The organism is Bradyrhizobium sp. B025 (genome assembly GCF_042257955.1).
GTDB lineage: Bacteria > Pseudomonadota > Alphaproteobacteria > Rhizobiales > Xanthobacteraceae > Bradyrhizobium > Bradyrhizobium diazoefficiens.
In genome coordinates, this window is the sequence record NZ_CP170150.1 from 7458202 (window position 1) to 7681386 (window position 223185).

The 223185-nt window shown below is 63.2% G+C and carries 218 protein-coding genes, 1 tRNA gene and 5 pseudogenes (2 of these 224 cut by a window edge); 118 read left to right on the top strand and 106 right to left on the bottom strand.

The window, feature by feature from the left end; translation table 11 throughout:
- Positions 1-494, bottom strand: the 5' portion of a protein-coding gene (locus tag ACE10W_RS35260) for a dienelactone hydrolase family protein (protein ID WP_028174629.1). The gene continues 331 nt to the left of window position 1, outside the view; the window shows 494 of its 825 coding nt (coding positions 1-494); its start codon is at positions 492-494; the stop codon falls past the left edge of the window.
- 203 nt (positions 495-697) lie between these two features.
- Between ACE10W_RS35260 and ACE10W_RS35265 the strand changes: the two genes are divergently transcribed.
- Positions 698-925: a DUF2093 domain-containing protein gene (locus ACE10W_RS35265; RefSeq protein ID WP_011090242.1), complete on the top strand. Its 228-nt coding sequence runs from the start codon at positions 698-700 to the stop codon at positions 923-925.
- 16 nt (positions 926-941) lie between these two features.
- Here ACE10W_RS35265 and ACE10W_RS35270 read toward each other — a convergent pair whose 3' ends face one another.
- Positions 942-1247 carry a hypothetical protein gene (locus ACE10W_RS35270; protein WP_011090243.1) on the bottom strand — a complete coding sequence of 102 codons (306 nt, stop codon included), beginning with the start codon at positions 1245-1247 and terminating at the stop codon, positions 942-944.
- A 776-nt stretch (positions 1248-2023) separates the two neighbouring features.
- Between ACE10W_RS35270 and ACE10W_RS35275 the strand changes: the two genes are divergently transcribed.
- Positions 2024-2209 carry a hypothetical protein gene (locus ACE10W_RS35275; RefSeq protein WP_028174626.1) on the top strand — a complete coding sequence of 62 codons (186 nt, stop codon included), beginning with the start codon at positions 2024-2026 and terminating at the stop codon, positions 2207-2209.
- A gap of 385 nt (positions 2210-2594) precedes the next feature.
- Here ACE10W_RS35275 and ACE10W_RS35280 read toward each other — a convergent pair whose 3' ends face one another.
- The 7 genes from ACE10W_RS35280 to ACE10W_RS35310 form a co-directional block, all read right to left on the bottom strand.
- On the bottom strand, positions 2595-2930 hold the full coding sequence (locus tag ACE10W_RS35280) for a GYD domain-containing protein (protein WP_011090245.1): 336 nt from the start codon (positions 2928-2930) through the stop codon (positions 2595-2597).
- A gap of 236 nt (positions 2931-3166) precedes the next feature.
- Positions 3167-4183: a tetraacyldisaccharide 4'-kinase gene (lpxK, locus tag ACE10W_RS35285; RefSeq protein WP_304548540.1), complete on the bottom strand. Its 1017-nt coding sequence runs from the start codon at positions 4181-4183 to the stop codon at positions 3167-3169.
- The gene (locus ACE10W_RS35290) at positions 4176-5522 is read right to left on the bottom strand and encodes a 3-deoxy-D-manno-octulosonic acid transferase (RefSeq protein WP_082755944.1); all 1347 of its coding nucleotides are present in this window, start codon (positions 5520-5522) and stop codon (positions 4176-4178) included. Before ACE10W_RS35290 ends, lpxK begins: the two co-directional genes overlap by 8 nt.
- Complete coding sequence (locus tag ACE10W_RS35295; protein WP_028174623.1) at positions 5485-6198, bottom strand: lysophospholipid acyltransferase family protein; 714 nt, start codon at positions 6196-6198, stop codon at positions 5485-5487. Before ACE10W_RS35295 ends, ACE10W_RS35290 begins: the two co-directional genes overlap by 38 nt.
- Entirely contained in the window at positions 6195-6440 is a 246-nt protein-coding gene (locus ACE10W_RS35300) for a DUF4170 domain-containing protein (protein WP_011090249.1), read from the bottom strand. The genes ACE10W_RS35295 and ACE10W_RS35300 overlap by 4 nt, the downstream gene beginning before the upstream one ends.
- A 60-nt stretch (positions 6441-6500) precedes the next feature.
- Positions 6501-7319 (bottom strand): 3'(2'),5'-bisphosphate nucleotidase CysQ, encoded by an 819-nt coding sequence (locus ACE10W_RS35305; protein WP_304548544.1) that lies wholly within the window; start codon positions 7317-7319, stop codon positions 6501-6503.
- Entirely contained in the window at positions 7306-8697 is a 1392-nt protein-coding gene (locus ACE10W_RS35310; RefSeq protein ID WP_028174621.1) for a TldD/PmbA family protein, read from the bottom strand. The genes ACE10W_RS35305 and ACE10W_RS35310 overlap by 14 nt, the downstream gene beginning before the upstream one ends.
- A 264-nt stretch (positions 8698-8961) precedes the next feature.
- On the opposite strand from ACE10W_RS35310, the gene ACE10W_RS35315 reads away from it, so the two are divergent.
- Positions 8962-9480 carry a DUF6101 family protein gene (locus tag ACE10W_RS35315; protein WP_011090252.1) on the top strand — a complete coding sequence of 173 codons (519 nt, stop codon included), beginning with the start codon at positions 8962-8964 and terminating at the stop codon, positions 9478-9480.
- 110 nt (positions 9481-9590) lie between these two features.
- Here the strand turns inward: ACE10W_RS35315 and ubiA are convergent, their stop codons facing one another.
- Together ubiA and ACE10W_RS35325 are read right to left on the bottom strand one after the other, a co-directional pair.
- The gene (gene ubiA, locus ACE10W_RS35320; RefSeq protein ID WP_304548547.1) at positions 9591-10523 is read right to left on the bottom strand and encodes a 4-hydroxybenzoate octaprenyltransferase; all 933 of its coding nucleotides are present in this window, start codon (positions 10521-10523) and stop codon (positions 9591-9593) included.
- Positions 10520-11179 carry a hypothetical protein gene (locus ACE10W_RS35325; protein ID WP_161536742.1) on the bottom strand — a complete coding sequence of 220 codons (660 nt, stop codon included), beginning with the start codon at positions 11177-11179 and terminating at the stop codon, positions 10520-10522. Before ACE10W_RS35325 ends, ubiA begins: the two co-directional genes overlap by 4 nt.
- Before the next feature lie 209 nt (positions 11180-11388).
- Between ACE10W_RS35325 and ACE10W_RS35330 the strand changes: the two genes are divergently transcribed.
- The 6 genes from ACE10W_RS35330 (at position 11389) to ACE10W_RS35355 (ending at position 17360) form a co-directional block, all read left to right on the top strand.
- Positions 11389-12144, top strand: coding sequence for a 16S rRNA (uracil(1498)-N(3))-methyltransferase (locus ACE10W_RS35330; RefSeq protein WP_304548548.1), 756 nt, complete (start codon positions 11389-11391; stop codon positions 12142-12144).
- A gap of 145 nt (positions 12145-12289) precedes the next feature.
- A complete protein-coding gene (locus tag ACE10W_RS35335) occupies positions 12290-13441 on the top strand; it encodes an ATP phosphoribosyltransferase regulatory subunit (protein ID WP_304548550.1) in 1152 nt (383 codons plus the stop codon).
- 3 nt (positions 13442-13444) lie between these two features.
- Complete coding sequence (gene hisG, locus ACE10W_RS35340; protein ID WP_161536745.1) at positions 13445-14422, top strand: ATP phosphoribosyltransferase; 978 nt, start codon at positions 13445-13447, stop codon at positions 14420-14422.
- 87 nt (positions 14423-14509) lie between these two features.
- Complete coding sequence (locus tag ACE10W_RS35345; RefSeq protein ID WP_011090258.1) at positions 14510-15556, top strand: glycosyltransferase family 2 protein; 1047 nt, start codon at positions 14510-14512, stop codon at positions 15554-15556.
- Positions 15553-16398 (top strand): ChbG/HpnK family deacetylase, encoded by an 846-nt coding sequence (locus ACE10W_RS35350; protein WP_304548552.1) that lies wholly within the window; start codon positions 15553-15555, stop codon positions 16396-16398. Before ACE10W_RS35345 ends, ACE10W_RS35350 begins: the two co-directional genes overlap by 4 nt.
- A gap of 125 nt (positions 16399-16523) precedes the next feature.
- On the top strand, positions 16524-17360 hold the full coding sequence (locus tag ACE10W_RS35355) for a DUF2076 domain-containing protein (protein ID WP_060910416.1): 837 nt from the start codon (positions 16524-16526) through the stop codon (positions 17358-17360).
- A gap of 70 nt (positions 17361-17430) precedes the next feature.
- On the opposite strand, the gene ACE10W_RS35360 is transcribed toward ACE10W_RS35355, so the two are convergent.
- On the bottom strand, positions 17431-18240 hold the full coding sequence (locus tag ACE10W_RS35360) for a L,D-transpeptidase (protein ID WP_038967312.1): 810 nt from the start codon (positions 18238-18240) through the stop codon (positions 17431-17433).
- A 314-nt stretch (positions 18241-18554) separates the two neighbouring features.
- On the opposite strand from ACE10W_RS35360, the gene ACE10W_RS35365 reads away from it, so the two are divergent.
- On the top strand, positions 18555-19337 hold the full coding sequence (locus ACE10W_RS35365; RefSeq protein WP_028174613.1) for a protein phosphatase CheZ: 783 nt from the start codon (positions 18555-18557) through the stop codon (positions 19335-19337).
- A 189-nt stretch (positions 19338-19526) separates the two neighbouring features.
- On the opposite strand, the gene ACE10W_RS35370 is transcribed toward ACE10W_RS35365, so the two are convergent.
- Positions 19527-20048 carry a hypothetical protein gene (locus ACE10W_RS35370; RefSeq protein WP_304548554.1) on the bottom strand — a complete coding sequence of 174 codons (522 nt, stop codon included), beginning with the start codon at positions 20046-20048 and terminating at the stop codon, positions 19527-19529.
- 315 nt (positions 20049-20363) lie between these two features.
- Here ACE10W_RS35370 and groES point away from each other — a divergent pair, with 315 nt between their 5' ends.
- The 3 genes from groES to ACE10W_RS35385 all read left to right on the top strand — a co-directional run bounded on the left by groES (position 20364) and on the right by ACE10W_RS35385 (position 23911).
- On the top strand, positions 20364-20660 hold the full coding sequence (gene groES, locus ACE10W_RS35375) for a co-chaperone GroES (RefSeq protein WP_011090264.1): 297 nt from the start codon (positions 20364-20366) through the stop codon (positions 20658-20660).
- A gap of 165 nt (positions 20661-20825) precedes the next feature.
- Complete coding sequence (groL, locus tag ACE10W_RS35380) at positions 20826-22457, top strand: chaperonin GroEL (RefSeq protein ID WP_011090265.1); 1632 nt, start codon at positions 20826-20828, stop codon at positions 22455-22457.
- 242 nt (positions 22458-22699) lie between these two features.
- A complete protein-coding gene (locus tag ACE10W_RS35385) occupies positions 22700-23911 on the top strand; it encodes a hypothetical protein (protein ID WP_060912898.1) in 1212 nt (403 codons plus the stop codon).
- Positions 23912-23978: 67 nt separating this feature from the next.
- On the opposite strand, the gene ACE10W_RS35390 is transcribed toward ACE10W_RS35385, so the two are convergent.
- Positions 23979-24377, bottom strand: a complete 399-nt coding sequence (locus ACE10W_RS35390; protein WP_028174610.1) for an META domain-containing protein — start codon at positions 24375-24377, stop codon at positions 23979-23981.
- A gap of 132 nt (positions 24378-24509) precedes the next feature.
- The gene (locus ACE10W_RS35395) at positions 24510-26174 is read right to left on the bottom strand and encodes an L-lactate permease (RefSeq protein ID WP_011090268.1); all 1665 of its coding nucleotides are present in this window, start codon (positions 26172-26174) and stop codon (positions 24510-24512) included.
- Positions 26175-26488: 314 nt separating this feature from the next.
- Between ACE10W_RS35395 and ACE10W_RS35400 the strand changes: the two genes are divergently transcribed.
- A complete protein-coding gene (locus ACE10W_RS35400) occupies positions 26489-28252 on the top strand; it encodes an ABC transporter ATP-binding protein/permease (protein ID WP_304548556.1) in 1764 nt (587 codons plus the stop codon).
- 291 nt (positions 28253-28543) lie between these two features.
- On the opposite strand, the gene ACE10W_RS35405 is transcribed toward ACE10W_RS35400, so the two are convergent.
- The 4 genes from ACE10W_RS35405 to ACE10W_RS35420 form a co-directional block, all read right to left on the bottom strand.
- On the bottom strand, positions 28544-29551 hold the full coding sequence (locus ACE10W_RS35405) for a TorF family putative porin (protein ID WP_028174608.1): 1008 nt from the start codon (positions 29549-29551) through the stop codon (positions 28544-28546).
- Positions 29552-29977: 426 nt separating this feature from the next.
- Positions 29978-30340 carry a hypothetical protein gene (locus ACE10W_RS35410; protein WP_049832533.1) on the bottom strand — a complete coding sequence of 121 codons (363 nt, stop codon included), beginning with the start codon at positions 30338-30340 and terminating at the stop codon, positions 29978-29980.
- Between the two features lie 70 nt (positions 30341-30410).
- Positions 30411-31733 (bottom strand): glycolate oxidase subunit GlcF, encoded by a 1323-nt coding sequence (gene glcF / locus ACE10W_RS35415; protein ID WP_161536754.1) that lies wholly within the window; start codon positions 31731-31733, stop codon positions 30411-30413.
- Positions 31730-32968, bottom strand: a complete 1239-nt coding sequence (locus ACE10W_RS35420) for an FAD-binding protein (RefSeq protein WP_304548558.1) — start codon at positions 32966-32968, stop codon at positions 31730-31732. The genes glcF and ACE10W_RS35420 overlap by 4 nt, the downstream gene beginning before the upstream one ends.
- 252 nt (positions 32969-33220) lie before the next feature.
- Here ACE10W_RS35420 and ACE10W_RS35425 point away from each other — a divergent pair, with 252 nt between their 5' ends.
- Positions 33221-33706: a putative quinol monooxygenase gene (locus ACE10W_RS35425; RefSeq protein WP_370204785.1), complete on the top strand. Its 486-nt coding sequence runs from the start codon at positions 33221-33223 to the stop codon at positions 33704-33706.
- 54 nt (positions 33707-33760) lie between these two features.
- Here ACE10W_RS35425 and ACE10W_RS35430 read toward each other — a convergent pair whose 3' ends face one another.
- Positions 33761-35254, bottom strand: a complete 1494-nt coding sequence (locus tag ACE10W_RS35430; protein WP_028174604.1) for an FAD-linked oxidase C-terminal domain-containing protein — start codon at positions 35252-35254, stop codon at positions 33761-33763.
- 229 nt (positions 35255-35483) lie between these two features.
- Here ACE10W_RS35430 and cycA point away from each other — a divergent pair, with 229 nt between their 5' ends.
- Positions 35484-35894 carry a cytochrome c-550 CycA gene (gene cycA / locus ACE10W_RS35435; RefSeq protein ID WP_011090276.1) on the top strand — a complete coding sequence of 137 codons (411 nt, stop codon included), beginning with the start codon at positions 35484-35486 and terminating at the stop codon, positions 35892-35894.
- A gap of 118 nt (positions 35895-36012) precedes the next feature.
- Here cycA and ACE10W_RS35440 read toward each other — a convergent pair whose 3' ends face one another.
- Complete coding sequence (locus ACE10W_RS35440; protein ID WP_304548562.1) at positions 36013-36969, bottom strand: alpha/beta fold hydrolase; 957 nt, start codon at positions 36967-36969, stop codon at positions 36013-36015.
- A 327-nt stretch (positions 36970-37296) separates the two neighbouring features.
- Here ACE10W_RS35440 and ACE10W_RS35445 point away from each other — a divergent pair, with 327 nt between their 5' ends.
- A complete protein-coding gene (locus tag ACE10W_RS35445; RefSeq protein ID WP_038967318.1) occupies positions 37297-37479 on the top strand; it encodes a hypothetical protein in 183 nt (60 codons plus the stop codon).
- A gap of 13 nt (positions 37480-37492) precedes the next feature.
- Here the strand turns inward: ACE10W_RS35445 and ACE10W_RS35450 are convergent, their stop codons facing one another.
- From ACE10W_RS35450 to ykgO, 3 genes are all read right to left on the bottom strand, one after another.
- Positions 37493-37753 carry a hypothetical protein gene (locus tag ACE10W_RS35450; RefSeq protein WP_060912896.1) on the bottom strand — a complete coding sequence of 87 codons (261 nt, stop codon included), beginning with the start codon at positions 37751-37753 and terminating at the stop codon, positions 37493-37495.
- Between the two features lie 161 nt (positions 37754-37914).
- Positions 37915-38556 (bottom strand): tetratricopeptide repeat protein, encoded by a 642-nt coding sequence (locus ACE10W_RS35455; RefSeq protein ID WP_171901323.1) that lies wholly within the window; start codon positions 38554-38556, stop codon positions 37915-37917.
- Between the two features lie 120 nt (positions 38557-38676).
- Complete coding sequence (gene ykgO / locus ACE10W_RS35460) at positions 38677-38802, bottom strand: type B 50S ribosomal protein L36 (RefSeq protein WP_006611362.1); 126 nt, start codon at positions 38800-38802, stop codon at positions 38677-38679.
- A 341-nt stretch (positions 38803-39143) separates the two neighbouring features.
- On the opposite strand from ykgO, the gene ACE10W_RS35465 reads away from it, so the two are divergent.
- Positions 39144-40028 (top strand): 4-hydroxyphenyl-beta-ketoacyl-CoA hydrolase, encoded by an 885-nt coding sequence (locus tag ACE10W_RS35465; RefSeq protein ID WP_011090280.1) that lies wholly within the window; start codon positions 39144-39146, stop codon positions 40026-40028.
- A 101-nt stretch (positions 40029-40129) separates the two neighbouring features.
- Here the strand turns inward: ACE10W_RS35465 and ACE10W_RS35470 are convergent, their stop codons facing one another.
- The gene (locus ACE10W_RS35470) at positions 40130-40876 is read right to left on the bottom strand and encodes a hypothetical protein (RefSeq protein ID WP_333924775.1); all 747 of its coding nucleotides are present in this window, start codon (positions 40874-40876) and stop codon (positions 40130-40132) included.
- A gap of 453 nt (positions 40877-41329) precedes the next feature.
- Between ACE10W_RS35470 and ACE10W_RS35475 the strand changes: the two genes are divergently transcribed.
- A complete protein-coding gene (locus tag ACE10W_RS35475; protein WP_028174598.1) occupies positions 41330-41923 on the top strand; it encodes a hypothetical protein in 594 nt (197 codons plus the stop codon).
- 354 nt (positions 41924-42277) lie between these two features.
- On the opposite strand, the gene ACE10W_RS35480 is transcribed toward ACE10W_RS35475, so the two are convergent.
- Entirely contained in the window at positions 42278-42721 is a 444-nt protein-coding gene (locus tag ACE10W_RS35480) for a cytochrome c (protein ID WP_011090283.1), read from the bottom strand.
- A gap of 427 nt (positions 42722-43148) precedes the next feature.
- Between ACE10W_RS35480 and ACE10W_RS35485 the strand changes: the two genes are divergently transcribed.
- Together ACE10W_RS35485 and ACE10W_RS35490 are read left to right on the top strand one after the other, a co-directional pair.
- Positions 43149-43790 carry a hypothetical protein gene (locus ACE10W_RS35485; RefSeq protein ID WP_304548566.1) on the top strand — a complete coding sequence of 214 codons (642 nt, stop codon included), beginning with the start codon at positions 43149-43151 and terminating at the stop codon, positions 43788-43790.
- A gap of 234 nt (positions 43791-44024) precedes the next feature.
- On the top strand, positions 44025-45134 hold the full coding sequence (locus ACE10W_RS35490) for an IS630 family transposase (RefSeq protein ID WP_304548173.1): 1110 nt from the start codon (positions 44025-44027) through the stop codon (positions 45132-45134).
- Between the two features lie 10 nt (positions 45135-45144).
- Here the strand turns inward: ACE10W_RS35490 and ACE10W_RS35495 are convergent, their stop codons facing one another.
- Together ACE10W_RS35495 and ACE10W_RS35500 are read right to left on the bottom strand one after the other, a co-directional pair.
- Complete coding sequence (locus tag ACE10W_RS35495) at positions 45145-45738, bottom strand: hypothetical protein (RefSeq protein WP_304548568.1); 594 nt, start codon at positions 45736-45738, stop codon at positions 45145-45147.
- 71 nt (positions 45739-45809) lie between these two features.
- Complete coding sequence (locus ACE10W_RS35500) at positions 45810-46406, bottom strand: superoxide dismutase (RefSeq protein WP_028173935.1); 597 nt, start codon at positions 46404-46406, stop codon at positions 45810-45812.
- 535 nt (positions 46407-46941) lie between these two features.
- Between ACE10W_RS35500 and ACE10W_RS35505 the strand changes: the two genes are divergently transcribed.
- Together ACE10W_RS35505 and ACE10W_RS35510 are read left to right on the top strand one after the other, a co-directional pair.
- Positions 46942-47673 (top strand): haloacid dehalogenase type II, encoded by a 732-nt coding sequence (locus ACE10W_RS35505; RefSeq protein ID WP_060909004.1) that lies wholly within the window; start codon positions 46942-46944, stop codon positions 47671-47673.
- Positions 47674-47704: 31 nt separating this feature from the next.
- The gene (locus tag ACE10W_RS35510; RefSeq protein WP_011090290.1) at positions 47705-48172 is read left to right on the top strand and encodes a YbaK/EbsC family protein; all 468 of its coding nucleotides are present in this window, start codon (positions 47705-47707) and stop codon (positions 48170-48172) included.
- Positions 48173-48178: 6 nt separating this feature from the next.
- Here ACE10W_RS35510 and ACE10W_RS35515 read toward each other — a convergent pair whose 3' ends face one another.
- Positions 48179-48523 (bottom strand): hypothetical protein, encoded by a 345-nt coding sequence (locus ACE10W_RS35515; protein WP_011090291.1) that lies wholly within the window; start codon positions 48521-48523, stop codon positions 48179-48181.
- Positions 48524-48619: 96 nt separating this feature from the next.
- Positions 48620-49606: a tripartite tricarboxylate transporter substrate binding protein gene (locus ACE10W_RS35520; protein WP_011090292.1), complete on the bottom strand. Its 987-nt coding sequence runs from the start codon at positions 49604-49606 to the stop codon at positions 48620-48622.
- Between the two features lie 147 nt (positions 49607-49753).
- On the opposite strand from ACE10W_RS35520, the gene ACE10W_RS35525 reads away from it, so the two are divergent.
- Positions 49754-50011: a hypothetical protein gene (locus ACE10W_RS35525; RefSeq protein ID WP_028173932.1), complete on the top strand. Its 258-nt coding sequence runs from the start codon at positions 49754-49756 to the stop codon at positions 50009-50011.
- On the opposite strand, the gene ACE10W_RS35530 is transcribed toward ACE10W_RS35525, so the two are convergent.
- The gene (locus ACE10W_RS35530) at positions 50012-50947 is read right to left on the bottom strand and encodes a LysR family transcriptional regulator (RefSeq protein WP_028173931.1); all 936 of its coding nucleotides are present in this window, start codon (positions 50945-50947) and stop codon (positions 50012-50014) included.
- Between the two features lie 117 nt (positions 50948-51064).
- Here ACE10W_RS35530 and ACE10W_RS35535 point away from each other — a divergent pair, with 117 nt between their 5' ends.
- From ACE10W_RS35535 to wrbA, 3 genes are all read left to right on the top strand, one after another.
- Positions 51065-51817 (top strand): SDR family NAD(P)-dependent oxidoreductase, encoded by a 753-nt coding sequence (locus ACE10W_RS35535; protein ID WP_011090295.1) that lies wholly within the window; start codon positions 51065-51067, stop codon positions 51815-51817.
- 37 nt (positions 51818-51854) lie between these two features.
- The gene (locus ACE10W_RS35540) at positions 51855-52553 is read left to right on the top strand and encodes a pirin family protein (protein WP_028173930.1); all 699 of its coding nucleotides are present in this window, start codon (positions 51855-51857) and stop codon (positions 52551-52553) included.
- A gap of 147 nt (positions 52554-52700) precedes the next feature.
- The gene (wrbA, locus tag ACE10W_RS35545) at positions 52701-53300 is read left to right on the top strand and encodes an NAD(P)H:quinone oxidoreductase (RefSeq protein WP_028173929.1); all 600 of its coding nucleotides are present in this window, start codon (positions 52701-52703) and stop codon (positions 53298-53300) included.
- Between the two features lie 290 nt (positions 53301-53590).
- On the opposite strand, the gene ACE10W_RS35550 is transcribed toward wrbA, so the two are convergent.
- The 4 genes from ACE10W_RS35550 to ACE10W_RS35565 form a co-directional block, all read right to left on the bottom strand.
- The gene (locus ACE10W_RS35550; protein WP_304548573.1) at positions 53591-54475 is read right to left on the bottom strand and encodes a protein-L-isoaspartate O-methyltransferase; all 885 of its coding nucleotides are present in this window, start codon (positions 54473-54475) and stop codon (positions 53591-53593) included.
- 80 nt (positions 54476-54555) lie between these two features.
- Entirely contained in the window at positions 54556-55701 is a 1146-nt protein-coding gene (locus ACE10W_RS35555) for a GNAT family N-acetyltransferase (protein ID WP_304548575.1), read from the bottom strand.
- Between the two features lie 94 nt (positions 55702-55795).
- Positions 55796-57175, bottom strand: a complete 1380-nt coding sequence (locus ACE10W_RS35560; protein ID WP_304548577.1) for an O-antigen ligase — start codon at positions 57173-57175, stop codon at positions 55796-55798.
- 45 nt (positions 57176-57220) lie between these two features.
- On the bottom strand, positions 57221-58288 hold the full coding sequence (locus ACE10W_RS35565) for a glycosyltransferase family 1 protein (protein WP_304548578.1): 1068 nt from the start codon (positions 58286-58288) through the stop codon (positions 57221-57223).
- Between the two features lie 239 nt (positions 58289-58527).
- On the opposite strand from ACE10W_RS35565, the gene ACE10W_RS35570 reads away from it, so the two are divergent.
- Entirely contained in the window at positions 58528-59514 is a 987-nt protein-coding gene (locus ACE10W_RS35570) for a glycosyltransferase (RefSeq protein WP_304548580.1), read from the top strand.
- 15 nt (positions 59515-59529) lie between these two features.
- Here the strand turns inward: ACE10W_RS35570 and ACE10W_RS35575 are convergent, their stop codons facing one another.
- Positions 59530-60558, bottom strand: coding sequence for a glycosyltransferase family 2 protein (locus ACE10W_RS35575; protein ID WP_304548582.1), 1029 nt, complete (start codon positions 60556-60558; stop codon positions 59530-59532).
- A gap of 406 nt (positions 60559-60964) precedes the next feature.
- On the opposite strand from ACE10W_RS35575, the gene ACE10W_RS35580 reads away from it, so the two are divergent.
- The 5 genes from ACE10W_RS35580 to ACE10W_RS35600 all read left to right on the top strand — a co-directional run bounded on the left by ACE10W_RS35580 (position 60965) and on the right by ACE10W_RS35600 (position 66800).
- A complete protein-coding gene (locus ACE10W_RS35580; protein ID WP_028173923.1) occupies positions 60965-61765 on the top strand; it encodes a bifunctional 2-polyprenyl-6-hydroxyphenol methylase/3-demethylubiquinol 3-O-methyltransferase UbiG in 801 nt (266 codons plus the stop codon).
- A 291-nt stretch (positions 61766-62056) separates the two neighbouring features.
- A complete protein-coding gene (locus tag ACE10W_RS35585) occupies positions 62057-64417 on the top strand; it encodes an exopolysaccharide transport family protein (protein ID WP_304548583.1) in 2361 nt (786 codons plus the stop codon).
- Entirely contained in the window at positions 64410-65216 is an 807-nt protein-coding gene (locus ACE10W_RS35590; protein ID WP_304548584.1) for a WecB/TagA/CpsF family glycosyltransferase, read from the top strand. The genes ACE10W_RS35585 and ACE10W_RS35590 overlap by 8 nt, the downstream gene beginning before the upstream one ends.
- Before the next feature lie 19 nt (positions 65217-65235).
- Positions 65236-66228, top strand: a complete 993-nt coding sequence (gene galE / locus ACE10W_RS35595; RefSeq protein WP_304548586.1) for a UDP-glucose 4-epimerase GalE — start codon at positions 65236-65238, stop codon at positions 66226-66228.
- Between the two features lie 230 nt (positions 66229-66458).
- Complete coding sequence (locus tag ACE10W_RS35600) at positions 66459-66800, top strand: hypothetical protein (RefSeq protein WP_304548588.1); 342 nt, start codon at positions 66459-66461, stop codon at positions 66798-66800.
- On the opposite strand, the gene ACE10W_RS35605 is transcribed toward ACE10W_RS35600, so the two are convergent.
- On the bottom strand, positions 66774-70889 hold the full coding sequence (locus ACE10W_RS35605; protein ID WP_304548590.1) for a GAF domain-containing protein: 4116 nt from the start codon (positions 70887-70889) through the stop codon (positions 66774-66776). The genes ACE10W_RS35600 and ACE10W_RS35605 overlap by 27 nt on opposite strands.
- Positions 70890-71194: 305 nt before the next feature.
- Here ACE10W_RS35605 and ACE10W_RS35610 point away from each other — a divergent pair, with 305 nt between their 5' ends.
- The 3 genes from ACE10W_RS35610 to ACE10W_RS35620 are packed head-to-tail and all read left to right on the top strand — an operon-like array spanning position 71195 to position 74436.
- The gene (locus ACE10W_RS35610) at positions 71195-72247 is read left to right on the top strand and encodes an Ldh family oxidoreductase (protein ID WP_304548592.1); all 1053 of its coding nucleotides are present in this window, start codon (positions 71195-71197) and stop codon (positions 72245-72247) included.
- Between the two features lie 21 nt (positions 72248-72268).
- A complete protein-coding gene (locus tag ACE10W_RS35615; RefSeq protein ID WP_304548593.1) occupies positions 72269-73636 on the top strand; it encodes an LLM class flavin-dependent oxidoreductase in 1368 nt (455 codons plus the stop codon).
- Between the two features lie 14 nt (positions 73637-73650).
- Complete coding sequence (locus ACE10W_RS35620) at positions 73651-74436, top strand: fumarylacetoacetate hydrolase family protein (protein ID WP_304548594.1); 786 nt, start codon at positions 73651-73653, stop codon at positions 74434-74436.
- A 1-nt stretch (position 74437) separates the two neighbouring features.
- Here ACE10W_RS35620 and ACE10W_RS35625 read toward each other — a convergent pair whose 3' ends face one another.
- On the bottom strand, positions 74438-75358 hold the full coding sequence (locus ACE10W_RS35625; RefSeq protein ID WP_038967360.1) for a LysR family transcriptional regulator: 921 nt from the start codon (positions 75356-75358) through the stop codon (positions 74438-74440).
- Positions 75359-75419: 61 nt separating this feature from the next.
- Here ACE10W_RS35625 and ACE10W_RS35630 point away from each other — a divergent pair, with 61 nt between their 5' ends.
- The 3 genes from ACE10W_RS35630 to ACE10W_RS35640 all read left to right on the top strand — a co-directional run bounded on the left by ACE10W_RS35630 (position 75420) and on the right by ACE10W_RS35640 (position 77354).
- Positions 75420-75878 (top strand): hypothetical protein, encoded by a 459-nt coding sequence (locus ACE10W_RS35630; protein ID WP_304548595.1) that lies wholly within the window; start codon positions 75420-75422, stop codon positions 75876-75878.
- 98 nt (positions 75879-75976) lie between these two features.
- Complete coding sequence (locus ACE10W_RS35635) at positions 75977-76453, top strand: hypothetical protein (RefSeq protein ID WP_304548596.1); 477 nt, start codon at positions 75977-75979, stop codon at positions 76451-76453.
- A gap of 61 nt (positions 76454-76514) precedes the next feature.
- On the top strand, positions 76515-77354 hold the full coding sequence (locus tag ACE10W_RS35640; RefSeq protein WP_304548598.1) for an MFS transporter: 840 nt from the start codon (positions 76515-76517) through the stop codon (positions 77352-77354).
- Between the two features lie 14 nt (positions 77355-77368).
- Here the strand turns inward: ACE10W_RS35640 and ACE10W_RS35645 are convergent, their stop codons facing one another.
- Entirely contained in the window at positions 77369-77824 is a 456-nt protein-coding gene (locus tag ACE10W_RS35645; RefSeq protein WP_011090317.1) for an Lrp/AsnC family transcriptional regulator, read from the bottom strand.
- A gap of 154 nt (positions 77825-77978) precedes the next feature.
- Between ACE10W_RS35645 and ACE10W_RS35650 the strand changes: the two genes are divergently transcribed.
- The gene (locus ACE10W_RS35650; protein ID WP_304548599.1) at positions 77979-81428 is read left to right on the top strand and encodes an indolepyruvate ferredoxin oxidoreductase family protein; all 3450 of its coding nucleotides are present in this window, start codon (positions 77979-77981) and stop codon (positions 81426-81428) included.
- A 5-nt stretch (positions 81429-81433) separates the two neighbouring features.
- Positions 81434-81619: pseudogene (locus tag ACE10W_RS35655) on the top strand (amidase); the annotation flags it as partial.
- On the opposite strand, the gene ACE10W_RS35660 reads toward ACE10W_RS35655, so the two are convergent.
- A complete protein-coding gene (locus tag ACE10W_RS35660; RefSeq protein WP_060909025.1) occupies positions 81614-82525 on the bottom strand; it encodes a LysR family transcriptional regulator in 912 nt (303 codons plus the stop codon). The pseudogene ACE10W_RS35655 and the gene ACE10W_RS35660 overlap by 6 nt on opposite strands.
- 275 nt (positions 82526-82800) lie before the next feature.
- On the opposite strand from ACE10W_RS35660, the gene ACE10W_RS35665 reads away from it, so the two are divergent.
- From ACE10W_RS35665 to ACE10W_RS35675, 3 genes are all read left to right on the top strand, one after another.
- On the top strand, positions 82801-83982 hold the full coding sequence (locus ACE10W_RS35665; protein WP_304548600.1) for an HlyD family secretion protein: 1182 nt from the start codon (positions 82801-82803) through the stop codon (positions 83980-83982).
- Between the two features lie 115 nt (positions 83983-84097).
- Positions 84098-85717 (top strand): MDR family MFS transporter, encoded by a 1620-nt coding sequence (locus ACE10W_RS35670; protein ID WP_304548601.1) that lies wholly within the window; start codon positions 84098-84100, stop codon positions 85715-85717.
- Between the two features lie 27 nt (positions 85718-85744).
- Entirely contained in the window at positions 85745-86206 is a 462-nt protein-coding gene (locus ACE10W_RS35675) for a carboxymuconolactone decarboxylase family protein (protein WP_028173905.1), read from the top strand.
- Between the two features lie 141 nt (positions 86207-86347).
- Here the strand turns inward: ACE10W_RS35675 and ACE10W_RS35680 are convergent, their stop codons facing one another.
- From ACE10W_RS35680 to ACE10W_RS35705, 6 genes are all read right to left on the bottom strand, one after another.
- Entirely contained in the window at positions 86348-87208 is an 861-nt protein-coding gene (locus ACE10W_RS35680; protein WP_304548602.1) for a D-amino-acid transaminase, read from the bottom strand.
- 189 nt (positions 87209-87397) lie between these two features.
- Positions 87398-88129 carry an amino acid ABC transporter ATP-binding protein gene (locus tag ACE10W_RS35685; protein WP_011090324.1) on the bottom strand — a complete coding sequence of 244 codons (732 nt, stop codon included), beginning with the start codon at positions 88127-88129 and terminating at the stop codon, positions 87398-87400.
- A gap of 12 nt (positions 88130-88141) precedes the next feature.
- Positions 88142-88834, bottom strand: coding sequence for an amino acid ABC transporter permease (locus tag ACE10W_RS35690; RefSeq protein WP_011090325.1), 693 nt, complete (start codon positions 88832-88834; stop codon positions 88142-88144).
- A gap of 4 nt (positions 88835-88838) precedes the next feature.
- On the bottom strand, positions 88839-89570 hold the full coding sequence (locus ACE10W_RS35695) for an amino acid ABC transporter permease (protein WP_011090326.1): 732 nt from the start codon (positions 89568-89570) through the stop codon (positions 88839-88841).
- A 126-nt stretch (positions 89571-89696) separates the two neighbouring features.
- Positions 89697-90608, bottom strand: coding sequence for an amino acid ABC transporter substrate-binding protein (locus ACE10W_RS35700; RefSeq protein ID WP_011090327.1), 912 nt, complete (start codon positions 90606-90608; stop codon positions 89697-89699).
- Positions 90609-90707: 99 nt separating this feature from the next.
- Complete coding sequence (locus ACE10W_RS35705) at positions 90708-92093, bottom strand: M20 family metallopeptidase (RefSeq protein ID WP_011090328.1); 1386 nt, start codon at positions 92091-92093, stop codon at positions 90708-90710.
- Between the two features lie 261 nt (positions 92094-92354).
- Between ACE10W_RS35705 and ACE10W_RS35710 the strand changes: the two genes are divergently transcribed.
- Positions 92355-93734: an LLM class flavin-dependent oxidoreductase gene (locus ACE10W_RS35710; RefSeq protein WP_304548604.1), complete on the top strand. Its 1380-nt coding sequence runs from the start codon at positions 92355-92357 to the stop codon at positions 93732-93734.
- Positions 93735-93918: 184 nt separating this feature from the next.
- On the opposite strand, the gene ACE10W_RS35715 is transcribed toward ACE10W_RS35710, so the two are convergent.
- Positions 93919-95580: a thiamine pyrophosphate-binding protein gene (locus tag ACE10W_RS35715; protein ID WP_304548605.1), complete on the bottom strand. Its 1662-nt coding sequence runs from the start codon at positions 95578-95580 to the stop codon at positions 93919-93921.
- 150 nt (positions 95581-95730) lie between these two features.
- Between ACE10W_RS35715 and ACE10W_RS35720 the strand changes: the two genes are divergently transcribed.
- Positions 95731-96162: a TfoX/Sxy family protein gene (locus ACE10W_RS35720; RefSeq protein WP_304548606.1), complete on the top strand. Its 432-nt coding sequence runs from the start codon at positions 95731-95733 to the stop codon at positions 96160-96162.
- On the opposite strand, the gene ACE10W_RS35725 is transcribed toward ACE10W_RS35720, so the two are convergent.
- The 3 genes from ACE10W_RS35725 to ACE10W_RS35735 form a co-directional block, all read right to left on the bottom strand.
- Positions 96116-96622, bottom strand: a complete 507-nt coding sequence (locus ACE10W_RS35725) for a GFA family protein (RefSeq protein ID WP_028173900.1) — start codon at positions 96620-96622, stop codon at positions 96116-96118. The genes ACE10W_RS35720 and ACE10W_RS35725 overlap by 47 nt on opposite strands.
- A gap of 181 nt (positions 96623-96803) precedes the next feature.
- Positions 96804-97931 carry an alkene reductase gene (locus ACE10W_RS35730; protein ID WP_304548607.1) on the bottom strand — a complete coding sequence of 376 codons (1128 nt, stop codon included), beginning with the start codon at positions 97929-97931 and terminating at the stop codon, positions 96804-96806.
- Between the two features lie 251 nt (positions 97932-98182).
- Positions 98183-99679, bottom strand: a complete 1497-nt coding sequence (locus ACE10W_RS35735) for an aldehyde dehydrogenase family protein (protein ID WP_161536786.1) — start codon at positions 99677-99679, stop codon at positions 98183-98185.
- A gap of 192 nt (positions 99680-99871) precedes the next feature.
- Between ACE10W_RS35735 and ACE10W_RS35740 the strand changes: the two genes are divergently transcribed.
- Positions 99872-100717 carry an SDR family oxidoreductase gene (locus tag ACE10W_RS35740; protein WP_304548608.1) on the top strand — a complete coding sequence of 282 codons (846 nt, stop codon included), beginning with the start codon at positions 99872-99874 and terminating at the stop codon, positions 100715-100717.
- A 241-nt stretch (positions 100718-100958) separates the two neighbouring features.
- Here ACE10W_RS35740 and ACE10W_RS35745 read toward each other — a convergent pair whose 3' ends face one another.
- The 6 genes from ACE10W_RS35745 to ACE10W_RS35770 form a co-directional block, all read right to left on the bottom strand.
- On the bottom strand, positions 100959-101165 hold the full coding sequence (locus ACE10W_RS35745) for a hypothetical protein (protein WP_027547442.1): 207 nt from the start codon (positions 101163-101165) through the stop codon (positions 100959-100961).
- Positions 101166-101368: 203 nt separating this feature from the next.
- Positions 101369-101782, bottom strand: coding sequence for a Rieske (2Fe-2S) protein (locus tag ACE10W_RS35750; protein WP_038967347.1), 414 nt, complete (start codon positions 101780-101782; stop codon positions 101369-101371).
- 7 nt (positions 101783-101789) lie between these two features.
- A complete protein-coding gene (locus ACE10W_RS35755) occupies positions 101790-102902 on the bottom strand; it encodes an amidohydrolase family protein (RefSeq protein WP_304548611.1) in 1113 nt (370 codons plus the stop codon).
- Between the two features lie 14 nt (positions 102903-102916).
- Positions 102917-103981 carry an amidohydrolase family protein gene (locus ACE10W_RS35760; protein WP_304548612.1) on the bottom strand — a complete coding sequence of 355 codons (1065 nt, stop codon included), beginning with the start codon at positions 103979-103981 and terminating at the stop codon, positions 102917-102919.
- Positions 103982-104197: 216 nt separating this feature from the next.
- Positions 104198-104473 carry a YiaA/YiaB family inner membrane protein gene (locus ACE10W_RS35765; RefSeq protein WP_008543988.1) on the bottom strand — a complete coding sequence of 92 codons (276 nt, stop codon included), beginning with the start codon at positions 104471-104473 and terminating at the stop codon, positions 104198-104200.
- Between the two features lie 34 nt (positions 104474-104507).
- Positions 104508-105203 carry a PspA/IM30 family protein gene (locus ACE10W_RS35770; RefSeq protein WP_304548614.1) on the bottom strand — a complete coding sequence of 232 codons (696 nt, stop codon included), beginning with the start codon at positions 105201-105203 and terminating at the stop codon, positions 104508-104510.
- Between the two features lie 103 nt (positions 105204-105306).
- Here ACE10W_RS35770 and ACE10W_RS35775 point away from each other — a divergent pair, with 103 nt between their 5' ends.
- The 3 genes from ACE10W_RS35775 (at position 105307) to ACE10W_RS35785 (ending at position 109181) form a co-directional block, all read left to right on the top strand.
- On the top strand, positions 105307-105915 hold the full coding sequence (locus ACE10W_RS35775; RefSeq protein ID WP_082755516.1) for a TetR/AcrR family transcriptional regulator: 609 nt from the start codon (positions 105307-105309) through the stop codon (positions 105913-105915).
- Positions 105916-106011: 96 nt separating this feature from the next.
- Positions 106012-107466, top strand: a complete 1455-nt coding sequence (gene hydA, locus ACE10W_RS35780) for a dihydropyrimidinase (RefSeq protein WP_271552539.1) — start codon at positions 106012-106014, stop codon at positions 107464-107466.
- A 92-nt stretch (positions 107467-107558) separates the two neighbouring features.
- Positions 107559-109181 carry an ABC transporter substrate-binding protein gene (locus tag ACE10W_RS35785; protein ID WP_304548617.1) on the top strand — a complete coding sequence of 541 codons (1623 nt, stop codon included), beginning with the start codon at positions 107559-107561 and terminating at the stop codon, positions 109179-109181.
- On the opposite strand, the gene ACE10W_RS35790 is transcribed toward ACE10W_RS35785, so the two are convergent.
- On the bottom strand, positions 109178-110521 hold the full coding sequence (locus ACE10W_RS35790) for a glycoside hydrolase family 3 N-terminal domain-containing protein (RefSeq protein ID WP_304548619.1): 1344 nt from the start codon (positions 110519-110521) through the stop codon (positions 109178-109180). The genes ACE10W_RS35785 and ACE10W_RS35790 overlap by 4 nt on opposite strands.
- A gap of 189 nt (positions 110522-110710) precedes the next feature.
- Between ACE10W_RS35790 and ACE10W_RS35795 the strand changes: the two genes are divergently transcribed.
- From ACE10W_RS35795 to ACE10W_RS35805, 3 genes are read left to right on the top strand one after another with little or no spacing between them, the layout of a single operon-like run.
- Complete coding sequence (locus ACE10W_RS35795; protein ID WP_304548620.1) at positions 110711-112207, top strand: DUF4153 domain-containing protein; 1497 nt, start codon at positions 110711-110713, stop codon at positions 112205-112207.
- 13 nt (positions 112208-112220) lie between these two features.
- Positions 112221-112925 (top strand): response regulator transcription factor, encoded by a 705-nt coding sequence (locus tag ACE10W_RS35800; protein WP_028173887.1) that lies wholly within the window; start codon positions 112221-112223, stop codon positions 112923-112925.
- Complete coding sequence (locus ACE10W_RS35805) at positions 112922-114508, top strand: ATP-binding protein (RefSeq protein WP_304548624.1); 1587 nt, start codon at positions 112922-112924, stop codon at positions 114506-114508. The genes ACE10W_RS35800 and ACE10W_RS35805 overlap by 4 nt, the downstream gene beginning before the upstream one ends.
- Here the strand turns inward: ACE10W_RS35805 and ACE10W_RS35810 are convergent.
- On the bottom strand, positions 114505-114645 hold the full coding sequence (locus tag ACE10W_RS35810; RefSeq protein WP_007597071.1) for a hypothetical protein: 141 nt from the start codon (positions 114643-114645) through the stop codon (positions 114505-114507). The genes ACE10W_RS35805 and ACE10W_RS35810 overlap by 4 nt on opposite strands.
- A 270-nt stretch (positions 114646-114915) precedes the next feature.
- Here ACE10W_RS35810 and ACE10W_RS35815 point away from each other — a divergent pair, with 270 nt between their 5' ends.
- The 4 genes from ACE10W_RS35815 to ACE10W_RS35830 all read left to right on the top strand — a co-directional run bounded on the left by ACE10W_RS35815 (position 114916) and on the right by ACE10W_RS35830 (position 118488).
- Complete coding sequence (locus ACE10W_RS35815) at positions 114916-115311, top strand: DUF3606 domain-containing protein (RefSeq protein WP_304548627.1); 396 nt, start codon at positions 114916-114918, stop codon at positions 115309-115311.
- Between the two features lie 24 nt (positions 115312-115335).
- Positions 115336-115830, top strand: a complete 495-nt coding sequence (locus ACE10W_RS35820) for a hypothetical protein (protein ID WP_060909038.1) — start codon at positions 115336-115338, stop codon at positions 115828-115830.
- A 109-nt stretch (positions 115831-115939) separates the two neighbouring features.
- Entirely contained in the window at positions 115940-116869 is a 930-nt protein-coding gene (locus ACE10W_RS35825; RefSeq protein WP_028173883.1) for an alpha/beta hydrolase, read from the top strand.
- Positions 116870-117264: 395 nt separating this feature from the next.
- Entirely contained in the window at positions 117265-118488 is a 1224-nt protein-coding gene (locus tag ACE10W_RS35830; RefSeq protein WP_028173882.1) for an ABC transporter substrate-binding protein, read from the top strand.
- Positions 118489-118749: 261 nt separating this feature from the next.
- Here ACE10W_RS35830 and ACE10W_RS35835 read toward each other — a convergent pair whose 3' ends face one another.
- Entirely contained in the window at positions 118750-120312 is a 1563-nt protein-coding gene (locus ACE10W_RS35835) for an adenylate/guanylate cyclase domain-containing protein (protein ID WP_304548629.1), read from the bottom strand.
- A gap of 192 nt (positions 120313-120504) precedes the next feature.
- On the opposite strand from ACE10W_RS35835, the gene ACE10W_RS35840 reads away from it, so the two are divergent.
- Positions 120505-121596, top strand: a complete 1092-nt coding sequence (locus ACE10W_RS35840) for an enolase C-terminal domain-like protein (protein WP_304548630.1) — start codon at positions 120505-120507, stop codon at positions 121594-121596.
- A 5-nt stretch (positions 121597-121601) separates the two neighbouring features.
- On the opposite strand, the gene ACE10W_RS35845 is transcribed toward ACE10W_RS35840, so the two are convergent.
- The 3 genes from ACE10W_RS35845 to ACE10W_RS35855 form a co-directional block, all read right to left on the bottom strand.
- Entirely contained in the window at positions 121602-122492 is an 891-nt protein-coding gene (locus ACE10W_RS35845) for a U32 family peptidase (protein ID WP_304548631.1), read from the bottom strand.
- Between the two features lie 62 nt (positions 122493-122554).
- On the bottom strand, positions 122555-123532 hold the full coding sequence (locus ACE10W_RS35850) for a peptidase U32 family protein (RefSeq protein ID WP_161536801.1): 978 nt from the start codon (positions 123530-123532) through the stop codon (positions 122555-122557).
- Positions 123532-124113, bottom strand: a complete 582-nt coding sequence (locus ACE10W_RS35855; RefSeq protein ID WP_370204805.1) for an SCP2 domain-containing protein — start codon at positions 124111-124113, stop codon at positions 123532-123534. The genes ACE10W_RS35850 and ACE10W_RS35855 overlap by 1 nt, the downstream gene beginning before the upstream one ends.
- On the opposite strand from ACE10W_RS35855, the gene ACE10W_RS35860 reads away from it, so the two are divergent.
- From ACE10W_RS35860 to ACE10W_RS35870, 3 genes are all read left to right on the top strand, one after another.
- Entirely contained in the window at positions 124113-125699 is a 1587-nt protein-coding gene (locus ACE10W_RS35860; protein ID WP_011090356.1) for a UbiD family decarboxylase, read from the top strand. The two genes, ACE10W_RS35855 and ACE10W_RS35860, sit on opposite strands and share 1 nt — an antisense overlap.
- Positions 125696-126280: a UbiX family flavin prenyltransferase gene (locus ACE10W_RS35865; RefSeq protein ID WP_161536803.1), complete on the top strand. Its 585-nt coding sequence runs from the start codon at positions 125696-125698 to the stop codon at positions 126278-126280. Before ACE10W_RS35860 ends, ACE10W_RS35865 begins: the two co-directional genes overlap by 4 nt.
- A 112-nt stretch (positions 126281-126392) precedes the next feature.
- Positions 126393-126860 carry an NUDIX hydrolase gene (locus ACE10W_RS35870; protein ID WP_304548636.1) on the top strand — a complete coding sequence of 156 codons (468 nt, stop codon included), beginning with the start codon at positions 126393-126395 and terminating at the stop codon, positions 126858-126860.
- 15 nt (positions 126861-126875) lie between these two features.
- Here ACE10W_RS35870 and ACE10W_RS35875 read toward each other — a convergent pair whose 3' ends face one another.
- On the bottom strand, positions 126876-127346 hold the full coding sequence (locus ACE10W_RS35875; protein ID WP_304548638.1) for an L-2-amino-thiazoline-4-carboxylic acid hydrolase: 471 nt from the start codon (positions 127344-127346) through the stop codon (positions 126876-126878).
- Between the two features lie 289 nt (positions 127347-127635).
- Here ACE10W_RS35875 and ACE10W_RS35880 point away from each other — a divergent pair, with 289 nt between their 5' ends.
- From ACE10W_RS35880 to ACE10W_RS35915, 8 genes are all read left to right on the top strand, one after another.
- Positions 127636-128088 carry a DUF4440 domain-containing protein gene (locus ACE10W_RS35880; protein ID WP_231166623.1) on the top strand — a complete coding sequence of 151 codons (453 nt, stop codon included), beginning with the start codon at positions 127636-127638 and terminating at the stop codon, positions 128086-128088.
- A gap of 288 nt (positions 128089-128376) precedes the next feature.
- Complete coding sequence (locus ACE10W_RS35885) at positions 128377-128943, top strand: hypothetical protein (RefSeq protein ID WP_271612756.1); 567 nt, start codon at positions 128377-128379, stop codon at positions 128941-128943.
- The gene (locus tag ACE10W_RS35890; protein ID WP_271612757.1) at positions 128930-129748 is read left to right on the top strand and encodes a hypothetical protein; all 819 of its coding nucleotides are present in this window, start codon (positions 128930-128932) and stop codon (positions 129746-129748) included. Before ACE10W_RS35885 ends, ACE10W_RS35890 begins: the two co-directional genes overlap by 14 nt.
- A gap of 327 nt (positions 129749-130075) precedes the next feature.
- On the top strand, positions 130076-130267 hold the full coding sequence (locus ACE10W_RS35895) for a helix-turn-helix domain-containing protein (protein ID WP_271612758.1): 192 nt from the start codon (positions 130076-130078) through the stop codon (positions 130265-130267).
- Positions 130267-130953: a hypothetical protein gene (locus ACE10W_RS35900; RefSeq protein WP_304548644.1), complete on the top strand. Its 687-nt coding sequence runs from the start codon at positions 130267-130269 to the stop codon at positions 130951-130953. Before ACE10W_RS35895 ends, ACE10W_RS35900 begins: the two co-directional genes overlap by 1 nt.
- A gap of 125 nt (positions 130954-131078) precedes the next feature.
- Positions 131079-131561 (top strand): ATP-binding protein, encoded by a 483-nt coding sequence (locus tag ACE10W_RS35905; protein WP_304548646.1) that lies wholly within the window; start codon positions 131079-131081, stop codon positions 131559-131561.
- Positions 131562-131767: 206 nt separating this feature from the next.
- Entirely contained in the window at positions 131768-131947 is a 180-nt protein-coding gene (locus ACE10W_RS35910) for a PepSY domain-containing protein (RefSeq protein WP_304548648.1), read from the top strand.
- Positions 131948-132031: 84 nt separating this feature from the next.
- On the top strand, positions 132032-132202 hold the full coding sequence (locus ACE10W_RS35915; protein WP_248894156.1) for a hypothetical protein: 171 nt from the start codon (positions 132032-132034) through the stop codon (positions 132200-132202).
- On the opposite strand, the gene ACE10W_RS35920 is transcribed toward ACE10W_RS35915, so the two are convergent.
- The 8 genes from ACE10W_RS35920 to ACE10W_RS35955 form a co-directional block, all read right to left on the bottom strand.
- The gene (locus ACE10W_RS35920) at positions 132199-132468 is read right to left on the bottom strand and encodes a hypothetical protein (RefSeq protein WP_271612761.1); all 270 of its coding nucleotides are present in this window, start codon (positions 132466-132468) and stop codon (positions 132199-132201) included. The genes ACE10W_RS35915 and ACE10W_RS35920 overlap by 4 nt on opposite strands.
- A 216-nt stretch (positions 132469-132684) precedes the next feature.
- Positions 132685-132954 carry a 5'-nucleotidase gene (locus ACE10W_RS35925; protein WP_369525310.1) on the bottom strand — a complete coding sequence of 90 codons (270 nt, stop codon included), beginning with the start codon at positions 132952-132954 and terminating at the stop codon, positions 132685-132687.
- A gap of 140 nt (positions 132955-133094) precedes the next feature.
- The gene (locus ACE10W_RS35930; RefSeq protein WP_304548650.1) at positions 133095-133622 is read right to left on the bottom strand and encodes a hypothetical protein; all 528 of its coding nucleotides are present in this window, start codon (positions 133620-133622) and stop codon (positions 133095-133097) included.
- Positions 133623-133713: 91 nt separating this feature from the next.
- Complete coding sequence (locus tag ACE10W_RS35935) at positions 133714-134097, bottom strand: hypothetical protein (protein WP_304548652.1); 384 nt, start codon at positions 134095-134097, stop codon at positions 133714-133716.
- A gap of 252 nt (positions 134098-134349) precedes the next feature.
- Positions 134350-134595, bottom strand: a complete 246-nt coding sequence (locus ACE10W_RS35940; protein ID WP_039184876.1) for a hypothetical protein — start codon at positions 134593-134595, stop codon at positions 134350-134352.
- Positions 134596-135068: 473 nt separating this feature from the next.
- A complete protein-coding gene (locus ACE10W_RS35945) occupies positions 135069-136865 on the bottom strand; it encodes an NAD(P)/FAD-dependent oxidoreductase (RefSeq protein ID WP_028176058.1) in 1797 nt (598 codons plus the stop codon).
- A gap of 317 nt (positions 136866-137182) precedes the next feature.
- Complete coding sequence (locus ACE10W_RS35950; protein ID WP_028176057.1) at positions 137183-138523, bottom strand: adenylate/guanylate cyclase domain-containing protein; 1341 nt, start codon at positions 138521-138523, stop codon at positions 137183-137185.
- 676 nt (positions 138524-139199) lie between these two features.
- Positions 139200-140399, bottom strand: coding sequence for a transglycosylase SLT domain-containing protein (locus ACE10W_RS35955; RefSeq protein ID WP_271612788.1), 1200 nt, complete (start codon positions 140397-140399; stop codon positions 139200-139202).
- 291 nt (positions 140400-140690) lie between these two features.
- Between ACE10W_RS35955 and ACE10W_RS35960 the strand changes: the two genes are divergently transcribed.
- Both ACE10W_RS35960 and ACE10W_RS35965 read left to right on the top strand, forming a co-directional pair.
- Positions 140691-141842, top strand: a complete 1152-nt coding sequence (locus tag ACE10W_RS35960) for a L,D-transpeptidase (protein ID WP_028176055.1) — start codon at positions 140691-140693, stop codon at positions 141840-141842.
- A 1003-nt stretch (positions 141843-142845) separates the two neighbouring features.
- Positions 142846-143607, top strand: a complete 762-nt coding sequence (locus ACE10W_RS35965; protein ID WP_028176054.1) for an outer membrane protein — start codon at positions 142846-142848, stop codon at positions 143605-143607.
- Positions 143608-143778: 171 nt separating this feature from the next.
- Here ACE10W_RS35965 and ACE10W_RS35970 read toward each other — a convergent pair whose 3' ends face one another.
- Positions 143779-144411 (bottom strand): helix-turn-helix domain-containing protein, encoded by a 633-nt coding sequence (locus tag ACE10W_RS35970; protein WP_370205808.1) that lies wholly within the window; start codon positions 144409-144411, stop codon positions 143779-143781.
- Between the two features lie 437 nt (positions 144412-144848).
- Positions 144849-146009 carry a tetratricopeptide repeat protein gene (locus tag ACE10W_RS35975; protein ID WP_304548659.1) on the bottom strand — a complete coding sequence of 387 codons (1161 nt, stop codon included), beginning with the start codon at positions 146007-146009 and terminating at the stop codon, positions 144849-144851.
- A 1754-nt stretch (positions 146010-147763) separates the two neighbouring features.
- On the opposite strand from ACE10W_RS35975, the gene ACE10W_RS35980 reads away from it, so the two are divergent.
- The 4 genes from ACE10W_RS35980 to ACE10W_RS35995 all read left to right on the top strand — a co-directional run bounded on the left by ACE10W_RS35980 (position 147764) and on the right by ACE10W_RS35995 (position 149393).
- Positions 147764-147940, top strand: coding sequence for a hypothetical protein (locus ACE10W_RS35980; protein ID WP_304548661.1), 177 nt, complete (start codon positions 147764-147766; stop codon positions 147938-147940).
- 4 nt (positions 147941-147944) lie between these two features.
- Positions 147945-148208 (top strand): hypothetical protein, encoded by a 264-nt coding sequence (locus tag ACE10W_RS35985; protein WP_304548662.1) that lies wholly within the window; start codon positions 147945-147947, stop codon positions 148206-148208.
- A gap of 474 nt (positions 148209-148682) precedes the next feature.
- The gene (locus ACE10W_RS35990) at positions 148683-148985 is read left to right on the top strand and encodes a hypothetical protein (RefSeq protein ID WP_060910340.1); all 303 of its coding nucleotides are present in this window, start codon (positions 148683-148685) and stop codon (positions 148983-148985) included.
- Positions 148986-149201: 216 nt separating this feature from the next.
- Positions 149202-149393, top strand: coding sequence for a hypothetical protein (locus ACE10W_RS35995; protein WP_011090426.1), 192 nt, complete (start codon positions 149202-149204; stop codon positions 149391-149393).
- Between the two features lie 312 nt (positions 149394-149705).
- Here the strand turns inward: ACE10W_RS35995 and ACE10W_RS36000 are convergent, their stop codons facing one another.
- From ACE10W_RS36000 to ACE10W_RS36015, 4 genes are all read right to left on the bottom strand, one after another.
- Positions 149706-150062 carry a hypothetical protein gene (locus tag ACE10W_RS36000; protein ID WP_053815160.1) on the bottom strand — a complete coding sequence of 119 codons (357 nt, stop codon included), beginning with the start codon at positions 150060-150062 and terminating at the stop codon, positions 149706-149708.
- A 418-nt stretch (positions 150063-150480) separates the two neighbouring features.
- The gene (locus ACE10W_RS36005) at positions 150481-151401 is read right to left on the bottom strand and encodes a hypothetical protein (protein ID WP_038967819.1); all 921 of its coding nucleotides are present in this window, start codon (positions 151399-151401) and stop codon (positions 150481-150483) included.
- A gap of 1649 nt (positions 151402-153050) precedes the next feature.
- A complete protein-coding gene (locus tag ACE10W_RS36010) occupies positions 153051-153638 on the bottom strand; it encodes an RNA ligase family protein (protein WP_304548667.1) in 588 nt (195 codons plus the stop codon).
- 42 nt (positions 153639-153680) lie between these two features.
- Positions 153681-153920 (bottom strand): hypothetical protein, encoded by a 240-nt coding sequence (locus tag ACE10W_RS36015; RefSeq protein ID WP_038967817.1) that lies wholly within the window; start codon positions 153918-153920, stop codon positions 153681-153683.
- Between the two features lie 379 nt (positions 153921-154299).
- Between ACE10W_RS36015 and ACE10W_RS36020 the strand changes: the two genes are divergently transcribed.
- From ACE10W_RS36020 to ACE10W_RS36035, 4 genes are all read left to right on the top strand, one after another.
- On the top strand, positions 154300-154563 hold the full coding sequence (locus tag ACE10W_RS36020; protein ID WP_028176062.1) for a hypothetical protein: 264 nt from the start codon (positions 154300-154302) through the stop codon (positions 154561-154563).
- A gap of 755 nt (positions 154564-155318) precedes the next feature.
- On the top strand, positions 155319-155684 hold the full coding sequence (locus ACE10W_RS36025) for a VOC family protein (protein WP_304548669.1): 366 nt from the start codon (positions 155319-155321) through the stop codon (positions 155682-155684).
- Positions 155685-155909: 225 nt separating this feature from the next.
- A complete protein-coding gene (locus tag ACE10W_RS36030) occupies positions 155910-156140 on the top strand; it encodes a DUF6894 family protein (protein WP_011090434.1) in 231 nt (76 codons plus the stop codon).
- Between the two features lie 177 nt (positions 156141-156317).
- The gene (locus ACE10W_RS36035; RefSeq protein ID WP_074076794.1) at positions 156318-156518 is read left to right on the top strand and encodes a hypothetical protein; all 201 of its coding nucleotides are present in this window, start codon (positions 156318-156320) and stop codon (positions 156516-156518) included.
- Positions 156519-156998: 480 nt separating this feature from the next.
- Here ACE10W_RS36035 and ACE10W_RS36040 read toward each other — a convergent pair whose 3' ends face one another.
- The gene (locus ACE10W_RS36040; RefSeq protein WP_304548670.1) at positions 156999-158009 is read right to left on the bottom strand and encodes a PAS domain S-box protein; all 1011 of its coding nucleotides are present in this window, start codon (positions 158007-158009) and stop codon (positions 156999-157001) included.
- Between the two features lie 560 nt (positions 158010-158569).
- Here ACE10W_RS36040 and ACE10W_RS36045 point away from each other — a divergent pair.
- The 3 genes from ACE10W_RS36045 (at position 158570) to ACE10W_RS36055 (ending at position 159392) form a co-directional block, all read left to right on the top strand.
- A complete protein-coding gene (locus ACE10W_RS36045; RefSeq protein ID WP_038967816.1) occupies positions 158570-158788 on the top strand; it encodes a hypothetical protein in 219 nt (72 codons plus the stop codon).
- Positions 158785-159033, top strand: a complete 249-nt coding sequence (locus ACE10W_RS36050; protein ID WP_038967815.1) for a hypothetical protein — start codon at positions 158785-158787, stop codon at positions 159031-159033. The genes ACE10W_RS36045 and ACE10W_RS36050 overlap by 4 nt, the downstream gene beginning before the upstream one ends.
- Positions 159034-159197: 164 nt before the next feature.
- Positions 159198-159392, top strand: coding sequence for a hypothetical protein (locus ACE10W_RS36055; RefSeq protein WP_074077366.1), 195 nt, complete (start codon positions 159198-159200; stop codon positions 159390-159392).
- Here the strand turns inward: ACE10W_RS36055 and ACE10W_RS36060 are convergent.
- Complete coding sequence (locus ACE10W_RS36060; RefSeq protein ID WP_039184892.1) at positions 159314-159922, bottom strand: cysteine hydrolase; 609 nt, start codon at positions 159920-159922, stop codon at positions 159314-159316. The genes ACE10W_RS36055 and ACE10W_RS36060 overlap by 79 nt on opposite strands.
- 2 nt (positions 159923-159924) lie before the next feature.
- Positions 159925-160467 (bottom strand): phosphatase PAP2 family protein, encoded by a 543-nt coding sequence (locus ACE10W_RS36065; protein ID WP_211434525.1) that lies wholly within the window; start codon positions 160465-160467, stop codon positions 159925-159927.
- Positions 160468-160837: 370 nt separating this feature from the next.
- On the opposite strand from ACE10W_RS36065, the pseudogene ACE10W_RS36070 reads away from it, so the two are divergent.
- The 3 genes and pseudogenes from ACE10W_RS36070 to ACE10W_RS36080 form a co-directional block, all read left to right on the top strand.
- A pseudogene (locus ACE10W_RS36070) lies at positions 160838-161200 on the top strand (divalent metal cation transporter); the annotation flags it as partial.
- A gap of 20 nt (positions 161201-161220) precedes the next feature.
- Positions 161221-161562 (top strand): DUF3147 family protein, encoded by a 342-nt coding sequence (locus ACE10W_RS36075; protein WP_304548675.1) that lies wholly within the window; start codon positions 161221-161223, stop codon positions 161560-161562.
- 5 nt (positions 161563-161567) lie between these two features.
- Positions 161568-162002 (top strand): DUF3147 family protein, encoded by a 435-nt coding sequence (locus tag ACE10W_RS36080; protein ID WP_011090440.1) that lies wholly within the window; start codon positions 161568-161570, stop codon positions 162000-162002.
- Here the strand turns inward: ACE10W_RS36080 and ACE10W_RS36085 are convergent.
- A complete protein-coding gene (locus tag ACE10W_RS36085; RefSeq protein ID WP_082901065.1) occupies positions 161999-162181 on the bottom strand; it encodes a carbohydrate porin in 183 nt (60 codons plus the stop codon). The genes ACE10W_RS36080 and ACE10W_RS36085 overlap by 4 nt on opposite strands.
- A gap of 34 nt (positions 162182-162215) precedes the next feature.
- On the opposite strand from ACE10W_RS36085, the pseudogene ACE10W_RS36090 reads away from it, so the two are divergent.
- Positions 162216-162383, top strand: a pseudogene (locus ACE10W_RS36090) (PAS domain S-box protein); the annotation flags it as partial.
- Between the two features lie 179 nt (positions 162384-162562).
- Here ACE10W_RS36090 and ACE10W_RS36095 read toward each other — a convergent pair.
- Positions 162563-162688, bottom strand: coding sequence for a hypothetical protein (locus ACE10W_RS36095; RefSeq protein ID WP_304548678.1), 126 nt, complete (start codon positions 162686-162688; stop codon positions 162563-162565).
- Positions 162689-162884: 196 nt separating this feature from the next.
- Here ACE10W_RS36095 and ACE10W_RS36100 point away from each other — a divergent pair, with 196 nt between their 5' ends.
- Positions 162885-163949, top strand: coding sequence for an IS110-like element ISBj4 family transposase (locus tag ACE10W_RS36100; RefSeq protein WP_011087397.1), 1065 nt, complete (start codon positions 162885-162887; stop codon positions 163947-163949).
- A gap of 566 nt (positions 163950-164515) precedes the next feature.
- On the opposite strand, the gene ACE10W_RS36105 is transcribed toward ACE10W_RS36100, so the two are convergent.
- On the bottom strand, positions 164516-164977 hold the full coding sequence (locus ACE10W_RS36105) for a cupin domain-containing protein (RefSeq protein ID WP_060910334.1): 462 nt from the start codon (positions 164975-164977) through the stop codon (positions 164516-164518).
- A gap of 109 nt (positions 164978-165086) precedes the next feature.
- On the opposite strand from ACE10W_RS36105, the gene ACE10W_RS36110 reads away from it, so the two are divergent.
- Complete coding sequence (locus ACE10W_RS36110) at positions 165087-166646, top strand: winged helix-turn-helix domain-containing tetratricopeptide repeat protein (RefSeq protein WP_271613101.1); 1560 nt, start codon at positions 165087-165089, stop codon at positions 166644-166646.
- A 104-nt stretch (positions 166647-166750) separates the two neighbouring features.
- Here the strand turns inward: ACE10W_RS36110 and ACE10W_RS36115 are convergent, their stop codons facing one another.
- Together ACE10W_RS36115 and ACE10W_RS36120 are read right to left on the bottom strand one after the other, a co-directional pair.
- On the bottom strand, positions 166751-167971 hold the full coding sequence (locus ACE10W_RS36115) for a CynX/NimT family MFS transporter (RefSeq protein ID WP_304548682.1): 1221 nt from the start codon (positions 167969-167971) through the stop codon (positions 166751-166753).
- A 24-nt stretch (positions 167972-167995) separates the two neighbouring features.
- On the bottom strand, positions 167996-169387 hold the full coding sequence (locus ACE10W_RS36120) for an FAD-binding oxidoreductase (protein ID WP_271613099.1): 1392 nt from the start codon (positions 169385-169387) through the stop codon (positions 167996-167998).
- Positions 169388-169501: 114 nt separating this feature from the next.
- On the opposite strand from ACE10W_RS36120, the gene ACE10W_RS36125 reads away from it, so the two are divergent.
- Entirely contained in the window at positions 169502-171085 is a 1584-nt protein-coding gene (locus ACE10W_RS36125; protein ID WP_304548685.1) for a winged helix-turn-helix domain-containing tetratricopeptide repeat protein, read from the top strand.
- 674 nt (positions 171086-171759) lie between these two features.
- Here ACE10W_RS36125 and ACE10W_RS36130 read toward each other — a convergent pair.
- Complete coding sequence (locus ACE10W_RS36130; protein ID WP_369525311.1) at positions 171760-172005, bottom strand: DUF2721 domain-containing protein; 246 nt, start codon at positions 172003-172005, stop codon at positions 171760-171762.
- Positions 172006-172182: 177 nt separating this feature from the next.
- Complete coding sequence (locus tag ACE10W_RS36135) at positions 172183-173382, bottom strand: DUF1254 domain-containing protein (protein ID WP_370204825.1); 1200 nt, start codon at positions 173380-173382, stop codon at positions 172183-172185.
- Between ACE10W_RS36135 and ACE10W_RS36140 the strand changes: the two genes are divergently transcribed.
- Positions 173264-174024, top strand: a protein-coding gene (locus tag ACE10W_RS36140) for an IS5-like element ISBj2 family transposase (protein WP_110115815.1) whose coding sequence is annotated in 2 segments (ribosomal slippage) — positions 173264-173603 and positions 173603-174024 — 762 coding nt in all. Because the reading frame shifts where the segments join, the coding sequence is not laid out codon by codon here. The genes ACE10W_RS36135 and ACE10W_RS36140 overlap by 119 nt on opposite strands.
- A 5-nt stretch (positions 174025-174029) precedes the next feature.
- Here the strand turns inward: ACE10W_RS36140 and ACE10W_RS36145 are convergent.
- Positions 174030-174449: pseudogene (locus ACE10W_RS36145) on the bottom strand (DUF1254 domain-containing protein); the annotation flags it as partial.
- A gap of 243 nt (positions 174450-174692) precedes the next feature.
- Here ACE10W_RS36145 and ACE10W_RS36150 point away from each other — a divergent pair.
- Positions 174693-175325 (top strand): tyrosine-type recombinase/integrase, encoded by a 633-nt coding sequence (locus tag ACE10W_RS36150; RefSeq protein WP_304548686.1) that lies wholly within the window; start codon positions 174693-174695, stop codon positions 175323-175325.
- A gap of 111 nt (positions 175326-175436) precedes the next feature.
- Here the strand turns inward: ACE10W_RS36150 and ACE10W_RS36155 are convergent, their stop codons facing one another.
- Complete coding sequence (locus ACE10W_RS36155; RefSeq protein ID WP_060910329.1) at positions 175437-175829, bottom strand: response regulator transcription factor; 393 nt, start codon at positions 175827-175829, stop codon at positions 175437-175439.
- A gap of 105 nt (positions 175830-175934) precedes the next feature.
- On the bottom strand, positions 175935-176219 hold the full coding sequence (locus tag ACE10W_RS36160; RefSeq protein WP_271613094.1) for a hypothetical protein: 285 nt from the start codon (positions 176217-176219) through the stop codon (positions 175935-175937).
- A 1207-nt stretch (positions 176220-177426) separates the two neighbouring features.
- Here ACE10W_RS36160 and ACE10W_RS36165 point away from each other — a divergent pair.
- Positions 177427-178119, top strand: coding sequence for a Crp/Fnr family transcriptional regulator (locus ACE10W_RS36165; protein ID WP_304548689.1), 693 nt, complete (start codon positions 177427-177429; stop codon positions 178117-178119).
- 149 nt (positions 178120-178268) lie between these two features.
- Here ACE10W_RS36165 and ACE10W_RS36170 read toward each other — a convergent pair whose 3' ends face one another.
- Positions 178269-178466 carry a hypothetical protein gene (locus ACE10W_RS36170; RefSeq protein WP_375762443.1) on the bottom strand — a complete coding sequence of 66 codons (198 nt, stop codon included), beginning with the start codon at positions 178464-178466 and terminating at the stop codon, positions 178269-178271.
- Positions 178467-178571: 105 nt separating this feature from the next.
- Between ACE10W_RS36170 and ACE10W_RS36175 the strand changes: the two genes are divergently transcribed.
- Positions 178572-178700 carry a hypothetical protein gene (locus tag ACE10W_RS36175; RefSeq protein WP_271613092.1) on the top strand — a complete coding sequence of 43 codons (129 nt, stop codon included), beginning with the start codon at positions 178572-178574 and terminating at the stop codon, positions 178698-178700.
- A 156-nt stretch (positions 178701-178856) separates the two neighbouring features.
- Here the strand turns inward: ACE10W_RS36175 and ACE10W_RS36180 are convergent, their stop codons facing one another.
- Together ACE10W_RS36180 and ACE10W_RS36185 are read right to left on the bottom strand one after the other, a co-directional pair.
- Entirely contained in the window at positions 178857-179021 is a 165-nt protein-coding gene (locus tag ACE10W_RS36180) for a hypothetical protein (protein ID WP_304548695.1), read from the bottom strand.
- Positions 179022-179089: 68 nt separating this feature from the next.
- Positions 179090-179281, bottom strand: coding sequence for a hypothetical protein (locus ACE10W_RS36185; protein ID WP_060910327.1), 192 nt, complete (start codon positions 179279-179281; stop codon positions 179090-179092).
- 277 nt (positions 179282-179558) lie between these two features.
- On the opposite strand from ACE10W_RS36185, the gene ACE10W_RS36190 reads away from it, so the two are divergent.
- The 3 genes and pseudogenes from ACE10W_RS36190 to ACE10W_RS36200 all read left to right on the top strand — a co-directional run bounded on the left by ACE10W_RS36190 (position 179559) and on the right by ACE10W_RS36200 (position 180961).
- Positions 179559-180086, top strand: coding sequence for a PRC-barrel domain-containing protein (locus ACE10W_RS36190; protein ID WP_060910326.1), 528 nt, complete (start codon positions 179559-179561; stop codon positions 180084-180086).
- Positions 180083-180818: pseudogene (locus tag ACE10W_RS36195) on the top strand (transposase); the annotation flags it as partial. The gene ACE10W_RS36190 and the pseudogene ACE10W_RS36195, both read left to right, overlap by 4 nt.
- Positions 180815-180961: a hypothetical protein gene (locus tag ACE10W_RS36200; RefSeq protein ID WP_171901089.1), complete on the top strand. Its 147-nt coding sequence runs from the start codon at positions 180815-180817 to the stop codon at positions 180959-180961. The pseudogene ACE10W_RS36195 and the gene ACE10W_RS36200, both read left to right, overlap by 4 nt.
- A 587-nt stretch (positions 180962-181548) precedes the next feature.
- Here ACE10W_RS36200 and ACE10W_RS36205 read toward each other — a convergent pair.
- The 3 genes from ACE10W_RS36205 to ACE10W_RS36215 all read right to left on the bottom strand — a co-directional run bounded on the left by ACE10W_RS36205 (position 181549) and on the right by ACE10W_RS36215 (position 183134).
- The gene (locus tag ACE10W_RS36205; protein ID WP_271613089.1) at positions 181549-181746 is read right to left on the bottom strand and encodes a hypothetical protein; all 198 of its coding nucleotides are present in this window, start codon (positions 181744-181746) and stop codon (positions 181549-181551) included.
- Positions 181747-182063: 317 nt separating this feature from the next.
- On the bottom strand, positions 182064-182357 hold the full coding sequence (locus ACE10W_RS36210) for a hypothetical protein (RefSeq protein ID WP_304548701.1): 294 nt from the start codon (positions 182355-182357) through the stop codon (positions 182064-182066).
- Positions 182358-182378: 21 nt separating this feature from the next.
- Complete coding sequence (locus tag ACE10W_RS36215; protein ID WP_304548703.1) at positions 182379-183134, bottom strand: substrate-binding domain-containing protein; 756 nt, start codon at positions 183132-183134, stop codon at positions 182379-182381.
- 203 nt (positions 183135-183337) lie between these two features.
- Between ACE10W_RS36215 and ACE10W_RS36220 the strand changes: the two genes are divergently transcribed.
- A complete protein-coding gene (locus tag ACE10W_RS36220; protein ID WP_304548705.1) occupies positions 183338-184189 on the top strand; it encodes a LysR family transcriptional regulator in 852 nt (283 codons plus the stop codon).
- A 1020-nt stretch (positions 184190-185209) separates the two neighbouring features.
- On the opposite strand, the gene ACE10W_RS36225 is transcribed toward ACE10W_RS36220, so the two are convergent.
- Both ACE10W_RS36225 and ACE10W_RS36230 read right to left on the bottom strand, forming a co-directional pair.
- Positions 185210-185746 (bottom strand): hypothetical protein, encoded by a 537-nt coding sequence (locus tag ACE10W_RS36225; RefSeq protein WP_271613086.1) that lies wholly within the window; start codon positions 185744-185746, stop codon positions 185210-185212.
- 75 nt (positions 185747-185821) lie between these two features.
- Positions 185822-186424, bottom strand: coding sequence for a GNAT family N-acetyltransferase (locus tag ACE10W_RS36230; RefSeq protein ID WP_271613085.1), 603 nt, complete (start codon positions 186422-186424; stop codon positions 185822-185824).
- Between the two features lie 446 nt (positions 186425-186870).
- Here ACE10W_RS36230 and ACE10W_RS36235 point away from each other — a divergent pair, with 446 nt between their 5' ends.
- From ACE10W_RS36235 to ACE10W_RS36285, 11 genes are all read left to right on the top strand, one after another.
- Positions 186871-188166, top strand: coding sequence for a sigma-70 family RNA polymerase sigma factor (locus ACE10W_RS36235; RefSeq protein ID WP_271613084.1), 1296 nt, complete (start codon positions 186871-186873; stop codon positions 188164-188166).
- Between the two features lie 718 nt (positions 188167-188884).
- The gene (locus ACE10W_RS36240) at positions 188885-189481 is read left to right on the top strand and encodes a DUF6647 family protein (RefSeq protein WP_271574382.1); all 597 of its coding nucleotides are present in this window, start codon (positions 188885-188887) and stop codon (positions 189479-189481) included.
- A 427-nt stretch (positions 189482-189908) separates the two neighbouring features.
- The gene (locus tag ACE10W_RS36245; protein ID WP_271613102.1) at positions 189909-191699 is read left to right on the top strand and encodes an adenylate/guanylate cyclase domain-containing protein; all 1791 of its coding nucleotides are present in this window, start codon (positions 189909-189911) and stop codon (positions 191697-191699) included.
- 211 nt (positions 191700-191910) lie between these two features.
- Positions 191911-193125, top strand: coding sequence for an FAD-binding oxidoreductase (locus ACE10W_RS36250; protein ID WP_271613083.1), 1215 nt, complete (start codon positions 191911-191913; stop codon positions 193123-193125).
- Positions 193126-193903: 778 nt separating this feature from the next.
- Positions 193904-194140 (top strand): DUF6894 family protein, encoded by a 237-nt coding sequence (locus ACE10W_RS36255; protein WP_060910319.1) that lies wholly within the window; start codon positions 193904-193906, stop codon positions 194138-194140.
- 1460 nt (positions 194141-195600) lie between these two features.
- Positions 195601-195768, top strand: a complete 168-nt coding sequence (locus ACE10W_RS36260) for a hypothetical protein (RefSeq protein WP_162494163.1) — start codon at positions 195601-195603, stop codon at positions 195766-195768.
- 199 nt (positions 195769-195967) lie between these two features.
- Positions 195968-196915: a hypothetical protein gene (locus tag ACE10W_RS36265; protein ID WP_051000295.1), complete on the top strand. Its 948-nt coding sequence runs from the start codon at positions 195968-195970 to the stop codon at positions 196913-196915.
- 11 nt (positions 196916-196926) lie between these two features.
- Positions 196927-197406, top strand: coding sequence for a hypothetical protein (locus tag ACE10W_RS36270; protein ID WP_304548713.1), 480 nt, complete (start codon positions 196927-196929; stop codon positions 197404-197406).
- A complete protein-coding gene (locus ACE10W_RS36275; RefSeq protein ID WP_271613082.1) occupies positions 197403-198977 on the top strand; it encodes an AAA family ATPase in 1575 nt (524 codons plus the stop codon). The genes ACE10W_RS36270 and ACE10W_RS36275 overlap by 4 nt, the downstream gene beginning before the upstream one ends.
- 140 nt (positions 198978-199117) lie before the next feature.
- Positions 199118-199420 (top strand): hypothetical protein, encoded by a 303-nt coding sequence (locus ACE10W_RS36280; RefSeq protein WP_051000294.1) that lies wholly within the window; start codon positions 199118-199120, stop codon positions 199418-199420.
- Between the two features lie 3 nt (positions 199421-199423).
- Positions 199424-199663 carry a hypothetical protein gene (locus tag ACE10W_RS36285; RefSeq protein WP_249163493.1) on the top strand — a complete coding sequence of 80 codons (240 nt, stop codon included), beginning with the start codon at positions 199424-199426 and terminating at the stop codon, positions 199661-199663.
- Here ACE10W_RS36285 and ACE10W_RS36290 read toward each other — a convergent pair.
- The 3 genes from ACE10W_RS36290 to cpdR all read right to left on the bottom strand — a co-directional run bounded on the left by ACE10W_RS36290 (position 199620) and on the right by cpdR (position 201419).
- Positions 199620-200393: a hypothetical protein gene (locus ACE10W_RS36290; RefSeq protein WP_171901129.1), complete on the bottom strand. Its 774-nt coding sequence runs from the start codon at positions 200391-200393 to the stop codon at positions 199620-199622. The genes ACE10W_RS36285 and ACE10W_RS36290 overlap by 44 nt on opposite strands.
- A 519-nt stretch (positions 200394-200912) precedes the next feature.
- A tRNA-Val gene (locus tag ACE10W_RS36295) sits at positions 200913-200987 on the bottom strand.
- A 72-nt stretch (positions 200988-201059) separates the two neighbouring features.
- On the bottom strand, positions 201060-201419 hold the full coding sequence (gene cpdR / locus ACE10W_RS36300) for a cell cycle two-component system response regulator CpdR (RefSeq protein ID WP_007597092.1): 360 nt from the start codon (positions 201417-201419) through the stop codon (positions 201060-201062).
- 377 nt (positions 201420-201796) lie between these two features.
- On the opposite strand from cpdR, the gene ACE10W_RS36305 reads away from it, so the two are divergent.
- The 3 genes from ACE10W_RS36305 to ACE10W_RS36315 all read left to right on the top strand — a co-directional run bounded on the left by ACE10W_RS36305 (position 201797) and on the right by ACE10W_RS36315 (position 205004).
- The gene (locus ACE10W_RS36305; protein WP_011090455.1) at positions 201797-202687 is read left to right on the top strand and encodes an N-formylglutamate amidohydrolase; all 891 of its coding nucleotides are present in this window, start codon (positions 201797-201799) and stop codon (positions 202685-202687) included.
- Between the two features lie 550 nt (positions 202688-203237).
- The gene (gene hisN, locus ACE10W_RS36310; RefSeq protein WP_011090456.1) at positions 203238-204020 is read left to right on the top strand and encodes a histidinol-phosphatase; all 783 of its coding nucleotides are present in this window, start codon (positions 203238-203240) and stop codon (positions 204018-204020) included.
- Between the two features lie 18 nt (positions 204021-204038).
- On the top strand, positions 204039-205004 hold the full coding sequence (locus ACE10W_RS36315; RefSeq protein WP_304548737.1) for a tripartite tricarboxylate transporter substrate binding protein: 966 nt from the start codon (positions 204039-204041) through the stop codon (positions 205002-205004).
- A gap of 20 nt (positions 205005-205024) precedes the next feature.
- Here ACE10W_RS36315 and ACE10W_RS36320 read toward each other — a convergent pair whose 3' ends face one another.
- Positions 205025-205915, bottom strand: a complete 891-nt coding sequence (locus ACE10W_RS36320; RefSeq protein ID WP_028173870.1) for a LysR substrate-binding domain-containing protein — start codon at positions 205913-205915, stop codon at positions 205025-205027.
- A gap of 94 nt (positions 205916-206009) precedes the next feature.
- Here ACE10W_RS36320 and ACE10W_RS36325 point away from each other — a divergent pair, with 94 nt between their 5' ends.
- Positions 206010-206762, top strand: a complete 753-nt coding sequence (locus tag ACE10W_RS36325; RefSeq protein ID WP_304548739.1) for a sulfite exporter TauE/SafE family protein — start codon at positions 206010-206012, stop codon at positions 206760-206762.
- 8 nt (positions 206763-206770) lie between these two features.
- On the opposite strand, the gene ACE10W_RS36330 is transcribed toward ACE10W_RS36325, so the two are convergent.
- A complete protein-coding gene (locus ACE10W_RS36330; protein ID WP_028173868.1) occupies positions 206771-207181 on the bottom strand; it encodes a GFA family protein in 411 nt (136 codons plus the stop codon).
- Between the two features lie 67 nt (positions 207182-207248).
- On the bottom strand, positions 207249-207881 hold the full coding sequence (locus tag ACE10W_RS36335) for a LysE family translocator (protein WP_028173867.1): 633 nt from the start codon (positions 207879-207881) through the stop codon (positions 207249-207251).
- Between the two features lie 222 nt (positions 207882-208103).
- Here ACE10W_RS36335 and ACE10W_RS36340 point away from each other — a divergent pair, with 222 nt between their 5' ends.
- Positions 208104-209900, top strand: coding sequence for an adenylate/guanylate cyclase domain-containing protein (locus ACE10W_RS36340; RefSeq protein WP_038966174.1), 1797 nt, complete (start codon positions 208104-208106; stop codon positions 209898-209900).
- A gap of 186 nt (positions 209901-210086) precedes the next feature.
- Positions 210087-212885 (top strand): di-heme-cytochrome C peroxidase, encoded by a 2799-nt coding sequence (locus ACE10W_RS36345; RefSeq protein ID WP_304548740.1) that lies wholly within the window; start codon positions 210087-210089, stop codon positions 212883-212885.
- Between the two features lie 87 nt (positions 212886-212972).
- Here ACE10W_RS36345 and ACE10W_RS36350 read toward each other — a convergent pair whose 3' ends face one another.
- Positions 212973-213920, bottom strand: a complete 948-nt coding sequence (locus tag ACE10W_RS36350; RefSeq protein ID WP_011090464.1) for an alpha/beta fold hydrolase — start codon at positions 213918-213920, stop codon at positions 212973-212975.
- A gap of 207 nt (positions 213921-214127) precedes the next feature.
- Here ACE10W_RS36350 and ACE10W_RS36355 point away from each other — a divergent pair, with 207 nt between their 5' ends.
- A complete protein-coding gene (locus ACE10W_RS36355; protein WP_028173863.1) occupies positions 214128-214598 on the top strand; it encodes an Hsp20 family protein in 471 nt (156 codons plus the stop codon).
- A 153-nt stretch (positions 214599-214751) separates the two neighbouring features.
- On the top strand, positions 214752-215522 hold the full coding sequence (locus ACE10W_RS36360; RefSeq protein ID WP_011090466.1) for an alpha/beta fold hydrolase: 771 nt from the start codon (positions 214752-214754) through the stop codon (positions 215520-215522).
- A gap of 97 nt (positions 215523-215619) precedes the next feature.
- Here ACE10W_RS36360 and ACE10W_RS36365 read toward each other — a convergent pair whose 3' ends face one another.
- On the bottom strand, positions 215620-216402 hold the full coding sequence (locus ACE10W_RS36365; protein ID WP_304548742.1) for a hypothetical protein: 783 nt from the start codon (positions 216400-216402) through the stop codon (positions 215620-215622).
- 490 nt (positions 216403-216892) lie between these two features.
- On the opposite strand from ACE10W_RS36365, the gene gltB reads away from it, so the two are divergent.
- Positions 216893-221626 (top strand): glutamate synthase large subunit, encoded by a 4734-nt coding sequence (gene gltB / locus ACE10W_RS36370; protein WP_028173860.1) that lies wholly within the window; start codon positions 216893-216895, stop codon positions 221624-221626.
- Positions 221627-221767: 141 nt separating this feature from the next.
- Positions 221768-223185, top strand: partial view of a glutamate synthase subunit beta gene (locus ACE10W_RS36375; protein WP_304548744.1) — the 5' portion only. The gene runs 34 nt beyond the window's last position; only the first 1418 of its 1452 coding nucleotides appear in the window; the start codon lies at positions 221768-221770; its stop codon lies off the right edge, out of view.

The following is a 223185-nucleotide window of genomic DNA, read 5'->3' on the forward strand; positions in this document are numbered from 1 at the left end:
CGGAAATCCGGACCTGCGTCGCGCGCCGCGTTCTGCGGGCGCACCGCCCACAGCAGCGTGCTCGCGCCGTTGGCCCAGCCGATCAGGCTGACGCGGTCGCGCGCGACCCAGGCCTGCTTCATCAGCCAGGCGCGCGCGGCCGCGACGTCGGCGACACGCTCGCGCCGCGCCTTGACGTGCGTCTCCTTGACGCGGCATTGCGGCCCGAGCTCGCGCGAGCCGTAGCTGTCGGGCAGCAGCACCGCGTTACCGGCCTTGAGCAGCCGCTCCGCCCAGTCACGATAGCGCGGCAATACGGGATCGGCATGGCCGCCGAGGCCGCCGCAGCCATGCAGCGCGATCACGGTCGGAAACGGCCCGGCGCCCTCGGGCTTGTAGAGCTGGGCATGCAGGATTCCGGAGCCGAGCGGAATCTCGACCTGCTGCGGCGCAGGCGCAGCGCGCGCGGCCGACATCAGCAGCATCAGGAACAGGGCGGTCAATCGAAGGCGCATCGGGCTCTGCCGTATCAGGTGCCGGCCGCTTGCGCCGGGACGATCCTTCGCCCGAAGCACTATCATGCGAAAACGGCGGCAAAACATCACAAACCGGTGGGTTTACCGGGCGGACAGGCCGCCCTATCTATGCTACATCCCGTCCAACACATCGTGCCCTCCAGGGTTTTTTACGGAGAGGCCTTCCACGGAGACTTTCGACCGTGCTGAACAAGTTCGGCTCTTCCGGCAATGGCGAAGCGCAGGTGCAATATCTCGACGGCGATTTCCGCGTGATCTCGCCGGGGACCTATGTGCGCTGCGCGATCACCGACACGCGGATCCCGCTCGACGAATTGAAGTACTGGAGCGTGGACCTTCAAGAAGCCTACGCCACGCCGGCCGCGGTGCTGCAGCGGCATTTCCCCGGCGCGCCAAAGCCGCAGCCGTGAGGCCGCGCCTGCGCTGCTAGTGCTGCTCAGTGGCATCCCCGCCCACGCAGGTCTTGATGAAGGTCTTCCTGGGCTCGCCGACGACCTTCTGATTGATCGCCTGCTTGAGGCAATCGACCCGCGCCTGCGCCATGCAGAGCTGCATCTGGTCGCGCTTGTCCTGTCCCTTCAGGTCTTGCGTCGTGCCGAGACACGTCACGCGCCTGGTCGCGGGAACCGGCACCGTGCCGGTCGAAGCGGCGGGCGGCGTCGTTTGTGCAAACACGGGCGCAATGATCAGACACACAAGGCTGGCGGCGACAGTCGCGGACGGCAATTTCATCGAATTCTCCCGATCGGTCCCGGACCGATAGGCGTTTTGCGATGAATGTCGCGTGAATGGCGGGCTGCCGCAGGGTGCGGCAAAGCGAAAGCGTGCCCACCATCACTTCGTCGCGGGCGTGTGCTCAGGCTTGGTGAGATTGTGTTACGTTGGGGGCAGGACAGTTTGGGAGCTCGAATGGGACGCCCGAATGCATTCGACGGGATGATGCACGAATTCTGTGCGAACCTAGGTTGGTGTGGCGGCGTCGAGGATCGCACGCCGCTGCACGTGCTTCCGAGCGCAGCCAACTGAAGACTGTCTCCGTGAAGCACATCGGAACGGACGTCGTCGATGCGAGCAAGCTTCGCTCCGGGCATCACGGCGTGTAAATTGCGCCGCGCTATTCCAGCCACCGCGGCAGGGGCAGCGCACCTCAACTGCGGGTCTCACAGCCAAAACGATCTCCGTCGTGCCGATCTGCGTTGCATCGAACAGTGCTTGCACTCCTTGGTGAGTCATTTCGCGCTGTGGTTGGATTCTTTGGTGCGACTTGGCGCCCTTAAGTTGTTTGACGAAGTCTTGGTGAAACAGAGGGCTGCTATAGTGCGTGTTAGGTAACTGGCCCTGCTCTTTTTATCGCGCAGACAATCAAGTCAACCAAACGGCCATCGAGCTTTGGAATTGGCGCAGTCTGTGAACGGGCTCATATCGAAGAGCCATCTGGCGGGTTACGATCACCTCGAAAATTTGCGGTGAAATATTTGTAAATCGAAAGTCAAACGATGGGGGGGATCATGCCCACCATACTGGACCTGCTCTATCGTGAATATTGCCGCGCCCGCCTCGCTGAAATGCGGAAACAGCTGCTGATCGCAGCTGAACGCTCTGAAGCTCTCGAAGCGCATTATCATCCTGCGGACCAGGGTGACGATGAGAGGACGGACGTACAACGCAAGACCGGTCGCGGCGTGCCGACTTGAAGCGGCACCAAGACCGGCGATCTCTCCCGCGTAGCAGTGACCAAGCAATTGGCAGCAGTTTGGGAGCAAGCAATGAATACACCCGAATGCTATACTGTCATGGTGGCCTGCGCCTCGTGCCTGACCATCATCGGAATGATAGCCGTTGGAGCCTGGTGAGGGGGCCTGACCGCTGAGCCGGGATTGCACGCCGTTAGCGGGCCCGCTGCCAAGCACGTTCAGTCGGACCTAGGACGCCGGACGCAGCACGCGCCGTCCCGCATCGTCCGTCAATGGACGCCGCAAGGCCTTCGCCGCGCCTCAGCGTGCAGACCTGCTTCTTGCTGTGAGGAAAGCGTTGCCGCCGCTTGATGCGATTGCGGCGGCATCGCTCGAGATCCGGATATCAGCCTCCGGGCGGAGTATACGAAGAACGCAGCTTCGCCGCGTTCTGGCGGACCTGCTTGATCTCGTCCTGCGTGAACAGCCGGGTCAGCTTCACGTTCTGCAGGGTGCCCGCCGTGACGGTCAGGCCGGAAATCGCCGGAGCCGCACTCGGATCAGGCACATCGAAAATCACCAGAACGCCTGGACCGTCGGCCGCAACGCTGTACATCGAAATCAGCTTGCCGCCGGCCGCTTCGATAAGTTTCCTCGCCGCCTCCTGGCGATTGGTCGTGGGGTTTTCCAAAATGGCGTTGAGAGCGCGTGGTGTGTATTGTCCAGTGAGGCAAAAATGCATGGCATGTTCTCCTCTGAGCTTTTGGCAATGACTCTCCCAGCCGTTCCGAACTTATCGGTACGGTCTCGCATCTGAAATGATGAAGGTACGTTGCCCGCCGTGGGCATAAACGCCGCCGATGATTGCCGGGAGTTCGGCACGTCCCGGTGACGGCTCTCATCGAAGGCTACATCAACTCCCGAACCTGCGGAAGAGAATTCATCCGCCGCGACATGTCGCCCCGGTGTCGCACGCGATCAACGCCTGCCGAACCGCCGCTCGCGCGCCTTGTAGAGATGATCGCTGATCAATTGCCGAAACTTTGCCGGGTCATCGAATTCGAGCTGCACCGCGAACGGCACGATGCCGTTGGGCACGCCCTCGCTGCCGCGCAGGCGCGCGAGATCCTTTTCCGTAGTCACAAGCGTCAGCTGCTCGCGCTGTGCTTCCGCCGCGAGCGCGGCGATCTCCTCGGGCGAGAACATGTGGTGATCGTCGAAGCGACGCGTGCGCGCGACATCGATGCCGCTGGCGCGCAGGGTGCGGAAGAAGCGTTCGGGATCGCCAATGCCGGCGAACGCGAAAACCCGTTTGCCGAACAGCTGCGCGACCGAGGCTGCATCCGGCTTCAGGCGCGCGCGCAGCTCCGGCTTGTTGCGCTTGGCAAGCTCGGCGGCGACGTCGTTGGCGGCGCGGCCGTCGCCGATCAGCACCAGCGCGTCGGTACGCGCGAGCTGGGCCTTCAGCGGCGCGCGCAGGGGACCGGCCGGAAACACCTTGCCGTTGCCGATGCCGCGCTCGCTGTCGATCACGATCAGCGAGGCATCCTTGAGCAGACGCGGGTTCTGGAAGCCGTCGTCCATCAGGATCACGGTCGCGCCTTGTGATTTGGCGAGCGCGACGCCGTCGAGGCGGTCACGCGCGACGACGACAGGGACGTCGCGCGCCATCATCAGCGGCTCGTCGCCGACATCGGCTGCGATGTGACGCGCGCCGTCGACCATCACCGGGCCCTGCAGGCGCCCGCCATAGCCGCGGCTGAGCACGACAGGCGTCTCACCGAGCTCACGCAGGAGCTTCGTCAGCGCCAGCACGGTCGGCGTCTTGCCGGCGCCGCCGACATGGTAGTTGCCGACGCAGATCACGGGGATGCCGGCGTCGAATCCCTCGAGCGCCATGCGACGCCCCGTGATCGCGCCATAGAGCGCGCCCAGGGGACGGAGGATTTGGGACTCTGGGGAACGCGGCCGGTACCAGAAGGCCGGCTCACGCATTGGCGGCTCCCATCTCGATCCGCAATTGCAGCAGATACGGCTCGAGCGCGGTCATGGTGCGCTCCAGCGCGCCGCCGAGCTGCTCGACCACGCTGCTGCCTGCGTGCTGTATCTTGTCGCGCACGGCGGGATCGGCCAGGAGCTGGCCGAGCTGCTTGACCAGGATCTCCTGCGTGTCGGCCTGGCGCGCGCCGCCGCTCGCATCGAGCGCTTCGTAGACGTCGGCGAAATTGAAGACGTGCGGACCATGGACGATCGCCGCACCGAGCTTGATCGCTTCGATCGGATTCTGGCCGCCATGGCGGATCAGCGACCCGCCCATGAACACGATCGGCGAGAGCCGGTAGAACAGGCCGAGCTCGCCCATGGTGTCGGCGACATAGACATCGGTCGCGGCCGTCGGCAGCTCTTCGCGCGAGCGCAGCGCCGGCTTCAGGCCCGACGCGGTGATCAGGCCAGCGATCGAGGAGCCGCGATCGGGATGCCGTGGCACGATCACGGTCAGAAGCTGCGGGAAGAAACCGACGAGGCTGCGATGCGCCGCCACCAGCATCTCGTCCTCGCCCGGATGGGTCGAGGCCGCGACGATGATCGGACGCCCGCGCGTCATCGCCATCAGCCGTTCGAGCTTGGCGGGATCGGCCGGCGGCGCCGGCACGTCGAGCTTAAGATTGCCGGTGGTGAGGACGTCGCGGCCGCCGAGCGCGGAGAAGCGTTCGGCGTCAAGCTTGGACTGCGCCAGGCAGATGTCGAACCGCGACAGCAGCGCCGAGATGGTACCGTACATGCGTCGCCAGCGCGGGAAGGAGCGCGGCGACATCCGACCGTTGATCAGCACCATCGGCACCCGCCGCGTTGCGCCCGCCAGGATCAGGTTCGGCCACAGATCGGATTCGATGAACAGCGCCAGCGACGGCTTCCAGTGGTCGAGGAAGCGCGCGACATAGCGCGGGGAATCATACGGCACGTATTGATGGATGACGTCGGGTGGAAAGCGTTTTGCGACGACGGCGGCCGAGGTGACGGTGCCTGATGTAAGCAGGATGCGCAAATTGAGATCGCGCAGCCGCCCGATCAGCGCCGCCGCGGCCAGAACCTCGCCGACGCTGGCGCCGTGGATCCAGACCAGCGGACCATGCGGCCGCACATCCCGGGACAGGCCGCGCCGCTCGCCGACACGCGCGGGGTCTTCCTTGCCCTGCTTCAGCCGCCGCTTGATCAGCGCAGGCGCGAGCGGCACCAGGCCGGAAGCCAGGCGCTGGTACATCCGCAGCGTCATCGGCAGCGCTCTGGGCAGCGAATTAGGCATCTTGCGGCCCCGGGCGGCCGAGCTGCGCATAGGCGCGCCGGGTCGCTTCGTTCAACGTCTCCTCCAGCTCCAGCCGCAACGCTTCCATCATGGCGGCGTCGGCGTCCGGCGGAACGTGGATTTCCTTGATGCCGACCAATGCGCCCCGCCCGAACGGCAGGTTGATGGTGGTGCGGTCCCAGTTCTTGAGCCGGATGAAACGGCTGGTCGCCATCGCGAAAGGCATGATCGGCCGCCCCGATTCCCGTGCCAGCATGATGATGCCGAGCCCGGCCACGCGCGCGCGCTTGGGGACATCGGCGGTCAGCGCGACATTACAACCGTCCTGCAGCGTCCGCACCATCTCCTTGAAGGCGCCGACGCCGCCTTTACGGTGGAAGGCACTGCCATGATCCCCGGAACCGCGGATGAGGCCGATGCCGAGCCGCTCCACCGCGATGGCGTTGAACTCGCCGTCGCGGTGCCGGGAGATCAGGACCTTGGCCCGGTAGGAGTCCTTGTTCTTGATGAACGGGGTGAGGAAATGCTGGCCGTGCCAGAAGGCGAAGATCGCCGGGATCTGCGGCTCGACGATGTCATAGACGTCGGGCGGATCGAACGTGAATTTGTTGGTCCGCCAGACCAGACGCAGATATTCGGCCGCCAGGACCCCGACGGCACGCTGAAACCAGCTGCTTCGCAGCGTATTGCGAAGCAGCTTTTTCAACGCGCCTTCGTTTCTTGATTCGGGTCGAGCAGCCGGTGGAGATGGACGATGAAGTAGCGCATCTGCGCATTGTCGACCGTGCTCTGCGCCTTGGCGCGCCAGGCGACGTGGGCGGACGCATAGTTCGGGTAGAGGCCGACGATCTCGACGTCGTCGAGGTTCTTGAAGGTGTTGTGCTCGAGATCGAGCAGTTCGCCTCCGATGACGAGATGAAGCAGTTGTTGCGGGGCACTATCTGGCATGGGTTCTCTTCCTAACGGGCTGCCCGGCAAAGCAGTGTTCGACAAGCACAGCGAAAGCGCTCAGGGCAAGGGACGATTTCGAAAATGCGCGACAATGCTCGCATGACGATCGCGCCCCGCTGCCACCAGCACCCCGTGCGCCACTTCCCGGCGGTTATAGAGGATGGGATCTCCGGAGAGGTCGCTCATCCTACCATCCGCTTCCTGCACGATCAAATCGGCCGCCGCAAGATCCCAATCATGGCTGTTGCCGCCCGCAAAAGCCGCATCCAGCGCGCCGTGGGCGACCCGGCAGAGCCGGAGCGCGAGCGAGCCGATTCGCGGGTGCAGCTTGATGTCGCCGCCGGCGGTATTGAGACGCTCGACCATCGGCTTGGGGCCGGCCATGCGGGAGAAATCCAGCGTGGACCCGGGCGTCGCCCGCACCGGCTTGTCGTTGAGCAGCGTACCCTGGCCGCGGGCCGCGAAGAAGAACTCGCCGCTGGCCGGCGCGAACACCGCGGCCAGCAGCGGCGCGGCGTCCTCGACCAACGCCACGCTGACGCACCATTCGTCGTGGCCGCCCAGATAATTGCGCGTGCCGTCGATCGGATCGACCACCCAGACCAGCCGCCGCGACAGCCGCGTGGAATCGTCGGCGCTCTCCTCCGACAGCCAGCCATAGTCGGGCGTGGCACTGCGCAGGCGCGCTTCGAGCAGGTCGTTGACGGCGATGTCGGCTTCCGACACCGGCGAGGACGCGCCCTTGATCCATGTCTTCAGCTCGGTGCGGAACATCGACTGCGCGAGCGCGCCCGCTTCCCGTACCGTGTCTTTCAGCAGCGCCGCGTCGCGCGTCAGGATCGTCGCGTCGAGCGAGTTCGCGTCAGCGTCCGCCAAGCGTCAATCCCTCGATACGCACCGTCGGCGCATTGATGCCGTAGCGGAATTCGAGATTGTTGGCGGGCTGCATCGACTTGAAGATCTCGAACAGGTGGCCTGCGATCGTCACCTCGCTGACGGGATAGGTGATCTCGCCGTTCTCGATCCAGAAGCCGGAGGCGCCGCGGCTGTAATCGCCGGTGACGCCGTTGACGCCGGAGCCGATCAGGTCGGTGACGTAGAAACCCTGCTTGATGTCGGCGATCAGCTCGGCCGGTGTCGGCGTGCCGGCTTCGAGATGCAGATTGTACGGCCCGGGCGAGGGCGAGGACGAGACGCCGCGATGGGCGTGGCCGGTGGTGGCAAGGCCGAGCTCCCGCGCGGTGGCGCAGTCGAGCAGCCAGGTCGTCAACACGCCCTCGTCGATCAGCGCGATCTTCTTCACCGCGACGCCCTCGGCATCGAAGGTCTGCGAGCGCAGGCCGCGCTTGCGCAGGGGATCGTCGATGATGCGGATGTTCTTGGCGAACAGCTGCTGGCCGAGCTTGTCCTTCAGGAAGCTGGTCTTGCGCGCGATCGAGGCGCCGTTGATGGCGCCGACGACATGGCCGACCAGCGAGCCCGCAACGCGCGGATCGAACACGACCGGCACCTTGCAGGTCTCGACCTTGCGCGGATTGTAGCGCGCCACGGTGCGCTCGCCGGCGGAGCGGCCGACGATCTCCGGCGACAGCAGGTCGGCGCCATGCGGCGCCGAGGTGAAGTCGTAGTCGCGCTCCATGCCGGTGCCTTCGCCGGCGATTGCGGTGGCCGAGATGCCCTGGCTCGAGCGCAGGTAAGAACCGTGGAAGCCGGTCGAGGTGACGAGCACCATGCCGCCCATGCCGGCGGAGGCCGAGGCGCCGCCGGACTTGGTCACGCCCTTCACCGCGAGCGCAGCAGCCTCGGCTTCGAGCGCGCGGCGCTCGAGCTCCGAGGTCGCCGGAATATTCGGATCGAGCAGATCGAGATCGGGGAAATCGCGCGCGAGCAGCGCGGGATCGGCGAGGCCGACATATTTGTCGTCGGGTGCGACCTTCGCCATCGCGACCGCGCGTTCGGCGAGCTTGGTCACGGCATCGCCGCTGACGTCGTTGGTCGAGACCACCGCCTGGCGCTGGCCGACCAGCACGCGCAGGCCGACATCGTCGCCCTCGGACCGCTCGGATTCCTCGACACGGCCGTCGCGCACCTCGACGCCTTGCGAGACGCCGCGCACTGCGACCGCATCGGCCGCATCCGCGCCGGCGCGCCTGGCCGCCTCGACCAGCCGCTGCGCGAGATCGGACAGCGCGGACTGATCGAACAGGTCGCGATTGGCTTTGGGCGAAAGCGTCGAGCTTGGTGAAGGGTTCACAAACGAAATCCTGTTGGGGCGGGGTTCGGGACCGGAACCCACAGATGTGCCCTGATAGCGCGGACTTCAAGCATTTTCAGTCCGCTAAAAGCTCAGATTCGCGACTTCGGCGCAACGTCTCGTCAATCATGCGCGCCAAGGTCTTGTCAATCATGAGCCGCGGTGACGCTGGGTTAACCAGCCTTTTTAAGCGGTTTCGGAAGCCGCCGCGCTAAGGTCCTCGCATCGACCGGGAACATAATCCTGGCGGGGAGAACTAAAGCCGTGAGGCGTCAAACAGCAACAAGCGGGATCGCTCCCGCCGGGTCGAGCCGCTCTCTGCGGCTCGACCCTCTTTCCCTTCCGGTCCGCTTCGATGCGCATGATCCGCGCGCCGACGGATACACAAGGCAGATCGAGCTTCATCGCGAACGTGTCGTGCTGCGCCGTGCCGTCCGCGGCATGCGGATGGCGATCAACGTGCGCGTCAGCGACTTCTCCGGCGTCGCGCTGCGCGGCAACGACGCGGCGCAGGCCCTCGTCCTCGTCCATCGCGATCCCTCGCTCTCCGTTCCGCTGCTGGTCGGCGCCGACGGCGACGAGCTCACCGAGGCCTGGGCGGTCTGGAGCGAGATCTTCGCGCTTCCGCAGCTCGACGAAGGCGCGCGCAAGCCCGCACCGCGCCGCCGCCGCGCCAACGCGATCCGCGCCCGCCGTCCGAAATTCCTGATGCGCCGGCGCACCGCCATGGCGCGCGAGCTGTCGGTTCATCACGGCGAGCGCGAGATCATCGCGAGGAACTAAAGGTGCCGTAGGGTGGGCAAAGCGAAAGCGTGCCCGCCTATTTCCATCTCAATCTCGGCAAGATGGCGGGCACGGCGCAACAGCGCCTTTGCCCACCCTACGCATTTGCGTCACGCCGCGCGCATCACTGCGTCCGCGAACAATCCCGCAAACAACAGCAGGCCCGCATCCCGGTTCGACTTGAACAGGCGCAGGCAAAGCGCGGGATCGTCGATCCTCAAGCGCACGATCTGCGAGGCCAGATGCGCGGCGAAAGCGGCAAGCCCGAGCCAGGCGGGCCAGCGCACATCGCCTGACGCCAGCGCGACGCCGATCAGCACCACCGCAAGCCCATAGAACAGGATCAGCGCCTGGTGCGTGTGCGCGCCGAACAGGCGCGCGGTGGACTTGATGCCGATCAGCGCGTCGTCCTCGGCATCCTGATGCGCATAGATCGTGTCATAGCCGATCACCCAGGCGATCGATCCGCCATACAGCACGAGCGCGGTGACGTCGATGCGGCCGAAGGTGACGGCAAAGCCCATCAAGGCGCCCCAGGAGAAGGCGAGGCCGAGCACGATCTGCGGCCACCAGGTGATGCGCTTCATGAAGGGGTAGATCGCGACGATCAGAAGCGAGGCGATGCCGGTCAGGACCGCGAAGCGATTGAATTGCAGGAGCACCACGAGACCGATCAGGGCCTGCGCGACCATGAAGGCCAGCGCCTGCTTCGTGGTCACCTGCCCCGACGGCAGCGGCCGCGAGCGGGTGCGCTCGACCTTGTCGTCGAGATCGCGGTCGGTGATGTCGTTCCAGGTGCAGCCTGCCCCGCGCATGACGAAGGCGCCGATGAAGAACAGGACGATGGTGAGCGGCAGGCGGCCGGAATCGTGCGCGATGCCGGCGGCGAGCGCCGCCGACCACCAGCATGGCATCAGGAGAAGCCAGGAGCCGATCGGACGATCGAAGCGGGACAATCGCAAATAGGGCCGCGCCCATGGCGGCGCGAGCGTATCGACCCAGTTGCCGGTGGAGTCGGCAACGCGGGCGGATGTGTCGCTCATCGCGTGAGGACGTTGCCGTTGAGCGTGTCGAAGGTGCTGCCACCCTTCTTGCCGGCATTGGCTTCAGGTGCCGAGCCCGAACCCAGCACCTCGCTCAGCGACGGGCCGGCCGGACCGCGCGGCTGGTTCTGCATCTGCTGCGCGACGTTGCAGACCTTCGTGGTCATGGCCTCGGTGTTCTTGTGGCCGTCCTTCATCTGCGCGCCGACCTGCGGCGGGATTCCGCATTTTGCAGCGTTGGTCTCGACGTACTTGATCATCTTCATTTCAGCCTGGCCGAAATTGCGGATCAGCTTGCACGCCTCGTCCGGCGGCGCGTGGCGGTCGCTCGCGGCCTTAATCGCCTTGCCGCGCTTCTCGGCCTCCTCGCGCAGGGGAATGAAGGCCTTCATGCAGTCCTCACCCGGGGCTTGCGTCGGCGGGGCCGCGCTGAAAGCGCCGGCGCCGCCGACCGGCGCGGCGCCGTTCACCGGAAACGAGGATTGCGGCGCCGTGCCGACGGAGGCTGTCGGCGCCGAGCCGTTCACGGGCGGAAACGCCGAGCTGCTCGCGGCCTGGTTTGGCAGCGGCGCCGGGAAGGCGCTTTGCGCATAGGCGCCAGCGGCCCCCATGGTGATCATGGCGGCGGTGATCGGAACCATCAAATGACGGATCATCAAGGCAGTCTCTCCGGCAGGAGCTTACGGGGTTCGGCGTCTTCCCAATTGAAGCGCAACCAGCGTGTTCGCGTTTTTACGATTCCCGCCGGCCCTTAACAACCCGTCGAATAGGGCAAGAGCGCGGCGCGCCGACGCACCAGTTTGGCAATATTTACCCCCGAAATGGCGGCTTTCGGTTAATAACGGCGGCAAATCGGACCTGAATGATGCCTTCCCACGATTTCCGCGCCCCCCGCCTGTTCGTCGATGCCCCCCTGGCCCAGGATGCCAGGGTCCCGCTCGACCGCGACCAGAGCAATTATCTCGGCAATGTGCTGCGGCTTGCCGCGGGGGCCGAGGTCCTGGCCTTCAACGGCCGCGACGGCGAATGGCAGGCCGCGATCGAAGGCCGCAAACGGCCGGACGGCCTCGTCATCCTCCAGCAGACCCGGCCGCAGGACCGGCTGGCCGACCTCACTTACGTCTTCGCCCCGCTCAAGCACGCCCGGCTCGATTACATGGTCCAGAAGGCCATCGAGATGGGCGCCGCCGGCCTGCAACCGGTCCTGACCCGGTTCACCCAGGCCTCCCGGGTCAACACCGAGCGGATGCGTGCCAACGTGGTCGAGGCCGCCGAGCAATGCGGCATCCTGAGCATCGCGACCGTGGCCGAACCGCTGCCGCTGGAGCGCTTCCTCAGCCAGCGCGCCGCGGGTCGCCTGCTCATCTTCTGCGATGAGGCCGCGGAGGTCGAAAACCCCGTTCGGAGCCTGCAGGGCGCGCGCGAGGCGGGACAAGGTATCGACGTGCTGATCGGCCCCGAAGGCGGCTTTGCCGAGGAAGAGCGGGCGCTGCTGCTGCGGCAGCCGAAGATCCTGCGGCTCGCCCTGGGCCCCCGGATCATGCGGGCCGACACCGCCGCGGTGGCTGCGTTGGCGCTGGTGCAGACGGTGCTGGGCGATTGGGGCGGCAAGACTCCCTGATGCTGCGCATTGGCCGGCCGTTAAGCGATTGATCCTTTGGAGGTCGAAACCGCTTTCCGGCCATGCTAAGGGCTGCGCCAACTGGCTTGCCTCCACTTGCCTCCCCTTGCCCTGCCCGGTTCCACCGGGACGATGGACCCCTGAGATGACCGCGACTGCCACCTCAAATGCTGCCGGCTCCGCCGCCTGGGCGGATACGCTGCTCTTGTCGTTCGCGCAGGCCGGCTATGCCAGGGCCGAGCCGGCGATCCTGCAACCGGCCGAGCCGTTCCTGGACCTTTCCGGCGAGGACATCCGCAAGAGCCTGTATCTGACCACGGACCTCACCGGCGAGGAGCTCTGCCTGCGCCCGGACCTGACCATACCGGTGGCGCGCGATTACCTAGCCTCCAGTTGCGCCGGCCAGCCGGCCGGGTTCAGCTATCTCGGTCCGGTGTTCCGCTACCGCAGCGGCCAGGCCAGCGAGTTTCTTCAGGCCGGCATCGAATCGTTCGGCCGCCAGGACCGCGCCGCGGCCGATGCCGAGATGCTGGCGCTGGCGCTGGAGGCGACGGGCGCCTTCGGCGTCCGCGACGTCGAGATCCGCACCGGCGATGTGGCGCTGTTCAACGCGCTGCTCGACGCGCTCAACCTCTATCCGGTCTGGCGGCGCCGCCTGGTCAAGGACTTCAACCGCAAGATCAGCCTGGAGCAGGATCTGGAACGGCTGGCGGCCGCGACGACCGCCACCCGCAGCGAATATGAGGGCGTGCTGGCGGCGCTGGCCGGCTCCGACCGCAAGGCGGCGCTCGCCTTCGTCACCGATTTGATGTCGATCGCCGGGACCACCAATGTCGGCGGCCGCACCACCGCCGAGATCGCCGACCGCTTCCTCGAGCAATCGACGCTGAAGGGCGGAGCGCTGCCCCGCGAGGCGATCACCGTGCTCAAGCGCTTCCTGTCGATCGCAGGCAATCCCGACGACGCCGTCGCCGAGTTGCGTGCGCTCACCACCGACGCGAGGCTCGACCTCACGGCTGCGATCGATCAGTTCGAGAGCCGGGTCGGCTTCATGGCTGCGCGCGGCATCGACGTGAAGCAGACGCGCTTTTCGACCGCGTTCGGACGCGGGCTCGACTATTACACGGGCTTCGAATTCGAGCTGCATCACAGGGGTAATGGCGCCGAGCCGCTGGTCGCCGGCGGACGCTATGACGGGCTGATGACCCAGCTTGGTTCAGCCGAGCCGATCGCCGCTGTCGGTTTCTCGGTCTGGGTGGACGCGCTGACCCGGATCGGCCGCAAGGTGGGAGCCTAAGTCATGAGCGCGCCATTCGTTCTGGCCGTTCCCTCCAAGGGCCGCCTCCAGGAAAACACCGAAGCCTTTTTCGCCCGCGCGGGCCTCAAGCTGTCGAAGGCCGGCGGCGCACGCGACTATCGCGGCACCATCGCAGGGCTAGACAATGTCGAGGTCGCCTATCTGTCGGCGAGTGAGATCGCCGCGCAGCTGTCGCGCGGCTTCGCCCATCTCGGCGTCACCGGCGAGGACCTGGTGCGCGAGAACATCGCGGACGCCGACAAGCGCGTGTCCCTGATCGAAGGCCTCGGCTTCGGCTATGCCGACGTCGTCGTCGCGGTGCCGCAGGCCTGGATCGACGTCCGCACCATGGCCGACCTCGACGACGTCACCACCGGCTTCCGCGAGCAGCATCACATGCGGATGCGGGTCGCGACCAAGTTCGTCAATCTCACCCGCGCGTTCTTCCAGAACCACGGCATCACCGATTACCGCATCGTTGAAAGCGCAGGCGCGACCGAAGGCGCGCCGGCAGCCGGCAGCGCCGAGCTGATCGTCGACATCACGACGACCGGCGCGACCCTCGCCGCCAACGGCTTGCGGGTGCTCGACGACGGCATGATCCTGCGCAGCCAGGCCAATCTGGTCGCCTCCAGGGATGCCGACTGGTCGCCGCAGGCGCGGGAGACCGCGCGCGTCATCCTCGACCACATCGCGGCGCGGGCGCGGGCCAACAAGTACCGCGAGGTCCGGACCCGATTCCGGCAGTGCGATGCCACCCTGCTCGGCGAGGCCCACAGCCGTTTTGGCGTCGAGGCCCCGTTCGGCGGGCCGACCTCGTCGGGCATGCTGACGCTGCACTGCCCGCCGGGGCAGCTCTATGCGCTCGCGAGCTTCCTGCGCGAGCATGGCGCCGAGACCGTCTCGGTGGTTTCGCTCGACTACGTGTTCGACCGGGAGAACCCGCTGTTCGCCAAGCTCGAGGCGTTCCTGCGGCGGTGAGCCTCAGGTCCGTTCAGCGTAGCGACAGCAAACGGCAGCTACCATATGCTGTTGAGATGACCTTGAACGCCTCTGGAACCTTGATCGATGACGCTGGGCTCTGATGTTTCCGGCCTGACGACCACCGCGGCCAACGCCGCCGCGAAGGGACTGTCGATTGTCGTCCCCGTCTACAACGAGGCGGCGGGCCTTGCCGCCCTGCACCAGCGCATCTGCGATCTCGCAAAGACCCTGCGGCAGCGCCATCGCCTCGCTTGCGAGGTGGTCTATGTCGACGACGGCAGCGCGGACGCGACGCTGTCGATCGCGCGCAGCCTGCCGGCCGACGCGATCGACGTCCAGGTGGTCTCGCTGTCGCGCAATTTCGGCAAGGAGGCGGCGCTGATGGCCGGCCTCGACCATGCCCGCCTCGGCGCCGTGATGTTCATGGACGGCGACGGCCAGCATCCGCCGGCTCTCGTCGAGCAGCTTGTGGGACACTGGATCGATGACGGCTACGACGTCGTCTATACCGCCAAGGCGCATCGCGACAACGAAACCTTCCTGCGGCGGCTCGCCGTGCATGGCTTCTACGCCCTGATCAACTGGGGCGCCCGCCAGAAGATTCCGGAAGACGCCGGCGATTTCCGCCTGCTTTCGCCGCGCGCGGTCACGGCGCTTCGGCAACTGCCGGAGCGCAACCGCTTCTTCAAGGGCCTGGCAAGCTGGATCGGCTTCCGCCAGATCCGCGTCGACTACGAGCCGTCGCCGCGGGCCCATGGCGTTACCACCTTCAACGCCGCGCGCCTGCTCGGCCTGTCGATCGAAGGCCTGACCTCGTTCTCGGTGGCACCACTGCGTTTCGCCAGCCTGCTCGGCGTCGTGCTCGCCGGCATCGCCTTCCTGTTCGGCCTCTCCATTCTCTGGGAGGTCTTCACCACCGGCAAGCAGGTCCCCGGCTATCCCTCGCTCGTGGTCGGCCTGATGACCATCGGCGGCGTGCAGCTCATCATGATCGGCATCGTCGGCGAATATATCGGCAAGATCCTCTCCGAGCTGAAGGCGCGCCCGATCTACTTCGTCGCCGAGCACAGCGAGAAGCATTTCGAGGCCGACAAGGCCGACGACGCCGCGAAGAGGACGGCGGCCGAATGAGCGCGGCGGCGGCGCCGCGGCGGATCTGGCTCTGCGCCGACGATTACGGCATCAGCCCGGGCGTCAATCGCGCCATCCGAGACCTGATCGAGCGCGGCCGCCTCAACGCCACCTCCGTGATGATGGTCGGCCCCGCGATCGCTCGCGGCGAGATCGAGGCGCTTGAGGCCGCGGCGAAGACGAGCCCGCGCTGCGCGATCGGATTGCACGTGACGCTGTCCGCGCCGTTCCGGCCGCTCACCATGCATTTCCGCCCGCTCGACGGCGACATGTTCATGCCGTTTCCGAAGCTCTTGCGCGCGGGTGTCTTGCGGCGGCTCGACCGCGAATTCTTTCGCAATGAGGTGAAGGCGCAGCTCGTGGCCTTCGCAGAGGCTTTCGGCCGCGCGCCAGACTTCGTCGACGGCCATCAGCATGTGCAGCTCTATCCGCAGGTGCGCGACGGCTTTATCGACGCGGTCAGCGAAACCGCGCCGAACGCCTGGGTGCGTCAGGGCGGCCGCGACCTGCCGCTGAAGCAGCGGCTGGCCTCGCCAAAAGCCATGGTGCTCGACATCCTCAGCGCGCAATTCCGCCGCCGCGCCGGCCGCGCCGGCCTCGGTTTCAATCCCGGCTTTGCCGGCGCCTATGATTTCACGCGCGCGGCCGATTTCGGCGCGCTGATGCGGCAATTCCTGGAAGGCCTCCCCGATGGCGGCCTCGTGATGTGCCATCCCGGCTTCGTCGACGACGTCCTTGCCGCGCTTGATCCGATGACCGACGTGCGCGAACGCGAGCATGCCTATCTTGGGGGCGATGAATTCGTGCGGTTGCTGGCGCAGACCAACGCGACACTGGGGTGAATGGCGGCTAAAGCCGGCCGCGAGGCAGCTTGTCGCATACCGAAATTTAATCCAGCCGGCACTGTTGGGGCCACAATGGAACCCTACATCTCCTGCGCGCTTGGTTTGCGCGAGGGAGATTGATCATGACGCCGCAGGAACGCCAGCTCGTCGACGAGCTTTTTGACCGGCTTTCGAAACTGGAAAATGCACCGCGCGATCCCGACGCGATCGCCGCGATCTCCGACGGCCTGCGCAAGGCGCCCGGCGCCGTCTACGCGCTGGTGCAGACCACCCTGTTGCAGGACGAAGCGCTGAAGCGCGCCCATAACCGCATCCAGGAACTGGAAGCGGCGCAGGCGCCCGAGCCGGCCCAGTCCGGCGGCTTCCTGGATACCATGCGCGACACGCTGTTCGGTGGCGGCCCCTCGCGCGGCTCGGTTCCGAACGTGCCGCCGCGTGACGCACGGCCGGTGTGGAACAGCGGCCAGGCGATGCAACAGGCGCAACCGGGTTACGGCCAGCCGCCTTACGGGCAGGCTTACGGCCAAGGCCCAGGTCAAGGCCCCGGTCAGGGCTATGGCGCCCCGCCGGTCGGCGGTGGCGGCGGCTCGTTCCTCGGTACGGCCGCGGCGGCCGCGGCCGGCGTCGTCGGCGGCTCACTGCTGCTCTCCAGCATCCGCGGCATGATGGGCGGATCGCACCAGCAGGCCTTCGGCGACACCAACGCCCTGGGCGACCGCAGCGCTGGTGGAAGTCCCTGGGGCGGCAGCGACCAGTCCGGCGGCTCGCTCGCGCGCGATGCCGGCCTCGACGACATCGGATCGAACCGCGACCGTGGCGGCGATTCCCGCCAAGGCTTTGTCGACCAGGCTTCGAACGACGACCAGAATTACAACGATCAGAACGACAATGACGACAACGTAGACCTGGCCGACGACAGCGATTTCGGCGGCGACGATGGCGGCAGCGATTATGCGTAAGGCCGCTCGATAGCGCGCAAACAAAAACGGCCGCCGATGGGGCGGCCGTTTTCATTTCGGGGCTCGGACCTCACATCACCACGACCCTGGTGCCGACATTGACGCGGCCGTAGAGGTCGATGACATCCTCGTTGCGCATGCGGATGCAGCCGGACGAGACGTTGGTGCCGATGGTCCAGGGCTCGTTGGAGCCGTGGATGCGGTAGAGCGTGGAGCCGAGATACATCGCGCGCGCGCCGAGCGGGTTTTCCGGACCGCCTTCCATGTGCCTGGGCAGGTCGGGGCGGCGCGCGATCATCTCCGCCGGCGGGGTCCAGTCCGGCCATTCGCGCTTGGCCGTGATCGCCTTGACGCCGGACCAGGTGAAGCCGGGACGGCCGACGCCGATGCCGTAGCGCATCGCCCGGCCGTTGCCCTCGACGAGATAGAGGAACTTGTTCGGCGTATCGACCACGATCGTGCCGGCACTTTCCTTGCCGCTATAGTCAACGAGTTGTTTCTCGAACTTCGGATCGAATTGACGCTGCCGCGGATCGACCGCCTCCTGCTGGAGACCTGCGCCTTGCTGATATCCACCCTGCATCTGCGGTTCGCCCATCGGCGGCAGGCGGCGCGGATCGTTGTAGCCCGGCTGCTGCTGATACACCGGCGGCGCGTAGGCCGGACCGCGGCCGGGCCCATCGCCGAACAGGAACTCGATGAAGCCGCCGCCCATGTTCGCGTTGGAGGCGACGCGCACCGGCGCCGGCGGCACTTGCGGCTGATAAAGCACCGCGGGCGGATCGTTCGGAACGGTATTGTCGAAGGCGCTGGCGCTGGTTGCGCCGGCAACGAGGGTGCAAGCGCTGCCGAGCAGCGCGACAGACATTTTCTTGAACATCGACGTACTCTGTACTGTTTCGTCTAGATCACATGCGTCGTGCAGAGCTGATGGCTGATCGGCGTCCGCGACGTGGTCAATAAAGAGCAAAAGGCGTTTCGTTTGGTAAACGGAAACGCCGTTTTGATTCACCACGTCGCGAGCGAGAGCCCAATTTGGCGATCAGCGTTTATTTTCGATGAAAGCCTCATGCTCATGGTTAATCGCTTCTTCTCGCGTCGTCGCGCGCGGCCGCGCAACAGTTCCGGTCGTGAACCTCGTGTTAAATTGCTTCTGCCTACAAAGACGCGTGAGTGAGGTGGGGGGAGTTTCTGATGGCTATTCACCGCAAACGTTTTCGTGTCGAAGAGGCTATTGTCGGCGAGATGCCCAGCCCCGAAATGATTGAGGAGGCTGCGCCGATGCATAGCGAGATCATGGCGGAGCTGCGCGCGATCCGCGCACAGATGGCGAAGGGCACCGCTGCCCCGCTGTCCGCCAGCGCGGCGATGGCGGCGATCGACGCTTCCACGGCCCATGAGCTTGCCGAGACGCGCACCATGCTCGACACCTACCGGGCGCAGATCGAGCAGTGCGAGAAGCTGAAGGTCGAGCTCGACCTCATCCACGACGCCATCGACCGCACCAAGCGCGAAATTGCGACGCTGCACGGCAAGAGCTTCGACGGCGGCGAGATGGCCAAGGTCAATGGCGAACTCGGCGCGGTCGTCGGCGGCACCGAGCAGGCGACCCAGCAGATCCTGGAAGCCGCCGAGTCGATCGACCAGGCGGCCAGCGCGATGTCCAAGGTGCAATCGGCCGACCAGCAGAAGCGGCTCGCCGACGACATCCAGGAACGCGTCATCTCGATCTTCGAGGCCTGCAACTTCCAGGACCTGACCGGCCAGCGCATCAGCAAGGTCATGACCACGATGAAGTTCATCGAGCAGCACATCAACGCGATGATGGAGATCTGGGGCGGCGTCGACGCGATCAAGGCCCATGTGCCGGCGCCGGCCGACACCCGCAGCGAGGACGAAAAACTCCTCAACGGTCCGAAGCTCGCCGGCGACGTCGGCCACGCCTCGCAGGACGACATCGACGCGCTGTTCGACTGAACGGACGCGGCATAGAGAAGAAGCAAAACGCCGGCGCGAGCCGGCGTTTTTTGTTTTTTGGGGATTTATCTCACGCTGTCATTCCGGGGCGGTCCGCAGGACCGAACCCGGAATCTCGAGATTCTCAGGTGCGCAATTGCGCACCATAGTTCGATGCTTTCGCATCGCCCCGGAATGACGGGAAGAACATCACGCCCTCGGGGCGCAGCGGACGTAGACCATGTTGCCGTAGCGGGTGGCGGCGTCCTTGTCGATGAAGCGGGTAATCAGGACGCGGCCGTCGAAGGACACGATCTCGCGGTCCTGCTCGCCGGGGGTCGGACCGGCCGGCCCGATATAGTTCTTGCCGCTGGGCGAGCCCTTCAGCCGCAATTCCTGCGGTGTCGCCTGGTCGGCCAGATGCATGACCACGCCGCCGGAGGTGCCGGCGCCGATCACGTAAGGATTCTTGCACTGGGACCGCGCGGCGGCCTCGGTGCGGGCGCGGTCGGCCGGGTTCTGGAACGAGGCGAGACCCCAGCGGCCGACGATCTCGTCGGCGCGGATGCTCGCCGGCATTTCCGGACCGGTACCGGGCTCTGCCTCGGGCGGCGGCGAGGACGACGAGAAGGACGGCAGGCTCATGCCGCCGCCGCAGGCGCCAAGCAGCAACGCCAAGCCAGATGCGGCCGCCAGATTGGCAACCGTGCGCGCGCGAGCTGAACTGATCATGGCATTCCCCCGAACAAGACCATGGCCGCACCCCTCCTGCAGCCAAGCGCAAAACCACCACCGGAGCAATGACGTCGTTTGATACGCCGGCGCCCCGAACACGTTTCCAATGCCACCATCCTATATCCGCCTCACCAATCGCTTAACCACCTTTGCTTGACAGGATCGCGGCCAAGCCATATTTCCGGGCGCACTATTAGCACTCGGAAAGCCCGATTGCTAAGCGCGCCGTTCGATCCTCGGGACGAGGGTGGACGGAAGCGCCGCCCCACCCACTTCCACTACTTCCGAAGCGAGCCTCCAAAGGGAAACGTCATGGCTAAATCCAAATTTCGTCCGCTGCATGACCGTGTCGTGGTCAAACGTATCGACGCCGAGGAAAAGACCAAGGGCGGCATCATCATTCCGGACACCGCCAAGGAAAAGCCCTCCCAGGGCGAGGTCGTCGCCGTCGGCCCCGGCGGCCGTGACGAGACCGGCAAGCTGATCCCGATCGACCTCAAGGTCGGCGACCGCGTGCTGTTCGGCAAGTGGTCGGGCACCGAGGTCAAGATCGACAACGAAGAGCTCCTGATCATGAAGGAGTCGGACATCATGGGCGTGATGGCCTAATGCCGTCAGCCTGAACGGCCGCTGAATGTCGTGCCCGGATCGCGTGATCCGGGCATCCATCCTTCCGCCGGGTTCGACCTGCGGATCCCGGAATCGATGCGGCCGGCAAAGCGGCAAGACGCAGCACGAAACAAGACACAGCACGAAACACGAGGGATTGCAGAAATGGCTGCCAAAGACGTCAAGTTTTCCGGAGACGCGCGCGAACGCATGCTGCGCGGCGTCGACATTCTCGCCAACGCCGTCAAGGTGACGCTCGGCCCGAAGGGCCGCAACGTCGTCATCGAGAAGAGCTTCGGCGCGCCCCGCATCACCAAGGACGGCGTCACCGTCGCCAAGGAGATCGAGCTCGAGGACAAGTTCGAGAACATGGGCGCCCAGATGGTGCGTGAGGTCGCCTCCAAGACCAACGACCTCGCCGGCGACGGCACCACCACCGCGACCGTGCTGGCCCAGGCCATCGTGCGCGAAGGCGCCAAGGCGGTTGCCGCCGGCATGAACCCGATGGACCTCAAGCGCGGCATCGACATCGCAGTTGCGGCCGTCATCAAGGACATCGAGAAGCGCGCCAAGCCGGTCGCTTCCTCCTCCGAGGTCGCCCAGGTCGGCACCATCTCGGCCAACGGCGATGCCGCCATCGGCAAGATGATCGCGCAGGCGATGCAGAAGGTCGGCAACGAGGGCGTCATCACCGTCGAGGAGAACAAGTCGCTCGACACCGAGGTCGACATCGTCGAGGGCATGAAGTTCGACCGCGGCTATCTGTCGCCCTACTTCGTCACCAACGCCGAGAAGATGACCGCCGAGCTCGAGGACGCCTACATCCTCCTGCACGAGAAGAAGCTCTCGGGCCTCCAGGCCATGCTGCCGGTGCTCGAAGCCGTGGTGCAGTCGGGCAAGCCGCTCGTGATCATCGCCGAGGACGTCGAGGGCGAGGCTCTGGCCACCCTGGTCGTCAACCGCCTGCGCGGCGGCCTCAAGGTCGCCGCCGTCAAGGCGCCGGGCTTCGGTGACCGCCGCAAGGCCATGCTCGAGGATCTCGCGATCCTCACCGGCGGCCAGCTCATCTCCGAAGAGCTCGGCATCAAGCTCGAGAACGTCACGGTGAAGATGCTCGGCCGCGCCAAGAAGGTGGTGATCGACAAGGAGAACACCACGATCGTCAACGGCGCCGGCAAGAAGCCCGACATCGAGGCCCGCGTCGGCCAGATCAAGGCGCAGATCGAGGAGACCACCTCGGACTACGATCGCGAGAAGCTCCAGGAGCGCCTCGCCAAGCTCGCCGGCGGCGTCGCGGTGATCCGCGTCGGCGGCGCGACCGAGATCGAGGTCAAGGAGAAGAAGGACCGCGTCGAGGACGCCCTCAACGCCACCCGTGCCGCGGTGCAGGAAGGCATCGTCCCCGGCGGCGGCGTCGCGCTGCTCCGCGCCAAGAAGGCGGTGGGCCGTCTCACCAACGCCAATGACGACGTCCAGGCCGGCATCAACATCGTGCTGAAGGCGCTGGAAGCCCCGATCCGCCAGATCTCCGAGAACGCGGGCGTGGAAGGCTCGATCGTCGTCGGCAAGATCCTGGAGAACAAGTCCGAGACCTTCGGCTTCGACGCCCAGAACGAGGACTATGTCGACATGGTCGAGAAGGGCATCATCGACCCCGCCAAGGTGGTGCGCACCGCGCTCCAGGACGCCTCCTCCGTGGCCGGCCTGCTGGTGACCACCGAAGCCATGGTCGCCGAGGCGCCGAAGAAGGACGCTCCGCCCGCGATGCCAGCCGGCGGCGGCATGGGCGGCTTCTGAGCCCACCGTTCCCTGACAATGTTGCGAAGGCCGCCTCCGGGCGGCCTTCTTTTTTGCCGACCATGGCTCACGCTTTCCGATTCAACCGACGGCCAAAACCCATTACGGTGGCGCCGATTCTAAAGCGCGATGAGGTCGGAACGAGTCGTCATCGCGCTTTAGGTTGTTGTTTGAGCATGATCTTTTCGGAAAACCGCATCACGCTTTTCCGGATCATGCCCCCTTGCTCGAGGATTTTATCGATGCGCGCGCTTCTGGTTTGCTCCACGGCCCTTGTGGCGGCTCTGCTTGCTGTTTCGCCGGAGGTCGCATCCGCCCAGATGAAGCTGTCGCCAAAGGCGACGGTGCCGGGCGGACCCGAGACGCGCTATTTCACCTCGATCGACGGGCTGATGGACGGCAATGCCGACGTGATCCTGAAGGAGACGCGCCAGGGCAAGACGGTCACGGCGGCCGTCCTCGACGTCTGTTATCCGGTCGCGAAAAATTCCGACCGCAAGGATCGCTTCGTCGTCAATCTCCAGGTCGCCGGTCAGACGCTGACCGGCACGACGCAGAGCCTCGGCGCGAAGGCGCCCGTCACCGTCAAGCTGCTGCGCAAGCCGACCGGAGACACTTTCGAATTCCGCGGCCAGATTGGAATCGGCCAGGCCGTGACCGAGGTCACCTCGCCCGACAATTCCGATCTCAGCGAGAAGGAGTTTCTGGACAACCAGACCTCCGACGACGGCATCACGCCGCAGCCGAAGGACTTCACCGACGTCTCGCCGGAGGCGATCGCGGTCAAGGTCAAGCTGGATGCGGCGACCGAGTTCCTGAAGAGCCTGAAGGGTCAGGAGGTCGAGGTGACGCTGGCGAGCCTCACCGTCGGCTGCGACGCGTTGCGCGCCGGCGAGCAGACCATCAACATGTCGGTCGACCCGGAGCGCGCCGGCGCGCTGCTGGCAAAATTCAAGGCGATGCCCGGCGTCACCGCCGCGGGCTGGACCGCGGGCATGACCGAGATGGACCGCACCATCCGCTTCGCCGCGGCCGACTGGCGCGACGGCGACAAGATCAACCGCGACAAGCTCGCAGCCGCCGTGGCGGGCGTGCTGGGCCGGACGCTCGCGGCAAAGCCGGTCTCGCAAAGCTTCAACCCGGCCACCGGCAAGCTCAAGCTGGTCTTCAAGCGGCCGAACCAGGATTTCCCGACGCTCGATCTGACCGACACGATCGAGGTCGCAGGGCTCATCTCGCCGGACAAGCCCGGCACGACCGACAAGCTCATGCTCTGGATCGGCAGCCCCGCCACCACGACCGCCGACGAGAGCAGCGGCGCCAAGCTCAATCTCTCGGACGAAGCTTCGGCCGACGAGGAGGGCGACCAGCCCGACGACAACGGCTCGGTCGAGGCGCTCGCAAAGGAATTGAAGGGCCAGCGCTGGGACGCCGACAAGTCGGTGTGGAAGTAGACGGAGACACCACCTCAACCCCGGCGAAGCCTTGGCGTAGCCGGGGTCGCGGGGTATGACAGCGAGGCTAATTGCCGTTCGCGCGGAAGCGCAGCGGCTTGGGGCCGAGAAGCGTCAGCACATCGCCCTGGCGCTTCCAGGTCTCGACGCTGCCGAGCGCTGCGACGAGATCGTCGTCGGCCTGGGCCTTTGCCGGCGGGCAGGACCGGTCCTGGATCTGGCCGGGGACGAAGATCACGGTGTTGCCGGCGACCGAGAACTGGCCCTTGCCGCCCTTGCACCAGAGCTCCAGCACGACCTCGCCATTGTCTCCAATCTCGATGTTCGGAATCCGCTTCGAGCCCGGCTGCGGCGACGCCTCCAGCGTCAGTTCGGTGCCGAAGGGAAAACCATCCTCCGCACGCGCGACAGTGGACATCGCAAGCACTGCAACCGTCGCACACACCATATGCCTGAGCGAAACCATGAAACCTCTCGAGCGACCTGATTTGCCGCACCTTCTATAAGACGGCGGCGCCATTGAGAAGGTTCTCTCAGCACGGACGCAAAATCCCCGCGGGGGTGAACCCCGCGGGGATTTGCGTCGAAGTGGAGCCTGTTACTTCAGCACCATCGCCGTGAACGGCCAGACATAGGCCTGCAACGTCACGAGCACGCCGACGAGGCAGGCCAGCACGATCGAGTGCCAGAACACGAAGCGCAGGATCGTGCCTTCATGGCCGTACCAGTTGGTGGCGGTGGAGGCGACGACGATCGATTGCGCGTCGATCATCTTGCCCATCACGCCGCCGGAGGAGTTCGCCGCGCCCATCAGGATCGGCGACAGGCCGAGCTGCTCGGATGTGATCTTCTGCAAGTTTCCGAACAGCACGTTGGAGGCGGTGTCCGATCCCGTCAGCGCCACGCCGAGCCAGCCGAGCAGCGTACCGAAGAAGGGATAGAGCACGCCGGTTGCGGCGAAGGCGAGACCGAGCGTCGCATCGACGCCGGACAGGCGCGTCAGCGTGCCGATCGCGAGCATCGCCGAGATCGTGATCAGCGAGATCGCGCACAGCCGGATGGTGCGGGCGTACTCGGTCACGAGCTTGCCGGGACCGACCCCCATCAGGAAGCCGGAGATGATCGCCGCGATCAGCATGCCCGTACCGGTGAAGGACAGGTAGGTGAAGCCGAACACCGCGCTCTCCTTGGTCGGCCCTGGCGCGACCGGCGGCATCTTGTTGATCATCTGGTGCAACTCGGGAACGGGATAGTTCCAGGTGAAGATCGAGTTCGCCCAGGTCTTGAAGCCGCCATTGCCCCAGACCAGCATCACGATGCAGACCATGATCCATGGCAGCAGCGCGCTGAAGAGTTCGCTTTGCGTCAGCGGTGTCTTGTCCAGCGGCTTTGCGGCGGCCATGGTGGAGGCCGATTCGTCGCGGCCGCGCAGCGCCGGCGACAGCCAGAGCTGCCTGGGCTGCCACACCTTCAGGAACAGGATCAGCGCGCCCATCGAGATCAGCGAGGCGCCGATGTCGACGATCCACGGATTGATGAAGTTCGAGATCACGAATTGCGGGACCGCGAACGACACGCCGGTGACGAGGATCGCCGGCCAAACGTCCTTCATGCCCTTCCAGCCCGCGAACGCCCAAACCACCCAGAACGGCACGATCAGCGAGAAGAACGGCAACTGCCGTCCGACCATCGCGCCGAGGATGTAGGGATCGAGCCCGGTGACCGAGGCAAGGCCCTGGATCGGCGTGCCCAGCGCGCCATAGGCGACCGGCGCGGTGTTGGCGATCAGCGACAGGCCGGAAGCGGCGAGCGGCGAGAAGCCGAGGCCGATCAGCACCGCGCCGGTGATCGCAACCGGCGTGCCGAAGCCGGAGGCGCCCTCGAAGAAGGCGCCGAACGAGAACGCGATCAGCAGCAATTGCAGCCGCCGGTCCTCGGTGACGCCGCCGACCGCGCGCTTGAGCAATTCGAAGCGTCCGGTGGTCACCGTCACCTGGTAGAGGAAGATGACGTTGAGAACGATCCAGCCGATCGGGAAGAAGCCGGTCACGACGCCGAGGATCGAGGCGCGGATCGACATGTTCACCGGCATGGTGAAGACGAATATCGTGATCAGGTTGGCTACGATCACGGCGATGATGGCCGCGATATGCGCCTGGACGCGGCCGCTCGCGATCAGGACCAGCAGCGTGACGACGGGTACCGCCGCGGCGATCGTCGACAGCACAGGGTTGTGCAGCGGATCATAGATTTGATTCCACATGGTCTTCCTCCCCCACGCATGTGTGCCGCAGGCGGCCCGCGTGGACAGCCGAACCTGCTTGACGCTGGAAGCGATAACCCCCGAGCTGGACGCGAATTCCTCGCGAATGCGGCGGTTCCCGTCCGCTCACAAGCTCGCGAAGTCCCGAAGGCCCCCACCCCGCGCCGTTAAACCCCATGCTAGGGTTGCAAGCGCCGACAAGCCAACGCAAATTGCAGAACTTGCGACTTTAGTCTAAGCGCGCCCATTTCGGCCGTTGCCTCAGCCATTTGGCTCCAGGCATTTGTGCACATCCCCTCAGGAGACAGAGCTCTGTGAAGAACATCAGCGCCACGCTCGCGATCGTCTGGCGAATCGCCGTCCCCTATTTCCGATCCGAGGACAAATGGGTCGGCCGCGGCCTGCTCGCCGCCGTGATCGCGATGGAGCTGGCGCTGGTCGCGATCGACGTGCTCGTGAACCAGTGGCAGAACCGGTTCTACAGCGCACTGCAGGCGAGCGACTGGGACGCGTTCGTCACGCAGATCTGGATTTTCGTCGCCCTCGCCTCGATGTTTATCGCGCTGGCGGTCTACAAGCTGTACTTGAACCAATGGCTCCAGATCCGCTGGCGGCAATGGCTGACCCGGCACTATCTGGGCGAATGGCTGCAAGGCGCCACGCATTACCGTATGCAGCTCAAGGGCGATGCGGCTGACAACCCGGACCAGCGCATCACCGAGGACGTCAAGAACTTCGTCGAGCAGACCCTGACGATCGGGCTCGGCCTGCTCTCGTCGATCGTGACGCTGTTCTCCTTCGTGATCATCCTCTGGGGTCTCTCCAACGCCGCGCCGCTGCACCTGTTCGGCACCGACCTCATGATCCCGGGCTATCTTTGCTGGGGCGCGCTGGTCTACGCGATCTTCGGCACCGCGCTGACGCACTGGATCGGCGCTCCGCTGGTCAACCTCAATTTCGAGCAGCAGCGCTATGAGGCCGACTTCCGCTTCCACCTCGTTCGCGTCCGCGAGAATTCCGAGCAGATCGCGCTGCTCAAGGGTGAAGGGGCCGAACGCGGCCGGCTCCTGGGTCGCTTCGGCCTTGTGATCGGCAACTGGTACGCCATCATGAGCCGGACCAAGCGCCTCACCGCGTTCACCGCGAGCTATCAGCAGGCCGCCGTGATCTTTCCCTATGTGCTGGTGGCGCCGGCCTTCTTCGCCAAGAAGATCCAGCTCGGCGACATGATGCAGACCGCATCGGCCTTTTCCAGCGTACAAGGCGCGTTGTCGTTCTTCGTCACGGCTTACCGATCGCTCGCGGAATGGCGCTCGATCGTCGCGCGTCTCGATGGCTTCGAGATGTCGGTCGATTCAGCCGCGAACCTGCCGGCACATGAGCCGGCGATCGCCCTCGAGGCCGCCGGCGGCGACCGCAATATCGGCCTCGAGCAGCTCTGCGTGAACCTGCCCAACGGCACGCCGCTGGTCGCCGCCGGCGCCTTCGCCATCCAGGTGCCGGAGCGCGTGCTGGTGACGGGGCCGTCCGGCTCCGGCAAGTCGACCCTGTTCCGGGCCATCGCCGGCATCTGGCCGTTCGGCACCGGCACCATCGTCGTCCCTGAAAGGGCGAAGCTGATGATGCTGCCGCAGCGCCCCTATTTCCCCGTCGGGGTTCTGCGCGATGCCGTGGTCTATCCCGCAGCGCCTGATACATTCGACGCCGCGCGCGTCCAGGACGCGCTGATCGCGGTCGGATTGCCCGACCTCGCCGAGCGGCTCGACGAGGACGGGCACTGGAACCGGATGCTGTCGCTCGGCGAACAGCAGCGTCTGGGTCTCGCCCGCGCGCTGCTGCATGCGCCGGACTATCTGTTCCTGGACGAGGCCACCGCCTCGCTGGACGAGCCGTCCGAGGCCCGGCTGTACCGGCTGCTGACGGAGAGGCTGCCGCAAGCCGCCATCGTCTCGATCGGCCATCGCTCGACCCTCGATGCTTTCCATACCCGCAAGGTGACGATGGTGAAGGACGGCCAGATCCACGTCCTCGGCAAGAGCGGCGAGCCGGTCCAGGCGGAATCGACCGTGGCGCGCTAAGGCGCAAGATGATCGCTATCGTAGTCGAAGGACCTCGATAAGGGCCTTTCCTTGCGGCCCATCCCTCGAGACGCCGGCCTTTGGCGAGCCCTCAGGATGAGGTCGGACTTCGCCGCAAAGTCCCAGATCCTCATGGTGAGGAGCGCCGCCCTGCGGCGCGCCTCCCGGACGATGCTTCGCATCGCCTAGAAAACCATGAAGGCCCGGCACGATCGCAGCGCTCCAGGCCGCAAGAAGCAAAAGGGCGGCAGATTGCTCTGCCGCCCTCAGCAAGTCGTTTCGGGAAGAAACTTACTTCAGGTTGGTCATCGCCGTCAGGTCGAACGACAGCTTGGCGATGCCGGCCGCGCCGCACCAGTTGGAGCCAGCGCCGCTCGGGTTGATCGGGGTGACGTTGGTGGTGCCGGTGGCATTGAAGGCGCTGGTGAAGGCGTTGCAATCACCCTTGTTCAGGTCGGTGTCGGAGTAACGCAGATCCAGCGTGAACACCTTGTAGGTGAAGCCGATGCCGACGTTCCAGGTGTTGTAGTCCTTGTAGGGAATACCGTTCGCGAAAACGGTGCCGGCGCCGGTGCCGTAGAAGGCGTCCGAGGTGCCGAACCACTGGCGGCCGAACTCACCCGACACATACATGCCGACGCCCGAGGGACCGAAGACAGTGCTGGGCGCGGTGTACTTGGCAGTCACCGACGCGTAGTTGCCCCAGGCACCCGAGTTCAGGAAGTTCGGCGAGTAGTACTCGTTCACGCCGACGGCCCAGTTGTCGTTGATGGTGTAGTTCAGCTTGGCATAGCCTTCGAAGAAGCTGACGTTCTTCTTCATGACGTTGCCGTCGGCGAGGAAGATCGTGGTGGTGCTGACGGCGCAGACGTTGCCGCCGGGAACGCCGCCGGTGAGCACGTTGTCGGCGCAGCTTCCGCCCGGATACAGGTAGCCCCAGATACCGAAGTCGAAGGCGAAGGCGCCGAAGGTCGGGCGGATACCGCCGTAGACGTCGACTTCAGCCGCAGCGCGGTTGGCGAAGGAGATGCTCTCCGCGGACACACCGGCGTAAAGCTGGAGGTCCTTGGTGACGTTGTAGCGCGGCTCGAAATAAGCGGCGACCGACGGCTGGTGGTTCGACTGGGTCACGCCGCGAAAGATGTAATCGCTGACGAGCGCACCGCCGAAGGCGATGTCCCAGGGGTCGAAGGCAGCGACCGGCGGGGCCTTCTTGGCCTTCACCGCCATATCCGCCGCGAAAGCCGAACCCGTCGTCACCATTGCCAGCGCCGTTGCCAACAAAGCCACTTTTTTCATTTCGATCCCCATCACCAGTTCTCACCCAGTCGGTTTCCCGGAAGCCCCCCGGGGCGTACGACCCAACATCAAAAATTCATGACTGCGGCAATCTGGATCGGAGGATGTGAACCGTGAAGCAAAAAACGCGGGCATCTGCTGACTTTTTAGGCGTTCTGACGATTTCACGAAAGGTTGTCTGCCTGTGTGGCTTCTCGATCACATTATTTGCCCTCCAAAGGGCACTGGAGGACGGGGTTAGTACGGAGACCTGCAGTACCGTGCTCCGCGCGCTACGAATCGGGCTGGCGCCGGGGAATGGCGGCCTCCGGCAGCCACAGCCGCGATGCAGAAAGGCCGCAGCGTCGCCGCCGCGGCCCTCCTGCTGTCGATCGTGGTCGTTGGGTTGAAGCCAGCCCTGGCCCAGCCCCTGGCCTGACCGCGGGCCTAACCCTGCCCCTCGGCCGGCGTCGGTTCCGCAGAAGACGAAGGCATCGCCCAGCTTGTCTCGGCGACAGGCTCGGGAGCCGGAGCTGCCACCGGCGCTGACGGCTTCGGCGCGGGAGCTGCCTTCGCCTTCTTCGGTGCCGCCTTCTTCGCAACCTTCTTGGCGGCCTTCTTCGGTGCAGCCTTCTTCGCAGCCTTCTTGGCCGACTTCTTCGGTGCGGCCTTCTTAGCGGCCTTCTTGGCAGATTTCTTCGCTGACTTCTTGGCTGCCTTCTTCGTCGCCTTCTTCGCGGTCTTCTTCGCCGCTACAGCCTTCTTGGCCTTTTTTGCCTTCTTGCTTTTTTTCTTTTTCGCTTTCGCCATCGTGGTCCTCCTGTTGCCGCCGAACAATGGTCGATCGGACGTCTTTCCGCCGTCACCTCCGGACGAAAGCTCAGCTCGACGCGTTCAATGCCGGCCGCGACCCGCCCGTAGCCCAATCGAGAAGCTCAATCGTGTGTACGACCGGAACTGACGTGCCACTGGCAATCTGCACCATGCAGCCGATATTGCCCGCGGCAATCATGTCCGGCTTGACGCTCGCGATGTTGGCGACCTTGCGATCACGCAACCGACCCGCAAGCTCGGGTTGGAGAATGTTGTAGGTCCCCGCCGAACCGCAACACAAATGGCTCTCGGGCACATCTTTCACCACGAATCCATTCTTGGAAAGCAATTCTTTCGGAAGGCCCGTGATTTTCTGCCCGTGCTGCAACGAACAGGCGGAGTGATAGGCGACGACGATGTTGTCGCCTATCGCAGTGGTCGCGAGATCGAGGCCGGCAACATATTCGGTGATGTCCTTGGCAAGCGCGGACACCTTCGCCGCATCGGCCGCGAACGCAGCGTCCTCGCGCAGCAGATAGCCGTAGTCCTTGATCACGGTGCCGCAGCCGGACGCCGTCACCAGGATGGCGTCGAGCCCCTCGCCGGCCGCTTCCGCCCGCCATGCCGCGATATTGGCGCGAGCCCGCGCCAGCGCATCGTGGTCGTTGCCGAGGTGATGGGTCAGCGCGCCGCAGCATTGCTCGTCCCTGACCAGGACGACCTCGATGCCGTGGCGGGTGAGAAGACTGATGGCAGCCTGGTTGATGCGCGGCGCCAGCACCTGCTGCGCGCAGCCCTGGAGCAGCGCGACCCGGCCGCGCTTCTTGCCGAGCGCCGCGAACACGCTGCCCGGGAGGGGGCCGGGCGACGGCAGCCGGTTCGGGGCCAGCGCCAGCATCGCCTTGAGGCGCTGGACCAGGCCCGGTGTCGCCGAGGGCCGCGGCGTCGGCAGGAATACGGCGAGCGGACGGGCCAGCCGCGCCAGCCACATGCTGGCGCGGAAGCGCTGCGGATCCGGCAGGACGAAGGCCAGCACCTGGCGCAGCAGCCGCTCGGTGAGCGGCCGCTGATAGCGCTGCTCGATCCTGACCCGGGCCTGGTCGACGAGGTGCATGTAGTTCACCCCGGAGGGGCAGGTCGTCATGCAGGCCAGGCACGACAGGCAGCGGTCGACATGCTTGACCACCTCGGCTGTCGGCGCCTGGTCCTTCTCCAGCATCTCCTTGATCAGATAGATGCGGCCGCGCGGGCTATCGAGCTCGTCGCCGAGCAGCACATAGGTCGGACAGGTTGCAGTGCAGAAGCCGCAATGGACGCAGGCGCGCAGGATCTTGTCGGCCTCCGCGATATCGGGATCGGCAAGCTGCGCCAGTGAGAATTCGGTCTTCATGCCGCAGCGCCCCGCGTCAGCCGTCCCCGGTTGAGAATGGACTTCGGATCGAAACCGGCCCGCACCCGCTCGCTCAGGGCGGCGATGCCTGGCGCTTGCGGATGGAACACATCGACATCGCGCCTGACATCCTCTGCCGCCCGGATCAGCATGGCATGCCCGCCGACCGCATTCGCACGCGCGCGCACGGCCGGTTCATGCGCATCGCCCTTCGGCGGCAGTGCGGCCCAGATCAATCCGCCGCCCCAATCGTAGATCACGTCGCCGCCGGTCTCGCGCGCCAGCTGGGTCCCGAGCGCCGCACCTGACGCCGGCGGACAGACGATCCGCCACACCGGCCGGGCGCCCAGCGCGCCGCCGGCCGCGAACGGCAGGACATCGCGGACGGTCGCCCACAGTGCCGCCGACGATGCGTCCTCGACCAGGGCCGCGGTTCCGAACGGCGCCAGCAATTCGCGCAGCGAACCGGCGCGGTGGGCGGCTGAAGCGGTAATGCCTTCGAGCCGCAGCACGGTCAGCGCTTCGCCCTGGCCCGCGATGTCGCCGAGCCCGTCGATCTTCGCCCGGAACGCGGATTTCGGCAGGTGGGCGGCGCCGGACACGTCGAAGGGCGAGCCGAGCGCCGCGGTCATCGCCTTGTTGGCGGCGGCATCGTCGAGCCCGCGCAGCAGCAGCGTCCGCTCGGCCTCCGGCTTCGGCATCACCTTCAGCGTGACCTCGGTCATCACCGACAGCGTGCCCCAGGAACCGGCCAGAAGCTTGCAGAGGTCGTAGCCGGTGACGTTCTTCACCACCTTGCCGCCGGTCTTGAAGCTGTCGCCGAAACCGGAGACGGCGTGCGCCCCGAGCAGGTGGTCGCGCGCCCCGCCCGCCCGGATGCGCCGCGGGCCGGCGAGGCCCGCCGCGATCATGCCGCCGATGGTGCCTGATACGGGCGTGCCGAGCAGCGGCGCGGTGTTCATCGGCTCAAAGGCGAATTGCTGGTTCTTGGCATCGATCAGCGACAGCACGTCGGCCAGCGGCGCACCGGCCTCAAGCGTCACGATCAGTTCGTTGGGCTCGTAGGAGGTGACGGCATTGAGCGCGGAGACGTCGAGCACGGCGTTGGTCGCCATCGCGTGGCCAATGCTGCGCTTGCTGCCATGACCGATGATCTCGAGCGGCTGCTCGTTGGCAATCGCCGCGCGCACCACCTCTTCGACGTCTTTGGCGTCTCTGACCTTGAGCGTATCCACGGGAAAAGGCGGTAGCGAAATTCGCCGCCAAAATCAAATGCAGCGTGACGCGGCGACCACCCAGCCGAGCAATGCCAGTGCGGCGTGCGACGAAACTCCATCAGGCTGGCTCCGCGACATCCGACAACAACGGTTCGATAAAGATCGAAGCGTTCACGACATCGACACTTCGATCACCGGCGAACCAAAGCCGACAGGCCATCGCTACAAGCTTGCGCCGATCGCGATCGAGCCCAACCGACGGAGACACACATGGAGCGATCGACATATGCGCGGTCGGCGCCGCGCGTCCACGAAACATTCAGCCGCAGGTCGGTGATCACCGCCTTCGGTGCCGTCCTGGCGATTTATCTCTCGCCGTGGACGTCGTCATCTCAAGCCCAGCAGCAAGGAGGAAAGACCATGAACCACTATGCCACGCAGAAATCCCTCAGCGACGCCGTCGACGGCGGCGGCCTGCTCGTCGTCGCGCAATGGGAGGCCAAGCCCGGCGAGGCCGACAAGGTCGCCGCGATCCTCGAACGCTTCCTGCCCGAGGCGCAGCGCGAGGACGGCGTCAAGCTGTTCCTGATCTCACGCGCCAGGGAGAATCCGGCCCAGTTCCTGTTCTACGAGCTGTTCCGCGACGAGGCCGCTTTCAAGGCGCACCAGGAGAGCGCGCACTTCAAGACGTACATCGCCGGCGAAGCCCTGCCGCTACTGGCGAAGCGCGAGCGGGCGCAATACGGGCTGCTGTAAGCGTTTCGGAGGGAAGAGGTTTGCATCGCAAGCCCCTTCCCTCCGCGCGAGCGCCTAGAACCGCGGAATGTCCGGAAACGCCAGCTTGCCCGCGTGCACGTGCATGCGGCCGAGCTCGGCGCAGCGGTGCAGGGTCGGAAACACTTTTCCGGGGTTGAGCAGGCCCTGCGCGTCGAAGGCGCATTTCAGCCGCTGCTGCTGGTTGAGGTCGATCTCGCTGAACATCTCCGGCATCAGATCGCGCTTCTCGATGCCGACGCCGTGCTCGCCGGTGAGCACCCCGCCGAACTCGACACAGGCGCGCAGAATGTCAGCGCCGAAGGCCTCGGCCCGCTCGATCTCGCCGGGCTTGTTGGCATCGTAGAGGATCAGCGGGTGCAAATTGCCGTCGCCGGCGTGGAACACATTGGCGCAGCCGAGCTGGTATTTTTCCGATAGCTCGCGGATGCGCGCCAGCGCCTTCGGCAACGCACCGCGCGGGATGGTGCCGTCCATGCAGAGATAGTCGGGCGAGATGCGGCCGACGGCCGGAAACGCGGCTTTCCGGCCCGCCCAGAACAGGTTGCGCTCGGCCTCCGAGGTCGAGATCTGGCAGGTGGTCGAGCCGCAGGCATTGGCGATGGTCTCGACGCGCGTGATCAGCTCGTCGACCTCGATCTTGGGACCGTCGAGCTCGATGATGAGCAGCGCCTCGACGTCGAGCGGATAGCCGGCATGGACGAAGGCTTCCGCGGCGTGGATCGCGGGCTTGTCCATCATCTCCATGCCGCCGGGAATGATGCCGGCGCCGATGATGCGTGCCACGCATTCGCCGGCCGCTTCGACCTCCGCGAAGCCGACCATCAGCGCGCGCGCCGTCTCCGGCTTTTGCAGAATGCGCACCGTGATCTCGGTGATGACGCCGAGCAGACCTTCGGAGCCGGTGATGACGCCCATCAGGTCGTAGCCGGCGTTCTCGCACCCCTTGCCGCCGATCCGCAGGATCTCGCCGCTCATCAGCACGATCTCGCAACCCAGCACGTTGTTGGTGGTCATGCCGTATTTGAGGCAGTGCACGCCGCCGGAATTCTCCGCGACATTGCCGCCGATCGAGCAGGCGATCTGCGAGGACGGATCGGGCGCGTAATAGAAGCCGGCATGCGCGACCGCCTGGCTGATCGCCAGATTGGTGACACCGGGCTCGGTGACGACGACGCGGTTGTCGAAATCGATCTCGCGGATGCGCTTGAACTTGCCGAGCCCGAGCAGCACGCCGTCTTCGAGCGGCAGCGCGCCGCCGGACAGCGAGGTGCCGGAGCCGCGCGGCACCACCTTGATGCCCTGCCTGGCACAATATTTCAGGACGAGCGAGACCTGCTCGGTCGTATCGGGCAGCACCACGACCATCGGCGGCTGGCGATAGGCGGTCAGCCCGTCGGATTCATAGGCCCGCATCTCGGCGGCGCTGTCGATCACGCCTTCGCCTGATACGATTGCGCGCAAGGCGGCGACGATCTCGCTGCGACGCGCCAGCACCGCCTGGTCGCTTGCGGGCATCATGATGGCCATATTACGAAGCCTTCGTCCGACGGAGGGAATTGTCCCGGCAAATCAATCATGTCTTGCCGTCTTTGGGTAGGTCCTCCGAAGGTCGCATTGCATTGTTGCAGCGCAAGTTCTCTCTGGGGCAAGTCTGCTATCAGGAAACCTGTCAAGGATTCGCGGCTTGTCCACTTGCCCTGGACCTGCCAAAACCACGACCCTCCATCTGACCCGGGAAGAGACGAAGAGCACCCTTATGACAAAACTGACTTTCGGCGCGCTAGTTGCCCTCGCCATGACTGCCGCAGCGTCCACCGCCATGTCTTCCAAAGCGATGGCGCAGGACGCCGCCGCGGGCAAGACGTCGTTCAACAAGTGCCTGGCCTGCCACGCGATCGGCGAAGGCGCCAAGAACAAGGTCGGCCCCGAGCTCAACGGCCTCAACGGCCGCAAGTCGGGAACTGCGCCGGACTACAGCTATTCGGATGCGAACAAGAATTCCGGCATCACCTGGGACGAAGCCACGTTCAAGGAGTACATCAAGGACCCCAAGGCCAAGATCCCCGGCACCAAGATGGCGTTCGCCGGCATCAAGAACGAGACCGAGATCAACAATCTCTGGACCTTTGTCTCGCAGTTCGACAAGGACGGGAAGATCAAGCAGTAAGCGCGCGAGAGGCGGCCGCCAGAGCTTCGGTTCTGATTGAAGCAGAGCCGAAGCTCCGGCTTCTTGTTTTGACGCGTTTTCTTCACGCGAACCGGTATCCGCTTCCCTCGAAAACGCTTCAGTCGGCGGCCGCCTGCGCCGGCACGATTTTCCCGATCATCGTCTCGATCTCCGTCTTCACCAGATCCGGCACGGCGTTCTGCACCATGTGGCCGAGATCGGGCAGCACGATCAGCTTTGCATTCGGCACCTGAGCTGCGAACGGGCGCGCGTGGATGTTGGTCTTCACCGTCTTGTCGGGTTCGCCGGCGATGATCGTGACCGGGGCCGATATTTGGCCATAGCGCGTGGCTTGCCCGGCCACCGACGCCTTCAACGTCACCAGATCATAGGCATTGGCGATGAACTCGCGCGGCCGCAGCAGCAGCGGCGTCGCGGAGTGCTGCACGAAACCATCGGGCATGGTCTGCGGCAGGAACACGTTGCGCGCGCCGGACTCGGCGACGAAATACCCGAGCGGCAGCGTGATGGTGTAGGCGAGCAACGGGCCGATCACGGGCATCGCGATGAGCTCGTTGTAGCGGCCGACGCCGCCGCGCCAGGGATGCGTGACGGGCGCCAGCATCACGAGGCCGGCGACGCGGCCCCGATGATCGAGCGCGAGGCGCGCGCCGAGCGCCCCGCTCCAGGAATGCACGACGAACACCGCACGATCGATTCCGAGCTTACGAAGCGCCTCGTCGATCATCCGCGCCTGGATCTGCGGCGTCGAATCCTGCCGCCGCGCGCGCGTGCTCCAGCCATGGCCGGGACGGTCGATCAGGATGACGCGATGGTCTTTTGCCAGGAGATCGCCGAGCGGGCGTCGCATCGCTTCGAGATTGGAGCTCGCGCCGTGCAGCATCACGACCGGCAGGCCTGAATCGCGCGGGCCGATGTCGACGACGTGAAGCGTCGCGCCATCGACCTCGATCATCCGGCCCTGCGGCGGAAAGGCGCGTTGCACGGCGACGATTCCAGCCTGCGTGACCAGCGCCAGCAGAACCAGCGCCGTCACGACTGTCATCACGATCATGGAGAGAATCCGGACGTAATAAGGCACCTGGCAATTACGGACGTGGCACGCGGCAGTTTCGCCCCAGGCGCTTCAGCACTTCCACCGGAAATGAGGGGCTGTGGATATGTGCAAAATCGAGGGCCAGAAAAACTCAATAGAATCAATCTAATTCCTGATTGCGCGCAAGCTTCGGACCAGCTTCATGCGGTCGTCATAGCGGTTTCCATATAATCGCCATGGTCGGTTCCGCCATTTAGGCGCGGGTGGGCGCCGATCCTCCTCGCGACCTCAGGGGATGCGGGACAGGCCGGCAGGATTTGTCCTGATTTGAACCGGAGAATTTCGATGAGCTTCAGATCGAACGACACTGCAATCGACGAGATTGTCGCAAGCTGCAACGGTGACCTGCGCGGTGCCGTGCGGGCGCTGCTCCTGATCAACGAGCATCTCGAGGCGGAGCTCGCCAGGGCTTACGCCGCAGCGGCCGATCGCGGCCTCGCCGAGCGCGGCGGCAGCGCCCTGCATTAGGTGCGGGCCGGACCTAGTCCGTCTTGTCCGCGTCCTTTTCGTCGTCGGGACTGACCGCGGGACAGGCGCGGATGGTCGAGCGGGCGAGCTTGGCGTCGGCCCTGGACTTGTAGGGACCATCGCCGAACCAGATGTCGCCGATGATGACCGGATTGCTGGTCACGATGTTGCATTTGCCGGTGGCGCGGTTGCCGACCACCCAGAACAGTCCGTCGGCGAGACTCACCGTTCCCGACGCGAGCAACAAGCTACCCGCAAAAATCAAACGCTTCATGGCTTTGCTCCTGCCATGCAGGTAGGCCTGCGGCCGCATTGGCGATACCCCAGCTCATGCGACGCGTGTGATCGTGGTTAATCCGCGTGCGCCGCAATCGCTCGGGAAATGATCAAACTATCCCTTTGCGCTGGCGCGGCCCTTCGGGTCCGGATCGTGCTCTAGATGTCGCGGCCTTCGACCTTTTCGGTCAGCGCCTTGACCTGATCGGGGATCTTCTCGAGGTGCGGATTGACGGCGAGCGCCTTGCGGTAGGCCTCGAGCGCGCGCTTCTCGTCGCCGACCTCCTGCATGATCATGCCGAGCCCCGCGAGCGCGCCGAAATGGCGGGGTTCGCGGATCAGCACTTGCTGGATGTCGGCGAGCGAGCGGCCGTAGTCGTTCTGCATGTAGTAGAGCGTGGCGCGCCGGTTCCAGGCCTCGATGTAGTCGGGCCTGAGCTTGATGACCGAATCCAGCAGCTTGATCGCGACGTCGATCTTCTGCGCGTCGACCGCGGTCTTGGCCCGCGCCATCAGCAGCGAGGCGGTATCGCTCGGGGTCTGGAGCCAGATCGCCCAGATCCGCGCCTCGACATGCTTGGCGCTGACATCGTCGGGCGCCGCCTTCAGCGCGCCGAACAGGAAATCGAGATTTTTGGTGCGATCGACCTTGGGCAGCTTGGCCGGCGCTTCGGGAAGCTTCTTCTGCTTGCCGGGCGGGGACGGCGGCTCAACCTGCTGCGCCGCGGCCGGAGCGAGGCCGGCGGTTCCCAGGGCAAGGGCCAGACACAGGGTGCGTGCGAAAGGGAATCTCACTGCCAGGACTCTCGATGCCATGACCGAAGTCTAGACGCGTAAAGCCGCCCTTGCAAAGCAAAGGCGGCGTCAAACTCGTGTGAGACCGTGGTCTTGCGGGGCGCGCGGGGCGTCCGGCAGGGCTAATCAGCCCTGGCGAGCCTTGAAGCGGCGCTGCACCTTGTTGATCACATAGACCCGGCCCTTGCGGCGGACCAGGCGGTTGGCGCGATGGCGACCGCGCAGCGATTTCAGCGAGTTACGGACCTTCATGGCAGAATCCTGAACGTTCGAAAGGCCGTGTTCGGCACTACCGTTTCGGCACGCGCGAATGTGGCAAAATGAGATTTTTCCCGCTGGCGGACGACCGCCCGGGACGGGGCGGTTCTTAAGGCATGGCGGGAGGTCATGTCAATGTTAACTGCCCGGTTCCGAACCGGCAATTTCGCGAAAACAACCCCATGCACAGTAGAAACAGCCGGATCGGCCCGATCTGCCGCATCAGAGGCCAGGCACGGCAAAGACTTTTGCGGGCTGCGGTTTTGCTTCCAGCCACGCCTTGCCAAATTCGTTATATCATATAATCAATTTGGCAACCCGTCGGGAGGAAACCAATGCCGAAGCTGAAGCTGCCCAACATCGACGATGTCGTCGCCATCGACATCCACACCCACGCCGAAGAGCCCTGCGGCTGCCACGCCGACGACGGCTATGACGACTTCCAGGCGCAGATGGCGGAGTACTTCAAGTCGCCGAACAAGCATCCGCCGACCGTGCCGGAGACCGCCGCCTACTATCGCTCCAAGAACATCGCCGCCGTGATCTTCCCGGTCGACGCCGAGCGCGAGACCGGTTTCCGCCGCTACAACAATTACGAGATGCTGGAGGTCGCCTCCGACCATCTCGACGTCCTCATCCCGTTCGTCTCGATCGACCCGCACAAGGGCAAGCTCGGGGCGCGCGAGGCGCGCAAGCTGATCGAGGAATACGGCGTGCGCGGCTTCAAATTCCATCCGACCATGCAGGGCTTCTATGCCAACGACCGCATGGCCTATCCGCTCTACGAAGAGATCAACAATGGCGGCGCCATCGCGCTGTTCCACACCGGCCAGACCGGCGTCGGCTCGGGCATGCCCGGCGGCATGGGGATGCGGCTGAAATATTCCAACCCGATGTACATGGACGACGTCGCGGCGGATTTTCCCGATCTCAAGATCATCCTCGCCCACCCCTCCTTCCCCTGGCAGGAAGAGGCGCTGTCGGTCGCGACCCACAAGCCGAACGTCTACATCGACCTGTCGGGCTGGTCGCCGAAATACTTCCCGCCGATCCTGGTGCGCTACATCAACTCGATTCTGCAGGACAAGATGCTGTTCGGCTCGGACTGGCCGGTGATCACGCCGGACCGCTGGCTGTCGGACTTCGCCAAGATCGACATCCGCGACGAGATCCGGCCGAAGGTGCTGAAGGCGAACGCGCGCAAGCTGCTGGGCATCTAGCGCGGACGCTGAGAAGGCCGCTGGCGTGGCAGGGCAACGCTCGAGTTGCCGACGGCAAGGAGACCGCCAGACGGCGGTCTCCGGAAGTTCACCGCGCCTGATCAGGCAGCTCGCTTGAAAGCCTCCCGCGCCGCCTCGTTGGCACGATCAAAGGCAAGGCGGGTCTCCGCCAGGGCCGCCATGAGTGCGGACCATGAGTGGGTCCCCGCCTCTCTGAGCTTCTCCAGTTTTTTCTCCGCCTCGATTGCATCGGCATTCATGCGCTTCAGGGCTGCGTCGATGTCGCCGCGGCGCTCGGACGCAAAGTTCTTGGCATCGCTGCCGAGCTTGTCGGCGGCTTCGCGCCACGCCTTGAGCTGCGCTTCGGCCTGAAGCTTGAACGTCGCCTGTTGCTGCTCGATCTGCTTGCCGAAGCTTTCGACGTATTTTCCGGCCTCGGTCTCGAACACACGCCAATCGGCTTCCATCCTTGATTTTGCCTGGGTCCAGGCGGCCTCGCCGACCTCCGACTGCTTCTTCACGGTGTCGCGGAATTCGTCGCGCTGCTTGCAGAGATCCGCCAGAACCTTCGTGGCCTTCTCACGCGCTTCCGACTGCACCTCGGAAGCCCTGGCTTCGAGCGAGGTCACCGTTGCTTCCATTTCGTCAAGACGCTCCTTGGCCCAGTTGGTGAAGAAATTGATGTTGTTTTGCGTGACCATTGCTTCGTGTCCATGGTTCGAATGGTACCGCCCCAGTTTCCCGACTAACACGCTGCGCCACGCGCGTTCTTGACGTGAGTCAAGCAACGTCGCCGAGCTGATGAGGGCTTCGATGCCGAGGACAGAAACCCTCACTTGCCAGATCAAGCGCCAGCCCGGGACTCAAGGATTTGTAGGTCGCGAGCGGCGCCTGCGCCATTGCCGGGTGCGCGAGCATCAACAGGACGGTGGCCGCAAGCAGGGTGCGAGCGAGCATGGTTTCTCCGACGTGAGCTGGTCGACGTCGACTTTAATCTAGGGCGTGTACTCTTAACGCGCAGAAGTCCGGTCTTGAAGGCTTAGCGGAAATGTTCCGCTCGGTCAGCGCATTGCCGCTGATGACCCGATTGAGACATCCTCTTGACAGTCGGGCGATGAAGAACGCGGTCTGTCGGCTGAGCCATCAAAGACCCATGTACGCCCAAGAGGGAGTACCACCATTTTTCTATCGCGATTGGCGGCCATGAGGTTGTTATCGTCTTGTCGGAAATGGCCAAAACCCTCACCCTTGGTTCGGCCAGTTCATTCCGACATTGCTTTGATGAAAAGCTAGGAGGGAACATGCGCAAATATGTCCGTGGTACCTTCGTCGCCGCGCTAGGTCTTGCTTTTATCGGTGCGGCCCTCAGACCAATTGCAGCAGAAGAGCCTTACAAGGCTCAGCTCGACGCGTTGCGCAAATCGCTGGAGAAATATCAGGACTACAAGGTAGCCGTGCGCGACCTCTACCTGTCGACGGTGGGCTGCGTGCACTATTCTGGCGAGAAAGTTCCGCACCACATGGAGTATGCCAAAGGCGCTATGGGAGTGCACTTTGCCAATGTCACAGTGCAGGGCGCTCCCGATCCGATGAAGCCCAACGTATTGATCTACGAACCTGTGGGCAAGGAATTGAAGCTCGTGGCTGTTGAGTGGTTGGTGCCTCTAACGGCAGATACCAAGCAGCGCCCCTCTCTCTTCGACCAACCCTTCATGGGCCCGATGGAAGGACACTGGCCGCTCATTCCAAAGGAGTTTGTGCATTATGATCTGCATGCCTGGTTGTTCAAGGACAACCCGCTCGGCATGTTTGCGCCCACCAACCCGAATGTTAGCTGCGAGGGCTACGACTTTTCCCTGCTGGAAGAGCCGACCATGATGGTGCCGGGCCCATAAGCCAATCGCGAGGTCGGCTTCTGGCCCATCAGCGAAGTGGTAGCACGCCTCATTGAGGTCCGTTCAATGGGGCATAGCGGACTGAGCTTGCTCACGTTGAGTTTTTCGCGTTTTGACCCCACAGAAGGCACGGCATCGGGCCGGGCAGATGTCGGCCTCGACCCGCTTCGGACATCGCGGTTTGGCAAACAGGGCAGTAAGACTCCCGGGCGCATCACGAGGCAATATGAGGCGGCGGGAGTTCATCGGGCTGGTTGGTGGTGCAGCTGCTTCGTCGGTTGTGGCGCAAGCAAACTTTTTCCGCTTTAGCGGGCGCTAAGCGGGATGGGCAAGTAATCTTATGCTCGTCGGTTGCTACTTTTGCTGAACGCGGCTGAGATAATCGACAACAGCGAGGATGCGTTTTCGCACGACGACTTCGGGGCTTTGCTCCGGCCCGGCCATCTTCCAATAAGACGGATCAACATAGTGAGGCAAGTTGACAATGGGGTTGAATCGTTCTCCCCAAATTGGCATCTCACGAGTGCCGTGAGCAGGAATTGTTTTCGATCCATCTATGGTTTCATAGACAGCGTTCGTGGGAAAGACCCCGTTGTTGTTTTTGGCCAACACCGTCAAATCGGGAGGCGGGATCTTGAGCTGGTCGCTGACCGGTCCTTTGCCCTTTGCATCCGCGCCATGACAACTCGCGCACGAAGACTGAAATTCTGACTTGCCGATGTCGAGGTCTTCAGCCTGAGCCGCGGCAGCGAAAGCAGCGGTAAGGCCGGCAATTATCAACCAACCACACTTTACCATGTCGCTCTCCGACGCTGGCTAGAAAGGCTTTACTACTAGCCGCTTTGCGCTCCGACAGATTGACGCATATCAAGACTGGCTTCCGGCTTAGGCTTGTGAAGGCTCTGGGAGTGGCATGCTTTCGCCGGCTGATCGGACTTAAGAGCCCGCGCCCTAGAGTGATGCCGTGCTCGCCGATCTCGCGCTGCTCTGCTACCACCCGCATGGTCTGGGCGCGTCCGCCGTTCGGTCGCTATCGGGGATAGATCGGACATGGAGCGGATAACCCATGTCGGTCGCAAATGACCCGTAGCGGACTCGCTTGTTTTCTACCGGCAAATCGACGAGCCGACTTGTTGCAAGCTCTTTCGTAGGCAGAGAGTTGCCTGATACCATCCGCAACGCGTTGGGCTGTGTGGATGCGATAAGAAAACTCAGGGGTCGCCGCATGAAAGACGTCGAAATCGTTTCGGAAGACCAATGGCACGCTGATTGGCGGCAGGAACGCCGGTTGACGCTGCTGTTTGAACCGTCGATCAAGGAGGATGCCTGGTGTGGACCGCTCGTCGAAGAGTTCTGGTTGCCCCATTGGCAGAATCGGCTCGATTTCGTCACACAGGCCGCTGATTTCTGTGCTGACGAAGACGAGTATAGATTGAGGGACCTGGACAATATCGTAATCCAGCGACGTGGGGGGAATGCCGAGTTGGAAGGCAGCGCCTTCGATCTCCGCGAGCTCAACGAGGCCCGAGAGCTTGGACTGCAGCACTATTCGAGCCATAGCCCGGTCTTCGCCGATATCCGCCTCACCGCAATCACATTCGATCATCTCAGGGATCAGTTGCAAGCCGCTGTAATCGACAAACCCGAAGCGGATCGCGTGCTCTTGGCGTGCGGTTTTTTGGCCGGCGACGTAGCCATTCCGCGTCCGCGGCCGGTCAAGCCACATCAGAAGCTTTCCAACACGATCTCTATCGCCCGGAAGACGCCGCGCATCTGGTTCGAAATCGCTCGCGCCAGTGAGACGAAATCGCGCTGGGTTCCGCTTGAAATGAAAACCCTCGGACGCTGGATGGCGATTGAGCGGTAAGGAGCGATTGAACGGTCCACGAAACCACCCGCCTCGGATGATCCCAAACGGGTCGGAGAGGCAGGTCCGTTGTTGGCCCAACGCGGAAGTCCCGCGACGTCCGCTTTCGCGCCGCTATCGGGGGCATAGCGGACGTCTAACGGCGTCCCGATTAATGAGTACGCGCGCTAGTCATCTGGAACGCAAGTTCGTCACATTAGTTGATAGCTCGAATCTCTACAGAGGAGAGAGCTCGTGGCGAATGCAGGTGAGCGAGGCCGGCCGATCGCGCCGCTGGTTCTTAGCCCGCAGGAGCGGGCGTACTTGGAGAGGCAGGTTCGTCGTCATCGCGTTGCCCGATCGCTATCTGAGCGCTGCCGCGCGATCCTGCGGTGTGCGGATGGCTTGCCAAGCAAGTCGGTAGCTGCCGAACTCGGCCTCCACGAACACACGGTTGGCAAGTGGCGCCGCCGATTTTTGAAGGACCGCTGTGATGGCCTGCTTGACGAAGCCCGCCCTGGCCGTCCTCGAACCATCAACGACGATCAGGTTGCTGAGGTAATCGAGCGGACATTGCGTACGACGCCGCGCGACGCGACGCACTGGTCGATCCGCTCGATGGCCGCCGAAACTGGCTTTTCTCACACCACGATCCGCCGAATGTGGACGGCGTTCGGCTTGCAGCCGCACCGCAGCCAGACATTCAAGCTGTCGAGCGATCCCCTATTCGTCGATAAGGTGCGCGATATTGTCGGGCTTTACCTGTCCCCACCGAACCGAGCCCTTGTCCTCAGCATCGACGAGAAGAGCCAGATCCAGGCCCTGGATCGCGAGCAGCCGGTCCTGCCGATGATGCCGGGCGTGCCGGAACGTCGCACCCACAGCTATGTGCGGCATGGTACGACCACGCTGTTTGCCGCGCTCGATGTCGCTTCCGGCTTTGTCATTGGCAAATGCTACAAGCGCCATCGGGCGGTCGAGTTCTTGAAGTTCCTCAAAGAGATCGACGCTCAAATCCCTGAGGGGCTCGCTGTCCATATCATCATGGACAACTACGCCACCCACAAGACACCCAAGATCAAAGCGTGGCTCGCTCGCCGGCCGCACTATCATGTCCACTTCACGCCGACTTCCGCGTCATGGATCAATCAGATCGAGCGCTGGTTCGCTGAGCTCACCAGAAAGCAAATCCAGCGAGGTGTTCACACCTCCGTCAGGCAACTCGAGGCCGACATCCGTACCTTCATCGAACTGCACAACAATAACCCGAAGCCCTTCAAATGGACCAAGTCCGCAGACCAGATCTTGGCTTCCGTCAAACGCTTCTGCCACAAAGCCCAGCAGACTTTATGTGGCGAACTTTAGATTCACGTGACTAGTTCAGCGCACCGTATGTCAGGTCGTCGAATACGGTGACACTGTCGGCCTTGGTCCACAAGCCGATCATGCCGGCGTCCCTGATCGATTCGTCCTCGACCTCGAACATCGGCTTGCCGTCATACGTCACCTTGAATAGCTTTCCCGCGAATTCGCAGCGTAGGGAATGCCATTGACCTGATGGCACCGATACCTTGACGCCATAGCCGCCTTTCCGGCCGACGATATCGAGCGCGCTGCGAACACCCTTGATCGTCTTGTAGAGCACGACATTGTCTTCAAGCGCGTTGGCCCGCACGACATAATAATTGTCGGCATCCTTTGCGCGCCAGACAATACCGGCCGCACGATCCTCGGAGCCGGCGATCGCCTTGAACTTGACCCCGACGAACCCGTCCAGGATGCTGGTGCCGTTCCTGAGCGCCACTGGAAACGTCGCCTGACCGGATTGTTTCAGGACGTTCGGCTTGCTTGGCGCCGTCGACTCCGCCTCGACCGTCCATTTGGGCTGGCCACGACCCGTCTTCGTCAGAGTCCAGCCTTCGGGCGCTGCGCCGGTTGCTGCGTTGTCAAAATTTACAGTGTCTGCCATCGCGTTTCCTTCCACCGACAATAGGAACAACGCCGCCCCCAGGAGCGCTACGCTCATTCTTCGCACGACGTCTAAGCTTCCCGCCTGTATTGATCGTAGAGTGTCGCAGCGTTGTCCCATTTGATCGCTTCCATGTAGATGTCGACATACTTCGCGGCCGCGGCGCCGTAATCCATGTGATAGGCGTGCTCATACATGTCGAGCACCAGCACGGGGCGTCCGCCGGCCAGCGTCGTCGTGTGGTCGGCGGCCCACTGATTGACCAGCCGCTTGTCGCGCGGTGAGTAGGAAAGAATCACCCAGCCGGAGCCGCCGCCTTCGGCCTTGCCCATGGCGGAGAACTCCGCGCGCCACCGCTCCATGCTGCCGAAATCGCGCGCGATCGCCTCGGCAAGTGCTGTGCTCGGCTTGCCGGCACCGCCGAGCCCGTCGAAATAGATTTCATGGAGGATCATCGAGTTTGACGCGACGAGCTCCTCGCGCTTCAGGCCGTTGATGACGAAGTTCGGAGCTTTCGCGAAGTCGAGCTCGGCGAGTTGCGTTCCGATCGCGTTCAGTCGCTTTACGGCGCCGACATAGTTGTTCTCGTAGTGACTGACGAGCACCTTCTCCGAGATGCCGGCAATGGATTTCGGATCGAACGGCATCGGCTTGGGCTGGTATGTCATTGGCTTGGCTCCTGTTGGCTGATTGGCTTGCGCAAGGGCTTGCGTCCCCGCGAGTAGTGCGGTCGACGCCGCGGCGGCCCCCACGCCCCTGATGAAGTCTCGGCGGTCGGTATTCGTGGTCATGAAGTCCTCCACTTGATCGTCGTCCCCAACGTCCCCCGCGTACTCGCTAGCTCTTGGTGCTCGCCGTCTTGTCGCGTGCGCAAATAGACCGCGCGGTCCTCGTCGATACGGACATCGACGAGACCGGCGCGCTGGCGGCACCAATTGACGGGACAATTTCTGTGATGAGATCGAGATGAAAGCAGACATGCAGCGTCCTTGGTGACCAGGACGCGATACTTGGGCATGTCGCCTCGCGGGGAGATCGCAGATCCCCGTGCCTCGAATTAAGCGCCTGCCGGCGGCAGTGTCAATCTGCTGCGCGACGCCGCCGGGGTGACGATTTCTTGAAGAAGGTTCCGACCTTGTCGCGCACCGGGCCGTTTCGGTATTGTCCGTGCGCCTCCCGCAAAGATCCCAAAGGAGCGAGCCAATGAGCCTCAAAGCCGTCGTCTTCGACGCCTACGGAACGCTCTACGACATCCAGTCGGTCGCTGACATCACCGAGGATGCGTTTCCGGGCTACGGCGAGATCATCACGCAGGTCTGGCGCATCAAGCAGCTCGAATACACGTGGTTGCGCTCTCTGATGCAGCGCTACCAGGACTTTGACGCGGTCACGCGCGACTCACTCGCCTATACGCTGCGCATCCTTGGGCTCGCTTATGAGCGCGAGGAATTCGAGCGCGTGATCGAAAAGTATCTGCATCTCGATCTCTATCCGGATGCAACAAGCGCGCTTGCGGCCTTGAAGCCCCGACAACTCGCCATCCTCTCCAACGGCAGTCCGGACATGCTGAACGGGCTCGTGCGCAACACCAAGCTTGACCGCCTGCTCGATGCCACCATCAGTGTCGATGCCAAGAAGGTCTTCAAGCCGAGCCCGGCGGCCTATGAGCTGATCGGCGAGGTGCTCGGCACCGCGCCGGACGAGGTTCTGTTCGTGTCCTCCAATCCCTGGGACGTGGCCGGCGCGAAATCGTTCGGGCTGAACGTCGCCTGGATCGAACGGGTGACGCCGGAAGCCATGGCGCTGGCTTGCGTCGAGAACGAACTCGTGGCACCGCTGACGATGTTCAAGGCGATCCGCACCCAGATGGACGAGCTTGGCTTTGCGCCGGACCACCGCGTCCGCTCGCTCTCCGAGCTGCCAAGTATCATCTGAGGTAGGTACGCCGCCCGCCCGTGAGACTGGAATGAGCCTGGAATCCGTTCGCGCCTTCTTCGCCGAGAAAGCCCCCGACATCTCCGTCATTGAATCTCCGATCAGCTCCGCGACCGTGGCGCTGGCGGCCGAGGCCTATGGTGTCGAGCCGGGGCGAATCGCCAAGACGCTGTCGTTGCGGATCGGCGAGCGCGTCATCCTGATCGTCGCCGCCGGCACCTCGCGCATGGACAACAAGAAGGTGAAGACGCAGTTCGGCGGCAAGCCGAAGATGCTGGGGCTGGAAGAGGTCGCCGAGATCACCGGCCACGAGGTCGGCGGCGTCTGTCCGTTCGGACTGAAGGCGCCGCTGCCGGTCTATTGCGACGTATCGCTGAAGGCGTTCGACGTGGTGGTGCCGGCCGCAGGCTCGACTCACAGCGCGGTGCGCATCACGCCCGAGCGGATGGCCGAGCTGACCGCGGCCGAATGGATCGATGTCTGCGAAATCAGGCCTTAAGAGACGTTAATCGTCCTCATCGTAAGGCCGCGGCTGCGGGGGCGGCGGCGCAGCATTGTAGCGCGGTGGCGGCACCGCCCGCCCTCGCGGGACCGGCTGCTGCGGCTGCATCTGATTGTTGGATTGGAACACCGCACGGCAGGCGCTGGAGAGCTGGGGCGTGTTCTGCTGCAAGCAAGCCGTGATGCGGCTCACGTCCGGAATCTGGTCGCTGCACAGGCGCCACACATCCGGTGTGCAGGCCATCTGCTGTTCCATGGTTCCGCGATATTCTTCGGCGAATGCTGCGCCTTGCGCGACGATGCCGCCAATCGCGAGCGCCACACCCAGCGCAATCCGCTCTGTTCGCATGTCTCGATTCCTTCCAGAGTTTCTCGAATTCTCATCAATCAATGAGACGCGGGCAGGTTCTGGACGAACAAAAAAATGTGAAGGTCGGGCCGGAACCTACTCCACCCGGCCGATCTTCTTCACCGCCGTGATCAGGCGCGCACTGTCGTCGGCGACGAAACGCGAGAACTCCGGCGCGTCCTGATAGGCGACGAGACTGCCGGAGGCCTCGAAGGACTTGAGGACCTCCGGACTCGCCATCACCTGCGCCATGGCCTCGCGCAGCCGGGTCGCGATCGGCGCGGGAAGAGAGCTCTGTGCAAAGAGCCCGGCCCATATGTACATCTCGACATCCTTGTAGCCGAGCTCCTGGAAGGTCGGCACGTCGGGGAAGCTCGCGATGCGTCGCGCACCGCAATTGCCGAGCACGCGCAGCTTGCCGTCGTCGACCTGCGGCTTCAGCGTGCCGGGCGCGGCCGCGATTGCCTGCACGGTGCCGCTGAGCAACGCGGTGAGCGCGGGACCGGCGCCGCGGAACGGCACATGCAGCAATTTGATGCCGGCGCTGTTCGCAAACATCTCCATCGCCACATGCAGCGTGCCGTACGGCCCGGACGAGCCATAAGTGATCTGGCCCGGCCGCTTCTTCGCGTCCTCGATGAAATCCTGCGCGGTCTTCCATGGCGCCGAGACCGGCACCGCGAGCAGCGTGGGATCGGCGAGCACGCGCGCGATCGGCATGAACTGCGAGACTTCGTAGGCGACGGGACGGTCGAACAGCCGGTCGGCCTCCGGCAGCACCGCGAGCGACGAAAGGGTCATCAGCAGCGTGTAACCATCCGGCTCGGCGCGCGCCGCCGCGGCATTGCCGACCGATCCGCCGCCGCCGCCGGCCCGGTTGTCGACGATCACGGGCTTGCCGAGGATCCGCTCCAGCGCCATGGCCACGGGGCGCGCGGCGAGATCCGCCTGGCCGCCGGCCGGAAACGGTACGATCATGGTGATGTTGCGGGCGGGATAGCCCTGCGCGAGCGCCTGGTCCGGTAACGCAGCCCGCAACAACGGCAATGCCGCAACCGCGCGCAAGAGATCGCGTCGATCCATGGTGGTCCCTCCCCCTGATTTTCTTTGTTTCGCGGCCAGCCTAGCGCGGCGATCGGCAAGAACAAGACGTTTACGAAGTGCTAACCATGTTCGGTCCGGCCCGGAACGCATCCCCGGACCGGCTGTTGCCCTCCCAGGGAGTGAGTGATGCGCAATCTTCAAACCATTGACGTCGCGTTGGACGAGATGCTGGTCAATCTCGCGGCGATCGTGCTGCGGCTGTCAAAGCCCGAGGTGACGCGAACCCCGGAAGCGCGGCGCGCATTGGCGCAATCGGTCCACCAATACGCGGTCTGCGCGGCACGCTCGACGGACCCGCGCGTCCACGAATTGAAATCGGAACTGGAGGGGACGCTGAAGCCGAGCCTGCGCATCGTCGCGATCAACGGCGTGAAGGTGTCGTAGTCAGACCGTCTTCGCCTTCGCGCGCGTCCGCCGCTTGCACGTGCCCGGCAGCTTTGCCGCGAGAAAATCGGCGAGCGCTTCGACGCGTGCGGGGCGCGGGCCGCCGGGCGGCGTCACCAGGTGCACGGCGCCTTCGGCCTGCTTCCAGTCCTTCAGGATCACCTCGACCTCGCCGGAGGAGATGGCCTCGCCGACGATGAATTCGGGAAGCTCGGCGATGCCGAGGCCGGCGATCAGCGCCGGCATCACCGCCTCACCGTTGTTGACGCGGAGTTGACCGCCCGGACGCACGCTTGCCTGCTCGCCGGCGGAATTGGTGTAGTGCCAGACATTGGGCGTTGAGAGATAGGCGTAGCTGAAGCATTTGTGCTCGGCCAGATGCATCGGATGCGTCGGGCGGCCGTGACGCTTGAGGTAGGACGGCGCCGCCACCGTGAAGCGCGGCATGGTGAACAGCCGCCGCGCGATCAGCGAGGAATCCGGCAGCCGCGCGATCCGCACCGCCATGTCAAAACCCTCGCCGATCAGGTCGATGGTCGCATCGCTCAGATGCAGATCGACCGAGACTTCCGGATAGGTCTCGAAGAACTCCGGCAGCAGCGGCGCCACCGCCTTGATCCCGAACGTCATGGGCACGGCGAGCCGCACGAGGCCGCGCGGCGCCACCGATTGCGCCAGCGCCTCGTTCTCCGCCGCCTCACCATCGACGAGCAGGCGCGTCGCCCGTTCGGCGAGCTTGTGCCCGGCATCGGTCAGCGCGAGGCGGCGCGAGGTGCGGTTGAACAGCCGGGCGCCGAGCCGCTCCTCCAGCCGGGTGACGGCCTTCGACACCGTCGCCTTGGACATCGCGAGCTCGCTCGCGGCCCCCGCAAACGACCGTAATTCCACGACTTTTGCGAAAATCGCGAGCGCCTCGAAATCGGGGAGTTTTGCCATGGGAGCGGGTCCGTAAGGAGTAATTCAGGAAACAATGCGTTTCAACAGTTTCTATTTCTATACCACAGGCGGAGGCTTATCCAAGCGTCATCAGAAATTCAGGAATGGAGAAATCCAATGACCAAGAAGCTCTCAGGCAAGGTTGCCCTCGTCACCGGCGGTTCGCGCGGCATCGGCGCAGCCTCAGCCCGCGCGCTCGCCGATGAAGGCGCGGATGTCGCCATCAGCTACGTCGCCTCGCCCGACAAGGCCGAAGCGGTCGTCACGGAGTTGAAGGCCAGGGGCGTCAAGGCTCGCGCTTTCAAAGCCGACCAGGCCTCGGCCAAGGACGTCACCAAGCTCGTCAACGACGTCGCCAAGGAGTTCGGCCATCTCGATATCCTCGTCAACAATGCCGGCGTCGCCGCGGGCGGCGCGACCGATGATGCCAAGGCCGACACCGACGCGCTGGAACGCCAGGACCAGGTCAACGTGCATGGCGTGATCGCGGCGATCCGCGCCGCCTCGCAGCTGATGGGCGAAGGCGGCCGCATCGTCACGGTCGGCTCGATGCTGGCCGACCGCGCCTCGTTCCCCGGCCTTGCCGACTACGTCGCCACCAAGGCGGCCGTGGTCGGGTACACCAAGGGCGCGGCGCGCGACCTCGGCCCGCGCGGCATCACCGTCAACGTCGTGCAGCCCGGCTCGATCAACACCGACATGAACCCGGACGACGACCGCGACTTCGCGGAAGCCCAGCGCAAGCAGCACGCGCTCCAACGCTTCGGCCGCCCCGAGGAAGTCGCCGCCGGCGTTGTCTTCCTCGCAAGCCCGGAGGCCTCCTTCGTCACCGGCACCGTGCTCAATGTCGACGGCGGGTTTGGCGCGTAACGCCAAACCCCTCCCCTCCAGTCAGGAACCCACATCCATGATCGAACTCAGACCTTTCGCAAAGCTCGGCGGCGCCGACCACGGCTGGCTCAAGGCCAAGCATCACTTCTCCTTCGCCAGCCACTACGACCCGAACAACATGGGTCACGGCTCCTTGCGGGTGTGGAACGACGACGAGATCGCGCCAAACACGGGCTTTCCCGCCCATCCCCATGCCAACATGGAAATCATCACCTATGTGCGCGAGGGCGCGATCACCCACCAGGACAACCTCGGCAACGAGGGACGCACCGAGGCGGGCGACGTGCAGGTGATGAGCGCCGGCAGCGGCATCCGTCACTCCGAGTACAATCTCGAGCCGAGCAAGACCCGGATCTTCCAGATCTGGATCGAGCCTGTGGCGCGCGGCGGCCAGCCGACCTGGGGCTCGAAGCCGTTCCCGAAAGGGGACCGCTCCGGCAAGCTCGTCACCATCGCGAGCGGCTTCAAGGACGACACGGACGCACTGCCGATCCGCGCCGATGCGCGGGTGCTCGCCACCACGTTGAAGGCCGGCGAAAGCGCGGAGTACGAGCCGCAGAAGTCGCGGCATCTCTACCTCGTGCCCGCGGCAGGCTCGGTCGAGATCAACGGCGTGCGCGTCAACGCCCGCGACGGCGCCGCGATCCGCGACGAGAGCAGGTTGAAGATCACGGCGCTCGAAGACTCCGAGCTCGTGCTCGTCGACGCGGCTTAGCGGCGGCGAGCTACATCATCTTCCGTCATTCCGGGATGGCGCGAAGCGCCAGACCCGGAATCTCGAGGTTCCGGGTTCGATGCTTTGCATCGCCCCGGAACGACGGAGCAATCACGAACACTCACTGATCACCCAACGGAGACCACCATGACCAAAGTTCTCGTCCTCTATTATTCCGCCTATGGCCACATCGAAGCGATGGCCAACGCCGTTGCCGAAGGCGCGCGCGAGGCCGGCGTCACCGTCGACATCAAGCGCGTGCCCGAGCTGGTTCCGGCCGAGGTCGCCAAGGCCTCGTACTACAAGGTCGACCAGGCCGCTCCGATCGCCAAGATCGAGGACCTCACCAATTACGACGCGATCATCGTCGGTACCGGCACGCGCTTCGGCCGGATGGCCTCGCAGATGGCGAACTTCCTCGACCAGGCCGGCGGGCTCTGGGCCAAGGGCGCGCTGCACGGCAAGGTCGGCGGCGCCTTCACGTCCAGCGCGACCCAGCATGGCGGCCAGGAGACGACGCTGTTCTCGATCATCACCAACCTCCTGCATTTCGGCATGGTCGTGGTCGGCATGAACTACGGCTTCGCCGGCCAGATGAAGCTCGACGAGGTCACCGGCGGCGCGCCCTACGGCGCCACCACGATCACCGGCGGTGACGGCAGCCGCCAGCCCAGCGCCAACGAGCTCGCCGGCGCGCGCTATCAGGGCCGCCAGATCGCGGAGACCGCCAGGAAACTCCATGGCTGAGCGGCACGGCTGAGCTCCACGGTTAAGCTGCGCGGTTAGGCTTGACGATCGACCGCATGGCTGATGCGACACGGGCGGCATTCTCTTTCGGGAATGCCGCCCCATCTACGTATTCAGGGATATTTGACCAGAAGCGATACGAATGGCTTTCGAACTCTTGTTGATTGCGCAGATGATCCGCAGGCCCGCCCAGGCGCTTGCGCGGCGTTGGTATTGCCGCAGCCTGTTCCGCGCCTCGCGCGGCCGGCTTCACTGTGCAGGTTGCACGGGATCGTGAGACGGCAATCCCCCTAGGCCTGCGTGATGTCGGCGTGAGGCTGAACTGACTCCGTCGAGATGGGCGCCGGCGCCGTCGACAGCCACCAACCCTCACCGGCGAACCAGCACGTCTGGTCGGGAGCGCCTTTCCTCCGCAACGACTGCACGCTCTCCCATCCTCTCGCGAACGCCTCGGCCAGGCGCCGGCCGGCCTCCGCATCCTGCAATCCTGCGCAGCCTATGAATTGGGCCCGGCTGAGAAATTTCGCCGGCCAGATCGCGTCGTCGTCAGGACGCGTGATCATTAACATACCGCCGTGCATGCCTTCCGGCGCCAACGGAAACACCAGCCGCCCGCCGGGCCGTAGCGCCTCGAGCCACTCCGTGGCCGGCTGCGCCGCGCCGGCGCAGACATAGATCACATCCGCAGCCGGCAGATCGGACGCGATGCCCGAACGGTCGTGCACATCCGCATGGGCGATATCCCTGAGATTTTCGCGCGCCAGTCCTGCCAGACGCTGGTCGATCTCGTAGGCATGGACGCGGCCGCCGGGTCCGACGAGATGCGCGAGGATCGCGGTGTAGTAGCCGCTACCCGCACCGATCTGGATCACAGTCTCGCCTTCCTTCACGGCGCAGCCGCTGAGCCAATGGGCGTGCGCACCGGGCATTCCGATATTGAGGCCACGCGCGCTGTCGAGCGCCAGCAGCGTGTTCTGATAGATGAACGCGGGATCATCATCGGGCGTCACGACATAGGGATGACCGCCGAGACAGATCGACCACGGCCCGGGCCCGACGAAAGGCTCGCGCCTGACGGTCCGAAAGGCCTCCTCGATACGGGGATCCGCGGTTCTCGCCGCGGCGCAGATCAACTGCGCATAGAATGCGCGATATTTTGCCGAACGATCTTCCATGTCGCCTCCGTGAAACGGAGACGACGATAACACAACGATTGCGATATTCGAGCGACATCTACAATCGGGGGGCGCGTGCTCTAGCGCGTTCCCTTGCCCATCGCCCGCGCCGCGACAGCGGCCAGCCTGGGATGGCGGCGCAGGCCCTGCGCGGCATGGTCGCGCCATGCGTAAGGAGCGCCGCGCCAGGACAGCGCGACGCTGGCGTCGGTCAGCGCGACCTTCTCGGCGCCGAAGCGGCGCTTGTAGTCCTGGTTGCCGATGCTGAGATCGAAACGGCGCACCCCCTGCGCATGCAGCGCCGCCATGGTGCGCTCGGTGACGAGCAGCCCCGGCGAGCAGCTCGACCATGGATCGCCGGCGTGGCTGATCCGCAGCAGGAAATAGGTCGCGCCATGCCTGACGCCGAACGTGGTGGCAACGACGCCCTCGTCGCACACCAGCGCCGAGATGACGGCATAACCATCGGCAACACCCTGGCGCGCGACGTCGCGATAGAATCGGGCATGCGTGTCGTCGTGGAGCACGAACCGCGAGCCGAGCTTGCGCATGCGCGCTTGCTGCTGCGCGTCCATCACGTCCAGCAGCTCAAGCGCGCGCGCGACATCCGTGGCGATCTCGAACCGCGCGCCGGCATGACGGCTGAACACGCGCCAGCAGCGCGGCATCTGCATGCGCTTGATCGAGGCCTGATAGCCGTCATAGTCGTCGCCCGTCAGCACGAGATTGCCGTTCAGCGAGCTGGATCCGATACGGCCGAGCGACACCAGCGGGTTTGGCTTGCCGCCGACATGCGCCGGCATCTTCCTCAGGCGCAGCAGGTCGAAGCGATCGGGCAAGGCGCAGAGCGCGTCGACCAGCGCCTTGCCGATCGCATCCATCGCCGCCGCATCCAACGCGGCATCGAGCGCCAGGATCGGCGCGTTGTTGTCGGAGACGCCGAGGTCGGCGAACTCGACGACGCGGATGCCGCGCCTGATATGGCTGATCATCGGCACCGCCGCGATGTCCTTGCCGGTCGCGGCATCGGAGATCACGGCGATCAGCGGCGCGAGATCGTGAAACGCCTCGTACCAGGCGCCGAGCCAGTAGCCATGCTGGAACGCGGTGCGATGGCCGGCCTTCAGGCGCAGTGCGGCCTGCTGCCAGTCACGCACGAAATCGACCGCGATTCCCGACGTGCTGGACACCCGATCATCTGGTTGCTCGACGCTGAGAAACGCCATCCGCGGGTCATACAGTGACTGAATGTTTCCAGATAGATTATGTTTTGCCGCAGTCCACAAGTGACGTCGCCGCATATCGTTAAGCGGATGCCACTTACGGCCGTTCCGGCTGCGACAAGCTGTCAGCGCGCGGCTCCGTTTGCTCGACGCACTGGAACCTGGCCAGGAAATGCAGACCGGCCGCGGCAAGCGCGAACATGAACCAGATCGGATTCTGCCGTTCGAGCAGGAAGGTCTCGGTGGTCCCGTAGTACAGGCCGAACAGCCACACGGTCAGGAACAGTTTGACCAGCGCAGCGCTGCGGTTGTGAGCCTGGGCCGACTGGAAATTACGGAGCGGCGCGAGCACGAAGACGAGGACGACGAGCAGCAAGCCCGGCAGGCCGATGGTGACCGCGAGGTCGAGATAGCTGTTGTGGCTGTGCGCGGCGGACGTCGCCCATTCGGCGCCCTGGGCGGTCTGCCGCGCCGTCACGTCGTCCCAGAAGGCCGCATAGCCGTGGCCGATGATCGGCTTTTCGGCGACGGCCGCGAGCGCGAACTCCCAGATGTCGGAACGGCCGGTGAAGGTGGGATCGAGAGGAAGCAGCCGCGTCATGGCGCCGAGCGACGGGCTCACGACGCTGCCGACCGTCAGCAGGTTCATCACGATCAGCGGGACGAAACACATGAGCCGCTTCAGCCACAGGCTTGGCGTGGCACAGACCAGCGACGCGAGGGCGTAGATCGCAAGGCACAGCACCGACGACGTCTTGCCGCCGGTGAAGATCAGGAAGATGCCCGCCAGCGCGGCGATCGCCGGTCCCATCACGAGCGACCCGACGCCGCAGAGGTAGATGCCGACATAGACCAGGATGGTCGTCACGGGAGATGCGACGTTCTTGTGGCCGAAACTGCCGCGCCAATCGCCGGCGAGCTGCGGCTCGGTGACGTCGAGCGCGGTGTGCATGGAATATTGCGGCGCGAGGAAGACGCCGAGATAGCACAGCACCAGCAGCACGAGCGCGGCAGCGCCGAGACACAGGTTGAAGCTGCGCTGCGTCGGCGGCAGCAATGGCAACAGAACGGCGAGCGACGTCACGCTGGCCGCGAGCACGAAGCGCTGCATCGAAACGCCGCGGCTCTCTGAGAAGACGATGTTGATCAGCAGCCAGCCGACGAGGCAGAGATGCAGCGGGGTCACCAGGCTCTTCAGCGCGGGCGCATCCGTGGCGGCGACGAGCAACACGGCGATTGCAGCCAGGAGGCCGAAGGAGATGTAGGTGAGCGCCATTCGCCCGCCGACGACGGTGGTGACGTCGGGATTGCGCAAATCGGGAAACGGATCGAGCGTCACCAGCACGAGGAGCAGGGCCGCAACCGCGACGAGGCAGCGCGCCGCCAGCGCGGCATTCAGACCGGCAAGCCCATCGCACAGGACGTGGCCGAACGATCGGGCCTCGACGTCGGTCATGTCAGCGGCACTGCGATCCATGGCTCAAGGCCGGCCTGGTGAACCCGGGGAAGCAAGCGACAAGTCTTAGCTCGTCCTCGTTAACCATCCGTCAACCAGCAGGCCGGACGCGTCGGACGCCTTCTGCCGCCGCGCCACGCTTCGCGCGATCTCGTAATATTGCAGCGCTCGCTGTTCCAGCGTGAGATTGTCGAGCACGAAGCCGCGCGGATCGAACGCGTCAGCGGCGCAGCCGGTCCAGAAATCGTCCCAGCCTGCCTCGAACCCGGCGGTGTCGACGAACCTCGTGCCGCAACGGTGATCCCAGTACGGCACCGACGACACCGGTTCGAACGTCACGCGATGCGGATAATAGTCGGGGTCCCGCCACGGGCCGCCAGGGTCCCAGGCGAACACCGGCACGCCGCAGGCCAGCGCCTGCTGATAGGCGATGCCCTGGCTTTCGTTCTGGCACAGGAAGATCATCGCGCGCGAGCGCGCCAGCGCGGCCTGATAGTCCTCCTCCTTGTAGCTGCCATAGCGCAGCTCGGTGAACGAGCGCCCCTCCTTGAGCAGCCGGGCGCGGACAGGCTCGATCAACTCCGGCGCATAGCGCTCGCGGTCCCAGTGGACCTTGTCGTAGATCAGCACGTCGACGGTCTTCTGCGAGGCGCGCGACGGCGCCCAGAGATCCGTGTCGATGCCGACGGGCCAGGCCTCCGTGTCGGGCCAGTACGGCCGGTACATGTCGGCGTACCACTGGCCGGGCACCACGACCTTCTTCACCGGCAGGCGCTTGAACAGGTCGGGATCGTCGAGAGGATGATTGTGGGCGGCGACGCCGAGCAGGATCGGATTCTTCCACGCGAACTTGTCGAGCAGGAAGGTGCGACCGATGATGCAGGCGACTTCCTCGGGATGCTGCGCGACGTAGCCGTAGTCGTTGACGCGGTAGCGGATGCCGAGCCGATCGAGCCCCGCGCAGAGATTGAGGAACACGCGAAGCTGCCCGCTCATGCGCGGCTCCCCGAGCAGCATGCGGCGCGCCATGCGCCGCAGATGCCGGTCGCCGGGAAACCAGCGGTCGTCCTTGTCCTCGTAGAAAAGGTTGAGGACCATGTCGTCGGGATCGTAGTCGAATGTCTTTGCGGGCACTGGAATCCATCCGCGGCAGCCGAGTGCGCATTCTCGCATGGGACCGGCTGTCGCACTCTTCCAAGTTTGCGACAGGCTTAATGCCAACGGCTTAACGTTATTCTGCGAATCCGGCGTCGCGCAGGCCTTCCGAGAAACGATTTGGCCGTAATGCGGGTATCATCCGCAGCGGCCAAGGTTGCCATCGATCGCATCTGCAGATGCGCCCTGGTTAACGAATCCTTAAAGCGAGCCGCAGCTTGATCACCGCCGAAGACGTTCTCGATTTACCGGTCAGCGCACGCGTAGCGACGCAAGCGCGCCTCCCGCTGCCGGTGGGCTCGACCACATCGGTGTCCGTCGTCATTCCCGCCAAGAACGTTGCGGCCTATGTCGGCGAAACCCTCGCCAGCGCGCTGGCGCAAGGCGAGGTGACCGAGGTGATCGTCGTGGACGACGGTTCGACCGACAACACCATCGCGATCGTCCGCGCCATTCGCGACCCGCGGCTGCGCCTGACGACCAACGATTCCGCCGGCGTATCGGCCGCGCGCAATCTCGGCGCGCGACATGCCAGCGGCGAGTGGCTCCTCTTTCTCGATGCCGACGACCGCCTGCGCCCCGGCGCGGTCGCGGCACTGCTGGCCGCAGCGCGCGGCGCTCCGCGCGCCGTCCTCGTCTACGGCGACTACAACACGATCGACAGCGAGGGACGGCAGGTCGGCCGGCGCGACCTCTTGAAAGGACGCCGCAAGCCCTCCGGCGACGTGCTGACGCGGCTCGCGGCCGGCAATTTCATCGTCAATGGCGGCATCGCGCTCGCGCGTGCGGAGGCCTTCCGCGCCATAGGCGGCTTCGACACCTCCCTCAGATATTGCGAGGATTGGCACTGCTGGTGCCGCCTTGCTGCGATCGGCGAGTTCGAGTTCGCACCAAAGCTTCTGCTCGACTATCGCCTGCACACGGCCAACACCATGAACGCGGCTGTGCGGACACCGCAGGATTTCTTCCCGGCGATCGCGCGGGTCTTCGACGACGGACTGATCCTGGCGAGATTGCCCGAGGGCACGGCAGCCCGGCTGCGGCAGGCGGCCGAGATTCATCTCGTCACCTATTCGGCGATGCAGGCGGTCCGCTTCGGCAGATATCGCCAGGCCTTCACCTATCTCGGGATGATCGGCCGCCGCTCGCTCAACTCGCTGCCGCGCTCCGCGCTCAGGGTTGCCCTCGCCTGCTTTGGCATCTAGTCCGCCGCCATGGCGTCAGGACACGATCTTCGAGGCCTCATAGGGCTTTGGCTCGATGCCGAGTGCCGCCAGCAGGGAGCCGAGCGCGACCATCACGGGATGCATCGCGACGACGGCTTTCGACGTCGCCAGCAGGCGGCCCGCGCGTAGTAAAGACAGCGGCAGCCGGCCGAGCATCTGCGCAAACACCCGCACCCGCGCCGCCACGCCCTGCGCGGCCTTGTACTGCACACGGTAGTTGATCGCGCCGATACGCAGACCGCGCTTTGCGATCCAGCCGAGGCTGGTGCGGCTTTGTGGCACGGTCTCGGTGATGACCGCCTCTGTCGTCCAGTGGAACGTCATGCCGGCATCGCGGCAACGCACGAAGAAGTCGCAGTCGCCGCCGCCGAGGAAGTTGAAGCGCAGATCGAAAGCTGGACTGCCGAGCCGATCGAACGCCGCACGCGTGATCAGGCAATTGCCGCAGCCATAGATCAGCGGCACCGCGCCGCTGTAGTCGTAGGCAGGGCGGAAGGCGGGATGACGCGAAAGCCAGGGCTGGCTGTCGTCGTCGAAGTCAGGCAGCACCGGCCCGCCGACCACGTCGGCGCCGGTCGCCTCTGCGGTGCGAACCATCAGCTCGAGCCAGTCGGGCGAGGCGATCTCGTCGTCGTCGATCATCAGGAAGCGGGTCGCTGCGGGAAACAGCGCCTGCGCCGTCTCGAACGCAGCGTTGATCGCCTGACAGTTACCCTGCCGCTGCTCGACAAGGCAGATGCCCTGGAGCCGGCCGTCGGCGAGATACTCCGCGGCAACCGGCGCGCTCTCGCGCCGCACGGCATCGTTCTCCACCATGACGACGGCGAAGGAACGCGGGGTTCGCTGGCTCGCGAGCGATTCCAGCGTCAGCCGCAGATGCTGCGGGCGGCGGAAGCAGGGAATGCAGACGACAATGCCGACCGACAGGTCGATGACGCGAGAGCTCGCCGCGATCTCCCGGTTGGGATCGTGCACGGCATCCGAGAGCCGGCTGGCGGACAGGTCTGTCGGGATCAGCGTCATGGCGTTCTAGATGCCCGAGATATGTTGAAAAAGCCCTGCGTCAATCGCATCAGCCGGTGACGTCCCGCGAGGACACAGTGCCATGGGACAGATGCGTGCCAAAGTGAACGGCCGGACCGAGGCGCGAAACGGCACCATTCCTCGGATCTCTCGACAATGCAGATCTGCCGCCATGCGCTTAACCGCTTTCGCGTGTTTTCCCTACCAATCCATGCGCACGTGGTACTGCAAGTCGCAGTCCATCCGCTGCGGACGGCGCGACAGGGACAATGCTGTAGTTAACGGCCATGCGCATTAACCCGACCGTAAGCACCGCGACCGGTGAGGCGTCGCGGTACCAGATTTGCTCTTCGGGCATGCGAGACTTTTCCTGTAAATTTGAGTCGAACAAGCGCGGTCAAAAAATATGAACAAGCCAGCCACGATCGATTTCGCGACAGCTACGGCGATCCAGATCCCCGCGGCCACCGCGCAAGCCCAGGCGCTGCACGATCTGGTCCCCGGCGAAGCCCGCGACAGCCTGCTCGCCGTCCACGACGTACTGCGCCGCGAACTGCCGCAGGGCCGGCTCGCCATCTATGAAGCCGGCGGCGGCTCGTGCAGCGTTCTGCCGCCGGAATTGCTGAGCCGCAGCCAGGTCACCGTCGTCGACATCGACGAGGACCAGGTCCGCAACAACACCTACGCGGACGAAGCCATCCTCGGCGACGTGCAGACCTACCGCTTCGGCCGCGAGACCTTCGATCTCGTGATCTGCTACAACGTGATCGAGCATCTGCCCAACGTCGACGCTGCGCTCCTGAATTTTCGCGACGCACTCAAGCGCGGCGGGATGATCCTGATCGGCGCGCCCAATCCGCGCTCGCTGTCCGGCGTCGTCACCAAGTACTCGCCGCACTGGTTCCACGTCTGGTTCTACCGGCACATCCGCGGCATCAGGGATGCCGGCCTGCCCGGCGAACCACCGTTCCCGACCTTCTTTCATCCGCTGGTGACGTTGCCGCGACTCGAAGCGTTTGCGGCCGCCAATGGCCTCGAGATGACCTATCGCCGTGAGGTCGAGAGTCCGCGCTATCCCGAGATGCGCCGGCGCAAGCCGCTGTTCGCAGCTCTGGTCGATGCCGGCGCCGCAATGCTGAACGCCGTGCTCCCGCGCGGCACCGACGTTCGTCGCGGCGATTATCACGTCATCCTGCGGAAGAGCTGACAATCATGGCACGCGCGCGGTCCATCGCAGGACGAGCGAAGCCTGGCGGCCTTGCTGCGCGCGGTAACGAACCGTTAATCCCTTGGGGACCCCGGCATCGCGAGTGTCACAGTGACGCGCCGAGGCGCGGCGTGCGCTTAAACGCTTTGTTTGCCATTTCGGTGAATAGTCCCTCAATGAGTATGGTTAATTTTCCCTGTTGCGTTGATTGGGCACCTATATCCCGGGTGCGTGGCGTAAAGCGAAGAGTAACCCCTCAGCCCGCGGTCGTTGGAATGAAAGCTGGGGACTATGCTTGACTACAACCAGCCGATAGATCGGGCCGGACCGGAGGCCCCGCGACAAAGGCCTCAAACCGGCTTCAACGTGCTGGAGCTCGTCAATCTGCTCTGGCGGCGGAAGATCGCGATTGCCGCTGCCGCACTCCTCGGTGCGACGCTTGCCGTCACCGTGGGCAAGAGCGTGACGCCCCGCTACACCGCCACCGCCCAGCTCTATGTCGACCCGCGCGAGCTTCAGCTGGTCGATCGCGAGCTCACGCCGCGTGCCCAGGACGTCTCCGGCATGGCGATGGTGGTGGAGAGCCAGGCCCGCCTGATCACCTCGAACAGCGTGCTGCTCCAGGTGATCCAGCAGGCTGGTCTCGACAAGGACCCTGAATTCGGCGGCGGTGATGCCAGGAGCCTGATGTCGTCGCTGCTCGGCCTGATCGGCCTTCAGCCTCGTGCGCCGTCCGCTGCGGAAACCAAGGAAGTGCAGCTCGCGGCGCTCGACGCGCTGAACCGGCACATCACGGTCCGCAAGACCGAGAAGAGCTTCATCGTCGACATCGAGGTCTGGTCGACCGATCCGGCGAAAGCGGCGATGCTCGCCAACACGCTGACCAGCGCCTACCTCGCCGAATCCCGCAACTCGCAGGCTTCGGCCGCGCGACGCGCCACCAACGATCTCTCCGGCCGCCTCAAGGAGCTTCGCGAGCGGTTGCGCAGTGCCGAGACCGCGCTCGCCACCTACAAGGCCCAGAACAATTTCGTCGGCACCCAGGACGCGCTGATCAGCGACCAGCAGCTCTCCGCCAGCAATCAGCGGCTTTCCGCGGCCCGCGCGGCGACAATGGACGCACAGGCGCGGCTCGACCAGATCGAGGCGAGCCGGCGCGCCGCTGCCGATGCCGGCGCGAATTCGGAGGCGCTGCAATCACCAACCATCGCGAACCTGCGCGCGCAATATGCCGACGCCCGCAAGAAGTACGCGGAGCAGGCCGGCGAGCTCGGCCCGCGCCATCCGGCGCTGCGCCAGACCGAGAAACAGGTCGAGGATCTCAAGCGCACCATCAACGAGGAGATCGATCGCTTCGCGCAGTCCGCCAAGAACGATCTGACGCGCGCCCGCGACTACGAGGCCTCTCTGAACCGGGCGCTGGAGGCGCAGAAGCGGCAGAGCGTGCAGCTCAGCCAGGCCGCCGTGCGCCTGCGCGAACTCGAGCGCGAGGCCGATGCCAGCCGCGACGTCTATCAGTCCTTCCTCAAGCGCTCGCGCGAGACCGAGGAGCAGGAGACCCTGAACACCTCGGCGGCCCGCGTCATCGGCGAAGCCACCGTGCCGCAGCGGCGCTCGTTCCCGCCGGCGATGAGCCTGTTCGCCATGATCGGCTTCATCTTCGGCGCGCTCGCGGCTTCGAGCTGGTTCGTCGCGGCCGAGCTCCTGTTCGCCGGCGCCCCCACGCCGGCCCGCCGTGAACGCACACCGGCGCCGCAAGGTCCCCGAGCACCAGAGACGACGCGGACTTCGGAGATTGCCCGGCCTCAGCAGGCATCGCGCACTCCGGAAGTCGCGCAGGCTCTGCCGGAAGTTGCCGCGCCATCGCTGCAGCCCTCGATGGTCGAAAGGCCCCTGATCGAAAAGCCGCTGATCGCGCGCCTGCAGGAGGCCGATGTCATCCACACGCTGGGTGCCATTCTCGCCACCGGCGGCGGCGTCGACCTGACACGGCTGGGCTGGCCGACGCTGCGCCCCGGCTTTCCCCTCACGACGCTACTCAATGCCTGGCGCGACATGCGCGCCGCGGTCGCCCGGCGCGCCGGCGGCAAGGCGATGCCGGTGATCGCGCTCATTGGTGCGAGCGAGACCACCGGGCGCAGCGTGACCGCGCTGAATTTCGCGCTCGCGGCCGCGCGTGACGGTGCCCGCGTCCTGATGATCGATGCCGACCATCAGGCACGCTCGCTCTCGAACAAGGTCACCCGTCCCGGCAAGAGCGAGCCGAGCGCGCTCGGCTGGCTCTCGATCGGCAGCAAGACCGCGCGCGAGATCAAGACGGTGAACGGCATTTCGGTGCTGCCGGCCGCCGAAGGCGACGCGGGCAAAGCCGCCGAGGCCATCCGCAAGGCGATTTCGCAGGCGCGCGCCGCCGGCGGCTATGACCTCGTGGTCCTCGACGGCCCCGCGATGCCGCTCCCGGCCGGCGGCCGCAAGCTGCTCGACGATGCCGACGCACTGGTTGCGGTACTGCCGACCAGCCTCGACATCAACGACAGCCTGGAAGAGATCCTGAGCACGCTCGGCCGCGCCGAGCGCAAGCTCGTCGGCGTCGTGCTCGACGAACTCGCGCCCGCAACCCAAGCGCGCCAGCGAGGCAGACAATATGCTTGAGCGCCGCGTCAATCTGGACGGCCGGGCCGCAACCGCCGACGTGCCGCGGATCACCGTCGGCGGCCTTCGCATGGCCGCGCTCGACCTGGAAGCGACCGCCGACTTCATGATCGAGGCGACCGATCCGAATCATCGCATCGGCCGTCCGTTGCACCTGACCTCGGCCAATGGCGAGGTGCTGGCGCGCTGCTCGACCGAGCCGGAGACCGAACGCCTGTTCCGCGGCGCCGACCTGATCAACGCCGACGGCCAGCCGCTGGTGGCGGCCTCGAAGCTGCAATCCTGGTTCCCGCTGCCCGAGCGCGTCGCGACCACGGACCTGTTCCACATCGTCGCGCGCAAAGCCGAAGCGGTCGGCCGCACCTTCTACATGTTCGGCGCCAGCGAGGCCGAGAACGCCGCGGCGGTCGAGAACGTCCGGAAGATGTATCCGAACCTCAAGATCGTCGGGCACAGCCACGGCTATCTGCGCGGCGAGGCCCTGCGCGCGAAGGTCGAGGAGATCAACGCGCTCGCGCCGGACTATCTCTGGGTCGCGCTCGGCGTGCCCAACGAGCAGGCATTCGTGGAGCAATACACGCCGCTGCTGACCAATGTTGGCGTTATCAAGACATCGGGCGGCCTTTTCAACTTTTTGTCGGGCAGCCGGTCCCGCGCGCCGCAATGGATGCAGAAATTCGGACTCGAATGGGCCTGGCGCACCTGGCTCGAGCCACGCCGCCTGTTCTGGCGCTATTTGACCACCAACCCCCGCGCACTCTATCTTCTCTTCAGCCGCAAACGGCCTTCCAATCGCTGAGAGAAGAGTAGAAGACGATATGACCGACCGACCGACCGTCCTCGTCACAGGGGGCGCGGGCTATATTGGCTCGCATGCCTGCCGCGCACTGTCTGCCGCCGGCTATCAGCCCGTCGTTTATGACAATCTCTCGACAGGTCATCGCAGCTTCGTCGCCGGCCCCCTGGTGATCGGCGACCTTCTCGACGGTGCAGCGCTGGCGCGCGCCTTCGCCGACCACAAGGTCACGGCGGTGATGCATTTCGCGGCGGCGAGCCTCGTCGGCGAATCCATGACCGATCCGCAGAAGTACTACATCAACAATGTGCAGGGCACGCTGTCGCTGCTCCAGGCGATGCGCAACGCCGGCTGCCATCGCATCGTGTTCTCCTCGACCGGCGCCGTCTACGGCAACGCCGATTCCAAGGAGCTGCCGGAAGACTTTCCCTGCGCGCCGATCAATCCCTATGGCGCCTCGAAATGGATGATCGAGCGCATGCTCGCCGACTATCGCGCGGCCTATGGCTTCGGCGCGTTCTGCCTGCGCTATTTCAACGCCAGCGGCGCCGATCCGGCCGGCGGCATCGGCGAACTGCGCGACAACGAGACCCATCTCATTCCGCGGGCCATGATGGCCCTGCAGGGCCATGTCGACTTCGCTGTGTTCGGCGACGACTACGACACGCCCGACGGCACCGCGATCCGCGACTACATCCATGTCAGTGACCTCGCCGCCGCGCATGTCGCGGCGCTGAAGCTGCTGGAACAGGGACATGCCGGCGGCAGCTTCAATCTCGGCACCGGCTCCGGCTTTTCGGTGCGCGAGATCCTCAACGCCATCAGGCAGGAGACCGGGCGCGAGGTGCCGCACACCGTCAAGCCGCGCCGCGCCGGCGATCCCACCTATCTGGTCGCCGACCCGTCCGCCGCGCGAAAAGTTCTGAACTTCGTGCCGCGTCACTCTGACCTGCCTACGGTCATCCGCACCGCCTGGGCCTGGCACCAGAAGGCACATCCTTTCAGGTCGCGTTAGGTAATCGTAACACCCGCACCTTGCCTGCCGTCCCTCCAAACGGCTAGAATGGACGTTCGCTGCCGCCGTCGGCGCATCGCTGACGGCCGCATTTCAGGCATTGCCGACGATGATGTCGGCATGCATGGCTCGGCCAATTTGCGCGAGCCAGCTTTTTCCGAGCGTCAAGGCCACGATCAAATCCGCGCGTCGGCCTGTCATCGGGCGCGGATTCCGGGAGTATCGACCGCATGCATCAGGCTGCACGCCTGGAGTTCGAGCGCGTGATGGATGAGTTCGTTCGCTGGCATGTCGTGCCCGGGGACGAGCGCTCGCCTGCGCCTGCCTGGTGGTGGGGGCCTGCCATGGCGGTGGTCGACGACCACGAGCCGATGAGCGGCGCATGGTGCTCCGAGCTCGACCTGAACGAAGGCGCGAGCTTCGCCGACGGTGCGCGCACGATACTTGCGCTGTTCGTCGAGCAGACCTCACTGACGGGGCCGCAGGATTTTCCGAGCAAGGCCGAGGCCACGGATCACGAGGTCCGCGAATTGCACCCGCAACCGTCAGACGACAGCGCGTTTCAGCCGTAACGCGGCGGCTTCGCGGGCGACGGGATCCGGCTCCGGCTGGAGCGGCGGCGCGATCGGCAGAACCAGCGGCCGCAGCAGTTCGGCCATCTGCCGGGCCGGCAGCGGCTTCGAGATCAGGAAGCCCTGCATCTCGTCGCAGCCATGGGTGCGCAGGAACGCCTCCTGCTCGACGTTCTCGACGCCTTCGGCGACGACGGTCATGCCGAGCGCCTTGCCCATGCTGATGATCGCCTGCGCGATCGCCTGGTCCTCCGAATCCTGCGGCAGGTCACGCACGAAGGAGCGGTCGATCTTGATGGTGTCGATCGGGAAGTGCTTCATCAGCGACATCGACGAATAGCCGGTGCCGAAATCGTCGATGGCGAGGCGGATGCCGCGGCTCTGGATGGCGTCGAGCACCTTGAGCGCGCGCCCGACATTGCGCATCATCATGCTCTCGGTGACCTCCAGCTGGAGCAGCACCGGCGACATGCCGGAGGCCGCCAGCGCCTCGTCGACATCCTGCAACAGATGTTCGTCGACGAACTGCCGCGGCGACAGGTTCACCGCCATCGACAGCGGCAACAGGCCGCGGCGCTGCCAGGCCATCGCCTGCGCGCAGGCCTCGTTCAGTACCCAGCGGCCGATCGGCACGATCAGCCCGGTTTCTTCCGCAAGCGGAATGAACTGTGCCGGCGAGACGCTGCCGAGATCGGGATGTGCCCAGCGCAGCAGCGCTTCCACGCCGGTGATCTGGCCGGTCTCCATGTCGACCTTGGGCTGGTAGTTCAGCGAAAACTGCTCGCGCTCCAGCGCCCGGCGCAGCGCGCTCTCGAGCGACAGCCGCTCGATCGACTGCGTCTTCACTTCCTTTGAGAAGAAGCGGTAGCCGTTCTTGCCGTCCTCCTTGGCGAGATACATCGCCATGTCGGCGTTCTTGGTCAGCGTCTGCGCGTCGGAGCCGTTGGCCGGATACATCGCGATGCCGATCGAGGCCGTGGTGTGACACTCGTGGCCGGCCAGTTCCATGGGCTCGGCGAGCGCCGCGAGCAACCCGGTCGCAATCCGCTGCACGTCGTCGATCTCGCCGCACTGGTCGAGGATCACCACGAACTCGTCGCCGCCGAGGCGCGCCACCACGTCGCTTGTCCGCAGCGCACCGCGCAGCCGGTTCGCCACTTCGAGCAGGAGCAGATCGCCGGCCTCGTGGCCCAGCGAATCGTTGATGACCTTGAAGCGGTCGAGATCGATGAACAGAACCGCAAAACGGTGATCGTGGCGCTGCGCGGCGTCGATCGCCTCGCGCAGCAGCCCGTTGAAGGTCTCGCGGTTCGGCAGGTCGGTCAGGCTGTCATGCGAGGCGAGGTATTCGATTCGCTCGTCCGCCTGGTTCTTCTCGTCGGTGCGATCGAAATTCTCCATCGCAAAGGAGACGTTGTCGGCGAGACGCTGCAACAGCTCGACGAACTCGGACGTGAAGGTGCCCGGTTCGGTCGACATGTAGATCATGACGCCGACGGCCTGGTCGTGCGCGATGAGCGGAAACGCCGCGCCCGACCGTGCGCCGTCGCCGCGGACGACGGCATGGAAGACACGGACGCGATCGTCGTTGAGATAGTCGTTGCTGATGCAGGGCTGGCGTGTGCGGAATGCCGTGCCGCTCATTCCGCGCCCCTCGGGACGCTCGGGGTCGATGGAGAGGCGGATGTTGCGCGTGGTTTCGGCGGACGGCCCGGCCGCGGCCACGATCTCGAGCTGGTCGCTGTCGGCCCTGGCCAGCGCGATCGTCGTCGAGGTGAACTTGGCGCCGTTCGACGCCGCGAGGCAGACGAGGTCGAACAGCTCGGCGCGCGACTTCGCCCGCATGATCGCCTCGTTGGTGGCGCTCAGCGCCGCGAACATGCGCGTCAGGCGCTCCTTCTGCGCCTCGGTGCGGGCCTTTTCCTCGGCCCGATCGAAATTGTCGAGCGCGAACGAGACGTTCTCGGCAAGCCGCCCCAAGAGCTGGATCAGGTCCGGCGTGAACGCGCCTTCGTCGACTGAAAGGAACAGCAGCACGCCGACCGCCTTGCTGCCGTTGCTGAGCAGCGGGAAGCAGGCCCCCGATCTCGTGCCCTGGATGCGCGCGATCTGGTGCCAATGCGCCGTGCGGATGTCGGTGAGAAGCTCGTTGGCGACGCAAGGGATGCGCGTGCGGAAGGCGGTGCCGGTCAACCCCCGGCCTTCCGGATCTTCGGCCGACGTCGAGAACCGCCACGACTTGACCTGGTAGCAGCTCTCACCCTTGGTCATGGCGATGTCGAGGTAATGTCCGGTTTCGTCCACCAGCGCGATGGTCGCGGAGGAGAACGTGCCGCCGAGCACCGCGGCTTCGCAGACCACCTCGAACAATTCGGCGCGGGTCTTCACCCGCATGATGGCTTCGTTGGTCGCGCTCAGCGCCTCGAGCATGCCCCGCAGACGATTGCGCTGGATTTCGGCCTTGGCCTTCTCATCGGCGCGATCGAAATTCTCCAGCGCGAAGGCGACGTTGGCCTGAAGCTTGCGCAACAGCTCGACGAACTCGGCCGTGAAGGTACCGCGCTCCGGAGAATTGAACAGGAACACGCCCTCGACCCGGTCGCCATTCAGGAGCGGCAGCGCCGCGGACGACGCGATGCCGGTGCGGCGGGCGCTGGCCTGCCACGGCGCAATGCGGTCGTCGGCGAACACGTCGTTGCTGACCGAGGGCTGGCGCGTGCGGAACGCAGTGCCGGTCAGCCCGCGTCCCTCCGGCACCTGGTCGGAGGTGGAGAACTTGAAGGTGCGGACCTGATCGGCGTTCGGCCCATAGCTGGCGACCACGCGCAGCAGCTCGGCACGATGGTCGGCGAGCGCAATGGTGACCGAGGTGAACTTGGCGCCCTTCGCCGTCGCCTCGCAGACGAGGTCGAACAGCTCGGCCCGCGTCCGCGCGCGCAGGATCGCCTCGTTGGTGGCGCTCAGCGCCGCATACATGCGGGCGAGACGCTCTTCTTCCGCGGCGATGCTGGCCTTCTCTGCCTCACGGTCAAAATTCTCGATCGCGAACGAGACGTTCTCCGCCATGCGCAGGAGCAGCGCGACGACTTCCTCGTCCTTGGCCCACGACCTGCTGACGAAGGACAACAGCACGCCGACGCTTTCGCCGTGCTTGATCAGCGGCGCGACCACGCAGGCGGCGACACCGGTGTTGACGTTGGCCTGCTCCCACGGGGTTCCCCGGGTGCGGCTGGCGAGATCTTCCTCGATGACGGCCTTCTGCGTCCGGAACACCTCGCCGGAGATGCCCTTGCCATAGGGATTCTCCGGATCGATCGAATAGCGCGCCTGGGTGACCAGCTCCAGATTCTGTCCCGTAGATGCGACCGGCTTCATCCAGTGCGAACCCGGTTCGCGGAGCAGGACGATGGTCGCAAGCGACTTGCCGCCATGCACGGAGGCGTCGCACACGAGCTGGTAGAGCTCCTGCTCGGTCTTGGCGCGGAGAATGGCCTCGTTGGTGGCGCTGATGGCGCCGAACATGCGGTTGAGCCGCCGCGTCGCCCGCTCGCTGGTCTGCCGCGCCGTCTCACGCGCGAAATTGTCGAGGGCATAGGAGATGTTGGCCGACATGCGCTCGAACAGCGACACCATCTGCTCGTTCAGCGAGCCGGCTTCGCTGCGGGTCACGTACAGCACGCCGACGCTCTTGCCGTTGCAGAGCAGCGGCAACGCCGCGGCAGCGCCAATGTGGGCCTTGGCGGCGCCCTCGCGCCACGCCAGCGAGCGCGGATCGTTCAGATAATCGTTGCTGACGCACAGCCTCTGATCGCGAAACGCCTCGCCGCCGACGCCCAATCCTTCCGGCGTGCCGGCGTCCGTGGTGATCTCGATCGAGCGCAGCCGCTGGATATCGTCGCCGCAGCCGGCCGCAAAGCAAAGCCGCCGGCCGTCCGGTCCCACCAGGAACACGGCCACGGCCAAAAAGTCCCCGCTCGAAAACCCGGCGTCGCAGACCTTCTGGTACAGCTCGTCCGGCGATTTCGCGTAGAGGATCGCTTCGTTTATGGCGCTCAACGCCGCAAAGGTGCGCGCGAGTGTCGTCGGCACGATCTCAGCTCCCGGGCATTTCTGCCTAATTTTCCCGGGTACTTTATGAACGGCCATCGCCTAAGTGGTCGTTATTGCGTGTCGCAAACCGTCGATCAGAGTGAACGAGCTGCGAACGACCCCCGCCAAACTGTCGAGAATACCGCCGGCCGGAACGAATCTTCGACCAAAGGCGCGCTCTCTTTACGAATTTGCAGCCCTGTATTGGTTTACGGGAGATTGATATCGGTCCTGCGCTTTGAGACGATGGTCCCCAACAAGCGCCCGCCAGCTATCATGATAAGGGCGATGACCGGGGAAACGCCATGCCGATCGTCAGGGCCGACCGCCTCACGCGCATCAGCGCCGCCCTGCTCCAGGCGGCGGGAGCTTCCCAGGAAGAGGCCGATGCGGTCGCGACCGGCTGCGTCAACGCCAATCTCGCCGGCCACGACTCCCACGGTGTGATCGCGGTTCCCACCTATATCGACCGCATCAAGGCCGGGCACATCGTTCCCGGCGCGACATGGACCATCGTGCAGGAATCGCCGACCACGACCGTAATCGACGGCCATTGGGGATTTGGTTTCCACGTCAACGCCAAGGCAATGGCGCTGACGATCGCGAAGGCGAAGACGGCGAACGTCGCCGCCTGCACCGTGTTCCGGCAGAGCCATGTCGGCCGCCTCGCCGCTTATCCGCTGATGGCGATGCGCGAAGGCATGATCGGGATTGCAACGGCGGACTCCGGCCGCTCGCCGAAGCACGTGGCGCCGTTCGGCGGCAAGGAGGCGCGGCTCGGCACCAACCCGATCTCGATCGCGGTGCCGTCCGATCTCGATGCGCCGTTCTACCTGGACATGGCGACCTCGGCGGTCGCCGCCGGCAAGATCCAGCTCGCTGTGGCCCGCGGCGAGAAGATCCCGACGGGATGGATCATCGATGCCGAGGGACGGCACACCACCGACCCGACCCAGTATCGCAAGGGCGGCGCGCTGCTGCCGCTCGGCGGCACCGAGGGCTACAAGGGCAGCGGCCTTGCCGCCGTGGTCGAGGTGCTGTGCGGCCTGCTCACCGGTCTCGGCTTCGGCGTCGAGCCGACGGGGCGGCACAATGACGGCTGCTTCATGGCGGTGTTCAACGTCGCCGCGTTCCGCCCGCTGAAGGAGTTCAAGCGCGAGGTCGCCGAATTCGCGCGCTATCTGAAATCGACCCCGCCCTCCGAGGGCAGCACGGGCGTCTACTATCCCGGCGAGATCGAGGGCGTGCGCGAGCAACAGCGGCTGCGTGACGGCATCGAGGTCGAGGATGCCACCTGGGACAAGCTGCGCGCGCTGGCGCGGGAATACCGGCTCGACACGGTGCTCGATCTGGCCTGACGCAATTCGGAGAACAGCAGCATGACGCGGCAGATGGTACTGGTCGGCTTCCTCCAGGCGCAAAACTGCACCAATTTGCCGAGCTCATGGCGGCATCCGGACTCGCGCGACGATTCGATGTCGGCGGATTACTATCAGGAGATCGCCAGGATCCTCGAAGCCGGCAAGTTTCACATGGCCTTCTTCGACGATCGCCTGGCGATGCCGGACCGCTACGGCAACGACCACGCCCACACCGTCGAATACGGCATCCGCTGCGTGAAGATGGATCCGCTGATCGTGCTGACCACGATGGGCATGGTCACCGACAGGCTCGGCCTTGGCGCGACCTGCTCGACCACCTATTACGAGCCGTTCGACGTCGCGCGCCGCTTCGCGACGCTCGACTTGATGTCCGGCGGGCGCGCGGGCTGGAACGTCGTCACCTCGCTCAATGACGGCGAGGCGCTCAACATGGGCCGCGACTTCCATCCCGAACATGATTCCCGCTACGACCGCGCCGACGAGTTCATGGAGGTCGTGCTCGGGCACTGGGACACCTGGGAGGACGGCGCGCTCATCATGGACAAGACAAGCGGCCGCTTTGCCGATCCGGCCAAGGTGAAGCGGCTCGATCACAAGGGAGCGGCCTTCAAGTCGCGTGGCCCCTTCACCGTGCCGCGTTCTCAGCAGGGCCATCCCGTCATCATCCAGGCCGGCGCATCCGGCCGCGGCCAGCGCTTTGCCGGCCGCTGGGGCGAGGTGATCTTCACCGCCGCGCGCAACCTCGCCGCGGCCAAGGAGGGTTATGCGGCCATCCGCAACGAGGCGGCCAAAGCCGGCCGCGATCCCGAGCAGATGTTCCTCTGCAACCTGACGACGCCGGTCTGCGGCGCGACCAAGGCCGAAGCCGAAGACAAGATGGCGCTGATCAACAAGCTGCCGCTCCAGATCGACGCGCTGTCGCTGCTCGCCGAAGCGCTCAATTACGATTTCGCCTCCAAGGACCTCGACGCGCCGCTGACCACGGAAGAGCTGAAGAGCATGCAGGGCATTCTGGGCATCCGCGACGGCGTGCTGAAGAATTCAGGCAAGAGCAATCCGAGCGCGCGCGATTTCGTCACCTTCTCCGGCCGCGGCCAGGTGCAGGACGCGATGGTCGGCGGCCCCAAGGAGATCGCGGACAAGCTCGAAGAGATGTTCGTCGAGCGCGGCTGCGACGGCTTCGTCATCGCGGCCACCTACGTGCCCGGCTCCTACGCCGATTTCGTGCGCCATATCGTGCCGGAGTTGCAGCGGCGCGGCTTGTTCCAGAAGGACTATCGCGGCAAGACGCTGCGGGAAAATCTCGGCTTGAGGCGGCCGACGACCGGCGCCTGGAAGGTGCAGCCGCGCGATGCTGCGGAATAACTGGAGGATCCGACATGCGCTGGCTGAAATTCACCGCCTCGGACAAGACCTCCTGGGGGATCGTTGAAGGCGACCGGGTCATCGCAATCGACGGCGATCCCTTCCGCGAATGGCAGCGCACCTCGCGCACGCTTCCGCTTGGCGAGGTGAAGATCGAACTGCCGCTGATCCCGCGCACCTTCTATTGCGTCGGCCTGAACTATTTGAAGCACCTGAAGGAGGCCGCCGACAAGCGCGGCGAGGTGCCGGCCGTGCCTGACAGGCCCGAGATCGGCTATCGCGCGCAGAACGCGCTGATCGCACACGACGAGGAGGTCGTGATCCCCTCTTTCGCGACGGACAAGATCCACTACGAGGGCGAGCTCGTCGTCGTCATCGGCAAGAAGGTCAAACACCTCACCAAGCAGAACGCGATGGATTGCGTGTTCGGCTACACCATCGGCAACGACGTCAGCGAGCGCAGCTGGCAGAAGGCGGATCGCAGCCTGTGGCGCTCGAAGAACGCCGACACGTTCAAGCCGATGGGCCCGTGGATCGAGACCGAGGCGAATCTCGCCAGGATGGAGACCGTCGTCCGCGTCAACGGCAAGGAGACCAACCGCTTCTACACCAACGACATGATCTTCGGCGTGGTGCCGTTCCTGGTCGAGCTGACCAAGTACTTTACGCTATGGCCGGGCGATGTGATCTGGATGGGCACCGACGGTGCCTCGCCGGACATTAGGCATGGCGATGTCGTGGAGATCGATATCACCGGCATCGGCACGCTGCGCAATCGGTTCGTGCGGGAGCAACGGTAGATCAGCTCGCGCCGCCTGAGCGGCCCTTCACATGATCGATAAAGGCCCGCAACTTCGGCATGATTTGTCGGTGACCGGGATAGTACAGGAACACGCCCGGCGTCATCGGCGCGAATTGCTCCAGGACGGGAACGAGCTTGCCCGCCGCCATGGCACCGGTGGCCAGCGGTGCGGGCACTTGCGCAAGACCCACACCTTCGACGGCGGCTCCGAGCATCGTCGGAAAGTCGTTCGCGATGAAAGGTCCCGCAACCACAATCTCGATCGAACGGCCGTTGTCGTCGAGCGACCACGACGCAAGCGCACCGTTCGATCGTCGCAATCTCAAGCACGCGTGCTCACGCAGATCGTCTGGCCGCTCGGGCCGACCGCGGCGGGCAAGGTAAGCCGGGCTGCCGAGGATAATGAGCGGTAGCGGATTGGTCAGGCGCACCGCGACCATGTCGGGGGCGATGAACTGGCCCAACCTGATGCCGGCGTCAAAACCTTCGGCTGCGAGGTCGACCAGTTCTTCGCTTGCGGCAAGCTCCACCTCGATCTCGGGAAATGCCCGGCAGAACGACGCGATCAGCGGCTCCAGCAGGATCGGCACGACGGAGCGCGGCACGGTGAGACGCAGGAGGCCGGCCGGTCGCTGTCCGAGCTCGCGCGCCGCCCCGCTTGCCGCGACGAGCTCCTCGAAGGCGGGTCTGGCGCGCGCAAGGAATCTTTCGCCGGCTTCGGTCAAACCGACGCTGCGGGTCGTGCGGATGAAGAGCGCGGCGCCGACGCGCGCCTCGAGCGCGCGTATCGCCTGACTGATGGCCGATGGCGTGACCCCGAGCTCAGCTGCCGCTCGGCGGAAACTGCGATGCTGGGCGACACTCAGGAACGCCTCCACGCCGTCCAGTGCACCGTGCCTGACTGTGAAGTTCTGCTTCATAGCCCGTCAACATTATCGCGAATAGTAACTCGCGGGAAGCGGCCTTACATCCGAATTGCAAATGAGCCGTGCCGTCGCCGTAACCGCCGCGATCGGAGACATGAAATCGATGAAGACAATCCGCGACGTCGTCCTGAACGTCGTCTTGGCAGTCACCCTCATACTCACAGGCGCAACCTCCATGGCCGATCCTTCACTTGCCCAATCACAGACCGCGTCGCCGACAACGGGGGTCATGGTCATCCTGACCGTCAAGGCGGGCGTCACCCGAGATCAGATCATGGCCGTCATGCCCGATGAAATCAGGCAGACCGTGCAGCTCTATCTCAACGGAACGGTTCGCGAATGGTATTCGCGATCCGACGGGCGCGGCGCCGTATTCCTGTTGAATGTCAGGGATGTCGCCGAGGGACACGCGATCATGGAGGGCCTGCCGCTCGCGCGGCGGGAACTCATGGACCACGACTACATCGCAGTCGGTCCGCTGATGCCGCTCGGTCTGCTGATGGCCAAGCCCTGAGCGTCCGCCGACGCCGAACCCACCGGCTTCGACCACACTGGCCGGACAGGCCACCACAAGGACATCCGAACGTGCCGCAAAGCTTCAACCTTCCCTTCGTGCTCAGCGTCGCCGGCGCTTTCCTGACAAGCGCGGTGGTGGCTTCGATCTACGTCTGGCCGGCACTCCGCGCCATGCCGCGCTATGAGGCCCTGAGACTGCTCGCGGCCTTCAACGCGTTCAGGTTCTTCGGCATGAATTTCATGGTGGCGGGATTCGTATCCGCGGAGTTGAGCCCGAATTTTGCCGCCGAGGTCGGATGGGGGGACCTTATTGCCGCCACTCTCGCGCTCGCGTCAATCGCAGCACTCTCCTGGCGATGGTCGATCGCAATTCCGGTGGTCTGGGCGTTCAACGTCTGGGGCACGCTGGATCTCCTGAATGCCTACTATGTGGGCGTGACGAAAATCCAGGATCCCGGCCTCTTCGGCGCCGGCATTTATATTCCAGCCCTCTACGTGCCGCTGCTGCTCGTCAGCCATGTTCTCGTCTTCATGATTCTGGTGAGGTCCGGATCGGAAGAAAAAACGGCCTGAGATGGCCGCTGGCCGCGATCTCGTGCGTCCACCGCAGCCGACCTCTCTCTAGGGAACGCCGATGAACAGCGATGCTGCTTCCGTTGCCGCCCCGGCCCAGCCTGCCATCCGGCTCGGCTTGATGTGGACCGTTCTATTCACGATCCTGTGGACCTGGCTGATCTACTCGCTCCCCGCACTTCCGCAGAGCGGCTTTCCGGCCCTCGGCGTTCGGCTGCTGGCCCATGGGCTCATTGCGCTCGGCCTGTGGCTCGGGCTCGAAAACACCGCGTTGACGCCAGAGCAACGCCGGGCGACCTGGCTGGTCGTCATAGTCCCCTTCACGCTTTGGGCTGCCCTCGCCTGGACGGCATCCATCAATGGTGCATTCCGCACGGGTGCCTCCTCCTTGCCGCTGCTTCCCGCGGCGATCCTGCTGCCAGTGATCGTCGGCGCTCCGGTGCTGATGCTATCGAAGCGGGTCGGACAATTGCTCGATGCAATGCCGGCGACGTGGCTCATCGCCCTTCAGGTCTATCGCATCTTTGGCAGTCAATGGCTCGCTTACTGGCTGCGCGGGGTGCTGCCGGGCGTCTGGGCATTGCCGGCAGGAGCCGGCGACGTGCTGACCGGACTGTTCGCGGTGCCGGTGGCGATCGCCTTGGCGGCCGGGACGGCCGAGGGGCGGACAGGTGCGATCTTCTGGAATATCTTCGGCCTCGCAGACTTCGCCGTTGCGATCGCCCTGGGAATGGCGATGTCGCCTGGCCCGTTCCAGCTCATCGTTCCGGATGGCCCGAGCATGGCCATTGATACCTTTCCGAACGTGCTGACCCCGGCCTTCGTCGTGCCAAGCTCGATCCTGCTGCATGCACTGTCGCTGCGCCAACTGCGCCGGCGCAGCCGGACTGAGGCAGTGTGAGTCCCGTCGTTGTCTCAGAACGGCAGCGCCACGCCGGTCTTGATCTCCTTCAGCACCACATTGCTGCGGACATAGCGGATGCCGGGGATGCGGAACATGAACTCGTCGAGGAATCTGTTATAGGCCGCCATGTCCTGCACGACGACGCGCAAATGATAATCGGCGTCGCCCGTGGTCGCGAAACATTCCAGCACCTCGCGGCGCGTCGTGACCCTGGCCACGAATTCGTCGACGAACTTCGCATCGTGCCGCTCCAGCGAGACGTGGAGGATGGCCGACATCGTAAATCCCGCCTGCTCGCGCGCGACCAGCGCCGCATAGCCTTGGATGACGCCGCTCTCCTCCAGCGCGCGCACCCTGCGCCAGCAGGCGGAGGTGGACATGCCGATCTCGTCGGCGAGCTGCTGATTGGTGGCGCGACCATCCTTCTGAAGGTGGGCGAGTATTCGCGTGTCCTGTTCTTCGATCATGGAGGCCTCCCCGGGCCGAGAACATCTACCAAATTTGATTGCCTTGCGCAAAATTCTACCGAAATTTTGGTCTATGCGGGACAAATAGGTAAGACCTACCAGCCTCCCAGGCATAATCTTCCAGCTTCAGGCAGGATGCCGCGCGAGGTCCACCATGGACGCCATTCCGTCACTCGACGCTTACGAGCTCTCCGACCGCTACGACCGCGAGGACGGCCGCGTCTTCCTCACGGGTACGCAGGCCATCGTCCGCATCGCGCTCGACCAGGCAAAGCGCGACCGTATGCGCGGTCTCAACACCGCCGGCTTCATCTCCGGCTATCGCGGCTCGCCGCTCGGCGGCATCGATCTCGAGCTGTGGCGCATCCAGGAGCGTCTCAAGCGGGACCGCATCGAATTCCTCCCGGCCGTGAACGAGGACCTCGCGGCAACCGCCGTGCTCGGCTCGCAACAGGTCGAGACTCAAGCGGAGCGCGAGGTCGATGGCGTGTTCGGGCTCTGGTACGGCAAGGGCCCCGGCGTCGACCGCTCCGGCGATGCGCTCAAGCACGGCAATGCCTATGGCTCCTCGCCGCATGGCGGCGTGCTGGTGGTCGCCGGCGACGACCATGGCTGCGTCTCCTCCTCGATGCCGCACCAGTCCGACGTCGCCTTCATGAGCTGGTTCATGCCGACGTTGCATCCAGCCGATGTCGGCGAATATCTGGCGTTCGGCGAATATGGCTACGCGCTGAGCCGCTTCTCCGGCATGTGGGTCGGCTTCAAGGCGATCTCGGAGATCGTGGAGTCAGGCGCATCCGTCGCGCTGCGCCCGCCGCGCGCCTTCCGCACGCCCGACTTCACGCCGCCGCCGGGCGGCCTGCACTATCGCTGGCCGGACCTGCCGGGACCGCAGATCGAGGAGCGGCTGGAGGCGAAGAAGCACGCCGTCTACGCCTTTGCAAAGGCCAATCCGGTCGACCGCCACATCTACGACATTCCGAACGCCACCTACGGCATCGTCACCACAGGCAAGGCGCATCTCGACCTGATGGAAGCGCTGCGGCTGATGGGCCTCGATGAGGCGGCCTGCCGCAGCATCGGCATCGACGTCTACAAGGTCGGCATGGTCTGGCCGCTGGCGCTGCATGACGCGATGGACTTCGTGAAGGGCAAGCGCGAGATCCTCGTTGTCGAGGAAAAGCGCGGCATCATCGAGAGCCAGTTCAAGGAGTATTTCTACGACTATCCCGGCACCAAGCCCGAGCGCATGGTCGGCAAGCATGACGAGCGAGGCGCGCGGCTGATCTCCTGGATCGGCGAATTGTCGCCGCGTGCGCTGGCTGGCGTGCTCGCCCGCCGGCTCGATCCGATGTTTCCGGGCCTCAATCTCGCCGCGCGCGCGGCCGCCTTGATGCCTGAAGCCGCCCGCACGATCAACGTCAGCGGTGCGACACGTACGCCTTATTTCTGCTCGGGCTGCCCACACAACACGTCGACAAAGGTACCTGAGGGCTCGAAGGCGCTGGCCGGCATCGGTTGCCACTTCATGGCGAGCTGGATGGACCGCGAGACGTCGTCGCTGATCCAGATGGGCGGCGAGGGCGTGAACTGGGCAACGTCGTCGAGATTCACCGGCAACAGGCACATCTTCCAGAATCTCGGCGAAGGCACCTACTATCACTCCGGCTCGATGGCGATCCGGCAGGCGATCGCCGCCAAGGCCAACATCACCTACAAGATCCTGTTCAACGACGCCGTCGCCATGACCGGCGGCCAGCCGGTCGACGGCCCCATCAGTGTCCATGCCATCGCGCATAGCGTCCGTGCTGAAGGTGTGGCGCGCATCGCGCTGGTGTCGGACGATCCCGCGCAGTTTTCGCCGGCGGACCTGCCTATCGGCGTCACCATCCATCCGCGCGAGGAAATGGACCCCGTGCAGCGCGAGCTGCGCGAGGTCTCCGGCGTCTCCGTCCTGATCTACCAGCAGACTTGCGCCACCGAGAAGCGGCGCCGCCGCAAGCGCGGGCAGATGGCCGACCCCAAGCGTTTTGCCTATATCAACGACCTCGTCTGCGAAGGCTGCGGCGACTGCTCGGTCGAATCCAACTGCCTCAGCGTCGAGCCGAAGGAGACGCCGTTCGGCCGCAAGCGGCAAATCAACCTGTCGGCCTGCAACAAGGATTTTTCCTGCCTCAACGGCTTCTGCCCCAGTTTCGTGACTGTCGAAGGCGCGACGCGCCGGAAGAAGAGCGCGAGCGAGATCGGCGCAGTCGGCCGCGCGGCGACGCTTCCCCTGCCCGCTCCCGCCACGCTCGACCGTCCCTACGACCTGCTGGTAACAGGCGTCGGCGGCACCGGCGTGATCACCGTCGGCGCGCTGATCGGCATGGCCGCGCATCTCGAACGGAGCGGCGTCTCGGTCCTCGACTTCACCGGCTTTGCGCAGAAGTTTGGCCCGGTGCTGAGCTACATCCGCCTCGCCGCCTCGCCCGAAGCGTTGCACCAGGTCCGCATCGACCAGGGCGCGGCCGATGCGCTGATCGGCTGCGACCTCGTCGTCAGCTCCGCGCCGAAGGCGTCCGGCACCTATCGCCGCGGTACGCGCGCCGCTGTCAACACGGCGGAGATGCCGACCGGCGACGTCGTTCGCTTCCGCGATGCCGATCTCGCCTCGCCCGCCCGCCTGCGCGCGATCCGGCAGGTCGTCGGCAACGACAATCTCGACACCATCAACGCCAACGCGCTGGCCGAACGGCTGCTGGGCGATGCCGTCTATGCCAACATCATCATGCTGGGCTTTGCCTGGCAGCGCGGACTGATCCCCGTCTCGCTGCAAGCGCTGTTGCGCGCGATCGAGCTCAACGGCATCGCGGTCGAGCGCAACAAGCAGGCCTTTGCCTGGGGCCGGATCGCCGCCGCCGATCCGGACTCTCTGCCGATGGCGGACGATACGCCCAAAACCGAGACGCTCGACCAGCTCATCGCCCGCCGCGCCGATTTCCTCACCGCCTATCAGAACGCAGCTTATGCGGCACGCTACCGGACGATCGTCGATAAGGTTCGCAACGCCGAAGCTGCGCTGAGCAGCGAGGCGATGACCGAGGCCGTCGCACGCGCGCTGTTCAAGCTGATGGCCTACAAGGACGAGTACGAGGTGGCGCGCCTGCACATGCAGACCGGCTTCCTCGACGAACTGAAGCGCGAGTTCGAGGACGGTTTTAGCGTCCAGTATCACCTTGCGCCGCCGTTCCTGCCATCCGAACGCGACGCCCGTGGCCGTCCGCGCAAGCGCGCCTTCGGCCAGTGGATCCAGACGCCACTTGCCCTGCTCGCGCGGTTGAAGGGGTTGCGCGGGACGCCGCTCGATCCGTTCGGTTACACCGCCGAGCGGCGCACCGAGCGGGAGCTGATCTCCTGGTATGAGGGCGTGATCGAACGGATGCTGCACGAATTCGACGCGGCGCGCCTGCCCGATTTCATTGCGATCGCCAAGGCTCCGATGGAGATCCGTGGCTACGGCCCGGTCAAGGACATCGCGGTCGCGAAGGTGAAGCCGGAGGTCGAACGGCGTCTCGCCGATGTGATCGCCGCATCGCCGGCAGAAATGCGCGCCCACGGTTGACGTGAAACACCGATCCCGGCAGCAATGCCGGCAATCCCGGTGTCCAGATTCCAATCGCGCTCGGCGCGACGAGCAAATTGCCGATTGGCCTTGAGCTCGACGGCCCGGCAGGCAGCGATCGTCGCTTGCTCGCGATCGGCATCGCGCTTGACGGCGTGTTCGGGCGGCTGCCGCCGCCGCACCGGTCATGAATAAGGATTGATCAGCTTCTGCTGCTCGGCGCTGTGCGCCACCAGCATGTCGATGAAGGTCCTCACCTTCGCCGACAGATGATGGCGATGCGGATAGACCGCGTTCATGGACAGCTCGACCGTCCGATATTCCGGCAACAGGCGCACGAGGTGACCGGCTTCGAGGTCGTCCTGAATGAGAAACCCCGCCATCAGGCAGACGGCAGCGCCCCCCAGCGCGACCTTCCGCAGCGCTTCTCCGCTGTTGGTGACGAAGCTGCCGGATATCCGTACCGATGCCGGCGTGCCCTTGCGATCGAGGAAGCGCCATTCATCGCCAAACGGATAGTTCAGGTGACGGCCGCAATTATGCGCAGTGAGCTCGTCGAGCTTCTGCACCCGGCCGTGCTTCTCGATATATTCGTGGGAACAGCACAGCACGTGACGCCAGGTGGCGAGGCTCCGCACGATCAGGCTCGAATCCGGCGGCGGCGTCATGCGCAGGGCAACGTCGTAGCCTTCCTCGATGAGATCGACATCGGCCTCGCCCATGCGCAGATCGATCTTGAGCTCCGGATAGGCCGACAGGAGTTTCGCCACAACCGGCGCGACGAACGGGACCATGTGCGTGGCGACGTGGACGCGCAACGTGCCGCGGGGCACCGACTGCAATTCGCTCGCGATATCGTCGGCCTGTTCGATATCGGCGAGGATCTGGACGCAGCGGTCGTAATAGGCCTTGCCGATCTCGGTGAGGTTGACCCTGCGCGTGGTGCGCTGAAGCAGCCTCACGCCGAGCCGGTCTTCCAGCGCCTGGACGTGATTGCTCACCATGGTGGTCGACATGTTGAGCTTGCGGGCTGCTGCGGAGAAGCCGCCGGTCTCGACCACCCGGCTGAAGACTTCGAGGCTGGTCAATCGGTCCATGCCGCCTGATTATCCGCTCTTGATCGATAATCTCAAGGTTTTCGCCCCGATTATCTACCAGATCATCCCGCGTGTGACATGGCGCATGGGTTAGCAGCAATCGCTCGACAGGTGCGGCAATCGCTCTGGGGCAGTCGCACGTCTGGTCCGGTAGACCACACAGTAGGGCGAGCCCCCGGACTATCCACCCCGAGTGGATAATCCTTTCAGCATTTCGCCGATTATCGCTCGAACTGGAAAGACCGATAGTCCCTTCCAGCCGATAGGAGACCGTCATGTCCGAGCTGCCCCGCGCTGAAAACTTCCAGCAAGCAACTGAAATTACTCAAGATTATTCCAAGGTGCCGCTGCGTGTGCCGGTCCGTAACAAGCTCCGGCGCGCGGCCTTGGTGCTCGCGCTCCTCGCGGGCACGGCGGCGGTCGTCTATTACGGACACGACTACTGGACCAACGGACGCTATCTCGAGACGACCGACGACGCCTATGTCAAGGCGGACTCCACGATCGTCGCGCCGAAGGTTTCCGGCTACATCGCGAAGGTCCTGGTCGGCGACAACGAAAAGGTCAAAGCCGGCCAGGTGCTGGCCAGGATCGACGATCGCGACTTCAGAGCGGCGCTCGATCAGGCCCGCGCCGATGTCGCCGCCGCGGAGGCCTCCGTCCGCAACCTCGATGCCCAGCTCGAGCTGCAGCAGCCGATCATCGAGCAGAGCACGGCCGATGTCACGGCTGCGGACGCCAATCTGAAATTCGCCCAGGAGGAACGCGCCCGCTACGACGACCTGATGAAGTCGGGCTCCGGCACGATCCAGCGCGCGCAGCAGACCGATGCGGCGCTGCGCGCCAGCAACGCGCAATTGCAGCACGCCAAATCGGGCCTTCTGGCCGCACAGCGCAAGGTCGACGTGCTCACCACCCAGCGCGCCCAGGCCACGGCCCAGCTCGAACGCGCCCGCGCGGTCGCGCAGCAGGCGGCGTTGAACCTGTCCTATACCGAGATCACCGCACCGGTGGACGGCACGGTCGGCGCCCGTAGCTTGCGCGTCGGCCAGTACGTGCAGGCCGGCACACAGTTGATGGCGGTGGTGCCGCTCGATGCGGTCTATGTGGTCGCGAACTTCAAGGAGACGCAGCTCACCCATGTCCGCGCCGGCCAGCCGGTCGAGCTGCGCGTCGACAGCTTCCGCAGCCAGACCCTGCGCGGTCATGTCGACAGCCTGTCGCCGGCTAGCGGGCTCGAATTCGCGCTGCTGCCGCCCGATAACGCCACCGGCAATTTCACCAAGATCGTGCAGCGCGTCCCGGTGAAGATCGTGCTCGACGATCACAGCCTCACCGGCCTGCTGCGGCCCGGCATGTCGGCGGTGCCGACCGTTGACACCAAGCAGGCAGTGCTGGCTGAGCGCGAGACGGCAAAGCGCCTCGCTGACAACACGGTCCATCCGAACGGCGGGTGAGGCTGCAAAACCGGCGGGATTATCAAGTCCCGCCGGACGATCCTTCCAGGACTTCCGCGATTATCGAAACCATCCGCCCAGCGCATCCTGTCTCCGTAACCGAGACGAGGCTTCCATGAGCACGCTCCAACCGACCGTCAACGCCGCCTCCGCCGCCAACTTCCCCGCGCCGGCCGCAGCTCCCACGATTCCGGCCGTGTCGGCCAAGACCTGGATCGCGGTGATCGGCGCGACGCTCGGCGCCTTCATGGCGGTGCTGAACATCCAGATCGTCAACGCCTCGCTCGCCGACATCCAGGGCGCGATCGGTGCCGGCATCGACGACGGCGGCTGGATCTCGACCTCCTATCTGATCGCGGAGATCGTGGTGATCCCGCTGTCGGGCTGGCTCGCCCAGGTGTTCTCGGTCCGCATCTACCTCCTCACCAACGCGATCTTATTTCTGGTGTTCTCGGCGGCCTGCGCGCTGGCGCAGGACCTGCCGCAAATGATCGTCCTTCGCGCTGTGCAGGGCTTTAGCGGCGGCGTGCTGATCCCGATGGCGTTCATACTGATCATCACGCTCTTGCCGAAGGCGAAACAGCCGATCGGACTTGCGCTGTTTGCGATCTCTGCGACATTCGCACCCGCGATCGGCCCGACCATCGGCGGCTATCTCACCGAGAATTGGGGCTGGGAGTACATCTTCTACGTCAACCTGGTTCCCGGCACGCTGATGATCGCGATGCTGTGGTTCTCGCTGGAAGCGAAGCCGATGAAGCTGTCGCTGCTGCGCGAGGGCGACTGGCCGGGTATCGTCACCATGGCGATCGGCCTCTCCGCGCTGCAGACCGTGCTGGAAGAAGGCAACAAGGACGACTGGTTCGGCTCGCCCTTCATCGTCAAACTGTCCATTATCGCCGTCATTGCGTTGACCGCTTTCCTCGTGATCGAGCTGACCGCGAAGAAGCCGCTGTTGAACCTGCGTCTGCTGGTTCGCCGCAATTTCGGCTTCGGCATCCTCGCCAACTTCCTGCTCGGCATCGCGCTGTACGGTTCGGTGTTCATCATGCCGGTCTATCTGTCGCGCATCCAGGGCTACAATGCCGAACAGATCGGCATGGTTCTGGCTTGGACCGGCTTGCCGCAGCTGTTGCTGATCCCTCTGGTGCCGCGGCTGATGCAACGCTTCGACGCCCGGATCATCATCAGCGTCGGCTTTGCGCTGTTCGCGGCCTCCAATTTCATGAACATCTATATGACGAATGACTACGCCACCGATCAGCTGTTCTGGCCCAACGTCGTTCGCGCCGTCGGACAGGCGTTCGTGTTCGCGCCGCTCTCGGCCGTCGCCACGGCCGGAATCGAGCCGGAGAATGCCGGCTCCGCATCGGGCCTATTCAACATGATGCGCAACCTCGGCGGCGCCATCGGCATTGCGCTGCTCCAGACCGTGCTGACCAAGCGCGAGCAGTATCACTCCAACGTTCTGATGCAGTCGGTCTCGATGTTCGAGCAGGCCACCCGCACGCGGCTGGAACAGCTCACTCAATATTTCGTCAATCACGGCATCCTCGATCGTGCGGATGCGTCGCATCGTGCCTATGTCGCAATCGGCCATATCGTGCAGAAGCAGGCCTATATCCTGGCCTTCAGCGACACCTTCTACCTGCTCGGCATGGCGCTGATCGTGGCCCTGATCGCCGTCCTCTTCCTGAAGAAGCCCGGCCAGACCTCGGCCGGTGGAGCCCACTGACGTCACCCCAGCAAAAGGAGAACGACCATGAAGCCCCGCATGAACTACTACCAGGCCGCGCCCGACACGCTCAAAGCCCTGATCGCGGTGGACGATCAGATCAAGGCCAGCGGCCTGGAGCAATCCCTGATCGAACTGGTCAAGACACGGGCGTCGCAGATCAACGGTTGCGCCTTCTGCATCAACATGCACACCGAGGACGCCCGCAAGCGCGGCGAGACCGAACAGCGGCTCTATCTTCTCAATGCCTGGCGCGAATCTCCGCTCTACACCGATCGCGAGCGCGCTGCCTTGGCCTGGACCGAAGCGGTGACGCTGATCTCCGAGACGCACGCCCCTGACGACGTCTACGAGCAGGTCCGCGCGCAGTTCTCGGAGCAGGAGACGGTCAACCTCACCATGCTGATCGGCACCATCAACGCGTGGAACAGGATCGCGATCTCGTTCCGCGCGGTCCATCCGGTGAAGGTGAAGGCGTCGGTGGCGTGATGCTGCGGCGCCGCCTCGGGCACAAGTCTCGTAGGGTGGGCAAAGCGGAGCGTGCCCACCACTCCCTATCCCAATCGCTGAGAGTCGGTGGGCACGGCGCTAGCGCGCCTTTGCCCACCCTACAATAGCCGAGAGTACGCCCTAAACCGCCGTCGCCCTGGCGAATTCCACGTAGATCTCGCGCAGACGCGTCGCCATCGGGCCGGGCTTGCCGTCGCCGATTGTCTTGCCATCAATCGCGACCACCGGCTGCACGAACGACGAAGCCGAGGTGATGAAGGCTTCCTTGGCGGCGAGCGCCTCGGCGACCGTGAAGGACCGCTCCTCGACGCGGAGCTGACGTTCTTCCGCGAGCGCGATCACGGCCTTGCGCGTGCAGCCCGGCAGGATCGCGTTGGAGTTCTTGCGCGTGACGATGACATCATCCTTGGTCAGGATGAACGCCGACGATGAACCGCCCTCGGTGACGTATCCATCCTGCAGCATCCAGGCTTCGCCTGCGCCGGCTTCCGCCGCGGCCTGCTTCGCCAGCACCTGCGCCAGCAGCGCCACGCTCTTGATGTCACGTCGCTCCCAGCGGATGTCGAGCACGGTGATCACGTTGATGCCGGTCTTGGCCGAGGCGGCATTGATGATGTCCTTTTCCGAGGTGAACATCACCAGGCTCGACCTGACATCAGCCTTGGGGAACGGGAAGTCGCGGCCCTTGTCGGCGCCGCGCGTGACCTGGAGATAGACGAGGCCGCTCTCGAGCTTGTTGCGCGCGATCAGCTCCTTCTGCAGCACGGTGATGCGCTCGACCGTCTCCGGCAGCCTCAAGCTGATCTCGCCGACAGAACGCTCCAGCCGCGCCAGGTGCGAGGCGTTGTCGACCAGCTTGCCGTCCAGCACGGCCGAGACCTCGTAGATGCCGTCGGCGAACAGGAAGCCGCGGTCGAGAACCGAGATTTTGGCGTCCGAGAGCGGGACGAATGAGCCGTTGACGTAGGCGATCGAGTCCAAGGCAGGTCTCCTGGCGGGAAAAGGGGATTTGGCCACGGGTATAGGAGATTTAGCGAGCCTGATAAACCCTCGATCGTCATTCCGGGGCATTCGCAAAGCGAATGAGCCCGGAATCCATCTCACCTCGGAGACTGACGCCCGATGGATTCCGGGCCTGGCCCTTCGGGCCATCCCGGAATGACAATGGAGCTAATGCGACAGAATCTTCGACAGGAACTTCTGCGCGCGGTCGCTGCGCGGCTTGCCGAAGAAATCCTCCTTCGCCGCGTCCTCGACGATCTCGCCGCGATCCATGAAGATCACGCGGTTGGCGACCTTGCGGGCAAAGCCCATCTCGTGGGTGACGACCATCATGGTCATGCCTTCGCGGGCGAGATCGACCATGACGTCGAGCACCTCGCTGACCATTTCAGGATCGAGCGCCGAGGTCGGCTCGTCGAACAGCATGACGATCGGATCCATCGCGAGCGCGCGCGCAATCGCAACGCGCTGCTGCTGGCCGCCGGAGAGCTGCGCCGGGAATTTCTGCGCCTGCTCCTTCAGGCCGACCCGCTCCAGGAGCTGCATGCCTTTCGCCACCGCCTTGTCGTACGGCCGTCCCAGCACCTTCTGCTGGGCAAGGCAGAGGTTCTCGATGATCTTGAGATGCGGGAACAGCTCGAAGTGCTGGAACACCATGCCGACGCGCGAGCGAAGCTTCGGCAGGTCGGTCCTGGGATCGTTGACCTTGGTGCCGTCGACGCTGATGTCGCCCTCCTGGAACGGCTCGAGCGCGTTGACGCATTTGATCAGCGTCGACTTGCCCGAACCCGAGGGACCGCAGACCACGACGACCTCGCCCTTGGTGACGCTGGTGGTGCAGTCGGTCAGCACCTGGAAGGTCGGGGTGTACCATTTGTTGACGTGGCTGATTTCGATCATGACCGACACGCTCTATCGAATGATGGCGATGCGCGCCTGGAGGCGACGCACGCCGAAGGACGCGACACAGGAAATGGTGAAGTAGACGACGGCGGCGAACAGGTACATCTCGACCAGGCGGCCGTCGCGCTGCGCGACCTTGCTCGCCGCGCCCAGAAAGTCCGGGATCGAGAGCACGTAGACCAGCGAGGTGTCCTGGAACAGCACGATGGTCTGCGTCAGCAGCACCGGCAGCATGTTGCGGAACGCCTGCGGCAGCACGACGTAGCGCATGGTCTGGGCGTAGGTCAGGCCGAGCGCGTTGGCGGCGGCGGGCTGGCCGCGCGAGATCGACTGGATGCCGGCGCGCATGATCTCGGAGAAGTACGCCGCCTCGAACATGATGAAGGTGATGAGCGAGGAGGCGAACGCGCCGACGCTGATCGGCCGCGACGCGCCGGTCACCCACTGCCCGATATAGGGCACCAGGAAGTAGAACCAGAAGATGACCAGCACCAACGGCAGCGAGCGCATGAAGTCGACATAGACGCCGGCGATGCGGCCGAGCACCTTGAAGCCCGACAGTCGCATCAACGCGATCGCGGTGCCGAAGATCAGGCCGCCGAGGCCCGCCAGCGCCGTCAGGGTCACCGTGAACGTCATGCCCTCGTAGAACAGGTAGGGCAGCGCGCGGCGGATGACGTCGAAATCGAGATTACCGAACATTGCGCTATTTCCCCGTGATGTAGCCGGGGATCGCGACATAGCGCTCGAGGAAGCGCATCGCGGTCACGACGACGGCGTTGACGAGGAGATAAAGGATGGTCGCGGCGGTGAAGGCCTCGAACACCTGGAACGAGAATTCCTGCATCGAGCGCGCCTGTCCGGTCAGCTCGATCAGGCCGATGGTGATGGCCACCGCCGTGTTCTTGATGGTGTTGAGGAACTCGGAAGTCAGCGGCGGCAGGATGATGCGGAACGCCATCGGCAGCAGCACGTAGCGATAGCCCTGCACGGTGGTGAGCCCGAGCGCGGTCGCCGCCATCTTCTGCCCGCGCGGCAACGAACCGATGCCCGCCTGCAATTGCACCGCGACGCGCGCCGACATGAAGAAGCCGATGCCGATCGCGGCCGTCCAGAACGGCGCATTCGGCAGTTGCTTCAGCCACAGGCCGGCGGATTTCGGCAGCAGCTCCGGCAGCACGAAGAACCACAGGAAGAGCTGCACCAGCAGCGGCATGTTGCGGAAGAACTCGACCCAGCAGAAGCCGAACCGGTAGGCCGCCTTGGACGGCAGCGTGCGCATGACGCCGACGAGCGAGCCAAACACCAGCGCGATGATCCAGGCGAGCACCGCCGTCTTCAGGGTCAGCACCAGGCCCGACAACAGCATGTCGAGATAGGTGCCGGTCCCCATCGGGTTCGGCTCGAAGAAAATTCCCCAGTTCCAGTGGTAGTTCACGTGTCCCTCGCGCGAACGCGCCAATCACAGATGTCGTAACGTCTATGCAAATGTCCGGCCACTCCCTCCAGAATGGCCGGAATTTGCTTCCTCTCCCCGCAAGCGGGGAGAGGCGAACAACTCAGCTTACTTGTAGTCGTCCGGGTTCGGCGAGTCCGTCGGCTTGGCGAACTCGTTCTTCAGCTCGGCCGAGATCGGAGTGTTGAGGTTGAGCCCCTTCGGCGGGATCTTGGCCGTGAACCACTTCTCGTAGATCTTCTGGCCTTCGCCCGAGGTGTAGAGCGCAGCGGTCGCCGCATCGACCACCTTCTTGAACGGCGCGTCGTCCTTGCGCAGCATGATGCCGTAGGGCTCGGGCTTGGAGAAGGCGTCCTTGGAGATGACGTAGTCGTCGGGCGACTTCGAGCCGGCAACGAGGCTCGCGAGCAGGATATCGTCCATCACGAAGGCGACCGCGCGATCGGTCTCGACCATCAGGAAGGATTCGGCGTGATCCTTGGCCGGGATGATGTTGGCGCCGAGGCCTTTCGCAACATTGGCCTCGGTGAGCTGCTTGATGTTGGTGGTGCCGGCAGTCGAGACCACGGTCTTGCCCTTGAGATCATCGATCGACTTCAGGCCGCTCGACTTCTTGAACACGTAGCGGCTGGCGGTCAGGAAGTGGGTGTTGGTGAAGGCGACCTGCTTCTGGCGGTCGGCATTGTTGGTGGTCGAGCCGCATTCGAGGTCGATGGTGCCGTTGGCCATCAGCGGGATGCGGGTCGCCGAGGTCACCGGATTGAGCTTGACCTCGAGCTTGTCGAGCTTGAGTTCCTTCTTCACGGCGTCGACGATCTTGTAGCAGATGTCCATCGCGAACCCGATCGGCTTCTGGTTGTCGTCCAGATAGGAGAACGGGATGGAGGAGTCGCGGAAGCCCAGCGTGATGGCACCGGTGTCCTTGATGTTCTTCAGCGTGCCGGTCAGCTCCTGGGCCCCGGCCTGGCTGACGACGAAGGTCGCGGCGAGCGCGAGCCCGATGTGACGGAAATGCTTCACTTTTTTGGTCCCCTTTCAGGATGATGCGGCCGGATGCAAGCACAAATCAGGCCGGATTAGAATGTGACTTTCGACTGGATCGCCGCTCAGGTTAACGGCTCAGGTAAGTGGTTTGGGCAATTCGCCGAGATCCCAGAACAGGCCGGCCATCACCGTCAAGGCCTCTTCGGTCAACGGCAGCAGGATGTGCTCATTGGGCGCATGCTGGGAGCAGCCGGGATAGGAGTGCGGGACCCAGATCGTCGGCAGGCCCAGGATCTCGGAAAACACGTCGTTCGGCAGCGAGCCGCCGAAGTTCGGCAGCACCGCCGGCGCCTTGCCGGTAGTTTCCCGCACCGAATCCGCCGCCCATTTGATCCAGGGGCTGTCGAAATCGGTACGCGAGGCGGCAAAGCTCTGTGCGGCCCGCACCTCGACCATCGGGAAACCCTTTTGCACCAGATGCGCGCGGACGGCCTCGATCAGGCCGTCGACCTTGGTGCCGACGACAAAACGCAGTTGCAGCACGGCATTGGCATGGCCGGGAATGGCGTTGGCCGGCTTCTCGATATTGCCGGACGACATCGCCAGCACTTCCAACGTGTTCCAGGCATAGAGGCGTTCGGCCGCCGACAGGCCTTCCTCGCCCCAGTTCTCCGCCAGCGCCGGCTCGTCCGCGGTCGGCACCACGTCCACGTCCGCAAGATAGCTGCGGATCTGGTTGGTGAGCCGCGGCGGCTTCAGGGCATCGAGCTGGAGACGGCCATGGCCGTCGACCAGCGTCGAGATCGCGTTGACCAGAATGGTCGCGGGGTTGGCGAGCACGCCGCCCCAATTGCCGGAATGATGGCCGCCATCGCGCAAATTGACGTCGAGATGGATGCGGATGCCGCCACGGCAGCCGAGGAAGAGTGTCGGGCGATCTGCCGACAGCCGCGGTCCGTCGGAGGCCATGAACAGATCGGCCTTGAGCGCATCGCGATTGAGGTCGCAGACCTTGCCGAGATCGGGCGAGCCGATCTCCTCGCCCATCTCGACGATGAATTTGGCGTTGAAGCCGAGCTTGCCGCCGCGGGCCTCGCGCACCGCGCGGAGCGCCGCCATGTTGATGCTGTGCTGGCCCTTGTTGTCGGCGGTGCCGCGGCCGTAGAGGCGCGTGCCCGCAACCGTCGTGCGCCAGGGATCGCGGCCATCGCGCCACTCGCCTTCCATGCCGTCGACGACGTCGCCATGGCCGTAAATCAGCACGGTCGGGGCGGATGCGCTCTCGTGATGCTCGGCGAACAGGAACGGCGCCTTGCCGCTGGGAGATTCGACCATGCGGCTTTGAAAATCGAGCTCCGCGAACGCCGGCTGCATCTCCTGTTCCAGATAGGCGCGCAGCTCGGGGCCGCGCGACGGATTCTGGCTCTCGGTCTTGAAGGCGACGCGGCGGTCGAGTTCGGCGAGGAACGCGCCCGAATTGAAATCCTCACGGGCACGGGCGATGGCGGCGGCTCTGGTCATGATTTTCTTTTCGGACTTCGAGGAAGGACCCTACCCGAGACAGGACGGCCTTCGATAGTGGCGGGGACTTGGATTGTTCTTGTAGTTCTCTTGTAGTTCTCTTGGGATTTCGTTCTTGCTCGCTTGAGATTGGCTTGCCAAGGGCAGCAGTGCTGCTGATTTTGGCCTTGCCAAGTGCAAGTTATATGCAAGAACTTCGCCAAGTTGGGGCGCACGTCTATCATTCGAAGAGCGCTCGGTACAGAGCGCCGGGGGACCAATATGGCCAAGCAGATCAGGCTCAACGCCTTTGCGATGAATTGCGTCGCCCACCAGTCGCCGGGCCTGTGGACCCATCCGCGCGACCGCACCGCCGAATATAATCGCCTGCCTTACTGGCTCGATCTCGCCAGGACGCTGGAGCGTGGCCGTTTCGACGGATTGTTCCTGGCCGACGTGCTTGGCGTCTACGACGTCTATGGCAACAGCCCTGACGCAGCCTTGCGCAATGCAGCACAGACGCCGTCGAACGAGCCGTTGCTCCTGCTCTCGGCGATGGCGGCGGTGACGCAAAATCTCGGTTTCGGCGTCACCAGCAATTTGTCCTTCGAACCGCCCTACCCGTTCGCGCGGCGGATGTCGACACTCGACCATCTCACCGAGGGCCGGATCGGCTGGAACGTCGTCACCGGCTATCTCGACAGCGCCGCCCGCGGCGCCGGCAAGAACAAGCAGACCGGACATGACGACCGCTACGACATCGCCGACGAATATATGGAGGTCGTCTACAAGCTCTGGGAAGGAAGCTGGGAGGACGATGCCGTGCTGCGCGACCGGGCGCGCGGCATCTTCACCGATCCCGCAAAGGTTCATCGCGTCAATCACGAGGGCGCGAACTACCGCATCAACAACACCATCCATCTCAGCGAGCCGTCGCCGCAGCGCACGCCCGTGCTGTACCAGGCCGGCACCTCGCCGCGCGGGCGGCAGTTCGCGGCGAAGCACGCCGAATGTGTGTTCATGTCGGGACCGTCGGCCAAGATCATCGCGCCGCGCGTCTCCGCGATCCGCCAGGAGGCTGCCGCGCTCGGCCGCAATCCGGCGGAGATCCTCATGTTCAACATGATGACGATCATCCTCGGCAACACGGAAGCTGAAGCTGCGGCGAAATATGCCGACTACCGCTCGCATATCAGCCCGGAAGGCGCCCTGGCCCTGATGTCGGGATGGACCGGCATCGACTTCTCCGGCTACGAGCTCGACCAGCAGGTCCGGCACGTCCAGAACGATGCCGGCCGCAGCGCGCTCGACAACGTCACCCGCGGTGATCCCGACCGCGTCTGGACCGTGCGCGACGTCATCGAGCATGTCGGCATCGGCGGTGCCGGTCCGGTCGTGGTGGGCACGCCGGAGAGCGTCGCAGACAAGATCGAGGATTGGTTCGAGAAGACGGACGTCGACGGCCTCAACGTGGCGTTCGCGATCTCGCCCGGTGATTTCGAGGACATCGCCGACATGCTGGTGCCGGAGCTGACGCGGCGCGGACGGTACAAGCCGGAGTATGCGAAAGGCACGTTGCGGGAGAAGCTGTTCGGTGCGGGGCGCGCAAGGCTCGACACGCCGCATCCGGCGGCGGGGTATCGGGTGGCGAAGACGGGGTAGGCGCCACCCCCAATGTCGTCCTGGCGAAAGCCAGGACCCATTACCCCAACAGGGAGTTTGGCGAAGACTGGTCGTTCGGGATTAGTACCACCCGCACACGATAGATCACGCGGTATGGGTCCTGGCTTTCGCCAGGACGACGATGTGGAGGCATTGTGCACGCTGCCTCCACACCGTCACTGCCCTACACCTTCCCGTCCACCATCACCTCGATCAGCTTCGTCCCCGGCCGGCCAAACGCCGACGACAGCGTCGCCTTCAGCTCGCTTGGGTCGCTGATCTTGATCGCCTCGCACCCCAATGCCTTCGCGATCCCGGCGAAATCGACCGGCGGATCGACAAAATCCATGCCGACATAATTGTCGTCGCCATGGAAGGCGAGCAGGCGCTGCTTGATGATGCGATAGCCGCCATTGTTGGCGATGAGGACGTTGAGCGGCAGCTTGTGATGTGCCGCCGTCCAGAGCGACTGGATCGAATACATCGCGCTGCCGTCGCCGGAGAAGCACACCACGGGACGATCCGGATTGGCGATGCTGACGCCGACCGAGGCCGGCAGGCCCCAGCCGATGCCGCCGGATGCAAGGCCGTGATAGCCGAAGCGATCGCGGTGCGGATGCAGGTTCGTGATCTGGCGGCTGGAGGTGAGGCCTTCGTCGACGAGGATGGCGTTGCCGGGCATGGCCTCTGTCATTTGCAGCACCAGATAGTCCGGATCGATGGGGTTGCGGCCCGCACTCTTGCCGATCTGCTCCACCAGCGCGGCGCGGCGCGCGCTCCAGTTCTTCGGCGCAAGCTCGGCGAGACGCTGCCTGGCGCGTTGCGCCAGTGCCGCGCCACCCATCTCCTTCAGCACGGGGATCAGCGCGCGCAGCGTTTCCTTGACGTCCGCCTTCAGCGCAATCTCCGCGCCAAAATTCTTGGCGATCTCCCAGTCGACGAGGCCGACCTGGAGAATTGGCAATCCATCCGGCAGCGGGTCGACTTCGCTATAGACCGACATCCGCAGCGGATCGCCGCCGAGCGCGATCAGGAGGTCGTAGGGCGCGAGCGTGTCGCGCGCGACCTTCTGCACCCGCGCCAACGTGCCGACGAAGCTCGGGCTCTCCGAGAGGAAGTGCGAGCCATAGGGCGTCGAGGACTGATAGGCGGCAGCGCCGAGCAGCTCGGCGAGCTCGGCCGCCTCCTTCAGCGCGTCGCTCTTGACCACCTCGTCCATGGTGACGATGACAGGACGTTCGGCCTTGAGCAGCCGCGCGGCAAAGGCCTTCAGCGCCTCGTCCGACGGTTTGGTGCGCGTGTCGATGCGGGTGGAGCGGCCAAGATCGATGCCGGCCTCGCTGTTGAGGATGTCACCGGGCAGCGAGATGAACACCGGCCCGGTCGGCGGCGTCATCGCGACCTTGGCAGCGCGGCGCACGATGCGCGGCAGATCCTCCAGCCGCGTCACCTCGACCGCCCATTTCACCAGCGGTTCGGCCATGCGCACCAGCGGGCCGTACAGCACCGGCTCCATCAGGCCGTGGCCCTGCTCCTGCTGGCCCGCGGTCAAAATCATCGGCGTGCCCGTGAACTGGGCGTTGTAGAGCGAGCCCATGGCGTTGCCGAGGCCGGGCGCGACATGGACGTTGCAGGCGACGAGCTTGCCGGAGGCGCGGCTGTAGCCGTCCGCGATCGCCACCACCAGGCTCTCCTGCATTGCCATCACATAGGTGAGATCAGGGTGGTCCTTCAGCGCATGCATGATCGGCAGCTCGGTGGTACCGGGGTTGCCGAACAGATGGGTGATGCCCTCGTCCTTGAGCAGCGCGAGAAAAGCGGAGCGACCGGTGATCTTGTTCTTCATGTTTCCTCCAGAAGCGGGCGTTGCCGCAAGGACGGAGGCATGATGGCCGAAGTTGGCCGAGGCACGCAAGGAAGCGCCGTCATGGCAGACTTGCGTCGGCGCGCGCAAGCTGGAAACATGCTCGGGCGTAAACCTGTACGGGGAGACGCGATGGCCTATGACGAGAACACCGCGGCGCGGGTGCGCAAATTACTGGCGGGTCAGCGAAACGTCGCGGAAAAGAAGATGATGGGCGGCCTCTGCTTCATGGTGAACAACACCATGTGCTGCACCGTAAGCGGGCGCGGCGGCATGCTGATCCGCGTCGGCCCGGAAGTGCATGCACGCATGCTGCAGGAGCCGCATACGAGCCCGATGGAAATGCGCGGGCGCATCATGACCGGCTTTGTCCGCGTCGCGCCGGACGGCTATCAGAGCGATGCCGAGCTGAAAAAATGGGTCAAGCGCGGGCTCGACTTCGTGGCGGCGAATACCGCGGGACGCAAAGCGGCGCCACGGAAGGCTGTTTCGGCGAAGACTGAGGTCGCCGCCAAGGCTAAAGCACCTCCTCGCGGCCGAGCTCGAAAGGGTCTTCGCCGCTAGCGCGCTTCTTCTTTTTCGAGCGCTGCCAGACCACACCGGGAAAGCCCTTCAACGGCACCAGCGGCTCGCCGGTATAGGCCCATTCCTGGAGCTCTTCGATCGCGATGTGATAGAGCGGCTGGCGGCCGGTGCGCTCCCTAAACAGCGCGCGGGGGATGTTGACCATGTGGGGCCCGCGCGGCCGCTCGTAGGCGATCGGCGTGCCGCAATGCGAGCAGAAGCTGCGCGCGGTTTTGGTGGCCTTGTCCTCGTAGCGCGTGAGCGCGGTCTTGCCGGAGGTGATGCGAAAGCGCTTCTTCCAGCTCCCGACATAGGTCGCGTAAGCCGCGCCATGGGCGCGGCGACTACTGGCGGAATGATCGTGCCAGGCCCAGCGCGCGGGAACGTCGATCTCGAAGGTGACCTTGCCGCAGAGGCATTGACCGGTGGCGGTTCCTGCGGCGGCTGCGGCTTTGGCCATCGTCTCTCTCCGTCGTCGTTGCAGAGGCGACAATACACGATCGTCATTCCGGGGCGCGACGAAGTCGCGAGCCCGGAATCCATCGGGCTGCGTACTCAGAGGCGGGATGGATTCCGGGCTCGACGCTCCCGGGCCGCGCTTCGCGCGGTCCCGAGCGTTGCCCCGGAATGACTGAGGGAGACTACGCCGGTGTCAGCTCGTCATACGCCGGATAATCCGTATACCCCTTCTCCTCGCCGCCGTAGAACGTGGCCCGATTGTAGGGCGTGATCGGATAATCGTGCCGAAGGCGCCGCGGCAAATCGGGGTTGGAGATGAAGATACGGCCGAAGGCGATGATGTCGGCATGGCCGTCGGCGATCGCCGCATTCGCGGTCTCGCCGGTAAACCCGCCGGCCGTCATCAGCACGCCGCTGTAGAGCGGGCGGAACAGCACCATCGCCGACGGTACATTCTCCCAGTGGACGTCGGCGCGCCCGGCGCCGCTGGAGCGCGGCTCGATGAAGTGAAGATAGGCAAGACCGAGCTTGTCGAGCGCCTTCACGACATGGGTGAAGAGCGGCATCGGATCGGGCTCGCCGGAATCGTTGGCGATACCGTGCGGCGACAGCCGCACGGCGACGCGGTTTGCACCCCAGACGTCGATCGCGGCCTGCGTGACATCGAGCAGAAGCCGCGCGCGATTCTCGATTCCGCCGCCATATTGATCGGTGCGCTGGTTGCTGCGCGATTGGAGGAACTGCTCGAGCAGATAGCCGTTGGCGCCGTGGATCTCGACGCCGTCGAAGCCGGCGGCGAGCGCGTTCTTCGCGCCCTGCCGGAACGCCTCGACGATGCCCTTGACCTCGTCCGTCTCCAGCGCGCGCGGCGTCTCGTAGTCGGCGATCTTGCCTTCGGCCGTCATCGCCTTCATGCCTTCGGCCTTGATCGCAATCGCCGAGGCCGAGACCGGTAGCTCACCGCCATGGAAGGAGGAATGCGAGACGCGGCCGACATGCCAGAGCTGGAGGAAGATGATGCCGCCCTTGGCATGCACGGCATCCGTCACCTTGCGCCAGCCGGCGATCTGCGCCTCCGAATAGATGCCGGGCGTCGCCGGATTGCCGCGGCCGTGCGAGAGCACCGGCGAGGCTTCGGCGATGAGCAAGCCGCCCGGCGTCGCGCGCTGGCCGTAATATTCGGCATTGAGCGGCCGCGGCGAAAAGCTGTCGCGCTCGGCGCGCATGCGCGTCAGCGGCGCCATCGCGACGCGATGCGCCAGCTTGTACGGACCGACCTGCAACGGATTGAACAACGCCGGAAATTTCATGCTGGCCCCAAAGTGGCTATGGAAGGATGCGGATCATATAAGAGGAAGAGACGGCCTGAAAAGATGCTGCCCGGTCTCCCTCTCCCCGTTCTTACGGGGAGAGGGTTGGGGTGAGGGGCCGCCTCCACGAAAATGGTGAGAGCTGGACTCGCGGAAACTCCCCCTCACCCGGAATCCGCGCTACGCGCGCATTCCGGCCTCTCCCCGCAAGCGGGGAGAGGCAAAGTGGCGCCGCGAACGCGGGAACCACGCTACGCCGTCTTGATCCAGACGGCCTTCACGTTGAGATACTCCTCGACGTGCTGCTTGCCGGACTCGCGGCCGTAACCGCTCATCTTGTAGCCGCCGAAGGGCACAGCCGGATCCATCGCCTGGTAGCAGTTCACCCACACCGAGCCGGCACGCAGGCTCTTCGCAACCGCGTGTGCCTTGCTGACGTCGCGCGTCCACAGGCCCGAGCCGAGGCCGAACGTGGTGTTGTTGGCGCGCTTGACCAGTTCGTCCATGTCCTTGAACGCGATGGCGGAGATGACGGGGCCAAAAATCTCCTCCTGCGCGATGCGCATATTGTCCTGGACGCCCGCGAACACGGTCGGCGAGACGAAGAAACCCTTCGACAGCGCGCCTTCGGTGACGCGGCCGCCGCCGGCGAGCGCCCGCGCGCCTTCCTTCTGGCCGATGTCGAGATAGCCGGTGACGCGCTCGAGCTGCTGCTCGGAGACCAGCGGGCCGATCTGCACGTTGGGATCGAGACCATTGCCGACTTGCAGCTTCTTGCCGAACTCGGCGACGCGGCCGACGAACTCCTCGTAGATCGACTGCTCGACGAACAGGCGCGTACCGGCGCTACAGATCTGGCCGGAGTTGGCAAACACCGCCATCGCGGCGCCGGGCACGGCGGCATCGAGATCGGCGTCCGCGAACACGATGTCCGGCGACTTGCCGCCAAGCTCGAGCGAGACGCGCTTGAGGTTGCCGGCCGAGGCGCGGATGATCGACTGTCCCGTGACGTGCGAGCCGGTGAAGGCGACCTTGTCGACGTCAGGGTGCGCGGCGAGCGCAGCGCCCGCTGTCTCGCCATAGCCGGGCACGACGTTGACGACGCCGGGCGGAATGCCTGCCTCCATCGCCAACTCGGCGATGCGCAACGAGGTCAGCGGCGCCTCTTCGGCGGGCTTGAGCACCACGGTGCAGCCGGTGGCGATCGCGGGGCCGATCTTCCAGATCGTCGCGGTGAGCGGGCCGTTCCAGGGGATGATGGCGCCGACGACGCCGATCGGCTCCTTCAGCGTGTAGGAGAAGATTTCGCCCGGCAGCGAGTTCTCGATGGTCTCGCCATGGATCGCGGTGGTCTGACCGGCGTAATAGCGCAGCATGCCGACGGCGCGGAGGCGATAGGCACGGGTGCGGCTGAGCGGCGCGCCCATATCGAGCGTGTCGAGCTGCGACAATTCGTCGAAATTCTTCTCGACGAGATCGGCAAGCTTCAGCAGCAGGTTCTGCCGCTCGAACGGCTTGACCTTGCTCCAGGGTCCTTCGAAGGCGCGGCGGGCGGCGGCAACGGCGCGGTCGATGTCTTCCTTGTCACCCTCGGCAACGGTTGCGAGCAGTTCGCCGGTCGCGGGATTGTGGGTCTCGAAGCGCTTGCCGGAGGCGGCATCGACCCATTTCCCGTCGATCAGCATCTGCTTGTAGGACCCATTGGCGAACGGGTGGCGCGTGATCGGAATAGCCTGCGACACAGCCATGGCTGCACTCCCTGTCAGGTGATTGATTGGGTTCGATCTCGGCGGGATCGTTGGGCGAGAAAGGATACAGCGGTGCCGGAAAGGCGTAAAGGCGGCGTGGAACGAAGACCTCCCATGCCGACTTGTGCAGGGTCGCGCGAACGCCATGTTATAGCTCGACCGAACTTGACGCCGCTCCCCGGAGAATGAGCCATGTCGCATCCTGTCATAGCCAAGGGCAATGTCGCCGTGATCACCGGGGGCGCATCCGGCATCGGCCTCGCCGCCGCCATCGCCTTCGCGCGCGCGGGAATGAAGGTGTGCATCGCCGACGTCGACCAGGCGCGACTGCAGGAGGCCGCAACAAGACTGTCATCCGTCACCGCCGCCACACATGTGATGACATTCGTCGTCGATGTCAGCCGCGCCGAGAGCGTGAAGGAACTGGAACACGCCGTCGGCGCGCATTTCGGCGGTACCGATATCCTCATTAACAATGCGGGCATCCAGCCCGGCAGCACGCTGTTCGGCGAGCCCGATAACTGGCAGCGCATCATCGCCGTCAACATGTGGGGCATCATCAACGGCTCGCGCATCTTCGCGCCCAACATGATCGCGCGCGGCAAGGCCGGCCTGATCATCAACACCGGCTCGAAGCAGGGCATCACCACGCCGCCCGGCGATCCCGCCTACAATGTCTCGAAGGCCGGCGTGAAGGCTTTTACGGAAGCGCTCCAGCATGAGCTGCGCAACACGGAAGGCTGTCACATCACGGCGCATCTGCTCGTTCCCGGCTTCGTCTTCACGGGGCTGACCGCGAAGGGCCGCACCGAGAAGCCGGCGGGAGCCTGGACGCCCGAGCAGACCGTCGAATTCATGATCGCGCGGCTCGAGGCCGGCGATTTCTACATCCTGTGCCCGGACAACGACGTGCCCCGCGCCCTCGACGAAAGGCGCATGCTCTGGGCCGCCGGCGATATCGTCGAGAACCGGCCCCCGCTGTCGCGCTGGCACCCGGACTATGCGGACGCGTTCGCGAAGTTCGTGAAGGGGGGCTAGGCGCGCTCTCTCGCTCCCTCTCCCCGTTCTTACGGGGAGAGGGTGGGGCGAGGGGCTGCTTACGCAAACTGCGGTCTGAACTATTGAAGGGATTTCGCAAGGGGTGGCCGTGGAGTCGGAGAGACTTTTGTCGCTGCGACTCAGTGCCATGCCCCTCACCCGGATCGCGTCGGACGATGCTTCGCATCGCCGAGGGCGATCCGACCTCTCCCCGCGGAAGGGCGGGGAAAGGTTAAGAAGCCTACAGCGTCTCTTGCTGATGCCCGCAATTCTTGCAGGCGAACTTGACGCGGCTCTGGCCCTTTGGCGCCTGCACCCGGTTCGGGGCGCCGCACTTGCCGCAGACCGCCTCGATCCGGGTATCGCCCTGCTTGACGACGATGGTCTTCTTTTCCATCGATTCGCGGATCAGGCGCTCGGCCTCCTCTCGCAGGGATTGTTTGGACAAAGCTCATCTCCGCCATGAATGCGGGCGAGGCTTATCGCACCTGCGTCGGAATCACAATCCGTGATGGTGATCGCGGCGTTATCAACATGTCATTCCGGGATGGTCCGCAGGACCAGACCTCAGGTGCGCACTTGCGCACCGGGGAATCTCGAGATTCCGGGTTCATTCGCTGTGCAAATGCCCCGGAATGACGGTGTATGACTTCAGACCTCGACAATCACATAGCTGTCCTCGACATGCACCGGAAACGTTTCGGCAACATACGGGCCCTTCTGCAATTCGTCGCCCCGCTCCACCGCGACCGGATATGACCTGATCCTGACGCGTTTCGGATCGAACCAGGACTGGCCGCTGCGCATGTCGAACTCCCAGCCGTGCCAGGGACAGCGCAGCATCTCGCCGACGCGAGAGCGCTGATAGATGCCCGGCTCGGGCGAGGTCAGCCGCGCCACGCAGGCGGCCTTGTCGAGCGGCGCGCCCTCATGCGGGCAGCGGTTCAGAAGCGCAAAGAACTCGCCGTTGACGTGGAACACGACGATGTCGCGGCCCGCGACGTCGACGACCTTGTTGCCGCCAGGCGGGATCTCGGAGGTGCGGGCGACAATGTGACGGGCCATGCTGGTTTCAGAACTTGTAGACCGCGCGGGCATTGGTGCTGAAGATCTTCTTCCGCTCAGCCTCGGTCAGCGGCGTCTTGAAGGCGAAGCGCGGATCGTCGAAGTCCCAATGCGGATAGTCCGACGAGAACAGCAGACGGTCGATGCCGACCCATTCGATCAGCGCGCGCAGGTGCCGGGCCTCGTCCGGCTCGTCGATCGGCTGGGTCGTGAACCAGAAGTGCTCGCGGACGTATTCCGAGGGCCTGCGCTTGAGGTGTGGCACCTCGCTGCGGAACCGCTCGAAATGCTGGTCCATGCGCCACACCGCTGACGGGATCCAGCCAAAGCCGCCCTCGATGAAGACGATCTTCAGCTTGGGAAAGCGCTCCGGCACGCCCTCGATGACGAGGCTCGCAAGCTGCGCGGCAATGGTGTGCGCGTTCGACTGGTGCTCCTCGACGTAATAGGACGGCCAGCCGCCGCCGGTCGGGGCGTGGCCGCCATAGCCGCCGACATGGATGCCGAGTGGCAGGTCGAGCGCCTCGGCACGCTCGTAGATCGGCCAGTAGCGGCGGCGGCCGAGCGGCTCGTTGGCGCGCGGCGAGACGTTGATCTGGATGTATTCCCCGACCTTGGCGCAGCGCTCGATCTCAGCAATGGCTAGCTCGTTGCCGTCCTGCCCGACCAGGATCGACGCCTTCAGGCGCGGATCCCGATGCGACCAGAACGCCAGCTGCCAGTCATTGATGGCGCGCTGGATCGCGGCGCCGAACTCCAGGTTCTGCTGCGAGAAGATGAAGAGATCGAGCACCTGGAGAATGCCGAACTCGACGTCGAGCGGATCGAGATGCTGCTTGCGCATGAAATCAAGATCGGAACCGGGCGGCCCCCCGGTCGGCGGCCATGCATCGCGCCGCGCGATCAGCGGCGAGGACCGCGGATAGGGCGTGGTGAACAGATACGGCGTGCGCAGATGGCTGCCGTATTCCTTCAAGTGCTGCTGCCAGCGTTTGGGCAGGAACTCGTTGAGATCGTCCGTCGAGCGCAGGCTCGGATGGACGTCGCAATCGACGATGCGCAGCCGCGATGCGGCGGGCTTCTCGTCGTCGCGCAACGGACGGTCGATGACCTCACTCATGCGAACCTCCAAAATCAGTTGGCGAGCGACAATCGCGGAAACGTCTCCAGCGGGTTGTCGACGCACATCTTCGCGATGATGCTCTTCGGTAGATTCGGCGGGATCGGATCGTCGCCGTCGAACTGCCAATGCGGGTAGTCGGACGCGAACAGGAACATTTTGTCGGAGCCGATCTGGTCGATGATCTCCTCGACGCTTTTCGCGTCGCTAGGTGCATCGAACGGCTGCATGGTGACGCGAATATTGTCGCGGATGATCGATGCCGGCTCGCGCTCGACCCAGGGAACCTCGACGCGCACGCCGCGCCAGGTCTTGTTGGCCCGCCACATGAAGGCCGGCAGCCAGCTGACGCCCGACTCCATCAGCACGACCTTCAAGTTTGGGTATTTGCCGAACACCCCCTCATAGATCAGGCTGAGGATCTGCGCCTGAAACGCCTGGGCCTCGACGAAGTAATATTCATAACGATGCGACGGCCAGCCGGCCGAGCTCGGCGCCTGGCGATATTGCGTGCCGGCGTGGATCGCGAGCGGCAGCTTGTACTTTTCTGCGAGCTGATAGACGGGCCAGAAATGTCGCCGTCCCAGTAGCGTCTCGCCCTGCGCCAGCACCAGGATGGAGACGAAGCGATTGTCGCCGGCGCGGCGCTCGATCTCCTCGATCGCGAGATCCGGCGCCTGCATCGGCACCACGATGGAGGCGCGCAGGCGGGAATCGCGCGCAAGCCATTCGGCGGCGATCCAGTCGTTGATGGCCTTGCAGAAGTCGGCCGCCATGTAGGCGTCGAAGACGGCCTGCGCGCCGTAGAGCACGTTGAGGATGGCGTGGCTCGCACCCAATTGGTCGAACGCGCCCTTCTGCACCATGGCGAGATCGGAGCCGGGCTTGGCGCCGTTGGCCGGCCGCCAGTCGGCGCGGCCCGAAAGGGGCATGCCCGGCGGATAAGAGGTGAGATCGAGCCCATCGATGGCGCGGCTCACCACCTGCTCTTTCCAGTGATCGCTGAGATAGGGAAGCAGCGTCGTGCGCGTGCCACCAACGGCCGGGTGGATGTCGCAGTCGATCCGCGTCGCCGCCATTGGGGGTTCCTCGGAGTTTCCTCGCGCAGTCTTTATTGGCGGCGTTCTTCGCGCCGCCCGGGCAGAGTGCGCCGGCCGGCGCCGCCACGCAAGGGCGCGCCCGCGCGATCCGTCATGGCTCGGTTGCATTTCGCAGGCGCGATATGTGGATCAGCCGCGCGGTGGATGCTCTGGCACCCACCGCGTCAGATTGCAAACCGCTGCGCACTTCTCTCCTCAAGCCGCCTTGGAGACCTCCATCAGCAGACGCTCGGCCTTGGCATCCTCGATGCGGTTCACCAGCCGGCTGCTCTCGTGATTGTCGCGCACGGTCTTGGTCAGCGTGATGCAGGTCTGGATCAGCATGACGATGCCCATGGTGAGGTAGCCCTTCATCCAGAGATCAATCGGCAGGAAGAAGACGCCGATGGCGACGAGGAAGGCGGAGGCTGCGAAGGACGCATAGGTGAAGCTCACCCAGGCGCTGCTATGGGGCTGGCCGTTCTGGTTCATGATGGTCTCCTGTTGGTTCGAATGATGATGGGATTCAGGCCGTTGGCGTGCGCCTGGACTTCAGCCGCGCCAGCACATCGTCCGCGGTCGTCTTGAGCCGGGGGCCGAAGCCCTGCTCGGCGAGTCGTTCGGCGGTCGCGAGCGGACCGGTGGCCGCATCGAGCTCAAACAGCGTGTCATCGGCGGCCTGGGCCTCGGTCTGGCGCTCGCGCAGGCGCCTCAAGGTGCTCTCCGCTTCCGGCAGCGTGGATTCGTAAGGACGTGCGGCCTCGATGCCGCTGCGGCGAAGCGAGCGCACCGCTTCCGAGGCACGGGCGAGGCGACGGCCGCGATCGAGCTCGGTGATGCGGGCCTGCGCAGTCGCGACGTGGCGCTTCAGCCGCGCGATCTCGGTTGCGAACAGCGCGCGTGCCGTCATCGCCGCATCGCGGTCGGCTTCGAGACCCGCGATGGCTTCGGCGGCCTCCTTGGCGAGATCCTCGCGGCCGCCATCGAGCGCCGCCACCGCGCGGGTCTCGAGATCGGCGATGCGAGCGCATGTCGCCTCGAGCTTGCGACCTTCCTGCTGGTCCTGCGCGATCGCCAGCGCCAGCGTCCGTTTGCTGCGCTCCACCGCGGCAGCGGCATCGCGCATCTGCTGATCGAGGATCAGCAGGGCCGTACGGTCCTCCAGCTCCTCGCCTGCGGCGGCCACGCTGCCGCGGAAAAGTGTCACGACGGTCTTGAACATCTGCAGCTCCCTGTTTATGAGCGTTGCTCACAAATGCTTTGTAGCAGGAATATTGAACATCGTTCAATAAATATTTGAGCGACGCTCAAGAATTTGACTCCAGATGACTAAGGCCTTGGAACGTCGAGCGAAACTTCGAACCGACCTGATCCAGGCGGCCGAGCGGATGATCGCTGAGCGGGGGTTGGCGGGTCTGAAAACCCGCGATTTGGCCCGCGAGATCGGCTGCGCCAATGGTGCGGTCTACAATCTCGTCGCCGACGTGGACGAGCTCGTCCTGCGGGTCGGCTCGCGCACGCTGCATCGCCTCGATGAGGCGCTCAGCGCAGCGGAAAGCGCGGGTGATCCTTCGCCACATGAGACGCTGGTCCGCATCGCCATTGCCTATTGCGATTTCGCCGCCGAGAACCTCGAGCTCTGGCGCGCGCTGTTCGAGCACCGCATGGCCGCCGACAAGATCCTCCCCGACTGGTCCGTCGACGATCAGCTGCAGCTGTTCCGCCACATCTATCATCCGCTGGCGCTGCTGCTTCCCAAGCGCAGTCAGGAAGAGCTCGGCATCACCGCGCGCAGCCTGTTCTCGGCCGTGCATGGCATGGTGGCGCTGGGACTGGAGCAGAAACTGGTCGCCGTTCCCCTGCCGGCGCTGCGCAAGGAGATCGCAAACCTCGTGCGCGCGATGATCGACGGGCTGGTCGCGCGGGCGGAGTAAAAAGATCGGCGGCGGCTGACTAAAATTTCGCCTGTCGCATCGCGAGTGGTGCGCTTAGCCTTCGGGCCGTCCCCTCACCTCTATCCGGAGTCTCTCATGCCCCTCCTCATCCGCGGCGGCACCGTCGTCAATCACGATCATTCGCGCCGTGCGGACGTGCTGATCGACGGCGAGACCATCGTGGCGGTGGGCCCGTCGCTCGAGGCGCCCACAGGCACCGAGGTCATCGATGCCGGCGGCGCCTACGTCATTCCGGGCGGGATCGATCCGCATACCCATCTCGAAATGCCGTTCATGGGCACCGTCACCGCCGACGATTTCGAATCGGGAACCAAGGCGGCACTGAGCGGCGGCACCACCATGGTGGTGGATTTCTGCCTGCCCGATCCCGGCCAGTCGATGCTCGCGGCCTATCAGGAGTGGCGGCACAAATCCGAGAAGGCCGCCAGCGACTACGGCTTCCACATGGCGGTGACGTCGTGGTCGAAGCAGATTTTTGACGAGATGGAGACCGTCGTCAAAACCTACGGCATCAACACCTTCAAGCACTTCATGGCCTACAAGGGCGCGCTGATGGTGAACGACGACGAGCTCTACAACTCGTTCGCGCGCTGTGCCCATCTCGGCGCCATGCCTGTTGTCCATGCGGAGAACGGCGACGTCGTCGCCCTGATGCAGGAGGCGCTGATCGCGCGCGGCGTCACCGGCCCCGAGGGCCACGCTTATTCGCGGCCGCCGGAGGTCGAGGGCGAAGCCACCAACCGCGCCATCATGATCGCGGACATGACGGGCACGCCGGTCTACATCGTGCACACGAGCTGCCGCGAGGCGCATGAGGCGATCGCGCGGGCGCGCGCGGCGGGAAAGCGCGTCTATGGCGAGCCGCTGATTCAGCATCTGCTGCTCGATGCCGGCGAATACCAGAACAAGGACTGGGATCATTCCGCGCAGCGCGTGATGTCGCCGCCGTTCCGCGACAAGTCGCACCAGGATAGTCTTTGGGCCGGCCTGCAAGCCGGCTCGCTCCAGGTGGTCGCGACCGACCATTGCGCCTTCACCACGGAGCAGAAGCGGTTCGGGCTCGGCGATTTCAGGAAGATCCCGAACGGCACCGGCGGCCTCGAAGACCGCCTCGCGCTGTTGTGGACCGCGGGCGTCGCCACGGGGCGGCTGACGAAAGAGGAATTCGTTGCGGTGACCTCGGCAAACATCGCCCGCATCCTCAACATCTATCCGCGCAAGGGCGCGGTCGCGGTCGGCTCGGATGCCGATGTCGTGGTGTGGGATCCCAAGGCGACAAAGAGCATCAGCGCGAAGCGGCAGATGAGCCGGATCGATTACAATGTGTTCGAAGGCTTTGCCTGCACCGGCGGACCGGCGGCGACGCTCTCGCGCGGCCGCGTCGTCTGGACGGATGGCGATCTGCGCGCCGAGGCAGGCGATGGCCGCTACATCGAACGCCCCGCCTTCTCGCCCGTGCATGTGGCGAATTCGACCTGGAAAGAGCTGACCGCCCCGCGCGCAGTCGCACGCGGAGCGGTGACGCCTTGAACGCGATCCACGCGGGATGCGACGCCATGAAGCGCGGTTGATGGCACGCGCTTTGCCTCTTTATGTCGCAACTTTCTCTCAAGGAGGCCGCGATGAGCGCATCATCTTCCGACATGAACCGTCGCAGCGTCGTGCTCGGTGGCCTCGGTATCGCCGGAATGACGGCCGTCGCGCCTTCCTTCGCCCGGGCGCAGGGGCGTAGCGAGACGCTGCTGGTGGTGCAGGAGCTGGGGCCGAACTCGCTGGACATGCAGGGCGTCGGCTCCAACCAGACCGTCAACGGCCTGTCCTGGAATTGCTACGATCGCCTGCTGACCTACGCCTCCAGGACGCTGCCCGATGGGACCGTGTCCTATGATCGCGAGAAGCTCGCGCCTGAACTCGCCGAGAGCTGGGAGGTCGCGGCCGACGGCATGTCCTGCACCTTTCGCTTGCGAAAGGATGCGAAATTCCACGACGGCGCGCCGGTCACGGCCAGGGACGTCAAATGGTCGTTCGACCGCGCCGTGAAGGTCGGCGGCTTTCCGACCTTCCAGATGTCGGCGGGATCGCTGGAAAAGCCCGAGCAGTTCGTCGTGGTCGACGACCACACCTTCCGCATCGATTATGTGCGCAAGGACAAGATGCTGCTGTTCAACGTCGCGGTGGTCGTGCCCTTCATCATCAATTCCGAGCTCGCCAAGAAGAACGCAACGCCCGAGGATCCGTGGGCGCTGGCCTGGCTGAAGACCAACGAGGCCGGCGGCGGCGCCTACAGGATCGAGAGCTGGAAGCCCGGCAGCGAGACCGTGCTGGCGCGCTTTGACGACTGGAAGAGCGGACCGCTGCCGAAGGTCAAGCGCGTGATCGCGCGCGACGTCCCCTCCGCAGGCACGCGGCGCGCGATGCTGGAGCGGGGCGATGCGGATATCTCCAGCGGCTTTGCGCCGCGCGATTTCGAACAGATCATCAAGGAGGGCAAGGTCAAGGTATCAGGGGTGCCGATCCCGAACGCGCTCTGGTACGTCGCGCTGAACACGGCAAAGCCGCCGTTCGACAATGCCAAGCTGCGCCAGGCCGTCGCCTGGGCGATGCCTTACGAGCAGATCCAGAGCAGCGCCTTCTTCGGACGCGCCGTTCCGATGTATGGCGGCGCGGCCGACGTCTCAAAGCCGGTCTGGCCGCAGCCGTTTCCCTATGTCACCGATCTCGACAAGGCCAAGGCCCTGATGAAAGAGGCAGGGTTCGAGTCCGGACTGGAAACGACGCTGTCGCTCGACACCGGTACGGCGACCGTCGGCGAGCCGACCGCGATCCTGATCCAGGAGAGCCTCGCCAAGATCGGCATCAAGGCAGGAATCGAGAAAATCCCCGGCGCGAACTGGCGCACGACGCTGAACAAGAAGGAGCTGCCGCTCGCGCTCAACCGCTTCAGCGGCTGGCTGGATTATCCCGAATATTACTTCTACTGGAATTTTCACGGCAACAATTCGATCTTCAACATCTCCTCCTACCAGAACAAGGAGATGGACGCGCTGATCGACAAGGCACGCTTCACCGCGGATGCGGCAGAATACGACAGGTGCGTAAAGGATTTCATCGCGCTCTGCATGCGCGACGTTCCCGTGATCCCGCTCAACCAGCCGATCCACGACGTCGCCATGCAGAAGGCCGTCACCGGCTACGAGTTCTGGTTTCACCGCGAGCCGGACTACCGTCAGTTCGCGAAGGGCTAGTGCCGATCGACGACGCGGACGAGGCCTGAGGCGTCTCGCGCCTGCCCGGTCGGAAAGCTCCGCGCGAGTCGCGTCTCGCTCGCGTGGAGCATCACCGCGTCGAGCTTGCCCTGCCGCGATCCGTTCAGCGCGCAGGCGAAGACACGATAGAACTGCGCGCCGTCATAGGCGACCAGCAGCATATCGACGCCGGCATTGATCGCCTCGACCACTGCTTTGCAGACGTCGTTCTGGTAGATCGCGCCCATCACGAGGTCGTCGGTCATCACCATGCCCTGGTAATTCCATTTGTCGCGGATGATGCCCTGGACGACCCGCTTCGAGTGCGACGCGGCGCGATCTGGATCGACCGCGGTGAGCGTGACGTGGCCGACCATAAGCGCGCTATGCGAATGCGAAAGCACCTCGCGGAACGGCAGCCAGTCGGTTGCCTCCAGCTCCCTCACCGGCGTGTTGAGACTGGCACTGAAATGATGCGTGTCGGTGCGCACGCGCCCGATGCCGGGGAAATGCTTCAGCGTTGCGCCCACGCCGGATTCTTCCAGCCCGCGGACATAGGCGTTTGCGATCGTGCTGACCACGACGGGATCGGTCGCAATCGCGCGCTGACCGATCAGCGTATGGAAATCGAGGCGGTTGCGCCTCTGCGGTGGCTTGAGGTCGAGCACCGGCGCAAGGTTGAGATTGACGCCGAGACTGGCAAGCTCGCGGCCGTGGATGCGGCCGAACTCCTCGGCTTTGGTCTGCTGCTCGTCGGGGGCAAGCGAGGAGAGGGTCGCGAGCGTCGGCACCTTTGTCAACGGCGGCGCGAGATGCCCGACGATCCCGCCTTCCTGGTCCGCGGCGACGACCAGCGGCGGCAGCCCCACAGCGCGCCGCTTGTCCTGGAGCGCCGCGATCTCGGCGCGCAGCGCCTCGATGGTCCGGCCCCGGATGTTGTGCCGGGTGACGTAGACGCCGCCGATCAATCCCTGCTCGGCAAGGCGCGCGACCTCGGGAAAGGAGGAATAGCCGACCATGAAGTGAGGCCCGAGCTGACGCGCCTCATTGGCGCTGGCGGCAAGAACATCGTGCTTGCGCAACTCGAACTTCAGATGCGCTGCCGACATCAGCAGCGGCGGCAGGCACCAGAGCATGACGAGAAGCTTGCCGGCCATGGTGCGCCACCGCCCTCTGCGAAGCAGAAGCATGACGATCGCGATGCTTGCAACGACAAGCACGATGTTTCCGGCGCCGCGCAGCGGGACCAGATAGGGATCGTTCTTGTTCGCGGCCGCGAACGCGACGACAGGCGCGGCCAGCCAGAGCAGGATGAGACCGATACGGCGGAGGAATTGCATGATGCGTCACACGCTAGAAGTGGCGAATGCTTCGCACCTAACAAAGCGATTTGCGCTGCGCGAGAGGCAAAAGCGCACCTGCACGAAAACTGCAAAGGACTCCTGAAACCGTGCAGACGATGATCCCGCCTTCTGCACAGACGCCGTTCAGACTTCGTGACGCTACCCATCACGAGAGGTCTTTTGGACATGACGAGCCTGGCTTCGACGATCGCAGCGGACATCCAACCGATCAGGCATTCCTCGATTCCAGCCAAGCTTGGCTGCGCGCTGGCGCTGGCTGCGCTCGCCGACTGGCTGTTCTATGGCGAGCGCATCGGACTGTCGCTCACGCTGTTTGCGACCGCGATGGCTTGCGTGTCGGCGCTGTTCAATCATGCGGCCCTGGATCTGCGGCGCGCCATGATCGCTGCGGCCATTCTCGTCGCCGGCCTCGTGCCGGCCGTCGAGGAGCTCAACACGCTGTCCTTCCTGATCCTCATCACGGCGCTGGCCATTGCGCTCCTGGTCGCGACCAATCCGGAAACGACCGAGTTCACCGAGCGTGCCCGTGCGCTACGCAATTTCTTCCTGCTCGGTCCCTTCAGGTTCTTCCTCGACGCGCTCCAGGTGTTCAACATGTCGGCGTTCACCCGCGGCATCGCGCTCTGGCTGCTGCCGGTGGCGCTCGGCACCGTCTTCGTCGCGCTGTTCGCGGCGGCCAATCCGGTGATCGAGCAGTGGGTGTCGCTGCTCAATCCAAAAATCCTCCTCGAATATGTCAGCGTCCCGCGTGTGCTGTTCTGGACGACGATGCTGGCGCTGGTCTGGCCGTTCATCCATGTGCGCTGGCGGCGGAGGAAGGTTGTTACCACGACGGATGCCGATGGCCCGGTGCCGCCGCCGCTCCCGCCCCTGGTCCCGGCCGAGTTCGTGGGCCCCTCGGCGATCTTGCGCTCGCTGATCCTGTTCAACCTGCTGTTCGCCGCACAGTCCATTCTCGACGGCATCTATCTCTGGGGCCATGTGGCGCTGCCCGCGAACATGACTTATGCGGCCTACGCCCATCGCGGCGCCTACCCGCTGATCGCGACCGCCCTGCTCGCTGCTGCCTTCGTACTGGTGGCGATGCGCCCGGGTGAACCGGCTGAGAAATCGAAGGTGATCCGACCGCTGGTCTATCTCTGGGTGGGCCAGAACGTGCTGCTCGTCGCCTCCTCCATCCTCCGCCTCGACCTTTACGTGGGCATCTACATGCTGACCTATTGGCGCATCGCGGCCTTCATCTGGATGGGTCTGGTGGCACTCGGGCTGATCCTGATCGTGGCCCGCATCGCGCTCGACCAATCCAACCGGTGGCTTGTCGGCGCCAATCTGATCGCGTTAACGATCGTGCTCTATACTGCCTCGCTGGTGAACTTCGACGCGTTCATTGCCGACTATAATGTTGCCCACAGTCGGGAAGCATCGGGCAACGGCGTGCAGATCGACATCAACTATCTCCTGACGCTTGGGCCACAGGCGCTGCCCGCCATAGACAAGGCGATCTTGCTGCGGCCCGGCAGCCCCGAGAGCTGCCTTGTGTCGCGCCGCGACCGCCTTGTAGAACAGCAACGTCAGGATCTGGCCTGGCGGAGCTGGGGCTTTCGAAACTGGCGGCTCCAGCGCAGGCTGGAGGCGCAGGTGAAGAACCAGCCGGCAGGGTGAGCGGAGAGTTTACTTGGCGCATCGCATTCTCATCGTCGACGACGAGGGCCACATCCGCGAGGTCATCCGGGTCGCCCTGAAGAAGGCCGGCATGGACGTGATCGAGGCCCGCGACGGCAAGGAGGCACTCGCCCGCTTTGCCGCCGACAGGCCCGATTTGATCGTGCTCGACGTCGGCATGCCCGAGTTCGACGGCCTCGACGTCTGCCGCGAGATACGCAAAGGCTCCGACGTGCCGATCCTGTTCCTGTCGGCGCGCGACGAGGAGATCGACCGCGTGCTCGGCCTCGAGATCGGCGGCGACGACTACGTGACAAAGCCGTTCAGCCCACGCGAGCTGGTGGCGCGGGTCAACGTCATCCTGCGCCGGCTCAGCCCGCGCAATGGCGAGGTCAAGGCCGGGCCGAGCGCGCTGGCGCAAGGTGGCCTGCTGATCGATCCGGAGCAGCATGTGGCGTCGTTCGCCGGCACGCCGCTGAAGCTGACCGCGATCGAGTTCGGCATCCTGCGCGCGTTCCTGACCCGGCCGACCTCGGTGTTCAACCGCGAGCAGCTGATGCGCGCGGCCTATCAGCTCAACATCCAGGTCTCCGACCGCACCATCGACAGCCACATCCGCAACATCCGCGCCAAGCTCGCGGCGCTTTCCTGCGACAACGTGATCGAGACCATCCACGGCGTCGGCTTCAAGCTCGGCCGCTGCGAGAAAGAGGCATGAGCGCGGCCCCCGACAAATGGCGGCCGTCGCTGGGGCTCGTGATCTTCGCGGTGCTGACGACGGTCGCGGTGCTGCCGCTGGTCGGCCTGTTCTTCTTCCGCCTCTACGACAACCAGCTGATCCGCCAGACCCAGGCCGAGCTGATCGCGCAAAGCCGCGTGCTCGCGACGATCTATGCGCAGGAGGTCGCGGCAAGGCTCGACAGTGGCCTGACGCTCGGCGCCGAGGTGCCGCCGGGCGTGCTGCCCGACCCCGGCGACCAGGTCACGCCGATCCGTCCCGCGCTTGACCTCACCGCCAACGATCTGCTCCGGCGGCGGCCCGACGCGCAACCCGCGCCCAAGCCGGCACAGCCGGCCTATGTCGAGATCGGCGCAAAACTGACGCCGATCATCCGCGAGACCCAGAAGGTGACGCTGGCGGGTTTCAGGATCCTCGATCCGCAGGGCGTGGTGATCGCCGGGCGCCAGGAGGTCGGGCAGTCGCTTGCCCATATCGAGGAGGTCGCGGACGCGCTGCACGGGCAGTATCGCGCCACCTTGCGCAACCGCGTGCCGGACAAGCCGCCGCCGCCGATCTACTCCTTCAGCCGCGGCCTCGGCGTGCACGTGTTCTCGGCGATGCCCGTCATCGTCAGCAACCGCGTCGCGGGGGTGATCTACACCACGCGGACGCCGAGCAACATCTTCGACCATCTCTACCAAGAGCGGGCTAAGTTCGTGCTGGCCGGGCTCGCCGTGATCCTCGGCACGATCGCGATCGGCCTCGTGTTCTCCCGCACCATCACGCTGCCGATGCGCGAGCTGATCGACCGCGCCGCCAGAATTGGCCGCGGCGACCGCGAGGCGTTCAGGCCGCTGCGGCACTACGGCACGCGCGAGTTCGCCCAGCTCTCGCACAGCTTCCTCGGCATGGCCGAGCAGCTGGCGCGGCGCTCCGACTACATCGCGACCTTCTCGGCGCACCTCACCCACGAGCTGAAATCGCCGCTGACCTCGATCAAGGGCGCGGCCGAGCTGTTGCAGGATTCGGTTCAAGGCAAATCCGAGGGCCTGACGCCGGCCGAGCAGAAGACGTTCATCGCCAACATCCTGTCCGACACCCAGCGGCTGGAGGCGATGGCGCAGCGGCTGCGCGAGCTCGCCCGCGCCGAGAGCCTGCCGCAGAACGAGCGCACCGAGCTTGCGCCCGTCATCGCCGACCTCAGGAGCAGGTTTCCGGAAAGCTCCATCGAGGCCAGCGGCAGCCTCGACCGGGCGATCGGCATGTCCGGCGAGAAGGCATTGATCGTGCTGTCGCATCTCGCCGACAACGCGGTGCGGCACAAGGCGAGGTCAATCAGGCTGGAGGCGGTGGACGAGCGGACGACCCTGCTTCTGACGGTGAGCAATGACGGCGAGCCGATCTCGGCGCCGAACCGCGACAGGATCTTTGACGCGTTCTTCACCACCCGCCGCGACCAGGGCGGCACCGGGATGGGGCTAGCAATCGTGCGCGCGGTGATGGCGAGCCATGGCGGCTCGATCAGGCTGAAGCCGACCGACGAGGGCGCGGCTTTCGAGCTGCAGTTTCCGGTCGCCTAGATCGCGAACACCCAGGCGGCGACGATGGTGCCGATGGTGACGAGACCGGCGATGGTCCAGCCGGCGGCATATTCCAGCTCAGGGTGACCGGTCGCCCGCATGATCTCTGCCGGATCGGCGGTATGCTTCTCTGCCATGACAGCCTCGCACGTTTCTTCCCGTGTCTAAGAATAAGTCGCGCCAGCCGCCAGAAGGTTCCATCACGGACGTGCGAGGGACACAAAAACGCGAAAACAACCCCATGCACAGTAGAAGGCCCGCTCCGGCGCGCGGCCCGGTCGCGCCGCACAACCTTCTGACACACCGGTGCAAAACGTCCTCGCCGCGCAATTCCCGCGTGCCCCGCGCCTTGCCTTCCAAATCCGGTTGCATGCTAGACTGGACGCTGTCCACGGCAGGAGGGAAGCATGGCCGACAACAAGGCAAAGCGGGGCGGAGCCGATCGCGCCCTGATTGCGCTCACCGAGAAATACGAAGTCGCCTATTGGTCGAAGAAGTTCAAAGTGACGCCGGCCAAGCTGAAATACGCCGTCAAGAAGGTCGGCCACTCCGCCAAGAAGGTCGAGGCCTACATCAAGCTCCAGAAGCACCGCGCCTCCGACAAGAGCCGGATCGCGCTGAGCGAGGCCTATGAGGTCCGCTACTGGTCGAAGAAATTCAAGATCACCCCGGCCAAGCTGAAGGCCGCCGCGGCCGCAGCCGGCCATTCCGCCAAGAAGGTGGAAGCGTATCTCGCGGCCCAGAAGGCGGCAAAAAAGGCCAGGAAGGCGAAGAAAACGGTCAAACGGAAGAAGGCCGCCTGAGATTTCGGGCCCATGGAGGCAGGGATGAAATCCGGCCGATCGATCCTATCCTGCGCCCTCGTTCTTGCCGCCACGTCCCACGTCGCCGGCGCCTCCGCAGCCACGCCCGCAAAGGTCTCGGGCTCGGCGGCGCTGGCGCTCGCGGGCGTGATCGCGCCGCTGTCGCCGAACCTCACCGGCGCCGAGAAGAAGGCGGTGGCGATGCTGTTCGCCGCCAATGCCGACATTCCCTACAAGAAGGCCATTGTGGTGACCGCCGACCGGATCGTCTGCCGCACCGGCAATGTCGACATCACCGTTCGCAATTGCGAGGTGACCTTCGGCAAGAAGGTGAAAACCGTGAACGGCTCCACCGCCAACGAGATCTTCGCGACCGAAGCGCTGGCCGGCGTTCCGCCCGACGGCGCGGCGGGATCGAATTTCGAGAGCCTCGCCAAGCTGAGCTGCACGATCGACCCCAACGCCATCAGGCGGAAGGACGGCAGCGGCGCCGATTGCACATTCGAGCCGGGGAATTGAGCGCCGAGGGCGCCGTCAAATCGCCTCAAGACCAGCCAACTAATAAGGCGAATTGAAAAGACAGGCCCCAAGAGCGAGCCAATATGAGCGCGCAAGGCCCGGCACCATCATGAAGAATTATCTCGCATTTTTGCTTGTTCTGACCGTCTCGACAGCTTCCGCGCATGGTCCGGTTCCGACGCGGCTGGCTGCGCCATCCGATCTCGTCCGCGTCGGGCTGACCGACAACGACACCACCGCCGGCGGCACCGCGCGGCTCTGCGAGCAGGTCACCTTCGCGCGCGGCCTGCGCTACGGCGAGAGCGAAGCCAATGTGCTCGATGTCGCCACCAGCGCGACCAAGGCGGATACGCCGCGGCCGGTCCTGCTGTTCGTGGCGGGCGACACTTTCACCGGCGACCATGCGGCGCCGGAGCTGTCGCGCCAGATCCAGGACCAGATCATGTGCTTTGCCGCGCGCAACGACATGATCGGGGTGCGCGTCAACTATCGCCTCGCGCCGGCGGCAGGCTGGCCCGCCGGGGCGACGGACGTGGCGGCGGCACTGTCCTGGGTCCACGGCAATATCGACCTGTTCAATGGCGATGCCCGCGAGATCGTCGCGGTCGGCTATGGCGCCGGCGCCTTTCACGTCGCCACCCTGCTGGCGCATCCCGAGCTCCAGACCGACCGCGCCGACGTCGCGGGCGTCGTGCTGGTGTCAGGGATCTATCGCGTGGGCAAGGACGCCAGCGACAACGAGAAGGCCTATCTCGGCACTGACGCCACCCAGTACGACAAGCGCTCGGTCTTCCCCGGCATTCTCAATGTCGACGTGCCGATCGTGCTGGCCTGGGCCGCGGACGATTCCACCAGGCTGGTGGCACAGGGCGAGACCCTGAAGAAGACGCTCTGCGGCGCCGGCCATTGTCCGCGCGGCACCATTCTGCGCAGCCGCGACGGCATCGCCGCCGCCTTCGGCCTCGACGGCTCCGGCGACAGCCTTGCCGAACCGACGCTGCTGCTGGTGCATCAGCTCGAGGCGCGGGGGCTGCCGTAGCGGGGTGTTGCGGGCGGCACGCGTTATTTACTCCGACCTTTTGCTGGGCCACCCCTCTCCCCCGCCCTCCCCCGCAAGGGGGGAGGGAGCGTAGCGGAGTGCGCCGCTACGCTGTGCCTCACCGCACTGTCGCAATTGATAAGAACGAACGCGTGCCACAACGAAGGTGCGTTCCCTCCCCCCTTGCGGAGGAGGGTTAGGGAGGGGGGTGCCACACGGCACACTCCCTCGTTTGTCAGCGCGTCAGCACGCCTGCCGCTTTCGTTCGCGCTAACAGCTGCGCTGCTTTGAAGTGCGCCACCAAGCCACAGCTTTGACAAACGCTTGACGTAGATCAACTCGCCTTGGTGCGGACTGAGCCGACCTCGTTGGGGGCCAACGACAAGGTGTCGAGCATGCGCGTCACCGGCAGGCTGCTATTCATTGTGATCATCGCCTTCGCTTCGCTCGGGGCGATGTCCCAGCAACGGTCCGAACAACCGGCAAGCGACAACGAGATCCGCATCGGCAATGTGATGCCGTATTCGGGGCCGCTCTCGGAGTTCGGCGCGATCGGCACCGCGGAGGCCGCCTATTTCGATATGATCAACGCGCGCGGCGGCATCAACGGCCGCAAGATCCGCTTCATCACCCGCGACGACAATTCCGATCCGGCGGCCGCGCTGGAGCTGACCCGCAATCTGGTCGAGAAGGACGACGTCCATCTGATGTTCGGCTCGTTCGGCACGCCCGGGAATCTCGCCACGCGCTGGTATCTGAACGAGAAGAAGATCCCGCAGCTCTTCCTCGCCACCGGCGACGAGGAGCTGAGCCAGGCCAAGGCGTTTCCCTGGACCATGGGCTGGCAGCCGTCGTTCCGGTCGGAGGGACGCATCTACGCCAACTACATCCAGGCCTACTATCCGCGGAAGAAGATCGTGGTGCTCTGGCAGAACGACCAGTTTGGGCGCATGCTCTACAAGGGTATCCAGGAAGGCCTCGGCGATCTGAACCGTCACGTCCTCGTCGACATCGCCTTCGATATCAACGACGAGCATCTCGAAGGGCACGTCTCGATCCTCAAGCGCGCCGGCGCCGACATCTTCGTCTTTCTCGGCGTGCCGTCGACGGCGTCCAAGGTGATCAAGCTGGCGGCGTCGCTCAAATGGCGTCCGGTCTTCATCGTGAACGACGCCTCCGCCTCGATCGCCAATGCGATGGCGCCCGCGGGCCTGGAGAATTCGGCCGGCGTAGTCTCGGCCGCCTTCCTGAAGGATCCGAGCGATCCCGCATGGAAGAACGATCCCGCCATGAAGGACTGGTTCGCCTTCATGGATAAATATCACCAGGTCGAAAGCACCAACAACAGCGCGGCAGTCTATGGCTACGCCGCGGCCGAGGCGCTGACCAAGGTACTGAAGCAATGCGGCGACGATTTTTCGCGTGAGAACATCATGCGTCAGGCGGCTTCGCTGAAGAGCTATCAGCCTTCCCTCGCGCTCCCCAACATCAGGATGAACACCTCGCCGGACAGCTATCTGCCGATCAGGCAGATGCGGCTGGTGCAGTTCGACGGCCGTTCCTGGCAGCCCTTCGGCGACGTGATCGAAACCGCATTCACGGAAGGCGCGGCGCGGTAGCCTGCTCACGCGCACCTTTTGCTGGGCTACCCCTCTCCCCCGCCCTCCCCCGCAAGGGGGGAGGGAGCGCAGTGTGCCGCGCGGTGAGAGTTCGGCTCACAAGCTCAATGAGTTCACAGAACCAAAGCCAATTATTGCCACCTTGACGCAGCCACGCGCACAACTGCGTTCCCTCCCCCCTTGCGGGGGAGGGTTAGGGAGAGGGGTACCACACGGCACACTCTCCCGATGAGAAAAGAAGACGCTCGATAGCGCGCACCCTCACGCCGGCTTCAGCGAGGCCAGCGCATTCTCCAGCAGCGAGCGCACACGCGCGGCATCGCCTGACTTCACCACCGCGGGGTCGAGATAGAGCTCGAGGCCGGGCGCGCGTTCGGTGATGATGCCGCTCTTCGCAGCCTCAGCATCGTTCAGCGCGTCGACCGAATAGGGAATCACCTCGCGGCTGATGCCCTTCATCGTGATCGCCGGCAGCGCGTGGGCGCGGACGATGTCGCTGACCAGCGCAAAGGTCTCGTAGCTCAGCACGATGCCGCCGGGCTCGGCGATCGATTGCAGGCGCGCGGCGAGGTTCGCCTCGGCTCCGATGATGGTGTAGTCCATGCGGTCGCTGCTGCCGAAATTTCCGACATTGCAATAGCCGGAATTGATGCCCATGCGCGAGCGGAACGGCTGCTCGATGCCGGAGGCGCGCCACTTCGCATTGAGCTCGGCAAGCCGCTGCTGCATGCGCCAGGCCATCTGGAGGCAGGCCTGCGCATCGGCGCGGTCGCCCCTGGTCTCGGGGTCGCCGAAGAAGATCAGCATGGCATCACCGATGAACTTGTCGATCGTGCCGCCATGTTCGTGGGCGATCGCCGACATCTCGGTGAAATATTCATTGAGGAGTTGCGTCAGTTGCTCGGGCTGGAGCCGCTCCGCGGTCGCCGTAAAATTCTGGATGTCGGAGAAGAAGATGGTGAGCTTCTTGCGCTCGGTGTGGATGATGACGTCCTTCTGGCCGGAGAAGATGCTCTTGTAGACCTGCGGCGGGATGTAGCGCGAGATCTTCATCGAGAGCGAGGCGAGGAAGTCGTTGGCGGATTCGAGCTCCTTGTTCATGCCCTTGATGCGGCTCGCCTGGCGGCGCTGGAGCGAGAGGAAGGACAGGCCGCTGCCTGCGGCGATCAGGAAATAGGCCAGCAGGAACTTGAACGAGAAGATGTTGGCGGCGATCGGCTGGGCGATGATCACCTCCTGGATGCCCCTGATATCGCCGACCTTCCAGTCCTTCTTCGGGCTTTCGGGGTGGCTGTTGTGACAGCTCACGCAGGCCGGGCCCATCGTGACGGGGGCGACGAGGCGGACCTTGTCGTTGAACAGCGAGGTCTCGGTCTCCAAGATCTTCTGTTCGGGATCCCTGCGCAGCGCGTCGAGCGCGTCCTTCTCGAACTTGTCGAGCTGGTGCGGCGCACGGTTCTGGAACGGGAAGTCCGAGACGAAGCGGTAGGTGATGTTCTCCTGCTGCGCGCCGATCACCCGTCCGAGCTCCAGCGACAGCGTCGCCGGGATCGGGATCGCACCAGGAACGGATTCGTAATTGTGAACCACCCTGGTCGTACCATCAGGATTGGCGATGATGCGCCCGACCACGTTGGTCGCGTAATAGCTGCGCACACTCGTGATTACCGAATTGAGATCGGCGGCCTGCCGGCGCAGCGCCGTCTTGGAGAGCTCGGTCAGGTCCAGCCACACCGCGAGCGGCAGAGCGAGCAGCAGGAACGCGATCGCGGCACCGGTCAGGACGCCGCTCTTGCGCTGTTCTTCGGCGATCTCTTGTTTCACACTGTGGCTCCGTTGTGTGCGCTTTTGTCGCAAACCTCCCGGGATCTGCGGCAAAGCCTGCGGCGGCACAGAGCCAACAAAAGCGGGCGCGCGCAACCCCATTTTATGGTGGTCTCACCAAGCGTCTTTCCGTTTCATCACGAAGGTTTAAGATCGGGATCAACCTGCGTTGATCATCCGGAGCCAGTGCCCATGACCGAGACCGTCCGCATCAAGCGCTTCAATGCGCGGCCCGTGATCGTGCCGATGAACCTGCCGCTCCAGACCTCCACCGGGGCGGTCGCCAGGGCGCCGCTGGTGCTGATCGACTGCGAGACCGACCAGGGCGCCCGCGGGCACGCCTATCTGTTCTCGATCACGCCGTCGGCCCTGAAGCCGCTGACGGCGATGGTCACGGAAATGTCGGAGCTGCTTGCCGGCGACGAGCTGCTGCCGTTCGAGATCGAGCGCAAGTTGACCCAGCGCTTCACGCTGCTGGGCCTCGCCGGCCTGCAGCGGCTGGCGCAATCCGGCATCGACATGGCGGCCTGGGACGCGCTGGCCCGCAGCAAAGGCCTGCCGCTGGCAAGGCTGCTCGGCGGCGCGCCGAAGCCGGTCAAGGCTTACAATTCGAAGGGGCTCGGCATCATGCCGGCAGGCGCCGCGGTGGAGGAGGCGCACAAGCTGCTGGCGGAGGGTTTTCACGCCGCCAAGATCCGCGTCGGCCGGCCCGATGCGCGGGAGGATCTCGCGGTGGTGCGCGCGGTGAGAAAAGCCGTCGGCGATCAGGTCACGCTGATGTGCGACTACAACCAGGCCCTGACGGTCACCGAAGCCATCCGCCGCGGCGAGATGCTCGACGACGAGGGCTTGAGCTGGATCGAGGAGCCGATCCGCCATGACGATTATGACGGAAACGCCCGCATCGCGGACGCGCTGCACACGCCGGTCCAGATCGGCGAGAATTTCGATAGCGCCTTCTCGATGCAAGCGGCGCTGTCGGCGGAAGCCTGCGACTACGTGATGCCTGATGTGCAGCGCATCGGCGGCGTCACCGGCTGGCTCCGCGCCGCCGCGCTCGCGCATGCCTCCGGCATCGAGATGTCGACGCACCTGTTCTCGGAAGTCAGCGCGCATCTCTTGTGCGTGACGCCGACCGCGCACTGGCTGGAATATGTCGACTGGGCCGACGCGGTGCTTTCGACGCGATTGAAGATCAAGGACGGCTTTGCGCTGCCGAACGAGGAGCCGGGCAACGGCATCGCGTGGGACGAGGGAGCGGTGAAGAAATATCTGGTCAGCTGATCCGGCTACGCTCGCGCGAAGGAAAAGCCGGGCTGGCCGCGAAGGAAACCGTTGGCAAAGGCGACGCCCGGGTAAAGCTCGGACAGGCGGCCATTTGCCTCTTCGGCTGACCTGCGCCCGTCGAGCACGTCGCGAAAGGTCTTTGCGACTTCGACCATGTCGCAGTCCTGCGGCGACAGGCGCAGCGAGCCGATCCCGGCCTCGCGCAGCGCACCGATGTCACTGACGAGATTGGTGCAGGCATGCGACAGGGTCTGCACGCCGTTGATGGTCAGGAAATCCTGCTGGTCCAGCGTCTTCAGCGCGAGCCCGTCGGGGTCCTTCTCGCAGACGAAGCGGCAATTGTCCTTGGCGAGCTTGTGAAGCCGCGCGTGATAGCAGCGGGCCGCGATCGCCAGCGGCACCCTGCCGAAAGCGAATATCTCGATCACGGCCTCCGGCAACGCCGCGGCGATCGCCGCCGCTGATGCGACCGGCAGTTCGGGCGGCAAGCAGATGCGCGCGGCGCCTTGCCGGACGTGAAAGGCCGCACTGGTCTCGTTGTAGATGTTGACGAAGGGCCCGATGGCGTGCGGCCGGCCCTTGATCGACCTGAGGCAAGTGAGGTCGTTGACCTCGACCAGCGCGTCCCCGGCGGCGCAGAGCTCTTCGGTCTGACGCCGTTCGCGCCGCAGCGACACCAGGATCAGCGAGCCCAGCAGGACCTGCTTGCCGGCCTGCTGGAGGCGTTCGATCACCTCAGGCAGATGCCCGGCGAAGAACGGAGACCGTTTCGAGCACACGATCTCACCGACCGATACGACGTCGACCGGCGCCTCGTCGGCGATCCGGAAGTAGAAATCGCGCCAGCGCTCCGGCGCCCAATTGTACAGGACCGGACCGAGACTAAGCTGCATCGGGGCATCTCTCATTCATGGTTGGACCGCCAGCCCTCGCTTCACCAGTCATCGCCTAACGATCATCGCCATGTCTTGCGATAGGCGCCGAGCGTGGAGGCCTGGCCTTCGGTGAACGGCTTCAGGCTCACGATATCGGCTTCGCTTCCATCCTCCAGCGTATCGAGCGCGCGGCGGAAGTGACGGACCACGCTCTCGATATAGGCGCGTCCGCGCTGGCGTCCCTCGATCTTCAGCGCGGCCACGCCGGCGCTCCGCAATCCGCCGAGCAGCGTCGTGGCGTCGAGGCTGACCGGATCCTCGAAAATGTAGCCGTCACCAAGCGCCGTCGAGAAGCGCCCCTTGCAAAGGGTCGGATAGCCCGCGGCTTCCTGCGGAGCGAAGCGGTTGATGGTGAAGCCGCCGAGCCGGGATGTCGTTCCTTTCGCGGTCTCCTCATAGGCCACGTGGCTTGCCGGCGAGCAGACGCCCTGCATGTTCGGCGATTTCCCGGTGGCATAGGACGACAGGGAGCAGCGCCCTTCGGCCATCACGCAGAGGCCGCCGAACACGAACACCTCGGTCTCGCATGTCGTCTCGCGGGTGATCTCGGCGATCTCCGAAACGCTGAGCACGCGCGGCAGCACGACGCGGCGCGCTCCGAACGTCTCGACATAGAAGGCGATGGCGTCGGGGTTCGCGGCCGCCGCCTGCACCGAGACATGCAGGCGCTGGTTCGGATGGCGCCTTGCGACATAATCCATCAAGCCGATGTCGGCGACGATCAGCGCGTCCGCACCGGCATCGACGGCATCGTCCACCGCCCGTTGCCAGAGTGCCACGGACGACGCCCGCGGAAAGGTGTTGATAGCGACGAGGATGCGCGCGCCGCGTCCGTGGGCAAAGGCGATCCCCTTGCGCAGCTCGCCGCGGCTGAAGTTCAGCCCCGGAAAATTGCGCGCATTGGTCTCGTCGTTGAAGCCGCAATAGACGGCGTCAGCGCCCGCATCGATGGCGCTCCGCAGCGCGGCCGGCGTGCCGGCGGGACAGATCAGCTCCATCACCCCTGCTCCCGGGGCGCGCCGGTCAACCTGTCCCGCGCGAGCTCGAACGAACGCCTGGCCGGCTCGCCCAACGGACCGAACAGGGACGCCAGCTCCGCGGCCAGATCGAGCCGCGCATCGTCGATCGCGTTACGCAAGGCCAGCACCGCCTCCATGTCGCCCTCGATTCCGAGCTGGCGCGAGAACATCAGCGCATCGCCGTCGACCCTGCCCTCGACCAGGGCCAGCAGGTTCGCGAACGAGGCGGAGACGCAGGCGTCCAAGCCGGATGGCAATTCGCGCACCACCGACAATCGCGCTGGCGCGGCCTCGACGATGAACGCGAACGGCAAGTCGGTCGGCTTGATTCCGAACCGTGCACGGCGATGTTCGCCGAGCCTGTCGAGCAGGCCAGGATTGCGCCTCAGGATCCGCTCCAGGAACCCACCGAGAACGAGTTGCAGCGGCAGCAGGGGCAAGGGACGCAGCGCGAGCGCGAGAAGCGGCGGGATTGTCGGCAACGGGCCGGACGCGAGGGACGAATGACTCATGTGACATATCTGAGCCGATTGCGCGCGAATGTATTTGAGCGGGAACAATGAGGAGCGAAATCGCTCCGGCTAGCTTCTGCTCCTTTCAGGAGATTGTCCGCTTGCAACGTGACGTTCCGCGCTTCCGCGAATTATCCGACTTCCTGCGCTTCATCGAAGGCAAGGGACAATTGCGACGCATTCGCGAACCGGTCTCCGTGGTCCATGAGATCACGGAGATTCACCGGCGCGTCATCGGCGAGCACGGACCGGCACTATTGTTCGAACGGCCGATCAGGGCCGACGGCCTACCATCCGGCATGCCGCTCCTGACCAATCTGTTCGGCACGGTGGAGCGGACCGCGTGGGGCATGGGCATCACGCCTGACCGGCTCGAAGAGCTCGGCGCGATGATGGCCGAGTTGCGCGCACCGCGCCCCCCGCACGGCGTTCGGGATGCCTGGCGCAAGCTGCCGCTGGCCCGCGCCGCGCTTGCGACCCGGCCGCGCTCGCGCGCAGCCGCGCCGGTGCAGGATCGCGCCGCCATGGGCGAGGACATCGATCTGACGAAACTGCCGGCGCAGATCTGCTGGCCGGGCGAGCCTGCCCCATTGATCACCTGGCCACTGGTCATCACCGCGCCGCCGGCATCGCCGGCCGCCGACCAGGAGGAGAATGTCGGCGTCTATCGCATGCAGATCCTGGGCCGCGACCGCGCCATTGTCCGCTGGCTCGCCCATCGCGGCGGCGCCCGGCATCATCAGCAATGGAAGGCCGTGGGGCGCGACATGCCGGTCGCAATCGTCATCGGCGCCGACCCCGCGACCATCCTTGCCGCGGTAATGCCACTGCCCGAGACGATCTCCGAGCTGCGCTTCGCGGGCATCCTGCGCGGTGAGCGGCCCGAGCTGACGCCCTGCCTCACCGTACCGCTCGAGGTCCCTGCCACGGCCGAGATCGTCATCGAGGGCTTTGTCTCGGCGACCGAGACGGCGGCCGAAGGTCCCTATGGCGATCACACCGGTTACTACAATTCGGTCGAGCAGTTTCCGGTGCTGCGCGTCACCGCCATCACGTCGCGGCAACAGCCGATCTATCTGTCGACCTTCACGGGCCGCGCGCCGGACGAGCCGTCCCGGATCGGCGAGGCCCTGAACCGGCTGTTCGTGCCGCTGATCCGGCAGCAATTCCCCGAGGTGACCGACTGCTGGCTGCCGCCCGAGACCTGCTCATACCGGGTCGCGATCGCATCGATCAAAAAGCGCTATCCCGGCCAGGCACGGCGGCTGATGCTGGGCCTGTGGTCGATGCTGCCGCAGTTCAGCTACACCAAACTATTGATCGTGGTCGACGACGACATCGACATTCGCGACTGGCGCGAGGTGATGTGGGCGGTGGCGACGCGGAGCGACAGCTCGCGTGATCTCGTGGCGCTGTCCGACACGCCGATCGACTATCTCGACTTCGCTTCGCCGAAATCCGGCCTCGGCGGCAAGCTCGGGATCGACGCCACCACGAAGATGCCGCCGGAGACGGAGCGGGAATGGGGCGAGCCGCTGGCGATGGATTCCGCCGTGATCGCCAAAGTCGATGCGATGTGGCCGGCGCTCGGTCTCGGCGGGATCGGCGGGCTGCAGCTACGCGAGCCCGCATGAGCGAGCGGCATGGCGTGATCGTCGGCATCAGCGGTGCCTCGGGCGCGGCCATCGGCGTGCGCATCGTCGAGCGGCTGACGGAGAATCCACACTGCGCGGTGCATCTGGTGATCTCACCGGCAGCGGAGCGTACGCTCGCCGAGGAGGTCGGCCCTTCGGCGCTGCCGCGCCTGCGCGCCCTCGCCTTTCGCGACCATGCGGTTTCGGACATCGGTGCCAGCATCGCCAGCGGCTCGTTTCCAGTCGGCGGCATGATCGTGGCGCCATGCTCGATCCGGACGCTGTCGGCGGTTGCCTTCGGACAGCTCGACAATCTTCTCGTGCGCGCCGCTGACGTGCAGCTCAAGGAGCGACGGCGCCTGGTGCTGCTGGTGCGCGAGAGCCCGCTGCATCTCGGCCATCTCCGCGCGATGGTCCAGGCCACCGAGATTGGCGCGATCGTCGCGCCGCCGCTGCCGGCCTTCTATCTGAAGCCGCAGTCGCTGGCCGAGATCGTCGATCAGATCGCCTGCCGCGCGATCAATCTGCTGAACCTGCCGGACATTGCGGCGCCGGCGCAGAAATGGCACGGCGATAGATAGGCGTCAGCGCGCAGCTGCATTGAAGTCCGTCGTCTCGGGCAGGCCGTTCTGGCGCCGGTCGATGAGGGCGTTCATCGTTGCGCGCAGGTGCGACAGGGATTATCGATGCTCCATGACCACCTGGCGCCCTCATCCTCACATCCGCGTCGTCGCGATCGGCCTGCACTGGCGGGACGGGCGCCTGCTCGCGGCCGAGGTGCGCGACGATGCGGGCCGGATCAAGGGCGTCCGTCCGCTCGGCGGCGAGATCGAGTTCGGCGAGAGCTGGCGGGCGGCGCTTGTGCGGGAATTTTGCGAAGAGCTCGGCATCGACATTGCCATCACGGGCGAACCGCTGGTGATGGAGAACATCTTTGCGCATGAGGGAGAGACCGGGCACGAGGTGATGTTCATCGCCGAGGTCGCGTTTCCCGACGGCGCATTCAGCGGACAGGATCGCATCGATTTCCGCGAGGATAACGGCGAGCAGATCGTCGCGCGCTGGTTCGACCTCGCCGATCTCGACGTGGAGGGCGGACCCAGCCTCTATCCGACCGGATTGAAGGATCTGCTGCTGGAGGCAAAAGACGGAACTGCGTGAGAGCCGCCACTCTCGTCAGGTTCCGCCCGTATCGCGCCGATAGCGGAAGTCGCAATGCGGCGCGCCTTGCATGATCGTCTGCGTGCGCGTGAGCCTGACGTCGGGGCCGAACCCTTCCGCGGTCGCGAAGTCGGCGGTGCAGACCATGAGAAAACCGAGCTCCGGCTCACCCAGCGCCTTGTAGAACTCGGCATAGGCGCATCGCTTGACGTCGAACGCGAAGGCGTCGTGGCTCTGCTCGATCACGTCATAGGCGAGCGCATCGTCGCGGGCATAGGTCCTGAACGCCGACGAGACGGCCTTGCCGAGATCGCTCTCGTTCTTGGCTTTCCAGAACTCCTCGCCGAAGCCGCGATAGAGATCGCCGAGCGTCTTGCGCACCAGCGCGTTGGCGCGCGCCTCGCCGAGCTCGGCCTGGAGCGCCCTGACCAGCGGCACCAGCACCTGCGCCTGGATCTTTGCCTGTTCGATGACGGACACGCTCATGGGCAACCTTCATCCGGGTTACTTCACGCCACAGCACGATAACTCAACTTGCTGTTGGCGGCGAGAGCTTGCCTGTTTCGTCCTATGACACCCCAAAGCCTACGTTTCCGTGATGTCAGGGTTATCGCCGATCGTGCAATTCTGAAAACGTCGACGCAGCCATCAATGGTATGATGCGTACCATTCAAATGCCGCCGGCAGATGACCAGAGGTGAACATGATCCGACCCGAGATGTCTCCAAGCAACGTCAGGCCACGACGATTTTCACGACGCCGTCATGTTGCGGCGGTGGCCGCGGCACTGTTTCTCGCCACCACGTACTGGTCAGTCGGAGGCGCGCAGGCTGCCGCGAATGACGCCGAGGCACGAGCCATCTTCGAGAAATTCATCGCGGCACAGAATGCGCATGATGCCGATGCGGTGAAGGCGATGCTCTTGAATTCGCCCGGCACGCTGCTGTTTGCCAGAGGCATCGAGACGCGCGGCCGCGACGAAGTCGCCGCCCGGTTCAAAACGTATTACGAGGGCACCTGGCACCTCGAGCCCGACATGTCGAAATTCCACGTCGCCGTGATTTCGAACGAGGTCATGCAGATCCTCGTCCCGATCGTCTTCACGCGCGCACTTCCGGGCAAGCCGGCGCAGCAGAATACATTTCTGATCAGCCAGACCTACGTGCAGGATGCGGCCGGCTGGCACGTCGCCTCGATCATGCCGGTGGCGAATACGGAACTGAAGTAGAGGGGGATTGGGCTTGCCTGGCCGAAGCTCGCGGCTGCAAGCCCGCCTTCGCCCTTTGGGCTCCGGCGCGGCATCCTTCTCTCGCTATCGCGAGCGAAGGATGGTGGGCACGACAGGGATCGAACCTGTGACCCCTACCATGTCAAGGTTGCGCTCGGCGACGCATGTCCTTGATTTTGGTTCACATTCGTTCCAGCTCGTTACTTCCGGTGAAGGTTCGTTTCCGCGCCTTTTTGCCCTTTCCTGGAAGGTTCATGGAAGCAGCTGCGTTTCCCGGCGGGTGCCCGCATGAGCAGCGAGGCATCGACGGCGCCCCGTAAAGCCCTGTTCAACCGCCTGCCGCGGGAATTCCGCGACGAGCTCATCACAATTGGACGGCGCGCCAAAACCATGTTTGGCCGCATCCGTTTCCAGGATGTTTTCGACGAAAACCTTTCCCTGTTCGAACGATTGGCCGCCAACGGAGCAACCGCGGCCGATATCGGCGAGGTGCTCGCGGCCGCCGGGGTCGCGCGCAGGGACGGCTCGGTGCTGCCGGAGGGGACGGTTACGAGCGCCTTGAGCCGTGCGCGAGAACGCGCCGGCCGCCGCGCCACCAACCTGCGGCCGGCCGGTCCCTGCATGACCCTGCCGATCCCTGCACCAGCCTGCAATGCCCCGCACGAGCAAGAAAACGCGTCAGTAGGCGGCCTGCCCAGACGCCCTTCCCGTCAACAACCGCCAGCTCCCATGCCCGGCTCCAGCTCTGTCCGGGTTTCTCCGGGCGGACCGGCAGGTTTCGATCTGCCGGCACACACCCGCCGCACCGCGGCACTTCTCGATCAAATCAGGAGCGAAAACGATGAAGACGACTAAAACGACGAATTTCCCGGACCTCGTGGAGATCACGGCGGACGGCACGTCGATCGGCAAGACGGTTTTGGCCCACCGCGTCGCCCATCTCTACCGCGAAGTCGGACGGAAGGTCATCCGGGTCCAGATCGAGAGCAGCCGCCGCCGCGCCGCGAGTGAGGAGGAAATCGTCTTCATCAATCTGGAGGAGTTTGCCTCCGCCGGGACCCGCAACGGGGGCCTGGTCGGCGTGCTTTCTCCGATGTTTGAATCGGTCCTAGAGGCCCGCAAGAACGGCGCCGCGGTTGTAGTCGATTGGGCGGGCGGCACGTCGGGCCATCGTTTGGAGGTTCTGGCCGCCACCAACTTCGACGCCACGCTCGCCGCCATGCAGGTGAAGGCGCTGTCAATCGTTATGACTACGAACTCCTCCGAGCACATGACCCAGGCCGAGAAGCACCTCCACAGCCTTCAGAAGGTCGCTCCCCAACTGCCCCGCGCCTTGGCTCTTTCCGGCCGTGCGGGCCCCTTCGACTGGTCAGTCGGCAGCGAGCAGCGCGGCCACTTGGACCGCTTGCTGGCCGCGGCGGGAGAGATCCCGATTCTGCGCATCCCGCTGGTTGCCGGCAGGGCCCTGCAGGTTTGCGCCGATGCCGCCCTCGACCCGACGCGGGCGCTGCTCATGAACTTCGATGAGCTCGCCGCGCGGCTCGGTGTCCACATCTTCCAGTCCACGGCCTGCGCCACCGAGATCGCGCTCTGGTGGCAGCGGGTCGGCGGCGAGCTGCGCAAGACGCTGGAAGCGACCCGTGCCCCCGTCAGCGCGTAGGCTCCAAGAGCGCGTGAACTACTTGGTACGCCTGCGGCGGCTCCTCGCCGTCCAGGCGGCCGCCTTCACGCTTGGCTACTACCGCTGTCACCGCCGGATGCCCCCGAACTACGTGCTGCGCCTCCTACCTTCCGGCACCGTCCACCGGATCCGGCTCCGGGCAGAATTGGAGTTTTTGCTAGGAATCTCGTCTCTTAACAGGTTTTCCCGCCTCTTGTTGGGCTGCGTCATTGACCGTTGCCGTGGCTCGCATGACGTTCGGAGGCGGCGTTAGTCGACTAGTGGCTAATAAAGCCATATCTATGGTAAATGAAGGAGTACCCTATCATGATCGACATCAATAACTGCTCCCCGTATCAGCTGCTCTCCACCACGGAGGTGGCCGCGGTCCTCGGGCTCAGCAAGGGCGCCGTGCGAAAGTTGGCCCGGAACGGTCGCCTGCGCACGATCGACGGCTTCCGGATCTTGTATTTTTCGGCTCAGGCGGTGCGTGACTTCGCGGCCGGCGCTGGTGTCTGATGAGGTACACGAGCGTCCATTCGATCGGTGAGTTCGAGCTGTGCAAGGCAAGCAACAGCCCGAACTACTACGTCGCGACCTACGTGCGCGAAAAGCGCCAGATGGTGCACCGCTCGTTGCGCACGAGCGATCTAGAGAATGCGATCGCCCAAGTGAAAAGCCTTGTCGCCCGCGGTATCGCGGGCGACCCCGGCGACGCGCTGGTTCAAAAGCCGATTCAGACCGTCACTGAGGTCCTTGAGCTCTACAAGCCGCACGCTGCCGAGCTCAAGTCGGCGGAATTCACCAACATCGCAATTGAACGCATCAACCGCCTCATCGGCGGTTCGATCTTGTCGACCATGGTCAAAAGCGACTTCGACGACTTTCGTAAGGCTGCAGAAGGGGAAGGTCTTGCTCTTTCAACGGTGGCTCGGACCCTCACTGTTTTGCGGAGCGCATGCAAGATAGCGGTTGGAGAGCGCCGGCTGGCCGAAGAGAGCGTTCCGCATATCCCCTATATCATGAGCAAAAATGACGCCCGTTCGGCGCCCGCGAAGGGCCGCGTCATGACGGCGCCTGAGATCGCTGCGGCAATCGATCAGTTGGACTATCTGCACCTCCTCGTGGCCAACGTTTTCCTCCTCAATACAGCAAGCCGCATTGGCGCAATCCTTTGTGTGCTTCCGCCTCTTTGGAAGCGCTGAGCGCCCCAGCGCGCCTCTTATATTCCTCAGCCAGCGCCTCGATCTTCGCGGCCGCATCTCGATCATTAATGGATGCGGCCAGGGTCCGCGGCCGCGCCAGAGGTAGCGCCCCAGCATCCACTTCCGTGAAACCGCTCGTGGGATCCATCGTCGCGACTTTGTCGCGCACTGCCGACGGCGGGCGAGTGAGGTTCGAAAACCTGATCGCCGACAGTGTTTGCGTCCCACTCGACAGAACCGACCTCGCGGAAATCCTCGGGAATCTAATCGAGAACGCCGCTCGCCACGCCGCGGGATGCGTACGCCTCACGGTCGATGGAAGCCGGCCATCCGTTGCCGTCGAAGATGACGGCCCAGGCATCGAACCTGTCCACCTCTCGCGCGTGCTGGAGCGCGGCATCCGCCTCGACGAGCGAGGTGGCGCTGCGGGCCTGGGTCTTGCCATCGTGCAGGACGTTCTGGACGCGTACGGATGGGGACTGGAGCTCTCCACATCGGAGCTCGGCGGTCTGAAGGCGGCAATCGCTCCGAGACCTGCGCTGCTCGAGAAGCGAAGCGGTCCGGCCGAAAACGCGGCCCCGTCCACAACTGTTGCGCAGCAAGCCTGACGGTTTGCTGACATCGGCCGTCAGCGGCTTGAGGGCCGGGCTGGAGTAACGGTTGCGCGTGCGGCAGACGCCGCGCCTCCAAAACGAGAGATCACAATGCGCAAGCCAGTCATCGACGCCGCCATCGCCCTGTTCGCCGCTTCGACCGGCAGCGCGTTGGCGGAAGACGCCGATACCTCTTTCCACCGGGCCTCGCGAACTGGGCGATGGCGGCGGACCAGCTCAAACGGCAGATCGACGCCCTCGGTTACGATCTCGGCAGCTTCGAGCTGGACGACGGTGCCTTCAAGACCCGCATCGTCGACCGTCAAAGCGGACTCCCGGTGAAGGCGCAGTTCGATAAAGTCACCGGCGAGTTGCTACGGGCTGCTCTCGGTTCTCGATGAGCGTCGATGCCGGCACCGGGGGGCCGGATTCTTACGGTCTCCCCGGTGCGTGATCATTTACGATCCGTGACTACAGTGCGTTCGATGAAGAGCGATTACGATCCTCGGCGCGAAGCGGAAGCGGCCATGAAGCTCGCCATGGCCGCCGACGGACCGGAGCGACAACGCCTGATTGGCCTGGCCATCGCTTGGCAACAGCTTGCCCTTATGCACCCGGCCTCGACGCCCAACGGCCGCAAGGAGCAGGCCGCCTAACCGGGCTCCGACGGGCACTCGGGACAGGTATCACCGATCGTGTCGATGAAGTCTTGCACCTCGGCCACGGCTTTCTCGGCGGAGACGCCGTCCGGCGGATCCCGGCGGGCGATGTCGAAGGCACGCTCGCGGGCGTGCGGATCGGCGCGGTCCCGCATCCAGCCGTGCTCCTCGCATTCGCGGATGGCGCCGGCCTCCTGCAGCAGGGAGATCGCCCAGCCGCGTAGCGTCCGGATCGTGGGTCGCCTTTCCTTGAGCATCAGCATCGAGATCCCTCCTGCCAGGGCGAATCCTTCCGCCCCCTTGCTCGTTCCGGGCGGTTAGCACGGAGCAGGGATTCCCAATCAGCAGGGCTAGGGATTGTCCACGTGTTCCGCAGCGCCAGAGTTCAGAGTGTCTCCTCAAATTGGCAAGCGCTGGGCGGCTCGTCTGTCGACCCCCCGCTCCGGAGCGGCGCCTTCCTGTCGCCGACTGTCCTCGCTCTAGAGATCTGCCGGGATTATCGGGTCGTCCGGCTCGTGTGGGCCGGGAACGTGGCCGGAGGGAACGACCTGGGATGCGCCGAGGATGTGTTTTTCTTGATCGTCAAAGAAAATGTGTGCGCCCAATGCCTTTGGGGCGTACGCCCACGAAATGCGCTTCGTCGGCTGGCGTTCCCTAATCTCGCAGCGTAACCGCGCGGTGGGTCCGCAACTAATCTCGAAGCAGACGTGGGCTAACGGTAGATTTAGCTCTTTTCGACATCCTCTCAAAGCCCCTCAAGAGGTTGCGGACCTTTCCTTCAACGGCTTGTCCGATACTGATTTCCGCAAGTTGCTCCGGATCGCCGTGCGAGCCATCCGGTTCGAGCATAGCTGAGACGCTCTGGCGAATGGACTGAAGGGTTGCTACGCTAGAGGGGCGGGGGCGCTGGATCATCGCCTGCGAAATGCGGCGTCGAATAGCGCCGCAAGACGCTGGCCACCTCGGCGGGATCCGCGCGTGGAGTAGGATACTTGCCGCCCCCCTTGCGAGCGCGGGCGTAGTGCTTCGTGGCGCTTTCATCCGATGCGTGACCCATCAGCGCCGCCACGACTGCTCGGCCGAGCTGTTTTGCTTCCTCAGTCTCAGCCTCCTTTACATAGGTTTGCTTCCAGCGTGCGACCGCTGCGTCTCGCACCGATGATAAGGTCGGCCGACGCTGTTTGTCCTTTCGAAAGAGCTTCTTTGTGACGCGGAGCATGAAATCTCCAAGTGTATCATGCAGCGTTTCGTATCTCCCTTCCTGTGCTGCTTTGGCCGATGTTTCTATCCACATTGTTAGGAAGCGCACCTGATCCGCAGGGAGGTCCTCCCACAGCAAAGTCCGCCTTTCGCCGTGGGCGCGGCCATTGCCTTGTTTTCCGTTCGCGAAGGTCAGCTGAAACTTGAAACCAGTCACCTGGGCCGGACCGAAATTGGCCGTGGGCCACTCGGTGAATCGGGCCCCGGCGAGCGTTCCCGCCTGCAGATAAGCGACAAGCGATTGCCGGTTAGGGCTTTTCGTAGCTAAGCGTATTGGTGATTGGCAAGTCAGGGCGGTACTTGTCAGTCTGGATACGGCCCTTCGCATTCAGGTGAAAAATATTACAGACGCCATCGATCTGATCAGCTTGCGCTTCAAGAATAGGCAGCGTAGCGAGGGCCGCCATAGTGCCCGCACCTCGCCGGACCAGTTCTTCAATCTGGGTCTTGGCTATCCCTGCGACAAGCGACAGGTGATCGTCGCTGCGCCGCCTCGACGCACAGGGCTCACGCCACCGGCAGATTTCACAGTGCTCGATCGGGTCGGGATAGAGACCGCTATGCGAAGGCGAAGCCGCAAAGGTCTCGAGGCTTCGCCTGATGCGCCGATAGAACGCTGCAAAATCAGCCATGCGATACGCCTCCGGCAAGTATTGCGTCCCCGGCGTCACAACGTGGGCCTTCTCCGGGGGCCTCTGCTGCATCTTCGCCAACAAGTCCGAGTTAAAGACTGAGTTGCAGGACCGTGTTGCCTTTGGTCTCGCGCGCTAACTTGGCGTCCGTGACTTCGTAAGACCAAGCGCCCAAGCCGCTTGGTATCTCGACCCGACGCAGCACATCGGCGCGACCACTCCAATGTCCATCCTGTAATGCCGCTTGGACGATCACTGCGTCGCCGCGGACCATCGCCTAGCGACGGAGCCGCCCTGCTCGGCAAGATGGTCGACGAAGCCCCGCTCGTGGATCTTGCCGCGCTCTGTCAGCGCATCGAGAGTTGGGTCATCGCGGACCCTTGGCCTCGCCAGCTCGCCTTGCGCGACCTTGAGATCGAGGTACGTAAGGTAACGACAATTCAGGTGCCCGACCAAGTCGCCTGCGCTGAAGACGATCGCCGCGCCGTTCTTTTGCATCTATTCCCCCGCGACTGCTGCCGGGACCTAAGGGACACGGCTTTCGCAGCAACGATACCGGCCTTCAGACGGGCGCAAAAGGCCTTCGGAAGTAGAACACGCAAAGCGAAAGAAGCCGGCTGCGAGCCGAGTATCGACAGAAACAGCCGCGCCTTCACCCATCCGATCTTTATGTGACAATTGGGTTTTCGGACCACCGGAGCCCGCAAAGCAAACAAGGCGAGATAAGCCACAATGCGCACATCAGTTGTTATGGAAGAAGTCGGCCATAGACCGACCTCAAACTAGACACCGGGCCGAAATCTATCTTGATCTCCGCCTTGCATTGCCGGCTCAACCGGTCGACGCGACACAGGCGCTAAAGCTGGCGCAGCGGACCAGTGGATCTTCGATGCGGGGTCCGCACGAGCTTGTCAGGCCCATGCGGCAATGGGCCACGCCAAACCGCGAACCCAACCATGTGCTACGAAGCTTTATGCCTTGTGATGAACGGGCTGCAGGCCATAGACCGGGGTCGGAACGCCCTCATAGCGAGCTTTCAACTGTAGGGACAGGAATTGCGAGTAGTGACGCGACTGGTGCAGGTTACCGCCGTGGAACCATAACCCTTCCTGCTGCGTCGGCTTCCACATGTTGCGCTGTTCGCCTTCCCATGGGCCGGGATCCTTGGTGGTATTCGAGCCTAGTCCCCAGACCTTGCCGACCTTGTCGGCCATGTCCCGGCTGATCAGGTCGGCGACAAAGCCGTTCATCGAACTGTAGCCGGTGGCGTAGACGATCACATCGGCGGGCAGCTCCTTCCCGTCGTAGAGTCTGACACCATTGGGCGTGATTTCCTCGACCTGGCCTGCGACCAACTTGACCTTTCCGTCGATGATGAGCTGCGAGGCGCCAACGTCGATGTAGTAGCCCGAGCCGCGACGCAAGTACTTCATGAACAGACCGGAATCGTCGTCGCCGAAGTCGAGCCGAAAACCGGCTCTCGTCAACCCTGCATAGAAATCGGCGTCATCCTGGCGGATCTTGTCATAAACCGGCTTCTGCAACTGATGCAGGATCTTGTAGGGCAGCGAAGCGAAGATCAGATCGGCCTTGGCTGTCGTCATTCCACCGCGGACCGCGCGCTCTGAATAGAGGTCCGCGATGGATGCCATCAGCGAATCCGAGCGCACGATATGGGTGGTCGAGCGCTGCACCATGGTCACGTCGACGCCGGCCTCGTACAGCGCGGCGCAGATGTCATGTGCCGAATTGTTCGAGCCGATCACGACGACCTTCTTGCCCTTGTAGCGATCGGGACCTGGGTGGCGCGAGGAATGGTGCTGTTCACCCTTGAAGGTGTCCATACCCTTGAATTGCGGCATGTTCGGCTTGGCGGACATGCCGGTCGCGAAAACCAGCTGCTTCGGCTTGAGCGTAATCTCCTTGCCATCGCGCTCGACGACAACCGTCCATTCCTTTTTGGCGTCGTCCCAGTCAGCGTGTTTGGCCGTGGTGCCGGTCCAGTAGTTCAGCTCCATGACCTTGGTGTACATCTCCAGCCAGTCGCCGATCTTGTCCTTGGGCGAAAACACCGGCCAGTTCTTCGGAAAGTCGATGTACGGCAAATGATCGTACCAGACCGGATCATGCAGGCAGAGCGACTTGTAGCGGTTGCGCCAGGAGTCGCCGGGACGGGCGTTCTTCTCGACGATGATGGTGGGCACGCCGAGCTGGCGCAACCGCGCGCCGAGTGCGATGCCACCCTGACCGCCGCCGATGATGAGCACGTACGGCTGCGTCTTAAGGCCGAGCTGCTCGGTTTCCTCGTCCCGCAATTCCTTCCATGTTTTGGCGCCGGGATTGACGCCATGGCGGGCACCAAGCGGCCGGGTGAAGCCCGCCTTTTCCTCGTGACCTTTCAGTTCGACCATCGTCGTCAAAAGCGTCCAGATCTGGCCGTTCTGGAGACGGACTAGACCGTAGCCGCGCGCGACCTCGGTCTCGAACGTGATCCAGCATTCGATTACGCCGTCGGCTTCAGTAGCGCTTTCCGCGTCGGCTATTTTCCAATTGCGTGGCTTTGCTTGTGCCAAGCAGGAGTTGAGCATCTCGCGGATCTGATCGCGACCTTCCATGGTCTTGATGTTCCAGGTGAAGGCAACGAGGTCGCGCCAGTAGCACTCGGGTGCGAACATCGCTACGGCGGCGTCCAGGTCGCCCGCCACAAGCGCCGCTTCGAATTTGTCGAGAAAGGCCTGGATGCGCGCGTTAAGCGTGGTGTCGAGCATCATTTCCTCCCAAGAAGCTTTTTGATCTTTCCGCAATTGTTGCAAGCTTATCCGAACGATCGGCCGAAACCAGACTCGCGCGGATCAACTTTTTCGCAGCGCTTCTGATCGGATAGCGGCACCTTGCCGCGGTGCGTCAGTCCGCAAATTGCTCATGTTTCGTGGTCGCTTTGCCGAAAATTTGTCAGCAAGCGGATGATAGGACCCACTCTTTTGCGAACTGCCGGTCCGACCGAATGTCCGCTTTGCGCGAGGACCCGCCATCCGGCCAAGTCGCTTGTTGACCCGAAGCAGGTGCTTTCCGCAACCGACAAGGCCTAACGTGCACATTCTTGAACTGCGAAAAGCCGCCAGCGGCCGGGGACGCCCTTGAGAGTATGAGAACCCCGGTCCGAGCATTCCACTCTTGAGCCAGCGATCAGGTCCTTCACGGTGCTGGAAAGAAGTATCTCGCCAGGATCAGCGCGGGCTGCCACGCGCGCACCGATGTGCACAGCGATGCCAGCCACGTCGTCGCCTTCAATTACGCACTCGCCAGTATGAATACCGCAGCGGATCGCCAACCCCAAACTGCCAACCACGTCCCTGACCGCGCGCGCGCATTTGATCGCGCGCGCCGGGCCGTCGAAGGTTGCGAACACACCATCGCCGGCAGTGTTCACGACGCGACCGCCGAGACGCGCGACTTCCTTGCTAACGAGCTGATGATAGTTGTCGACCAGGTCGCGCCAACGTGAGTCTCCGATCTCCGTGGCGCGCTGGGTCGACTGGACAACATCAATGAAGAGGACCGTTGCGAGAACGCGGTCCGCCTCCAACATCGGAGTTTCGCCCGTCAGAAATTCTTGGATCTCTGCAAGCAGCGAATCGGCATCGCCGATCCAGAGCATGTGATCGTCGCCGGGCAGCTCGACGAACTTTGCACCCGGGATCTGCCCGGCCATGTAGCGAGCGCCCTCGCAAGGCTGCAATCGATCGCCTCTCCTGTGGAGGATCAAGGTAGGCACCCTGATCGTCGGAAGGATCGCGCGAATGTCGACCTCGACATTCATCCGATAGAGCGTGATGCCGGCGCCTGGGCTGGCGGCTATGCGCATGAACTGGGCCCACCATTGACGCACCCGTTCGTCATTGGCAGCACTGGGGGCCAGCGTCTTGAGGCCGATCGGTGTTCCCCAATGCTTTTCGTAAGCATTGAAGGCGGCTTCGTGCTGCTCACGTGTGGGGCCCCACGGATAGTCGTCGGTGCGAATCCACTTGGCGTAAGCGCCATACATGATCAGTGCGGCGGTGCGCCCGGGATAGGTCGCGGCAAACAGCGTCGAAAGCGGCCCCCCCTCAGAGATGCCGAAGATGACGGCGCGATTTGAACCTGCTGCGTCCATGACCGCGCGGATATCATCCATCCGCATTTCGAGGGTGGGCAGCGCGCTCTCCGCGACGCGGTCCGACAGGCCCGTGCCGCGCTTGTCAAAGACGATGAGGCGACTGAAAGAGGCCAAACGGTTGAGGAACCTGGCTAATGCGGGATCTTCCCATTGGTACTCAAGATGAGAAATCCAGCCATGAACCAGCACCAAGTCGATGGGCCCATCACCAACGACTTGGTAGGCGATGTGAACGTCGCCGCTCTTGGCGTAGTGGGTTGCAGGGACCATAGCCTGGTACCCGTCGGATTACGTCATTGTCGCCCACGACAACTACACTGCGCAAGTCCACGGCGGAGGATCAATGCGTCAATACGGCTTCCCTGATGCGCCTGCCCAAGATCAATCAGGCTTCGCCTTCTGGTCCTTAGCCGTTGTCGACTATCTCGCCAGATGTCCGCTTCGCGTCCACGAGCGGATTCGCAAGTGAGATGTTATGAAAGAAGTCGGTCGATGGCCGACGTCCCTTTTGATGCGTTTAGCGGATCTGAAAACATTTGGGTCGCACGTCAGCGATGGGCCAGAAGGGAGGGCCGCTCTTGGGCGCAAAGCGGACACAAGGCGAGATCTGCATGTCGCCGAAGGGCCGATAGTGTTGCAAAAGTCGAAAGCTGAACGACGCCGAAAATCTCGCAAAAGCTGATTTTAGCCAGCTCCACCACTGCAATGCTCCGTAGCGCCCATACGAAGCTCCGTGGTCGTTTTTGTGGGAAACGATGTGGTCCCTCATATCGCCGCGTGCGAAGCGCAAGCAGACATCGGCACCTGATCGATCACCTCGCTAGCGCGCAGCAGGAACGACCCGAGCGCGTCGTTGACGACATAAAGTGCATCCGCGCGACCAGCGGCGGTGAGGCCCCGCTCGGCCCGCGGGTGCGGCAACTCCTGCCAAACACTCAACGGAAATTTACTGGTGCGCCCGCTCGGCATCGGCGGTGGCGGTGGTCATGTATTTCGAATAGAAATGAGCAACCCGCTCGCGCCACATTCCGACGAACGCCTCCGACGTTAGCTTCTCCACCGATTTCCACGCCTCTTTGACGGCCGGAAGCGTATTGCGCCAGATCGCGCGCCTGCACCATTTTTCGCCCTTCTCCCTGCCTTCGCTGGTGGCGCACATCGATTTCCAGGCTATGCGATTGGGTTGGCTGAGGTGCTCCGCGGCGCCCTCCCAGCCCTGCTGATGGATCAGGTAGAGATCGTTCAAGTCCGGCTCCCTGTGCGTCACCCACTGAAACAGAATGCCTTCGATGATGACCTTGTAGGCTGCCGCAACGGCATTATCGCGGGGATTGAGAATGTCTCCGGAGCCGAATTTGCCGAACTCGTATTTGCTCAGCTGGAACAGTCCGATATACGACCCGGTGCGTTGCTTGGGGTCGAAACCGGACTCGACCTTAGCCACCGCCTTCATGAAAGTGAAATCCAGACCGAAAGCGTCGGACGCGCGTTTGATCTCTTCCACCGGCGTTCCGACCGGGATGTCCTTGAACGAACGCAAGACGATCGCAGCCGGCTTCTCGGCAGGCGGCAGTTCGGACCAGACATAACAAATGAGATACCGAAAATCCTGCGGCCCCGAGTTGGAGGAACCGCCGGATGCACCACACCTTGTCGGCGCCGGTTGGGCGACATCACGGTGGCCCAAGCCCACCGATTCCTGCACAGGCGGTAAATCGGCCGACAGCATCTGCGACGGATCGGGCAACGCGACGATCGATTCCGGCTTATCCGATACCGCCGTCGTGTCGGTGGTCGTCCCTGCCGCGGGTTCGGCGGCCGTCGCCACTTCGGCGCTAGCGACAGTGGCGTTCGCGACAACGGTGTTTGCGACAACGGCGTTGGCCATTGCGATTGCCTGCGGTTCATCCGCGAGCCGAGCGGTGGCGGCGAGAGATGCTGCGCGGTCCTCGATTGGCACTGCGCGGGCGTTCTCGGTGCCGGCCGAACCGAAGCCAGCCAGCCAGCCAACGATCCCCCCCGCGAGAACGACCGTCCCGCAAAACGTTGGCGCCACTATCGCAAATCGCCGCGGGTTCATGATGCCGTCGCCTCCATAGGCTCCGCCGGAGCCGTGTAGAAAAGCCAAGCATGCGAAGAGGCTCATTCTTGGGATCAATGTGGGTCGCGCAATGGCGCAAACGGCGGCTCGTCAATTTCTCCAAAACATGTTGCCCGATTGCAACGCGCCGATCACAAGCAATTGCGCCCGTCTCAACGGCAACTCCCACCGTAATTGTGAGTACGGTCCTATTTTCGACCCACTGCGACCAGATTTGAAGGAGAGGCTTGGCGCGCTGGTCGGGATGACGCATCAGGCGTCGGCTTCGCGCATCGTTTCGAAACGATGGAATCGTGCCTATTGGACCGGGCGATGTTCGCTCAGGGATTACGAGCAATGCAGCGCGCGATAACAACGGCTGTATTCGCCATCTTCATGCTCCCTGCGGGGATCGTACACGCTCAATTTCTGTTTGAACCCCAACACACGTTCTGGCCGGGCCAATACGCTCACAAGCACCACCACCGGCAGACAAACTCTGAAACCGCGCCCGAGCCCCTTCCGAAGGGCCCGCTCCAGATCATCATCTCAATAGCAGACCAACGAGTCTCGCTTTTTGACAACGGCGCCCTGATTGCACGCTCTTCGGTGTCCACGGGAATGGAGGGGCATCCTACGCCCCTCGGCGTGTTCAGCGTTATCAGCAAACAACGATGGCACCGTTCAAATATTTATAGCGCCGCACCCATGCCCTACATGCAACGCATCACCTGGTCAGGGATAGCGTTGCACGCCGGTGTCGTGCCTGGGCATCCGGCGTCACACGGCTGCATCCGTTTGAAGAATGATTTTGCCGTTCGACTCTGGCATCTCACGAAGCGCGGCACGCGCGTGATCATTGCGCACGGTGATGTCCAGCCGGTCGAGATAACCAATCCGCATCTTTTTCAAGCGAAAGCCGCGTCCGCTTCGTCGGAATTCCAGACTGCCACCGTCGCAACCAAGAGCATCGGTACAGCCGCAGCAACGCAGGGATCACTGGTGTCAAACGCGGAGACTCCGGAAGCCGCCAGTCTCCAGGTGCCGGGCTCGGTTCCCGCTGCAAGCGCGCCAAAAAAAATCGTCCCAATCTCCATCTTCGTCAGTCGTAAGTTGAGCAAGCTGTTCGTGCGTCAGGGATTCACGCCGTTGTTTGATGTCCCGGTCAAGATCGAAAATTCGGAGGAGCCGCTGGGAACACACGTGTTTACCGCAATGGAATTCCAGAACGAGGGAACGGCTATTCGCTGGACCGTCGTGTCGATTCCGGACGAATTTCCTCGCATCGAGGGTGCCACGAAAGGGCGCGAGGCGCCCGTGAAGCAAACCGCCCTATCGGTACCGTCGCCCGATCAGGCCAACGCTGTCCTCAACCGCATCGAAATACCTCAGGATACGGTTGAGAGGATCTCTAAACTTCTGACGCCGGCCTCTTCATTGATTATTTCCGACAACGGATTTAGCCATGAGACCGGAAAAGACACGGATTTCATCGTGGTAACGCATTGATGCGGCGACGCAACCCACCAACAAACGACGCCGCTGCGCAACCCGTTGGAATTGTTCGACCGCAATTCTGGTGCAAAATTCTTGATGTCCGCACCTAAGCCAAAACGGCGCGAGGTCCGTTCTGGGTCACGAGCGACAAACCTCACGTTGAGCACAACGAGTCCGCTCTTGCCTCGGTCGCCGACATGCGAGCGGACATGAACTTCTGTCGCTAAGGGCCATAAGCCGACCTACCAGGGGCAGGGAATGCTCCGATGAGCGGCAGTGGTGGCATGGCAGACACGATCGAACCGGCTGGGCGTTACCAGCGGCACTTGGTCACCTAGCAGGCTCACCGTCGATCAGGCGAAGGGGGCGGCCCCGGTTGGCTTCGCTGGCAGCGGATGCCAAAAACTCATTTAGCAGGTGTCGTTTGATCCTGATCGGTTCACGCTCGCCTTGGGAAGCGAGTAAGAGAACGCGCTCGGCAACTTCCACCGCAGATCGCTGCTGCTGACGAGTGAATGACGGACTGGAAAGAACGTCGTCTAGAACGTCGCGGAGCATATGTACTGTTACCGTGTCGTAAGTCATGCGCCGAATACCCCGCTCGTCGAAACAAGATGCGTCGTAGTGATGGCGCAAGCGAAAGGAAGTGAAGCGTCGCCGGGCTCGAAATAAGCGTCCCGGCAGCGCTTATTCTCTAACTGAGCGCTGAAATCCCAGTCGTCCTGCATTGTGCAATGGTCATGCCACAGGCTTGTGACGCCGGTTCGCGCCGGGGTTCCATGCGACAGTCGAACGGCGACCGGAAGCCCCGATCGCGATCTACAGTCCCGTAATATGCACGTTGACGTGCATTTGGTTCCCAGCAAGCTCTTAATATATATAAAGAATTTCCGCTAGATATCTGCGCCGAGTGTTGCAGCTTAGCTACATCAACCTTCAGGCGAACGGGATAGCGTTGATTCCTCAGGTGGGCGTCGTGCCTTTTTTGAACTTCTTTCTGGGGAGATTTCTCGTAATGAAAAAGCTTCTGATTGCCGCGGCCGGGATGATGGCCGTGGGTCTATCCGCCCCTGCGTCGGCGGCTGATCTGGCGGCCCGTCCCTACACCAAGGCGCCGCCCCCGGTGGTCGCGCCGATCTATGACTGGACGGGATTCTACATCGGTGCCAACGGCGGTTGGGGCCAAAGCCACAGTTGCGTGGATTTCGTAACTGCCCTTGGAACGGTCGCGAGCGGGTGCGGTGATCGGTCGGGAGGCGTCGTCGGCGGGCAAATTGGATATCGCTGGCAAACCAGTCAGTTTGTGTTCGGATTGGAAGCCCAAGGCGATTGGGCCGACCTCAAGAACACGCGGGTGAGCCTGTTCAATCCGACGCTCTCAACCACGGCAAAGACTGACGCCATCGGTCTGTTCACCGGGCAACTCGGTTGGGCTTGGAATTCGGCGCTGCTCTATGTGAAGGGCGGTGCGGCTGTGACCAGCAATCGCTTGACTATATTCGACAACACCACCGGGATCGGTCTGGTCTCGGCAGATAATACGCGCTGGGGCGGTACCTTGGGTGTCGGCTTTGAGTATGGCTTCACGCCCAACTGGTCGGTCGGTGTTGAGTACGACCACCTGTGGATGGGGCACGCAAATAACTCCTTCTCCGTGGTCGATCCGCGCCTTGCGGCGGTACTCAACGACCGGATCAGCCAGGACGTGGACATGGTCACCGTTCGGTTCAACTATCGCTTTGGTGGTTACGGGGCTCCGATCGCGGCGAGATACTGATCGCTCCAGTCTGTGCAAACCAAAGCCCCGGCTCGCCGGGGCTTTTTTGCGGGCTATGAATTGCTAGCGTCTGAGGTGGGTCAAAATGCGAAGGACTCAACGTAAGCTCGGGTCTGCTATGCCCCGTTGAATGGACCTCAATGAGGCGTGTCGCCGCTTCGCTACCGGAAGTCAGGCGTCGAACTCCGCGAGAGCATGACGATCTAGCAATTCGATCCGCCGCTGAATGTTTCCGTCAAAGCGCAGCAGCGCTTCGTCTCGAAGTATGGAAAACGCGCGGGAGACGGTTTCCAAGGTGATGCCGAGATAGTCGGCGATGTCGCGGCGGTTCATTGGCAGCAACATCATCGCGGGATGTGCTAGCCGTTCATCCATTTCAAGAAGGAAGGCGGCAACTCTCTCCAGGGAAGTCTTCCGCCCCAGGAGAAGCATGTGATCTTCCGCGTGCTGCAGGTTTTGCGTAACAAAGCAAATGAGGTTTTTTGTGCTGACTACTCGATTTTGCATGGCATCGAGGATGCTGCCTCGCTTTATGATGCGAACGTGGGTTTCGACGAGAGCGTCAGCGCTAAACCGGTGCGCGACGCCATTCTCAAATCCGAACATGTCACCCTGGAGGTGGAACGCATTGATCTGGTGGCGACCATCTGGGAGCATCTTATACGTCCGCGCCGCTCCGGAAGTAATCTGGTAGACGTATTCGTCGGCGTGCCCCCCTTCGCCAAAAATCTCGATGCCCTTGCGATACTTGAACTCGCTGCAGAAGACGCGCTCGCCAGCGAGATCGGCGAGGTACCCGTCAATAGGCTGGCGGGTGGCAGCGTTCGCATTGACTAGCACCGTTCAACCATCCCCGTTTTGTAGCTTGGCAAGGAGTTGAGCATAGAGCAAATCCCCGAGATTGATCAGGCGCAAATTGGGGCGGACCTACGTAGTCAACCGGAGGCGGGTGCTTCTCTTGGCTGGCCGGAAAAATGCGTACAAAAGGAAGCCGCCAGCCCTTGGGGAAGCCAGCGGCTTTGGGTGGGGTCGCGTAGTGGGGGCTACGCAACGTCTCCATTAGCTCTAGCGAAAGGATCGCATGTTGATCAGGATCAAGCTGGATATCGGGTGGAGTCGATGGACGCCCGCTATGGGTCAAAAGCGACCGTCTGGCGCTCGGCTACAAACTTCCGGTCTGCCCCTATGAACTGACATCCCGCTACACCGCGCCTACGGACGCGATGGGCCATATGCGGAAGTCACTGCTCCGGTAGCCCCGCTTTGCGCAACGCTCCTTCCACGTAAGCGCGCTGCTCCACGTAGGCAGGATCGTCCGACAGATCGGTGGCCCGGAATTTCGCAAGACTGGTGTAGTTCGGATTCAGGCGACCCGCCGCCGCGAGTGCCGCGCGGGCAGCCGCTATGTCGTCTTTGATAGCCATGATTGCGGCGTAGTAAAGTTGGCCATATGCCAGTCTCGGATTCGTCGCCACCGACCTGCTGAGCCAGGTTAGCGCCTTATCATCGCGCCTGAGCAGGATCATCGCGCGCCCCATTTCAAACTGCCACGTTCCAAGACCCGGGTCGCGTGGACTGAGTTCAATGGCCCGATCGAACAGCGGGATTGCGTCAAGAGATTTCCCGGTGACGACAAACGTCTCGCCAAGAAAAAGCGTCGTTGTCGCTATATTGCCGTTGATTTGCAGGGAGATCCTGTACTGCTCGGCGGCCTCTTTCTGCCGCCTCTGTGCCTGCAGGGCCCGGGCGCGCAACGCATGAGCGGCCGCATTATTCGGATCGAGCCCGACTGCTTGCTGCGAGAGCTCGTCGGCGCGACTTAAATCTCCTGCCGGGTCGGGGGATTGTCCATTGATCACCAGATTGGCTAGTGTCAGGGAAAGTCCTGTCATCGCCCTTAATGTATGCGGATCAATCTCAAGCGCATGCTCAAACAGGCGCCGAGCTTCCTCACGCGTCTCGGGCGTGGTCGGCTTGTACACGGCAGCCCATCCCTGCAAAGCAAGGTCCGACGCGGTAGGATTGGTCTGGTGCTCCAGTTCGATGCTGCGGGCCGCTAGAACAACCAGTTCCAATCCCAGAGTGCGGGCGATCCGGCCGGTTATGTCATCTTGCAATTCCAGATAGTTGCTCCGCAGACGATCGAAGCGGTCCGACCAGACATGGCCGCCAGTTTCAGTATCGATCAGCTGCGCATTGACTCGAACCTGATCGCCGACGCGCTGCACGCTACCTTCGAGCGCGAAGCGGACACCGAGTTCACGCCCGATCTGGCGGGCATCTATCGACTTGCCCTTGTAGGTGAACGCCGTGTTGCGCGCGATAACGAAGCTGCCCTGAATTCGCGAGAGATCTGTTGTCAGGCCGTCCGTGTGCGAAATAATCCTGTCCCGGATCGCCACTGAGGTTGGTGAAGGGAAGCACGACAATGGATAAGCGCGGTGCTGTCCTGGATACTCGGGACGCCGCTTACGCGCCCTCTCGCGAGGGCCAAATCCGCCGTGCCGCTGTGCCTCGTGGTGGGGCGCTACCCGTAAATTTCCCAAGTGTTGGCGACTAGGCGCGCTGGTTAAGTGGTCGGCAGGTTCTGAGCGCCGTACCATGAAAGCACCGAAGCCAAAGCAATGGGCCGAGCAGGAAATCCGACGCTTGGTCAGGCTCGCCCGGCAGGGCGTTGGCGTATCGAAGATAGCCACCGAACTGGGCCGCCATGCGGGGTCGGTGAGGCGAATGGCGCGAACGATGGGAATACTATTGAAGAAGTAGCCGTCGTTCGACGCCTGATCCGTTGAATGCAGGGCGGCGGCCCTACAGCCCAAAACCGCGGCCAATCTCCCGCACAAGCCTGAACGCAGCGTCAGTATCTCAGCCGTAAAAGAGCGCCTGATCGAGCTGCGAAAGAATGCTCAGCCCAAATAGCGCGATAGCTATGCCTCTAAACATGGTTGTGGACCGGGTTGAACCATACAGCGAAAGTTCAAATCGGCCCCAGCCGCAGGTTGGGAGAAACAGCCGGGGCCGACATTCCCATTCCGTGTGCCGTAATCAGCGGTAATCGGCACGGCTCCCAGCAAGCCACAAGAAAGCTAATGAACTGTTTCGCTCGCCTCTGTTCGGGCGGACCAGCGCCGCTGCGTGCTCCCGTGTGTAGCGCAGCGGTGACACTCCGGGCCCGAGCCCCCATAACCTCAGCAGCCTGAACGGCAGGTTGTTCGGCTACGGGGCGAGGCTAATAACCTGGCGAAGCAAGCCGCGTCGATCTTGCGCAGGCGCGCATCGCTGCACCACCTAGCTGAAGGAGGTGCGTTGCCGCTGCGCGGCGCGGCGCGAGCTGGCCAAGCAGAACTCACATCGTTTGCAACAATATCATTCCGACGACGGTCACAAAGAAACCGATTGCCGTCACTGCGGCGAAGCACCGCTCTACGCTATCCATGAACGCAACCCCTGCCGAAAAAATTCAGTTCAGCGTTTTCCGTGATCTACTGCGATTCCAACCGCTGACTCGCTCGTACCCCGCGAGGAAATTTGAGATCTCCTTCCCTAGAACAGAACGCTCTGCAAAGAGTGAGAGCTAGCTGTGACCGTCAAGGGGACTTGGTACCGAAAGCGCTCATGCCGCCCTACTGTGGGCCGATTGCGTGGTGTTCGCATCATCTCCAATTACTGGGAGCGGGAAGGCAGATGTGCATGACTGATCGCGCAGCGCATCATCGGCCAAATGCCCCAAAACTCAGCTTCGGCGAGCAGTTTCCAACTTCGATCAGGGTGATGCGCAGCAGTCTGACGGCACAGCGATGCCATCGCGCGCAGGCGACTTAGAGTATCCACCTACTCCTCCCAATATCTTTGTTTTTTCCACCCTATTTTCTATTTTTGCGTCGGAGTCATTATGATTATGACGCAGAACCAATTTTTAGGTTTGCAAGCGCGATTCGGCTTTCGTTACGCCTCAAATCGCGTCCCGAAAACAACGGACGCAACCCGTGCTTCTTATTCGCGCTCAATTGTCGAGCGGCGCCAAAATGGTTGTCGAGTTTGCAGTGCAGTGCAAAGGTCCTTGCCATAGCCCGTAATTCTACGGCGATGCGCATCCCTAACGTTTGGCGTCTACTTCAGATTGTTCTTATGACGATCTAATTTCAGACGAGGTCCCATGAGCGTCAAAGCCATGATGGCGACCATTCTCCAAGGCCAGATGACGTTGCGTGGCGTGAATTCGCTGTCGCCCTCCGACTACGAGCAGATCGTCGAACTGCTGATAGAGCGGCTTCGAGAGCTGGAGCTTAGCCTGGCGGCGCGAGAACTGACGGACAAGCACGAGCCGAAGTAGCGTAATGAACAACCAAGGCTGGCAGGGGACTTTCGACGATCCGATCCTACTGCCAGATGGCCGCAAGCTGATCACGCTGCACGACGCCGCCACCGTCATCACGAAGCTGCCGAAGCCCGAGCATGATGCTCCGGAATGGCAGGCCGCCATCGAGGCGCTGATGCTGGTGGTCGATCTCGGAGGCCGACGATCTTCGCTCGCGTCGGCGTTGTGCGTGCGCTTAGCCGACATCAGAAGCCGTTCGTCAAGCCGCGCAAGAAGCGCGTGAGAGCGTACACGAATCGTCAGATGATGAAGCGGCCCTGGATTGTAAAACATCAACCGCGCCCTATTCGCAGCGCAAGCACTTGTGCTGCGTGGGGCGCGGAGGTTGACGCTCGCTTTCTCTGACCGCCAGGACGCTGGCACTGTCGGCGCTGACCCCGTCGGGCGCTGGCACTACCTGTTTGCCAGGCTAGCCGAACACCTGTCTGTGCTCGCATCGGAGGTGGAGCGGGCGATTGGCAAGCCTGCCGCCCAAGGCCGTAAAAGGCACACGGGCGACGATCTGCGGAGGCTGCCGCTGCATCTTCGCAAGTCCAATCTAGAACGCCTACTTGCGCGGCGCCCACGATCTGCGCCACGGGCAACTCGACAAGAACGCGCCTCTGCTTGAGTTACCTCCTAATGGTAGACGCCCGATCTACCGTTTGTTCGCAACGATTGGCATGATGCACGGACTGTACGCCGTGAGGTGAAGACAATGATCAATGACCGCCTCCTGCGGCCACCGCCGATGGCTCGCATCCGCAAGATCGGCATCATCGGAACCGCACTCCTCCTGCTTGGGCCGATGGCCGCTTCCACCGTTCTTGGAGCAGGAACGCGCATCTCTGAAGGCTTCGAGCCGTTCGAGAAATCAGCGAATGAGCGCATCGCCCAAGCCTTCGAGGACATTAGGGACCTCGCGCCCATCTCTGATGAGCTGAACACCGCGCTGGCGTCGCTGAGCCAGAGTGTGCAGGGCGCGCAGAAGCCGCCGGTTCAGGCTGAAGGCAATGAATGACCTGATCTGACTTCCTTCTGTGATGAGAGGCAATGCAGCTCGTAGTAACGCCGTGCCGTTTGAGGTGCCATTTCCGGGCATGGGACAGCAGGCACGTTTTCACCACGAGGTTGTCAAAATAATCCCTCTGCTTCCACGGAATGGGATACCTACGACGTCCAGTACCTCAACGCCGATCCCAAGTAATTGCGACCACGTCCGTCGGAGAGATCGACGATGACCGAAGAACGAATTGCTCGTTTACGTACCCATAGGAACAATATTGATCGATATCGGCGCCTGCTCGAAACTGAGTTAAGTGAGGCCGAACGGCACTACCTCGAAAGGCGGCTGTCCGAAGAACAATCCGCAATGGAAATGGACCTGAGCACGGTCGAGCCGCCGCCGATTATGGTCGGACCGAAATGACCACCTCAGATCGAGCACGACCTTTGACGGGCGACGGCCCGACCACTGCGGAAACTGCTCGGCGTCTGGGGATAAGATACCAACATGCCTACAACATCCTGCACAATTCTGGCGCTGACAAATCCAATCGGCGGATCGGGGCGAGGCAAGTGGGTCTCCTCGCCATATACGCGCAGCGGCGACATTAAGGGAACGAGGGAAAGACGGCTACGTTCGACCACAACAAATGGCCCCGACGCTTTGCACGTCGGGGCCCTTCAAGATTATCAGGCCGGTTACATCCGCCGTGCCCTCTGATCCAGATGTCGCCGATTACTGCACCCGATTTTGTGCAGATGATGGCAGCCGCACGGCATTGAGGTAATCACATGCGGCGCGAAAGCGCTCGGCCGCCAGCTCGCCCTTGCGCCACTCGGCGCGCCGTCGGCGCTCGGCCGCCAATTGTAGACCCGCGACCGTCGTTGCGATAACGTCGTCGATCTCCGCGCCCGTTAAGGTCCGGCGAATTTTCAGCACGATGCTCAGGGCCATGATGATTGGGCCGTGTGGGCGCAGCAGATCGTGCGCCTGCTGCTCGCAGAACGACAGGAACCGCTCGACAGCCTGTGCCGACTTGCAGACCAATGTCGCGAGCGCAACTGCTTGCTCAACGTCACTAACGGAGGGCACGGGCTCCCTGGCAGAAGCATACGTTCCGCGACAGATGCCGCGCCCAGCTCAATGCAACGGTCGAGCACGTGCAAGTACGTATCTGCGGCATCGCCGCGAACCTCGCCATCCTGGGGCATGAGGTCCCGCAATTGGCCGCACAGCTCCGGCACATCAGCAGCGTCGTCATCGCTGCCGAAGGCAACGCTGTGGCGCGGCCCCCACACGAGACCGCCGTACTTCCCGTTCTGATCGGGATTGATTGTCGCTCCGCCGAGCGGCTTGCCGAGCAAGCGCGCTGCCACGGCGTGACCGGCCGAGCAGATCGTCGTGCTCGTCGCCAAAGCTCATGTAGTCATCATTCCATGCCGGAACTCCTGCGGCCAGCTCATCGCGTCCGATGAGCTGGCCGCCTTCCACCGACTCCGCGAAAGCTTATTCACGAACGCGGAACGTCAATCAGGATCGTGCGCGGTTCCGCGGTGGGGAGCGGAGTGAAGTTCGCTGAGCGCGGCACAGGATCGAAGTGCGGCAGGTTCTTGGGCTCCTCGACGACATCGAGATCGATGACATCGGGCGCGCGCGGATTGAAGTCGCCGCCGCGCGTACCACGGAGCCGAGCGCGCTTCGGATCCGTCACCAAGACCGCCACACCCATGCGCAGAGCACGCTGCGCAGTCGTCACCGGCATGGTTGCATCTTCAAATTGCTTGGCGAAACGGATGCGGCCGTCGTGATCGCCGAAATTTGCAGACTTCATCATGAAGATCATTTGCGTCGGCGGCGACGGCTCAGCAATCGGGACCGAAGTGGTGACCGGCTGGGCTGCCGGGATAGGCGCAACGCCCTCGCGGACCGCGACCACCATGCCGCGCAGCTCCACGAGCGCAAAACCGGCAGCGACTTCGACCTGCGTCGCGGTGTTGCAGATAAAGCGGACCATTGCGCCGCTCTCATGGTGGAAGTGAAGTTTCTCCAGGGCGTCGGCAAAGCGCTTGCCAGCCGCCAGATAATCCGGCAGCGCCCGCTCGACGGCATCGAGATCACTAGCCAGCTTTTCGCTTGCGGCCTTGCGTTCGACAGTAGCGCGTTCTGCTGCGAGCTTCTGCTCGGCATCGGTAATCTTCGCCTGCACCTCCACGAGCGCATTCGCGTAACCGTCGCGGGTCACAGCGCAGGCGGCGACCGCCGTCTCCAACTTCGCGCGGGCCTTGTCATCGGCATCAAGATCGGCATCGAGGTGGTGACGCTGGAGTTTCGCTTTGGCGTCATCGTGGGCCGCTTCCGCAGCGGAATGGCGGCTATCCAAGGCTGCGGCGCGCGTGCGCAGCGAGGCCAGTTCGGCTTCAAGCTTTTCCATGGGTGATTTTCGTCGGAAGAATGGTGTCATGCCTCCTAGCCTACGGAGAGCAAACCGATTTGCGAATGATGGACCTGTGGCCTGCGCCACATGGCTGGGCATTCAATGGCAATTGTTGTGGTGATGCCCAATGATTGCCGGATCGTTGGGCGGGCGCACTTGCAAATGGCCTCAGATCAGATGTCCGCTTGCCCCTGATAAGCGGCGGAATAGCGGACGTTCTCCAGTGGCTGCTTGGGGCCAGGAGCGGACAGCGCGTTCTAAAGCCCCGTCAGTGCACGGTTTACTGATATCTCTTGCAGCCTCTTCTCACTGCATCCGGACGCAATATTATCTTCCATTCCATTGTGACCAGCGGCACTCCAGCCCATCGTTCGTAATCACATTCGTAGTACACGCCGCGCCGCCCGACTCCCCTCGCGCATCTCGCGCCAGCGGAAACCAGCTCTTTCTGCAAAACTTGAAGATCTGAACCCGCAGGAAAGCGACTGTTCAGATACGTTTGCGCGGCGCTACAATCTCTTTTCGCGGCAAGGACTCGAAATAGTTGAAATCGAAAGTCGTCGGATCTCCTCCCATCGCTTCTTCACAACATATGGATGGAAGTACCACGACCAATAGTGATACCCAACCCGCCGAGCCCGAGCGCATCTCCCATGTCCTTCAACCAGTTGTTAGGCTACGGAAATCGAACCGCGTGGAGAATACAAGTTACTCTGCTAGTGGCTCTACAATGTATTCAATTGGTTTGAACATGCACAGCTAAAGATTGCAATTGGCAGGTCGTTACGCCGGCCGAAGTGTTGTCTTGATGTCTGCAACGGGTCATTCGCGTTCATTTGGCCGCATCCCCACCACGTCTGCTCTGGCGTCGGCTGCTGACGAGCCGGGCGCGGTTGCAAGTTCGCCCTCGGGGGCGTTCTCCGTGGTCAGTTTCGTTCTGGCCGGCCACTGCCGCTGTCTCGGATCGCCCTGGGCAATATCACTTGGCCTTTGGTCGAGACGGTGGTGGTCAGTTTCTGTTTGGATCAGCAGGCACGGCGGACGTAACCGGCCTGATGATCGTGAAGGGCGACGACGTGCGACATCGTCGGGGCCTTTCTGCTTTGTGTCAGGGGAAACGGATCGGCCTCGCCACGGCCGCCTATCTATCGACGTTATCTCCGCGGGTTGCAAACCGCTCGTCCACGGGCGTTGGCTGCCGCCTGGGTTCGTAGCGCTGCACTAAATTCAAAAGGCGCTTTTTGATGAATGGGTCGGCTTGCTCTGCGAGTTCACGTAATATTTTCGCACGTTGCCTATTAAATTCGTCGTCCAACATAGTCGGCCCCATTATAAAAGATGAGATCGCAATAGTATGAATGTAGCGGCTTAGGCTTCGCGAGAAAGCCCAGAATATTTTCCTGCGTGACTAATACGAACGGCCGCGCGTTACAGAAAGACCATCTACAGACGGTCTTTCTGTAGGCGCCGGATGCGCGTGGCTTCTTCCCCGCCGATCATAATATTACCAGCCAATTTTTAGCGCAGATTATCTACGCAGGTCAGGCTTATCGTGCGAAGCCGAAACCACGGTGCAAATCATGGAACAAGAGAAGAGTTGCTTGCGTGCAACATGCTAGTGCCTGCCAACTTGTTTGTTCGCGACCTCACAGCTCCCGCTCCATCGCGGGGTGACTGCGGTTTTTTACCTTTACCCAATGCTTGCTCCGGCCCGCCTGATCAGGCTGGTCGCGACGCTTCGATACCAATCCTTCAAGACCCATGTTGCACGCGGCGCGGAATAGGTCAGGTCCAAGCTGGCCACGCTCAAAGGGATTAACGAAAACGCCTTCAGGACGCCGCGCCAGCAGGCGCTCCAAGTTCGTCTTCCGCATCGACAACGAGAGCCTGCGGTGATCGTCGCCGCCTTCGGCGAGAATATCGAAGGCGCAGAACTGCACTTCGTGGTCGCGCTTGCGCGAGTGAAGTGCGTTGAAATCGGAGATGCCATCGACGCCGAGCACGACTGCTTCGCCATCGAGGACGAAATGCTTCTGGCGGACCTTGCGCGCGGCCTCGACGATCCAAGGATAGCGACTGGCCCAGTTGTACCCGCCGCGCGTGATCAGGCGTACCCGGTGGCCCTCGCGCTCAAGGCGAAGACGGTAGCCGTCATACTTTACTTCATGAAGCCAATCCGGCCCGCTAGGGACCGCCACACCTCTGCTGGGAAGGCAAAACTCAAATGAACGCATTCAGGAAAAATAGGCATTCGATGCCTGATTACGAGATGGAGCTTAGGGCAACTCGGTCAAGCTGGCGTCCACATTTTTACGGCTTGGGCGGCAGATCAGGAGCGATGTCGCTGCCGTGCTCTCACCGATAGCCTGCTCTACTGCGGATGCGAGCACCGCAAGGTGTTCAGCCAGTTTGGCAAACAGTTCGCGCTTTTTGGGGTCCGTCGCCAAGTCGCGAATAAGGGCGCACTCAGCGGCGTCTCGCTGTAGCTTCTCCAGTTGGGCCTGCATGTCTTTCATCTGCGGCCTCGATGTTCCAGTGCGGGAACATTACAAATACCTGTTCCGGGTCACAAGTGAACAGAGCGATATCGCCGACTGGGACTAGCCTCCAATTGCGTGGCGCCTCCTCACGGCGCCAGCCCGTCGGACCGCTCGGCCCCGCAACTGTCCCCTCCGTACCGCCGCAAGTGGGCCGGGCTGGTCCGAGGGGCTTTGCGCAGCGTCAAAGCGATATCCTGCCATGTCGGACAGACTGGACGCGTAGCCGAACAACCTATTGTCAGGCTTCTGAGGTTATGAGGCCCTGGGCTCCTAGGCGCACCGGGCCTCGCCTTAACTGCCTATCCGCCCCTGACTGTGTGTTGATCTCGCAGGCGATGTGCGACAGGAGGCTAACGTGTCCGCCGAAAATTACGCCGATGATCTCCGCGCGACCGTGCGCTTTGCTCTAGAGACGACCCGTGCAATCGCGGTCTGCCCCTTCCATTCTCAAGTGACCATCCGCATAGGGGATGATGCGGCCGAGAGCCATGCTTTCGAGCGCGCGAAGAGAGTCGTCAAGAGTGACGGCACGAACTGGGACCCGCGGGCTCTTATGGGCGAGATTGGTCGGCAGCTAGGTGAAGCCGCTGACGGTGAATGTCCGCTTTGCGCGTCGTAGAGAGCCATCCGTCTGGCGCTCACCCGCGCATATTGTGCGAGCGCGGTTGCTGGCCGCTCGCAGGTGCTCGGCTGATGTTTGCGATCACCTGTTTCGCCGTTTTCGTATCCGCACAGTCAGCCAAGCCGCGGCCTGAAGACTGCGCACTTCCGCTGCAGGCTGATACCGACCTGCATTCGTCGAATTCGCAATCTTCTTCGCTGCATCTTCGCCACATCGCCTGCCGTTGAGATCGCCGGCGTCGCCAGTCCGTGTAACTACAGCTCCGGATGAATACTGTGAGAAAAGCTGACTTATCGAGCGATCTTTGTGTGGGTGCGCCCCAGCGGCAAAGAACGTGGCCGCGATATCGAGCGTACGAAAAGCCGTCCTCAGCGACATTCGCGTTTCGACAAGTCTTGAGGGAGCTGACCGCACGAGCGGCCTTCAAGCGCCCGAGGAACATCTCCGCGCGCGGTCGGTTGGCCGAGTGATTGCCGATGAAAGGACGGGGCGGCGGGAGGAGGCTGCGGTGGCAAGAACATCGATCTCGAAGACCGACTTGGAGCTTATGGCGCTTCAGCAGATTCGGAGCTTCCCGGGCGGCGAGCATGCGGTTTCTGTCGAGGTCGAATGCGTCGCTGGCGAGGCCCGAGACGTGACCTGGAGGCTTCATGTCACCGCAAAGGACGAAGCCGACTTCGGGCGTATCCATTATGCCGCAGAGACCACGACCGAAAGATTGAAGCGACGGTATTGCCTCAAACGGTGACCAGATGATCCATCACGTCTCGCTCGGCAGTAACGATGTCAACAGCGCAAGAGCTTTCTACGATCCGCTGATGTCCCTTCTCGGACTGCGGCTCCTCAAACACTCGGACCGTTCGCTCCACTACGGCGCCTCGGATATCATTTTCAGTCTCGAAACCCCGATAGACGGGCTTCGGGCAACGGCAGGAAATGGCACTCACGTAGCTTTTCAAGCACCGGATCACGCGACCGCACTTGCGCTTGGAGGCGTTGACGAAGGGACTCCCGGCATCCGAGACAATTACAACGCGAATTATTTTGGTGCCTTCGTACGCGACCTCGATGGAAACAAGATTGAGGCGGTGACGTACACCGCAAGAGAAAGCTTTTAAGAAGGCCCTTGAAATTCGCCCCGGCTAGGAGGCTGTCGAGGCCGGTGTCCCGAGAAGCGCGTCCTGCAAAGCGAGAGGATTTGAACCTCCGACCCTAGTCTCCCAGGCGCGGGCAACCTTTTGATCTTTCGATGTTATTTTCGAACTACCCTATTCAGCCCCCGCTGAATGAGCACGCTTTTCGGCCCGATTGGAACGTGAGCCTGACGTACCGCATTACCGCGCATGCCGAGATATTTCTTTCACATTACGCACGAGCGCACCGAGATCGACCGCGTGGGCGAGGACCTCCCGGACAAGCATGCCGCGTGGAAGGAGGCCACTGTCACCGCCGGACAGATACTACAGGGCATTGACGGGAACCTAGTACCGGGCCGAGACTGGCGGATGGAAGTGGCCGACGAGTTTCAGAACACGCTCTACGTTCTGCATATTCGGGCTGAAAAACCAGCGTAAGGCCGCCTCAGTTGGCCGTTTAGTGTTCGATTTTCATTGCGAACTGAGTGTTCGCGAGCCACATACGATAGCCCACCACCGTTGTTCCTCCAGATGGAACCAACTTGTCGGGATCCGCATCTTAGGAATCGGAAAACTCAAACCCTGCGGTTAGGACCCGTAAGACGAGGTGTTGTCATGCAGCGCCGCCGCCGTTTCAAACAAATACAGTCCCTTGAAGAACGTTTAGCCGAAATAGCAAAACGCCTCCGTGAAGAGGCCAAATCCCTCCCCCCAGGAATGGAGCGCCAAGAAAAGCTCCGCAAAGCCTGGCAAGCCGAAACCGGCTCGCACGTGAGCGAGTGGCTGAGATCGCCCGGATTGCCACTGCCTGAGTAATCCGCTCAGCGGTTTCAGGAACATTTGCCGGCATAGGCCGGTTGATCGCCATCACCGTTACAACATTTGGCCTTTGCCGGTGACTGCGAGTCGTTGTTCACGCCTCCCACCGTGGATGGCAAGCATGTGCGAACATTGCGTGGAGCTAGATAGACGGATCAACCACCTGAAAGGCTTGCTTGCGAAGGTGACTGATCCACAGACAGTCGCCGCAATCGGCGCGATGGTCGAGAAAATCGAAGCCGAGAAGATCGCCCTCCATCTCACCAAATAAAGGCCGCCTCAGTTGGCGGCTTCTCCTGTTCGAGGATCGAGCGGCTCAACGCGCGAAGGTTTATCGGGTGCTGTCCTAGGCCGTGTACCTATAAACCCGGCGGCGTCATGTGACTGGTGACTACGTCTGCTTTGCTCCTATAGCGACCAAGTTCTTGGGGCAGCGCAATATGTCGTGAGAGCAGCGAAGCCAAGCTCGATTGGGTTTTACGTCGGAACGGCGATTTCGCAAACTAGCCCTTCCGCGCGCCAGTCAAAATGCACCTTGCCGCCAAGTGGGGTGATCGTTCCTTCGATGAGGCGGCTACCAAAGCCCTTGCGTTCGGGCGCATTTACCCTCGGACCGCCCAATTCGGTCCAGCGGAGCATTAGCTGTCCATCCTCGGCTCGCGACCAATCCAATCCAATCCAGCCTTTCGCGTTAGACAGCGCTCCATACTTGGCAGCGTTGGTCGCTAATTCATGCAAAACCACAGCAATCGCCTGTGCAGCGGTGGGTTCTAATACAATTTGCAGACCCTCCATCACAATCCGCTTGTCTTGGCCTTCTTGGAGATAAGGGGCGAGCTCTTGCTTGGCGATCGCCGAGACCTCGGCTCCTATCCACCGCGTTTCAACAAACAGCGAGTGAACATTTGCCATCGCTTGGATGCGCCCGCTGATCACTTCCTTGAGGCGCTCGGAGGTGTCGGACTGAGAAAGATTGATGATTGCCTGTACGTTCGCGAGGATGTTCTTGCTTCGGTGCTCCGCCTCGCGAGCCAGAATGCGAATCTGCTCCTGAGCTCGCTTGTGCTCGGTAATATCTCTAGCAATCTTAGATGCGCCAATGATGTTGCCGTGGGCATCTTTGACAGGAGAAACGGTCAGCGAAACGACGATTGAGCTACCATCCCTACGTCGGCGAACAGTCTCAAAATGGTCGAGGCGCTCACCTCGTCGGATGCGGGTTAAAATCTCGCGTTCTTCGCTTTGTCGGTCCTCCGGGATCACAAGTGTAATAGGCTGGCCGATCGCCTCGGCGGCCGAATAGCCGAAGATGCGCTCAGCCCCCATATTCCAACTTGTAATAATGCCGTCCAGATTCTTGCTAACGATCACGTCGTCGCTAGATTCAACTATGGAGGCCAGCAGATTGGCCAACCGCTCGGCACGGTCCAGGGCCGGCTCGCTGACGAGAGCTTCGCGTTGAAGTCCCGGCTCTCCTTCAATCGCCAATAGGACCCCCAAACCCAGATGTTGCACTGCCGTTGGTGCCCAATCATAGCACCGAAAGCAAAGGCAAGAAGGTGTCCATTGGGACGGTTTCAGCGGAAATTGTCGGTCCCCTTCTACTCGGTAAGTGTCCAACCGGGGCCTGCCCGGAAGCGTTGCGTCTGGACAGGGCTGGCTGCGCGTTATGAGTCCGCGCCCTAGTTAAGACACTCGCAGGGGCAGACAGGAGACACCCGCCTAATCTGCTGCGTCTGTGGCAGCGAAAAAATCAATTAGACGATTCACAAATGTGCTTGCGAGAATCTTGAGGATCGGGAAAAATAGGCAATCCGGGGCTGGCTAGACCATTTGATCTCGGAATTATTGAAACCCGGACGGGGCCGCTGATGGCGAGTCGGCGGCCCTTGTCTATGTGGCAAGGCGGCTGCCAAGTTTTCCTGGTGCCCCGCGACCCCGTTGGCGACGTGCTCTATGGTACCGAACTCCTAGACCTATGCTATTGGCGGTCCACCGCAAAGATTGATACGTGACAGCGCCCGTGCCGAGCTCCTATTAAAGCCCCCATGACCACGCCGATCACGATCAAGAAGCACGAACGCGTCCCCGACACCGGCAGCTATAAGGTCCGCTTCGCGGACGGCCGTCCGAGCGTCTATTTCTACTGGGGCGACCTGCCCGGCCGGCGGCTTCGACCGGATCTGCTGACGCGCAACGAGGCCGAGGCCAAGGCCAAGGAACTGGCTCGCATCGAGCGCGACAAGCTCGCCGGCGCCAGCGCATGAAGCACGTCGAGACCCGCCACTTCGCAGATCCGCAAGTTGCCGCACGCAAGCTCCTCGAGCTCGCCGCCGGCGTCGAGCCCGTCAATGGGCGCATTCACATCGAGAAGATCAACGCGCCGTTCCTCTCCAGGAACGGCTGCAAGGCGACGGGCCCGGAGTTCGGCACCGGCATCCAGCATGCGGTCGAGAGAGGCTGGCTCGAGCTGCACGAGAGCGGAACCTTCGTGCGGCTTAATCAAGGCTGAGGTCCAATAAAAACGGCCCCAGCATACCCCTATGCTGGGACCGTTGGAGGTGCTTGGCGGTAGTGGGTCGCTAAGCATCCCTAGCTTAGGAAAAACTGGCAATCAGGTCTGTGCGCTTTCGTACACAAGCGGTATGGTTCCGCTCGGGAACGGAACTGATCGCAATGAAAGACATGCAGGCTCAATTGGAAAAGCTCCGCACGGATGCTGCCGAGTGCGCCCTCATCCGTGACCTGGCGACCGCCCCGAAGAAACGAGAGCTTTTTACGAGGTTGGCTGATCACCTGACGATGCTCCAGCGCGCAAGGATGCTGGCAACCGGCGCCACCTCGATCTGCAAGCTGAACCTCTTGGTGTAGAGATTGATGAGCGCATCGTGACTTTCATCAGACGAGCTGCAGAGCGCGTCCTCAGCGAGGATAACACGGTAGCCGATATCGACCGCAGCCAGCACCGTTGCGAGCACACAGACATCGGTCTCACCGCCAGACACGATCAGCGTGTCCACCTGATGCTCATCCAGAAAGGCTTGCAGCCGCCTATTGGTGAATGCGCAGTAAGTCTGGCGGTCGATGACTGTGGCAGGCGGCACAAAGCGTGTCAGGGCCGGCATCAGCTCAAGCAACCCCGGATCGGCCTTGTCGCGTGTCACGCATTCCCATTTCTCATAATAGGCTTTCCAGACGCCGCGCGCCTCGGCCTTGTTACGGACCGGAATGAAGCGCGTGAAGACGGTACGTGGCGGCGCGTGCGCAATCAGCCTGACCGCCTCGGGTAGCGCACGCTCCAACCAGGGCGTTGCCCACGGGGCATACGGTGCGAACAACCTTTGCATGTCGATGCAGAGATGGACGGCGTGAGGACCGGGGGGTGCGAGCAGTTGCCCCATGACTAGCCCGATCTTCCCTGACGACCAAATCCCGTCAGCCGCCTTATGACGCGCTCCAGCGCGACTCCGATCGCCAGACCCGCAAGTACATCACTTGCCCAGTGAGCCAGCAGGAACACGCGCGTCGACACCAGAACGGCGCCGAGGCCCCACGCGAGATTGCGCTTGGCGGGCGACAGGACCGCGGCGGCGGATGCGAGGGCACCGACATGCACGGCATGCCCCGAGGGGAACGCATCCAGCGCGCGGCCGGAGAGTGGGATGCCATGCAGATGGCCGCGCACGGTGCGCCGGTCCGGCCGCACCTGGTCAAAATGCGTTTTTAGAAGGTGTGGCAACAGGACAGAGGCGAGCGTCGTCAGCAGCACATGATCGCTTGCGTGCCGCTGCGGCAGTGGTTTGGCGCGACACCAGAGCCACCATCCGACGGCTACCGCGGTCAGAATATGCTCATCCGCTCCCCAGGTCAGCGCGCCCGAAATCCGCTCCGGCAGCGGACGGGTGTGTCGCGCAATCGCACGCGCAAGTTCGATATCGGCGGACAAAGGATGTACTCGTATCGTCATCGACTGCCTTCTCTCGCAGATGTCCTTATGCCCTGCAGCAATCTCCGTAAAAGAGCGATTGGAAAGCAGAGCAAGTCGACCTGGTCTTTCAATCAACCGCCTCGAAAACCGTTCCCGGCGAGGAACTGTGCGCCGGACGGACGCGTTGGATGCGAGGGACAGATCAATGGAGGAGGGAGCCATGGGCTTTGGACGAGGCGCATTGTTGTGGTTGCTGGGCATACCGTTGCCGATCATTCTGCTGCTCGCGATCTTCTGGCACCATTAAACCAGCGGCACAGGTCAGGCGAGCCTGTCGGCCAAAGGACTGTCAAAGTGCCCTGAGCAGCCCTGATGTAATATTCATGCGATGCTGGCCGGCTCGACAGCCTATGCCATTGGCGAAGGCCGCAGATGGCCCGTTGGCCTCGCCCGCAAACCGCGGCAGGCCATGGCGTTTTATTCGGTGCTTGCCCTCTCGGTCGGCCTCGGTGTGGCGCTCAATTTCACGCCAATTGATCCGATCAAGACGCTTTACTGGAGTGCGGTCATTAACGGGGTGCTGGCAGCACCGGTAATGACCGTTTTAATGCTGCTTGTCAGACGGCGTGACGTGATGGGCAAGCTCGTGGTCGAAGGCTGGCTGTATTGGCTCGGCTGGGCGTCGACGGCGGCGATGGCTCTTTGCATCGTCGGCATGGCGGTCAGCATGCTGGTACCAAGATCGTCCTAGAAACGGCGATCAAGGAGGAAATGGTGGACTACGCGCTGCGCTTTCTGATTGGCGGCTTGGTCGTTTCCCTGTTTGCGGTCATAGGCGACGTGCTGCGGCCCAAGAGCTTCGCGGGATTGTTTGGCGCCGCGCCCTCCGTAGCTCTAGCAACGCTCGGCCTCGCCTTCTCAAAATATGGCGGCGACTATGTTGCGATCGAAGGCCGCTCGATGATGCTCGGTTCGATCGCGCTCGCGGCTTACAGCGTTGCTGTTTGTCAGTTGCTGATACGGGCCGAATGGTCGGCGCTCAAGGCCACCCTCGCCGCTTTCGCGATCTGGCTTGTGGCCGCGATAGGCCTCAAGCAATTTTTGATAGGCTGACCACTATGGTTGTCCACTTCAAGTTCTCCGCACTCAAGCAGGGACGACTTTACGAATATGTCGTGCGTTTTGCATTGGGCGGGTTGGCAACCGTGGTGGCTGGCCTTGTCGCGGACGGGGCAGGGCCGGAGGCCGGCGGGCTGATGCTGGCCTTTCCAGCGATCTTCTGTGCCAGTGCGACCTTGATCGAGAAGCATGAGCGTGAACGCAAGGAGAAAAACGGCCTGCGCGGGCAACGACGCGGAAAGGCTGCCGCCGCACTTGATGCCGCCGGGGCCGGATGGGGAAGTCTGGGCCTTGCCTGCTTCGCGCTCTTCATCTGGCACGGACGCGCTTTACAGCCCGCGCTCTGCCTCGCAGCGGGTTCGCTCGTCTGGTTCGCGGTCGCCGTCCTCATGTGGCGCCTACGGCGCGAACTACGTTTCGGAAGTCCCTCCTAAAATTTAAGAGTCGTCCGCAAGCCGAACACGGAAGCATTCTCGAGTGGCGTTCCGGCTAGAGGTCCTGAAGGGTTCGTTGCTCCTCCACCGGGGTGAATAATGTACTGAAAATTGGGCTGCAGCGTCCAGCCATCCCTGATCTGGTACTGATAGACGGCGGTTAGAAGGCCTTCGCTCACAGGTTATTCGGCGGCCCAACTGCTGGGCCTAACAATTTTCGAGGAGACGCATCCGGAAGATGTGTCGGAGGATCGCCGTCAATTCCAGCGCCAGCTCGCGGGCGAGTTCGAGCGCTGCAGCATCGAAAAGCGCATTGCCCGCAAGGATGGCGGCCATATCTGGGCCCAGGTGACGTCGTCGAGCGTCCGCGATGCTGACGGGCGCTTTCTTTATGCGGTTCGCGTTCAGCACGACATCACCAATCGCAAGCGAGCTGAGAGGCACTATCCCGTCGCATGGAAGAACACGCAGCGCTGTTTGCCTTTTCGGAGCGATTGCAGCATTGCACCTCGTCCACCGATTGTTACGAGGCCGCCCTTAATGCAGTTCCGGGTCAAAGGTCAGACCCTTGCGCTTTCCTGCCAAGGCGGCCCAATAATAAACGCGCATGGAGTGTTGAAACAGCCGGACTGATAGATCTCGCCGATCGTCATCTTCTCGAACTCGCAGGCGGTGAGGAGGTACATGGAACATAATCCTTCGCGCCTGGAAGTTTTATCGGCTGGTTCCAAAGAAAGCCTTGCCGAGCAGATCGAAGTTTATCAATTGCGATATTGGCTCCGTAGACGCGATGCGCACGAAGTCCGCTACTGGGATGGTCCGGCCGTGCTCCTGCCCCGCCAGCGATAAGCTGGCCAGGGGCGCCAAGACAAGGAGCACGCCATGTCCCAGACACCCAGTACCGCGATCGCCGTGATCGGCATCGATATCGGCAAAAACTCGTTCCACGTCGTGGGCCACGATACGCGCGGCACCGTCGTGCTGCGGCAAAAGTGGTCGCGTGGCCAGGTCGAGGCGCGGCTCGCCAATATGCCGCCTTGCCTGATCGGCATGGAAGCCTGCGTCGGCGCACATCATTTGAGCCGCAAACTCGCATCGTTAGGTCACGATGCCAGGTTGATGCCGGCCAAATATGTCCGCCCTTATAGCAAAGGACCGAAGAACGACTTCAATGACGCCGAAGCGATTGCCGAAGCCGTGCAGCGCCCGACGATGAAGTTCGTGGCGACCAAGACCGCGGAGCAACTGGATCTGCAGGCGCTGCATCGGGTGCGCGAGCGGCTGGTGTCGCAACGCACCGGCATCATCAACCAGATTCGCGCCTTCATGCTGGAACGCGGGATCGCGGTGCGCCAGGGTATCGGCTTCCTGCGCACAGAACTGCCCACCATCCTTGCGACGCGCACCGATGCCCTGTCGCCACGCATGTTGTGTGTCATCGAGGAGTTGGCAGGCGACTGGCGTCGGCTGGATCAGCGCATCGATAGGCTCTCCGGCGAGATCGAAGCACTGGCCCGTCAAGATCAGGCATGTTCGCGCCTGATGACGGTGCCTGGCATCGGGCCGATCATTTCGAGCGCCATGGTGGCCGCGATCGGCACTGGAGACGTCTTCTCCAAAGGCCGTGACTTCGGCGCCTGGCTCGGGCTGGTGCCCAAGCAGATCTCGACGGGAGACCGCACGATCCTCGGCAAAATCTCAAGGCGCGGCAATCGCTACCTCCGCGTTCTGTTCGTCCAGGCGGCATGGGTGGTGCTGGTCAGGATCAAGAACTGGGAACGTTACGGACTCAGATCCTGGATCGAAGCCGCCAAGAAGCGATTGCACCACAACGTGCTGGCGATCGCACTCGCCAACAAGCTTGCCCGCATCGCCTGGGCGGTGCTGGCTAAAGGACGCGCCTTCGAGCTGACAAGGACCAACGATGCAGGCGTCCGACCCGCTTGATCGTCGCGCCGTGCTCGGCGCGGTCAAGGCGCGGCCTGGCAACGCCGGAGCCAGCCGCAAGCAAAGCGCAACGGCCGGCCTTGACCGCCCGTGCGCGCGACGCGACGCACGTCCTGCGGGCCGGGACGAAGGAACGGCCCCTGGCTCGAACACAGGAACTGCGAGGTAGGAGGAGCAAGCGATGACGTAACCCCATCAACAGGTTCCAGCCGAGGTCTGCGAGAGGATGAGACGAGATGGAGGTTCGGTCTTCCCGGCGCATGCGAACACTGGTGACCCAAATGGCCCAATCGAGGCCTGTCCGCTAATGAGAACGCACGCGCGCTGATATCCATGATGGCCCGGAGAAAATGCTCCAATCAAAGGCCGGATACATTGATGCAAGACCACACCACCTGATCGACGAACCTCTTGCTACGCACGGCCGGACCATACATATGGGTCAATCGCGTCGGTTTGACAGGACACCGAGGACTTCCGGTCAAGCCTGGTGAACGGACATGGTCAGTGCTGGTCAGCTTGTCTCAAACGGGCCAGAAGCGGCCATCGAACGCTGGGACGGAGGCTTACGCGCGCGTTGTCAAAGTCGAGAGCTGATCGGTGTCGTAGCGGTTTCGCAAATCGGCAAGCGCTCTTGGATCCGGCGCACCCTGTGCCGCGAGTTTGGCGAGCTCTTCGAAATAATGCTCGTGGCCGGGTGGCGAGACGGTCATCAATACGCGAGCCGGCTTCTCACTGACATTCGCGATGTTGTGCGGCAACCCCGGCGGGATGAACAGATAGGTTCCGAGCGTTGCGCGGATCGTCCTGTCGCCGACATGCCACTCACACTCGCCCTCGAGCAGGTAGAAGGTTTCCTCTTGCACCCGGTGAACATGCCGCCCGGTGGCGAACCCCGCCGGGATCGTCCAGTCGAACATGCTCGTGTGCTTGGTATTTTCGCCGGTGACGAGGAAGACCATAGGATGACCACGCAGCATGACCCCGTTCTTCTCATCGGGCATGCGAATGACGGCCTCGGCGCTCATGTGACCCTCCTTTGACCAAAGGCTTACTTCTGGCAGGCACTTGTGCAACATCGGCCGACCGCGCCGGGAAGTCGTGAATCCGTTCCCAAAAATCTGCTAAAAGCGTCGAATGACAGTCGAGGGCGACCTCTACCAGTTCGGCCCGTTCCGCCTCGACCCCGAGGCGGGCATTCTGTACCGAGGGGCCGAACCGACCATGCTTGGCCAGCGCGCCGTCGCGCTGCTGCGCCGACTGCTCGAAAGCGCGGGCGTACCGGTGTCCAAGGACGCCTTGGTCGAGGCCGGCTGGGGCCGATTGGCGGTTGCCGACAACAATCTCACGGTTCAGATCGCAGCCTTGCGCCGGGTGCTGGCGGAGGCGGATGCTGGGAGCTGGATCGAAACGCTGCCGCGGCGCGGCTACCGATATGTGGGACCGGCCGTCGTCACCAATGCTCCCGATGTGTCGGCCGCCGCCCGCGCCGCGTCGGCACCGGCCTTGCCTGACAGACCGTCCGTCGCCGTTCTGCCGTTCTCGAACCTGAGCGGCGATCCGGAGCAGGAGTACTTCGCCGATGGGATGGTCGACGACATCATCACCGGTCTCGCACGGATCAACTGGCTTTTCGTCATCGCGCGAAACTCGACCTTCACGTACAAGGGCCGTGCCGTGGACGTGAAGCAGGTCGGACGCGAGCTTGGCGTGCGCTATGTGCTCGAAGGCAGCGTGCGCAAGGCCGGCGGCAGCGTGCGCGTGACCGGCCAAATGATCGACGCGTCGACCGGCGCCCATGTCTGGGCCGAGCGCTACGATCGCAGCTCCGACAATATTTTCGCCATTCAGGACGAGATCGCGCTGTCGGCGGTGGGCGCGATTGCGCCGAGCGTGCGGAAAGCCGAAATCGAACGTGTCAGGCGGAAGCGCCCTGACAGTCTCGATGCCTACGATCTCGTGCTGCGGGCCCAGCCTGACGTCGATTCAGGCATGCCGGAGCAAGTGACGAGAGCGCTTGCGCTTCTCGAGCGTGCGATCGCACTCGAGCCGGCCTATGCGCTGGCGCATGGCAATGCCGCGATGTGTCACCATTGCCTGTTCCTTCGCGCCGGCTTGCAGGAGGTCAACCGCGCCGCTTCGATCCGCCACGCCCGATCGGCCATTGTCCATGGACAGGACGATGCGCTCGCTCTGACATGGGCCGGATTTTCCATCGGCATGGATGCGCACGATCGCGCCGCTGCATTTGCAGCATTGGAAGCTGCCCTCGCCATCAGCCCGTCATCGGCGCTGACCTACATTCTCGGCAGCGTTATCCTGGGATGGGGCGGCGAAGCGGAGCGCGCGATAGAGTGGAGCGAGCAGGGTATACGGCTTAGCCCGTTCGATTCGTGGGCCTGGGCCGCGTTTGACGCGCAAGCAATGAGCCATTTGCTGCGCCGACGTTACGACGAAGCTTGTCGTGCGGCCTACAAATCCGTTCAAGCCAATCCGGCCCACAGCATCACTTATGTGCAATTGGCCGCCGCGCTGGCCAAACTTGGCCGGCTGGACGAAGCGAGGGCGGCTGCAGCGCGTGTGCTCGAGCTTCAGCCGGCTTTTCGCTACAGCCGTCAGTTTGCTGGCGTCAACTGTGCGCCGGCGCTGGCGGAGGCTCTTGGCGGCGCGCTGCGGGATGCCGGATTGCCGGAATAGCCCGCGGTTCGACCGGCTTGCATCTCTGTGACCGACGGCGACCTGCAAGGACCGCACGAACTGCGGGGACGTGTTTGGTTTGGCCCGGATGCGCCGTTGTCCGCTCAAGAATGACCCGGCTCATTTATGAGGAGGTCCCGCTTTTCATCGGACATCGGTGAGACGGCCGGCCGATACCGGCCGGTGACGATGCGGCGGAACAGCCAGAGGACAACCGGACAAACCAGAAGCACGACGGCGCCGAAGTCGAGCGCGGCGCGCGCGGAGCCGGCCGACGTGGAGACCTTTCCTCCGATCGCAGGTCCAGCCAGCATGCCGGCGTAGAAGACCGTGTAGAATATCCCCATTCCGATCGGCCGCATCTTCTGATCAAGCACACGCGCAGGTAAGCTCATGATCGCACCGGCAGGCAGGCCACAGACGATCCCAAGGGCGACGACGATGGGAAGCACCGTACCGCTTCGCGACAGGAGCAGTGTCAGGAGGGCGAAAGAGATGCAGCCTGTCGCGAGGACAGCATCGCCGCGCTTGGTCCGATCGGCGAGGAAGCCGCCGAGCGGAACCGAAAGGACGACGAGCCAGAGCACGATACTGATGGTTGATCCGGCTGCTGCACCCGACCAGCCTTGCTCGACGAGCATCGACGGGCCGAAACTGAAGATCATCGCAAAGCCGATGTTGTAGAGGCACCAGATCAAGCCGGCGGCAATCACGGCGCAGATCGCGTCGGCGGTCAGGCTGCCGCGCTCGCCTTCAACGGCGGCGGTCGCTTCTGGCGCGCGATAGACCGAAGCGATCAGGCAGAGGTCGATCAGGATCACCCCTGCGACGGCGAGATTGACGGCATGGAGCCCGAACGTGGCTCCGACTGCCGGCAACAGCATGAGAGCGATTGCGATACCCGCCGGCCATGAGTTGATGAAGATGGCCATCGCGATGGCGATTTCCCGACCGGCAAACCAGTCCGCGACCATCTTGGTCATCAGAACGTTCAGCAAAACGCCGCCGATACCGGCCGTCAGCCGACCCGCGATCTGCGTGCTCCATGACGTTGACGTGGTCATCAAGAGTTCGCCTGCCAGCATCAGCAGGAGCCCGGCGAGAACCGTCACCTTGTCGCCGTAGCGGCGGCCGATCGCGCCACCGGGCAGCGCGAGCGCTGCGCCCGGCGCAAAATAAAGTCCGATCAGAACGCCGATATCGGCCAGACTCGCGCCCAGGCTCTGGCTGAGCTGTGGCGCGACCGCCGCGATGCTCTGAAACTGGAAAGCGATGGCGGCACGCGCAACGAACAGGGCGGCAAGAATGGTCCAGCGGCTTCGCATTTGGATCTTCCCCGATGCCGTGAACTATGTCGCCGGCCGGATATTCTGATTCAGACGGAAGAGATTGGTCGGATCATACCTGGTTTTGAGCGCGGCCAACCGCGCATAGTTCTCGCCATAGGCGTCGCGGACACGATCCTCGCCCTCATCGCCGAGATTGTTGGCATAGACGCCGCCGGTCGAATAGGGCCTGACGGCGCTCCACAGCTCGCGCGCCCAACGCATGTTCGCGTCGTCGTCGGCCGGATCATCCCAGATCGCGACCGGAAAGCAGTCGAACGCCGCATCGCGGTTTGCGTAAGGCGAGTCCGGCGTTGGAACCCGCGCGATTGCGCCGCCGACGTGCTGGAAAACCAGCAGCGACGAGGTGTTGGGTGCCCTCGCATAAGCGTCGAGCAATGCGTCGATCGCGCCCGCACCGATCTCGCGCAGGAACTGCGCCTTCCAGTAATAGCGCCGTCCGCGCGGAAACAGGGCATCGCCTCCCGACTGAATCTCGAGATAAGGGACAGTTGCGAGCCGGGTCTCGACCGGCGAGCCGAACCTGACGATCGGTGAAAGGGCGCGCTCACCGTCATGATGCGAGCCGACATAGCATCCGGTGATGCTGAAGAACCGTTCGCCGGACGGCAGCGTGACCAGGCCTGCATCGACGTCCGCTTCGTCGGGAGCGCGGCGGGCGAATTCATCATAGAAGCGCATCGCCTCGCGCGCCTCGTCATATCGATGCAGTGCTGACGCGACCAGCAGCGAGGTGCCGATGGAATGAAGCCGATATTCGAATGTGGTCACGATGCCAAAATTGCCGCCGCCACCCCGAAGGCCCCAGAAGAGGTCGGGGTGTTCGGTCGCACTGGACCTCAGGATCTTTCCCTCGGCTGTCACCACTTCGGCGGCAATCAGGTTGTCGCAGGTCAGTCCGTATTTTCGTCCGAGCTTGCCGAAGCCGCCGCCAAGCGTGAGCCCGGCGATACCAGTGTCGCTGTTGATGCCCATGGTGGTCGCCAGGCCGTGCTCCTGTGTCGCCCTGTCGAACTCGCCCAGATTGAGGCCGGCCTCCGCGCGGGCGATCCGGCGGACCGGATCGACCTCGATCCGCTTCATGTGCGACAGGTCGATGACCATGCCGCCGTCGCAGACCGACAGGCCGGCGACATTGTGACCGCCGCTACGGACCGCGATGCAGATGCGATGGGATCTTGCGAACGCGACGGCCCGAGCGACGTCCTCGGCACCGGCACAATAGGCGATCATCGCCGGCCGCTTGTCGATGGCGCCATTCCAGACCTTGCGCGCCTCGTCGTAATCGACGCTCCCTTCGAGGACCACGTTGCCCTTGAGCCGCAGCTGCGGGGCGAGCCGAGGTTCGGCGTTCGATTTGGCCATCAGGTCGTCGTGCGACTGCCGCTGCTCCATCCGATTTGCTCCTCACCGCGAATGCCCAGGCCATCTTCTCACGGAGCGCCGGACCGCTTCCTGAATCCGATCCGAAAAAGTTGCAAATTTCGCCGAAAATGGTGTCTCTAGGCCATGGCGACGTTCTACGAGTTTGGTCCATTTCGTCTCGAGGCAGACGCCGACACGCTGTTCCGCGGCACAGAGCCGGTTGCTCTCGGAAGGCGAGCGGTCGCGCTACTTCGGCTGCTTCTGGAGAAGGCGGGCAAGCCGGTCGGCAAGGACGCCTTGATGGAGGCGGCCTGGCCAGGCCTGGCGATCGAGGAAAGCAATCTGACCGTACAGGTTGCGGCGCTGCGGCGCGCGTTTGCAGCCGTCGAAGGCGGCAGTGCCTGGATCGAGACGTTGCCGCGCCGCGGTTACCGCTATGTCGGCCCCCCGGCGGTCACCTTGCCCGATGGCAGCCGGCAAACATGGCTTCCGTCCGCGAGCTCGGACAAGCCATCGATCGCCGTGCTGCCGTTTTCCAACTTGAGCGGCGATCCAGCGCAGGACTACTTTTCCGACGGGATCACGGAAGACGTCATTGCGGAATTGTCGCGTTTCCGGTCGCTCTTCGTCGTGGCCCGCCACTCCAGCTTCGTCTACCGGGGAAGCTCGTCCGACATCCGAGAGGTCGGCCGCCAGCTCGGCGTACGATATGTGGTGGAAGGGAGCGCACGCCGGATCGGGAAACGGGTGCGGGTGACCGTCAAGCTTCTGGATGCCGCGAGCGGCTTCACCATTTGGACGGAGCGCTACGACCGCGAGATCGAAGACATATTCGCCATCCAGGACGAAATCGTCGGCAAGATCGTCTCGGCGCTGCCCGGCCGGCTCGAGGACGCGGGCCGCGAGATCGCGAGAGGCAAGCAGACCTCAAACATCACGGCCTATGATCTCGTCCTGTTGGGAAACGAGAAATGGCGTCAATTGACCGTCAGGAGCATGGATGAGGCGCGCGACTACTTCAGGAAGGCTGTGGAGCTTGATCCAGCCTATGCGCGCGCTCACGCCAATATGGCCTGGACGGTCGTCTGCGCCACGTTTCTGGAATCGCCCGCCGCCCCTCCACTGGACGATGCTCGTCGCGAGATCGAGAACGCCCTCGATCTCGACGAGAATGATGCCTGGTCCCACGGCGTCTTCGCACAACTTCTTTTCCTGCAAGACCGCGATCAAGAGGCCGAAACTCATTTCAAACGCGCTCTGGCGCTCAATCCGAACGACGCTGACGTCGCCGCCGCTTTTGCAAACATTCTGGTCTACTGGGGGCGCTGGCAGGACGCACTCGCATGGATCAAATCGGCCAAACGGCTAAACCCGTTTCCACCCAACATTTACCATTGGTACCACGCGCTGGCGCTTTTTTCCGCTCGCGAATACGAACAGGCGATCGACGTTCTCAGGGAAGCGCGATCGAGCGACCGCTGGTCGCACGCGCTTCTTGCGGCGTGCTACGCACAAACCGATCGACTGACAGAAGCGAATTTCGAGGCTCGCGCATTCATTCGAGAAAGATGTCTGGAATTGGGTGAGAACGGCGAAGCTCCGCCCCTTAACACGCTCGACCTCGCCCGGATGCGGGCCAACAGGTATAGAAACCCCGTCGATCGGGATCATTTCCTCGACGGACTTCGCAAAGCCGGCCTAAGTGATGGACTCTCCAACTCTGGATAGAGACAACGTTGTTGGCATCAGCGACGGACGTTGTGGAGAGCACTCCGATCGAGTGATCGCTCTTTCCTGAGGACTGCTTCGGGTCAAACTCGGAAGTCGGCGGGTCCAGGGTAGATGGTCTGCTCGGCCAAGTGAGCGGACATCACCGGACCCGCTGTTCAGGTCCGCGAAGGGCCAACAGGCGACCCTCGCCAATAATCAGCACGATTTGAATTAAGCGTTTAAGTGACGTGAAAGAGCACTTCGCCTATAGGTTGTCATCATGGCGCCGCAGATTGCATGCGAAAAGCGCTACGGACGCTGAGACACTGTCATGAGATGGCCACTGCCGTATCCAAGGCGCGGTGATGTGATGGGTATTCTATTCATCGTCGTTCTGCTGTGCCTTATCGCTTTCGGCTTCTATTGGTTTCCAAATTCTAAGACGAAAAACGGCTTCGGTCCAGATTGGGATTGCACCCCTGTCCCGAATGGCCAACCGATTTGCATCAAAAAGCGAGGTCAGTGAACGCGGTTCGCTGATGGAATTAGACATGGAGATGTCCGATGTGGGTCACAAGCCGCCGAACTGGCGCCCGGCAGCAAACTTCCGGTCTGCCCCTTTGAGCCGACATGCAGCGACACCGCGCCAACGGAAGCGATGGGCCATGAACGGACATTGGTCTCAACGCTCGTTAGATCAGCATCGGCGCTACGCCTCTTTCGTGAGGCAGACCAAAAAACGCATCTACAAATGCGAGGATCATGAGAAGAATTGTAACAAGCGCGCTTGCGACGGCCCAAAAGAGCGCATGATTGATCAGCGCTGCTCGCCGATTGAGTGCCGACATGTCCGGGTGAAGCCGCTCAATAACCGGCTCCGTGCCGTTATGGGACGCAACCGCAGGACACCTGTCGATGATGCGGTTGAGGCGTGTCACGTGAAGCCGGAGACGGCACCTAGGATGAATGCTGGCGCAATCGCGTGATTGATGTCTTGGAAAAGCTGTGTGACAGACGGCGTCTCAAGCATGCGAAGTCGAAACATATTGGTGAGTGAGCGCCAGTCATCTAGCCGAAACCGGCTTCGCCATTTGACGAAGCCGGCTCTTGCCCGCTCAAACCTTCTTCACTGGAGGAATTTTCCACGACCCATTGATGATCGACGGGTTCTTTTCGGTCGGCCAATACAACCTCATCATCAGGATGAAGTCTCCGTCAGGAGCAGGCAACCAGTTGGACTCCTTGTCTTTGCCGGGTGAGTCCTTCTGAATATAAAGATCAGTCGATCCATCCGCATTCGCCTTAAGACTTTGTCGAGCGCTGATCGAATAGCGGTCGATAGGATTACTCACGAAGAAGTAGTTGGAATCGTACATCGTGAGCGACCAAAAGCCCAGAGCTGGTGGCAGTTGCCCCTTCGCGAAGCGCAGCACGTACTTGTTTGCGCCATTGTAGGTTTTGCCTTCCCCATCCTTCGTTGAGGTAGGATAGACGGCATCCTGAGGACGGTTAGCGCCTAGCCCAATGGCAGTGATGAACGCCCGCATCAAATAGTTGGTACCGTAGAGTCCGGTCTTGGTTGTGTAGACGAAGCCATTGATGTTCTGGACGTCTTTGTTGACCTTGAACTGGAGCATGATCCGGTCGAAGGCAATTTCGGGCACGCGCTTGACGAAATCCGCCTTGAGTTTGCTTGCATCGAAGTCTTGACCGGGAACAATGCCGATCTTGGAAAACCTGGCGAGTTCAGCGGCGTCCTCCGCTGCCGGTGGATTGTCTTTCATGAGCTTGCAGAGCAGCGTGAAATACTCCGCCGCATCCATTTTGTTCACCTGCTCGCGGACAGCCGTCTTCATATCGATGGATAGATCGACGGTGCCAGGGGGCGGTGTGTAGGGTTTACCGTATGAACTTAGCGGAACGAGCTTGAACTCGTCCTGCAACTTGTGAACCTCGGCATAATCTTCCGGCGTTCCGGTGCAGTAGATACGGCCAAGCAGCCAAACGATGCTAGTCGGCGACTTGTATTCCTTGACACCAGCGGGCAGCGAGCCCTTCCAGCCGGGTCCAGTGATCGCGTAGGTCTGCGCACCCGTGCCCGTCGTGCGTTTACCCGGCACCTGAAAAACGCTAGGGTCTGTACCTAAATAGCGCCACGTGATTCTCTTGCCTACGTGTTGATTCGGGGGCGAGAGAATGCGCGCTGGTTTGTTTTGGCTGAACGACAGGCAATGGGCGCGTATCGAACCGCATCTGCCGAGGGGACTGACGGGGCCGGATCGGGACGACGACCGACGCATCGTCAGCGGCATCATTCACATGCTGCAATCGGGTGCACGATGGCGTGATTGTCCACGTGAATACGGCCCTTACACGACGATCTACAATCGCTTCAATCGCTGGGCCAAGCGAGGACGATGGTGCGCAATCTTCGAAGCGCTGGCCAAGCCTGGCGAAGACGGCGTCGTACTGTCGCTCGACTCGACCTCGATTAAAGCTCACCGGTGTGCCTCCGGCGGAAAAGGGGGGAGCACAATCAAGCAATCGGCCGCTCGCGCGGAGGCCGCACGACAAAAATCCATGCGCTGAGCGATCCGCTCTGCCGGCCGGTCGTCCTGCATCTGACTCCAGGCCAGGATGCCGATATCGCTGCGGCTCCCGATGTCCTGGCGCTCGCGCCACCCATGAGCGTGCTCCTCGCCGACAAAGGGTATGATGGCGACAAGCTTCGCGGCGCAATCATTCGTCGTGGCGCCAAGCCCGTAATCCCCAATAAATCTAACCGTGTCGTCATCCATCGCTTCAACAAACGCGCCTACAAAGGACGAAATGTCATCGAACGCTGCTTTTGCAGGCTCAAGGACTTCCGGCGCATCGCCACGCGATATGACAAGCTCGCCCGTAATTTTTTGGCCGCTGTTCATCTCGCCGCTCTCGTCGCATATTGGCTCAATTGAGTCTGGACCCTAGTCCAGCCGTCAAGCATCGGACACAGAAAGTAACGGCCCTTCATGTCGGGAATGCTCAGCACCCACGGCTCTTTGCCGACATCAAAGAAGGAAGTCGTGTAAAGTGTGTCGGCATTTGGAGCCGTCACATCCCTGAACGATGAGTCCGGGTATTTGCGCAGCTTGATAATCTGGCCCATCGGCCCGCGTGTCCCGACTGGCTCCGCGACGTTCGTGATGACCCTGCGCGTCATCTCCATCGTTACGAGCGGGTAGCCAAATACATACGCGTCGGTGGCAAGGATAAAGTCCTCCAGCCCTTCCCCGATGCCCAGAAAAGAGCCGAGTTCGTCTGCTCTGCTAGCGGTGCTTATAGTTGTTGCGGCGAATAGGCCGAGTCCGCCAATGGTCGCTGTGCGTCGCGTAATTTCCATAATGGGCTGCTCCCGGCCGATTGTTGCTGGTGACCTTATGTTTCGGCCCTCGCTCTACAGTAGCAAGGTTTTGGCGCTAACGGAATGCGCGTGCTAAGCTTGACTTCTGATTTGGGTCAAAATCGGTCCTGTCATCGCTCGAATTGGACGCAAGTACGTCTCCAATCGTCTCGAAGCGGACGACGCGGGATTGGAAGGGCTCCGGACTGAAAATGACCAGCCTCACTAGTTGAGGAGGTCAATATGACCGATAACCTAAGCACCATCCCTGCCGTCTCCAAACGCGTCCCTTGGAATAAGGGGAAGATCGTCGGCGCAAAGCCGCCGCTACGTCCGAAGCACGTCTGGTCAATCCGCACCAAGCTCCAGGTCGAAGGCCGAATGCGCGATCTGGCGCTATTCGACGTCGCCATCGACAGCAAGTTGCGCGGCTGCGACGTCGTAGGCTTGAAAGTCGATGACCTTGCGCCAGGCGGATATGCGGCGGACCGCGCGACCATCCGACAAAAGAAGACCGGGCGGCCAGTCAAATTCGAATTGACTGAATCGACCCGGCAGGCAATCGACGATTATCTGCGGGCTGCCGGCAAGAAGTCAGGAGAATACCTGTTCACTGGCCGGCGGCGGAGTGGACATATGACGACCCGCCAGTATGCCCGTCTCCTATCTAACTGGATCGCTGACATCGGACTGGACCCGCACCTGTTCGGGACGCATTCCCTTCGCCGGACCAAGGCGACGTTGATCTATCGTCGAACCGGCAATCTGCGAGCCGTGCAACTCCTGCTGGGGCACACGAAAATCGAGAGTACCGTCCGCTATCTCGGCATCGAGGTGGACGATGCCATCGCGATAGCAGAACAGGTAGACGTCTGACTTGGGGGGCAGAGCGGGCGCGCCCTGCTCTGCCCTCGCAGACGGCTTTGGGCCAACAGGCGACGTGAATCACAATGGCAAATGAAACAAGCCGCCCAACTGAGGCGGCACTTACCCGGCTGGTGGGATCGCGTTGAGAAGCTGAGAAATGGCAGTGACAAGCTGCGCGGGCGCGAACGGCTTCGCCAACATGATGCTGTTAGGTACGCCCTTTGATGCCCAATCGTCTGCTTCGATGCCGCTCATGTAAACGACGGGAAAGTGGGGGTCGATCTCTCTGGCGTGTCGCGCGACCTCCCACCCGTTGATCTCACCGGGCTTCAGATTGATGTCCGTGACGAGCGCCCGGTATTTGCCCTCGGCCGCATCAAGTAGCTCAATGGCCTTTTCGCCGGATGGAGTTGCTACAGTCTCGAACCCGCCCTCGCTCAGGCAGTCTTCGACAAGGTTCTGAACAAGCTGGTCGTCTTCAACGACCAGGATAAAAAGCTGTTGGTTTTCCACTCGGGGACCTCAGTGCGCCGCAATAGGAGCGCAGGGGTACACGCGGGGAACAGACTATCGTTCCGGGGAAAGTGAGCAATATTGCTCACAATGAAATTGGGTCCACTAGGGGTTAAAACACCCATCTTGAGAGAACAGACGGGGAAAGTGGAACAAAACCCTGACGCGAATGCCTCTCTGGGCGGCCTCGCAGTTTCCCCTGGTCTGCTTGAGGCCCCTAGTCGGCAGCCTATTCGGAACAATGCTGTCTGGAAGCACTTGGCGCACTAGAGGTTGCCAACGCCCCGGTACTTTTTTGATGTCGAGGACGGCCACAGGCTTTTTGATTTCATCGGGGTTTGTTTGCGACGACGATATCGCTGCAATCATCAGGGCGACGGTGCTGGCCATCGGCGTTTCACTTGATAAGCCCGAAGATGATCCTGAGCGTCGCATCGCAATAATCAGCGATGACGGACGGGAGATTGGCACCGTGCCCGTGTATTCAAGGCCGTCATACGAAAACCCGGCCCCATAAGGTGCAGTCGCTACGTCGGCGCGTGCAGTTGACCGTGAAGCCAGCCGGTTGTTCGTGGGGATTTCATCGGATCAACCAGATCGGCCACAAGCTGGTGGACGTCGTTGCAGGCGGGGCACTCAAACGTCCGGATATCGAAGCCAAAGGGGCCGGGCGTAATCCGAGCCAGCACCGCCTCTGCTCGACACATAGGACATAGCGTTCGGGGATGTCGGAACATGTTGCACGCCTTTGATCAGGCGGAAGCGTTACAGAACTCTCAGTCACCGGTAGTTGCCGTGGTGGGCGGTGATGGAACCCACTGTGGAACTGCCACTGGGCTCGGCGCTGGTCAGTATTGCTCACATGCCAAAAGAAATTAACGCGTCGTTAGTGAGTTAGGTCGCCGCTAGATTCAAATTAGGGCAATTGCTCGCAACCCCAGTGATCACGCGTCGAGGACGCTCGTCGCTACTGACCTTACGTGCTGCAGCACTCCCAGCTTGGTCGAATGTCCTCCTTGGGTCATTCGCGACGTTCGAGCGGCGCGCCTCGATCGACAGGCCGACTTCTTCAACACAATCGCCCAGAAGTGGACAGTTTGAGATCATCATTAGCGGGATTAGCGGGCGTCCCTGAGACGACGCCAAACCCCATCAGCCATCGTCCGGGGCCGGCGTTCATTCCCGCAAGCACCCGGTCGCGCAAAGACTGTGGGACAACGTTCGCCGCGCTGGGTCAGCTCGATGACTCTCGCGGCGATGGTCTCGCGAGCCCGCGCGTCGCCGTTGATATGAAGGTAATGGCAGACTTCCTCACAAGCCAGGGACATCGCCTCAATATCGTTGGGCTCGAATGCGCCGGCTGATACGAACGGAAGGATGACACCCATAATTCAGCTCCTCTGTTACTGGGACGCCTCTTGGTTCGGCATCTCCATAACGTACGAGTCTGCGCACATTTGGAGCCGAGGTGAGCTTTAGTGCTCACTTGGCCGCCGGGGACACGTGCCACTACACTGCCACCGACATCCGGGCCGGGTTTTCCTGATGTTCGGTTTGCCCTAGAATGTAAGCCAGTTGATAATTAAAGGCGGGAAGCGTGGCCAAAGCAACGAAGAGGCGGCCCTTCGACGTCCAGGAGTTCCTCCACACCGTGGCCTCGGGGAGGACCGTTTCAAACTATCGGAAGAATCGGAAGGTCTTCTCTCAGGGAGACCCCGGTGATGCGGTCTTCTACATTCAGGAGGGCAAGGTCAAGGTCTGCGTCGTCTCCGAGCAGGGCAAGGAGGCGGTCGTCGCGCTCCACGGAAATGGGGACTTCTTCGGTGAGAGCTGCCTAAATGGGCATCCGCTGCGGGTGGCGACGGTCGTGACGGTGACGGAGTGCGTCATCATGCGGCTCGAAAAGGCAGCTATCGTGCGTGTGCTCCATGACGAGCCGAAGTTCTCTGAGATGTTCATGGCTCACCTGTTGTCTAGGAACGCCCGAGTCGAGGAGGACTTGGTCGATCAACTTTTTAATTCCAGTGAGAAGCGTCTGGCGAGGGTGCTCCTCTTGATGGCGAACTTCGGCAAGGAGAGTAAGCCCGAGCCGGTCATAGCGAAGATAAGCCAGGAGACACTCGCGGAGATGGTCGGGACCACCAGGTCGCGCGTCAGCATGTTCATGAACAAGTTCCGCAAGCTTGGGTTCATCAAATACAACGGATCACTGGAGGTCCATAATTCCCTGCTGAACGTGGTCTTGCACGACAGTCCTCACCTAAGAAAGCGTGCCGAAAAGGATAAATGAATTGAACCTGCTCGGACGTTGCCCCTCTGGTCTAGCTGCCGCACCAGCGTGGGGTCATCTAGCCCGCTTGTGAACCTGACAGCCTCACGACCGCTACGGGTCAAAAACGCCGGTTTCACCCTTTGGCGTTGACTTCCGATCTACCCCTATCAACGGACATTCGAGGAGTCGACGCTGTCGGGCAGACGCTCGCTGCGGACCACTTTGGCGGCGCCACCCGTCGCCTGACGTTCGGTCGTTCTCGTCTTGACGCCTTGCCGCACGACGTCGCGGTCCTTGTCGGTGAACGAACCTTTAAGCGCGACCCTGCCGGCGCAGCGCGCCGCGGATCCGCCCGCGCGGCTCACGGTGTCTTCGATTGGTACCGTGAAGGCTCTTTGCATGCTCGCGGTATCGATCTTTAGGGCACACTTATAGTTTACGAAAGACGCAGCCCGAATAAGGAAACTCCAATGAGCAAACCGATGTTATGTTCGCGCGGACGTACCATTGAATGTATTGGAAACGACCGTGCAGAAGTCCTCGGCGACGCGGCCAAAGACCTGCTCATCGATTTGGATCAATTCCTAGCCCAGGAATGAACTTAGGAGGCCCTGCGCCCCGTCTCGGGCCCAATACGCGCGCGAGAGCTCAAGGATCGTGAACGATGTCGGCTCTCGGTGGCAGAGCAGACAGGAGAATTCTAATCGCACGCGAAAAAATAAGGCCGCCGCAATTGGCGGCCTCATTAACCCGCCCTAACCGGCGGGTTTTTCTTTGTGCTCATGCGGCTCGCCACGGTTTTCGGCAGTCTGCTCCCCATCCCCGGGCTTTTTCCCGGCCATGTTTCCGGGATTGAAATGGTACTTACCTTCCGGATTCTCGCCGGGCTGCGTCTCATTTGGGTTTTTATTGTTGGCCATTAGGCATTCCTTTGGAAGGGTAACGACGTGCAACGGGACTATAGTTGCTAAGTTCCAAAGAATCCGAGTCAGTGACCAAGACGAAGCATCATGATCATCCTGCGACCACTTTGCCCCGTGTGCCAAACAAGAACCATGTTCGGCTTTGCGGCAAGCCACTCCTCGATCACGGGATAGCGGTCAAGCATCGTTTGCCGAGTGGCACCGGCTTGCGCCACACGTAGCGCCGCCGCTGAATAATCCGCGGCTCTGATGATCATCGCATTCAATCGTCGTTTGCCGGGTAACGGCGAGCATCGCCATCGAATCCGCCGTACGTCGTCTTCGGTAAACGTTTCTAATCAGCCACAGGCTGACATCTCAACCGGGAAAATCGGGATCCTTTGTTCGCTTTGAAACTGGCGAGTGGCGAGCAATATCCGAGCGTGGGCATCAGCCGCTTCCCAAGAGACCCCGCTGCGACGGAATCATTTACCGTTCCGTCGCTGGAACCAAATTCACATCGCATTATTGTTCCAAAAATAGTGGAGGGACATCATGCTTTCCAAATGTCTTGCAATAGCATTCCTGGCTATCGCGCCGATGACCGACGCGGCGGCGCAAACAGCCACAAACCAAGCGGCTTCGACAACCAGTGCTACCACGCACAAGGAGGGTGAATGGCGCGCGTCCAAGCTCGCCGGCGTCGATGTGTACAATGAAGCAAACGAGAAAATCGGAAACATCCACGACGTGATCTTGGATAGGTCAGGCAAGGTGGCCAATGTTATTCTGGGTGTGGGCGGCGTCCTCGGCCTGGGCGAACACTACGTGGCGGTCTCCTTCGATAAGCTGAAGTGGGTTGACCAGCCGGTGACCTCGACAACTGCGTCAACAACGTCCGCACCAGCGAATCCGCCTGCAACCACTTCCGCTCCAGACAGCACCACGCGAACCACCACCGGTGCCGCAACGACAACCACGACAACCACCACAACCAGCGCCAGCACGCGTTGGTATCCCGATCACGCGGTGTATAACGCCACCAAGGACGAATTGAAGGCGATGCCGGAGTTTAAGTACTAGATCCGTTGCTGCGCCGCCTTGAGGCCCATGTCATGGCGGCCGAGCGCCTTCATGCCGATGATACGACCGTGCCGGTGCTGGATCTACGTGCGGGACGCCAGCCCGGACCGATCCGGGAGGCTGCCTGCTGGTCGCATGGAAGGCGTCCGTTCTTCGCCATGGCCGACATCGAAGAGAATGCGCGGCGCAAGGCTGCCGGCAAAAAGGCGATCCCGCTCTCGCCCATCGCGGTCGAGGTCGTGCGCCGGATCGATGCGCTGTTCGAGATCGAACGCTCCATCAATGGCAGGAGTGCGGAGGAACGTGTTCAGGTGGCAGACGCTGAGCCGTCCCTTGGTCGATAATCTTCAGGTCTACATGCGGGAACAACTCGCCAAGCTCTCCCGTGGGTACGACCTGGCCAAGGCGTTCAACTATATCCTGAAGCGCTGGGCGAGCTTCACCCTGTTCCTCGAGGATGGGCGGGTACGTCTGTCCAACCATGCCGCCGAACGAGGCCTAGGCATCGCTCTTGGACGGCAGTCCTGGCTGTTCTGCGGATCTGATCGCGGAGGGCGGCGCGCCGCAGCCATGTACAGCCTCATCGTCACGGTGAAAATGAACGGCATCGACCCGCAGGCGTGGCTCACGGATATCCTCGCCCGCCTCGCCGCCCATCCGGCCAATCGCTTGGACGAACTGCTGCCCTGGAATTGGACGCCCGCATCAACGATCTCCGCTCGAGCGGCATGACCACTCACGTCAACAAGGTCCATCACGTCACCACTATTGCCAAGGTCGCCAAGGACCTCGGCGAAGACGAAGATTGGCTTTGGGACATCGCCATCGAAATGAAGATCGAGGATGGCGTGACGCGGTTCGTAATTGCGCGCTAAGTTTCCCGAAACTTCTAGCCGTGAGCCCTCAGCCCAAATATCAAATGGAAGTACCACCGCTGATGCCCGAAACATGCGGAAAACGTCTTTGGCGCGCTACGAACCTTCAGCGGTGTGAGCGTCCAGCCATCCCTTGTTCTTGAAAAGACTGCGCAGCGATCGGGCGATCTGCCGCCGTGCATTTCTCTCAGCCCCGGGCGGCGTCGACCTGGCAAACCTCAGCATCTGGCGTCGTAGCTGTACGAGCTGCCCGTGCGTATAGCGGGTATCGTGGTTTATTTGCTGGCGTTGAAGTTGTTTAAGTGACGACATAGTTCGCCCTCCACTTGGGTTGGACGGGAGCGTGATGCTCTCAGTCACCGATGGATGCCAATGGCCGAACGGTGATTTTATCAGGATGGAACAACGCGGACTTCCGCCGCTGTCTCGTTTTGCTCATTTGTTAAAAATTCAGGGCGGCAGTGACGGGCTCGCCGTAGCCACGTCTCTTTGTCGAGAGGGTTTATCGCCCGCTCTGCCTGTTGGCGGCGCTCATTGTCCTGCTCTGAGATCCCATCGGGATAGTAGGCCGCAGGCTGCTTCAACGTTCACTTCGGAGCTTGCAGGCCGGGCGAGTTTAGCCATCCACTGATATGCGAGCTGGTCTCGGCTTGCCGGGCTTTGCGGATCGCGCGCTCCCGCTCGATACCAGGTGGAAGCGATTTGGCTTCCTGACGGAGACGCTGGGCTTGTTCGGCAAGGCGCTCTTCAAGGGACGTGGTTTGCTTGAAACGGCGTCGCTGCATGGCGCTGCTCCATTCTAAGAGGAGGCGGGAGCGCTAGCGGCGTTCTCATCACCGATGAAAGCCAAAGGGCCGTGCGGTGATCATGGAAGTCTGGCATGTCCGGTAACCAACATCTGGTCAATATTGACCACCAACTGGAGTACAAATTCGGGAACCTGGCCCACGGCAGGCGGTAAGGGTCAATCGCGTCGGTTTGACAGGACACCGAGGACTTCCGGTCAAGCCTGGTGAACGGACATGGTCAGTGCTGGTCAGCTTGTCTCAAACGGGCCAAGAGGAGACATGTCCCGTCGAGCGTGTCTTGGACAATCTTCGAGTCAGATCTTGGCCTTCGCCACGTAAAACCCGGCGACGCATTTGCACCGCTCGATATGCCAGTCATCAGACCGGTAGATCGGGTGCGCGCTCTTCCAATGGGCTAGACCTGCTTGGCCGCCAGTTAAGCAGCCCTGAAAAGTGATACCGGCGTCCAAGTTCGAATTTGCTACGACCACCTCGGCGCAGTCGTGAGCTGAAAAATGGCAAAGCACCGCAACAACGGTGACGAACATATTACAAAATTCCGAAACGAGTTCATGAAAAAGGTCAAAAGGCAAGACCGGGCCAACCAACGATCGTCCTCCCACAAGGCTTCAGGGGACAATGGGCGCCAATCCTTTGCTCCGGATCGCGGCCGCGGCGGCGGGCGAGCGCAAGAATGCGATCAATTGCTCGGCGGCTTTAGGCTCCTTGGCGTTGGCACTGACGGCGACGCTGAAGGTGGTGTAGTTCTGCAACTCTTCCGGAAGTAACCCTGCGAGGGCAACGCTCTCGACGCCGACGATGTTGGGCACGGTGATCACGGTCAGCTCTGCTTCGCCGCGCGCGACGGCCTCGACGGGGCTCCGCCCTGTCACCGCCAGGAGCCTCGGCTTCACCTCTGTCTCGATGCCGAGGCGATCAAGCAGATGAAGGAAATAGCTTCCGCTCGCGCTGTCGGGCGAATAGGAGATTGCTCTTGCCGCGAGCAGCGTTCGCTTGAGGTCCTCGCCGGTACCCACCAGAGGCTTCGGCGCCCCTGCCCGGACCGCAACGCCGGCGGCAGTGCGGGCAATGTCTGAACGCGACCCGACGGCGATCTTGCCTGATTTGGTGAGATCATCGACCGCTGCCGGCAACAAGACCGCGGCATCAAACGTATCGCCCGCTTCGATCCGCCGCTTGAGCGCCGGGACGCCTTCAAAGGTGAGCCCCAGCGTATGGCCGGTTGCGCGTGTAAATGCCGGCGCAAGATCATTGAGCACGCCTTGCATGGAGGGCGTGCTCAAAACGGTGATTTCGGCGGCCCCGGCGGGGGCGGCGCGCACCACAACGGCCAGAATTGCAGCTACAACGCCAATCGCCCTCATCGCCATCTCCTGCTTCGAACCTGTTCAGGCCGAAAGTTCAGGCCCGGAGCTGGAGTCGGCTCCAAAACAGGAGTATCCACAAGGTCGAATATTCGACAGGCCGGTAGCCGCTTAGGTACGTCGACATGCGCTGGGACAGAGTCGGACGATTTCTCAAGCCCCGCGACCTCCACGTCTTCATGACGGTGGTCGAGGAGAACAGCATGGCCAAGGCCGCCGAGCGCCTGGCCATCTCACGGCCAGTCATCTCGCGCACCATCGCCAATCTCGAGCACGTGCTCGGAGTGACGCTGCTGGACCGCACCGCGCGCGGAGTCGAGCCGACGATGTTCGGCGAGGCGTTGCTCAAACGCGGCACTGCAGTGTTCGACGAACTTCGGCAGAGCGTCGAGGAGATTGCGTTTCTCGCCGATCCTCAAGCGGGCGAGCTGCGCATAGCATGCACCGAGGTGTGGGCAGCCGGCCTCGTGCCGGCAGCGATCGAGCGGCTCTCAAAACGACTGCCGCGTCTGCGCGTTAGGCTGGAACAAGGCACGGCGTCGCATCAGTTCAACCTGCTCCGGCAACGTCAATGCGAAATCGTTATTTCGCGACTGCTGACGGAGACACCTGACTCCGACATCGAAATGCAACCGCTGTTCTACGAGTCGCTCGTCGTCGTCGCCGGCCCGCAGAGCTCCTGGTCGCGCCGCCGCAAACTTACCCTTTCAGAACTCGTCGACGTGCCGTGGATCCTGTCGACGCTGGAAGCGGAATCCGGTTCGCCTTTCGTCGAAGCATTCCGTGCTGCGAAGCTGTCGATTCCCACCGCGACGATCTTCAGCAACTCCCTACACCTGCGCATCAGCCTGCTCGCCACCGGACGCTATCTCACACTAGTACCCGGCTCGGCGCTGCAGTTCGGCCCCGGAGCCGATTTGCTGAAGGCACTGCCCGTCGCATTGCCGCGTTGGCACTTGCCAACGGCAATCTTCACGCTGAAGGGCCGGATGCTGAGCCCGGTCGCGCAGGTGTTCGCCAATTGCATTCGCGACGTCGCAAAACCACTTGCTTAACGCAAAGTGGCGCCATGACCCCCGTTTGTGAGATTTTTCCGTGACTCCCATTTGCGATGGGACCGGCGCCATGCAAGCCATCGACTCACCAGATTAACGGCTTGCCGTGCGATCAATTAAACGTCTGCTTGGGGTCCAATCGCGTCCCTTTGGCCGCGTGCCGTTTTCTTCCGGTCTACCCCTGTGAACAAGACATCGTCAGACCGCCCCGGCGTGTCTCAAACGGGCCAAGAGCCGACATTAGTGGGCGCTTCGCTAAGATCAGTTTTCGGGTCTCACGTTGGTACCACCCGTGGCACATTTAGTGCGCCAATTTGCGCTGAGAACTCCATCACCTCCCGGGGCTCCTGGCGCATAGGAACGTTTTGATCCCAAGCGCGTCCTACAGGCGCATCGATCCTTAGTTTCTGGTGGATCGGCCAATGGAGAAAGCACTCGCCTACGGCATTTCGGCGCTCATTGTGGGCTTTGGCGTCTGCATCTTTGTTGCTGGCCTGGGCTCCAGCTCGCCCGCCCTATGGACCATCGTGGGGCTAGTCCCCATTGCGATCGGACTGATAAGCGCTTTCGGTCCTTCTTGATTGGCTCGGTTACACCGGGTGGATCGACGCCAGGTCGTCTGGAGTTTTCTCCAGAGAGGCAACCGTGGATCTAACCGAGATCGAGCGCGCGTTCTTAAAGCAGCTGTCTCCCGAAAAGTGGATCAGCACCCGGATCACAGCCGAGAGCTCGATCGTTCAATTCATGGCATTACTGCCGCCGCCACAAGATCGCCGCCGGCTACACCTGGACCTGCTGCGGCGAGGCAAATCGCGGCGAGAGCAAACACAGCGAACGCTGAGTATCCGAGGAGGATCAAGCTATCGTAATTGCGAGCCGTTGGACCGTAGGAAGTGTTTTGGATTCGATCGGTAATCGTCATGTCAATTACACCCTGTTGGAACAATAACGGTGGTCACGTGGCAACAGTGCGGAGAAGTGGGTTCGCACGGAACGCTAGTTCTGGGTTGGCGCGCGAACTCATTTCGATCCGCCAAAACGCACGGTCTGCGCGTGCTGTCCTGGCGAGCTAGACCGCGCGATCTCGGTGTCCTTGGATCCAGCAGAGGGTACCCCACGCCGATGAGAACGAGCAGAACAGCGGAGTAGGCTAAAGACCAGCCAATCTGCCATCTGCGCCACAGTTTGCGGTCCCCGGGACTTAGCTCGTCCAGGTATTTTCTCCGATGAGGCTCCAGATAGTCGACCATATGCCCCTCCATCATCAGCCCCCGTCCTGCGGATCCCTGCTCGCCTCCACATCGTCAGACCAACAATGGTCAGACATCCGAGCGTGTTAAGCGCGAAAATGATCGCCATCGCAGCGTCATGCGAGACGATCATCGCGTAGCTTACAGTCGCTACATTTGCGGCGGAGAACAGCATCCAAGTAAAGACTGAAACAGCCTTGGCGCCATTATCGTCGCGGTGAACGCGCACGATCTGGGGAAAATAGCCTAACAACCTCGCTGTGTTCAAAAATGCAAATGCGCCAAATGAGTAATCTGCCAAAGTCATTTCTGCACTCCAATACCTGAGTATCCTGGCTCGCTCTTCTGTGAACCAGCTCATAGGGTTTCGGAAGCGAGGGAGCTAAAGTTGTCTCCCAGGCTGCCCGTTCACTCCCGGCAAATCATCGGCAATGGGTATTCTCAAATGTCTTGTGATGATTGGCCTCTGCACAAGATCGATCCGGGCACGGAACGTGCCAAAAGAAAGATCGATCCTGGCTCCCGCCCTTTGCGCGAGTCTTCGCATCGGCCAGTTGTCGCTCGTGTAGATAAGATCAACGCTTCGGGCACCCATATCCAACGCTTGAAGCATCGACGCATTCAGCAGGCGCCGACCCATTCCACGCCGACGAGATGCTCCCTCCACCACAATCAGAAGCTCCATCACACCCGAGCCGCCCTGCCGATAAAGCTCCAGCAGCCCGCGAAGCCTCTGTTCAGAGAAGATTCCGAGCATGAGTTCAGCGTTTTCGAGCGCGGTGATCGCCTGCAGATCGAGCGCCGCATCCGAGAGCGGCGCTCCAAACCGACGGCAACGGCTCTCTGCATCGAGCCTGGACAAAAATGCCTGCACCGACGGAAGCTGCCCAATGTCGAGCTGACGGATGTCGAGATCAGACTGTTGTGGGTTGGACCACAACGGTGTGTCCCTCTCAGCGTGCGCGATTCCACTAACCGCCGCCATTGGCGTTCCTTTGAGCGAATGCCCGCATTGTCCAAGTGTACCGATGTTCAGTTAACTTGGCCCGATGCGAAAAAATTCCCGGGGGCTACTCGAAATCTTTTTCCTTTGACGGTCGGAATAAACGGCGATGTTTTCAAGTCTATTTCTGCCGTTGGATTTCCAGCGACAAGTAATCCGTTCGCGCTACGCCTCGATCCCGGCAAGCCGATTGGCGCTGTAAATTGTCCAGCAGGAGCCATTGAGCGGTGGGATGCGATGATCTCATCGCGGCGCCTCAATTGCAGCGAAATGGTCCATTTGGATAAGGTTGGCTGCCGCTGCGACTGATGCACCGAGTTGCGAGGCTGCTTGTCCTTTGGAGGACGCTTGCAGAAAGCGTCCACCTATTTTTCTGATGGCCGGGAATATTTGGTTCCATATTTGAGTTCATTAAGCAGGGGACGAGGTTGAACCCTAGCGACGACAGGAAAAAGTTCACGACTGTCGTTGCGCCCTATCTGGCCGATGCGCATGCGTTTGCGCGCTGGCTCACGCACAACCGTGCGGACGCCGAGGACGTCGTGCAGGAGGCGTGCATTAGAGCGTTTCGAGCATTGCCGCGGTTCTCGGGACCGAATGCACATGCTTGGCTGCTGACAATAGTGAGGAATACCGCTTTCACCTTGCTCAAGGAAAAAAAGGCCGCGGCTTTGGTTGGCCTTGACGAGCTGAGCGAGACCGATCGATTCAGCGTCGAGCGGGGAAACGAAGGGGATGCGGCAGGATCACCGGAAGCAGCGCTAATTGCCGCCGCCGATGCGGCGAAACTTGAGGCCTTCATCGCGGCCCTGCCGGCCGAATTTAGGGAAGTACTGGTCTTGCGGGATATCCAGGGACTCGAATATCGCGAAATCGCGGGCATCACCGGTAGCCCGATCGGAACGGTGATGTCGAGACTAGCGCGAGCCCCGCCACAGGCTGATTGCACGAATGAAGCAGGAGAGTTGCTAGTGCCACTCTCGGACGACAATGATCTGCATCTCATTCACGCCTATCTCGACGGGGAACTTGACGTCATGGCCGCGCTCGCAGTCGAGCGCAAGATCGCAGCCGACCCCGACTTGCGGAAGCTCGCGGATGAAATCGCCACCTTAAAGAAAGTGCTGGCCGAGAAATGCCCGCCGGAACCGCTTCCGCCACAACTGCGATCGCGGATCGAGGCCGCCTTTGCGCTCGAAACGACACGACGAATGCCCAATTGGGCCAAGATCGCGGCATCGATCTTGGCCGTGGCTGCCCTGTCCAGCACCTTGACCGGAATCGCACTCCGCAGGATCGCGCCGCAGGAGATCGTGGTAGTCGAACTCTTTGACGCCCACCTCCGCTCGCTGATGGCAGAACAGCCCACGGATGTCGCTTCCTCGGACCAGCATACGGTTAAGCCTTGGTTCAATGGTCGGATCACCCAATCGCCACGGGTCGTTGATCTCGCTGCTCAAGGCTTCGAACTTGTAGGCGGACGGGTCGATGTCGTCGGCAGGACACCGTTGTCGACCCTGGTATATCGCAGACGCGAGCACGTGATCAGCCTGACCGAAATCACCGGGCGTGATCAGCTCGACGTGCCATTCGATTGGCGGGCGGAGAATGGCTTCAACATGATCAGATGGTCAAACCGTGAGCGATCGTATGTCGCGATTTCAGATCTAAACGTGAATGAACTCGAAACTTTTGCGAAGGTGTTCCGAGGTAGTACCAGCTAGTGGCCGGCCTCCCGGCCTCGCTCACTGCCGCTCTGCCCTTTTGGCCCGAATATGCGGCAAAGAGAAACGGGCAAGAGCCGAGGCAGCGCCTTGGGCGATCACATGGAAATCTTCGTCATGGTCGCCTGCTTCACGATCGCTAATCAGGCAGACAACAACCCCACTGCAAACTGATCAATTCCGGCGATATCTTGCGTTGGGCTGACGATTGCACCACGGCGCTGCTAAACGATGAAGGGACAGGCAGGCGCCGATATCAAGCTTACCTGCGTGAAAAAGCCGCATTGTCTCCTGAAGGCAGACATTGCCGCCCTATAAGCGAAGGTCGGCAACGGGCCACCTGCGGACTACACTGCAGCCCAGCGCCAGAAGTGCAGCCACGTGCCCCTCATCGAGTTGGTCATCCGGTTGAACCTTTTCGGGATTTGCGGGGCTCACTTCTGTGGGCTTCGGAGCCTGAGGTTTCCCATCATGAAGCATCGCGCGATCACCGGATTTGTGGCTGTCGCTCTCCTTGTTGGAGCCACCGCGATCACATTAAGTCATACTCGTCCTCTGCCGATAGCTTGATTTACTAAGCGCCTGGCGCGCCACGATTCCGAGTGTGAACGGGTTCACAACGGCGTCGTGATGCGAATGCTATGCTTGCAGCAAGTTCAATTGCTGACTGATTGTTTCAAAAGGGTTTCTGTTTCGAACGACCTCCGAGGAGGTTTTCATGTTCAAGCGACTTCTTTTGCTCGCGGTCATAGCCTCTCTAACGTCGGCATCGTCTCAAGCCCATTGTCGTGATGGGTCGGAGCCCACCGCGCCCACCGGTTCGCCTTCGGTTCCGTCGCGTGCCGACGCAACGCGAGCCGCGGAAGACTTGTTGGATGAAATTGTGACTTGGCTCGCTTCGAATTTCGATCTGCCGGCCATCAAGGAACGTCCAGCCATCGAATTTGCGTCGAAGATGAAACTCGCGACGATGCGGTTCGGAGATGGTGCCCTTTCGGAGAGTTTCACGGAGAACGACGCATTCGATGAACTGGCTCAGCGTCAGGTCGTCGCCCTCTATAACAACACGTCAAAAACGATCCTCCTCCCTGATGACTGGACTGGGACTTCACCAGCCGAACAATCGATCCTGGTCCACGAAATGGTCCATCACCTCCAGAACCTGGCCAAGCTCAGGTTCGAATGCCCGAGGGCGCGAGAGAAGTTGGCATATTTGGCTCAGGACAAGTGGCTTGGGCGGTTCGGAATGAGCTTGGAGCGCGAGTTTGACGTCGACATGTTCACGGTGCTGATTTCCTCAGCATGCATGTTTTGACCGTGAGTTGAACGATTGCTTTTCCAAACATGTCCAAAGTCCAGGTCTCGTCCGTACGAACACAATTTCAGCAGGTCTGAATTTGATGGTCCGACTCTTGGCGGTCGTTGCAATCATATTGGCGCTCTTGGCAATGGTACGGGGGCAGCAGCATCAGTTTGTGCCGCAGCCAACCGGACCAATGCCGACAGCGCTTATCCCCTAGGTGGGCCGAAGCAGCCAATCGACTCGAGACGCTGCGACCCAATGTCCGTTCGGGGTCAAAAGCAGCGGTGTACGTCTCGGCCGACGACTTCCGGTCTAACCTCAATTTCGGACGTATTGTTGTGCCGCGCCCAGGGTCGCATCTGGGCCAATAAGCGACATGAGCAGCGTGGCCTGGTCATTCGATCCGTCGTACAATATCTCCTCGGTTGGGTTGCGAGCCATGGTGCAAAAGCGGCCAGTCCGGGTCGAGCGTAGGCTGTCGGCGATATTGGCCGCCGACATCGCTGGCTATTCGCGGCTGATGCACAATGACGAAGAGGCAACGCACGCCAAACTGGCAGCGCTCCTAGCAGACGCCGTCGAGCCCGCGATTGCCGAACGCGGGGGCCGCATTGTGAAGAACACCGGCGACGGCTTCTTGGCAGAGTTTCCAAGCGCGGTCGAAGCGGTTCGAGCTGCCATTCAATTTCAGACCCGCGTCCGCGAACTTACCGTCGGTTATGCTGAAGACAGGCGCATCCTGTTCCGTGTGGGCATCAATATCGGCGACGTAATTGTTGAACCGCATGACATCTTTGGAGACGGCGTTAACATCGCGGCGCGGCTTGAGGGCATCGCCGAACCCGGCGGCATCTGCCTATCCTCCTCCGCCTACGATCAGGTTCGCGGCAAGGTCGCGGTCGAGTTCGCCGATCTAGGCGAGCAGAGCCTCAAGAATATTGCCCGCCCAGTCCGAGCCTATGCTGTGGTCTGGGATGGATTTATTCGGGGCACAACGACTGAGGGTGCGATGCCGAGCACACCTCCCCCGACACATCTGTCCATCGTGGTGCTGCCGTTCGCGAACATCGGCGGCGATCCCGAGCAAGACTATTTCGCCGATGGCGTGACCGAGAGCCTGACTACGGACCTGTCGCGCATTAGGGACTCATTCGTGATTGCCAGCACCACTGCGTTGACGTTTAAGGGCATGGCCGTCGACGTGAAGAAGGTCGGGCGCGAGTTGAACGTCCGCTACGTGCTCGAAGGCTCGGTGCAGCGGGGCGGCAACCGACTTCGGGTGAATGTGCAGCTGATCGACGCGAAAACCGGCAATCATCTTTGGGCCGAACGCTTCGACAAGCCTGTCGCCGACCTTTTCGATATGCAGGACGAAATCGTTTCGCGGCTCGCTAACACTCTCGATGCCCAGCTCATCGCGGCCGAGGCACGGCTAGCGCAACGTTCGCCGCATCCTGATGCGATGGACCTGTATTTTCAGGGCATCGCTTGCTTACACGAAGGACTAACCAACGAACACTTGGCGCAAGCGCGCGGCTTTTTCGAACGTGCCTTGGCGCTCGATCCCGACTGTGTCGAAGCACTGGTTGGCAGCGCAATAGTTGACTTTAATAGGGGCGCTAACTTTTCTATTGACGACCGCGCTGCGCTGCTCGCGGCGGCCGAGGGGGCCTTAATCAAGGCTTTGTCCCTGGCTCCGCAATACGCCCCGGCCCACATGTATCTCGGCGCCGTGCATATTTTTACGGCCCGCGCGGCCCAAGGTATCGCCGAATGTGAGCACGCGTTGTCGCTGGATCGAAATCTAGCTAACGCCCATGGCTGGATTGGTCTTGCCAAGTATTTTCTTGCTCGCGCCGAGGAGACCGAGGCCCATGTCCATGAGGCGCTGCGCCTCTCTCCCCGGGATATCTGGGTCTACCGGTGGATGCTGTTTGTCGGCTGCGCCAACGTGCAGCTCAATGCCGACGCCGAGGCGGTCGCCTGGCTGCGCCGAAGCATCGAGGCCAACCGCAATTTCCCCCTCGCGCATTTCCATCTCGCCGCCGCGCTGGCGCTGCTTGGGTGGCTGGACGAGGCACGGGCCGCCGCGCAGGTAGGGCTTGCACTCGATCCAGGGTTCACCATCCGCCGCTTCCAACGCCACGCTCCGAGTAACAATCCGACTTACCTAGTCAGACGCGAACGCTTCTATGAGGGCATGCGCTTGGCCGGGCTGCCAGAGGGCTAAAGGTCGGTTTTGGGAAATGAGCGCCGGTCGAAGACCGTGTCGCCCATGTCCACTCTACCCAACACACCGGACTTCTGCGACTACCCGAGCCTTTTCGCCTCTGGGCCAACAACGGCCCTCGTTACGGCTGTTGCCCAGAGAAAGAGAATAGTCGGCTACCACCGCCGGTGATAGACTTCGGTGCCAGCTAACGTGTTTCGAGCATAGTCCCATGATTAGCAAGGCCGATACTATTGTCATTGGCTCCGGCGGCCTCGGCGCTGCCACAGCATATTACTTGAGCAAACGCGGTCTCAACGTCGTTCTGATCGACAAGCACGATATCGGATCGCAAACCTCGCCCCGCGCTGCGGGCATGGTGAGCTGCGTCCGCAAGAGCGACTTGATGATTGGCCTCATCAAGGACGCTTGCCGTAAGATTGAAGCGTTCACCGAAGAAACGGGGCAGCCTCTCGATTGGGTGCACTCTGGCAGCCTGAAGATCGCGCGTCGGCCGCAGGACGCGGAGGTGATCAGGGCTGACCTTGAGCGCGGGCGCCGCATGGGCCTTGATGTCGAGCCGATTTCTTCGGAGCAGGCAAGTCGCCTCAATCCGTTTTTAAAGCCGACCGGCGTCGTCGCGGCGATGAGGATCGGTGACGACAGGTATTTCGACCCCGTGCAGGTCGCCACCGGCTTCGCCATAGCAGCGGCAGCTCGAGGCGCAACCGTACTGCCAAAGACGGACGTGCTCACCGTAAACATCACTGCCCGCAAGGTGACCGGCGTAACCACCTCGAAAGGCATCATTGAAGGCCCGATCGTGGTTGATGCGGCTGGTGCATGGACGCGACAGGTCGCGGAGGCATGTGGGATTTCCGTGCCTCTGGTCCCGACCCGGCAGCAACTCATCGTCACCGAGCCTTTGGATGGCGCGCGTGCTGACCAACCAATGATTCGGATCATGGATGCCGCCGTATACACGCGTCCCTGCCAGGGCGGCTTGCTTTGGGGTGTCTACGAAGAAACCCCACGACTTTTCGACATGGAGTCGCTCGGAGCCAGTTTCGACATCAAGGACATGCCACTCGACATCGACGTGCTGCGTTCAGCGGCTCTTGAAGTCAAAGATCAACTTCCAATCCTGCAAACGGCAAAAGTGCGAGAATTTCGTGGTGGCATTCCGACAATGACCGCCGACGGCCACCACATCCTTGGCCCGGCCTCCGGAGCTGCAGGCTTCTATTTTGCAAGCGGGTGCAACGTCGCTGGCCTCTCAATCTCGCCGACCATCGGAGAGGCGCTTGCAACCTGGATCATCGATGGCAAGCCGGCTGTCGATCTCTCGCCTATGTCTGTCATGCGCTTCAAAGACCAGCCGTGGTCTGAACCTCAACTACAGAGGGAAGCCGCTTGGCAGTATCGGCACTTCTATGGCGCCGTCTAAGCTACCGCGGGTGATTTAGGAAAGTCGACGCGCTTCGAGTCACGAAGGAATGACGGCTATGGGTCACAAGTCGCCGATCACGCTCAAGATGGCAGACTTCCGCTTGACATTGGTAAGCCGACGTTTGTGAGTACACGCCCTAGTGCAGGAACCACGCGAGCGCGGCGCATTTGAATCGTCGCCGGCTCGCCCCCGAGCCGGCGGAGCGGCCCCGGCCCTCCCCGCCGGAAGCCCCTGAAGCCGGGGTCGTCTCTCCGATACCGTCTGTGTTGGAGTTTGCGTATGCGTGTCTCGCCCTCGATCTTGCCCGCGGACCGGCTCGACCGCGACATCTATCTGGTTCTCGCCGACGCTAACCATAACTGCGACCAGGTCTTGTTTTGGCAAATCCTAAAACTTATGGTTGTGACTTTCAGTATGGAATTTTTTGATGATGGTCCGATTACCTATGGTCGCGGTCATCGCGCCCGACGGGGAAAGATCATACTGGGTTGCAGCGGTCGAACCTGAGAGGGCGACCGAAGCGGTCGCGCAGGTCGTTGGTGACGGGCAAATCGTTAGGCTCTTGCAGCACCGCCTGCGCGTGAAATCAGATGCGCTCCGCCCAGGCGAAGTCCGCCGACTTGGGATCTGACCAGACACCTACCCCCGAAGAGGCACTCCATCTCCCCAAAAGAGCGTCCTCTCCGCCTTAGCACCCCCGGTATATATTAGCGTTACGCACATTGGCGGGCAGAGAGCGCGCGCTTTCGCTGCCGTCTCTTGGGGAGTCGTGCGGATGACCCGTTTCTTCTTCCATGTCCACGACGGCATTACCATCTTCGATGATGTCGGACTGGAACTTCCGGATATCGCCGCCGCGCAAGCAGCGGCGATCGAATTGAGCAGTAAAATCCTCAACGATGGAGCAGAGGGACCCTTGTGGCAGGACCTTACCTGGCGCGTCGAGGTGACCGACAGCCCCGGAATCGGCGGGCAGATCTTCCTTGTCGTCAACTTTTCGGTCACAACGTAATGCACTAAACTAACCTACGCTCCGTGATGGTGCCCGACGGCGGCAATTGCGATGCGCGCTTCCCGGAGGGCGGCCGTCCAAATTCTTCTACTGGGACAACCTAGCCCGCAGCCGGATGCGTCCGGAGGTATTTGATAACGCCACCGCTGAGGCACAGACAAAGGCGCTCGCGCGATCTGAGCAGGACAGACCGAGATGTTCCTCGCCGCTCAACTTTAGGCTAGCAGGCTTAAACAGTCCAGCGCGGGAACTAGCTAGTAACCCACCTCATCAAAAACGTTCCGATATAGCTACGAAAGCGCGTGCGCTTACAATGAGCACTCGACTTCACATTACGCAACGGGTGGCGTTACGAAACGGGTCGGATTTTTAGGTCCCAGCTCGCTTTTGATCGACAGCATTGCCATCTCACCCGTAGGGCTATCGCCTCTTCAGCGTCGCCTCAATGCCAAATGCCGATCGTCCGAAGCAGAAAAATAAGGGACGAATAACCTCGACAAAGATATTTCGATCCAATTCCGATCAGACCGAGATCAGCAGAGAGGACTTAGATTTTCACACTTCTCATTTCCCTAATCTTTTTCAAAACGAAATGATATCGAGCCTTCGTTCAATATGTTGGCGGCTCTCAGGCCTGCGTCGCCTTGCGGATTGTCTACCGTGTGACGTGCGACGACTGGGTCATCATGTTGGCCAACGCCGATGGTGCACGCTGCCCGAGCGGTTCGTGCCGCAGCGATCGAGATCGGTGCCGGCCAGACCGGAGCTCGGCAAGATTGGGTAGCATTGATGGCGTCGAGCCCCAGCCAGCACGGCGGTCTTGATCCTCGAACTCAGCCCCAGCGCGCGCTCGCTGGGGAATGGAGGTGCCAATTCCTCCGGTGATTCTTCCGTAATCGCGAAACAGGCGCGGTTACGATCGCTCAAGGATCCAATCTCGTTCTATGGATAGTAATCGCAGTGCTCCTTCTGCTCTGGATCTAGCCGTCCCCAGGTAAAGCGAGCGTCGCCCTAAGGGCGGTCGCCAAAGGTGGCCGCCTTCTCTGGGCCATCGACGAGATCGCTCCCGGCGTGACTCCTTCGGCGCTTCCTCGGGACGGCCGTCACGGTCTATGAGCTAACGACCCTCCTGCACCAGTCGCGAAAATGACCGCAAAGCCAATATCTGAGTCAGAGTGGTCCGTTCGTCCGGAAACGAAGCGGGCAAGGTCGCCATAGGGCGCCTGGTCTTTTCGAACTACGAAAGCAGCATCTGACTTGAACCGGATACAGGAAGGCCAGATGGGCACCTGGCTACGAGGCTGCATTAACCATACCAACGCGGCAAGCTTGGCATATCCAGCCGAAAGTTAGCATATCTGATCGGCTTCGCAGCAAGCGCGAAGCGGATAAGCGGCTGCCGTCCGGTGCTGGAACACCAAACGACAGCCTGACCACAACCGACTAATGGAGAGTCGTTCATGGCTACCAGCCACTATAGCGCCGATTCGGCATCCTTGCCCCAAACCTACCTGCGGCCTGGGCCGCTACCTTCTGCCGTTGACAAGAGTGAACGCTTCCCGGACGGCGGCCTTGTGCCGGTGTTCGCGACGGTCTTCGAGAATTTCAACTCGTCGTTCACGGATTAGCGATCGTCAATTCGACGTCGCGCATCGCAAGGGGTGGCGAAAGGCCACCTCCTCGTTGGGACCGGCTGCTCTGCCTTCCATCCAAACGACCAACCTTTGCGATGCCTGGGTCTCCGTTGCTTCGGCTCACCTGGCGGCAAAAACGATACTCAGTTCACGACGTCGGCCGGCGATCTCTCGCAACAGAGGGATTTCAGTCATGTCATTGTCATTCGACCTGCCATCGTCGCGGACCACCTGCACGTCCAAGATCTTCCGTCCCGGGGATGGCATCACCAGCCCTCGGCTGGTGCATCACGGCGCGAGCCGTGTTGGGGTCTGGGTCATCCCCCTCGCTGATCGCAACAGCACCGATCTGGCGCTGGCCGTCGGCCCCGCCGCCTACGTGCTGATGAACCGCGAGACGGCCTACTTCGGCGAGACCAAAAACATCAATATGCGTTTCTCGAAGCATTTTGCCGATCCGGCAAAGGCGTTTGCCCGCGTAGCCTACGTTGTCGTCGGATATCCCGAGCCCTGGTCCAACAAGGACCCAGCATTCTATCTTCAATATCACCTCTGGAGCATTGCTCAAGCAGCGCGCCACGTCGTCATCACCAACGAGTGGACCCCGACAATTCCCAGGGTCCGCGCCGATGAACGCGCCGAAATGGAGCGCATCCTCGAGGACGCGCGTCAGCAACTGTTTGACGCGGGTTGTCTGGCACTGGATTCCTACTTCGATCGCGTTCCCGTAGTTAGTTCAACTGAACGAGACGACGATCCGATCGGGCCGAACGACATGGAGCCGATGCTGATCGACATCGTCGCCACACCTCCCGCCGGAGGTGAGCTTGAGCTGAATTATGTAGGCCTCTGGGCACGGGGCTATCCCACATCCGATCGCGGGTTCGTGGTCATGCCCGGCGCCGAATTCCGTTGGCCCATCAACGGTAGCGCCCAGGGGATCGTCGACACCCGCCGCAGCGAATTGGAAGCGAAGCACGCCCTGGCCACGATCCCCGGGGCTGCCGACCGAAAGCGCCTTCTGGTCGCCGTCTGGTTTCCATCCGCCGCTATCGCGGCGAAGGTCATCACGGGCGCCCATATTGGTTCGAGAGTGTGGGTCCCCCGCCGCTACCCGCAACCGATCATCATTGCGAACTGAGGGGGCCGCGAATGTCTGCTTCGAACAATCCCACGAGCGATATCTGGCCGCTCTCCACGGACGACGGCCCTCCGCTGGCGTGGTGGCGGATGCTCTCGGTGCATCAGTTCCGATACACCGAACAGTCAATCATCGGTACCATGTTGCAACGAATCGCCGTCCTTCATGGCGGCGACAAACTCCGGGCCGCCCTGAGTGGCGATCCGGCAGCTGCGATCGCTGCCGCCCTCTCCTTGATGCCGATCCGCGACATTTCGCTGACCGTCGACATCACGATGACCGCCCTGCTTCACTCGGCCCTCAGCGATGACCCCGCGGCCATGCTCGTGCTGTCGCACGTTCTTGGTCGCCTCGAGTTCGATCTTCCTTTTAAGGTCGAACTCGCCACCCTGTGGCTTAACCATCACATCCATTACGCTAAGGCTACCGGTCAGTCTGCCCGGACGGAGGCAATGGTCTCGCTGGCTCTTTGCGAGGAGGATCTCGCTTGAGCGCGAATGATGACGATGACAATTCCGATCATCTGGATCTACCGACAGCGGAGGACGCCGCCTCGACCGGCGCCGCTGCCGATTCGGCCGATTGGGACGAACGCCTCAAGGGCCTGCCCAGGCTTTTGCGCTATGCAATGCTGATTGTCGATGGCGCCGATCACGTTGAGGAGCGGCTCATCGCTGAAGTCGAAGAGCTCTGCCCGCAGTTGTCCCATAATCTCGCATGGGCCAAAGGCAGGTCGTTAGAGGGCGCAATGGCGCTGGCGGCTGAACTCGATCGCCGCGCGGTCGCTCATAGTGAGCCAGCTCTCAGGAGCCTTGCTGATAGTGTCCGGCTCGTGAGCTTGCCGACGCCACGTGATGACGAACACTTCCAGCAGCATCGCAGGGTCGCCAAGGCACTGGTCAAGGCCTTTCAGCTGAATTCGCTGATCGTCGAACAGAAGGTTCGCTGCGACCTTGAACGGTTCACCTATGGCTGGGCCGCGCTACAGGCCTGCACGCATTTTGTGCCAAAGAAGTTCTCTGCGGCAATGAACGCCTCCCTGGTCGGGCACCGCACGGCCGAGCATCGCATCTCCGCAGCCAAAGCGGCGTTGCGACTTCAGTTCAGGGAGGAGAATGACCGCCGAAGGCAACGGGAAGCCGACCGGACCGAAGCCGTCGAGCGACAAGCCGCCCCGATCCTCGAGGTCATTCCCGATCATCATCTCGTCGTTGCGCGTCTGTCCGAAAACGAGATGAAGAGCCCCAAGCTCAAGGAGATCATCGGGCCGCTGAAGGACGTCGTCAACGTCGCCTTACCGCTCGTTCAGGCACCGGCGTTGTACGAAGCGCGCAACACCCTGCTGTTCGAGTTCCCGTACGCCAGCGAGGTCGTCGACTTCGCCTTGGCAGATCTCGTTGGACGCGAGACAGTGCATTTGCGCCCCCTCCTGATCGTTGGCGAGCCCGGCGGTGGTAAGAGCCGGTTCGCCCGCCGACTGGGCGAGGTCTTGGGTGTCGCCGTATGGCGGAGCGATGCAAGCCGCTCCGATAGTGCTTCCTTCGGGGGCACGGACCGGCGCTGGTACTCAGCCGAGCCGTGTCACGCCTTCCTCGCAATTGCGCAGGCACGCATTGCCAATCCGCTCGTGCTGGTCGACGAGATCGAGAAGGCTGCGACGCGAAGCGACAATGGCCGACTTTGGGACGTGCTGCTCGCATTTCTCGAAGCGGAGACGAGCTCGCGCTATCCCGATCCCGCGCTTCAGACAAATCTTGATCTGTCGCAGGTAAGTTACGTCGCTACCGCAAACCGTCTCGATCCCCTGCCCGGTCCGATCCGGGACCGGTTCCGGGTCGTGAGCTTTCCCAAACCGACCTCCAAGGATCTCGACGCCCTGCTGCCGGCCGTGTTGACCGATCTCGCGAGGGAGCGCGGCCTCGATCAGAGTTGGGTGACGCCGCTCGATGGCATTGAGCACGAGGCGGTCGCGAGAAACTGGGCCGGTGGCTCGGTGCGCCGCCTGCGTCGTGTTGTCGAAGCCGTCCTGCGCGAGCGCGACATCCACGCATCGAGGAACTGATCATGGAGGAGAACGGCTCAGGAAGACCACGGCCGCTATTGCCTCGGCCGCCGCATTTGCGCGGGATAACCCGTCCCCAGGGCTTAAGTGGCGCACGCCCACCCGATACTATCACGGTCAATTCTCAGAGGACCGATGCCGTGACCGATCCCCAGATCGTCTGCCCCAACTGCCACACCGAAATCAAGCTGACGGAATCGCTCGCCGCTCCCCTCATCGCAGAGACGCGCCGCAAGTTCGATCAACAGCTTACTGCAAAGGAGGAAGACTTTGGCCGGCGCGAAGCGCTACTCAAGCAGGCCAGAGAAGAAATCGCGAAAGCTCGCGAGGCCGTTGACGAGCAGGTGGCGGCCAAGCTGAAGGCGGAGCGGGCGAACATCGCCGAAGCTGAAGCCAAGAGAGCGCGTCTGGCGGTCGCCGACGAGCTCAGCACCCGCGACTAGCAATTGGCCGATTTGCAGCAGATGCTCACGAGCAATGGCGAAAAGCTGGCTGCAGCCCAAAAGATCCAGGCGGGCATGCTTCGCAAGGAGCGCGAGCTCGACGATGCCAGGCGGGAAGTCGAGCTCACGGTCGAGACGAAGGTACAGGTGGCGCTTGCTGCCGTACGCGACAAGGCCAAGCTTGATGTCGAGGACTCGTTCAAGGCGGAGGTCGCCGAGAGCAGTTGTCATCTACTAGGATGACACTCTTCCGGAGCACAGGACGCAACTGCTGCACTAACTTCTCAACCTCGTAATGCCAGGCCGCGGCGAATACGAACACAAAATCATAAAGGCTTGCGCCAACAAGGACGTTCCGCAGGAATCCCCGTCGCTGCATAGCAAACGACGTTCCGGATCCTTGCGACATCATCGCGTCCAAGATCAATGCGCGCCGCGCTTCGGGAAGGCGAACAATGAAGCTCCGCTTCATCGGTGTGGTCAAAAGCCATCCAAACTCGTCTTCATCAGCGCGCGCGAGCACGACCTCGCCTCGCTTGCAGATGTTGCGGATCTCGAGTTCCCGGGCGACACGGTCTAATGACGAAGTCGAGTGTGCTCCACCCGGCCGCTTGGCACTCTTCCTGCATTTTTTCAGGAGCTCCCGAAGCTCCATAATCGTCAGCTTGCCCTCGCTGACATCTTCGAGCAATTTTCGACGGCGCTCCGGTTGCCTTGCGGCAATTCGAGCGACCCGCTCGACAGCAGCCACTGGCATCCTGACATCAGGTGCCAGCTCGGTGATGCCTTCTGCCTCCAGGAATTGTGCCGCAGCGATAAAGCGGCGGAGCGTGTTGTCGCTGAGCCTCACTTTCTTCGACAGCTTGGCGATGTAGTCGCCGCGTTCGCCGTGCTCTAAAGCTTCAAAGGGACGCAGATGCGGCCTGATATAGGCAAGCCAATCGTTTGCGATACGTCCGGGGCGCGCAGCCATAAAAAATCGTCGATTCGCGAAGGTCGTTTATTATAAGCCAGAGCTGTGGCTTTCCAAGCGAATGATGATGTTGACGGCAGGACGACTTCAGCTGACACTAAAGCTGGCAGACGAGATAGGCTGTCGTGCAATAGGATGCGATGAACGTGATTGTTGTGGGCGAAAAGCTGGCTGAGAAAGGGGCCTGTCCTGCTCTGCGTTACATTCGGAGTAACGGGGGGGAAGCCGACCTTTGCTTCGGCAGCGCGCATCAATCGAACGTCATCCAAGCTGACAGAGATCGGTCTCCAGGAATGAAGCTGGACGGCATGAATGTCGGGCAGGAAGCGGGCCCCAGGTTGAGTAGCGCGCATCGCGCGGTCGCTAACCGAGTGGAAAGCAGCGGGGCATCCGGCATTGGACCGGACGGCATCAATGTCTGCGGTGAGGCTTCCAGCGCCACGGAGCGCCTTCGTGGAAATCTCGTGGAAATCATCTTTTCGCCGGCCAGCCGCAAGGCGGCTAAACCCTTGAAGAAGATGGTGGGCACGACAGGGATCGAACCTGTGACCCCTACCATGTCAAGGTAGTGCTCTCCCGCTGAGCTACGTGCCCTAGAGGTCATTTCATCGGTGGGGTCCCTATAACGGCTCAGGGGACCCGGCGCAAGGACGGAAGGAGGCCGATTTAGGCCGCCAGCATCTTGTTCACTTCGCTGACCAATTCGCGCAGATGCACGGGCTTGGACAGCACCTTGGCGTTCTTGGGGGCGTCCGAATCCGAGTTCAGGGCGACCGCGGCGAAGCCGGTGATGAACATGATCTTGATGTCGGGGTCGAGTTCCGAGGCCCGGCGGGCGAGCTCGATCCCGTCCATCTCCGGCATCACGATGTCGGTCAGCAGCATCTCGAACGGCTCTTCGCGGAGCCGCTGGTAGGCGGCCATGCCGTTGTCATGGGACGAGACCTGAAAACCGGCGTTTTCCAGCGCCTTGACCAGGAAACGGCGCATGTCGTTGTCGTCTTCGGCGAGCAGGATCTTTGGCATGGCAGGAAACGTCGAATCCCCAGAGGATATCAGCAGAGGTCACTAAGCCCGACAGAGGGTAAATTTGGGGTGAAAATCTTTACCCTGGACGGATCGCGCTGCCGGCTCCTTGTGAACCGGAATGCGGATCGAATCAATCGAAGCCGACCGGACGATCCCCGCCTCGCTGCCTGCACGGTTAAGACATGTTCCAGCGCAGATCACATCTTTTCGCTTGGCAGAATGGTTGCGATTCCGGACAATGACGACACATGAGAGCCGCTCGACCGGCCGAATCAATCCGTTCAAGCCTTTGCCGGGCCTTACAGGATCCTGCTGGGCCGGATCTTGTGGCGTGAAGGGACGAAGCCTGGGAATAAGGGACGAAGCCTGAGAAGATGACCCGGTTTGACGGCGAGATGTCGCCAGCATTCGAGATCGTCGAGCCCGCCGAATGGCGCGCGCCGGTCATCTTCAACTCGCCCCATTCCGGCTCGACCTATCCGGACGAATTCCTCAGCGCCTCCAGGATCGACCTGCCGACGCTGCGGCGGTCGGAAGATTCCTTCATGGACGAGCTGATCGGCCATCTCAGCGCCCGCGGCTTTCCGACCGTGCGGGTTAACTTTCCCCGCTCCTATGTCGACGTCAACCGCGAGCCCTACGAGCTCGACCCCCGCATGTTCACCGGCCGCCTGCCGAGCTTTGCCAATACCCGCTCGATGCGGGTCGCCGGCGGCCTCGGCACCATCCCGCGCGTGGTCGGCGATGGCCAGGAGATCTATCGCGACCGTATCCTGGTCGACGATGCGTTGGCGCGGATCGAGACGCTCTACAAGCCCTATCACCGCGCGCTGCGCCGGCTGATCAACAAGGTGCACCAGATGTTCGGCACGGTGGTGCTGGTCGACTGCCACTCGATGCCCTCGGTCGGCGTCAGCAGGGACGAGCCGCGCCGGCCCGACATCGTGATCGGCGACCGCTACGGTACGAGTTGCACCCCGCTGTTACCCGACCGGGTCGAAGAGACCATGGGCGGGCTCGGCTATTCGATCGGCCGCAACAAGCCCTATGCCGGCGGCTTCATCACCGAGCATTACGGCAACCCGGCGAGCGGGCTTCACGCGGTGCAGCTCGAGCTCAACCGCGCGATCTACATGGACGAGCGACGACGCGAGCGCAGTCCGCGCTTTGCGCAAGTGGCAACCGACTTCGGCGTCCTCGCCGACGTGCTGGCGGCCACGATCCCGTTCGGCGATCTCGGACCGTTCCAGGCCGCGGCGGAATAGGCGGCAAGCCTGCGACGCGCGACCACGTCGCGGATCAAGGACCAGACAAAGCTGCGAGCGTATCGGGCGCCGGATCTTCACTTCGCGTTTTCGCACAGCCGAAGTGAAACAGGCGACCCAAAGAAAAAAGGGCCGCTCGCGAATGACGCAAGCGGCCCAAGTCTAGGGAGGAAACGCCCAAGGAGGGCAGCGGTAACGCAGAGCGCTACCGCACCGCAACAATATGCGGCCGCGCCGCACAAAGTGCAAGGGCTTTTGAGCCATTTCCCATGCAAAACACACATGGCTCTGTTGCTTCCAGAGAAACCCAGATTCAGTTCCTTTGATAAGGAAATTCAATGGGTTGATAGTCATTTGCATACGAACAAGGCATGTTCGGAACTAAGTTTTCAACTCAATGATCGATATTTGGCCAGGAGATGGCTCGGATGAGGCAACCGGCATCGGCATCCAAAATACCAGGGTGCAAATCAAGACAGCGCTGCACGCGAGAGGCGAATTGAGATAGGCAGATGCGAGCTTCACCCGACTTTCGTTTTGAGGATGCGCCGTGACGGTGATCGACTTCTCAGCCTTCATCGGAGGGCTCGCCACCGCCTCCGGCGAAACCATCCTGCCGTTCTTCCGCACCTCGCTGTCGATCGACGACAAGAGCAAGACCAAGGATTTCGATCCGGTGACCGAAGCCGACCGCGCCGCGGAGGCGGTGATGCGGCGGCTGATCAAGGCCAATTTCCCCCAGCACGGCATCGTCGGCGAGGAATTCGGCAATGAGCGCGAGGACGCCGACTATGTCTGGGTGCTCGATCCCATCGACGGCACGAAGTCCTTCATCGGCGGGTTCCCGATCTGGGGCACGCTGATCGCGCTGCTGCACAAGGGCGCGCCGGTGTTCGGCATGATGCACCAGCCCTTCATCGGCGAGCGTTTTTCCGGCGACAACGGCTCGGCCAACTATAAAGGCCCCTCCGGCGAGCGTCGGCTCCAGGTCCGCCGCTGCGCTTCGCTGTCGGAGGCGACGACCTACACCACGAGCCCGCTGCTCATGAACGAGCGCGACCGCGCCATTTTCGGCCGTATCGAGAAGGGCGCGCGGCTGTCGCGCTATGGCGGCGACTGCTACTCCTATTGCATGCTGGCGGCCGGCCACGTCGATCTCGTGGTCGAGACCGAGCTGAAGCCCTACGACATCGCGGCCCTGATCCCGATCGTGACCGGCGCCGGCGGCGTCGTCACCACCTGGGAAGGCAAGCCGGCCCAGGGCGGCGGCCGCATCATCGCGGCGGGCGATGCCAGGGTCCACGAAGAAGCAATGAAACTGCTCAACGGATAGCCGCCCCAAGAGGCTTGTATGAAAAACTGGCGTAAGCTCTTCCTCGCAAGCCTGCTTCTGTTTCCCGCCCTCGCCTCCGCCCAGAATTTTCCGGCCAAGCCGATCAAGCTGATCGTGCCGTTCCCGGCCGGCGGCCCCAACGACATCATCGCGCGCGTGATCGGCCAGCGCATGTCCGAGCTCTCGGGCCAGCCGGTGCTGATCGACAATCGCGGCGGCCAGGGCGGCGTGCTCGGCACCGACGCGGTCTCGAAGGCCGCGCCCGACGGCTACACCATCGCGATCTCCTCAGCCGGCGCGCTCGCGATCAGCCCGAGCATGGAGCGGGTCGCCTACGACACATTGTCCGACCTCACGCCGGTAACGCTGGTTGCGACCGTGCCGGAAATGCTTGTCGTCGCCACCAACGTCCCCGCCAAGGACATCGGCGAATTGATCGCGCTGGCCAAGGCGCAGCCCGGAAAGCTCAACTTCGCCTCCTCCGGCCCCGGCAGCCTGCCGCACCTCGCCGGCGAATTGTTCAAGCTGACCGCGAAGATCGACATCGTGCACGTGCCCTATCGCGGCGCCGCACCCGCGGTGAACGACCTGCTGGGCCAGCAGGTGCAGATAACGTTCCTCGATCTTCCGGTGCTGCTGCCGCAGGTCAAGGCCGGCGCCTTGCGGCCGATCGCGGTCGGTTCAGTCGAGCGCGCACCGACCGCGCCTGAGGTACCGACCACGGCGGAAGCGGGCTTTCCTGATCTGCGCATCGAGAACTGGTACGGCATGGTCGCGCCCAAGGGCACGCCGAAGGAGATCGTCGCAGCGCTGCATGGCCTGGCGACCAAGGCGATGGCGGATCCGGCCGTGAAGGAAAAGCTCGCCGCGCAAGGCGCGACGCTTGTTGGTGATGAGCCGGAGCATTTCCGCCAATTCATCGCGGACGAGACGAAGAAGTGGACGAAGGTGATCAAGGACGCCGGGGTGGAGACGGCGAAGTAGCGCTCGGTAAGCGAACGGCCTCACACCGCCTCGGCCCGCAAATGCTCCACCAGCATCTTCGCCGGGCGCGGCAGCGTCTTGAAGCTTCGCGCGCAGATCACGAGTTTGCGGTTGGCGAAGGCATCGCGCAGGCGGACCATGGCGAGCGGCATCAGCTTGGCGCAGCGGCGGGCAGCGGCTTCGGGCACCAGGGCGACGCCGACATCGGCGGCGACCATCTGGCAGATCGCATCGAAGTCGCGCAGGCGCGCGCGGTAATGCGGCCGCATGCCAAGCCGGGCCGCGTGTTTCGAAATATGAACCTGGAGCGCGGTGGCGCTGGTGAGCCCGACGAACTCGCACGCGCCCGCCTCCTGAAAATCGATCTGGCGGCGGCCGGCGAACGGGCCGCGCCGTGACGTCACCAACGTCAGGTGATCCTCGCTGAAGACGAAGCGCTCGATATGGTCGGGCAGCGCGTGCTCCGCGGCGAAGCCGAGGTCGGCGGCACCGGCGGTGATCGCCGCCGCGATGTCGGTGCTCTCGCGCTCCTCGATGTCGATGGCGACGTCGCGATGCTCGCGCAGGAAGCCGGCCAGCGCCTTCGGCAGATGCTCCGACAGGCCGGAGGTGTTGGCGAGAAAATGCACGCTGGCGCGCACGCCGCTGGCAAAGCCGGCGAGATCGCCGCGCATGGCGTCGATCTGGTGAATGACGAGACGGGCATGATCGAGCAGGCTCTCGCCGGCCGCGGTCAACTCAACGCCTCGGCGGCCGCGCTTGAGCAGCGCGACGCCGAGCGCATCCTCCAGCCCCTTGATGCGCGCGCTGGCCGAGGCCAGCGCCAGATGCGACCGCTCCGCGCCGCGGGTGATGCTGCGCTGGTCGGCGACTGCGATGAACAGCTGGAGATCGACGAGATCGAAACGCATTTGGTCTCCTCCAACCAAGCCTTCGTCCATAGCGAAGGCTGTCTCCGTAACCTCCAGATTGTGCCCGGGCGCGGCTTCGGTCAATGTGCAGGTCATGATCGACCCTTTCCTCATTGTCATCGCCGCCGTCTTCCTGGTCGCCGGATTCGTCAAGGGCGTGGTCGGGCTCGGCCTGCCGACCGTCTCCATGGGCCTGCTCGCGGTGAGCATGGCCCCGAGCCGCGCGATCGCCATCGTCATCGTGCCCGCCATCATCACCAACATTTGGCAGACTTTCGTCGGACCGTACTTGCGCGACATCCTCAGGCGGCTGTGGCCGCTGATGATCGGCACCGTGATCGGCTGCTGGCTCAATGCCGGCGCGCTGACCGGCCCGCACGCGCGCTACGGCACGATCGTGCTCGGCGCCCTGCTCGTGATCTACGCGGTGATCGGCCTGAACAAATTCCAGTTCCGCGTCGCGCCGCAGAACGAGAAATGGGTCGGTGGCGTGGTCGGCGTGGTCACCGGCGTGATCTCCGCCTCGACCGGCGTGCAGGTGATCCCCTCGATGCCGTTCATGCAGGCGATCGGCATGGAGAAGGACGAGCTGGTGCAGGCACTCGGCGTGTTCTTCACGACCGCGACGCTGGCGCTCGCCTTCAACCTCACCGCCGGCGGATTGCTGACGCCGGCCAATGCGGTGCCGGGCGCCGTGGGCCTCGCCATGGCCTTTGCCGGCATGCTCATCGGCCAGTCGGTGCGGACGCGGATGCCGGCGGAGGCGTTTCGCCGCTGGTTCCTGATCGCGATGATCCTGCTCGGCCTTTATCTGGCCGGCAGCGCGCTGGCGAAGGAATTCGCCTGAGAAGAGGCTCACGCCTTCGGCGCGTAGCCCGGCACCCATTTATCGTATTGAGGCAGATCGTCCTGGATCGTCCACCACGGCGCGCGCGACGAGGTGAAGACGTGGAGGCGGGGCCTGACGTCAGGATCGTCATCGAGCAGGCCGGCGGGAATGCTGACGGTCGGCAAATAACTCGCCTTGCCCGGCGTCAGGCAGCCGCAGGTCTTGCAGCGATGGCGAAAACTGCCCGGCGCGGACTCGTAAGCCACCGTCATGTCCTCGCCCGCGACAAAGCGAAACTTGTCGGCTTCAACATGGGCATAGGTGGCGAATGCCGCGCCGGTCAGCTTGCGGCAATTGACGCAATGACAATGCGTCAGCGTGCGAACCTCGTCGATCTCGAAACGCACGGCGCCGCACAGACAGCTTCCACGAATCATCGAAACCTCCCGCGCGTGGCCTCTATCGGGCCGATTGCATGCCACACCAGTCATTCGTTCGAACGAGTTACCGCGTCTCCAGCATGGCGACGCGGATGCCGAGATAAATGAACAGGCCGCCGAGCGCACGGTTGACCCAGGCGATCGCGCCCTCGGAGGCCCGCAAGCGGTGCGCGGCCTTTGCCGCGAACGCCGCCAGCACCAGGCACCACAGCGTTCCCGTGCAGATGAAAATCAGGCCGAGGGTCAGGAAGGCGAGCGGCTTGTGCGGAGAATCGGCTGCGACGAATTGCGGCAGGAAGGCCAGGAAGAACAGCGCGACCTTGGGATTGAGCGCGTTGGTGAAGACGCCCTGGAGGAACACCCGCCGCAACGAGCTCCGCGCCGGCTCGTCGATCGCCGATGCCAGCGTCGGGCGCGACCACAGCATCTGAAGTCCCGTGACGACCAGATAGGCCGCACCAACCAGCTTCAGGATCGAAAAAGCGGTAGATGAGGCCATCAGCAGGGCCGAAAGGCCGATTGCCGCGCCTGCGACGTGGAAAAAACAGCCGCAACTGATGCCCAAGGCGGCGGCAGCCCCGCCCCGCCAGCCCATCTGCATGCTGCGGCCGATGACGTAGACGGAGTCCGGTCCCGGCGTGATGTTGAGCAGCACGCCCGACAGGATGAAGAGCCAGATTTCGTGAATGCCCAGCATGTGAGGTGCCCCGCCGCCCCGTCCGTCTCAAGGGATCGGGCTTAGTCGGTTCGGCGGCCGTCGTCCACCGCCGGGACTGCGTAGGATTTACCTTGAATTTGCAATGCGGATCATACTTTCCCGCGGCCTCATCTGCTCTATAAAGGCAGGGTTCTTGAAATGCGGGATTCGAGGCGACTGCCACGCCGTGGCCAGTCCTCCATCCTTTGGAGCTCCGAGAATATGGAAAGACGTCTGGCTGCCATTGTTTGCGCCGATGTCGCCGGCTATTCGCGCATGATGGGCAGCGACGAGGCTGGCACCCATGCCGCCTTCAAGGCGCATCGCAGCGCGATTCACCCCATCATCCTCAATCACGGCGGCCGCGTCGTGAAGAACACCGGCGACGGCTTCCTGCTGGAGTTCCCCTCGATCGTCGGCGCCACCGAAGCCGCGATCGCGATGCAGACGCTGATGGCGGAGCGCAACCACCATCTGCCGGCTGACCGCGCCATGCAGTTCAGGCTCGGCATCCACATGGGCGACGTCATCGCCGACGAGGACGAGGTGTTCGGTGACGATGTCAACATTGCCGTCCGCCTGGAATCGGTGGCGAGCCCCGGCGGCTTCGCCATCTCGGCCAAGGCCTACAGCGAGGCGAACAAGCATCTCACCGTGCCGCTGGTCGATGGCGGCAACCATCGCTTCAAGAACATCAAGGATGCGGTCGGGGTCTGGACCTGGAAGCCCGAGGGCGCACGGGCGATCGCCCCCGAGCTGAGGGAGGCCTCCGCACTCTCGCAGCAGTACCGCACCGCGATCGTCGGCGTGCTGCCCTTCGCCAATCTCAGCGACGCCCAGGACGAATACTTCTCCGACGGCCTGACCGAGGATCTGATCCACGCGCTGTCGCTGCAATCCTTCTATCGGGTGCTGAGCCGCAACTCGACCTTCGCCTTCAAGGGCAAGAACACGAGCACTCGGCTGATCGCGCGCGAGATCGACGCCACCTATCTGATCCAGGGCTCGGTGCGGCGCGCCGGAGCCAAGATCCGCGTCACCGCGGAGCTGATCGCGCCGGAGACCGGCGAGCAGCTCTGGACCGGGCGCTACGACCGCGACATCGGCGACTTCTTCGCGATGCAGGACGAGATCACCACCAACCTGTCCGCCGCCATCGCCACCGAGATCGTCCGCGCGGAGGCCTCGGCGCCCGCGCGGCTCTCGACCGACGTAACCGCGTGGGACCGTTTCCTCAAGGGGCTGTCGCATTACTACCGGCAGACCAAGGAGGACCTGGCCGCCGCCATCGACCTGTTCCGGGAGGCCATCGCGGTCGATCCCAAGCTGTCGATCGCGCACGCCTACCTTGCCACGATCCAGATCCAGAGCATCCAGTTCGGCTGGGTCAAGGGTACGCGGGAGATGTGGGCCGAGGCGATGAACCTCGCCGAAACCAGTGTCCGGCTCGACCCGCGCTCCTCCTTCGCGTTCTCGATCCTGTCCTGGGCCCATGCGATGGAAGGGCATTACGAGGCCGCGATGGACGCCGCCAAGCGCGCGGTCGCACTCAACCCCTACGACAACGGCGCGCGCGGCGTGCTCGGCATCTGCCATTTCGTGATCGGCGAGCACCGCGAGGCGATCGAGCTGTTTTCGATGGCCGCGCAGCGCGACAACAGCGACCCGCGCTACCAATGGGCCGCACTGAACGCGTTCAGCCATTATCTGTTGGGGCAGTATGACGCGACCCTGTCGTGGGCCCGCGAGCAGCTCTACATCAACCCGAACCACATGCAGGCGCTGGCGATCCGAGCCGCAGCGCTGGCGCAATTGGGGCGGACCGGCGAGGCCGTCGAGGCGACCCGCGTGCTCATGGGCAACTACCCGACCCTGAATGTCGACCGCCATTTGCGCAATTTCCACTGGAAGCGGCCCGAGGACCTCGCTCATTACCGCGAGGGGCTTCTGAAGGCGGGCGTGCCGCTCGGCAAGCTGACGCTGGTCCAGAGCGACGTCAAACGCGCCGCCGAGTCCTGACAGGCGGACTGCGGCCGCGCGACGATCTCTCGTCCGCTCTTGTTGACAGCACAGTGAATTCAGCCACACTTTGTCACACGCTGAAGTAGTATAGTCGGCGGCGGCCGCGCTGGCTGTTTGTTAGGACTTTCCGCGCTTGATCGGCGCGTCTGATTTTCACGATTCGCCGTTTTCAGGAATTGGGCCATGCATCACCCCGCCTCGAAGCCCCCCTTCGACCCCTCGATCGGGGTCTCGCCGAACAATCCCTGTCCATTCCTGCGCGGCCTCGTCGGCGAAGGCTTCGTCGACGGCGGGACCGTCCCGCTCAACACGCTTTCGCAGACCATCGCGAATGCGAGCGGCGAGACGGGGCTGATGAAGAGCTGGGCCCGGATCCAGGTCCGCGGCGTTGCGCTCATCGCCAACGGATTTAGCCACATCCTGAAAAGCATCCGGTCGGGCCCGCAGCTCGACGAACTGCGCGGTGGCCCTCTGGACAAGCGCGGCGCCGGCTCGCGCGTCCTCGGCGTCGACGGCAAGGTCAACGAGGACGAGATCGCGCGGCTCCAGAGCTTCGGCCGGACCTACACCGATCCGGACACCGGCAGCAGCGAGCCCGGCCTCAACGCTGCGGAAATCAAGACCTTCATGCACGAGAACCTCAAGCGCGCAGGCAGCGCCGTGCGCTGGTACTACCCCGTGCTGATGCAGTTCGAATGGCCCGTCCTGCTGAAGATCATGGGCAAGGGCACGAGTAAGGAGGATCGCTATCTCAGCGTCGCCGACGTGCGCACGCTGCTGAACGCGCGCCAATTCCCCGACCGCATCAACCAGCGGATTTTATCGCAGCCGCTGCTGTCATCCTGCGCGCTCAGGTTTCGCTGGGCTCTCGGGATCATAGCGTTCCTGTTCGCGGCCGCTCTTGTCGCGCTCGTGGCGGTCGCCGAATTCCCCGACCAGGTCCGCGCCATGCTGCCGCAGAAGGGAGTCCTCGCACAGCTGCTGCCGCCGCCCTTGCCAAAACTCCCGGAGACGACGGCGGCCTTCTGGCTCGAGCAGAACTGGTCGCTGGAGGACCGGCACTGGTTCCACCACACCAGCCAGGGCACCGCGACCTTTCCGGTTCCCTACACCTGGTTCATGGCGCTGGAGCAGCCGCGTCTTCGCCTGTTCTCACGCCCCGGCATGGTGAAGGACAGCGCCTATCTCGAGCGCTTCGGCTTCATCCAGAGCCCGCAATCCATCAAGACCGACGCAACCACGCTGCGGAGCTTCGGCTACGCCAATGTCTACGACACGACGCAGCCGAAGAGCCTGTCGACCGATTGGTCACCGGTCGAGAATGTCGACGGCCTGCCGGTCGGCTTCGCGCGGATGACGGGCGTCGTCGATCCCGCGACCGGCCGCCGCGAGGAAGACAAGATCGGGCTGACCTGCGCCGCCTGCCACACCGGGCACGTGCGCTACAAGGGCGTGGACGTGCGCTTCGACGGCGGCCCCGCCATGACCGACCTGAAGAAGCTCGAGAGCGTGACCGGGCTCTCGATCGCCTACACGCTCTACGTGCCGTTCCGCTTCAAGCGGTTCGCCGACCGCGTACTCGGCCCCGATGCGAGCGACGCCGACCGCAATGCGCTCAAGCAGAGCCTCAAGGCGACCCTCACATTCCTGCTCGACTGGCAAAAGGGTTACGACAAGACGATCGCCGGCAAGAAGACCTGGGACGGCAAGCAGCAAAAGGACACGGAAGAAGGCTTCGGCCGTCTCGATGCGCTCAATCGCATCGGCAACCAGGTGTTCTCGCAGGATTTCGCGCTGAGCGGGGTCAAGGGATTCGAGAAGAACCTGCATGCCCAGGACGCGCCGGTCAGCTTCCCTCCGATCTGGACCGTGCCGTGGCTCAAATTCGCGCAGTACGATGCCTCGATCGAGCAGCCGCTGATCCGCAATGCCGGCGAGGCGCTCGGCGTGACGGCGCTGCTCAACCTGTCCGACGCCTATCCCAAGGACAGGCTCTACCGGTCCTCGGCCGATGTCACCAACCTGCACTGGATCGAGAGTCTGCTGGCGGGCCCCAATCCCTACGCGCAGAAGAAGCTCGGCGGACTGACCTCGCCGAGATGGCCTTCGCAGATTCTCGGCGACGACTGGAAGGTCAATCCGGACCGCGTCAAGAGCGGCCGCAAGCTCTACGCAAAGATCTGCGTGGAGTGCCACCTCGGTCCCGTCAACGATCCCGAGTTCGACAAGGAGTTTCCGCAGGAGAGCGTGTGGTCGTCGTCGCGCTGGGAGCGCATCGGCGACGAGATGGTGCTCAACCCGATCCAGAAGAGCGTCACGGGCATGGGGACGGATTCCGCCCAGGCCAGAGTCCTGGAGAAGCGGACGGTCTCGGTGCCGGGCTTCCTCGATCTGAATCCGACACGCATCCTCGGCGACCAATGGAAATGCGCCAACCTGCCGGAGACGACCTCGACCGAAATGCCCTATTCGGTTGGGCTGATGGCGATCGTCGACATCGTCAGCCGCAAGGCGATGAATGACGCTCAAATCCCGCCCGACGCGCAGAAGCGCTGGTGGGGCGCCCGCGCCAATTGTCCCAAGCCCGGGCCGCAGCCGCCGGATCCCAAGGAGCCCGGTCCCTGGTATCGCGCGCGCCCGCTGAACGGGGTGTGGGCCACCGCGCCCTATCTCCACAACGGCTCAGTGCCCTCGCTGGACTGGATGCTGAGGCCTGCTGCCGAGCGACCCAAGAAATTCTGCATGGGCCAGCGCGACTACGATCCGAAGCTGGTCGGCTTCGCCGTCGTCGAGGGCGAGCGCTGCAAGACCGGAGAAACGCAGTTCTCGACCACCTGGCCCGACGGCACCGAGATCAACGGCAACAGCAATCTCGGCCATTCGTTCGAGGGCAAGGGGCCGCCGCACAAGGACGGCGTCGTCGGCCGCCTGCTGGAGGAAGAAGAGCGCAAGGACCTGATCGAGTATCTGAAGACGCTGTAGCGCGGTCCTTTCACCTCTCCCCGCATCCGCCTTCGCTGAAGCTTCAGCGGACAAGAGCGGGGCGAGGGAGCGCACCGTCGCTGCCGCTCACTTGAACAGCGGCGTGCCCGGCACGAAGGCGTCGAAGGCGGCCCAGAACTGGGAGCGGTAGCGGTCCTGCTCCTGGAGGATCTCGTGCTTCGAGCCGGCGATCACGAGATGGGAGCCGGCGCGCAAATGGTAGGCGAACTCCTCGATCGCGGCGGTCGAAACCACGGTGTCGCTGGAGGCCGCCAGCATCAGGATCGGCTGGCGGATCTCGGAGGGGTAGTTCATGCCCTTGAAGGTGTGCATGGCGCGGAAGGCGCTATCGGCCCAGGCGACCGTCGGTGACGCCAGCCCGAGCGTCGGATCCTCCTCCAGGATCGCGGCGTTGCGCGCATAACGCACGGGATCGCTGGTCAGGGGATTGTTGATGAAGGGATCGAGCCCGGTGATGCGGTCGCTGCCGCCGGGAACATAGCGGCCGCCCATCCCCATCAGGCGCATCGTCTTCAGAAGCGCCCGCGACGGAAACGAGGTGGTGCGGCCTGGCAGGTCGATCATTGGCGCCGACAGCACCATGCGGTCGAACCAGCGCTTGCCCGCATGCGCAACGCGCAGCAACACCGTACCGCCCATGGAGTGGGCGAGCGCGAAGAAGGGCGGCGGGCAATCCGGCAGCACCACCTGCTGCACGAAGGTCTCGACGTCGATTTCGAAATCGGCGAAGTCGCGCACATAGCCCTTGCGCGGATCGCGCAGGCGGCGCGAGGAGTGGCCCTGCCCGCGCCAGTCGATCATCGCCACCGCAAAGCCGCGGTCGCGCAGGTCGCGCACGGTCTCGAAATATTTCTCGATCTGCTCGCTGCGTCCGGTGAAGACGCAGACCGTGCCCTTGCGGTTCGCCGGCGGCGCCCAGCGCGCAAAGCGCAGCTCGGCGCCATCGGGTGTCTTGATGGTGCCGCTGACGACGTCTTCGGGAACGGGATTGGACGGAATCGAGATCAGCGTCATTGGGCGAGAAATGCTGAAAATCAAGGGCGGGAGCGCCGAAAAGGCGCAAGTTGCCGCCCTCTTGAACGCCGTTCCCTTGAACCCATATCACCATGGTGCAGGCCGCTACCAGTGTTTCGGAACCGGAACATCAGGCTGCACACAGACTAAAGCCCGGCCCGATTGGCGGGCGGGTTACCAAACAGTCGCTCAATGGAGGACTTGACCATGCGTACCTACGATCTCACCCCCTTCTATCGTTCCACCGTCGGCTTCGACCGCCTCTTCAACCTGCTCGACCAGGCCGGTTCGGACGGCAGCCCCGGTTATCCCCCCTACAACATCGAGCGCACCGGCGAGAACGCCTACCGCATCACCGTTGCGGTCTCGGGCTTTGCCAAGGATGAGCTCTCCATCGTCGCGAAGGAAAACACGCTGACGATCAAGGGCGAGAAAGTCGCAAACGAGAACTCGAAGTCCGAAGTGATTTACCGCGGCATCGCCGCGCGTGCCTTCGAGCGCGCCTTTCAGCTTGCCGATTTCGTGCAGGTGAAGGACGCCTCGCTCGAGAACGGGCTGCTTCACGTCGATCTCGTCCGCGAGATTCCCGAAGCCAAGAAGCCGCGCCAGATCGCGATCAACGCCGGCGCGCCCAAGGCGCAGGTGATCGAGAACTCGGCCGCGCAAGTCGCCGCGTAAAACACGCACGCCACTTCCAGGTTGCGAAAACGCCCCGGTGCCCCGGGGCGTTTTTTTCGTTTGCACCGCATCACAGACTGGTGAGCCTCGTAACAGCGCGGCCTCTCCCTCCGTCCTTTGGGCATCGAACCCAAAACAAGACGGAGAACGATCATGACACTTTGGCGCAGCCTTTTCGTCGCCGCGAGCCTGCTGGCGGCTCCCCTCAGCCTCGCTCACGCACAGAGCCCGCAAGCCGTGAAGGCCAAGAACGTCGTGCTGGTGCACGGCGCCTGGGCCGACGGATCGAGCTGGTCCGAGGTGATCCCGATCCTCCAGGCCGCCGGCCTTCACGTGACTGCCGTGCAGAATCCGCTGTCGTCGCTTGCGGACTCGGTCGAGGCGACCAAGCGCGCGCTGGCCGAGCAGGACGGGCCGACCGTGCTGGTCGCGCATTCCTGGGGCGGCACCGTGATCAGCCAGGTCGGCACCGACCCGAAGGTCACCGGCCTCGTCTATGTCGCCGCACGCGCGCCCGATGCCAACGAGGATTTCGTCGCGCTGTCGAAGCAATTCCCGACCGGCCCGGTGCGCGCCGGCATCATCGAGCGCGACGGCTACACCAAGCTCTCGGAAGACGCCTTCCTGAAATATTTCGCCAATGGCGTGAAGCCGGAACGGGCCAAGGAGCTCTATGCCGTGCAATGGCCGACCGCGGCCTCGATCTTCGCCGGCCGCACCACGGAAGCTGCATGGCACGCCAAGCCGAGCTGGTACGCGGTGTCGAAGAACGACGACACCATCAATCCGGACTTCGAGCGCTTCCTCGCCAAGCGCATGAACGCAACGACGATCGAGCTCGATGCCGGCCACCTCTCGCTGGTGTCGCATCCGAAGGACGTGGCGAACCTGATCCTGGAAGCTGCGGGGTATCCGCGGAGCTGAGAGGCGATTGCCTGTGATGCAAAAGGCGCCTGAAATCTCAGGCGCCTTTTGTTTTGCTCCAATGTCGTGAGCGCCGTCGCGCCAAACGAACTGCGCGCTAGTCCAGTCCCTGCGCGGCCGGCATGTCCTGCGTCGGCAGAATCGTCGCAGCGGGCTTCGTCTGCCCCACTGTCGGCGCAGCGGCCTGCGGCGCCGCCTCGGCGGGCTTGGCCTGCACGGCGGCGGTCTGCTGCGCGGGCTGTGCCTGCGGTGCTTGAGCTTGCGGCGCCTGGGCCTGCTGTACCGCAGGCTCGGCCGGCTTCGCTGCCGCGACCGGCGTCTCGCCGCGCTGCGGAGCCGCCTTGGGCAGCGGCACGGTGCGCCTCGCGACATGCGGGATCGAGGCCGGCGGGCGCGGCGGGCCGCCGCGGACCACGGTCGGCGGCGGCAGCGCGCTTTGCGGGCCGTAGGGCGCGACCGTGGGCTGCTCATAGGCCGGTGCCATGCCGTAGGCATCGGCGGCGGGCATGAAGCGGATGATCCGGCCGTCGCGGGCGTCGATCACGAGCCGGCCGTCGTCGCCGCGGCGGTCGATCACCGAGATGGTGTAGACGCTGCCGCGCAGTCGTGGGATGCCGAGCGGCGAGAAGCCGTTGTCGCGCAGCACCGCATAGACCTCGGTGGCCGGCAGCAGCGCCGCGCCGCGTTCCTCGTAGCCATAGCCATAGCCGTATCGCGGCGGCGGAGGCGGCGCGGCGTCCGGCGGCGCATAGGGCGCGTCGAAATCCGACACGGCGATCGTGGCCCCTCCCGCAATACCGTTCGCTGGAACTTGCGCTTGAGCCGTGCTTGCGGCCAGCGCCAGCGCGGCGGCGGCCACACATCCTGTGAAAAACTTCATGGTCGACACGCTCCTGTCAGCCCCCGGATGGATCGCGCTCTTTCGCTTCTTGCGGCGTGGCGCGCCTTCCGAAGGGTCGATCCGAAGCTTCATTTGGGATTTCGGCGTCCACAGGGCCGGATCAGGGCGCGTTTGCTTCAAAACCGGGGCTGCGCAACTTTCGGAAAGCGATTGATTGACAGATCGGGAATCGGGACTTTCGCGCGCTTGTGTGATAGACAAAAATTTGGCAAGGTGATGGTTAGGACAGGAAAGCTGTCTCAATTTTGCTTGCGGTTCCGGCATAGGGATTGCAACGAAAGTTGGTGCTTCCGAGCACCAAGAAGGCAACAGGCAAAGCCGTTCACGGGGACGTAGAACGCCTTGGCCTGAATTTAAGAAAATGCGGCTCGCAGCGGACGAGCGGTGACCCAGAGGCGGGTGCCGCGGAACGCCCAAGGTGCGCCGAAGATGGCGGTGAGACAGCTTGCCGCATGGAGAGGACGAGGACATGAACGGGTCGCAATTCGAGCGCGCAAACATCGTGGCAGAAGAACTGTCGGCGACGGTCGCCTCGAAAACGACCGATCCGATTCAGGAACACAATTCGCGCCCGCCCGCCGAAGGCCTCTACGATCCGAGCCTGGAAAAGGATTCCTGCGGCGTCGGCTTCATCGCCAACATCAAGGGCAAGAAGTCGCACAAGATCGTCTCGGACGCGCTGAGCATCCTCTGCAACCTCGAGCATCGCGGCGCTGTCGGCGCCGATCCGCGCGCCGGTGACGGTGCCGGCATTCTGGTGCAGATCCCGCACGCCTTCTTCAGCCGCAAGGCCAAGGAGCTCGGCTTCACGCTGCCGCAGCCCGGCGAATACGCCATCGGCGCGCTGTTCATGCCGCGCGACACCGCCTGGCGCAACGTCATCAAGAGCATCATCGCCGACCAGATCAAGGAAGAGGGCCTGACCCTGCTCGGCTGGCGCGACGTGCCGACCGACAACTCCTCGCTCGGCGTCACCGTGAAGCCGACCGAGCCCGCCTGCATGCAGGTGTTCATCGGCCGCAACGGCACCGCCAAGACCGAGGACGATTTCGAGCGCCGGCTCTACATCCTGCGCAAGTCGATCTCGCAGGCGATCTACCAGCGCCGCGACCGCGGCCTTGCGGGCTATTACCCCTGCTCGATGTCCTGCCGCACCGTGATCTACAAGGGCATGTTCCTCGCCGACCAGCTCGGCAAGTACTATCCCGACCTGCACGAGGCGGACTTCGAGAGTGCGCTGGCGCTGGTGCATCAGCGCTTCTCGACCAACACCTTCCCGGCCTGGTCGCTGGCGCATCCCTACCGCATGATCGCGCATAACGGCGAGATCAACACGCTGCGCGGCAACACCAACTGGATGGCGGCGCGCCAGGCTTCGGTGAGCTCGGAGCTTTACGGCAAGGACATCAACCGGCTCTGGCCGATCTCCTATGAAGGCCAGTCCGACACCGCCTGCTTCGACAACGCGCTCGAATTCCTGGTGCAGGGCGGCTACTCGCTGCCGCACGCCGTCATGATGATGATCCCGGAGGCGTGGGCCGGCAATCCGCTGATGGATGAGAAGCGCCGCGCCTTCTACGAATATCACGCCGCGCTGATGGAGCCGTGGGACGGCCCCGCCGCGATCGCCTTCACCGACGGCCGCCAGATCGGCGCCACGCTGGACCGCAACGGGTTGCGGCCGGCGCGCTATCTCGTGACCAAGGACGACCGCATCGTGATGGCGTCCGAGATGGGCGTGCTGACGATCCCCGAGGACCAGATCATCACCAAGTGGCGGCTCCAGCCCGGCAAGATGCTGCTGGTCGACCTCGAGCAGGGCCGCCTGATCCCCGACGACGAGATCAAGGCCGAGCTCGCCAAGAGCCATCCCTACAAGGAGTGGCTGGAGCGGACCCAGATCGTGCTGGAAGAGCTGCCGAAGGTTCCAACCACCGGCGTGCGCTCCAACCTGTCGCTGCTCGATCGCCAGCAGGCGTTCGGCTACAGCCAGGAAGACATCACCATCCTGATGACGCCGATGGCGGCGACGGGCGAGGAAGCCGCGGGCTCGATGGGCAACGACACGCCGATCTCGGCGCTGTCGGACAAGGCCAAGCCGCTGTTCACCTACTTCAAGCAGAACTTCGCGCAGGTCACCAACCCGCCGATCGACCCGATCCGCGAAGAGCTGGTGATGAGCCTCGTCTCGATCATCGGACCGCGGCCGAACCTGTTCGACCTGCAGGGCATGGCCACCACCAAGCGCCTCGAAGTGCGCCAGCCGATCCTGACCGACGCGGATCTCGAGAAGATCCGCTCGATCACCGACGTGGCCGACACCCACTTCAAGTCGCGCACGCTGGACACCACCTTCCACGCCGGGCTCGGCGCAGCCGGCATGGACCAGGTGCTGGACGAGCTCTGCGCGCGCGCCGAAAGCGCGGTGCGCGAGGGCGTCAACATCATCATCCTGTCCGACCGCATGGTCGGCACCGACCGGGTCCCGATCCCGGCACTGCTGGCCTGCGCTGCCGTGCATCATCATCTGATCCGCGTCGGACTGCGCACCTCGGTCGGCCTTGTCGTCGAATCCGGTGAGCCGCGCGAAGTGCATCACTTCGCCTGCCTTGCCGGCTACGGCGCCGAAGCGATCAATCCTTACCTCGCGTTCGAGACCATCATCGCGATGAAGGACCGCCTGCCCGGCTCGCTCGACGACTACGAGATCGTCAAGCGCTACATCAAGTCGATCGGCAAGGGTCTTTTGAAGGTGATGTCCAAGATGGGCATCTCGACCTACCAGTCCTATTGCGGCGCGCAGATCTTCGACGCGGTCGGCCTCAAGGCGGACTTCGTCGGAAAGTTCTTCGCCGGCACGCATACCCGCGTCGAAGGCGTGGGTCTGGCCGAGATCGCGGAAGAAGCCGTGCGCCGCCATGCCGACGCGTTCGGCGAGGCGCTGGTCTACAAGACCTCGCTCGACGTCGGCGGCGAATATGCCTATCGCAGCCGCGGCGAGGACCATGCCTGGACCGCCGAGTCGGTCGGGCTGCTTCAGCACGCTGCGCGCGGCAATTCGCTGGAGCGCTATCGCGCCTTCGCCAAGATCCTGAACGAGCAGTCGGAGCGCCTGCTGACGCTGCGCGGCCTGTTCCGGATCAAGAGCGCCGAGGAAGAGAAGCGCAAGCCGGTGCCGCTCGACCAGGTCGAACCGGCCAAGGACATCGTCAAGCGTTTCGCCACGGGTGCGATGAGCTTCGGCTCGATCTCGCGCGAGGCGCACACCACGCTCGCGATCGCCATGAACCGGATCGGCGGCAAGTCGAACACCGGTGAAGGCGGCGAGGAAGCCGACCGCTTCAAGCCGCTGCCGAACGGCGATTCCATGCGCTCGGCGATCAAGCAGGTCGCCTCGGGCCGCTTCGGCGTCACCACGGAGTATCTCGTCAACTCCGACATGATGCAGATCAAGATGGCGCAGGGTGCCAAGCCCGGCGAAGGCGGCCAGCTGCCCGGCCACAAGGTCGACGCGACCATCGCCAAGGTCCGGCACTCGACGCCGGGCGTCGGCCTGATCTCGCCGCCGCCGCATCACGACATCTACTCGATCGAGGACCTGGCGCAGCTCATCTACGACCTCAAGAACGTCAACCCGACGGGCGACGTCTCGGTCAAGCTCGTCTCCGAGATCGGCGTCGGCACGGTCGCCGCGGGCGTCGCCAAGGCGCGCGCCGACCATGTCACCATCGCCGGCTTCGAGGGCGGCACCGGCGCTTCGCCCCTGACCTCGATCAAGCACGCCGGCTCGCCGTGGGAGATCGGCCTTGCCGAAACCCACCAGACGCTGGTGCGCGAGCGGCTACGCAGCCGCATCGTGGTCCAGGTCGACGGCGGCTTCCGCACCGGCCGTGACGTCGTGATCGGGGCGCTGCTCGGCGCCGACGAGTTCGGTTTCGCCACCGCGCCGCTGATCGCGGCCGGCTGCATCATGATGCGCAAGTGCCATCTCAATACCTGCCCGGTCGGCGTCGCGACCCAGGACCCGGTCCTGCGCAAGCGCTTCACCGGCCAGCCCGAGCACGTGATCAACTACTTCTTCTTCGTTGCGGAAGAGGTCCGCGAGATCATGGCGTCGCTCGGCTTCCGCACCTTCAACGAGATGATCGGCCAGGTTCAGCTGCTCGACCAGACCAAGCTGGTCGCGCACTGGAAGGCCAAGGGGCTCGACTTCTCCAAGCTGTTCGTCAAGCAGAAGGAAGAGAAGGGCCAGAAGATCTATCACTCCGAGCGCCAGAACCATCATCTGGAAGCCGTGCTCGACCGCACGCTGATCGAGCAGGCGACGCCCGCGCTCGACCGCGGCGCGCCGGTGAAGATCGACGCTACGATCAACAGCACCAACCGTTCCGCCGGCGCCATGCTGTCGGGCGCGGTCGCCAAGATCTACGGCCATGCCGGCCTGCCGCATGACACCATCCATGTCAGCCTCAAGGGCACCGCCGGCCAGGCCTTCGGCGCGTGGCTCGCCCATGGCGTCACCTTCGAGCTCGAGGGTGAAGGCAACGACTATGTCGGCAAGGGCCTCTCGGGCGGCAAGATCATCGTCAAGCCGCCGAAGAACTCCGCGATCGTGCCGGAAGAAAGCATCATCGTCGGCAACACCGTGATGTACGGCGCGATCCAGGGCGAGTGCTACTTCCGCGGCATCGCCGGCGAGCGCTTCGCCGTGCGCAACTCGGGCGCGATCGCCGTGGTCGAGGGCGCGGGCGATCATTGCTGCGAATACATGACCGGCGGCATCGTGGTCGTGCTCGGCAAGACCGGGCGCAACTTCGCGGCCGGCATGTCGGGCGGCATCGCCTACGTGCTCGACGAGACCGGCGACTTCGACAAGCTGTGCAACCTCAGCATGGTCGAACTCGAACCGGTCCTGTCGGAGGAGCTGATCAACGCCGGCACCTACAATCACACCGGTGACCTCGAGGCGCATGGCCGGGTCGACGTGTTCAAGGGCCTGCTCGACTCCGACGTCGAGCGGCTGCACGTCCTGATCACGCGCCATGCGAAAGCGACCGGCTCCAAGCGCGCCGCCGACATCCTTGCCAATTGGAAGGACTGGCTGCCAAAATTCCGCAAGGTGATGCCGGTCGAGTACCGGCGTGCGCTGCGCGAAATGGCGGCCAACGCGGACGCCGAGCCGAAGATCGCGATCGGGGCGTAATTCTCAACTCGCGTCATTCCGGGGCGCGCAAAGCGCGAACCCGGAGTCTCGCAAACCAACCTCCAGGTTCCGGGTCTGCGCGCGGCGCGCGCATCCCGGAACGACGGCAAACAAACCTAAGCGGCAGGGACTTCGGGTTTAATGGGCAAGATCACGGGTTTTCTGGAAATCGAACGGCACGACCGCAAGTACACCCCGGTCGCCGAGCGCGTGAAGCATTTTCACGAGTTCGTCGTTCCCTTGACCGAGAGGGAAACGCGCGACCAGGCCGCGCGCTGCATGAACTGCGGCATTCCCTATTGCCACGGCACAGGCTCGGTCGCGCCCGGCACGCCGGGCTGCCCGGTCAACAACCAGATCCCCGATTTCAACGACCTCGTCTATCAGGGCAACTGGGAAGAGGCCTCGCGCAACCTGCACTCGACCAACAATTTCCCGGAGTTCACCGGGCGCATCTGCCCCGCGCCGTGCGAAGCGTCCTGCACGCTCAACATCGACGACAACCCGGTCACCATCAAGACGATCGAATGCGCGATCGTCGACCGCGCCTGGGACAATGGCTGGCTGAAGCCGGAAGTCGCCTCCGTCAAGACCGGCAAGAAGGTCGCAGTGATCGGCTCTGGACCCGCCGGCATGGCCTGCGCGCAGCAACTCGCGCGCGCCGGCCACGACGTGCACCTGTTCGAGAAGTTCGCCAAGGCCGGCGGCTTGCTCCGTTACGGCATCCCCGACTTCAAGATGGAGAAGGGCATCATCGACCGCCGCGTCAAGCAGATGGAAGGCGAAGGCGTCACCTTCCACTACAACAGCCATGTCGGCGCTGACGGCAATGTCGATCCGCGCGAGATGCTCAACGAGTATGACGCCGTGGCGCTGACCGGCGGCGCGGAAGCTCCGCGCGACCTGCCGATCCCCGGCCGCGATCTCGCTGGTATCCATTACGCGATGGACTTCCTGCCGCAGCAGAACCGCCGCGTCTCCGAGGAGCCGCTGAATGGCGTCACCGAGATTTTGGCCGGCGGCAAGCATGTCGTCGTCATCGGCGGCGGCGACACCGGAAGCGACTGCATCGGCACCTCGCTGCGCCAGGGCGCGCTGTCCGTGACCCAGCTCGAGATCATGCCCGCCCCGCCCGAGCGCGAGAACAAGGGCCTGACCTGGCCGAACTGGCCGCTGAAGATGCGCACCTCCTCCAGCCAGGCCGAAGGCGCGATCCGCGAATTCGCCGTGCTGACCCAGAAGTTTTCCGGCGAGAACGGCCAGGTCAAGAAGCTGCACTGCGTCCGCGTCGACGACAAGTTCAAGCCGATTGCCGGCACCGAGTTCGAGCTGGATGCCGAGCTCGTCCTGCTCGCCATGGGCTTCGTCCACCCCGTGCATGAGGGCCTGCTCAAGCTGCTCTCGGTCGAGCTCGACCCGCGCGGCAACGTCAAGGCCAACACGCTCGACTACCAGACCTCGCGCCCGAACGTGTTCACCGCCGGCGACATGCGGCGTGGGCAATCGCTGGTGGTCTGGGCCATCCGCGAGGGCCGGCTGTGTGCAAGGTCGATTGATAC

What these genes read in the sequence shown, in the direction of transcription:
- ACE10W_RS36045 (WP_038967816.1), top strand. Translation starts at nt 158,570, where the DNA reads ATGACCACGCCGATCACGATCAAGAAGCACGAACGCGTCCCCGACACC.
- ACE10W_RS35730 (WP_304548607.1), bottom strand. Translation starts at nt 97,931, where the DNA reads ATGAAATTTCCGGCGTTGTTCAATCCGTTGCAGGTCGGTCCGTACAAG.
- ACE10W_RS35715 (WP_304548605.1), bottom strand. Translation starts at nt 95,580, where the DNA reads ATGAAGAACAAGATCACCGGTCGCTCCGCTTTTCTCGCGCTGCTCAAG.
- ubiA (WP_304548547.1), bottom strand. Translation starts at nt 10,523, where the DNA reads ATGAGCGACACATCCGCCCGCGTTGCCGACTCCACCGGCAACTGGGTC.
- ACE10W_RS35990 (WP_060910340.1), top strand. Translation starts at nt 148,683, where the DNA reads ATGATCAATGACCGCCTCCTGCGGCCACCGCCGATGGCTCGCATCCGC.
- ACE10W_RS35365 (WP_028174613.1), top strand. Translation starts at nt 18,555, where the DNA reads ATGGCTATTCACCGCAAACGTTTTCGTGTCGAAGAGGCTATTGTCGGC.
- ACE10W_RS35575 (WP_304548582.1), bottom strand. Translation starts at nt 60,558, where the DNA reads ATGACGCTGATCCCGACAGACCTGTCCGCCAGCCGGCTCTCGGATGCC.
- ACE10W_RS35275 (WP_028174626.1), top strand. Translation starts at nt 2,024, where the DNA reads ATGCCCACCATACTGGACCTGCTCTATCGTGAATATTGCCGCGCCCGC.
- ACE10W_RS36175 (WP_271613092.1), top strand. Translation starts at nt 178,572, where the DNA reads ATGAGCAAACCGATGTTATGTTCGCGCGGACGTACCATTGAATGTATT.
- ACE10W_RS35960 (WP_028176055.1), top strand. Translation starts at nt 140,691, where the DNA reads ATGCAGCGCGCGATAACAACGGCTGTATTCGCCATCTTCATGCTCCCT.
- ACE10W_RS35555 (WP_304548575.1), bottom strand. Translation starts at nt 55,701, where the DNA reads ATGGCGTTTCTCAGCGTCGAGCAACCAGATGATCGGGTGTCCAGCACG.
- ACE10W_RS36050 (WP_038967815.1), top strand. Translation starts at nt 158,785, where the DNA reads ATGAAGCACGTCGAGACCCGCCACTTCGCAGATCCGCAAGTTGCCGCA.
- ACE10W_RS36340 (WP_038966174.1), top strand. Translation starts at nt 208,104, where the DNA reads ATGGAAAGACGTCTGGCTGCCATTGTTTGCGCCGATGTCGCCGGCTAT.
- ACE10W_RS35540 (WP_028173930.1), top strand. Translation starts at nt 51,855, where the DNA reads ATGATCGAACTCAGACCTTTCGCAAAGCTCGGCGGCGCCGACCACGGC.
- ACE10W_RS35950 (WP_028176057.1), bottom strand. Translation starts at nt 138,523, where the DNA reads ATGGTCCCTGCAACCCACTACGCCAAGAGCGGCGACGTTCACATCGCC.
- ACE10W_RS35710 (WP_304548604.1), top strand. Translation starts at nt 92,355, where the DNA reads ATGGCCAAGCAGATCAGGCTCAACGCCTTTGCGATGAATTGCGTCGCC.
- ACE10W_RS35390 (WP_028174610.1), bottom strand. Translation starts at nt 24,377, where the DNA reads ATGGTTTCGCTCAGGCATATGGTGTGTGCGACGGTTGCAGTGCTTGCG.
- groES (WP_011090264.1), top strand. Translation starts at nt 20,364, where the DNA reads ATGGCTAAATCCAAATTTCGTCCGCTGCATGACCGTGTCGTGGTCAAA.
- ACE10W_RS35625 (WP_038967360.1), bottom strand. Translation starts at nt 75,358, where the DNA reads ATGAAGCAGAACTTCACAGTCAGGCACGGTGCACTGGACGGCGTGGAG.
- ACE10W_RS35890 (WP_271612757.1), top strand. Translation starts at nt 128,930, where the DNA reads ATGAAGACGACTAAAACGACGAATTTCCCGGACCTCGTGGAGATCACG.
- ACE10W_RS35755 (WP_304548611.1), bottom strand. Translation starts at nt 102,902, where the DNA reads ATGAGTGAGGTCATCGACCGTCCGTTGCGCGACGACGAGAAGCCCGCC.
- ACE10W_RS35705 (WP_011090328.1), bottom strand. Translation starts at nt 92,093, where the DNA reads ATGACCAGAGCCGCCGCCATCGCCCGTGCCCGTGAGGATTTCAATTCG.
- ACE10W_RS35660 (WP_060909025.1), bottom strand. Translation starts at nt 82,525, where the DNA reads ATGGACCGATTGACCAGCCTCGAAGTCTTCAGCCGGGTGGTCGAGACC.
- ACE10W_RS35845 (WP_304548631.1), bottom strand. Translation starts at nt 122,492, where the DNA reads ATGCAGCTTAGTCTCGGTCCGGTCCTGTACAATTGGGCGCCGGAGCGC.
- ACE10W_RS35825 (WP_028173883.1), top strand. Translation starts at nt 115,940, where the DNA reads ATGAAGAATTATCTCGCATTTTTGCTTGTTCTGACCGTCTCGACAGCT.
- ACE10W_RS35895 (WP_271612758.1), top strand. Translation starts at nt 130,076, where the DNA reads ATGATCGACATCAATAACTGCTCCCCGTATCAGCTGCTCTCCACCACG.
- hydA (WP_271552539.1), top strand. Translation starts at nt 106,012, where the DNA reads ATGCCCCTCCTCATCCGCGGCGGCACCGTCGTCAATCACGATCATTCG.
- ACE10W_RS35425 (WP_370204785.1), top strand. Translation starts at nt 33,221, where the DNA reads ATGGAGCGATCGACATATGCGCGGTCGGCGCCGCGCGTCCACGAAACA.
- ACE10W_RS36055 (WP_074077366.1), top strand. Translation starts at nt 159,198, where the DNA reads ATGAAAGACATGCAGGCTCAATTGGAAAAGCTCCGCACGGATGCTGCC.
- ACE10W_RS35580 (WP_028173923.1), top strand. Translation starts at nt 60,965, where the DNA reads ATGAACAAGCCAGCCACGATCGATTTCGCGACAGCTACGGCGATCCAG.
- ACE10W_RS36245 (WP_271613102.1), top strand. Translation starts at nt 189,909, where the DNA reads ATGGTGCAAAAGCGGCCAGTCCGGGTCGAGCGTAGGCTGTCGGCGATA.
- ACE10W_RS35610 (WP_304548592.1), top strand. Translation starts at nt 71,195, where the DNA reads ATGCCGATCGTCAGGGCCGACCGCCTCACGCGCATCAGCGCCGCCCTG.
- ACE10W_RS35750 (WP_038967347.1), bottom strand. Translation starts at nt 101,782, where the DNA reads ATGGCCCGTCACATTGTCGCCCGCACCTCCGAGATCCCGCCTGGCGGC.
- groL (WP_011090265.1), top strand. Translation starts at nt 20,826, where the DNA reads ATGGCTGCCAAAGACGTCAAGTTTTCCGGAGACGCGCGCGAACGCATG.
- ACE10W_RS35955 (WP_271612788.1), bottom strand. Translation starts at nt 140,399, where the DNA reads ATGAGCCTCTTCGCATGCTTGGCTTTTCTACACGGCTCCGGCGGAGCC.
- ACE10W_RS35290 (WP_082755944.1), bottom strand. Translation starts at nt 5,522, where the DNA reads ATGCGCAGCTCGGCCGCCCGGGGCCGCAAGATGCCTAATTCGCTGCCC.
- ACE10W_RS35550 (WP_304548573.1), bottom strand. Translation starts at nt 54,475, where the DNA reads ATGGAAGATCGTTCGGCAAAATATCGCGCATTCTATGCGCAGTTGATC.
- ACE10W_RS36105 (WP_060910334.1), bottom strand. Translation starts at nt 164,977, where the DNA reads ATGAGCGCCGAGGCCGTCATTCGCATGCCCGATGAGAAGAACGGGGTC.
- hisG (WP_161536745.1), top strand. Translation starts at nt 13,445, where the DNA reads ATGAGCGCGCCATTCGTTCTGGCCGTTCCCTCCAAGGGCCGCCTCCAG.
- gltB (WP_028173860.1), top strand. Translation starts at nt 216,893, where the DNA reads ATGAACGGGTCGCAATTCGAGCGCGCAAACATCGTGGCAGAAGAACTG.
- ACE10W_RS36315 (WP_304548737.1), top strand. Translation starts at nt 204,039, where the DNA reads ATGAAAAACTGGCGTAAGCTCTTCCTCGCAAGCCTGCTTCTGTTTCCC.
- ACE10W_RS35920 (WP_271612761.1), bottom strand. Translation starts at nt 132,468, where the DNA reads ATGCTGATGCTCAAGGAAAGGCGACCCACGATCCGGACGCTACGCGGC.
- ACE10W_RS35360 (WP_038967312.1), bottom strand. Translation starts at nt 18,240, where the DNA reads ATGTTCAAGAAAATGTCTGTCGCGCTGCTCGGCAGCGCTTGCACCCTC.
- ACE10W_RS35790 (WP_304548619.1), bottom strand. Translation starts at nt 110,521, where the DNA reads ATGCAATTCCTCCGCCGTATCGGTCTCATCCTGCTCTGGCTGGCCGCG.
- ACE10W_RS35405 (WP_028174608.1), bottom strand. Translation starts at nt 29,551, where the DNA reads ATGAAAAAAGTGGCTTTGTTGGCAACGGCGCTGGCAATGGTGACGACG.
- wrbA (WP_028173929.1), top strand. Translation starts at nt 52,701, where the DNA reads ATGACCAAAGTTCTCGTCCTCTATTATTCCGCCTATGGCCACATCGAA.
- ACE10W_RS35445 (WP_038967318.1), top strand. Translation starts at nt 37,297, where the DNA reads ATGAGCTTCAGATCGAACGACACTGCAATCGACGAGATTGTCGCAAGC.
- ACE10W_RS36360 (WP_011090466.1), top strand. Translation starts at nt 214,752, where the DNA reads ATGACACTTTGGCGCAGCCTTTTCGTCGCCGCGAGCCTGCTGGCGGCT.
- ACE10W_RS35775 (WP_082755516.1), top strand. Translation starts at nt 105,307, where the DNA reads ATGACTAAGGCCTTGGAACGTCGAGCGAAACTTCGAACCGACCTGATC.
- ACE10W_RS35350 (WP_304548552.1), top strand. Translation starts at nt 15,553, where the DNA reads ATGAGCGCGGCGGCGGCGCCGCGGCGGATCTGGCTCTGCGCCGACGAT.
- cpdR (WP_007597092.1), bottom strand. Translation starts at nt 201,419, where the DNA reads ATGCCAAAGATCCTGCTCGCCGAAGACGACAACGACATGCGCCGTTTC.
- ACE10W_RS35330 (WP_304548548.1), top strand. Translation starts at nt 11,389, where the DNA reads ATGCCTTCCCACGATTTCCGCGCCCCCCGCCTGTTCGTCGATGCCCCC.
- ACE10W_RS35865 (WP_161536803.1), top strand. Translation starts at nt 125,696, where the DNA reads ATGAGCGAGCGGCATGGCGTGATCGTCGGCATCAGCGGTGCCTCGGGC.
- ACE10W_RS35495 (WP_304548568.1), bottom strand. Translation starts at nt 45,738, where the DNA reads ATGGCAGACACTGTAAATTTTGACAACGCAGCAACCGGCGCAGCGCCC.
- ACE10W_RS35515 (WP_011090291.1), bottom strand. Translation starts at nt 48,523, where the DNA reads ATGCGAACAGAGCGGATTGCGCTGGGTGTGGCGCTCGCGATTGGCGGC.
- ACE10W_RS35875 (WP_304548638.1), bottom strand. Translation starts at nt 127,346, where the DNA reads ATGAGCGTGTCCGTCATCGAACAGGCAAAGATCCAGGCGCAGGTGCTG.
- ACE10W_RS35640 (WP_304548598.1), top strand. Translation starts at nt 76,515, where the DNA reads ATGAACAGCGATGCTGCTTCCGTTGCCGCCCCGGCCCAGCCTGCCATC.
- ACE10W_RS35615 (WP_304548593.1), top strand. Translation starts at nt 72,269, where the DNA reads ATGACGCGGCAGATGGTACTGGTCGGCTTCCTCCAGGCGCAAAACTGC.
- ACE10W_RS35280 (WP_011090245.1), bottom strand. Translation starts at nt 2,930, where the DNA reads ATGCATTTTTGCCTCACTGGACAATACACACCACGCGCTCTCAACGCC.
- ACE10W_RS35410 (WP_049832533.1), bottom strand. Translation starts at nt 30,340, where the DNA reads ATGGCGAAAGCGAAAAAGAAAAAAAGCAAGAAGGCAAAAAAGGCCAAG.
- ACE10W_RS35690 (WP_011090325.1), bottom strand. Translation starts at nt 88,834, where the DNA reads ATGTTCGGTAATCTCGATTTCGACGTCATCCGCCGCGCGCTGCCCTAC.
- ACE10W_RS35935 (WP_304548652.1), bottom strand. Translation starts at nt 134,097, where the DNA reads ATGGCTGATTTTGCAGCGTTCTATCGGCGCATCAGGCGAAGCCTCGAG.
- ACE10W_RS36025 (WP_304548669.1), top strand. Translation starts at nt 155,319, where the DNA reads ATGATCCATCACGTCTCGCTCGGCAGTAACGATGTCAACAGCGCAAGA.
- ACE10W_RS36015 (WP_038967817.1), bottom strand. Translation starts at nt 153,920, where the DNA reads ATGAAAGACATGCAGGCCCAACTGGAGAAGCTACAGCGAGACGCCGCT.
- ACE10W_RS35850 (WP_161536801.1), bottom strand. Translation starts at nt 123,532, where the DNA reads ATGGAGCTGATCTGTCCCGCCGGCACGCCGGCCGCGCTGCGGAGCGCC.
- ACE10W_RS36010 (WP_304548667.1), bottom strand. Translation starts at nt 153,638, where the DNA reads ATGCGTTCATTTGAGTTTTGCCTTCCCAGCAGAGGTGTGGCGGTCCCT.
- ACE10W_RS35335 (WP_304548550.1), top strand. Translation starts at nt 12,290, where the DNA reads ATGACCGCGACTGCCACCTCAAATGCTGCCGGCTCCGCCGCCTGGGCG.
- ACE10W_RS35485 (WP_304548566.1), top strand. Translation starts at nt 43,149, where the DNA reads ATGAAAGACGTCGAAATCGTTTCGGAAGACCAATGGCACGCTGATTGG.
- ACE10W_RS35910 (WP_304548648.1), top strand. Translation starts at nt 131,768, where the DNA reads ATGGCGGCGGACCAGCTCAAACGGCAGATCGACGCCCTCGGTTACGAT.
- ACE10W_RS36350 (WP_011090464.1), bottom strand. Translation starts at nt 213,920, where the DNA reads ATGACGCTGATCTCGATTCCGTCCAATCCCGTTCCCGAAGACGTCGTC.
- ACE10W_RS35995 (WP_011090426.1), top strand. Translation starts at nt 149,202, where the DNA reads ATGACCGAAGAACGAATTGCTCGTTTACGTACCCATAGGAACAATATT.
- ACE10W_RS36005 (WP_038967819.1), bottom strand. Translation starts at nt 151,401, where the DNA reads ATGGAAAAGCTTGAAGCCGAACTGGCCTCGCTGCGCACGCGCGCCGCA.
- ACE10W_RS36365 (WP_304548742.1), bottom strand. Translation starts at nt 216,402, where the DNA reads ATGAAGTTTTTCACAGGATGTGTGGCCGCCGCCGCGCTGGCGCTGGCC.
- ACE10W_RS35840 (WP_304548630.1), top strand. Translation starts at nt 120,505, where the DNA reads ATGACCGAGACCGTCCGCATCAAGCGCTTCAATGCGCGGCCCGTGATC.
- ACE10W_RS35505 (WP_060909004.1), top strand. Translation starts at nt 46,942, where the DNA reads ATGAGCCTCAAAGCCGTCGTCTTCGACGCCTACGGAACGCTCTACGAC.
- ACE10W_RS36150 (WP_304548686.1), top strand. Translation starts at nt 174,693, where the DNA reads ATGACCGATAACCTAAGCACCATCCCTGCCGTCTCCAAACGCGTCCCT.
- cycA (WP_011090276.1), top strand. Translation starts at nt 35,484, where the DNA reads ATGACAAAACTGACTTTCGGCGCGCTAGTTGCCCTCGCCATGACTGCC.
- ACE10W_RS36060 (WP_039184892.1), bottom strand. Translation starts at nt 159,922, where the DNA reads ATGGGGCAACTGCTCGCACCCCCCGGTCCTCACGCCGTCCATCTCTGC.
- ACE10W_RS35805 (WP_304548624.1), top strand. Translation starts at nt 112,922, where the DNA reads ATGAGCGCGGCCCCCGACAAATGGCGGCCGTCGCTGGGGCTCGTGATC.
- ykgO (WP_006611362.1), bottom strand. Translation starts at nt 38,802, where the DNA reads ATGAAGGTCCGTAACTCGCTGAAATCGCTGCGCGGTCGCCATCGCGCC.
- ACE10W_RS36190 (WP_060910326.1), top strand. Translation starts at nt 179,559, where the DNA reads ATGCTTTCCAAATGTCTTGCAATAGCATTCCTGGCTATCGCGCCGATG.
- ACE10W_RS35900 (WP_304548644.1), top strand. Translation starts at nt 130,267, where the DNA reads ATGAGGTACACGAGCGTCCATTCGATCGGTGAGTTCGAGCTGTGCAAG.
- ACE10W_RS35520 (WP_011090292.1), bottom strand. Translation starts at nt 49,606, where the DNA reads ATGGATCGACGCGATCTCTTGCGCGCGGTTGCGGCATTGCCGTTGTTG.
- ACE10W_RS36345 (WP_304548740.1), top strand. Translation starts at nt 210,087, where the DNA reads ATGCATCACCCCGCCTCGAAGCCCCCCTTCGACCCCTCGATCGGGGTC.
- ACE10W_RS35560 (WP_304548577.1), bottom strand. Translation starts at nt 57,175, where the DNA reads ATGGATCGCAGTGCCGCTGACATGACCGACGTCGAGGCCCGATCGTTC.
- ACE10W_RS35815 (WP_304548627.1), top strand. Translation starts at nt 114,916, where the DNA reads ATGGCCGACAACAAGGCAAAGCGGGGCGGAGCCGATCGCGCCCTGATT.
- ACE10W_RS35620 (WP_304548594.1), top strand. Translation starts at nt 73,651, where the DNA reads ATGCGCTGGCTGAAATTCACCGCCTCGGACAAGACCTCCTGGGGGATC.
- ACE10W_RS35965 (WP_028176054.1), top strand. Translation starts at nt 142,846, where the DNA reads ATGAAAAAGCTTCTGATTGCCGCGGCCGGGATGATGGCCGTGGGTCTA.
- ACE10W_RS35795 (WP_304548620.1), top strand. Translation starts at nt 110,711, where the DNA reads ATGACGAGCCTGGCTTCGACGATCGCAGCGGACATCCAACCGATCAGG.
- ACE10W_RS35740 (WP_304548608.1), top strand. Translation starts at nt 99,872, where the DNA reads ATGTCGCATCCTGTCATAGCCAAGGGCAATGTCGCCGTGATCACCGGG.
- ACE10W_RS35525 (WP_028173932.1), top strand. Translation starts at nt 49,754, where the DNA reads ATGCGCAATCTTCAAACCATTGACGTCGCGTTGGACGAGATGCTGGTC.
- ACE10W_RS36110 (WP_271613101.1), top strand. Translation starts at nt 165,087, where the DNA reads ATGACAGTCGAGGGCGACCTCTACCAGTTCGGCCCGTTCCGCCTCGAC.
- ACE10W_RS35430 (WP_028174604.1), bottom strand. Translation starts at nt 35,254, where the DNA reads ATGGCCATCATGATGCCCGCAAGCGACCAGGCGGTGCTGGCGCGTCGC.
- ACE10W_RS35720 (WP_304548606.1), top strand. Translation starts at nt 95,731, where the DNA reads ATGGCCTATGACGAGAACACCGCGGCGCGGGTGCGCAAATTACTGGCG.
- ACE10W_RS36160 (WP_271613094.1), bottom strand. Translation starts at nt 176,219, where the DNA reads ATGGCCAGCACCGTCGCCCTGATGATTGCAGCGATATCGTCGTCGCAA.
- ACE10W_RS35760 (WP_304548612.1), bottom strand. Translation starts at nt 103,981, where the DNA reads ATGGCGGCGACGCGGATCGACTGCGACATCCACCCGGCCGTTGGTGGC.
- ACE10W_RS35665 (WP_304548600.1), top strand. Translation starts at nt 82,801, where the DNA reads ATGTCCGAGCTGCCCCGCGCTGAAAACTTCCAGCAAGCAACTGAAATT.
- ACE10W_RS35270 (WP_011090243.1), bottom strand. Translation starts at nt 1,247, where the DNA reads ATGAAATTGCCGTCCGCGACTGTCGCCGCCAGCCTTGTGTGTCTGATC.
- ACE10W_RS36205 (WP_271613089.1), bottom strand. Translation starts at nt 181,746, where the DNA reads ATGCAGCGACGCCGTTTCAAGCAAACCACGTCCCTTGAAGAGCGCCTT.
- ACE10W_RS36200 (WP_171901089.1), top strand. Translation starts at nt 180,815, where the DNA reads ATGACCACTCACGTCAACAAGGTCCATCACGTCACCACTATTGCCAAG.
- ACE10W_RS35765 (WP_008543988.1), bottom strand. Translation starts at nt 104,473, where the DNA reads ATGAACCAGAACGGCCAGCCCCATAGCAGCGCCTGGGTGAGCTTCACC.
- ACE10W_RS35770 (WP_304548614.1), bottom strand. Translation starts at nt 105,203, where the DNA reads ATGTTCAAGACCGTCGTGACACTTTTCCGCGGCAGCGTGGCCGCCGCA.
- ACE10W_RS35385 (WP_060912898.1), top strand. Translation starts at nt 22,700, where the DNA reads ATGCGCGCGCTTCTGGTTTGCTCCACGGCCCTTGTGGCGGCTCTGCTT.
- ACE10W_RS36355 (WP_028173863.1), top strand. Translation starts at nt 214,128, where the DNA reads ATGCGTACCTACGATCTCACCCCCTTCTATCGTTCCACCGTCGGCTTC.
- ACE10W_RS35535 (WP_011090295.1), top strand. Translation starts at nt 51,065, where the DNA reads ATGACCAAGAAGCTCTCAGGCAAGGTTGCCCTCGTCACCGGCGGTTCG.
- ACE10W_RS35480 (WP_011090283.1), bottom strand. Translation starts at nt 42,721, where the DNA reads ATGGTAAAGTGTGGTTGGTTGATAATTGCCGGCCTTACCGCTGCTTTC.
- glcF (WP_161536754.1), bottom strand. Translation starts at nt 31,733, where the DNA reads ATGAAGACCGAATTCTCACTGGCGCAGCTTGCCGATCCCGATATCGCG.
- ACE10W_RS36075 (WP_304548675.1), top strand. Translation starts at nt 161,221, where the DNA reads ATGGTGGACTACGCGCTGCGCTTTCTGATTGGCGGCTTGGTCGTTTCC.
- ACE10W_RS35585 (WP_304548583.1), top strand. Translation starts at nt 62,057, where the DNA reads ATGCTTGACTACAACCAGCCGATAGATCGGGCCGGACCGGAGGCCCCG.
- ACE10W_RS35440 (WP_304548562.1), bottom strand. Translation starts at nt 36,969, where the DNA reads ATGATCGTGATGACAGTCGTGACGGCGCTGGTTCTGCTGGCGCTGGTC.
- ACE10W_RS35345 (WP_011090258.1), top strand. Translation starts at nt 14,510, where the DNA reads ATGACGCTGGGCTCTGATGTTTCCGGCCTGACGACCACCGCGGCCAAC.
- ACE10W_RS36325 (WP_304548739.1), top strand. Translation starts at nt 206,010, where the DNA reads ATGATCGACCCTTTCCTCATTGTCATCGCCGCCGTCTTCCTGGTCGCC.
- ACE10W_RS35820 (WP_060909038.1), top strand. Translation starts at nt 115,336, where the DNA reads ATGAAATCCGGCCGATCGATCCTATCCTGCGCCCTCGTTCTTGCCGCC.
- ACE10W_RS35940 (WP_039184876.1), bottom strand. Translation starts at nt 134,595, where the DNA reads ATGCAAAAGAACGGCGCGGCGATCGTCTTCAGCGCAGGCGACTTGGTC.
- ACE10W_RS35675 (WP_028173905.1), top strand. Translation starts at nt 85,745, where the DNA reads ATGAAGCCCCGCATGAACTACTACCAGGCCGCGCCCGACACGCTCAAA.
- ACE10W_RS35685 (WP_011090324.1), bottom strand. Translation starts at nt 88,129, where the DNA reads ATGATCGAAATCAGCCACGTCAACAAATGGTACACCCCGACCTTCCAG.
- ACE10W_RS35325 (WP_161536742.1), bottom strand. Translation starts at nt 11,179, where the DNA reads ATGATCCGTCATTTGATGGTTCCGATCACCGCCGCCATGATCACCATG.
- ACE10W_RS35670 (WP_304548601.1), top strand. Translation starts at nt 84,098, where the DNA reads ATGAGCACGCTCCAACCGACCGTCAACGCCGCCTCCGCCGCCAACTTC.
- lpxK (WP_304548540.1), bottom strand. Translation starts at nt 4,183, where the DNA reads ATGCGTGAGCCGGCCTTCTGGTACCGGCCGCGTTCCCCAGAGTCCCAA.
- ACE10W_RS35450 (WP_060912896.1), bottom strand. Translation starts at nt 37,753, where the DNA reads ATGAAGCGTTTGATTTTTGCGGGTAGCTTGTTGCTCGCGTCGGGAACG.
- ACE10W_RS35725 (WP_028173900.1), bottom strand. Translation starts at nt 96,622, where the DNA reads ATGGCCAAAGCCGCAGCCGCCGCAGGAACCGCCACCGGTCAATGCCTC.
- ACE10W_RS35530 (WP_028173931.1), bottom strand. Translation starts at nt 50,947, where the DNA reads ATGGCAAAACTCCCCGATTTCGAGGCGCTCGCGATTTTCGCAAAAGTC.
- ACE10W_RS36185 (WP_060910327.1), bottom strand. Translation starts at nt 179,281, where the DNA reads ATGATCATCAGAGCCGCGGATTATTCAGCGGCGGCGCTACGTGTGGCG.
- ACE10W_RS36270 (WP_304548713.1), top strand. Translation starts at nt 196,927, where the DNA reads ATGTCTGCTTCGAACAATCCCACGAGCGATATCTGGCCGCTCTCCACG.
- ACE10W_RS36250 (WP_271613083.1), top strand. Translation starts at nt 191,911, where the DNA reads ATGATTAGCAAGGCCGATACTATTGTCATTGGCTCCGGCGGCCTCGGC.
- ACE10W_RS36080 (WP_011090440.1), top strand. Translation starts at nt 161,568, where the DNA reads ATGGTTGTCCACTTCAAGTTCTCCGCACTCAAGCAGGGACGACTTTAC.
- ACE10W_RS35500 (WP_028173935.1), bottom strand. Translation starts at nt 46,406, where the DNA reads ATGACATACCAGCCCAAGCCGATGCCGTTCGATCCGAAATCCATTGCC.
- ACE10W_RS36030 (WP_011090434.1), top strand. Translation starts at nt 155,910, where the DNA reads ATGCCGAGATATTTCTTTCACATTACGCACGAGCGCACCGAGATCGAC.
- ACE10W_RS36290 (WP_171901129.1), bottom strand. Translation starts at nt 200,393, where the DNA reads ATGGCTGCGCGCCCCGGACGTATCGCAAACGATTGGCTTGCCTATATC.
- ACE10W_RS36035 (WP_074076794.1), top strand. Translation starts at nt 156,318, where the DNA reads ATGCAGCGCCGCCGCCGTTTCAAACAAATACAGTCCCTTGAAGAACGT.
- ACE10W_RS35915 (WP_248894156.1), top strand. Translation starts at nt 132,032, where the DNA reads ATGAAGAGCGATTACGATCCTCGGCGCGAAGCGGAAGCGGCCATGAAG.
- galE (WP_304548586.1), top strand. Translation starts at nt 65,236, where the DNA reads ATGACCGACCGACCGACCGTCCTCGTCACAGGGGGCGCGGGCTATATT.
- ACE10W_RS35475 (WP_028174598.1), top strand. Translation starts at nt 41,330, where the DNA reads ATGCGCAAATATGTCCGTGGTACCTTCGTCGCCGCGCTAGGTCTTGCT.
- ACE10W_RS35395 (WP_011090268.1), bottom strand. Translation starts at nt 26,174, where the DNA reads ATGTGGAATCAAATCTATGATCCGCTGCACAACCCTGTGCTGTCGACG.
- ACE10W_RS35600 (WP_304548588.1), top strand. Translation starts at nt 66,459, where the DNA reads ATGCATCAGGCTGCACGCCTGGAGTTCGAGCGCGTGATGGATGAGTTC.
- ACE10W_RS36265 (WP_051000295.1), top strand. Translation starts at nt 195,968, where the DNA reads ATGTCATTGTCATTCGACCTGCCATCGTCGCGGACCACCTGCACGTCC.
- ACE10W_RS35985 (WP_304548662.1), top strand. Translation starts at nt 147,945, where the DNA reads ATGAACAACCAAGGCTGGCAGGGGACTTTCGACGATCCGATCCTACTG.
- ACE10W_RS36120 (WP_271613099.1), bottom strand. Translation starts at nt 169,387, where the DNA reads ATGGAGCAGCGGCAGTCGCACGACGACCTGATGGCCAAATCGAACGCC.
- ACE10W_RS36335 (WP_028173867.1), bottom strand. Translation starts at nt 207,881, where the DNA reads ATGCTGGGCATTCACGAAATCTGGCTCTTCATCCTGTCGGGCGTGCTG.
- ACE10W_RS36220 (WP_304548705.1), top strand. Translation starts at nt 183,338, where the DNA reads ATGGCCAAGGCCGCCGAGCGCCTGGCCATCTCACGGCCAGTCATCTCG.
- ACE10W_RS35645 (WP_011090317.1), bottom strand. Translation starts at nt 77,824, where the DNA reads ATGATCGAAGAACAGGACACGCGAATACTCGCCCACCTTCAGAAGGAT.
- ACE10W_RS35860 (WP_011090356.1), top strand. Translation starts at nt 124,113, where the DNA reads ATGAGGAGCGAAATCGCTCCGGCTAGCTTCTGCTCCTTTCAGGAGATT.
- ACE10W_RS36260 (WP_162494163.1), top strand. Translation starts at nt 195,601, where the DNA reads ATGGCTACCAGCCACTATAGCGCCGATTCGGCATCCTTGCCCCAAACC.
- ACE10W_RS36135 (WP_370204825.1), bottom strand. Translation starts at nt 173,382, where the DNA reads ATGATGCCGCTGACGATGCGTCGGTCGTCGTCCCGATCCGGCCCCGTC.
- ACE10W_RS35370 (WP_304548554.1), bottom strand. Translation starts at nt 20,048, where the DNA reads ATGATCAGTTCAGCTCGCGCGCGCACGGTTGCCAATCTGGCGGCCGCA.
- ACE10W_RS35870 (WP_304548636.1), top strand. Translation starts at nt 126,393, where the DNA reads ATGACCACCTGGCGCCCTCATCCTCACATCCGCGTCGTCGCGATCGGC.
- ACE10W_RS35980 (WP_304548661.1), top strand. Translation starts at nt 147,764, where the DNA reads ATGAGCGTCAAAGCCATGATGGCGACCATTCTCCAAGGCCAGATGACG.
- ACE10W_RS36115 (WP_304548682.1), bottom strand. Translation starts at nt 167,971, where the DNA reads ATGCGAAGCCGCTGGACCATTCTTGCCGCCCTGTTCGTTGCGCGTGCC.
- ACE10W_RS35590 (WP_304548584.1), top strand. Translation starts at nt 64,410, where the DNA reads ATGCTTGAGCGCCGCGTCAATCTGGACGGCCGGGCCGCAACCGCCGAC.
- ACE10W_RS36330 (WP_028173868.1), bottom strand. Translation starts at nt 207,181, where the DNA reads ATGATTCGTGGAAGCTGTCTGTGCGGCGCCGTGCGTTTCGAGATCGAC.
- ACE10W_RS35630 (WP_304548595.1), top strand. Translation starts at nt 75,420, where the DNA reads ATGAGCCGTGCCGTCGCCGTAACCGCCGCGATCGGAGACATGAAATCG.
- ACE10W_RS36255 (WP_060910319.1), top strand. Translation starts at nt 193,904, where the DNA reads ATGACCCGTTTCTTCTTCCATGTCCACGACGGCATTACCATCTTCGAT.
- ACE10W_RS35650 (WP_304548599.1), top strand. Translation starts at nt 77,979, where the DNA reads ATGGACGCCATTCCGTCACTCGACGCTTACGAGCTCTCCGACCGCTAC.
- ACE10W_RS36100 (WP_011087397.1), top strand. Translation starts at nt 162,885, where the DNA reads ATGTCCCAGACACCCAGTACCGCGATCGCCGTGATCGGCATCGATATC.
- ACE10W_RS36230 (WP_271613085.1), bottom strand. Translation starts at nt 186,424, where the DNA reads ATGGCGGCGGTTAGTGGAATCGCGCACGCTGAGAGGGACACACCGTTG.
- ACE10W_RS36215 (WP_304548703.1), bottom strand. Translation starts at nt 183,134, where the DNA reads ATGAGGGCGATTGGCGTTGTAGCTGCAATTCTGGCCGTTGTGGTGCGC.
- ACE10W_RS35300 (WP_011090249.1), bottom strand. Translation starts at nt 6,440, where the DNA reads ATGCCAGATAGTGCCCCGCAACAACTGCTTCATCTCGTCATCGGAGGC.
- ACE10W_RS36305 (WP_011090455.1), top strand. Translation starts at nt 201,797, where the DNA reads ATGACCCGGTTTGACGGCGAGATGTCGCCAGCATTCGAGATCGTCGAG.
- ACE10W_RS35885 (WP_271612756.1), top strand. Translation starts at nt 128,377, where the DNA reads ATGAGCAGCGAGGCATCGACGGCGCCCCGTAAAGCCCTGTTCAACCGC.
- ACE10W_RS36180 (WP_304548695.1), bottom strand. Translation starts at nt 179,021, where the DNA reads ATGGCCAACAATAAAAACCCAAATGAGACGCAGCCCGGCGAGAATCCG.
- ACE10W_RS35465 (WP_011090280.1), top strand. Translation starts at nt 39,144, where the DNA reads ATGCCGAAGCTGAAGCTGCCCAACATCGACGATGTCGTCGCCATCGAC.
- ACE10W_RS35510 (WP_011090290.1), top strand. Translation starts at nt 47,705, where the DNA reads ATGAGCCTGGAATCCGTTCGCGCCTTCTTCGCCGAGAAAGCCCCCGAC.
- ACE10W_RS35735 (WP_161536786.1), bottom strand. Translation starts at nt 99,679, where the DNA reads ATGGCTGTGTCGCAGGCTATTCCGATCACGCGCCACCCGTTCGCCAAT.
- ACE10W_RS35945 (WP_028176058.1), bottom strand. Translation starts at nt 136,865, where the DNA reads ATGCTCGACACCACGCTTAACGCGCGCATCCAGGCCTTTCTCGACAAA.
- ACE10W_RS35785 (WP_304548617.1), top strand. Translation starts at nt 107,559, where the DNA reads ATGAGCGCATCATCTTCCGACATGAACCGTCGCAGCGTCGTGCTCGGT.
- ACE10W_RS36240 (WP_271574382.1), top strand. Translation starts at nt 188,885, where the DNA reads ATGTTCAAGCGACTTCTTTTGCTCGCGGTCATAGCCTCTCTAACGTCG.
- ACE10W_RS36125 (WP_304548685.1), top strand. Translation starts at nt 169,502, where the DNA reads ATGGCGACGTTCTACGAGTTTGGTCCATTTCGTCTCGAGGCAGACGCC.
- ACE10W_RS35830 (WP_028173882.1), top strand. Translation starts at nt 117,265, where the DNA reads ATGCGCGTCACCGGCAGGCTGCTATTCATTGTGATCATCGCCTTCGCT.
- ACE10W_RS36320 (WP_028173870.1), bottom strand. Translation starts at nt 205,915, where the DNA reads ATGCGTTTCGATCTCGTCGATCTCCAGCTGTTCATCGCAGTCGCCGAC.
- ACE10W_RS36095 (WP_304548678.1), bottom strand. Translation starts at nt 162,688, where the DNA reads ATGTACCTCCTCACCGCCTGCGAGTTCGAGAAGATGACGATCGGCGAG.
- ACE10W_RS35810 (WP_007597071.1), bottom strand. Translation starts at nt 114,645, where the DNA reads ATGGCAGAGAAGCATACCGCCGATCCGGCAGAGATCATGCGGGCGACC.
- ACE10W_RS36225 (WP_271613086.1), bottom strand. Translation starts at nt 185,746, where the DNA reads ATGACTTTGGCAGATTACTCATTTGGCGCATTTGCATTTTTGAACACA.
- ACE10W_RS35355 (WP_060910416.1), top strand. Translation starts at nt 16,524, where the DNA reads ATGACGCCGCAGGAACGCCAGCTCGTCGACGAGCTTTTTGACCGGCTT.